General features: G+C 59.0%; 210 protein-coding genes, 1 tRNA gene, 1 pseudogene, 1 riboswitch and 1 other annotated feature. Of the genes and pseudogenes, 146 read left to right on the top strand and 66 right to left on the bottom strand.

The window, feature by feature from the left end:
• Window positions 1–766: 766 nt before the first annotated feature.
• Window positions 767–842 (top strand) — tRNA-Phe (locus B9Z40_RS11215).
• Between the two features lie 115 nt (window positions 843–957).
• Here the strand turns inward: B9Z40_RS11215 and B9Z40_RS11220 are convergent.
• The 3 genes from B9Z40_RS11220 to B9Z40_RS11230 all read right to left on the bottom strand — a co-directional run bounded on the left by B9Z40_RS11220 (window position 958) and on the right by B9Z40_RS11230 (window position 4,243).
• A complete protein-coding gene (locus tag B9Z40_RS11220) occupies window positions 958–1,251 on the bottom strand; it encodes an RNA-binding protein (protein ID WP_019425964.1) in 294 nt (97 codons plus the stop codon).
• A gap of 363 nt (window positions 1,252–1,614) precedes the next feature.
• The gene (locus B9Z40_RS11225; RefSeq protein WP_100173464.1) at window positions 1,615–2,538 is read right to left on the bottom strand and encodes an MBL fold metallo-hydrolase; all 924 of its coding nucleotides are present in this window, start codon (window positions 2,536–2,538) and stop codon (window positions 1,615–1,617) included.
• A 19-nt stretch (window positions 2,539–2,557) separates the two neighbouring features.
• Window positions 2,558–4,243, bottom strand: a complete 1,686-nt coding sequence (locus tag B9Z40_RS11230; protein ID WP_100173465.1) for an AMP-binding protein — start codon at window positions 4,241–4,243, stop codon at window positions 2,558–2,560.
• Between the two features lie 243 nt (window positions 4,244–4,486).
• Here B9Z40_RS11230 and B9Z40_RS11235 point away from each other — a divergent pair, with 243 nt between their 5' ends.
• The 8 genes from B9Z40_RS11235 to B9Z40_RS11270 all read left to right on the top strand — a co-directional run bounded on the left by B9Z40_RS11235 (window position 4,487) and on the right by B9Z40_RS11270 (window position 13,229).
• Window positions 4,487–5,161, top strand: coding sequence for a GNAT family N-acetyltransferase (locus B9Z40_RS11235; protein WP_100173466.1), 675 nt, complete (start codon window positions 4,487–4,489; stop codon window positions 5,159–5,161).
• A gap of 89 nt (window positions 5,162–5,250) precedes the next feature.
• The gene (locus B9Z40_RS11240; RefSeq protein ID WP_100173467.1) at window positions 5,251–6,135 is read left to right on the top strand and encodes an HlyC/CorC family transporter; all 885 of its coding nucleotides are present in this window, start codon (window positions 5,251–5,253) and stop codon (window positions 6,133–6,135) included.
• Window positions 6,132–7,703: an apolipoprotein N-acyltransferase gene (gene lnt / locus B9Z40_RS11245; protein WP_100173468.1), complete on the top strand. Its 1,572-nt coding sequence runs from the start codon at window positions 6,132–6,134 to the stop codon at window positions 7,701–7,703. Before B9Z40_RS11240 ends, lnt begins: the two co-directional genes overlap by 4 nt.
• Before the next feature lie 69 nt (window positions 7,704–7,772).
• Entirely contained in the window at window positions 7,773–8,678 is a 906-nt protein-coding gene (gene glyQ / locus B9Z40_RS11250; RefSeq protein WP_100173469.1) for a glycine--tRNA ligase subunit alpha, read from the top strand.
• An 11-nt stretch (window positions 8,679–8,689) separates the two neighbouring features.
• Complete coding sequence (gene glyS, locus B9Z40_RS11255; RefSeq protein ID WP_100173833.1) at window positions 8,690–10,879, top strand: glycine--tRNA ligase subunit beta; 2,190 nt, start codon at window positions 8,690–8,692, stop codon at window positions 10,877–10,879.
• 37 nt (window positions 10,880–10,916) lie between these two features.
• Window positions 10,917–11,501, top strand: a complete 585-nt coding sequence (gene gmhB, locus B9Z40_RS11260; RefSeq protein ID WP_100173470.1) for a D-glycero-beta-D-manno-heptose 1,7-bisphosphate 7-phosphatase — start codon at window positions 10,917–10,919, stop codon at window positions 11,499–11,501.
• Window positions 11,502–11,525: 24 nt separating this feature from the next.
• On the top strand, window positions 11,526–12,287 hold the full coding sequence (locus B9Z40_RS11265) for a 1-acyl-sn-glycerol-3-phosphate acyltransferase (RefSeq protein ID WP_100173471.1): 762 nt from the start codon (window positions 11,526–11,528) through the stop codon (window positions 12,285–12,287).
• 18 nt (window positions 12,288–12,305) lie between these two features.
• The gene (locus tag B9Z40_RS11270; RefSeq protein ID WP_100173472.1) at window positions 12,306–13,229 is read left to right on the top strand and encodes a M48 family metallopeptidase; all 924 of its coding nucleotides are present in this window, start codon (window positions 12,306–12,308) and stop codon (window positions 13,227–13,229) included.
• 21 nt (window positions 13,230–13,250) lie between these two features.
• On the opposite strand, the gene B9Z40_RS11275 is transcribed toward B9Z40_RS11270, so the two are convergent.
• Entirely contained in the window at window positions 13,251–14,366 is a 1,116-nt protein-coding gene (locus B9Z40_RS11275; RefSeq protein WP_233204887.1) for an MBL fold metallo-hydrolase, read from the bottom strand.
• 128 nt (window positions 14,367–14,494) lie between these two features.
• Here B9Z40_RS11275 and B9Z40_RS11280 point away from each other — a divergent pair, with 128 nt between their 5' ends.
• The 19 genes from B9Z40_RS11280 (at window position 14,495) to B9Z40_RS11370 (ending at window position 30,776) form a co-directional block, all read left to right on the top strand.
• Window positions 14,495–14,899 carry a MerR family DNA-binding transcriptional regulator gene (locus B9Z40_RS11280; protein ID WP_100173834.1) on the top strand — a complete coding sequence of 135 codons (405 nt, stop codon included), beginning with the start codon at window positions 14,495–14,497 and terminating at the stop codon, window positions 14,897–14,899.
• A 99-nt stretch (window positions 14,900–14,998) separates the two neighbouring features.
• Complete coding sequence (locus B9Z40_RS11285) at window positions 14,999–15,433, top strand: PaaI family thioesterase (RefSeq protein WP_233204888.1); 435 nt, start codon at window positions 14,999–15,001, stop codon at window positions 15,431–15,433.
• A gap of 26 nt (window positions 15,434–15,459) precedes the next feature.
• Window positions 15,460–16,641, top strand: coding sequence for an isovaleryl-CoA dehydrogenase (locus tag B9Z40_RS11290; RefSeq protein WP_100173474.1), 1,182 nt, complete (start codon window positions 15,460–15,462; stop codon window positions 16,639–16,641).
• 46 nt (window positions 16,642–16,687) lie between these two features.
• Complete coding sequence (gene can, locus B9Z40_RS11295) at window positions 16,688–17,356, top strand: carbonate dehydratase (RefSeq protein WP_100173475.1); 669 nt, start codon at window positions 16,688–16,690, stop codon at window positions 17,354–17,356.
• A 44-nt stretch (window positions 17,357–17,400) separates the two neighbouring features.
• Window positions 17,401–18,582, top strand: coding sequence for an acetyl-CoA C-acyltransferase (locus B9Z40_RS11300; RefSeq protein WP_100173836.1), 1,182 nt, complete (start codon window positions 17,401–17,403; stop codon window positions 18,580–18,582).
• Window positions 18,583–18,670: 88 nt separating this feature from the next.
• Window positions 18,671–19,348: an SDR family oxidoreductase gene (locus B9Z40_RS11305; RefSeq protein ID WP_100173476.1), complete on the top strand. Its 678-nt coding sequence runs from the start codon at window positions 18,671–18,673 to the stop codon at window positions 19,346–19,348.
• Between the two features lie 20 nt (window positions 19,349–19,368).
• Complete coding sequence (locus B9Z40_RS11310; protein WP_100173477.1) at window positions 19,369–20,496, top strand: acyl-CoA dehydrogenase family protein; 1,128 nt, start codon at window positions 19,369–19,371, stop codon at window positions 20,494–20,496.
• Window positions 20,497–20,892: a YchJ family protein gene (locus B9Z40_RS11315; protein ID WP_100173478.1), complete on the top strand. Its 396-nt coding sequence runs from the start codon at window positions 20,497–20,499 to the stop codon at window positions 20,890–20,892.
• Window positions 20,893–20,922: 30 nt separating this feature from the next.
• A complete protein-coding gene (locus tag B9Z40_RS11320; RefSeq protein ID WP_100173479.1) occupies window positions 20,923–21,576 on the top strand; it encodes an HAD family phosphatase in 654 nt (217 codons plus the stop codon).
• 22 nt (window positions 21,577–21,598) lie between these two features.
• Window positions 21,599–23,206: a carboxyl transferase domain-containing protein gene (locus tag B9Z40_RS11325; protein WP_100173480.1), complete on the top strand. Its 1,608-nt coding sequence runs from the start codon at window positions 21,599–21,601 to the stop codon at window positions 23,204–23,206.
• Window positions 23,207–23,250: 44 nt separating this feature from the next.
• Window positions 23,251–23,571 (top strand): type II toxin-antitoxin system VapB family antitoxin, encoded by a 321-nt coding sequence (locus B9Z40_RS11330; protein ID WP_100173481.1) that lies wholly within the window; start codon window positions 23,251–23,253, stop codon window positions 23,569–23,571.
• Complete coding sequence (locus B9Z40_RS11335; protein WP_100173482.1) at window positions 23,568–23,975, top strand: PIN domain-containing protein; 408 nt, start codon at window positions 23,568–23,570, stop codon at window positions 23,973–23,975. The genes B9Z40_RS11330 and B9Z40_RS11335 overlap by 4 nt, the downstream gene beginning before the upstream one ends.
• Window positions 23,976–23,979: 4 nt before the next feature.
• Window positions 23,980–24,759, top strand: coding sequence for an enoyl-CoA hydratase/isomerase family protein (locus B9Z40_RS11340; protein WP_100173483.1), 780 nt, complete (start codon window positions 23,980–23,982; stop codon window positions 24,757–24,759).
• Window positions 24,756–25,925 (top strand): S9 family peptidase, encoded by a 1,170-nt coding sequence (locus B9Z40_RS11345; protein ID WP_233204889.1) that lies wholly within the window; start codon window positions 24,756–24,758, stop codon window positions 25,923–25,925. The genes B9Z40_RS11340 and B9Z40_RS11345 overlap by 4 nt, the downstream gene beginning before the upstream one ends.
• Entirely contained in the window at window positions 25,925–27,940 is a 2,016-nt protein-coding gene (locus B9Z40_RS11350) for an acetyl/propionyl/methylcrotonyl-CoA carboxylase subunit alpha (protein ID WP_100173484.1), read from the top strand. The genes B9Z40_RS11345 and B9Z40_RS11350 overlap by 1 nt, the downstream gene beginning before the upstream one ends.
• A 12-nt stretch (window positions 27,941–27,952) precedes the next feature.
• A complete protein-coding gene (locus B9Z40_RS11355) occupies window positions 27,953–28,873 on the top strand; it encodes a glyoxylate/hydroxypyruvate reductase A (protein WP_100173485.1) in 921 nt (306 codons plus the stop codon).
• A 9-nt stretch (window positions 28,874–28,882) separates the two neighbouring features.
• On the top strand, window positions 28,883–29,791 hold the full coding sequence (locus tag B9Z40_RS11360) for a hydroxymethylglutaryl-CoA lyase (protein ID WP_100173486.1): 909 nt from the start codon (window positions 28,883–28,885) through the stop codon (window positions 29,789–29,791).
• A 34-nt stretch (window positions 29,792–29,825) separates the two neighbouring features.
• A complete protein-coding gene (locus B9Z40_RS11365) occupies window positions 29,826–30,092 on the top strand; it encodes a DUF1289 domain-containing protein (protein WP_100173487.1) in 267 nt (88 codons plus the stop codon).
• A gap of 42 nt (window positions 30,093–30,134) precedes the next feature.
• The gene (locus tag B9Z40_RS11370; RefSeq protein WP_100173488.1) at window positions 30,135–30,776 is read left to right on the top strand and encodes a 2-hydroxychromene-2-carboxylate isomerase; all 642 of its coding nucleotides are present in this window, start codon (window positions 30,135–30,137) and stop codon (window positions 30,774–30,776) included.
• A gap of 20 nt (window positions 30,777–30,796) precedes the next feature.
• On the opposite strand, the gene B9Z40_RS11375 is transcribed toward B9Z40_RS11370, so the two are convergent.
• Both B9Z40_RS11375 and B9Z40_RS11380 read right to left on the bottom strand, forming a co-directional pair.
• Complete coding sequence (locus B9Z40_RS11375) at window positions 30,797–31,054, bottom strand: DUF4212 domain-containing protein (protein WP_199172554.1); 258 nt, start codon at window positions 31,052–31,054, stop codon at window positions 30,797–30,799.
• Window position 31,055: 1 nt separating this feature from the next.
• Complete coding sequence (locus B9Z40_RS11380; RefSeq protein WP_100173490.1) at window positions 31,056–32,780, bottom strand: GMC family oxidoreductase; 1,725 nt, start codon at window positions 32,778–32,780, stop codon at window positions 31,056–31,058.
• A gap of 314 nt (window positions 32,781–33,094) precedes the next feature.
• Between B9Z40_RS11380 and B9Z40_RS11385 the strand changes: the two genes are divergently transcribed.
• The 5 genes from B9Z40_RS11385 (at window position 33,095) to B9Z40_RS11400 (ending at window position 42,396) form a co-directional block, all read left to right on the top strand.
• A complete protein-coding gene (locus tag B9Z40_RS11385) occupies window positions 33,095–34,858 on the top strand; it encodes an MFS transporter (protein WP_100173491.1) in 1,764 nt (587 codons plus the stop codon).
• Between the two features lie 88 nt (window positions 34,859–34,946).
• Window positions 34,947–35,144, top strand: a complete 198-nt coding sequence (locus tag B9Z40_RS11390; RefSeq protein WP_100173838.1) for a hypothetical protein — start codon at window positions 34,947–34,949, stop codon at window positions 35,142–35,144.
• A gap of 260 nt (window positions 35,145–35,404) precedes the next feature.
• Window positions 35,405–41,686 carry an excinuclease ABC subunit UvrA gene (locus tag B9Z40_RS11395; RefSeq protein ID WP_100173492.1) on the top strand — a complete coding sequence of 2,094 codons (6,282 nt, stop codon included), beginning with the start codon at window positions 35,405–35,407 and terminating at the stop codon, window positions 41,684–41,686.
• A gap of 267 nt (window positions 41,687–41,953) precedes the next feature.
• Window positions 41,954–42,085 (top strand): hypothetical protein, encoded by a 132-nt coding sequence (locus B9Z40_RS17400; protein WP_255408270.1) that lies wholly within the window; start codon window positions 41,954–41,956, stop codon window positions 42,083–42,085.
• A complete protein-coding gene (locus B9Z40_RS11400) occupies window positions 42,082–42,396 on the top strand; it encodes a transposase (protein WP_199172555.1) in 315 nt (104 codons plus the stop codon). Before B9Z40_RS17400 ends, B9Z40_RS11400 begins: the two co-directional genes overlap by 4 nt.
• Before the next feature lie 190 nt (window positions 42,397–42,586).
• Here the strand turns inward: B9Z40_RS11400 and B9Z40_RS11405 are convergent, their stop codons facing one another.
• Window positions 42,587–43,750, bottom strand: a complete 1,164-nt coding sequence (locus B9Z40_RS11405) for a class I SAM-dependent methyltransferase (RefSeq protein WP_100173493.1) — start codon at window positions 43,748–43,750, stop codon at window positions 42,587–42,589.
• 172 nt (window positions 43,751–43,922) lie between these two features.
• Here B9Z40_RS11405 and B9Z40_RS11410 point away from each other — a divergent pair, with 172 nt between their 5' ends.
• From B9Z40_RS11410 to B9Z40_RS11495, 18 genes are all read left to right on the top strand, one after another.
• The gene (locus B9Z40_RS11410; protein ID WP_199172556.1) at window positions 43,923–44,885 is read left to right on the top strand and encodes a glycosyltransferase family 2 protein; all 963 of its coding nucleotides are present in this window, start codon (window positions 43,923–43,925) and stop codon (window positions 44,883–44,885) included.
• Entirely contained in the window at window positions 44,882–46,357 is a 1,476-nt protein-coding gene (wbaP, locus tag B9Z40_RS11415) for an undecaprenyl-phosphate galactose phosphotransferase WbaP (RefSeq protein WP_233204890.1), read from the top strand. The genes B9Z40_RS11410 and wbaP overlap by 4 nt, the downstream gene beginning before the upstream one ends.
• A gap of 17 nt (window positions 46,358–46,374) precedes the next feature.
• The gene (locus tag B9Z40_RS11420) at window positions 46,375–47,448 is read left to right on the top strand and encodes a glycosyltransferase (RefSeq protein WP_100173495.1); all 1,074 of its coding nucleotides are present in this window, start codon (window positions 46,375–46,377) and stop codon (window positions 47,446–47,448) included.
• An 8-nt stretch (window positions 47,449–47,456) separates the two neighbouring features.
• Window positions 47,457–49,709: a glycoside hydrolase family 99-like domain-containing protein gene (locus B9Z40_RS11425; protein ID WP_100173496.1), complete on the top strand. Its 2,253-nt coding sequence runs from the start codon at window positions 47,457–47,459 to the stop codon at window positions 49,707–49,709.
• A 1-nt stretch (window position 49,710) separates the two neighbouring features.
• Entirely contained in the window at window positions 49,711–51,687 is a 1,977-nt protein-coding gene (locus B9Z40_RS11430) for a TonB-dependent siderophore receptor (protein WP_158238088.1), read from the top strand.
• 99 nt (window positions 51,688–51,786) lie between these two features.
• Window positions 51,787–52,644: an ABC transporter substrate-binding protein gene (locus B9Z40_RS11435; RefSeq protein ID WP_233204891.1), complete on the top strand. Its 858-nt coding sequence runs from the start codon at window positions 51,787–51,789 to the stop codon at window positions 52,642–52,644.
• 7 nt (window positions 52,645–52,651) lie between these two features.
• Window positions 52,652–54,634: an ATP-binding protein gene (locus tag B9Z40_RS11440; RefSeq protein ID WP_100173499.1), complete on the top strand. Its 1,983-nt coding sequence runs from the start codon at window positions 52,652–52,654 to the stop codon at window positions 54,632–54,634.
• Between the two features lie 58 nt (window positions 54,635–54,692).
• Window positions 54,693–55,367 carry a response regulator transcription factor gene (locus B9Z40_RS11445; protein ID WP_158238090.1) on the top strand — a complete coding sequence of 225 codons (675 nt, stop codon included), beginning with the start codon at window positions 54,693–54,695 and terminating at the stop codon, window positions 55,365–55,367.
• Between the two features lie 8 nt (window positions 55,368–55,375).
• Window positions 55,376–56,191: an ABC transporter permease gene (locus B9Z40_RS11450; protein WP_158238091.1), complete on the top strand. Its 816-nt coding sequence runs from the start codon at window positions 55,376–55,378 to the stop codon at window positions 56,189–56,191.
• Entirely contained in the window at window positions 56,181–58,565 is a 2,385-nt protein-coding gene (locus B9Z40_RS11455) for an ATP-binding cassette domain-containing protein (RefSeq protein ID WP_100173502.1), read from the top strand. The genes B9Z40_RS11450 and B9Z40_RS11455 overlap by 11 nt, the downstream gene beginning before the upstream one ends.
• The gene (locus B9Z40_RS11460) at window positions 58,562–59,203 is read left to right on the top strand and encodes an acetyltransferase (protein WP_100173503.1); all 642 of its coding nucleotides are present in this window, start codon (window positions 58,562–58,564) and stop codon (window positions 59,201–59,203) included. The genes B9Z40_RS11455 and B9Z40_RS11460 overlap by 4 nt, the downstream gene beginning before the upstream one ends.
• 12 nt (window positions 59,204–59,215) lie before the next feature.
• Entirely contained in the window at window positions 59,216–60,367 is a 1,152-nt protein-coding gene (locus B9Z40_RS11465) for a DegT/DnrJ/EryC1/StrS aminotransferase family protein (protein WP_100173504.1), read from the top strand.
• Window positions 60,364–61,383 carry a glycosyltransferase gene (locus tag B9Z40_RS11470; protein ID WP_100173505.1) on the top strand — a complete coding sequence of 340 codons (1,020 nt, stop codon included), beginning with the start codon at window positions 60,364–60,366 and terminating at the stop codon, window positions 61,381–61,383. The genes B9Z40_RS11465 and B9Z40_RS11470 overlap by 4 nt, the downstream gene beginning before the upstream one ends.
• Before the next feature lie 23 nt (window positions 61,384–61,406).
• Window positions 61,407–62,510, top strand: coding sequence for an acyltransferase (locus tag B9Z40_RS11475; protein ID WP_100173506.1), 1,104 nt, complete (start codon window positions 61,407–61,409; stop codon window positions 62,508–62,510).
• A 263-nt stretch (window positions 62,511–62,773) separates the two neighbouring features.
• A complete protein-coding gene (locus B9Z40_RS17135) occupies window positions 62,774–66,277 on the top strand; it encodes a calcium-binding protein (protein WP_143473974.1) in 3,504 nt (1,167 codons plus the stop codon).
• A 110-nt stretch (window positions 66,278–66,387) separates the two neighbouring features.
• Complete coding sequence (locus B9Z40_RS11490; protein ID WP_100173509.1) at window positions 66,388–66,603, top strand: DUF6447 family protein; 216 nt, start codon at window positions 66,388–66,390, stop codon at window positions 66,601–66,603.
• Window positions 66,603–66,776, top strand: coding sequence for a hypothetical protein (locus B9Z40_RS17215; protein ID WP_158238092.1), 174 nt, complete (start codon window positions 66,603–66,605; stop codon window positions 66,774–66,776). Before B9Z40_RS11490 ends, B9Z40_RS17215 begins: the two co-directional genes overlap by 1 nt.
• 241 nt (window positions 66,777–67,017) lie before the next feature.
• Window positions 67,018–67,785 (top strand): peptidylprolyl isomerase, encoded by a 768-nt coding sequence (locus tag B9Z40_RS11495; protein ID WP_233204892.1) that lies wholly within the window; start codon window positions 67,018–67,020, stop codon window positions 67,783–67,785.
• A gap of 40 nt (window positions 67,786–67,825) precedes the next feature.
• Here the strand turns inward: B9Z40_RS11495 and B9Z40_RS11500 are convergent, their stop codons facing one another.
• Entirely contained in the window at window positions 67,826–69,472 is a 1,647-nt protein-coding gene (locus B9Z40_RS11500; RefSeq protein WP_143473975.1) for a calcium-binding protein, read from the bottom strand.
• A gap of 77 nt (window positions 69,473–69,549) precedes the next feature.
• A complete protein-coding gene (locus tag B9Z40_RS11505) occupies window positions 69,550–70,722 on the bottom strand; it encodes an acyltransferase (RefSeq protein WP_143473976.1) in 1,173 nt (390 codons plus the stop codon).
• A gap of 739 nt (window positions 70,723–71,461) precedes the next feature.
• Here B9Z40_RS11505 and B9Z40_RS17140 point away from each other — a divergent pair.
• From B9Z40_RS17140 to B9Z40_RS11515, 3 genes are all read left to right on the top strand, one after another.
• The gene (locus B9Z40_RS17140) at window positions 71,462–72,025 is read left to right on the top strand and encodes a hypothetical protein (RefSeq protein ID WP_143473977.1); all 564 of its coding nucleotides are present in this window, start codon (window positions 71,462–71,464) and stop codon (window positions 72,023–72,025) included.
• Between the two features lie 86 nt (window positions 72,026–72,111).
• Entirely contained in the window at window positions 72,112–72,390 is a 279-nt protein-coding gene (locus B9Z40_RS11510) for a type II toxin-antitoxin system RelE/ParE family toxin (protein ID WP_100173512.1), read from the top strand.
• Window positions 72,391–72,399: 9 nt separating this feature from the next.
• Window positions 72,400–72,702 carry a HigA family addiction module antitoxin gene (locus B9Z40_RS11515; protein ID WP_100173513.1) on the top strand — a complete coding sequence of 101 codons (303 nt, stop codon included), beginning with the start codon at window positions 72,400–72,402 and terminating at the stop codon, window positions 72,700–72,702.
• A 255-nt stretch (window positions 72,703–72,957) separates the two neighbouring features.
• Here the strand turns inward: B9Z40_RS11515 and B9Z40_RS17220 are convergent, their stop codons facing one another.
• The 6 genes from B9Z40_RS17220 to B9Z40_RS11545 form a co-directional block, all read right to left on the bottom strand.
• Window positions 72,958–73,131 (bottom strand): hypothetical protein, encoded by a 174-nt coding sequence (locus B9Z40_RS17220; RefSeq protein WP_158238093.1) that lies wholly within the window; start codon window positions 73,129–73,131, stop codon window positions 72,958–72,960.
• Entirely contained in the window at window positions 73,128–73,634 is a 507-nt protein-coding gene (locus tag B9Z40_RS11525; RefSeq protein ID WP_100173514.1) for a M48 family metallopeptidase, read from the bottom strand. The genes B9Z40_RS17220 and B9Z40_RS11525 overlap by 4 nt, the downstream gene beginning before the upstream one ends.
• A 1-nt stretch (window position 73,635) precedes the next feature.
• Window positions 73,636–73,830: a hypothetical protein gene (locus B9Z40_RS11530; protein WP_100173515.1), complete on the bottom strand. Its 195-nt coding sequence runs from the start codon at window positions 73,828–73,830 to the stop codon at window positions 73,636–73,638.
• The gene (locus tag B9Z40_RS11535; protein WP_158238094.1) at window positions 73,823–74,194 is read right to left on the bottom strand and encodes a response regulator transcription factor; all 372 of its coding nucleotides are present in this window, start codon (window positions 74,192–74,194) and stop codon (window positions 73,823–73,825) included. Before B9Z40_RS11535 ends, B9Z40_RS11530 begins: the two co-directional genes overlap by 8 nt.
• Window positions 74,195–74,588: 394 nt before the next feature.
• Window positions 74,589–75,826, bottom strand: a protein-coding gene (locus B9Z40_RS11540; RefSeq protein WP_100173517.1) for an IS3 family transposase whose coding sequence is annotated in 2 segments (ribosomal slippage) — window positions 74,589–75,535 and window positions 75,535–75,826 — 1,239 coding nt in all. Because the reading frame shifts where the segments join, the coding sequence is not laid out codon by codon here.
• Window positions 75,429–75,545 (bottom strand) — a sequence feature (AL1L pseudoknot). It overlaps the preceding gene by 117 nt.
• Before the next feature lie 416 nt (window positions 75,827–76,242).
• Window positions 76,243–78,843, bottom strand: coding sequence for an S-layer family protein (locus B9Z40_RS11545; protein ID WP_100173518.1), 2,601 nt, complete (start codon window positions 78,841–78,843; stop codon window positions 76,243–76,245).
• Between the two features lie 257 nt (window positions 78,844–79,100).
• Here B9Z40_RS11545 and B9Z40_RS11550 point away from each other — a divergent pair, with 257 nt between their 5' ends.
• The 4 genes from B9Z40_RS11550 (at window position 79,101) to B9Z40_RS11565 (ending at window position 84,006) form a co-directional block, all read left to right on the top strand.
• Window positions 79,101–80,258: a site-specific integrase gene (locus B9Z40_RS11550; RefSeq protein WP_100173519.1), complete on the top strand. Its 1,158-nt coding sequence runs from the start codon at window positions 79,101–79,103 to the stop codon at window positions 80,256–80,258.
• 300 nt (window positions 80,259–80,558) lie between these two features.
• A complete protein-coding gene (locus B9Z40_RS11555; RefSeq protein WP_143473979.1) occupies window positions 80,559–80,834 on the top strand; it encodes a hypothetical protein in 276 nt (91 codons plus the stop codon).
• Between the two features lie 17 nt (window positions 80,835–80,851).
• Window positions 80,852–82,717 carry a PKD domain-containing protein gene (locus B9Z40_RS11560; RefSeq protein ID WP_100173521.1) on the top strand — a complete coding sequence of 622 codons (1,866 nt, stop codon included), beginning with the start codon at window positions 80,852–80,854 and terminating at the stop codon, window positions 82,715–82,717.
• A gap of 80 nt (window positions 82,718–82,797) precedes the next feature.
• Window positions 82,798–84,006, top strand: a complete 1,209-nt coding sequence (locus tag B9Z40_RS11565) for a trypsin-like serine protease (protein ID WP_100173522.1) — start codon at window positions 82,798–82,800, stop codon at window positions 84,004–84,006.
• 3 nt (window positions 84,007–84,009) lie between these two features.
• On the opposite strand, the gene B9Z40_RS11570 is transcribed toward B9Z40_RS11565, so the two are convergent.
• Both B9Z40_RS11570 and B9Z40_RS11575 read right to left on the bottom strand, forming a co-directional pair.
• On the bottom strand, window positions 84,010–85,500 hold the full coding sequence (locus B9Z40_RS11570; RefSeq protein WP_100173523.1) for a DUF1501 domain-containing protein: 1,491 nt from the start codon (window positions 85,498–85,500) through the stop codon (window positions 84,010–84,012).
• A gap of 10 nt (window positions 85,501–85,510) precedes the next feature.
• Window positions 85,511–87,304, bottom strand: a complete 1,794-nt coding sequence (locus tag B9Z40_RS11575) for a DUF1800 family protein (RefSeq protein ID WP_100173841.1) — start codon at window positions 87,302–87,304, stop codon at window positions 85,511–85,513.
• Between the two features lie 107 nt (window positions 87,305–87,411).
• On the opposite strand from B9Z40_RS11575, the gene B9Z40_RS11580 reads away from it, so the two are divergent.
• From B9Z40_RS11580 to B9Z40_RS11600, 5 genes are read left to right on the top strand one after another with little or no spacing between them, the layout of a single operon-like run.
• On the top strand, window positions 87,412–88,059 hold the full coding sequence (locus B9Z40_RS11580; protein ID WP_233204894.1) for a hypothetical protein: 648 nt from the start codon (window positions 87,412–87,414) through the stop codon (window positions 88,057–88,059).
• The gene (locus B9Z40_RS11585) at window positions 88,056–89,792 is read left to right on the top strand and encodes a type I secretion system permease/ATPase (RefSeq protein ID WP_100173524.1); all 1,737 of its coding nucleotides are present in this window, start codon (window positions 88,056–88,058) and stop codon (window positions 89,790–89,792) included. Before B9Z40_RS11580 ends, B9Z40_RS11585 begins: the two co-directional genes overlap by 4 nt.
• Before the next feature lie 10 nt (window positions 89,793–89,802).
• On the top strand, window positions 89,803–91,524 hold the full coding sequence (locus B9Z40_RS11590; protein ID WP_100173842.1) for a type I secretion system permease/ATPase: 1,722 nt from the start codon (window positions 89,803–89,805) through the stop codon (window positions 91,522–91,524).
• 34 nt (window positions 91,525–91,558) lie between these two features.
• A complete protein-coding gene (locus tag B9Z40_RS11595; RefSeq protein ID WP_100173525.1) occupies window positions 91,559–92,938 on the top strand; it encodes an HlyD family type I secretion periplasmic adaptor subunit in 1,380 nt (459 codons plus the stop codon).
• Window positions 92,938–94,287, top strand: coding sequence for a TolC family outer membrane protein (locus tag B9Z40_RS11600; protein WP_233204895.1), 1,350 nt, complete (start codon window positions 92,938–92,940; stop codon window positions 94,285–94,287). The genes B9Z40_RS11595 and B9Z40_RS11600 overlap by 1 nt, the downstream gene beginning before the upstream one ends.
• Window positions 94,288–94,352: 65 nt before the next feature.
• On the opposite strand, the gene B9Z40_RS11605 is transcribed toward B9Z40_RS11600, so the two are convergent.
• From B9Z40_RS11605 to B9Z40_RS11620, 4 genes are all read right to left on the bottom strand, one after another.
• Window positions 94,353–95,150 carry an HAD-IIB family hydrolase gene (locus B9Z40_RS11605; RefSeq protein ID WP_100173527.1) on the bottom strand — a complete coding sequence of 266 codons (798 nt, stop codon included), beginning with the start codon at window positions 95,148–95,150 and terminating at the stop codon, window positions 94,353–94,355.
• A gap of 133 nt (window positions 95,151–95,283) precedes the next feature.
• Entirely contained in the window at window positions 95,284–96,912 is a 1,629-nt protein-coding gene (locus B9Z40_RS11610; protein WP_053173521.1) for a peptide chain release factor 3, read from the bottom strand.
• A 133-nt stretch (window positions 96,913–97,045) separates the two neighbouring features.
• Complete coding sequence (locus B9Z40_RS11615) at window positions 97,046–97,795, bottom strand: flagellar motor protein MotB (RefSeq protein WP_100173528.1); 750 nt, start codon at window positions 97,793–97,795, stop codon at window positions 97,046–97,048.
• A gap of 6 nt (window positions 97,796–97,801) precedes the next feature.
• Entirely contained in the window at window positions 97,802–98,773 is a 972-nt protein-coding gene (locus B9Z40_RS11620) for a hypothetical protein (RefSeq protein ID WP_100173529.1), read from the bottom strand.
• A gap of 128 nt (window positions 98,774–98,901) precedes the next feature.
• Window positions 98,902–98,999: riboswitch (S-adenosyl-L-homocysteine riboswitch) on the top strand.
• 80 nt (window positions 99,000–99,079) lie between these two features.
• On the opposite strand from B9Z40_RS11620, the gene ahcY reads away from it, so the two are divergent.
• The 3 genes from ahcY to metF all read left to right on the top strand — a co-directional run bounded on the left by ahcY (window position 99,080) and on the right by metF (window position 102,356).
• The gene (ahcY, locus tag B9Z40_RS11625) at window positions 99,080–100,513 is read left to right on the top strand and encodes an adenosylhomocysteinase (protein ID WP_100173530.1); all 1,434 of its coding nucleotides are present in this window, start codon (window positions 99,080–99,082) and stop codon (window positions 100,511–100,513) included.
• A 143-nt stretch (window positions 100,514–100,656) separates the two neighbouring features.
• Window positions 100,657–101,505 (top strand): TlyA family RNA methyltransferase, encoded by an 849-nt coding sequence (locus B9Z40_RS11630; protein ID WP_100173531.1) that lies wholly within the window; start codon window positions 100,657–100,659, stop codon window positions 101,503–101,505.
• A 17-nt stretch (window positions 101,506–101,522) separates the two neighbouring features.
• Window positions 101,523–102,356 (top strand): methylenetetrahydrofolate reductase [NAD(P)H], encoded by an 834-nt coding sequence (gene metF / locus B9Z40_RS11635; RefSeq protein WP_100173532.1) that lies wholly within the window; start codon window positions 101,523–101,525, stop codon window positions 102,354–102,356.
• A gap of 102 nt (window positions 102,357–102,458) precedes the next feature.
• Here the strand turns inward: metF and B9Z40_RS11640 are convergent, their stop codons facing one another.
• The 6 genes from B9Z40_RS11640 to B9Z40_RS11665 form a co-directional block, all read right to left on the bottom strand.
• The gene (locus tag B9Z40_RS11640; RefSeq protein WP_100173533.1) at window positions 102,459–103,589 is read right to left on the bottom strand and encodes a 2Fe-2S iron-sulfur cluster-binding protein; all 1,131 of its coding nucleotides are present in this window, start codon (window positions 103,587–103,589) and stop codon (window positions 102,459–102,461) included.
• A gap of 24 nt (window positions 103,590–103,613) precedes the next feature.
• Entirely contained in the window at window positions 103,614–104,162 is a 549-nt protein-coding gene (gene paaD / locus B9Z40_RS11645; RefSeq protein WP_100173534.1) for a 1,2-phenylacetyl-CoA epoxidase subunit PaaD, read from the bottom strand.
• Between the two features lie 9 nt (window positions 104,163–104,171).
• The gene (paaC, locus tag B9Z40_RS11650) at window positions 104,172–104,954 is read right to left on the bottom strand and encodes a 1,2-phenylacetyl-CoA epoxidase subunit PaaC (protein ID WP_100173843.1); all 783 of its coding nucleotides are present in this window, start codon (window positions 104,952–104,954) and stop codon (window positions 104,172–104,174) included.
• Window positions 104,955–104,965: 11 nt separating this feature from the next.
• Window positions 104,966–105,274, bottom strand: coding sequence for a 1,2-phenylacetyl-CoA epoxidase subunit PaaB (gene paaB, locus B9Z40_RS11655; RefSeq protein WP_100173535.1), 309 nt, complete (start codon window positions 105,272–105,274; stop codon window positions 104,966–104,968).
• Window positions 105,271–106,302, bottom strand: coding sequence for a 1,2-phenylacetyl-CoA epoxidase subunit PaaA (gene paaA, locus B9Z40_RS11660; protein WP_100173536.1), 1,032 nt, complete (start codon window positions 106,300–106,302; stop codon window positions 105,271–105,273). Before paaA ends, paaB begins: the two co-directional genes overlap by 4 nt.
• A 134-nt stretch (window positions 106,303–106,436) precedes the next feature.
• Window positions 106,437–107,324 (bottom strand): 23S rRNA (adenine(2030)-N(6))-methyltransferase RlmJ, encoded by an 888-nt coding sequence (locus B9Z40_RS11665; protein ID WP_100173537.1) that lies wholly within the window; start codon window positions 107,322–107,324, stop codon window positions 106,437–106,439.
• A gap of 197 nt (window positions 107,325–107,521) precedes the next feature.
• On the opposite strand from B9Z40_RS11665, the gene rplM reads away from it, so the two are divergent.
• From rplM to erpA, 3 genes are all read left to right on the top strand, one after another.
• Window positions 107,522–107,953 carry a 50S ribosomal protein L13 gene (gene rplM / locus B9Z40_RS11670; protein ID WP_019431015.1) on the top strand — a complete coding sequence of 144 codons (432 nt, stop codon included), beginning with the start codon at window positions 107,522–107,524 and terminating at the stop codon, window positions 107,951–107,953.
• Window positions 107,954–107,964: 11 nt separating this feature from the next.
• A complete protein-coding gene (gene rpsI / locus B9Z40_RS11675) occupies window positions 107,965–108,357 on the top strand; it encodes a 30S ribosomal protein S9 (protein ID WP_100119427.1) in 393 nt (130 codons plus the stop codon).
• A 189-nt stretch (window positions 108,358–108,546) separates the two neighbouring features.
• Entirely contained in the window at window positions 108,547–108,912 is a 366-nt protein-coding gene (gene erpA / locus B9Z40_RS11680) for an iron-sulfur cluster insertion protein ErpA (protein WP_100173538.1), read from the top strand.
• Window positions 108,913–108,945: 33 nt separating this feature from the next.
• On the opposite strand, the gene B9Z40_RS11685 is transcribed toward erpA, so the two are convergent.
• Window positions 108,946–110,085, bottom strand: coding sequence for an anhydro-N-acetylmuramic acid kinase (locus tag B9Z40_RS11685; RefSeq protein ID WP_100173539.1), 1,140 nt, complete (start codon window positions 110,083–110,085; stop codon window positions 108,946–108,948).
• A gap of 95 nt (window positions 110,086–110,180) precedes the next feature.
• The gene (locus tag B9Z40_RS11690; RefSeq protein ID WP_233204897.1) at window positions 110,181–111,680 is read right to left on the bottom strand and encodes a M23 family metallopeptidase; all 1,500 of its coding nucleotides are present in this window, start codon (window positions 111,678–111,680) and stop codon (window positions 110,181–110,183) included.
• A 111-nt stretch (window positions 111,681–111,791) separates the two neighbouring features.
• Between B9Z40_RS11690 and tyrS the strand changes: the two genes are divergently transcribed.
• From tyrS to dbpA, 4 genes are read left to right on the top strand one after another with little or no spacing between them, the layout of a single operon-like run.
• Window positions 111,792–113,024, top strand: coding sequence for a tyrosine--tRNA ligase (gene tyrS, locus B9Z40_RS11695; RefSeq protein WP_100173540.1), 1,233 nt, complete (start codon window positions 111,792–111,794; stop codon window positions 113,022–113,024).
• 49 nt (window positions 113,025–113,073) lie between these two features.
• A complete protein-coding gene (locus B9Z40_RS11700; RefSeq protein ID WP_100173541.1) occupies window positions 113,074–114,000 on the top strand; it encodes a cation diffusion facilitator family transporter in 927 nt (308 codons plus the stop codon).
• Entirely contained in the window at window positions 113,997–114,440 is a 444-nt protein-coding gene (dtd, locus tag B9Z40_RS11705; RefSeq protein WP_100173542.1) for a D-aminoacyl-tRNA deacylase, read from the top strand. Before B9Z40_RS11700 ends, dtd begins: the two co-directional genes overlap by 4 nt.
• Before the next feature lie 37 nt (window positions 114,441–114,477).
• The gene (gene dbpA / locus B9Z40_RS11710) at window positions 114,478–115,899 is read left to right on the top strand and encodes an ATP-dependent RNA helicase DbpA (RefSeq protein ID WP_100173543.1); all 1,422 of its coding nucleotides are present in this window, start codon (window positions 114,478–114,480) and stop codon (window positions 115,897–115,899) included.
• Between the two features lie 333 nt (window positions 115,900–116,232).
• Here the strand turns inward: dbpA and ybeY are convergent, their stop codons facing one another.
• On the bottom strand, window positions 116,233–116,688 hold the full coding sequence (gene ybeY / locus B9Z40_RS11715; RefSeq protein ID WP_100173544.1) for an rRNA maturation RNase YbeY: 456 nt from the start codon (window positions 116,686–116,688) through the stop codon (window positions 116,233–116,235).
• Window positions 116,689–116,767: 79 nt separating this feature from the next.
• Window positions 116,768–117,748 carry a PhoH family protein gene (locus B9Z40_RS11720; RefSeq protein WP_100173845.1) on the bottom strand — a complete coding sequence of 327 codons (981 nt, stop codon included), beginning with the start codon at window positions 117,746–117,748 and terminating at the stop codon, window positions 116,768–116,770.
• 93 nt (window positions 117,749–117,841) lie between these two features.
• Between B9Z40_RS11720 and ruvA the strand changes: the two genes are divergently transcribed.
• Window positions 117,842–118,417: a Holliday junction branch migration protein RuvA gene (gene ruvA, locus B9Z40_RS11725; RefSeq protein ID WP_100173545.1), complete on the top strand. Its 576-nt coding sequence runs from the start codon at window positions 117,842–117,844 to the stop codon at window positions 118,415–118,417.
• Window positions 118,418–118,431: 14 nt separating this feature from the next.
• On the top strand, window positions 118,432–119,484 hold the full coding sequence (gene ruvB / locus B9Z40_RS11730) for a Holliday junction branch migration DNA helicase RuvB (RefSeq protein WP_100173546.1): 1,053 nt from the start codon (window positions 118,432–118,434) through the stop codon (window positions 119,482–119,484).
• 102 nt (window positions 119,485–119,586) lie between these two features.
• On the opposite strand, the pseudogene B9Z40_RS11735 reads toward ruvB, so the two are convergent.
• The 6 genes and pseudogenes from B9Z40_RS11735 to B9Z40_RS11760 all read right to left on the bottom strand — a co-directional run bounded on the left by B9Z40_RS11735 (window position 119,587) and on the right by B9Z40_RS11760 (window position 123,384).
• Window positions 119,587–120,231: pseudogene (locus B9Z40_RS11735) on the bottom strand (histidine phosphatase family protein).
• Window positions 120,232–120,245: 14 nt separating this feature from the next.
• Window positions 120,246–120,887, bottom strand: coding sequence for a DUF4136 domain-containing protein (locus B9Z40_RS11740; RefSeq protein WP_100173547.1), 642 nt, complete (start codon window positions 120,885–120,887; stop codon window positions 120,246–120,248).
• 19 nt (window positions 120,888–120,906) lie between these two features.
• Window positions 120,907–121,845: a tRNA 2-thiocytidine(32) synthetase TtcA gene (ttcA, locus tag B9Z40_RS11745; RefSeq protein WP_100173548.1), complete on the bottom strand. Its 939-nt coding sequence runs from the start codon at window positions 121,843–121,845 to the stop codon at window positions 120,907–120,909.
• Between the two features lie 5 nt (window positions 121,846–121,850).
• Window positions 121,851–122,222 (bottom strand): dihydroneopterin aldolase, encoded by a 372-nt coding sequence (locus B9Z40_RS11750; RefSeq protein ID WP_100173549.1) that lies wholly within the window; start codon window positions 122,220–122,222, stop codon window positions 121,851–121,853.
• Complete coding sequence (locus B9Z40_RS11755) at window positions 122,219–122,614, bottom strand: dihydroneopterin aldolase (protein ID WP_100173550.1); 396 nt, start codon at window positions 122,612–122,614, stop codon at window positions 122,219–122,221. Before B9Z40_RS11755 ends, B9Z40_RS11750 begins: the two co-directional genes overlap by 4 nt.
• A complete protein-coding gene (locus B9Z40_RS11760; RefSeq protein WP_199172559.1) occupies window positions 122,611–123,384 on the bottom strand; it encodes an SDR family oxidoreductase in 774 nt (257 codons plus the stop codon). Before B9Z40_RS11760 ends, B9Z40_RS11755 begins: the two co-directional genes overlap by 4 nt.
• 179 nt (window positions 123,385–123,563) lie before the next feature.
• Here B9Z40_RS11760 and B9Z40_RS11765 point away from each other — a divergent pair, with 179 nt between their 5' ends.
• From B9Z40_RS11765 to trxC, 5 genes are all read left to right on the top strand, one after another.
• Complete coding sequence (locus tag B9Z40_RS11765) at window positions 123,564–124,664, top strand: class I SAM-dependent methyltransferase (protein WP_100173846.1); 1,101 nt, start codon at window positions 123,564–123,566, stop codon at window positions 124,662–124,664.
• Between the two features lie 18 nt (window positions 124,665–124,682).
• Entirely contained in the window at window positions 124,683–124,877 is a 195-nt protein-coding gene (locus tag B9Z40_RS11770; protein ID WP_100173552.1) for a DUF2905 domain-containing protein, read from the top strand.
• A gap of 350 nt (window positions 124,878–125,227) precedes the next feature.
• On the top strand, window positions 125,228–125,443 hold the full coding sequence (locus B9Z40_RS11775; protein WP_233204898.1) for a hypothetical protein: 216 nt from the start codon (window positions 125,228–125,230) through the stop codon (window positions 125,441–125,443).
• A gap of 14 nt (window positions 125,444–125,457) precedes the next feature.
• Complete coding sequence (infA, locus tag B9Z40_RS11780) at window positions 125,458–125,718, top strand: translation initiation factor IF-1 (protein ID WP_019426546.1); 261 nt, start codon at window positions 125,458–125,460, stop codon at window positions 125,716–125,718.
• Window positions 125,719–125,812: 94 nt separating this feature from the next.
• Window positions 125,813–126,259, top strand: a complete 447-nt coding sequence (gene trxC / locus B9Z40_RS11785; protein ID WP_100173554.1) for a thioredoxin TrxC — start codon at window positions 125,813–125,815, stop codon at window positions 126,257–126,259.
• Window positions 126,260–126,271: 12 nt separating this feature from the next.
• On the opposite strand, the gene B9Z40_RS11790 is transcribed toward trxC, so the two are convergent.
• The 5 genes from B9Z40_RS11790 to B9Z40_RS11810 all read right to left on the bottom strand — a co-directional run bounded on the left by B9Z40_RS11790 (window position 126,272) and on the right by B9Z40_RS11810 (window position 131,681).
• Window positions 126,272–127,522: a multifunctional CCA addition/repair protein gene (locus B9Z40_RS11790; RefSeq protein ID WP_100173555.1), complete on the bottom strand. Its 1,251-nt coding sequence runs from the start codon at window positions 127,520–127,522 to the stop codon at window positions 126,272–126,274.
• A 14-nt stretch (window positions 127,523–127,536) separates the two neighbouring features.
• The gene (locus tag B9Z40_RS11795; protein ID WP_100173556.1) at window positions 127,537–128,220 is read right to left on the bottom strand and encodes a glutathione S-transferase family protein; all 684 of its coding nucleotides are present in this window, start codon (window positions 128,218–128,220) and stop codon (window positions 127,537–127,539) included.
• 182 nt (window positions 128,221–128,402) lie between these two features.
• Window positions 128,403–129,362 (bottom strand): complex I NDUFA9 subunit family protein, encoded by a 960-nt coding sequence (locus tag B9Z40_RS11800; protein WP_100173557.1) that lies wholly within the window; start codon window positions 129,360–129,362, stop codon window positions 128,403–128,405.
• 8 nt (window positions 129,363–129,370) lie between these two features.
• A complete protein-coding gene (locus B9Z40_RS11805; RefSeq protein WP_100173558.1) occupies window positions 129,371–130,456 on the bottom strand; it encodes a M14 family metallopeptidase in 1,086 nt (361 codons plus the stop codon).
• A 13-nt stretch (window positions 130,457–130,469) separates the two neighbouring features.
• Complete coding sequence (locus tag B9Z40_RS11810; protein ID WP_100173559.1) at window positions 130,470–131,681, bottom strand: M20 aminoacylase family protein; 1,212 nt, start codon at window positions 131,679–131,681, stop codon at window positions 130,470–130,472.
• Window positions 131,682–131,782: 101 nt separating this feature from the next.
• Between B9Z40_RS11810 and B9Z40_RS11815 the strand changes: the two genes are divergently transcribed.
• From B9Z40_RS11815 to B9Z40_RS11830, 4 genes are all read left to right on the top strand, one after another.
• The gene (locus B9Z40_RS11815) at window positions 131,783–132,202 is read left to right on the top strand and encodes a hypothetical protein (protein ID WP_233204899.1); all 420 of its coding nucleotides are present in this window, start codon (window positions 131,783–131,785) and stop codon (window positions 132,200–132,202) included.
• Window positions 132,199–133,191, top strand: a complete 993-nt coding sequence (locus tag B9Z40_RS11820; protein WP_100173847.1) for a CapA family protein — start codon at window positions 132,199–132,201, stop codon at window positions 133,189–133,191. Before B9Z40_RS11815 ends, B9Z40_RS11820 begins: the two co-directional genes overlap by 4 nt.
• Before the next feature lie 72 nt (window positions 133,192–133,263).
• Entirely contained in the window at window positions 133,264–135,324 is a 2,061-nt protein-coding gene (locus tag B9Z40_RS11825) for a molybdopterin-dependent oxidoreductase (RefSeq protein ID WP_199172560.1), read from the top strand.
• Window positions 135,317–135,613 (top strand): polyhydroxyalkanoic acid system family protein, encoded by a 297-nt coding sequence (locus tag B9Z40_RS11830; RefSeq protein WP_100173562.1) that lies wholly within the window; start codon window positions 135,317–135,319, stop codon window positions 135,611–135,613. The genes B9Z40_RS11825 and B9Z40_RS11830 overlap by 8 nt, the downstream gene beginning before the upstream one ends.
• Window positions 135,614–135,617: 4 nt before the next feature.
• Here B9Z40_RS11830 and B9Z40_RS11835 read toward each other — a convergent pair whose 3' ends face one another.
• Window positions 135,618–137,594: a lytic transglycosylase domain-containing protein gene (locus B9Z40_RS11835; protein ID WP_100173563.1), complete on the bottom strand. Its 1,977-nt coding sequence runs from the start codon at window positions 137,592–137,594 to the stop codon at window positions 135,618–135,620.
• Between the two features lie 9 nt (window positions 137,595–137,603).
• Here B9Z40_RS11835 and B9Z40_RS11840 point away from each other — a divergent pair, with 9 nt between their 5' ends.
• The 4 genes from B9Z40_RS11840 (at window position 137,604) to B9Z40_RS11855 (ending at window position 140,427) form a co-directional block, all read left to right on the top strand.
• Window positions 137,604–138,188, top strand: coding sequence for a 5-formyltetrahydrofolate cyclo-ligase (locus B9Z40_RS11840; RefSeq protein ID WP_100173564.1), 585 nt, complete (start codon window positions 137,604–137,606; stop codon window positions 138,186–138,188).
• Between the two features lie 18 nt (window positions 138,189–138,206).
• Entirely contained in the window at window positions 138,207–138,836 is a 630-nt protein-coding gene (locus B9Z40_RS11845) for a TetR/AcrR family transcriptional regulator (RefSeq protein ID WP_100173565.1), read from the top strand.
• Window positions 138,837–138,911: 75 nt separating this feature from the next.
• The gene (locus tag B9Z40_RS11850; RefSeq protein ID WP_100173566.1) at window positions 138,912–139,925 is read left to right on the top strand and encodes an MBL fold metallo-hydrolase; all 1,014 of its coding nucleotides are present in this window, start codon (window positions 138,912–138,914) and stop codon (window positions 139,923–139,925) included.
• A 49-nt stretch (window positions 139,926–139,974) separates the two neighbouring features.
• The gene (locus tag B9Z40_RS11855; RefSeq protein WP_100173567.1) at window positions 139,975–140,427 is read left to right on the top strand and encodes an OsmC family protein; all 453 of its coding nucleotides are present in this window, start codon (window positions 139,975–139,977) and stop codon (window positions 140,425–140,427) included.
• A 10-nt stretch (window positions 140,428–140,437) separates the two neighbouring features.
• On the opposite strand, the gene coq7 is transcribed toward B9Z40_RS11855, so the two are convergent.
• Window positions 140,438–141,064 (bottom strand): 2-polyprenyl-3-methyl-6-methoxy-1,4-benzoquinone monooxygenase, encoded by a 627-nt coding sequence (coq7, locus tag B9Z40_RS11860; protein ID WP_100173568.1) that lies wholly within the window; start codon window positions 141,062–141,064, stop codon window positions 140,438–140,440.
• 358 nt (window positions 141,065–141,422) lie between these two features.
• On the opposite strand from coq7, the gene B9Z40_RS11865 reads away from it, so the two are divergent.
• From B9Z40_RS11865 to B9Z40_RS11875, 3 genes are all read left to right on the top strand, one after another.
• On the top strand, window positions 141,423–142,487 hold the full coding sequence (locus B9Z40_RS11865; RefSeq protein WP_158238096.1) for a porin: 1,065 nt from the start codon (window positions 141,423–141,425) through the stop codon (window positions 142,485–142,487).
• Between the two features lie 115 nt (window positions 142,488–142,602).
• Window positions 142,603–143,637, top strand: a complete 1,035-nt coding sequence (locus B9Z40_RS11870) for a porin (protein ID WP_143473980.1) — start codon at window positions 142,603–142,605, stop codon at window positions 143,635–143,637.
• Between the two features lie 155 nt (window positions 143,638–143,792).
• A complete protein-coding gene (locus tag B9Z40_RS11875) occupies window positions 143,793–144,491 on the top strand; it encodes a hypothetical protein (RefSeq protein ID WP_233204900.1) in 699 nt (232 codons plus the stop codon).
• Window positions 144,492–144,506: 15 nt separating this feature from the next.
• Here B9Z40_RS11875 and glpK read toward each other — a convergent pair whose 3' ends face one another.
• A complete protein-coding gene (gene glpK, locus B9Z40_RS11880; RefSeq protein ID WP_100173848.1) occupies window positions 144,507–146,012 on the bottom strand; it encodes a glycerol kinase GlpK in 1,506 nt (501 codons plus the stop codon).
• A gap of 31 nt (window positions 146,013–146,043) precedes the next feature.
• On the opposite strand from glpK, the gene B9Z40_RS11885 reads away from it, so the two are divergent.
• Window positions 146,044–147,603: a glycerol-3-phosphate dehydrogenase/oxidase gene (locus B9Z40_RS11885; protein WP_100173572.1), complete on the top strand. Its 1,560-nt coding sequence runs from the start codon at window positions 146,044–146,046 to the stop codon at window positions 147,601–147,603.
• Here the strand turns inward: B9Z40_RS11885 and B9Z40_RS11890 are convergent.
• Entirely contained in the window at window positions 147,594–148,568 is a 975-nt protein-coding gene (locus B9Z40_RS11890) for a tripartite tricarboxylate transporter substrate binding protein (protein WP_100173573.1), read from the bottom strand. The two genes, B9Z40_RS11885 and B9Z40_RS11890, sit on opposite strands and share 10 nt — an antisense overlap.
• A gap of 97 nt (window positions 148,569–148,665) precedes the next feature.
• Between B9Z40_RS11890 and B9Z40_RS11895 the strand changes: the two genes are divergently transcribed.
• The 8 genes from B9Z40_RS11895 to B9Z40_RS11930 all read left to right on the top strand — a co-directional run bounded on the left by B9Z40_RS11895 (window position 148,666) and on the right by B9Z40_RS11930 (window position 157,877).
• Window positions 148,666–149,412 carry a DUF3047 domain-containing protein gene (locus tag B9Z40_RS11895; RefSeq protein WP_100173574.1) on the top strand — a complete coding sequence of 249 codons (747 nt, stop codon included), beginning with the start codon at window positions 148,666–148,668 and terminating at the stop codon, window positions 149,410–149,412.
• 128 nt (window positions 149,413–149,540) lie between these two features.
• Complete coding sequence (locus B9Z40_RS11900; protein WP_233204901.1) at window positions 149,541–151,139, top strand: ABC transporter substrate-binding protein; 1,599 nt, start codon at window positions 149,541–149,543, stop codon at window positions 151,137–151,139.
• Window positions 151,139–152,119, top strand: a complete 981-nt coding sequence (locus tag B9Z40_RS11905; protein ID WP_100173575.1) for an ABC transporter permease — start codon at window positions 151,139–151,141, stop codon at window positions 152,117–152,119. Before B9Z40_RS11900 ends, B9Z40_RS11905 begins: the two co-directional genes overlap by 1 nt.
• Before the next feature lie 2 nt (window positions 152,120–152,121).
• Entirely contained in the window at window positions 152,122–153,360 is a 1,239-nt protein-coding gene (locus B9Z40_RS11910) for a M20 aminoacylase family protein (RefSeq protein WP_100173576.1), read from the top strand.
• A gap of 43 nt (window positions 153,361–153,403) precedes the next feature.
• Window positions 153,404–154,987, top strand: a complete 1,584-nt coding sequence (locus B9Z40_RS11915) for an ABC transporter substrate-binding protein (RefSeq protein ID WP_100173577.1) — start codon at window positions 153,404–153,406, stop codon at window positions 154,985–154,987.
• A 9-nt stretch (window positions 154,988–154,996) separates the two neighbouring features.
• On the top strand, window positions 154,997–155,908 hold the full coding sequence (locus B9Z40_RS11920) for an ABC transporter permease (protein WP_100173578.1): 912 nt from the start codon (window positions 154,997–154,999) through the stop codon (window positions 155,906–155,908).
• The gene (locus tag B9Z40_RS11925) at window positions 155,905–156,873 is read left to right on the top strand and encodes an ABC transporter ATP-binding protein (RefSeq protein ID WP_100173579.1); all 969 of its coding nucleotides are present in this window, start codon (window positions 155,905–155,907) and stop codon (window positions 156,871–156,873) included. The genes B9Z40_RS11920 and B9Z40_RS11925 overlap by 4 nt, the downstream gene beginning before the upstream one ends.
• Window positions 156,874–156,881: 8 nt before the next feature.
• Window positions 156,882–157,877, top strand: coding sequence for an ABC transporter ATP-binding protein (locus tag B9Z40_RS11930; RefSeq protein ID WP_100173850.1), 996 nt, complete (start codon window positions 156,882–156,884; stop codon window positions 157,875–157,877).
• Between the two features lie 62 nt (window positions 157,878–157,939).
• Here the strand turns inward: B9Z40_RS11930 and B9Z40_RS11935 are convergent, their stop codons facing one another.
• From B9Z40_RS11935 to B9Z40_RS11950, 4 genes are all read right to left on the bottom strand, one after another.
• Window positions 157,940–158,941 (bottom strand): tripartite tricarboxylate transporter substrate binding protein, encoded by a 1,002-nt coding sequence (locus B9Z40_RS11935; protein ID WP_100173851.1) that lies wholly within the window; start codon window positions 158,939–158,941, stop codon window positions 157,940–157,942.
• A gap of 71 nt (window positions 158,942–159,012) precedes the next feature.
• Window positions 159,013–160,509: a tripartite tricarboxylate transporter permease gene (locus B9Z40_RS11940; protein ID WP_100173580.1), complete on the bottom strand. Its 1,497-nt coding sequence runs from the start codon at window positions 160,507–160,509 to the stop codon at window positions 159,013–159,015.
• A 12-nt stretch (window positions 160,510–160,521) separates the two neighbouring features.
• A complete protein-coding gene (locus B9Z40_RS11945) occupies window positions 160,522–160,986 on the bottom strand; it encodes a tripartite tricarboxylate transporter TctB family protein (RefSeq protein ID WP_100173581.1) in 465 nt (154 codons plus the stop codon).
• On the bottom strand, window positions 160,983–161,951 hold the full coding sequence (locus B9Z40_RS11950; protein WP_100173852.1) for a tripartite tricarboxylate transporter substrate binding protein: 969 nt from the start codon (window positions 161,949–161,951) through the stop codon (window positions 160,983–160,985). Before B9Z40_RS11950 ends, B9Z40_RS11945 begins: the two co-directional genes overlap by 4 nt.
• Window positions 161,952–162,088: 137 nt before the next feature.
• On the opposite strand from B9Z40_RS11950, the gene B9Z40_RS11955 reads away from it, so the two are divergent.
• Window positions 162,089–162,811, top strand: a complete 723-nt coding sequence (locus B9Z40_RS11955; protein WP_100173582.1) for a response regulator transcription factor — start codon at window positions 162,089–162,091, stop codon at window positions 162,809–162,811.
• Entirely contained in the window at window positions 162,808–164,238 is a 1,431-nt protein-coding gene (locus B9Z40_RS11960; RefSeq protein ID WP_100173583.1) for a sensor histidine kinase, read from the top strand. Before B9Z40_RS11955 ends, B9Z40_RS11960 begins: the two co-directional genes overlap by 4 nt.
• 92 nt (window positions 164,239–164,330) lie before the next feature.
• On the opposite strand, the gene B9Z40_RS11965 is transcribed toward B9Z40_RS11960, so the two are convergent.
• On the bottom strand, window positions 164,331–165,176 hold the full coding sequence (locus B9Z40_RS11965) for a MurR/RpiR family transcriptional regulator (RefSeq protein WP_100173584.1): 846 nt from the start codon (window positions 165,174–165,176) through the stop codon (window positions 164,331–164,333).
• Between the two features lie 15 nt (window positions 165,177–165,191).
• The gene (zwf, locus tag B9Z40_RS11970; protein ID WP_100173585.1) at window positions 165,192–166,655 is read right to left on the bottom strand and encodes a glucose-6-phosphate dehydrogenase; all 1,464 of its coding nucleotides are present in this window, start codon (window positions 166,653–166,655) and stop codon (window positions 165,192–165,194) included.
• 83 nt (window positions 166,656–166,738) lie between these two features.
• Between zwf and tal the strand changes: the two genes are divergently transcribed.
• The 4 genes from tal (at window position 166,739) to B9Z40_RS11990 (ending at window position 171,918) form a co-directional block, all read left to right on the top strand.
• On the top strand, window positions 166,739–167,686 hold the full coding sequence (tal, locus tag B9Z40_RS11975; protein ID WP_100173586.1) for a transaldolase: 948 nt from the start codon (window positions 166,739–166,741) through the stop codon (window positions 167,684–167,686).
• A 3-nt stretch (window positions 167,687–167,689) separates the two neighbouring features.
• Window positions 167,690–169,219, top strand: a complete 1,530-nt coding sequence (gene pgi, locus B9Z40_RS11980; RefSeq protein WP_100173587.1) for a glucose-6-phosphate isomerase — start codon at window positions 167,690–167,692, stop codon at window positions 169,217–169,219.
• Between the two features lie 237 nt (window positions 169,220–169,456).
• On the top strand, window positions 169,457–169,924 hold the full coding sequence (locus B9Z40_RS11985) for a cache domain-containing protein (RefSeq protein WP_233204903.1): 468 nt from the start codon (window positions 169,457–169,459) through the stop codon (window positions 169,922–169,924).
• A gap of 59 nt (window positions 169,925–169,983) precedes the next feature.
• Window positions 169,984–171,918: a methyl-accepting chemotaxis protein gene (locus B9Z40_RS11990; protein WP_100173588.1), complete on the top strand. Its 1,935-nt coding sequence runs from the start codon at window positions 169,984–169,986 to the stop codon at window positions 171,916–171,918.
• 52 nt (window positions 171,919–171,970) lie between these two features.
• Here the strand turns inward: B9Z40_RS11990 and B9Z40_RS11995 are convergent, their stop codons facing one another.
• The 4 genes from B9Z40_RS11995 to groES all read right to left on the bottom strand — a co-directional run bounded on the left by B9Z40_RS11995 (window position 171,971) and on the right by groES (window position 176,014).
• Entirely contained in the window at window positions 171,971–172,924 is a 954-nt protein-coding gene (locus B9Z40_RS11995) for a cupredoxin family protein (RefSeq protein ID WP_100173589.1), read from the bottom strand.
• A 139-nt stretch (window positions 172,925–173,063) separates the two neighbouring features.
• A complete protein-coding gene (locus B9Z40_RS12000; RefSeq protein ID WP_100173590.1) occupies window positions 173,064–173,834 on the bottom strand; it encodes an extracellular solute-binding protein in 771 nt (256 codons plus the stop codon).
• 164 nt (window positions 173,835–173,998) lie between these two features.
• Window positions 173,999–175,645 carry a chaperonin GroEL gene (gene groL, locus B9Z40_RS12005; protein WP_100173591.1) on the bottom strand — a complete coding sequence of 549 codons (1,647 nt, stop codon included), beginning with the start codon at window positions 175,643–175,645 and terminating at the stop codon, window positions 173,999–174,001.
• Window positions 175,646–175,726: 81 nt separating this feature from the next.
• A complete protein-coding gene (gene groES, locus B9Z40_RS12010) occupies window positions 175,727–176,014 on the bottom strand; it encodes a co-chaperone GroES (RefSeq protein WP_019426307.1) in 288 nt (95 codons plus the stop codon).
• Window positions 176,015–176,239: 225 nt separating this feature from the next.
• Here groES and B9Z40_RS12015 point away from each other — a divergent pair, with 225 nt between their 5' ends.
• Entirely contained in the window at window positions 176,240–177,067 is an 828-nt protein-coding gene (locus B9Z40_RS12015; protein ID WP_100173592.1) for a lysophospholipid acyltransferase family protein, read from the top strand.
• Between the two features lie 13 nt (window positions 177,068–177,080).
• Window positions 177,081–177,953 carry a lysophospholipid acyltransferase family protein gene (locus B9Z40_RS12020; RefSeq protein ID WP_100173593.1) on the top strand — a complete coding sequence of 291 codons (873 nt, stop codon included), beginning with the start codon at window positions 177,081–177,083 and terminating at the stop codon, window positions 177,951–177,953.
• Here B9Z40_RS12020 and B9Z40_RS12025 read toward each other — a convergent pair.
• Both B9Z40_RS12025 and yihA read right to left on the bottom strand, forming a co-directional pair.
• Window positions 177,941–178,918, bottom strand: coding sequence for an alpha/beta fold hydrolase (locus B9Z40_RS12025; protein ID WP_233204904.1), 978 nt, complete (start codon window positions 178,916–178,918; stop codon window positions 177,941–177,943). The two genes, B9Z40_RS12020 and B9Z40_RS12025, sit on opposite strands and share 13 nt — an antisense overlap.
• 52 nt (window positions 178,919–178,970) lie before the next feature.
• Window positions 178,971–179,642, bottom strand: a complete 672-nt coding sequence (gene yihA / locus B9Z40_RS12030) for a ribosome biogenesis GTP-binding protein YihA/YsxC (protein WP_100173855.1) — start codon at window positions 179,640–179,642, stop codon at window positions 178,971–178,973.
• A 227-nt stretch (window positions 179,643–179,869) separates the two neighbouring features.
• On the opposite strand from yihA, the gene B9Z40_RS12035 reads away from it, so the two are divergent.
• The 3 genes from B9Z40_RS12035 (at window position 179,870) to ccsB (ending at window position 184,153) form a co-directional block, all read left to right on the top strand.
• Window positions 179,870–180,511: a cytochrome c gene (locus tag B9Z40_RS12035; RefSeq protein ID WP_100173594.1), complete on the top strand. Its 642-nt coding sequence runs from the start codon at window positions 179,870–179,872 to the stop codon at window positions 180,509–180,511.
• A gap of 208 nt (window positions 180,512–180,719) precedes the next feature.
• Window positions 180,720–182,846, top strand: coding sequence for a cytochrome c biogenesis protein ResB (locus B9Z40_RS12040; RefSeq protein ID WP_100173595.1), 2,127 nt, complete (start codon window positions 180,720–180,722; stop codon window positions 182,844–182,846).
• Complete coding sequence (ccsB, locus tag B9Z40_RS12045) at window positions 182,843–184,153, top strand: c-type cytochrome biogenesis protein CcsB (RefSeq protein WP_100173596.1); 1,311 nt, start codon at window positions 182,843–182,845, stop codon at window positions 184,151–184,153. Before B9Z40_RS12040 ends, ccsB begins: the two co-directional genes overlap by 4 nt.
• Window positions 184,154–184,196: 43 nt before the next feature.
• Here ccsB and B9Z40_RS12050 read toward each other — a convergent pair whose 3' ends face one another.
• Both B9Z40_RS12050 and B9Z40_RS12055 read right to left on the bottom strand, forming a co-directional pair.
• Window positions 184,197–184,577, bottom strand: coding sequence for a response regulator transcription factor (locus B9Z40_RS12050; protein ID WP_100173597.1), 381 nt, complete (start codon window positions 184,575–184,577; stop codon window positions 184,197–184,199).
• A gap of 29 nt (window positions 184,578–184,606) precedes the next feature.
• On the bottom strand, window positions 184,607–186,103 hold the full coding sequence (locus B9Z40_RS12055; protein WP_143473982.1) for a HAMP domain-containing sensor histidine kinase: 1,497 nt from the start codon (window positions 186,101–186,103) through the stop codon (window positions 184,607–184,609).
• Between the two features lie 94 nt (window positions 186,104–186,197).
• On the opposite strand from B9Z40_RS12055, the gene msrP reads away from it, so the two are divergent.
• Together msrP and B9Z40_RS12065 are read left to right on the top strand one after the other, a co-directional pair.
• Complete coding sequence (gene msrP, locus B9Z40_RS12060; RefSeq protein WP_100173599.1) at window positions 186,198–187,193, top strand: protein-methionine-sulfoxide reductase catalytic subunit MsrP; 996 nt, start codon at window positions 186,198–186,200, stop codon at window positions 187,191–187,193.
• Window positions 187,193–187,798: a sulfite oxidase heme-binding subunit YedZ gene (locus B9Z40_RS12065; RefSeq protein WP_100173600.1), complete on the top strand. Its 606-nt coding sequence runs from the start codon at window positions 187,193–187,195 to the stop codon at window positions 187,796–187,798. Before msrP ends, B9Z40_RS12065 begins: the two co-directional genes overlap by 1 nt.
• A 33-nt stretch (window positions 187,799–187,831) precedes the next feature.
• On the opposite strand, the gene lysA is transcribed toward B9Z40_RS12065, so the two are convergent.
• The gene (gene lysA / locus B9Z40_RS12070; protein WP_100173601.1) at window positions 187,832–189,124 is read right to left on the bottom strand and encodes a diaminopimelate decarboxylase; all 1,293 of its coding nucleotides are present in this window, start codon (window positions 189,122–189,124) and stop codon (window positions 187,832–187,834) included.
• Window positions 189,121–189,363, bottom strand: coding sequence for a lipoprotein (locus B9Z40_RS17345; protein WP_100173602.1), 243 nt, complete (start codon window positions 189,361–189,363; stop codon window positions 189,121–189,123). The genes lysA and B9Z40_RS17345 overlap by 4 nt, the downstream gene beginning before the upstream one ends.
• 12 nt (window positions 189,364–189,375) lie before the next feature.
• Here B9Z40_RS17345 and cyaY point away from each other — a divergent pair, with 12 nt between their 5' ends.
• A complete protein-coding gene (gene cyaY, locus B9Z40_RS12080) occupies window positions 189,376–189,705 on the top strand; it encodes an iron donor protein CyaY (protein ID WP_100173603.1) in 330 nt (109 codons plus the stop codon).
• A gap of 45 nt (window positions 189,706–189,750) precedes the next feature.
• Here the strand turns inward: cyaY and B9Z40_RS12085 are convergent, their stop codons facing one another.
• Window positions 189,751–192,138 carry a penicillin-binding protein 1A gene (locus tag B9Z40_RS12085; RefSeq protein WP_100173604.1) on the bottom strand — a complete coding sequence of 796 codons (2,388 nt, stop codon included), beginning with the start codon at window positions 192,136–192,138 and terminating at the stop codon, window positions 189,751–189,753.
• A 370-nt stretch (window positions 192,139–192,508) separates the two neighbouring features.
• Here B9Z40_RS12085 and B9Z40_RS12090 point away from each other — a divergent pair, with 370 nt between their 5' ends.
• The 10 genes from B9Z40_RS12090 (at window position 192,509) to B9Z40_RS12135 (ending at window position 201,944) form a co-directional block, all read left to right on the top strand.
• Entirely contained in the window at window positions 192,509–193,111 is a 603-nt protein-coding gene (locus tag B9Z40_RS12090; RefSeq protein ID WP_100173605.1) for a hypothetical protein, read from the top strand.
• Window positions 193,111–193,692, top strand: a complete 582-nt coding sequence (locus tag B9Z40_RS12095; protein ID WP_100173606.1) for a hypothetical protein — start codon at window positions 193,111–193,113, stop codon at window positions 193,690–193,692. Before B9Z40_RS12090 ends, B9Z40_RS12095 begins: the two co-directional genes overlap by 1 nt.
• A complete protein-coding gene (locus B9Z40_RS12100) occupies window positions 193,689–194,831 on the top strand; it encodes a hypothetical protein (RefSeq protein WP_233204905.1) in 1,143 nt (380 codons plus the stop codon). Before B9Z40_RS12095 ends, B9Z40_RS12100 begins: the two co-directional genes overlap by 4 nt.
• A complete protein-coding gene (locus B9Z40_RS12105; RefSeq protein ID WP_100173608.1) occupies window positions 194,828–196,264 on the top strand; it encodes a type IV pilus secretin PilQ in 1,437 nt (478 codons plus the stop codon). Before B9Z40_RS12100 ends, B9Z40_RS12105 begins: the two co-directional genes overlap by 4 nt.
• Window positions 196,265–196,351: 87 nt before the next feature.
• Window positions 196,352–196,909 (top strand): shikimate kinase, encoded by a 558-nt coding sequence (locus tag B9Z40_RS12110; RefSeq protein ID WP_100173609.1) that lies wholly within the window; start codon window positions 196,352–196,354, stop codon window positions 196,907–196,909.
• Window positions 196,910–196,928: 19 nt separating this feature from the next.
• Window positions 196,929–198,056 (top strand): 3-dehydroquinate synthase, encoded by a 1,128-nt coding sequence (aroB, locus tag B9Z40_RS12115; RefSeq protein ID WP_100173610.1) that lies wholly within the window; start codon window positions 196,929–196,931, stop codon window positions 198,054–198,056.
• Between the two features lie 5 nt (window positions 198,057–198,061).
• Window positions 198,062–199,243: a deoxyguanosinetriphosphate triphosphohydrolase gene (locus B9Z40_RS12120; protein ID WP_233204906.1), complete on the top strand. Its 1,182-nt coding sequence runs from the start codon at window positions 198,062–198,064 to the stop codon at window positions 199,241–199,243.
• Window positions 199,240–200,442, top strand: a complete 1,203-nt coding sequence (locus tag B9Z40_RS12125) for a CynX/NimT family MFS transporter (RefSeq protein WP_100173611.1) — start codon at window positions 199,240–199,242, stop codon at window positions 200,440–200,442. Before B9Z40_RS12120 ends, B9Z40_RS12125 begins: the two co-directional genes overlap by 4 nt.
• Window positions 200,439–200,993 carry a DUF1415 domain-containing protein gene (locus B9Z40_RS12130; protein ID WP_100173612.1) on the top strand — a complete coding sequence of 185 codons (555 nt, stop codon included), beginning with the start codon at window positions 200,439–200,441 and terminating at the stop codon, window positions 200,991–200,993. The genes B9Z40_RS12125 and B9Z40_RS12130 overlap by 4 nt, the downstream gene beginning before the upstream one ends.
• A 75-nt stretch (window positions 200,994–201,068) precedes the next feature.
• Window positions 201,069–201,944, top strand: a complete 876-nt coding sequence (locus B9Z40_RS12135; protein ID WP_100173613.1) for an SAM-dependent methyltransferase — start codon at window positions 201,069–201,071, stop codon at window positions 201,942–201,944.
• Between the two features lie 27 nt (window positions 201,945–201,971).
• Here the strand turns inward: B9Z40_RS12135 and B9Z40_RS12140 are convergent, their stop codons facing one another.
• From B9Z40_RS12140 to B9Z40_RS12150, 3 genes are read right to left on the bottom strand one after another with little or no spacing between them, the layout of a single operon-like run.
• Window positions 201,972–202,940 carry a tripartite tricarboxylate transporter substrate binding protein gene (locus B9Z40_RS12140; protein WP_100173614.1) on the bottom strand — a complete coding sequence of 323 codons (969 nt, stop codon included), beginning with the start codon at window positions 202,938–202,940 and terminating at the stop codon, window positions 201,972–201,974.
• Entirely contained in the window at window positions 202,933–203,289 is a 357-nt protein-coding gene (locus tag B9Z40_RS12145) for a hypothetical protein (protein WP_100173615.1), read from the bottom strand. The genes B9Z40_RS12140 and B9Z40_RS12145 overlap by 8 nt, the downstream gene beginning before the upstream one ends.
• Before the next feature lies 1 nt (window position 203,290).
• A complete protein-coding gene (locus B9Z40_RS12150; protein ID WP_100173616.1) occupies window positions 203,291–204,649 on the bottom strand; it encodes an acyclic terpene utilization AtuA family protein in 1,359 nt (452 codons plus the stop codon).
• A 40-nt stretch (window positions 204,650–204,689) separates the two neighbouring features.
• On the opposite strand from B9Z40_RS12150, the gene B9Z40_RS12155 reads away from it, so the two are divergent.
• The 22 genes from B9Z40_RS12155 (at window position 204,690) to hisF (ending at window position 228,039) form a co-directional block, all read left to right on the top strand.
• Window positions 204,690–206,879: a TonB-dependent receptor gene (locus B9Z40_RS12155; RefSeq protein WP_199172561.1), complete on the top strand. Its 2,190-nt coding sequence runs from the start codon at window positions 204,690–204,692 to the stop codon at window positions 206,877–206,879.
• Window positions 206,880–206,933: 54 nt separating this feature from the next.
• Window positions 206,934–207,629, top strand: a complete 696-nt coding sequence (locus B9Z40_RS12160) for a transposase (RefSeq protein WP_100173618.1) — start codon at window positions 206,934–206,936, stop codon at window positions 207,627–207,629.
• Window positions 207,630–207,762: 133 nt separating this feature from the next.
• Window positions 207,763–212,454 carry a glutamate synthase-related protein gene (locus B9Z40_RS12165; RefSeq protein ID WP_100173619.1) on the top strand — a complete coding sequence of 1,564 codons (4,692 nt, stop codon included), beginning with the start codon at window positions 207,763–207,765 and terminating at the stop codon, window positions 212,452–212,454.
• A 29-nt stretch (window positions 212,455–212,483) separates the two neighbouring features.
• Window positions 212,484–213,965, top strand: coding sequence for a glutamate synthase subunit beta (locus B9Z40_RS12170; RefSeq protein ID WP_100173620.1), 1,482 nt, complete (start codon window positions 212,484–212,486; stop codon window positions 213,963–213,965).
• Window positions 213,966–214,070: 105 nt separating this feature from the next.
• A complete protein-coding gene (locus B9Z40_RS12175) occupies window positions 214,071–214,889 on the top strand; it encodes an ABC transporter ATP-binding protein (protein ID WP_100173621.1) in 819 nt (272 codons plus the stop codon).
• A complete protein-coding gene (mlaE, locus tag B9Z40_RS12180) occupies window positions 214,886–215,668 on the top strand; it encodes a lipid asymmetry maintenance ABC transporter permease subunit MlaE (protein WP_100173622.1) in 783 nt (260 codons plus the stop codon). The genes B9Z40_RS12175 and mlaE overlap by 4 nt, the downstream gene beginning before the upstream one ends.
• Before the next feature lie 10 nt (window positions 215,669–215,678).
• Window positions 215,679–216,158 carry an outer membrane lipid asymmetry maintenance protein MlaD gene (mlaD, locus tag B9Z40_RS12185; RefSeq protein WP_100173623.1) on the top strand — a complete coding sequence of 160 codons (480 nt, stop codon included), beginning with the start codon at window positions 215,679–215,681 and terminating at the stop codon, window positions 216,156–216,158.
• A complete protein-coding gene (locus tag B9Z40_RS12190) occupies window positions 216,155–216,886 on the top strand; it encodes a VacJ family lipoprotein (RefSeq protein ID WP_100173624.1) in 732 nt (243 codons plus the stop codon). Before mlaD ends, B9Z40_RS12190 begins: the two co-directional genes overlap by 4 nt.
• A gap of 77 nt (window positions 216,887–216,963) precedes the next feature.
• Window positions 216,964–217,623, top strand: a complete 660-nt coding sequence (locus B9Z40_RS12195) for a phospholipid-binding protein MlaC (protein WP_100173625.1) — start codon at window positions 216,964–216,966, stop codon at window positions 217,621–217,623.
• An 11-nt stretch (window positions 217,624–217,634) separates the two neighbouring features.
• Window positions 217,635–217,910: a lipid asymmetry maintenance protein MlaB gene (locus B9Z40_RS12200; protein WP_100173626.1), complete on the top strand. Its 276-nt coding sequence runs from the start codon at window positions 217,635–217,637 to the stop codon at window positions 217,908–217,910.
• Window positions 217,911–217,993: 83 nt separating this feature from the next.
• Entirely contained in the window at window positions 217,994–218,929 is a 936-nt protein-coding gene (locus B9Z40_RS12205; RefSeq protein ID WP_100173627.1) for an ABC transporter ATP-binding protein, read from the top strand.
• Window positions 218,926–219,681, top strand: a complete 756-nt coding sequence (locus tag B9Z40_RS12210) for an ABC transporter permease (protein ID WP_100173628.1) — start codon at window positions 218,926–218,928, stop codon at window positions 219,679–219,681. Before B9Z40_RS12205 ends, B9Z40_RS12210 begins: the two co-directional genes overlap by 4 nt.
• Window positions 219,682–219,686: 5 nt before the next feature.
• On the top strand, window positions 219,687–219,929 hold the full coding sequence (locus B9Z40_RS12215; protein WP_100173629.1) for a BolA family protein: 243 nt from the start codon (window positions 219,687–219,689) through the stop codon (window positions 219,927–219,929).
• Between the two features lie 44 nt (window positions 219,930–219,973).
• Window positions 219,974–221,239: a UDP-N-acetylglucosamine 1-carboxyvinyltransferase gene (murA, locus tag B9Z40_RS12220; RefSeq protein ID WP_100173630.1), complete on the top strand. Its 1,266-nt coding sequence runs from the start codon at window positions 219,974–219,976 to the stop codon at window positions 221,237–221,239.
• Complete coding sequence (hisG, locus tag B9Z40_RS12225) at window positions 221,236–221,877, top strand: ATP phosphoribosyltransferase (RefSeq protein ID WP_100173631.1); 642 nt, start codon at window positions 221,236–221,238, stop codon at window positions 221,875–221,877. The genes murA and hisG overlap by 4 nt, the downstream gene beginning before the upstream one ends.
• A gap of 14 nt (window positions 221,878–221,891) precedes the next feature.
• Entirely contained in the window at window positions 221,892–223,235 is a 1,344-nt protein-coding gene (gene hisD, locus B9Z40_RS12230; RefSeq protein ID WP_100173632.1) for a histidinol dehydrogenase, read from the top strand.
• Complete coding sequence (gene hisC, locus B9Z40_RS12235) at window positions 223,232–224,317, top strand: histidinol-phosphate transaminase (RefSeq protein ID WP_100173633.1); 1,086 nt, start codon at window positions 223,232–223,234, stop codon at window positions 224,315–224,317. The genes hisD and hisC overlap by 4 nt, the downstream gene beginning before the upstream one ends.
• Window positions 224,314–224,904 (top strand): imidazoleglycerol-phosphate dehydratase HisB, encoded by a 591-nt coding sequence (hisB, locus tag B9Z40_RS12240; RefSeq protein WP_100173634.1) that lies wholly within the window; start codon window positions 224,314–224,316, stop codon window positions 224,902–224,904. Before hisC ends, hisB begins: the two co-directional genes overlap by 4 nt.
• Before the next feature lies 1 nt (window position 224,905).
• Window positions 224,906–225,562, top strand: coding sequence for an imidazole glycerol phosphate synthase subunit HisH (gene hisH, locus B9Z40_RS12245; RefSeq protein ID WP_100173635.1), 657 nt, complete (start codon window positions 224,906–224,908; stop codon window positions 225,560–225,562).
• Window positions 225,563–225,606: 44 nt separating this feature from the next.
• Window positions 225,607–226,347: a 1-(5-phosphoribosyl)-5-[(5-phosphoribosylamino)methylideneamino]imidazole-4-carboxamide isomerase gene (gene hisA / locus B9Z40_RS12250; protein WP_100173636.1), complete on the top strand. Its 741-nt coding sequence runs from the start codon at window positions 225,607–225,609 to the stop codon at window positions 226,345–226,347.
• Window positions 226,348–226,356: 9 nt separating this feature from the next.
• Window positions 226,357–227,214 (top strand): D-hexose-6-phosphate mutarotase, encoded by an 858-nt coding sequence (locus B9Z40_RS12255; RefSeq protein WP_100173637.1) that lies wholly within the window; start codon window positions 226,357–226,359, stop codon window positions 227,212–227,214.
• A gap of 24 nt (window positions 227,215–227,238) precedes the next feature.
• Window positions 227,239–228,039, top strand: a complete 801-nt coding sequence (gene hisF / locus B9Z40_RS12260; protein ID WP_100173638.1) for an imidazole glycerol phosphate synthase subunit HisF — start codon at window positions 227,239–227,241, stop codon at window positions 228,037–228,039.
• Window positions 228,040–228,181: the final 142 nt, after the last annotated feature.

A 228,181-nucleotide genomic window follows, 5' to 3' on the forward strand; every position in this document is an offset into this window, starting at 1 on the left:
CAAAGTTCCCACGTTGATCACTCCCGGCCACCCTTGCTCAAAAAATGAGCAGGATAGGCCAATGAAGTGGCTCAAATTTGGATGCAAATTCCTCTCAAAGTGGCTCAGTTTTTAAGGCCAATCAACACAAATAGCAATCTTAGAAAACTTGCGACTGAATGCGGCGCTAAAGATTCGTACGATCGCTATTACGACTGGTCTTCAAGTTTCATCCACGGAAATTGGGCGGCTGTTCGAGACACGAACTTCGTGACTTGTCACAACGCGCTACACAGGCTACATCGGATACCTAGGGTCGCTCATCGGACCTTGTCATCTGTTGAACCTGACTGTGTTGAGCTAGTGAATGAGGTCCTTTCATTACTTGAGAAGCTGTATCCAGCTACTGGACCAATCCCTCGTGTTTCGTTGAGACCTGTACCGCCCGCAACTGGGCAAGGTTAGAAGCCTGGAGTCTCAAGATCGGTAGGGATTTGAATTTGTCAACGAACGGATACATCGCCACCCCAGTTGCTACCAAGCGGTGCACCCCAAGCGTCAATTTTCTTTACGCTTACGCCCCAACCCGGCTTGCAGTAGCCCACCACGGTAAACCTCAAGCCGGTGGGGCATCCCCACCCCGCACGGTGCTCAAAAAGTGTGCAATGCCTGTGCTAAGACGCTGGCACAGCAAAACGACAGCCAAGATTTGGACCAGCCGGTGATGCACTTTTTGAACAGCGCAGTAATCCTCACGGAAAAGTCCTGCTACAATTTCACCCTTACCGGCCCGGTAGCTCAGTTGGTAGAGCAGCGGATTGAAAATCCGCGTGTCGATGGTTCGATTCCGTCCCAGGCCACCAAACAAAAACCGTCAGTGCGAAAGTGCTGACGGTTTTTTCTTTTTGTGCTTTCGCAAAAGCACACCCATAAAAAAAGCCGCTCAAGAGCGGCTTTTTGATGGGCAACTGAAAAGGATCAGTTGCGGGTGTCGCGGTAACCGCTGCCGTAGCCGGTGCTCGGCTCTTTCGGCTTGGAGATGTTCACAACGATGGAACGACCGCTGACCGACATGCCGTTCAGGCCGGTGATGGCGGCTTGGGCTTCTTCGGCGCTGGACATTTCAACAAAGGCAAAACCTTTGGAACGGCCTGTGTCGCGGTCCATCATGACTTTGGCCGACAAAACGCCGCCAAATTCAGAGAAGTTTTGACGCAAGCTGGCGTCGTCGATGGTGTAAGGCAAGTTGCCCACGTAAATTTTGCTGCTCATGGTTGAGCCTTTCAGAGAGGTGGCGTGCAGGTTTGTGTGCAAACCCTGCATGCAGGAAAAGGTGGTTTCTGTGAAGATCCCACCGGGAAAAGTGCCCAGCCTCACAGCTGGTGCACATTTTTGGAGTTGATTTGGAAATGTGTTGTTGAATTTCTCGTCATCCCGTGGGCTTGTAGCGCTGGGAGAAAAATTCATGTCCAAAAGTTCAGTGGTGCATCGTGTTCGATGCCCATCGATTCAGCTCAGAGTTCTTGGGTTGGCCATGGCTATCGCTGCGGCTGTAACTCTTTAGAAGTGAGAGATTTTATTCCTGCTTGAAATATAAGTCAAATTTTTTATTTCTGTTGGTTTTAAAGCTCGGCGTCAGGTGTCGTGCAGCATGCCGTCGTGCATTTCAAGTGCACCACTGCGCGCCAGTTCGGCGAGCATCATGTCCAGCCAAGTGGGCACATCATGGCCTTGCCCAAAGCGTTGGTGTAGGTCGCTCAAATAGGGCACTTGCAGGGCCCAGTCGCAAAAATCGGTTTTGGAGATGCGTCCCCATTCGAGCAATTTGAATTTGAGCAAGACTTTGGTGCCATAACGGGCGTGGCGTTCGGGGTTTTGTGCGAAGGCCGCGAGTTTGCTGCGGGCCAAAGCCAAGGCGGGTGCGATCTCGGTGAAGACCGCCCCATGCCCAGGAATGACGACGGCCGGGTCCAGCCGCTCGATCAGGTCCAGGGTTTGAGCCACCTCGTCAAAAGCGGCAATGCCCACCAATTCTGGGAAGACCACGCCAAAACCGTTTTGCCAAAGGGCATCGGCGGACATCAACAGGCGGTGCTCGGGCGCAAACAAAATGACCGAATGCGGGTCGTGGCCCGGCGCGGCGTGGACTTCCCAGTCCATGTCGCCCCAGCGGTGGCAATCGCCAGGTCGCAGCAAGTCTGAAAAAGTGAAGGCTGGGCAGGTTTGGCCCGTGGGCTTGTAGCTCAGCGCGTCTTCGCGCCAAGCCAAGACTTCGGGCGCTAAGCCTGGCGGTATCCAGGTTTTCAAGGCGGGATACGCTGCTTGCAGCGCCTGGTTGCCCCCGCAATGGTCGCTGTGCAGGTGTGTATTGGCCAGTTGGTTCAGAGCGCGTCCTTGCAGGGCGTTCTGGACCAAAGCCAAGGTTTGCGCTTGGTGGCTGACATAACCACTGTCCACCAACGTGGCGCTGTGTTCGTCACACAGCAAGACGTTGTTGGCCGATAGCCAGCCGCGCTCAAAAACAGTCACGCCCGCAGGCAAGGTGATGGGGGCGTTCATGCTTTCAAAGCTTTGGGCTTTATTTCTGGCTGCGCAACTCGCGCCGCAAGATTTTGCCCACGTTGGATTTCGGCAGCTCGTCGCGGAACTCGATGTACTTGGGCCGCTTGTACCCGGTCAGGTTGTCATGGCAAAAGCGCGACACGGCCTCTTCGGTCAGCATCGCATCGTTGCGCACCACAAACACCTTGATGGTTTCGCCTTGCATGCTGTCGGCAATGCCAATCACCGCGCACTCCACCACGCCGGGGCAGGTGGAGATGACGTTTTCCAACTCGCTCGGGAACACGTTGAAACCGCTCACGATGATCATGTCTTTCTTGCGGTCCACGATGCGGGTAAAGCCCTCGGCGTCCATGATGCCCACATCGCCCGTGCGCATGAAACCATCGGCCGTGAAAGTTTTGGCGTTTTCTTCGGGCTGGTTGTAATAGCCCCACATCACGTTAGGGCCGCGAATGCAAATCTCGCCCGAACTGCCCACAGGCAAGCTTTGCCCGTCGTCGTCTTTGATGGCGATGTCGATGCTGGGCAGTGGCAAGCCAATGTTGCCGCTGAAGTGGGTTTGTGTGACCGGGTTGTTGGTGCCGATGGCGCAGGTCTCGCTCATGCCCCAACCTTCGATCATGGCGCTGCCCGTGGCTGCTTGCCAGGACTTGGCCGTGCCTTCAGAAGCCGCCATGCCACCAGCCTGCGTGAGCTTGAGCGAAGTGAAATCAATCGTCTTGAACATGGGGTGTTGCATCAAGGCGTTGAACAAGGTGTTGACACCCGGCAGCATGTGGAAGGGCCGCTGCTTGAGCACTTCAATGAACTTGCCAAAGTCACGCGGGTTGGGCACCAAGGTCATGTGAGACCCTTGACGGATGGCCAGCAGACACAGGGTCAAGGCGAAGATGTGGTAAAGCGGCAAGGCCGCGATGCTGTTGACTTTGCGAAGGTCACCAATGCTGGTCAAAGCAGGGGTGAACCACCCTTCCGCTTGCAGCATGGCCGCCACGATGTTGCGGTGCGTCAGCACAGCGCCTTTGGACAAACCGGTCGTGCCGCCCGTGTATTGCAAAAACGCGATGTCATCAAGCGTTTGGGGCGTGGGCTTCAGATTCAGCTGACGACCTTGGGCGATGGCTTTCTTGAAAGAGGTGACGCTGCGCCCACCCGTCAATGGCAATTCGAACTCGGGCACCATTTTGGCGAGGTGGCGCACAGCGAAGGTCATCCATCGGCCGTACCAAGGACCCAGCAAGTCGCCAATCGAGGCCAGCACCACCTGCTGAACAGCCGTGTGCTCGATCACCTCTTGCAAGGTGGCCGCAAAGTTTTCCAGAATGACAATCGCACAGGCCCCTGAATCCTTCAGTTGGTGCTGCAACTCGCGTGGGGTGTAAAGCGGGTTCACGTTCACGCAGGTGTAGCCGGCCCGCAAAATGGCGGCCATGGTCACGGCAAACTGCGGCAAATTGGGCAGCATGATGGCCACGCGGCTGCCGGGTGCCAAACCCTGGTTTTGCAGCCAAGCGCCCAAAGCTTTGGACAGCTCATCCAGCTCTTTGTAACTCATCCATCGGTCCATGCAGACCGAAAAAGGGCTGTCACCGTGGGTGCGAAATGCCGACTCCAGCAAGTCGGTCAAGCTGCTGTATTGGTTGGGGTCGATGTCATGCGGGACGCCGGGGGGGTAATTCTTCAGCCAAATACGTTCCATCTGCGAATCTCCTTGATCTCTTGATTGTGGCCACCTGCGCGGCAGGGTGTGATCGGGCAAGTCCTAAGTTATGGCCAAAAAGGTCTCACAGGCGACAAATAACCGGTACAGACAAGGTGCGGCCATTGCGTGCAGAATAAGGGCAAACCCGTAATTCAAATGAATTCAAAACTCCCCATTCGTCCCGGAATTTGGTGCCGCCTCAGACAGCGCTGGGCTGCGGTCATTCGGGGGTGGCAGTCGATGGCATCGGGCACAGGGCAGGGGCCAACAGGCTGGATTCCTATCCGGTCTTTGTCGCCACGCCACAGGCCGCGCATTCTGACCCACTTGCTTGCCCTCAAACCTGAAGACCGTTATTTGCGGTTTGGCTATCCCGCCACCGACGAGCAGGTCGAACGGTACGTGACCGGTTTGAAATTTGAGCGCGATGAGATTTTTGGTGTTTTTAACCGCCGTTTGGCCTTGGTGGCCATGGCCCATTTGGCCTATTCGGTCGATCCACAGTGGGCCACCTGTGCCGAATTCGGCGTATCGGTCTCGTCCCATCAGAGGGGCAGGGGCTTGGGCGCTCGGTTGTTCAACCATGCGGTGATGCATGCCCGCAACCAAGGGGTGAGCATGTTGTTCATCCATGCCCTCAGCGAAAACGTGGCCATGCTGAAAATTGCCCGACATGCGGGTGCCAAAGTGCAACGCGATGGCAGCGAGAGCGAGGCTTACCTGTCGTTGCCCTTGGCCACCTTGGACAGCCAATTGAGCGGAATGATGCAAGAGCAAATGGCCGAGTTGGATTACCAGTTGAAAAACCAGGCCCAGCAGTTTCGGGCATGGTTGGCCACGGTGCAAGAAATCCGCCAAGGGGTGCGCGACGCACGCCATGCCTCGCACAAACCGGGTGGTTCAACTGGGCAGTGACCGCGGGTGGCGTGCCGCAAATCGTGGTTTGTCATTTGAATCCGCTATCCTAGAGTCTTCGCATAACCGCATGTCCTGCAACTCTGACTGTGTCCGACCCCCACCCTGCGCGCTCTGTTGAACGCGAAGACAAACGAAGTTTTCTGCAAAAGCTGGCCGAGTTCATCCACCCTGGCCCTGACTCCACCGACGAGTTGATCGAAACTTTGGCCGAGGCCGAGGAAAACCACATCATCAATGGTGAGAGCCGATTGATGCTGGAGGGGGTGATCCGGATGGCCGATATGACGGCAGGTGATGTGATGGTGGCAGCCCCCCGGATGGATTTGCTGAACATCGAAGACCCGTTTGACCAGTTTCTGCACCAGGTGATCGAGACCGCGCATTCGCGTTTCCCGGTTTACGAGGGCGAAAAAGAAAACATCATTGGCATCTTGTTGGCCAAGGACCTGCTCAAGCTGCAGCGGGCACCTGAATTGAACATTCGCGCCTTGCTGCGTCCGGCGGTGTTTGTGCCTGAAAGCAAGGGCCTGAACGATCTCTTGCGCCAATTCCGCGACAACCGCAACCACTTGGCCATCGTCATCGACGAGTTCGGGCGCACAGCGGGCCTCATCACCATTGAGGATGTGCTGGAGCAAATCGTGGGCGAGATCGAAGACGAATTCGACATTGCCGACGACGAGGGCGATATTTTTGGCCTGCCCGACCGCAGTTTCCGCGTCAGCGGCGACACCTCCTTGGAACGGGTGAGCGAGGCCTTTGGCGTGAATTTGCAAGAGGCGCGCGAGGACAGTGAAGGGCCCGACTTCGACACCATTGGGGGTTTGATCGCCCACGAGATGGGCCATGTGCCGAGACGCGGCGAAAAATACGTGTTGGCGGGTTTGCAGTTTGTGGTCTTGCACACACGCGCTGGCGCTGTGCGCTGGTTCAAAGTGTCACCCGTGACCGCCAAAGAGCCACAAGCATGAACATCGGCCGCGAACCCACACGCGGCCTGCAAACTTGGTGGCCCGCTTTGGCGGGAGCTGCCCAAGCGGCATCGATCGCCATGCCCGGCAGTGGCCAAGCGCAGGGTTGGTTGCAAATTTTGAGTTTGACCCTCTTGGCCTCTGGTTTGGCCAAGATGGCCCGACTGGGCTTTTTCAAGCCGGCTTCTCTCGGACAAGCGGCATGGTTTGGCGGCGTGTTCGCCACCACCTGGTTGGCAGGCAGCTTTTGGTGGTTGTATGTGTCCATGCACGATGTCGGTGGTTTGCCTGCCCCATTGGCGGCGTTGGCGGTGCTGGCGTTGGCGGCTGCTTTGGCGCTGTATTACGCCCTGGCTTGTGCTGTTTGGGTGGCTTTGGCAAGAGGCCGTTGGGGTGCTCGCCCGGGCGCTGCGAGTGTGTTGTTCGCTGCCCTGTGGACCTTGGCAGAACTCATGCGGGGGCGCTGGCTGACTGGTTTTCCTTGGGGCGCAGGCGGGTATGCACACGTCGACGGCATGTTGTCCGTTTGGGCACCCTGGATTGGGGTGTATGGCATCGGTGCCCTGGCGGCCTGGTTGGCCATGCGGCTGGCTTTGTCGGGTTGGCACTTGCGCGCTTTGAAACCGTGGATGGGTTTGGGCCTGCTGAGTTGGGGGCTGCAAGCTTGGGGGCCAGTTTTCACCACTTCGGCTGGCTTGGGTCAGGTGGAGCTGCTGCAAGCCAATATCTCTCAAACGGCTAAATTTGATGCCGGCAGCGGCATCCGTGATGCGCTGCAGTGGTACGACGCGCAGCTTCGCGCCAGTCAGCAGCCGCTGGTGGTCGCCCCCGAAACGGCCATTCCGTTGCTGCCGCAACATTTGCCTGAAGCCTATTGGTCAGGACTGCAGCAGCATTTCGCCCGCCCAGACCGGGCCATGGCACTGGTGGGGGCACCCTTGGGCAGCTTGGCAGAGGGCTACACCAACTCGGTTTTGGCCTTGGGGTCTGACAAGACATCGGCTTACCGCTACGACAAGTCGCATTTGGTGCCTTTTGGTGAGTTCATCCCGCCCAGTTTTGGCTGGTTCATCCGCATGATGAACATCCCACTGGGCGACTTCAAATCGGGCGGCTGGGACCAGCCCGCCATCCCTTGGCAAGGCCAGCGCCTGGCCCCCAATGTTTGCTATGAAGATTTGTTTGGCGAAGAGCTGGCCCTGCGTTTCAAAGACGCGGCCACCGCGCCCACGGCTTTGGTGAACGTGAGCAACATCGCCTGGTTTGGCAACACCCTGGCTGTCGACCAGCACCTGAACATCTCGCGCATGCGGGCCATGGAGCTGGGGCGTCCCATGTTGCGGGCCACCAACACGGGGGCTACCGCCATCATTGACCACACCGGACGCGTCACCGCGCAGCTGCCCCGATTTACCCGGGGCAGTCTGGTGGGGGCTTATGAAGGGCGCCATGGCCTCACGCCATTTGCCCAATGGGCTTCGGTAGGCGGGTTTTGGCCCCTGTGGCCCTTGTGGGCCTTGTGCCTTGCCGTGGTGGCGCTGGCGTTTTGGCGTCGGCAAAGGCCGTAAAATCAAAGGTTCGCGCGCAGCTTGCGCGCCCTCTAACTTTGGCCAGCTCGCTGCTGGCCTGCTCAGGCCATGTTGACCTTCCAGCAAATCATTTTGAAATTGCAGCAGTACTGGGACGCCCAGGGCTGTGCCTTGCTTCAGCCTTACGACATGGAAGTCGGTGCGGGCACCAGCCACACCGCCACCTTTTTGCGCGCCATCGGCCCCGAGCCATGGAAAGCCGCTTACGTGCAGCCCAGCCGCCGCCCCAAAGACGGCCGTTACGGCGAAAACCCCAACCGTTTGCAGCACTACTACCAGTTTCAGGTGGTCCTGAAGCCCGCACCCAGCAACATCCTGGAGCTGTACTTGGGCTCGCTCGAAGCCTTGGGTTTTGACCTGAAGAAAAACGACATCCGTTTTGTCGAAGACGACTGGGAAAACCCCACGCTGGGTGCTTGGGGTTTGGGCTGGGAAGTCTGGCTCAACGGCATGGAGGTCACGCAGTTCACCTACTTCCAGCAAGTGGGCGGCATCGACTGCAAGCCGATCACCGGTGAGATCACCTACGGCCTAGAGCGCTTGGCCATGTATTTGCAGGGCGTGGACAACGTCTACAACCTGAAGTGGACCGACACCATGAGTTATGGCGACGTGTACCTGCAAAACGAACAAGAGCAGTCGGCCTACAACTTTGAGCACTCCGACGCGGACTTCCTGTTCACCGCCTTCAGTGCCCACGAAAAGCAGGCGCAAAACCTGATTGTTCAGCAGCTGGCATTGCCTGCCTACGAGCAAGTGCTCAAGGCCGCGCACACCTTCAACCTGCTCGACGCCCGTGGTGCGATCAGCGTGACCGAGCGCGCCGCTTACATCGGCCGCATCCGTAATCTGGCTCGTAGCGTGGCCCAGAGCTATTACGAAAGCCGCGAACGTCTGGACTTCCCGATGGCCCCGCGTGAATGGGTTGCTCAAATGCCCAAGAAATCCGCGTGAGGGAGAACGACATGACGACACAAAATTTGCTGGTAGAACTGTTTGTGGAAGAGCTGCCGCCCAAGGCGCTCAACAAGTTGGGTGCGGCCTTTTCGGGCGTGTTGGCCGAGCAACTCAAGGCGCAAGGCCTGGCCGCGGCCGATGCGGTGGTGACGGCGTTCGCCTCGCCCCGCCGCTTGGCCGCACATGTCAGCGGCGTGCTGGCGCAGGCTGCCGACAAGGCCGTGCAGCAAAAGCTGATGCCTGTGGCTGTGGGCTTGGATGCGGCGGGTAACGCCACACCCGCACTGCTCAAAAAACTGCAAGCTATGGGCGCAGACGTCAGCGATCCGGCTGCGGCCGTGGCCGCGCTCAAGCGCCAGCCTGACGGCAAAGCCGAAGCGCTGTTCTACGACAGTTTGGTCAAAGGCGCCTCATTGCAAGCTGGTCTGCAAAAGGCGCTGGAAGAAGCGCTGGCCAAGTTGCCGATTCCCAAAGTCATGCAGTATCAGCTGGAAACCGACTGTGAGTTGCCGGGCTGGAGCAGTGTGAATTTTGTGCGCCCTGCGCACAGCCTGATCGCCTTGCATGGTTCCACCGTGGTGCCGGTCAAGGCGCTCGGCCTGACGGCCGGCAACAACACCCAAGGCCATCGCTTTGAGGCCAAGGTCTCGCCCGTGGTCTTGTCGCACGCCGACCAGTACGACGAAGTGCTCAAGCGCGACGGCTCGGTCATCGCCAGCTTTGCCGAACGCCGTGCAGAAATCGTGCGCCAGCTGAATGCCGCAGCGGCCAAGGTGGGCAGCGGTGCGCGCCCCATCGAAGACGACGCCTTGTTGGACGAAGTGACCGCGCTGGTCGAGCGTCCGAACGTGCTGACTTGCCAGTTTGAGACCGAGTTCTTGGGCGTGCCGCAAGAGTGCCTGATCCTCACGATGAAGGCCAACCAGAAATACTTTCCTTTGATCGATGCTTCGGGCAAGCTGACGAACCGCTTCTTGGTGGTGAGCAACATCACACCCGACGACGCGTCGTTTGTGATCGGCGGCAACGAGCGCGTGGTGCGCCCGCGCCTGGCCGATGCCAAATTCTTCTTTGACCAAGACCGCAAGAAAACGCTGGAATCGCGCGTCGAAGGGCTGTCCAAAGTGGTTTACCACAACAAACTGGGCACACAAGGTGAGCGCATGGCGCGGGTTTGCGCCATCGCCAAGGCCATTGGCCAACAAGTGGGCGGTGATGCGCTGGCGCAGCAAGCCGAGCAGGCTGCACGCCTGGCCAAGACCGATTTGCTGACCGACATGGTCGGAGAGTTCCCCGAGCTGCAAGGCATCATGGGTGGCTACTACGCCCGCCACGATGGCCTTTCCACCGAGGTGGCCGAAGCCATTGAAGACCACTACAAACCCCGCTTTGCGGGCGACGACTTGCCGCGCAACAACGTCGGCCTTGTGGTGGCGCTGGCCGACAAGCTCGAAACCCTGGTGGGCATGTTCGGCATTGGCAATGTGCCCACGGGCGACAAAGACCCGTTTGCGCTGCGTCGCCACGCTTTGGGCGTGATCCGCATGCTGTTTGAGAGATTGCCTGATCAAGATATTGATGCTTTGTTGCGCACAGCCTTTGGTAGTTTTGAGCATGCTGCACACTCAAAAGAGCTTGCCGACCGTGCAGTAGTTGCAGGCGCAGTGACAGCCTTTAATTTAGAAACTCCAGAGTTGGTCGCCAACTTCATCTATGACCGCTTGTCTGGCAGCCTGCGCGAGCAAGGTTTCAGCGCCCAGGAAGTGGACGCCGTCATGGCGATGCGCCCGACCCGTTTGGGCCAGGTGGGCCAATTCCTCTCGGCCGTGCGCGCATTTGCCGCTTTGCCCGAGAGCCCCGCTTTGGCTGCTGCCAACAAGCGCATCGGCAACATCTTGAAGAAAGCCGGCGAAGTCGACGCCCATGTCAACACAGCGCTGCTGCAAGAAGATGCCGAGAAGAACCTTTACGCCGTCATGCAAAAACTGCTGCCGGAGTCCGAGGCGCAGTTCAAGGCGGGCGATTACACCGCCAGCTTGCAAACCCTGGCCGCGTTGCGCGCCCCGGTGGACGCCTTCTTTGACGACGTGATGGTCAACGCCGAAGCCATGGACCTGCGCCTGAACCGCCAAGGCTTGCTGAAAAGCCTGCATGTGGCCATGAACCGCGTGGCCGACTTGTCGCGTTTGGCGGCTTGACCCCTACAGCACCAAGCCCCACTGACCACTGCCCCTTATGAATGCCCACCTGAAACTCGTCATCCTGGACCGGGACGGCACGATCAATCGGGCCAGTGAGGAGTTCGTCAAGTCACCGGAGGAGTGGCACCCTTTGCCGGGTGCGCTGGAGGCGATCAGCCGTCTGAACCATGCCGGGTTCCACGTGGTGTTGGCCACCAACCAATCGGGTTTGGGCCGCGGATTGTTTGACATGGCCGCACTCAATGCGGTGCATGCGCACATGCTCAAGACATTGGCCGCTTTGGGGGGCAGAATTGATGCAATTTTTTACTGCCCGCACGCGGCAGAAGAGGGCTGCAGTTGCCGCAAACCTGCGCCGGGTTTGTTGCATCAAATCGAAGAGCGTTATGGCCACAGCCTGAGTGGCGTGCCTTATGTGGGCGACAGCTTGCGCGACATGCTGGCTGCCCAGGCGGGCGGCTGCAGACCCCATTTGGTATTGTCCGGTCGGCATGCGATGGTGGATCCCACCCGTTTGCCACCAGAGTTTCCTGTGCAAACCCTTGTTCACGCTGATTTGGGCGCTTTTGTCGACCACTTGCTGGGTGAGACAGGTCCAGCTGAATCGCTTTCTCGATAACCACCCACCAAGGCCCTACGCCGCATGAATTTTCTTCGCTCACTTGCCCATGTGCTCTGGATGGCCATCACGGTGGTGCCTTGGGCGCTGTTTGTGGTGGTGGCCTCTTACCTTGTCAGCAGCACACGTCTGTATTGGATGTGTGTGGGTTGGCTGCGTTTGGCGGTGAACAGTGGCACTTGGATTTTGGGCATCGAAAACCGCATTCAGGGCCTGGAAAACTTGCCCCAAGGCAGCAAGGACCCGGCGGTTTTGCTGGTCAAGCACCAGTCAACCTGGGAAACCTTTGTCATGCCGGTGATCATGCCGCACCCGCTGGCTTATGTGTTCAAAAAAGAGCTGCTCAGCGTGCCCTTTTTTGGTTGGGCCATGGGCCGCATGGACATGATCCACATTGACCGCAAGCAGCGTTCACGGGCTTTTGCCAAGGTGGTGCAACAAGGCAGTCGCCTCATGCAAGAGGGCGTTTGGGTGATCATGTTCCCCGAGGGCACACGGATTCCGCGTGGTCAAAAAGGCGAATACAAAAGCGGCGGGGCGCGTTTGGCCATCGCAGCAGGCGTGCCTGTTGTCCCGATCGCGGTGACTTCGGCGCGTTGCTGGCCAACCAAGGCTTTCATCAAAACGCCGGGTGTGGTGGACATTTCGATTGGTCGCGCGATCTCGAGTGAGGGCCGCAGCGCCGACGAGCTCATGCTCGAAGTGGAGACTTGGATTGAGTCGGAAATGCACCGACTCGATCCCGAGGCTTATCCCGAGGCCCAATCCGTCGTTGCCGGACATTGAACCCAAACGGGGCGAACCATGCGCGCGCCTTTGCAGTTTGTGCTGGACTTTTTCACGGGGGGGGATCCGGTCACCCTAACCCCGAGCTTGCCATCGCCCTCAAGGCCTGCGCCCATGGGCGTCAAGTCAAACGCCCCGGCACCGGATAACGTCAAGCTTGGTGCCCGGCCATTTGTCGACAGTCATCCCTCTGTTGCTGGCTTCACCCACCCCGCCGCCAACCGCCACGCAGAAGTTCAGGGTGTCACGGTGTCTTTCCGTTTTGAGCGTTCGCGCCGCAAAAGCATCGGCTTCTTGGTGGGTGCCGATGGTTTGGTGGTGCGTGCGCCCAATTGGGTCACGCTGCGCGAGGTGGATGCCGCCGTGCAGGAAAAAGGCGCTTGGATTGTGGCCAAGTTGCAGCAGTTCAAAGAGCGGCAAACTGAACAATTTCAAAAAGCCATCGAGTGGCGGCATGGTGCCGAGGTGCCGTTTTTGGGCCGCACCTTGCAACTGTGTGTTTTGGAACGTGGTGTGGGGCGAGTCCACGGACAAGACCTGCCGCTTGACCAAGTCTTGCCCGTCACCGTTCCGCCCGGGGCTTCGGTGACGCAGGTGCGCGACGCTGCGCAGGTCTGGCTTAAAAAACAAGCCAAAGCCTTGTTTGAAGAGCGCTTGCACCACTTTGCACCGCTGCTGGGTGTGCGCTGGCAAAAGCTCAGTTTGTCGAGCGCCAGCACACGCTGGGGCAGTGCCCGCACCGATGGCCATATCCGCCTCAATTGGCGGCTCATTCACCTGCCCACCAGCCAGATTGACTATGTGGTGGTGCACGAGTTGGCGCATCTGCGTGAGATGAACCACAGCCCCCGTTTTTGGGAAACCGTGGGCGAAGTCATGCCCGACTACGCACAACGCCGCAAAGCTTTGCGCCAAGCACCGGTCGATTTGAAAGAGGATTGAGGCCGGTGTGAAGGCCGCAAGCTACAAGATGGTTTTGAATCTCACAACACCATCGCTCCCGCGGTCTCGGCGCATCTGACCGGACAACCACAGCAGGTTCAAGTGCGCCACGGCTTCGCCTAAGGCAAAGGTGGTCTGGTGCACATCGAGGGTGCGCTTGAACAGCACAGGCAAGAGTTCGTAAGCGCAGCAAGCTTGATCTTGGCAGGCCTGCAGCAACTCGGCCAAGCGCTCGGCGTGGTGCGTTTGAAGTTGCGCAATGCGCAAGGCGGCACCTTGAAACGGCCGCCCATGCGAGGGCAGTATCAAGGTCGCATCCGACAGATGGGCCATTTTGTTCAGCGAGTCGAGGAAGCACTGCAGCGGGTTGCCATCGGGCTCCATGGCATAGACACTGACGTTGGTGGAAATGGAGGGCAGCAACATGTCGCCGCTGATCAGCAACTGCTGCTTTGCATCGAGCAAAGCCATGTGCTCGGGCGAATGGCCATAGCCGCTGATGCACTCCCAAGTGCGATCGCCGATGCGCACCTGTGTGCCCGCCATCAAGCGCACATAAGCGCCAGGAATTTGGGGCACCATTCCGGGGTAGTAACCCATGCGTGCTCGGATGACCTCGAGTTCCTCAGCCTTGTTCCAGCCATGGGACTCAAAAAATGCCACCGTGGGCGCCCCGCCAAAGTTGGACAGCCCGCTGGATGCCAACAGGGCCGATTGGTACTCGCTGGTGCTCATCCAGAGTGGGGCTTGCCACCGTTCACAAATCCAATGCGCCAAGCCCATGTGATCCGGGTGCATGTGGGTGACCAGCACACGCAAGACGGGCAGGCCTTGCAGCATTTGCTGTTCCACTTGCAGCCAAGCTTCTCGGGTGGCCGGGTTGTCGATGCCGCAGTCCACCACCGTCCAGCCTTCTTGCTGAACACCCCCTTGCGTGGGATGGGGCATGCGGTCGCGCAGCAGCCACAGGTTGATGTGGTTGAGCGCAAAGGGCAAACCCATGCGCAACCAAAAAATGCCGGGTGCGACTTCGGTGGCTGAGCCCAGCTCGGGCAAGTGTTCGCCCAAAGGGTAGTGCAGCGAAGGGCGCGAGGCATCCGCATCGGGCGTGGCCATGGCGTTGGACGAGGTGGTCATGCAGCGTGTGGATTGGGTTAGCATTCGGTGGATTGACGTTGACGTTAACGTCAAACACGACAATGAATTTTAGGGGGCGGCTTTTGGTGGGCCTGTCTCCCTTGCGCAAGCTGTTGAGGACCCACGCCATGGCGAACATGTACACGATCAGCGATTTGGCCCAGGAATTTGACCTGACCACCCGCGCCATCCGTTTTTACGAAGACATGGGTTTGCTCGAGCCCGAGCGCTCTGGCCCGGGTGGACGCAACCGCGTGTACTCGGCGCGCGACCGGACCCGTTTGAAACTTACCTTGCGCGCCAAGCGCCTGGGCTTGTCCCTCAACGAAGCCAAGGGGCTGATCGACATGTACGACAGCCCACGCGACACGGTGCCGCAGCTCAAAAAGTTTTTGGTGGTGCTGGCCGAACATCGCCAGCAACTGGAGTCGCAGCTGGCCGACTTGGAGGCGACGCTGGACGAGGTCAAAACCCACGAAAAAGAGACCCGCAGTTTGCTGAGCAAGGCCTCTAAAGCGGGCAGTTTGGCCTGATTTGAACGATCAGCGTCGCCGCCTGCGTTCGTTTTTTATGATTGACGTTGACGTAAACGTCAATTAAAGTCTGGACCTGATTTCAACTCAGGATTTGATGTGACCACCGCCCATTCTCCGCACGATCGCGTCGCCCAGAGCATGGCCCGACAGGGCATGATGAACCATTTGGGCGTGCGCTTGCTGTCAGCCACCGAAGGTCAGGTGGAACTCGCTTTGCCCTACAGCGACAAAGCCACCCAGCAGCAAGGCGGTTTCCATGGCGGTGCGATTGGCGCGCTGGCCGACATCGCGGGCGGGTATGCCGCCCTCACGGTGGCGCCCGAGGGCATGGAGGTGGTGACGGTGGAATACAAAATCAATTTCCTCAACAGCTTTCAAGGCGGCGAAATTCGCGCCACGGGCCAAGTGGTTAAGGCCGGTCGCCGCGTGATCGTGACTTCGGCAGAGGTGGTGCACATCGACGCCCATGGCAAGACATCGCCTTGTGCCGTGATGCAGCAAACCTTGATGCCCGTGCCCAAAACCTATTAAGCAGACCCAACTCCACAGAGACCACCATGAACAATTTGCCAGGCCTGAACTTCCAACTCGGTGAAGAGATTGACGCCCTGCGAGACGCCGTGCGCGACTTTGCCCAAGCCGAAATCGCCCCCCGCGCGGCCGAGATCGATCGCAACGACCAGTTCCCGATGGACCTGTGGCGCAAGATGGGTGACTTGGGCGTGTTGGGCATCACCGTGGGCGAGGAATACGGTGGCGCGAACATGGGCTATTTGGCCCACATGATCGCCATGGAAGAAATTTCCCGTGCCAGCGCGTCGGTGGGTCTGAGTTATGGCGCGCATTCCAATTTGTGCGTAAACCAGATCAAACGCAACGGCACGCCCGAGCAGCGCGCCAAATACCTGCCCAAGCTGATCAGTGGCGAACACGTCGGCGCTTTGGCCATGTCCGAACCTGGCGCAGGCTCGGACGTGTTGAGCATGAAGCTCAAAGCCGAAGACAAAGGTGGCTACTACCTGCTCAACGGCAACAAGATGTGGATCACCAACGGGCCCGATGCCGACACCCTGGTGGTCTATGCCAAGAGCGAGCCAGAGCTTGGCGCGCGCGGCGTCACGGCCTTTTTGATCGAAAAGGGCATGAAGGGTTTCAGCATCGCGCAAAAACTCGACAAGCTGGGCATGCGCGGCAGCCACACGGGCGAGCTGGTCTTCCACAACGTTGAAGTGCCGGCCGAGAATATTCTGGGCGGCCTGAACAACGGTGCCAAAGTCCTCATGAGTGGCCTCGACTACGAGCGTGCCGTGCTCACCGGTGGTCCGCTGGGCATCATGCAAGCTGTCATGGACAACGTGATCCCTTACATCCATGACCGCAAGCAGTTCGGTCAAAGCATTGGCGAGTTCCAACTCATCCAGGGGAAAGTGGCCGACATGTACACCGTGCTGCAAGCCGGTCGCAGTTTCGCTTACACCGTGGCCAAGAACCTCGATTTGTTGGGCGCAGAGCATGTGCGCCAAGTACGCAAAGACTGCGCCAGCGTGATTTTGTGGACCGCCGAAAAAGCCACCTGGATGGCTGGCGAGGGCGTCCAGATTTTTGGCGGCAACGGCTACATCAACGACTACCCGCTGGGCCGCCTGTGGCGCGACGCCAAGTTGTACGAGATTGGCGCGGGTACCAGCGAGATCCGCCGCATGTTGATCGGCCGCGAATTGTTTGCAGAGACCTGCTGAAGCGCTTTGTCAAAAAACAGTACGACTGCACTGCGACAATCACCGCATGAGCACCTCACTTCAGCACCTCTTTGACAACAACCGTGAATGGGCCTCGCGCATGGTGCGCGAGAACCCGGCGTATTTTTCACGCCTGGCCAACCAGCAAACGCCCAAGTACTTGTGGATTGGTTGTTCAGACAGCCGAGTGCCTGCCAACCAGATCACCGGTTTGGACCCCGGCGAGGTGTTTGTTCACCGCAACGTGGCCAACGTGGTGGTGCACTCCGACTTGAACGCCCTGTCGGTCATTCAATACGCGGTTGACGCGCTGAAGGTCGAGCACATCATGGTCGTGGGCCACTACGGCTGCGGCGGTGTGCTCGCGGCCACGCGCGGCACCCGCGTGGGCCTGGCCGACAACTGGCTGCGCCATGTGCAAGACGTGCGTTTGCGCCACCGCCAACGCCTGAACCATTTGCCTCAGGCCGAGCTTGAGTCGGTCATGTGCGAGATGAACGTGATCGAGCAGGTCGGCAACGTGGCTTTGTCCAACGTCATGCAAGACGCCTGGAGCCGAGGCCAAAAAGTCACTGTGCACGGATGGGTGTACGGCCTGGACGACGGCTTGGTCAAAGACTTGGGCGTGACCATGAGCGGCGCCCACGAAGTGGTGGACGTGTTCCGCAACGCATTCAAACGCTACCCCCGTGGGGGCGTTCTTCCTCCCGTCTGAGCCTTGGGGCTGGCGGGTTCTATTTCATGCCATTGGAGAAAACCATGTCCGACCCCATCGTCATCGTCAGCGCTGCCCGCACCCCCATGGGCAGTTTTCAAGGCGACTTTTCCTCACTGGCCGCCCACGACCTGGGCGGCGTCGCCATCAAGGCCGCTGTCGAGCGCGCAGGTATCAGCTCTGAACTCGTCACCGAAGTGCTGTTTGGCAACTGCCTGATGGCAGGCCAAGGCCAGGCGCCAGCGCGCCAAGCGGGATTCAAAGGCGGTTTGCCCAAGAGCGCAGGCGCGGTCACCTTGTCCAAGATGTGCGGCTCGGGCATGCGTGCGGCCATGTTCGCACACGACATGCTGGTCGCTGGCACGCACGACGTGCTGGTGGCCGGGGGCATGGAGAGCATGACCAATGCGCCTTACCTCATGCTCAAGGGCCGTGGCGGTTACCGCATGGGCCACGACAAAATTTACGACCACATGATGCTCGACGGCCTGGAAGACGCCTACGAAGCCGGTCGCAGCATGGGCACCTTTGGCGAAGATTGCGCCGCCAAATACAGCTTCACCCGTGCTGAGCAAGACCACTTTGCCACCACCAGCGTGCAGCGCGCCAAGGCCGCCACCGAGTTGGGTGCATTTGCTGCGGAGATCACGCCTGTGGCGGTGAAAGACCGCAGCGGCGAACGTGTGGTCTCCATCGACGAAGGCCCCGGCAAAGTCAAACTCGACAAGATCACTTCATTGAAGCCCGCCTTCAAGAAAGACGGCACCATCACCGCTGCCAGCAGCTCGTCCATCAACGACGGCGCAGCCGCCATGGTGCTGATGCGCGAAAGCACCGCCGCCAAGCTCGGTTGCAAGCCCCTGGCCCGCATCGTGAGCCACGCCACCCACGCGCAAGAGCCCGAGTGGTTTGCTACTGCCCCCGTGGGCGCTACGCAAAAAGCCTTGGCCAAAGCGGGTTGGAAGGTCGAAGACGTCGACCTGTGGGAAGTTAACGAAGCCTTTGCTGTGGTGCCTATGGCGCTCATGAAAGAGTTGAACGTGTCGCACGACAAGGTCAACGTCAACGGTGGCGCGTGTGCCTTGGGTCACCCCATCGGCGCATCCGGCGCCCGCATCATGGTCACATTGATCCACGCGCTCAAGGCGCGCGGCCTCAAAAAGGGCCTAGCCACGTTGTGCATTGGCGGCGGCGAAGGCACGGCCGTGGCGTTGGAACTGGTCTAAACATCTTTTGTAGGAGCCGCGCCCTCGCGGCGATGAATCTCCGGAACATTCGCGACGAGGGCGTCGCTCCTACGCAAAACACAACACCATGCAGACCGTTCTCCTCATCGGCGCATCCCGCGGCATCGGTCATGAGCTGGCTCGCCAGTACCTGGCCGATGGCTGGCGCGTGATCGCCACCGCCCGCTCGGACGAAGGGTTGGCAAACCTCAAGGCCTTGGGCGCACAAACCTTGCGCCTGGATGTGGCCAACCCGGCCAGCAATTCGGGGCTGTCTTGGCAGCTTGACGGCGAAAAAATCGACCTGGCCATTTACGTGGCGGGCGCGATGGACCGGGCCAGTGCCAGCACGCCACCGACCCGCGACAGCTTTGACGCCGTCATGCACACCAACGTGATGGGCGCGATGCAGGTCATCCCGCAAATCGTGCCCATGGTGCAAGAAACGCAAGGTGTCATCGCCTGCATCAGCTCGGTCATGGGCAGCATGCAAGAGACCACCAGCGGCAACGCTGCGCTTTACCGCGTGAGCAAGGCCGCCCTCAATATGGTGGTGCGCTGCACACAGGCCGAGCAACCTGATATGACGGTGCTGGCCATCCACCCCGGCTGGGTGCAGACCGACATGGGTGGCGAACAAGCGCCCCTCACTCCCGAGCAAAGCGCAAGCAGCCTGCGCAAGACCCTGAGCCAAGTGCTTGAACAACGCGACCCGGCACACCGAGGCGCATTTTTGAACCACGACGGCCAGAGCCTGCCGTGGTGATCCGATAAAGAAAGACAGACATGCTGCTGACCCCCGACCAGGAAATGATTCGCGACGCCGTGCGCGACTTTGCCCAGCGCGAACTGTGGCCCCATGCCGCCGAGTGGGACAAAAAACACCACTTTCCCAAAGACGTGCACAAGGGCCTGGCCGAATTGGGTGCGTATGGCATTTGTGTGCCCGAAAAACTGGGCGGCGCGGGCCTGGATTATGTGACGCTCGCACTGGTGCTCGAAGAGATCGCAGCCGGTGACGGCGGTACTAGCACCGTGATCAGCGTGACCAACTGCCCCGTGAATGCCATCTTGATGATGTACGGCAATGCCGCGCAAAAAGCGCAGTGGCTCACGCCGTTGGCCCAAGGGCAGATGCTCGGCGCGTTCTGCCTGACCGAGCCGCATGTGGGTTCGGACGCATCGGCCTTGCGCACTACGGCTGTGAAAGACGGCGACGGTTACGTGATCAACGGCGTGAAGCAGTTCATCACCAGCGGCCAAAACGGCGACGTGGCCATCGTGATCGCGGTGACCGACAAAGGCGCGGGCAAAAAAGGCCTGAGCGCCTTCATCGTGCCCACCTGCACGCCCGGCTACACGGTTGCGCGCTTGGAAGACAAGTTGGGCCAACACAGCAGCGACACCGCACAAATCAACTTTGACAACTGCCGTGTCCCCGCCGAGAACCTGATCGGCCAGGAAGGCGAGGGCTACAAAATTGCCCTGTCGTCTTTGGAGGGTGGGCGCATTGGCATCGCCGCGCAAAGTCTGGGCATGGCCCGCAGTGCGCTCGATGTGGCCATCGACTACGCCAAGCAACGCGAGAGTTTCGGCACTGCCATCTTCAACCACCAGGCGGTGGGTTTCCGCTTGGCCGACTGCGCCACTCAGCTCGAAGCGGCGCGCCAACTGATTTGGCACGCCGCCAGCCTGCGCGACGCCGGTCGCCCTTGCCTCAAAGAAGCCGCCATGGCCAAGCTGTTCGCCAGCGAAGCCGCTGAAAAGGTGTGCTCAGCCGCTATCCAGACCTTGGGAGGCTATGGTTATGTGAGTGACTTCCCGGTCGAGCGCATTTACCGTGATGTGCGCGTCTGCCAGATTTATGAAGGCACGAGCGATGTGCAAAAAATCATCATCCAGCGGGCGCTTTGAATGGTGTTGAATGCACCTTGCCCCTGCGGCCGAATCTCCGCCAAAGGTCAAGCATTGAGCTTGGGTGCTTGCTGCGGCCCTTACCACGCAGGTCAGTCGGTACTCGATGCCGAAAGCCTCATGCGATCGCGCTACAGCGCTTTTGTGCGCGGTGATGTGCCTTACTTGCTGGCCACCTGGCACACCAGCCAGCGCCCTGCCGAGCTGACGCTCGAAGACGGTGCCAAATGGCTGGGTCTTCAAATCAAGCAGCACCGCATGACGGGCCCAGACAGCGCCGAGGTGGAATTTGTCGCCCGATTTCGCGTGAACGGCAAGGCCATCCGGCAGCATGAACGCAGCCGCTTTGTGCGCGAAGACGGGCGTTGGTTTTATGTGGATGGTGACGTGCTTTGATTGGTTTTTTGGCCCTTTATGATCTTCCGTATGAACTTTGAAGCCATTTTGTTTGATTGCGACGGCGTCCTGGTGGACAGCGAAGCCATCACCTGCGGCGTGCTGCGCGACATGTTTGAAGCGCAGGGTTGGCGCATGACGCTGGCCGAGTGCATGCAGCGCTTTGTCGGTCACACCGTCAAAAGCCAGCGCAGCGTCATTGAGGCGCACACAGGTCAACCGCTGACCGACGAATGGTTGGCCGATTTCTATGCATTGCGCAACGAACGACTGACACAAAGCATCACCGCCATCGAAGGCGTGCACGAGGCTGTGGCGCATTTGCACGAGCACTGCCAAGGCCGCATCGCTGTGGCTTCGGGTGCCGATCGTCTCAAGATCGAAATGATGCTCAAGCAAGTGGGTTTGCTGTCTTTTTTTGAAGGCCGCATTTTCAGTGGCCATGAAATGCCGCGCAGCAAGCCGTATCCGGACGTTTATTTGGCCGCTGCTGCGCATCTGCAAATTGACCCGGCAAGGTGCCTGGTCGTCGAAGACACCACCGTGGGCATCACGGCTGGCGTGGCTGCTGGCGCCACCGTATGGGCTTACGCACCTGGCTCGACCCCTCGTCAGCCCCTGTTGGATGCGGGTGCCAGCCAGTCATTCCAGCACATGGATGAATTGCGACTGATCAAGCCTTAGGCATTTATTTGGAAGACTCTCCATGACCACTTTGCAATCTCAACTGAACCCGCGTTCGGCCGACTTTCAAGCCAATGCCGCTGCCATGCGCGGCTTGGTGGATGACCTGCGCGCCCACCTGGAGCGCGTGGCTTTGGGTGGCGGCGATGCGCCTCGCGCCAAGCACACCGCCCGGGGCAAGCTGCTGCCGCGTGACCGTGTGCAAATGCTGCTCGACCCCGGCACACCTTTTTTGGAAGTCGCGCCGCTGGCTGCCCTCAACATGTACAACAACGACGCGCCCAGCTCGGGCGTGATCGTGGGCATTGGCCGCGTGAGCGGGGTGGACTGCATGATCGTGTGCAACGACGCCACGGTGAAGGGCGGCACTTACTACCCGATGACGGTGAAAAAGCATTTGCGTGCGCAAGAGATCGCGCAGCAAAACCACCTGCCCTGCATTTATCTGGTGGACTCGGGCGGTGCCAACTTACCCAACCAAGACGAAGTCTTTCCCGACCGCGACCACTTTGGCCGCATCTTCTTCAACCAGGCCAACATGAGTGCGTTGGGCATCGCGCAGATTGCGGTGGTCATGGGCTCTTGCACGGCGGGCGGCGCGTACGTGCCCGCCATGAGCGACGAGACCATCATCGTCAAAAACCAGGGCACCATCTTTTTGGGAGGCCCGCCGCTGGTCAAAGCCGCTACGGGTGAGGTGGTGAGCGCCGAAGATTTGGGCGGTGGCGATGTGCACACACGCTTGAGTGGCGTGGCCGACCACTTGGCACAAAACGATGTGCATGCGCTCGCGCTGGCTCGTCAGGCTGTGAAAAACCTCAACGCCCAGAAGCAGCCCAACATCGCCACACACGCGCCCGTGCCGCCGAAGTTTGATGCGCAAGAGTTGTATGGTGTGATCCCCACCGACACACGCAAGCCCTTTGATGTGCGCGAAATCATCGCCCGCATCGTCGACAGCTCCGAGTTCGATGAATTCAAATCGCGCTTTGGCACCACCTTGATCTGCGGCTTCGCCCGCATCGAGGGCATGCCGGTGGGCATCATCGCCAACAACGGCATTTTGTTCAGCGAGTCGGCGTTGAAGGGCGCGCACTTCATCGAGCTGTGCTGCCAGCGCAAGATCCCGCTGGTCTTCTTGCAGAACATTACTGGCTTCATGGTCGGGCGCAAATACGAAAACGAGGGCATCGCCCGCAACGGCGCGAAGATGGTCACGGCCGTGGCGACTGCCGCCGTGCCCAAGTTCACCATCATCATTGGCGGCAGTTTTGGCGCGGGCAACTACGGCATGTGCGGCCGCGCTTACAGTCCCCGCTTTTTGTGGATGTGGCCCAACGCCCGCATCAGTGTCATGGGCGGCGAGCAAGCGGCCAGCGTCTTGGCCACCGTCAAGCGCGATGGCATCGAAGGCAAGGGCGGCCAGTGGAGCATGGAGGAAGAAGAGGCCTTCAAGGCTCCGATCAAGCAGCAATACGAGGACCAGGGCCACCCCTACTACGCCACCGCCCGCATCTGGGACGACGGCATCATCGACCCGGCCGACACCCGCCGCGTGCTGGCTTTGGGTTTGAGCGCCTCGCTCAATGCCCCGATTCCCGAGACGAAATTTGGACTTTTCCGCATGTGATGTGTATGATTTTGTAAAATCATACACATTCAGGAGGGTTGCAAATGCGCACCAACATCGTGATCGACGACAAGCTTATGGCCGACGTCATGGCTTCGGGTGATTTCAAGTCCAAGAAAGAAGCCGTGGAAGAGGGCTTGCGGCTGCTCAAGCGCAAGAAGGTCTATGCGGCGTTGTTGGCTGCGCGCGGCACTTTGTTTTGGGACGACTCCGATGAAGCTTGGGCCAAGGCGCGCGAAGAGAGTCATCTGGCAGAAACAGCTGAAGAACCAGCTGCTCCTTATATGGTCAAACCTGCTGTGAAGGATGTCAAGACTCGTCCAGTCAAAGGCCCTCAGAGGCGTTCAAAAGGCAAGTCAGAATGATTCTGTTGGACTCCAGTGTGCTCATTGATCACTTCAGGGGCACCATCAATTCACAAACACAGCAGTTCACCCGATGGCTTAGTGGGGACGATGGGTACCCTGATATGGGTGTGGCTGACCTGGTCGTGTTTGAGGTCGTGCGGGGCTTTCCAACCGCCAAGGCGCAGGCTAAGGCGCGTGATTTGCTACTGGCGATGGAAGTCGTGGAGATTGGCGGTCTTGAGAACGCCTTGTTCGCGGCGTCTCTTTATCAACGGCTGCGCCAATCAGGCCGCACCGTGCGCAGCCCCATCGACGTGCTCCTGGCAAGTTACTGCATCACCCACGGTCACACGCTGCTGCACCGCGACGCTGACTTTGAATCCCTCAAAACCCTCGTAGGCCTGGACACCTGGCCACATTGACAAGATGAGCACTCTGGAATTTTCAACCCAAAGCGGCGTGCACAGCATAACGCTCTCGCGCCCCGATGTGCGCAATGCCTTCAACGACGAAGTCATCGCCGAGCTGAAAAACGCTTTTCTGGCGGTGGCGCAAGACGCGGCTGTGCGCTGCGTCGTGTTGGCCGCCGAGGGGCCCGCCTTTTGCGCCGGTGCCGACCTGAACTGGATGCGCCGGATGGCCGACTACAGCCGCGATCAAAACCTGGCCGATGCGGGCGAGCTGGCCGCCATGCTGCGCGCCATTTACGAATGCCCCCAGCCGACCATCGCCCGCGTGCAGGGCGACGTGTATGCCGGCGGCATGGGCCTGGTGGCAGCCTGCGACATGGCGGTGAGCGTGGATACAGCGAACTATTGCCTGAGCGAAGTCAAGTTGGGCCTGATCCCCGCCACCATCAGCCCCTATGTGATCCGCGCGATGGGCGCGCGTGCGGCGCACCGCTACTTTTTGACGGCCGAGCGCTTTGGCGCGGCCGAGGCCCACCGCATCGGCCTGGTGCACGAGGTGGTGAGCGCCGATGCACTCGACGCCAAAGTGGTCGAGCTGACACAAGCGCTGGTGAATGCCAGCCCCAACGCCGTGCGCGCTTGCAAAAAGCTGGTGCAAGACGTGGCCGAACGCGAAATCAACGACGCACTGGTAGCGCAAACGGTGGCGGGCATCGCCGACATCCGTGCCAGCAGTGAAGGCAAAGAGGGCGTGCAGTCCTTCTTGCAAAAACGCAAACCAAATTGGCTGCTATGAAACTGGCCCAATGGTTCCGAGCATGCTTGGGGTTCCTGATGGTTTCAGGCTGCTTGGCCGTGTTCGCGCAAACACCCGAAGAGCCCGCCCTTGCTAAAGATTTGAACGAAGAAGTTCACCGCATCGAAGTCACGGTGAAGGATTTGTACAACCGCACAGAAACCCGAAAAATTCCCCTAACCGTTTTCAAACCCAACGGCGAGGGCCCTTTCCCCTTGGTGGTCTTGAACCATGGCCGAGCGGGCAGTCCAGACAAGCGAGCGCAGCCGCTGCGTTTTCGTTACGAGCAGCAAGCCCGTTATTTGGTGAACAAAGGCTTTGTGGTCATCGTGCCCACGCGTGTAGGTTATGGCGAAGCTTTTGGAGACTTTGACCCCGAAACCAATGGGAGTTGTTCTTCGCCGCAAATTGAACCCATGAGCATGGCGGCTTCTGAACAGGTTTTGGCTGCCCACAGTTTTGCAAAGAATCTGAAATTTGTGGATACATCCCGTTGGTGGGTCATGGGCCAGTCGGTGGGCGGCTTGACCACCGTGGCGACGGTTTGGCGCAACCCTCCCGGTTTGCAAGGCGGCATCAACTTTGCCGGTGGCACGGGGGGCGACCCTGTGGCACGTCCGGGGCAGTCTTGTGGCGTGACTCAAATCGCTCGCCTGTGGAAAAACAAAGCCAAAGAGGCCCAAGCCGACATGCTCTGGCTGTATTGGGAAAACGATTTGTTTTGGGGCGCTCAAGCTCCACGCGATTGGCACCAAGCCTGGACGGAGGGCGGTGGTCGTGCGCAATTTCAGCAATTGCCCGCCTTTGGCAAAGATGGGCATTCTGGATTCACCAGTGACATGGACCACTGGGTGCCTTTGGTTGATGCTTACTTGGCCAAATCGGGTTACACGCAATCCGCCTTGCCACCCGTTCCCGACGCCAGCGGCTTTGCCGACGTGTCGGACTTGGGCAAAGTCCCGATCAGTGCCGATAACGTTCAAAAACTTTACACACGATTTTTGAGCAGCCCAGCGCCGCGTGCCTTCGCCATTGGGCCGAATGGCGCTGCAGGTTTTGCTTATGGCGATTGGGCGATCGGCCGCGCATTGGGTTTTTGCCAGGCCCGACGCGGTGCCCCATGCAAGTTGTATGCAGTTGACCAACAAGTGGTCTGGAGAAATTGATGTTCAAAAAGATTCTGATTGCCAACCGTGGCGAAATCGCTTGCCGCGTTGCCGCTACAGCCCGCCGTATGGGCATCCAGACGGTGGCCGTTTATTCAGACGCCGACGCCGGTGCCAAGCATGTGCAAGCCTGCGACGAAGCCGTACATGTGGGCGGCAGCGCACCCAAAGACAGCTACCTGCGATGGGAACGCATTTTGCAAGCCGCCAAAGACACGGGCGCTGAGGCCGTTCACCCCGGCTATGGCTTCTTGAGCGAGAACGAGGACTTCGCCAAGGCCTGCGCTGCGGCCGGGCTTGTGTTCATTGGTCCACCTGCCTCGGCCATTCTGGCCATGGGCCTCAAGGCCGAGTCCAAGCGTTTGATGGAGTCCGCAGGTGTACCCCTGGTGCCCGGTTACCACGGGGCTGACCAAGACCCTGCATTGCTGCAGCGCGAGGCCGACCGCATCGGTTACCCCGCCCTCATCAAAGCCAGCGCGGGTGGCGGTGGAAAGGGCATGCGCGTGGTCGAAAAGTCAGAAGACTTTGCGGCAGCGCTCGCGAGTTGCCAACGTGAAGCCATCAACAGTTTTGGCAGCGATGCGGTGTTGATCGAGAAGTATGTGCAGCGCCCGCGCCACATCGAGATCCAGGTGTTTGGCGACACGCAAGGCAACTGCGTGTATTTGTTCGAGCGCGACTGCTCGGTGCAGCGCCGCCACCAGAAGGTGCTCGAAGAAGCTCCGGCCCCAGGTATGACTGAAGCCCTGCGTTCGCAAATGGGCGCGGCGGCTGTGGCCGCTGCCAAAGCCGTGAACTATGTGGGCGCGGGCACGGTGGAATTCATCGTCGAGCAAACGGCCTATGACCAACCCGAGTCCATGAAGTTCTTTTTCATGGAGATGAACACCCGCTTGCAAGTCGAGCATCCCGTGACCGAAGCCATCACGGGCCTGGACTTGGTCGAGTGGCAATTGCGCGTGGCCAGTGGCGAGCCACTGCCATTGCAGCAAAGCGAGATCCGCATGACGGGCCACGCCATCGAGGCGCGCATCTGCGCTGAGAACCCCGACAATAACTTCCTACCTGCGACCGGCACTTTGCAGGTCTATCGCAAGCCACAAGCGACCAGCTTTGAACGCGCGAATATGAGCGACACAGGCGTCGCGGTGCGCATTGACGACGGCGTGCGCGAGGGTGACACCATCAGCCCGTTTTACGACTCCATGGTGGCCAAGCTCATCGTGCATGGCGACACACGAGAGCAGGCGCTGGCACGTTTGGACACCGCACTGGCACAAACCCACATCGTGGGTCTGAACACCAATGTGCAGTTCCTGCGCCATGTGGTGCGCAGCAATGCGTTTGCCACCGCCCAACTCGACACCGCACTCATCCAGCGCGAAAGTGCCGTGCTGTTCAAGCAAGACCCTGTGGGTTTGCAAGTTGCCGCTGCGGCGGTCATTGCCAATGCCTTGCAGGCCGAAGCCGCTGCGCAGGGCGCTGACCCGTTTAGCCGCCGCGATGGTTGGCAGTCGCACGGCACCACGCGTCGCCGCTTTGAACTCGAATACGACGGACAGCCTGTGCGTGCGGTTTTGACCTATGGCTCGCCGCTGCATTTGCAGGTGGGCGAAGGTGCGGAAGGTGCTTTGCAGTTCACGCCTCAGGACGATGGTCTTTGGGTGCAGTTCAACGGTGAGCGCATTCACAGCACGGTGCATGCACAAGGTGAAACCCATCATGTGTTCACCCCCCAAGGGGCCACTCGCATCGGCCTGCTCGACCCGCTGGCCCATGCGGGCGAAGCCGCGCAGGAGGGCGGACGTCTGACGGCCCCCATGCCGGGCAAGGTGGTGTCGTTCGCCGTCAAGGCGGGCGACAAAGTCAAAGCGGGTCAGCCGCTGGCGGTGATGGAGGCCATGAAAATGGAACACACCATCAGTGCGCCCAAAGACGGCGTGGTGGCCGAGTTGTTGTACGCCCCGGGTGACCAAGTCGCCGATGGGGCAGAGCTGCTCAAGCTGGGCTGAGAAAATCCGGCCATGAACATCACCATCTGCTTCGACAAGCTAGACCCCGCCCCTTGGGTGCAGGGCTTGCAACATGCTTTTCCGCAGGCCATCGTCACCGCCTGGGTGCCCGGCGCACCGCAGGCCGACCACGCCATCGTCTGGGCACCGCCCCAGAAATTCATCGATGAACAACCGGGCTTGCAAACCCTGTTCAACATCGGTGCGGGCGTTGATGCCTTGTTGCAGCTGAAGCTGCCGACCCATCTGAAGGTCGTGCGCCTCGACGATGCGGGCATGTCGGTTCAGATGGCCGAATATGTTTGTCATGCGGTGATCCGCCACTTCCGAGAATTCGATGGTTATGACAGCGACACCCAGTCGGGCAAATGGTCTTACCGCAAACCCCGCAGCCGTGCCGCTTTTGCCGTTGGTGTCATGGGGCTGGGCGTGCTCGGTGAGCGCGTGGCCAAGGCGCTGCAGGTTTTTGAGTTTCCGGTCAACGGCTTCAGCCGCAGCCCCAAAGACCTGCCTGGCATCCGCTGTTTCAGCGGTGCGCAAGGCCTGTCCGAATTTTTGGCCGCCACGCGGGTGCTGGTTAACCTCATGCCGCTCACCCCCGAGACCGAAAACATCTTGAACCATGCCACCTTGTCGCAGTTGCAAAAAGGCGGCTACCTCATCAACGTGGCGCGGGGCAAGCACCTGGTCGAAGAAGACCTGATCACCTTGATCGACGGCGGACATCTGGCGGGTGCGACACTGGACGTGTTCCGCACCGAACCGCTGCCTGCGGGTCACCCGTTTTGGCAACACCCCCAAATCACCGTCACGCCCCATACCTCGGCCCGCACTTTGCGCGAAGAAAGCATCGCGCAAATCGTGGGCAAAATTCAGGCCTTGCAGCGCGGCGAGGCGATCAACGGTGTGGTCGACCACCAGCGCGGTTATTGAAAGTTTTTTATGTCCTTGCCTTCTCGCGTTCAAATCATCGATGTTGGCCCTCGCGACGGCCTGCAAAACGAAAAGCAACCCGTGCCCGCCGCGGTCAAGATCGAGTTGGTGCACCGTTTGCAAGCCGCGGGCCTGACCGAGATCGAGGTCACCAGCTTTGTCAGCCCCAAATGGGTGCCGCAGATGGCTGACAACGCCCAAGTGATGGCGGGCATCCAGCGCAAACCGGGTGTGCGGTACTCGGTGCTCACGCCCAATGCGCAGGGCTATGCAGCGGCAGTCCAAAGTCAGCCCGACGAAATTGTGGTGTTTGCAGCCGCCAGCCAAGCGTTCAGCCAGAAGAACATCAACTGCTCCATCGAAGAAAGCATCGAGCGCTTTGCCCCGGTGGTGCAAGCCGCGCTGGCCGCAGGCATTGCGGTGCGCGGCGCCATGAGTTGCGCCGTGGGTTGCCCTTATGAGGGCGATGTGTCGCCCAGCAGCGTGTCTCATTTGGCGGGCCTGATGAAGCAGATCGGTGTGCAGCGCGTGGACATGGCCGACACCATCGGCACGGGCACGCCGCTCAAAGTGCAAAGGGCGCTCGAGGCCACGCTCCAACATTTCGACATTGACCACATCTGTGGCCACTTCCACGACACCTACGGCCAAGCCTTGGCCAACACATTGGCATCACTGCAATTGGGCATTTGGAATTTCCAGTCGTCTGTCGCAGGCTTGGGCGGTTGCCCTTACGCCCAAGGCGCCACGGGCAACGTGTCCACCGAAGACCTGGTTTACATGCTGCACGGCATGGGCATTCCCACCGGCATTGACTTGGACAAACTGGTGGATGCGGGTGCTTTCATCAGCGACTTTTTGGGCCGCAAACCCAACTCGAACGTGGCCAAAGCCATTCTCAACAAACGGGCTGGCTGATGCGCTGCTCTTCCCAGGCCATCCAGGTGCAAGCATGAACGATTACTACTGGGACAAACTGGAGGCGCGTGCCCAGGAATACCTGGCCAAAGCCACGCCCCCATCACCGAACTCGGTGCCATCGCCCTGTATGTCTTTGTGCTTGATGCATCCCAGTGCCGAGTGGTGTGAGGGTTGTTTGCGCACCTTGCCAGAAGTGGGCGGGTGGAGCCGTGCCACTGCACAAGAGCAACACCAGGTGTGGGTGCAGATGCCCGAGCGTCTGAAAAACCGCCGCGCGCTTGAAAAATCCAAGGGCTGAACCACGGGCTTAGCCGCGGGCCGAACCACGGAAGCTTGCACCATGAAAACCATTCACTTTTACCTCGACTTCATTTCGCCTTATGCCTGGCTGGCCTTTGATGCTTTGCCCCAAGCCTTGCAGGGCATCAGCCACCGCGTGGTGCACAAGCCTTTGTTGTTTGCAGCTTTGCTCAAGCACCATGGGCATTTGGGTCCGGCAGAGATGCCCAGCAAACGCGATTGGACTTACCGCCAGGTCTTGTGGTTGGCCCACCAACAGGCCACCCCTTTGCAGTTGCCTGCCGCACACCCGTTCAACCCGCTGGGTCTGCTGCGTTTGGCTGCGGCGTGCGACGCCGAAGGTCAGCCCAACCGTTTTGTCTGTGAAAAAATCTTCAAACAGGTGTGGTGCACGGGCCTGGATGCGGCAGACCCTGGACGTCTGGCCGAACTCCATGAAGAACTTTCACCCCAATTGGCGACCCAGAGTGATCAGTTGAAACAAGCCTTGCAAACCCACAGCCAAGAGGCCATCGCTGCCGGTGTGTTTGGCGTGCCCAGCTTTGTGGTGGATGGCAAAGTGTTTTGGGGCCAAGACGCCTTGCCCATGCTGCGTGCCTATTTGCAAGGCGACGCTTGGTTTGATGGACCCGATTGGCAAGCCCCGGATCGGTGCGCAGTCGGTATCAAGCGTTCAAGTTAAGACGCGTTTGAAGGTGCGTTTTAAGGCACTTTGGGGCCGTCGGAATCTGCTGCTGCGTCCTCCGCTTCCCAGCGGTTCACCAGCCACGCGTACACCACCACAATCGCCAAAAAGACCAGCAGCGACCCTTGAGCGCTGAGCCAGAAGTGGAGGGGCCATCCCCCTACAGTGAACGACAGGTCGCGTGCAAAAAGTGGCAGCACAAAATTCACGCAACCCCAGATGCTCAAAAGCACCGCGGTCAACACCCCTTTGCGAAAACGAAGGCGTGATGGCATCTCATGCACCGATGCGCTGCGCGGCATCTTCCGCAATCCACTGCGCTGCTTTTTCGGCAATCATGAGCGTGGGGCTGTTGGTGTTGCCGCTGGTGATGGTGGGCATGACGCCCGCATCGACCACGCGCAAGCCTGCGATGCCGCGCACCTGCAAACGCCCATTGACCACCGCCATCGGGTCGTCGTCGCGCCCCATGCGGGTGGTGCCTACCGGGTGGAAGATGGTGCTGGCGATGTCCCCCGCCAGCTTGGCCAGTTCATCGTCGGTTTGGTATTGCACGCCAGGCTTGAACTCCTCGGGCTGGAAGGGTTTCATCGCGTCCTGCGACATGATGCGGCGTGTCACACGCAGGCTGTCGGCAGCCACTTTGCGGTCCTCGGCGGTGGCCAGGTAATTGGGCGCAATGGCCGGTGCATCTTCAAATCGGGGGCTGGTGATGTTCACCGTCCCTCGGCTGGTCGGGTTCAGGTTGCACACGCTGGCCGTGATGGCCGGGAAGCTGTGCAAAGGCTCGCCAAATGCGTCCAAGCTCAGCGGCTGAACGTGGTATTCCAAGTTCGCGTGCGGCTGCGATGGATCGCTCTTGGTGAACGCGCCCAACTGGCTCGGGGCCATGCTCATGGGGCCTGAGCGTTTGAAGGCGTATTCCATGCCGATCATCGCCTTGCCCAGCAGGCTGTTGGCCAAGGTGTTCAGGGTTTTGGCCCCTTTGACTTTGTAGACAGAGCGAATCTGCAAATGGTCTTGCAAGTTGGCGCCCACGCCAGGCAAGTCATGCTGCACCTCGACGCCCACGCCTTGCAGCAAGGCCGCTGGGCCAATGCCCGACAGCTGCAAAATTTGTGCTGACCCGATGCTGCCGGCACTCAAAATCAGCTCTTGTGTGGCTTTGACTTCGACCATCTCCAAGCCCGTCCAAACCTGTGCGCCCGTGCAACGCTTTTCGCCATTGGCTTGGGTTTCGATGATCAGTTTGGACACCTGCGCTTTGTTCCACAACTCAAAGTTGGGCCGTGAATAACAAGTGGGGCGCAAAAAGGCCTTGGCCGTGTTCCAACGCCAGCCGCTGCGCTGGTTCACATCAAAGTAAGCCACGCCTTCGTTGTTGCCCCGGTTGAAGTCGTCGGTGGCCGGGATGCCCGCTTGCTGCGCGGCTTGCGAAAACGCGTCTAGCACGTCCCAACGCAGGCGTTGCTTTTCGATGCGCCATTCGCCGCCCGTGTTGCGCCCACGCAAGGTGTGCAGGTAACTGCCTTTGGGCAAGTCGATGGGGGCCAACAACTCAGACTTGGCGCCTTTGGCCCCGTGAAATTCGTTGGCACCGTTGTAATGGTCTTCGTGCAGCTTGAAGTAAGGCAGCGTTTGGTCCCAGCGCCACGCGTCGTTGCCTGTCATCTGCGCCCACTGGTCGTAGTCGCGCGACTGGCCGCGCATGTAAATCATGCCGTTGATGCTCGAACATCCGCCCAACACCTTGCCGCGCGGGTAGCGCAGGCTGCGCCCGTTCAGGCCCTCGGCGGGCTCGGTTTGGTACATCCAATCTGTGCGCGGGTTGCCAATGCAATACAAGTAGCCGACGGGGATGTGGATCCAGTGGTAATCGTCTTTTTTACCCGCCTCGATCAACAGCACGCGCTTGCTGGCATCGGCGCTCAGGCGGTTGGCCAGCAGGCAGCCAGCGGTGCCACCGCCCACGATGATGTAGTCAAAGGTGTTTTCGTTCATGGGTCGTTGGGTCTGTGCTGCAAGGTTCAAAGCAAGGGTGCTGAACGCATGACTGTAATGGATGAGACCCCGTCACAAGACGCTGAAAAGCTCGGGCTTTCACGCATTCAGCTGCATGTATCGCAGCCTTGATGAGAAAAGAATTTGGGTGATTACCCTTGGTATGGGGCGATTTATCGTTATGTGAAATTAATACCAAGGGTTAACGAGTGGTTTGTAAGTGTTTGTTGGTTGCTTGTCAGACAGGGGCAAGTGCAAGCCCCAAGAATCGCGCCAAGTTTCCCTGTCGGAGACTCTTTTTTGGAGACAGCTTTATGGCTACAACTGAAGCAAACCGCCCGATGTCGGCGGAAGAGAAGAAGGTAATTTTTGCCTCTTCTCTGGGTACCGTTTTTGAATGGTATGACTTTTACCTGTACGGCTCGTTGGCCGCGATCATTGCCAAGCAATTCTTCAGCGGCTTGGACGAAGGCTCTGCCTTCATCTTCGCTTTGCTGGCGTTTGCTGCGGGTTTCATCGTGCGTCCTTTCGGCGCAATCTTCTTCGGCCGCTTGGGCGACATGATCGGCCGCAAGTACACCTTCCTGGTCACCATCCTGATCATGGGTGCATCGACCTTCATCGTGGGCATCTTGCCCAACTACGCCAGCATTGGCGTGGCCGCTCCCGTCATCCTGATCTGCCTGCGCTTGTTGCAAGGTTTGGCTTTGGGTGGTGAGTACGGTGGTGCTGCTACTTATGTGGCCGAGCACGCCCCTCACGGCAAGCGTGGTGCTTACACCGCTTGGATCCAGACCACAGCTACTTTGGGCTTGTTCTTGTCCTTGATGGTGATCTTGGGCACCCGTACCATCATCGGTGAAGAAGCCTTCGCCGACTGGGGCTGGCGCGTGCCGTTCATCGTCTCGATCATCATGTTGATCATCTCGGTCTTCATCCGCTTGAGCATGAACGAATCGCCTGCTTTCGTGAAAATGAAAGCCGAAGGCAAGACCTCCAAGGCCCCTCTGTCCGAGTCTTTCGGCCAGTGGAAAAACCTGAAGATCGTGATCTTGGCCCTGATCGGTTTGACCGCTGGTCAAGCTGTGGTTTGGTACTCCGGTCAGTTCTACGCTTTGTTCTTCTTGACACAAGCGTTGAAAGTGGACGGCGCCACCGCCAACATCATGGTCGCGATCTCCTTGATCATCGGCACACCGTTCTTCATCGTGTTCGGCGCGCTGTCTGACAAGATTGGCCGCAAGCCGATCATCTTGGCCGGTTGCTTGTTGGCCGCTTTGACCTACTTCCCCGTGTTCAAGGCCTTGACCAAGGCGGCTAACCCCGACTTGTACGCTGCCCAAGCCGCTTCGCAAGTGGTGGTGATTGCTGATCCAGCCGAGTGCTCGTTCCAGTTCAACCCCACAGGCACCAAGAAGTTCACTTCTTCTTGCGACATCGCCAAGCAACGGTTGGCTGGCGCATCGGTGAGCTACTCCAACGAAGTCGCACCTGCTGGCACCCCTGCCATCATCAAGGTGGGCGATACCGTGGTGAACGTGAAGTACTCGGCTGAAGACGTCGCTGCTGCCAAGGCCAAGGCCGAGGAAAAGCTGGCTGCTCTGAACGCTGCAGAACCCAAAGATGCCAAGGCCATCGAAGCTGCCACCAAGTCTGTCAAAGACCTGAGCAACGAGAAGACCGCTGGTGCCACTTTGTTGGCTTCCAACCTTGGCGCTGCTCTGAAGGCTGCCAACTACCCAGTCAAAGCTGATATGGCCAAGTTCGACAAGGTCACCGTCATCATCATCCTCACTTACTTGGTGTTGTTGGTGACCATGGTGTACGGCCCGATCGCCGCCATGCTGGTTGAGATGTTCCCCACCCGCATCCGTTACACCTCCATGTCCTTGCCTTACCACATCGGTAACGGCTGGTTCGGTGGTTTGCTGCCCACAACCGCCTTCGCGATCGTGGCCCAGACCGGTAACATGTACAACGGCTTGTGGTACCCCATCATCATCGCTGGCGCAACCGTCGTGATTGGTGGCTTGTTCATCAAGGAAACCAAAGACGTCGACATCTACGCTGACGACTGAGCTTTCTTGTAAGCAACCCGGGGTGACTCGGGTGCTAAATTCAAGGCCTTCCCTCTGTGGAGGGCCTTCTTTATTTTGGAGATGAATGATGTGGAAAATTGCTGTTGGATTCGCGATCTTTGCTGCTTTGGCTATTTATGTGATCAGCAAGGGCGGTGACAGCCTGGACATGAGCGGCGAAAAGCACGGCGCTGATGCAGTCCATGTGGAACCCGCCAAAGCAGACGCTTCTGCACCTGCAGCCCCCGCTGCTGCACCGGCCTCTGACGCCAGCGCTGCCAAGTAAGCGCACCAGCATCCCAGGGCTTAGGGCTCTGGCGATTGCCCCAAAGCCACGCCAACGCGTGGCTTTTTTCTTGTGGGAGCGGCGCCCCCGCCGCGATGATGGCTTTGCAGACCACGTTGATCGCCCCGAGGGCGGGGCTCCCACATATCCACGAAAGACTTTTTCCTTGTAGGAGCGACGCCCCCGTCGCGAAAAGCTTCGCCAACACAGTTCATCGGCGCACCCTAGAATGTTTGGCCTTCACCCCATAAAGCCCGTCCATGTCCCAAGGTCTCATCCGCATCCGTGGTGCCCGTCAGCACAACCTCAAAAACATCGATCTGGACATCCGCACGGGTGAGTTGACCGTGGTCACCGGCCCCAGCGGCTCCGGCAAGTCGAGCCTGGTGTTTGACACGCTGTACGCCGAAGGCCAGCGCCGCTATGTAGAGACCTTCAGTGCCTACGCCCGCCAGTTTTTGGACCGAATGGACAAACCAGCGGTGGACAAGGTCGAAGGCGTGCCCCCAGCCATTGCCATTGACCAGACCAACCCGGTGCGCAGCTCGCGTTCCACCGTGGGCACCATGACCGAGTTGAACGACCACCTGAAGTTGTTGTTCGCCCGCTTGGGCCAGCTGTTCGACAAAGACACCGCGCAGCCCGTACGCCACGACAACCCCGACACGATTTACGCCGAGCTCGCACAACGTGCCGCTCAAGCGGTCGACCCGCGCCTGTACCTGACCTTTCCGGTGGAGCTGCCCGCGAACACCAGCGCTGAGCAGGTTGAGCAGTGGTTATCTGCCAGCGGCTTCACCAAGGTGCAGGCCGAACGCGAAGTGGCCACACCCACCGGCCCGCGCAAAGTGCTGGACGTGATCGCCGACCGTTTTCGCATCGGCACCGCAGAAAAAGCCCGCGTGGTTGAAGCCATCGAAGTGGCCCTCAAACGGGGCGGCCGCCTGAATGTGTATGCAGAGAAATTGGGGTCAGATCCCAATTTCTCCGCTGCTTCTTCCCCTGAGCCCGCCTTTGACCTCTGGCGTTTCTCAACGGGCCTGCATTGCCCCGACAGCGACCAGCGTTATACCGACCCGATCCCGTCGATGTTTTCCTTCAACTCGGCGGTGGGGGCGTGCGAGACCTGCCGCGGCTTTGGGCGCGTGATCGGGGTCGATTACGGTTTGGTCATTCCCAACCCCAAGCTCACGCTGCGAGCCGGGGCCATCAAGACGCTGCAAACCCCCGCATGGCAAGAGAACCAGGACGACCTGATGCGCCACGCCGAGGCCGCAGGCATTCCGCGCGACACCGCCTGGGACAAGCTGACGCAGGCGCAACAAGATTGGGTGATCAACGGCTCGCCCGAGTGGAAGGGCCGCTGGAACCACCAGTGGTATGGCGTGAAGCGTTTCTTCGAGTACCTGGAGAGCAAAGCCTACAAAATGCACATCCGGGTGCTCTTGTCCAAGTACCGCAGCTACACCGAATGCCCAACGTGCCAAGGGGCACGTTTGAAGACCGAGAGTTTGCTCTGGCGCATTGGCAGCCATTCGGATGCCGATGGGGTTTTGCCAGTGGAAAAACGCTTCATGCCTGCGGGCGTGAAGTGGACCCGTGCACAGTTGGAGGCGCTGCCGGGTTTGAGCTTGCACGACATGATGATCATGCCGCTGGACCGGTTGCGTTTGTTCTTTGATCGGGTGTCGTCTTCGGGTCATTTGGGGCAGGCTGCTGTGGGTATGGCAGGGGAGGCTCCGGCCGGGGATGGGCTGGGCTCCTCATACGGCGGGGGTACGCCAAAATCGTCGCCCAGCCCATCCCCGGCCGAAGCCGTAGGAGGCGTTGCGCAAGCAGAAGTACAAGCACAGGCACAGGCAGCGACAGAGATGTCGCGAGACGATCGATCGACCACAAGGTCTGCGTCAGAGCGGGGGGCGGGCGACGATTTTGGCGTACCCCCGCCTCATGAGGAGCCCGCCCCCCGCTCTGATGCAGACCGCTCCTCCGAAGAAACCACGAAAGAAAACAGTAACGGCCCCAGCGCCGAACAAAAAGCCCTGCAACTGCTGCTCGAAGAAATCACCACTCGCCTCAAATACCTGTGCGACGTCGGCATTGGCTACCTCACCCTCGACCGCCAAAGCCGGACGCTCAGCGGCGGCGAGGTGCAGCGCATCAACCTCACCACCGCCTTGGGCACCAGCCTGGTCAACACCTTGTTTGTTCTGGACGAGCCCAGCATCGGCCTGCACCCGCGTGACATGCACCGCATCACCTTGGCCATGCACCGCCTGCGCGACGCGGGCAACACACTGGTCGTGGTCGAGCACGACCCGGCCGTGATGATGGCCGCCGACCGCATGATCGACATGGGCCCCGGCCCCGGCGAGCGTGGCGGGCAAATCGTATTCGACGGCACCACCGCCGACCTGCGCAATGCCGATACGCTCACGGGTGCTTATCTGGGTGGCCGTAAACAAGTGGGCCTAGGCTTCAAGCGCATGGTGAGCGACAGCACGCCGCGTTTGATTCTGGAGGGCGCTCGCGAGCACAACCTGCAAAACATCAGCGTGGATTTTCCGCTGCAGCGCTTGGTCACCATCACTGGCGTCAGCGGCTCGGGCAAGTCGAGTTTGATCCAGGACGTGCTGGCCCCGGCGCTCATGCGCCACTTTGGCAAAGCCACCGAAACACCCGGCGCGCACGACCGCCTGCTGGGCGCTGACCACCTGAGCGATGTGGTGTTTGTGGATCAGTCGCCCATCGGCAAAACCGCACGATCCAACCCGGTGAGCTATGTGGGCGCGTGGGACGCGATTCGCGAGATTTTTGCGACCGCGCCGCTGTCGCGCCAGCGCGGCTACACGGCCAGCAAGTTCAGCTTCAACGGCGGTGATGGCCGCTGCCCCACCTGCGGCGGCTCGGGTTTTGAGCATGTCGAGATGCAGTTCTTGAGCGACGTGTATTTGCGTTGCCCCGACTGCGACGGCAAGCGCTATCGCCCTGAAATTCTAGAAATCACCGTTGAGCGCCAAGCCATCGGCGGTGACGTGCGCCACCTTAACGTGGCCGATGTGCTGAACCTCACGGTGAGTGAAGCCGCCGCCTTGTTCGCGCAAGACCGTGACGTGATCCGCGCCTTGCAGCCCATCGTCGATGTGGGCCTGGAGTACGTGAAGCTGGGCCAGCCCGTGCCCACACTCTCGGGTGGCGAGGCGCAGCGCCTCAAGCTCGCGGGCTTTTTGGCCGAGGCCGCCAAAAGCGCCTCCAAGAGCCGCCAGAGTCTGGCGCGCAAAGGCACGCTGTTTTTGTTTGACGAACCGACCACGGGTCTGCACTTTGACGACATCGCCAAGCTCATGCGGGCTTTGCGTAAGTTGCTCGAAGCAGGGCATTCGCTCATCGTCATCGAGCACAACTTGGACGTGATCCGCGCCAGCGACTGGCTGATCGACTTGGGGCCAGAGGGCGGTTACGCCGGGGGCCTGATCGTGGCCGAGGGCACGCCAGACGATGTGCGCCAACATGCGACCTCTCATACGGGGCTGGCGTTGCGTGAGTACGCCGAGTCGATGGGGGAGGTGTTCGGTGTTGCTGAGAGTTTGGGTTCCTATGGGGGCGAGGCTGCGGTGTCAGCGGGTTCCTCATACGGCGGGGGTACGCCAAAATCGTCATCCGCTGACACCGCAGCCTCGCTGGCGAGCGTTCGAGGCGGCGTGGGTGCCTCCTCACTGGCGCCGGTTGCTCGGCGCGCTCCTTTGCTCAACAACAACATCCAGATCGTCAACGCCAAAGAACACAACCTCAAAAACCTGAGCGTCAACATCCCGCGTGGCAGCTTCAACGTGGTCACCGGCGTGAGTGGTTCCGGCAAATCCACGTTGGCGTTTGACATCTTGTTCAACGAAGGCCAGCGCCGTTATTTGGAAAGCCTGAACGCCTACGCCCGCAGCATCGTGCAGCCTGCAGGCCGCCCTGAGGTGGATGCGGTGTATGGAATTCCGCCCACCGTGGCCATTGAGCAGCGCCTGTCACGTGGTGGCCGCAAATCCACCGTGGGCACCACCACCGAGGTCTGGCATTTCTTACGCTTGCTCTATGTGAAGCTGGGCATTCAGCATTGCGTGCACGACAACACCCCCGTGCAGCCCCAAACTCCTGACAGCATCATCGCGCAGCTGATGACGCAGTTCAAGGGCCAGCACATTGGCCTGTTGGCGCCGCTGGTGGTCAACCGCAAAGGCATTTACACCGAGTTGGCCGAATGGGCGCGGCCTCGCGGCTACACCCACCTGCGTGTGGATGGCGACTTTTTACCGACACAAGCATTCCCCCGCATCGACCGCTTCAAGGAACACAACATCGAGCTGCCCGTGGCCAGTCTCGATGTGCTGCCCACCAACGAAACCGCCCTGCGCCAAGCGCTGACCAAAACGTTGGAGCATGGCAAAGGCGTGGTGCATGTGCTGAGCGATTTGGACGGTTTGCGCGAAGCCATGTTCAGTGGCGAGTCCACCGCCCGCATCGGCCAGCACCGCGTCTTCTCCACACTGCGGGCTTGCCCGGCCTGCGACACCTCGTATGCCGAACTCGACCCACGCTTGTTTTCGTACAACAGCAAACACGGCTGGTGCCCCGACTGCGTGGGCACGGGCGTCAAGCTCAGCAAAGACGAACGCAAAGTGTTTGACGATTCGGTGCAAGACGACAAGGACAAAGGTCGCGAGAAAACTTTTGCCGAACCCGAAATCGAAGACTTGGCCAACGTGGCTTGCCCCAGCTGCGAAGGCACCCGCCTGAATGCCACGGCGCGTGCCGTGCGCTTGGGCTCAGCGCCTGGTCAGGGCTGGCGCATCACCGACATCGCCAGTTTGTCGGTGACCGATGTCCGGCATTGGGTGGACAAGTTGCAGCTCACCGGCCGCGACGCCGACATCGCCCGCGACTTGGTGCCCGAAATCAAAAGCCGTTTGGAGTTTTTGGAAGAAGTGGGCTTGGGTTACCTCACGCTCGACCGGGGTGCGCCCACGCTCTCGGGCGGCGAGGCGCAGCGCATCCGCTTGGCCGCGCAACTTGGCAGCAACTTGCAGGGTGTGTGCTACGTGTTGGACGAGCCCACCATTGGCTTGCACGCCCGCGACAACCGGATTTTGCTCAACGCTTTGCAAAGCCTCAGCGATAAGGGCAACACGCTGGTGGTGGTGGAGCACGACGAAGACACGATTCGCCGCGCCGACCACATCATCGACATTGGCCCGAGTGCGGGCAAACGCGGTGGCCGCTTGGTGGCACAAGGCTCGGTGTCCGACATCACGGCTTCGGCCGATTCACAAACCGGTCGCTATTTGCTGCATGCGATGAAGCATCCGATGCAAGTTCGCAGGTCGGTGTCGGTCTCGCCACGGGGCGATGGGCTGGGCTCCTCATATGTCGGGGGTACGCCAAAATCGTCGCCCAGCCCATCACCCCATGCCGAGACACCGGCGTCGCCGATGCAATGGCTCACACTGACAGGCGCCAACTTGCACAACCTGCGCCAAGTCGATGTGCAAGTGCCACTCAAACGATTGGTCGCCGTCACCGGTGTCAGCGGCTCCGGCAAGTCCACGCTGGCCCGCGATGTGCTGCTGGCCAATGTGCAGGCGCTGGTCAGCCAGCGCTCCACTTTTGCAGGCCGCACCGCACAAGACGCGGGTCAGCGTGTGGCCTTGACCGCGTGCAGCGATGTGCAAGGCTTTGAAACCATCGACCGCGTGCTTGAAGTCGACCAAACCCCGATTGGCAAAACACCGCGTTCGTGCCCCGCCACCTACATCGGCTTTTGGGACACTATCCGCAAACTGTTTGCCGAAACCCTCGAGGCTAAAGCCCGTGGCTACGCCGCAGGGCGCTTCAGCTTCAACACCGGCGAAGGCCGCTGCCCGAGTTGCGAAGGGCAGGGCATGCGCACCATCGAGATGAGCTTCTTGCCCGATGTAAAAGTGCATTGCGAAACCTGCCGTGGTGCCCGTTTCAACCCTGAGACCTTGGCGGTCACTTGGCGTGGCAAGAGCATTGGTGATGTGCTGCAGATGGAAGTGGACGAAGCAGTGGACTTCTTCGCCACCATGCCCAGCATCGCGCATCCGCTGCAGCTGCTCAAAGACGTGGGCTTGGGCTACCTCACCTTGGGCCAACCTTCACCCACGCTCAGCGGCGGCGAGGCCCAGCGCATCAAGCTGGTGACCGAGCTGACCAAAGTGCGCGACGAAGTGGGCAAGCGCGGCAACAAAGCCCCGCACACGCTGTATGTGCTGGACGAACCCACCGTTGGCCTGCACATGGCCGACGTGGACAAGCTCATCAGCGTGCTGCACCGTTTGGTCAACGCTGGTCACAGCGTGATCGTGATCGAGCACGACCTGGACGTGATCGCCGAAGCCGACTGGGTGATTGACCTGGGGCCAGAAGGCGGTAACGCCGGTGGCTGCATCGTCGCCGCCATGACGCCCGAGGCGCTGGTGATCCTAGGCACCCATACCGGTAAGGCCCTGGCGCCCGTACTGGCGCGGGTCTAACCCTGTAGGAGCGACGCCCTCGCCGCGATGAGGCCTTCGCAGACCACAACCCATCGCCCCGGGGGCGGGGCTCCTACAGAGTCCACCCCTGTGGGGTCATTTCCCCTTTGTGGGAGCGACGCCCTCGTCGCGATGAGGCCTTCGCAGACCACATCCCATCGCCCCGAGGGAGGGGCTCCCACAAAAAGGCGTGACTCCAGCAAAAAAGTTTTGCCACTTGTAGTAACGACGCCCTCCCCGCGATAATTTTGGCAAGGAGGCGCGAAGATGGCGGACACACCCCACTCGCACAGCTTGCGAGTGGGACGGCACACGCAAGCCGGGCAAATCTATCTGCTGACCACGGTCACTCTGGACCGACAGCCCTTTTTGCCGACTTTCAAGCGGCGCGTTGTTTGATCCGCTGCCTGCAGCATGCCCAGCAGTTGCAGCACGCCGACACCTTGGCATTTGTGGTCATGCCTGACCATCTGCACTGGCTCATGCAATTGGGCCCAAGCACCGATTTGTCTCGTTGCATGGCGGGAGTCAAATCAGTCTGCGCAAGGCAGCTGGGCATGGCGTTATGGCAAAAAGGTTTTCACGACCACGCGGTTCGCAAAGAGGAAGATATGCCCGCGCTGGCACGGTATGTGGTCGCCAACCCCGTGCGAGCTGGTTTGGTCGAGCGAGTGGGTCAATATCCGCATTGGGACGCGATCTGGTTGTGATGCGTCCATCGCTTTCGCCCCGGGGACAAAAGAGCCCCATTCGCCCCGAGGGCGGGGCTCCTACAGAGTCAGGGCAATCGCCCCGAGGGCGGGGCTCCTACATTTGTGGGAGCGGCGCCCTCGCCGCGATGAGTCCTTCTCAGACCTAAGGCAATCGCCCCGAGGGCGGGGCTCCTACAAATCAGGGGCGTTAGACGCCCAGGCGCCAAAGCGACGTGACCTCAGCCGACCGCGCTGCGTGCAGCGGGTCGGTGGCGTCTTGGGCTTTGGGGTGGCGGGGTTGGGTGTCCAGGCGGCCCAAGACTTTGAGGCCCGCTTCGTCGATCCAGCCTTGCAGCTCGGCGCGGGTGCGCAAACCCAGGTGTTCTGCCAAATCCGACAAAATCAACCAGCCTTCGCCCCCGGGGCACAAGTGGCTGGCCAGCCCGGCCAGAAAGCCCTTGAGCATTTGGCTGCCTTCGTCATAAACCGCTTGCTCCAACAAAGATGTGGGGCGTGCAGGCAACCACGGCGGGTTGCACACCACCAAGGCCGCTTGCCCGGGCGGGAATACGTCGGTCTTGAGCAGTTCGACCTGCCCGGTCAATTCCAGACGTTGCAGGTTGTCTTTGGCGCAAGACAAAGCGCGGTCCGACATGTCGGTGGCCAACACTCGCTCCACGCCTCGCCGCACCAACACCGCCGACAGCACACCCGTGCCAGTGCCGATGTCAAACGCCAAGGAGGTGCTTTGCAAGGCGGCGGGCAAAGGTGCCTTTGCCACCAAATCCACATATTCGCCGCGAACGGGTGAAAACACCCCGTAATGCGGGTGAATTCGCTGGTCTGTGCCGCCCAGGGCCGCCACCTCAACGCCGTTTTTGCGCCATTCGTGCGCCCCAATCAAGCCTTGCAAAACGCGCAATGGCACCACGCCGTTTTGGCCGTCACCTCGCCCCCAGGCCTCGTTGCAAGCCTGCTTGACGTCGGGCGCACGGCGCAAAGCAATGCTGTAGTCGTCCTTCAACTCGATCAACAACGAGTTCAAAACCCGGGAACGCTGGGACTGGGCCAGGCGGTGCGCGTGAAAACCCGTGGCAGGGTCGACAGGTGCGTCGGCTTGGTTTTTGCCGCGGGTTTTGCGCTTGGCGGGTTTGTCCAGCCTGCGCACCATGGCCTGCAAAAGCAAGCGCGCGTTCTGAAAATCACCCTTCCACAACAAGCCGGTGCCTTCGCAGGCCAGGCGGTACGCCGTGTCGGCCGCGAGCGTGTCGTCGGCCAGCACCACGCGCTTCGGGGGGGTGTGTTCGGCACGCCAAGAGGCGGTGCGTTGTTTGCCGTTTTCTTCCCAGTTCAGCGGGGTCGTTTGGTTCATGGGGCGTTCCCGAAGGTCTGGGTTAAAGCGCTTGATCATAAACAGCCCCGCGTCTGGGTGAGGCCCCTGCCACCGAAATGGTTATATATCTTGAAAATTACCTTTTGTTTCAGCTCAATGACAGCCTCAGCAGGCAAAATGCAGGTTCATCCGCACCCAGCGGGAGTCACGATTGCCAATAAACACCCACAACCCCAACAGCCTGTTGCCTGAGCCTTCTGCTCGGCAGGTCGTGTTGTTGGTGCCAGTTTGCAATCCTGGGCCGCGCTGGCATGACTTCTTGCAAGCCCTTCGGGCGCAGAGCCTGCAGCCACAGCTTGCCGTGGTGATCGACTCAGCCTCTGATGACGGTGCCCCAGAAGCCGCCGAAGCAGCGGGCCTGGTGGTGCACCGCATTGACCGCGCGGCTTTCAACCACGGCACCACGCGGCAGCAGGCGGTGGACCAATTCGCGGCCGATGCCGATGTCGTGGTTTTTTTGACCCAAGACGCGGTGCTGGCCGACCCGATGGCCGTGCAGTACTTGGTGGCCGCCTTGGACGACCAACAAGTCGGTGCCGCTTATGGCCGGCAACTGCCGCATGCCAATGCCACACCCGTGGCCGCCCACGCCCGCTGGTTCAATTACCCCGCCAGCAGCCACAGCCGAAACTGGGCCGATGTGCCCGAGTTCGGCATCAAAACCTGCTTTTTGTCCAATTCGTTTGCCGCTTACCGCGTCAAAGCGCTGCGCGAGGTGGGTGGCTTTCCGGCGCAGGTGATTTTGGGCGAGGACATGCACTTGGCGGCTCGGCTGCTCAAAGCCGGTCATGGCATCTGCTACCAAGCGCAGGCCGCTGTTTACCACTCGCACAATTATTCAATGCTGGCCGAATTCAGGCGCTACTTTGACACGGGCGTCTTCCATGCACAGCATCCATGGCTCGTGCAAGACTTTGGTGGGGCAGGGCGTGAAGGTCTTAAGTTTGTGCGATCCGAAGTGGCCTACATGCTCAAGCACGCACCGTGGCGTTTGCCAAACATCGCCTGCCGAACGGTGCTCAAAGCCTTGGGCTATCACTTGGGGCGACGCCATCAGGCCTTGTCCCAGGGCATGTGCAGCAGCTTGTCCATGCACAAGGGGTACTGGGCGTGAACGCACCCGAACGCCTTTTAGACCGACTGCAGCCGCTGCAAGTCTCGCACCTCACCTTGATGCAGGTGCGCCTGTCCAAGTTGGCCTTGCTGCTGGGCGACGCGCTGGCTTTTGCGCTGGCCTTCGGTGTGGCCACATTCCTCACACTCTCTCTTTTGTCTGCAGATGCAGCTACTTGGTGGCATGGCCAAGACACCCAGCGTTTTGCCGCTTGGGCGGTCATGGCCGTCATCGGTTTGGTGGTCTTGCTGACCCGTTTCCAGCACTACAGTGACCGCCGGCCTTTTTGGGATGAACTGAGCGACTTCATCAAGTTGCTGGGCGTTTTGTCGCTGCTGGACATGACACTGATTTCCATCAACCGCTGGGAAGCCTCTCGACTGTGGTGGGTGCTGGCTTGGCCCACGACCCTGTGCCTGCTGGTTTTGATGCGCAGTTTCACCCGGGCTGTCTTGAAGAAAATGGACATATGGGTTCGGCCTACCATCATCATTGGTGCCGGGCCGAATGCCTTGGAGGCCGCTTTGGCAATCCACAGCCAGCCTGAGCTTGGGCTGCAGGTCTTTGGATTTGTTGCCAGTGACACAGATTTGCAAGATGAATCACAGCAGGCCGAACCGCGCTTGCCACGATCTGCAATGCAAGAAATTGCCAAGCAACCCGCCATTCAATGGGTGATCGCAGTAGAGCATGCGCAGTCAGATGAACGCGAATATTGGTTACGTGTTTTGGTTCAATGGGGGGCTACCGACATCAGTGTGATTCCAGCCATGCGTGGTGTGCCATTGCACGGTACCGATATGTCCCACTTCTTTTCGCACGAAGTGGCGATGCTGCGGATGCGCAACAACTTGAGGCGTTGGCCTGCCCGCTTGACGAAAAGGGTGTTTGACACCTTGACTGCCGTGGCTTTGTTGATACTTTTAAGTCCTGTCATGTTCGTGATTGCTTGGTTGATCAAACGCGATGGCGGACCCGCCTTGTTTGCTCACCCCCGTGTAGGCAAACGCCGCAAAATTTTTAAGTGTTTCAAATTTCGCACCATGGTGATCGATGCTGAGCAACAGCTGGAGCAACTATTGCAGCAACAGCCGGAGCTGCGCAGTCAGTGGGAAAACGAGCGAAAACTCCGTGACGATCCAAGAGTCAATCGACTTGGACGATTTTTGCGTGCCTCCAGCCTTGATGAGTTGCCGCAACTGATCAACGTCATTCGCGGTGAAATGAGCCTGGTGGGTCCCCGGCCCGTGGTGACCGCAGAGCTGTCCCGATATGGCGATGAGGTCGGTTACTATCTCATGGTTCGCCCCGGCATGACGGGCCTGTGGCAAGTCAGCGGACGCAGCGACCTGGACTACGACACCCGTGTCTACTTGGACACTTGGTATGTCAAAAACTGGTCGCTCTGGCACGACCAGATCATCTTGTTCAAAACGATTGATGTGGTTCTGCGCCGGGCGGGCGCTTACTGACCACCTCAATCTAGAACATGTTGCCGAACGAAGATGCCACAAGCAAGGATGGCGGTATAGACATCTCCGTTGTCATACCCTCCTACAACCACGCTTTGTATATTGCACAGGCCATTGACAGCGTTGTAGAGCAAACCTTTCGCAACTGGGAGCTGATCGTCGTCGATGACGGCTCTAAAGATGGCACCCGTGCGCTGCTGGACACAAGTTATTCAGGCAACAGCCAGATCCGGCTGATTTACCAAAACAACCAAGGCGCACACCATGCCATCAACACAGGCATGGCACTTGCCAAAGGGCGTTACATCAGCATCCTCAACTCGGACGATGTGTACCACCCCGAGCGCTTGCAAACGCTGCTGAGCCACTGCGTGATGCACCCCTGCGGGCTGGCCTTTACCCCGCTTGCACCGATTGATGCGCAAGGCCAACCTCTTGTGTCGCTGAACCATCCCTGGTGCCGTCTTTATGCTCGCCTGACTCAGGAATACACGCAAAACGGAGCCCGACAGGCCTTGGTGACGGGCAACTTTGCCGTAACCACCTCCAACTTCTTCTTTCGGGCAGACCTGCTCGAACATCTGGGGGGCTTTCGCAAGCAGCGTTACAACCACGACTGGGACTTCATGGCCAGGCTCTTGCGGCATGGCCATGACATTGTTTGCGTTGGTGACAAGCCCTTGCTGTCCTACCGGCTCCACGGCCACAACACCATCACGCAAAACACCCTGATGGCCAGGCTCGAACTCAAGCGCATCCTGCAAAGCCTCGTGCCTGTGGAAGATCCCTATATGCGCCGGCTGGTCTCTCGCATTCAATTGAACATGCGCTCCATTCGCCATGAGCATTTGGCCCGTGTCGTCCAGCAGGTTCGTTCTGGATACGATAATCACATCCAAAACATGCTCGTCAATCTGCAGGCCCAGCATGAGGCGCAAATTGCCGAACCTGATAAAGCATTGATTGAAGAAAATAGGCTGTTGCACCAACAATTAACGCAGATACTGAATTCACGCTCTTATTTGTTTGCTCAGCGCTTGTCAGGGTTGGTGGCAGTTGTAAGAAGGTTGTTGGGTCGAGCAAAGCCATAAATAAAAAAATGACCGTCAAAAGAATCATCAGAGTGCTCTGGCGAGCCACGCGCGACCCGCTTTACCGCAGGGAAGTGACCGGCAGAATTCGGCAAAAAATTGACAACGGAACCTTTTACACCTGGATTTGGCGAGGCATCCAACGGCGCATCTGGTCGACCTCGCAGGTGGGGTCCATGCAATCAGGTGGTGGCGCACCTGCTGACACTGCACAGGACTATATTCAGGCTCTGCGCTTCAACCAAGGGCCGCACCCCGAGTTCCACCAGCCGCGAACACGTGTGGCCCCTAAAAATTACTCGCAAGGCAGCACCCCGCGCTTCATTGCCTATTACCTGCCCCAGTTTCACCCATTTGAAGTCAACAACCATGCCTGGGGCCAAGGTTTCACAGAGTGGACCAACACCACCAAGGCAACGCCCCAATACAAGGGGCATTACCAGCCCCACTTGCCGGCTGACCTTGGGCACTACGACCTGCGCGTGGCTGACGTCATGCGCCAGCAAATTGACATCGCCAAATCGTATGGCGTGCACGGGTTCTGTTTTCATTACTACTGGTTTGATGGCCAGAAGGTCATGGACCTGCCGCTCAATCAGTTCCTCGCGAACCCCGACATGGACCAGTCTTTCTGCATCTGCTGGGCCAATGAAAACTGGACTCGCCGCTGGGATGGCATGGAGTCCGATGTCATCCTCCATCAGAGTTACTCACACGAAAAATGTCTGGAGTTCATTCACGACATCCTGCCCATCATCCAGGACCCTCGCTACATATGTGTTGACGGCAAACCCCTGTTGGTGATCTACAGACCCTTATTAATTCCTGATCTCCAAAAAGTGGTCCAGTCTTGGCGCGACGAAGTCGTCAAGGCGGGGCTGCCGGGGCTGTGGCTGGTGTGCGCTCAAACCTTTGGCCTGGTGGATCCTCGCCCCATCGGTTTCGATGCGGCGGTTGAGTTTCCGCCCCACAAAATCAACGACCGCATCGAAGACGTCCCACCACCTCAAGGCGTATGGAACCGCCATTTTCAGGGCAAAACCTGGCTGTACGCCGATGCGGTGGGGGAGTCCCTGACCCGGGATGCACAGCCGTATCCCCTTTACAGGTGCGCCTTCCCTTCATGGGACAACGAAGCGCGCAGACCCGCAGCTGGCTATTCCTTTGCGCAAGTCAGTCCGGTGCAGTTTGGTGAGTGGCTGGCTACCTGTAGCAGCTACGCTCGCGAAACCCGATCTAAATCAGACAACTTTGTATTCGTCAACGCTTGGAACGAATGGGCCGAAGGCGCTCATCTCGAACCTGACCGTCACTTTGGTTATGCTTGGCTCGAACAAGTGGCCCGGCAGTCCGAAAAGCCATGCCTAGCGGAAGTCCCCGACCTGTCTTATGCCGTGCCCGTTACACCCTCCGCCACGCAAGCTCGAGTGGCCGTGGTGGCGCACATCTATTACGAAGAGACCTGGCCGGACATCGCGCAAGCCCTGCAAGCTTTGTCGGAACCCTTTGATTTGATCATCACCACCACAGCTGAAAAAATAACGCTGGTTTCATCGCAGGTCAAAGTGCAGTTCGCGCACGCTGAAATTCACACCGTAGACAACAAAGGCCGTGACATCCGTCCCTTTGTGGCCGTACTGCCGCTGCTGCTCAAGCGCCAGTACCAAGCTGTGCTCAAGTTGCACTCCAAAAAGTCACTGCACCGCGGTGATGGTGACCTCTGGCGTCAGACACTGATTGCCCAACTGTTGCCGCATGGCCCCGAGTTGCCCGCCATGATCAACAGCCTACAGGAATACCCCTCTTTAGGCCTCATTGCCCCCGAAGGTAACGTCCTCAACATCCAGCGCTACATAGGCTCCAACCACACGTGGGTCGATCAACTGGTGACCGAGTTGGGCGAAGACTCCCAGTGGCTAGAGCAAACCCGCCCTTGGTTTGCCGCAGGCACCATGTTCTGGTTCAAACCTCAGGCCGTCCAAAGCCTGCTGCATTGCCCGTCTATCCTGCAAGACGCCTTCGAGGTTGAAAAAGGCCAGATCGATGGCACCTTGGCTCATGCCATTGAACGTGTTTTGGGGTGTGCCACACTGGCCAACGGTTACCATTTGATTGACACTCGATTGGCCAAAGGCATCGGCGCACAAGATGCCAATGTCAAGCGACAAGCCCAAAAATTTTGGGCCAACGAATGGAGCTGCAAAGGCCGTCAACGCACGGTCGACTCTCCATTCGCCCGACCCACCGAACCCGTCTCCTGAAATGCACCGCCCCGACTTCGCCAACTTCCAACGCGCCATCTTGCGGTTTGCGCTCGCCGTCTGGCTGATCACGGGGGCAGGGGTAACGCAAGCCCAAAATGCTGCAGCACTGCTCTCTGAGCAAGACTACTTTCGTGAAATTCCACAGGTTTTTGCAGCCTCGCGGCTGCCCCAAGACCCACAAGACAGTTCAGGTGCCAACACGCTTCTTGACCGCAACTACATCCGAGCCAGTGGTGCCCGCAATCTGAGCGAGCTCTTCATGGCCGTGCCAGGCCTGCAAGTCGGACTTAGCGCAGGTGGGCGGCCCGTGGTGGCTTACCATGGCTTTTCAGGTCAGATATCACAGCGCATGCAGGTCTTTGTGGATGGGCGCTCCCTTTATGCGCCTTATTTGTTTGGCGGTATCGACTGGAGCGCCGTCACTGTCCCGATCGACGAAATCGAACGCATAGAAATCCACCGAGGCTCTAATTCTGCCGCTTACGGTGCGAACGCCTTTTTAGGCGTGATTCAAATTTACACCCGTGCTGCAGTTCAAGCCTCTGGCATGTCGGCCCAAATGATTCAGGGCAACAACGGCATTGCTGACCGGTCTGTCCGCTGGGGGAGCAGTGACGACAACATTCAATGGCGGGTCGTTGCCAGCCAACGAGGCGATCAAGGTCTTCTCAACCGAAGCGACGCCTACAAAACCAGCACCTTAGACTTCCGGGCCGATTTGCAGATGTCATCGACCGAATCATTGATGCTACTGGCTGGTACCAATACGGGCCGCTTTGGTGTCGGCAGTCCCAATTCTTTTGCCGATCCCGTTCGTGATGAGAAAAAAGCCACGACATTTGCCCACCTTAAATTCAAAAAACTGGTGGACGACGGCCAGGAGTGGAGCCTGTCTGCATCTTGGACACGTGACCATGGCCTCGACACTTACCAAATACCCATGTTGTCGGGCGACGCCCTGGACATGCACAACAATCGACAAGCCAACCGTTACTCGCTGGAATACCAGCACTACAACACCCTGACCCATAGCCTGCGTGCGTCTTGGGGGGCTGAATACCACCGAGACCAAGTCCAGTCCTTCGAACTGTTCTCTACTGAAAACGTTCAAAAAAACGCCGCCTGGCGTATTTACTACAACCAAGAGTGGAAGCCCTTGAACGAATGGACCCTCAATGCGGGAGGGCTGATCGAAAAAGACCTCTACTCCCCCCAGCAACTGGCCCCACGGTTTTCCATTAACTGGAAACCAACTGGTAACCATGTTTTTAAAGTGGGCTACTCCTCGGCGTTTCGAACCCCCAGCTTGTTTGAGCAAAAGTCTGACTGGCGAGTTCGCGACGAAAACGGCCAAACCCTTTACGTCAAATACTTGTCTCGAGGCGGTCTGGTTCCAGAGCGTGTCAAAGCCGTTGACTTGGTCTACCAAGGACAGTGGCGTCCTCTGAACATGACGTTTGATTTGCGTTTGTTCCGCGAAGAACTTACAAGACTCATCACAGGGGAGTTTTACGTGCTGCCCAACAGCGAAACCTTTAACGCTGTGGCATACGACCTGCGCAACAACGCCAATGCCCTTCAGCAAGGTGCCGAGTACCAGCTCAGTTGGAAGCCTTTCGCCGGCTCCACCATCGCCTTCAACCAATACCGTGCGCGAACCACCAGTCCCAAGCAGTCCATCCAGGACAGTGCACCACGCCATGGCAGCAGCTTGATCTGGATGCACCGAGCCGACAACGGACTGACCGGATTTGCCGCGTACACCAAAACCAGTCCCATCACCTGGCTGGGTGAAGCCACCCCCGCCGACGAGCAAAAAAATCTGCTGGTGTCACTTCAGAAAACCACCAAGCTCGACCAGGCCACCGTGCGCACCAGCATCACATGGCGTCGCCCCATGGGCCAGTTTGTCGAGTACCGTGAAATGCAATCCTTGCCACGCAGCGTCTGGCTGGGCGTGCAGATCGAGCGCTGAGCGATTGCGCGCACAAGCACCATGACGAACCTTCTGGGTCTCCTCCGGTCAATGGCAAGCAGCCTTCGCGTATGGGTTGTGGTTGGGGCCTTTTTACCTGTGACAGGCCATTGCACGGGCGTTCTGATTCTGTCCAGCCGTGCTGGCGGTGCATACGATGAGGTCATTGAGAGCATCAAGACCGAAGTGGCTCGCAGCACTGAGCTGCGCGTGCAGTACCTATCAAGCGCAACGGCCATATGGAAACCCAACGAAACGCCCAGCTTGGTGGTCACTGTCGGCGTTGACGCTGCCAGCGCTGCGATGCAGGGGCTAGACCCCAACACTCCGGTGTTGTCCGTACTCATTCCTCGTGCCGCATTCGATACCTTGGCAGCAGCCAAAAAAGAAGGCCGCAGGCCGTCGGGCATTTACCTGGACACCCCACCTCACCGACAGCTGGAACTGGTTCGGCAACTCTTGCCTCAGGCTCGCAACGTCGGAGTCGTGCTGGGGAACATCTCTTCACGTGACAAGGACACACTCAAGTCAGCAGCCCGCGACCGGGGCCTTAATCTGGTTTCTGATCTGGCCCAGAGGGACTCTGAGTTGTACCCCGCCCTTAGGTCTGTGTTGTCAGATTCGGATGTTTTTCTGGCAGTACCCGACCCGGTGGTTATCAATGGCTCCACGGCTCAAAACGTCCTGATCACCGCGTTTCGAAGCCAAGTACCTGTGATCGGATTCAGTGCCAACTATGTCAAAGCGGGTGCCTTAGCTGCCGTTTACAGCACACCCCGTCAAATCGGTCTGGAGGCCGGACAAATCATCAAAGCCCAGCAACGCAGCAACAACCTGCCAAATGCCAAATACCCGAGATATTTTTCGGTGGGCGTGAATGCATCGCTGATGCGCACCTTGGGCATGCCCGTGGCAGACGAACAGGCCCTTGAGCAGCGACTGCTCAAGGCCGAATGAGGTCGCTATGCGCAGCAGATCTGTGGAAAAAATCCAGCGTATCTACGTACTGGTGATCAGCAGTCTGCGACTGCGTTTGTTGTGGCTCACCATGCTTCCGCTCATCTTGTTCGCCTTGATCTGGATGAGCTACGCCTTGTTCCAGCGCTACTCTGACCTCAGCTCCCAACTTCAGCAGCGTGCTGAACTGCTTGCGCGACAAATGGCCGTAGCTTCTGACTACGCCATATTTGCCCAAAACACCCTTGTTCTGCAAAACATCACAGCATCGGTTGCCAAAGAACCCGAAGTCGCGTCGGCTGCGGTGTATGACCCCTTCTTTCAAACTTTGTCCATCAGTGCCAGCGTCCAAGGCACTGAAAATTCTGGCACCCCGCCGTGGGCACGTGACATCCTGGCGAGCGCCCAGTCCGGACAACCCCGTATGCAACGTGTGTCGGACCGGGCGTTGCGCTACATCCAGCCCATCGCCTCCGTTGGGCTTGAATTTGAAGAGGTTTCTAAAGGCGCTGCCAACCCCATTCGCGGTTATGCCGTGGTCGAAGTGACGCTCGACTCGGTCTATTCTGAATTGCTCAAATTCCTCGGGGGGGTGTTGGCAATCCTCGCTGGCTTTCTGTTCATTGCATGGTTGGTGGTCAGTCGATTCAGCGCGCAACTGGACCAAAGCTTCCGCTCCGTGGCAGATGCTGCCAAGAAAATCGGTGCTGGCGAGACCCAAGTCCGCCTCGGTCCGAGCGACATCAAGGTCTTTGACCGCCTCTCACGCGACCTGAATTTAATGGCTGAACGGCTCGAAAATGCCCAGCGCGACCTGGAGCAAAAAGTCGACAACGCCACCCAGGCCCTGCGCGAGCAAAAAGAAACCGCAGAGCGAGCCAACAGTGCCAAATCCCGCTTTCTGGCAGCAGCCAGCCATGACCTGCGCCAACCCATGCACGCCCTCAGTCTGCTGGTGTCCGCTGCACAGCGCGAAAAAAATCCAGCTGCACAATCCGTCATTATTCGTCGCATTGAAACCGGAACTTCCGCGCTCAGCGATCTGCTGAACTCACTTCTCGACATCTCTCGACTCGACGGTGGCGGTGTGCGAGTACATCAGGAAGACTTTGCACTCGACAGTCTCATGCAAAGACTGCAAGACACATACACAGGCTTGGCTGAAGAAAAAGGGCTGGATCTGGTCATTCGACCCACCAAAGCCTGCACCCACTCCGACCCTGCGCTGCTCGAACGCATCGTGGGCAACCTGCTGTCCAATGCCATCCGCTACACCCCCAGCGGAGGCGCGGTCTACGTTGCCGTTCGTCCCCGAGGTCAAGACTGGGTCATTCAGGTGCGTGACAACGGCCCCGGCATCCCGCTGCAAGACCAGCAAACCATTTTTCAGGAATTCGTACAACTGAGCAACCCTCAGCGGGACCGCAGTTTGGGCTTGGGTTTGGGCTTGGCCATCGTGCAGCGCCTGGTGCAACTGCTGGACCACGGAGTTGAGGTCCGCTCTCTGCCAGGGCAGGGCGCAACCTTCGGCCTGTGTATCCCTCGCATCACCCTGAGCGAAACCAGTGCCGTCACCGATCAGATCAAAGCCAGTGATCCTGTGCAACTCCACGGTCTGCGCATCTTGGTCATTGAAGACGACGAATTGGTGCGCCAAAGCTTTGCTGGCCTCTTGGGCATGTGGGGCGCCCATGTTGACGTGTTCGAGCAAGCCGACGCCGCGCTCGCCCACGTGCAAACCCAGAACGTCCAGCCCCAACTGGTCATCACCGACCACCGCCTAGGCGGAAATATGAACGGTCTGGAGCTGTCTCACGCCATTGCCTGCCAGCAAGGCGCTCCTGTTCCCACACTGCTCATCACAGGTGATACCGAAGACGAAGTGCTTCAACGTCTGGCCGAACCCCACATTCAGGTGCTCTATAAACCGGTCAAACCCAATGTCCTGATAGCGACCATTTCCCGCTTGCTTGGCCCAGTGACCGCCTGAGCGCCTAAAAGGCCGGGTGATAAAATTCATCCTAATTTGTTCAACCACCGGCTCCACAGTGAAACTGCTCATCGTTGACGATCACGGCTTGGTACGTGAAGGCCTCAAAGCCATCGTTGGTCAGTCCGACCTGCAGGCCCAATGCCTTGAAGCCTGGGACGAAGCCAGCATTTGGCAGCAATTGACCCAGCACGCCGACATTGACCTTGTTCTACTGGATATCCAGTTGCCTGGTTTGAGTGGCATGGAATTGCTCAAGCGCATGGTCAAGGAGCGCGCCCAGCTGCCCATCATCATGCTGTCGGCCGACCACGACTCCGACACCGTCTCGCAGGCCCTTCAGCTGGGTGCCAGCGGTTTCATGCCCAAAAGCTCGCTCAATCAGGTGTTGATCTCGGCCATTCGACTGGTGGTGGCCGGTGGCGTCTACATCCCACCCGAGGCCTTGCTCAAAAGCGCGGCCAAACCACAGGCGGTGCTCAAACCAGCCGTCAGCCTTGACTCTCTGGGCCTCACCAACCGGCAAGTGGACGTGCTGCGCCTGCTGCTCAAAGGCATGTCCAACAAACTCATCTCTCGCCAGATCGACCTGGCTGAAGCCACCGTCAAGATCCATATCCGTGGCATCTTGCGCGCCCTCAATGTCACCACTCGCACCGAGGCGCTGGTCAAACTCACCGAAATGGGTGTGCGTTTTTCTGACAATGACGACGCGGCCACCAGCCCTCACTGAGCCTACCCTTGAACCTCCTGCTGCGAGTCACCAACGGACTGCGAACCCTTGCCGCGCATCGGCACCTGCTGCGAACCCTGATCGAAAGAGACCTCAGCAGCCGCTACCGTGGATCTGCTGCGGGCGTGTTGTGGTCGTTGCTGATGCCCTGCAGCATGTTGGCCATTTACTACTTTGTCTTTGGCTACATCAACCAGCCCGTACGCCAGAGCTTCTTCAGTGCACAAGGCGCCGACTTTGCGCTCACGCTGTTTGCCGGACTTAACCTGCACGCCCTGCTGGCCGAATGTCTCTCGCGCGCACCCCAGGCCATCATCACCCAACCCAGTTACGTCAAACGTGTGGTCTTTCCGCTCTATCTGCTGCCGCTCACTGTGGTGGGCGCTGCATTTGTGCAGTTCTTGCTGGCATCGTCCATCTTGTTTGTGGCCCATGCCTGGCTCAATGGCCTGTCCTGGTCGCTGCTCTTGTGGCCGCTGAGCTGGCTGTCGCTGCTTGTGCTGGCCACGGGCCTCAGTTTGCTGCTGTCGGCGCTCACCGTGTACTTGCGTGATATCGTGCAGGTCACTGGCTTTGTGGCCACCTTTTTGCTCTTCATGGCCCCCGTCTTCTATCCGTTGGCCAGCGCACCCGCCGGGCTGCAAACGGCACTGCTTTTTAACCCATTGACCTTGCCCGTCGAAACCTCTCGGGCACTCTTCACGCAAACCCCGTTGCCAGACACGCCACTGCTGCTGGCCCACGCTGCCGCATCGCTGCTGTTTTTGATGTTCAGCGGCTGGGTCTTTCGCAAAACCCGCCGAGGCTTCGCCGATGTCCTCTGACCACCACCACTGGGTGATTCAGGCCGATGGCCTGTCCAAAACCTACCGCCTCTACGACCGGCCACACCACCGACTGCTGCAATCGCTGGCGGGTGAACGTCGACGCTACTACCGCGAATTCAGTGCGTTGCAAAACGTCAGCTTTCAGCTGCAGCGCGGCGAAACGCTTGGCATCATCGGCGCCAACGGGGCGGGCAAGTCCACCTTGCTGCAACTGCTGTGCGGCACGCTCGAGCCCAGCGCGGGGCAGGTGCAAGTGCAGGGCCGCATTGCCGCCTTGCTGGAGTTGGGTGCGGGCTTCAACCCCGAATTCACGGGTCGCGAAAACCTAACCATCAATGCAGCCATTCTGGGCCTCACGCCGAGGCAAATCGACGAACGCACCGAAGACATCATCGCCTTTGCCGACATTGGCGACTTCATTGACCACCCCGTCAAAACCTACTCCAGCGGGATGTATGTGCGCTTGGCGTTCTCGGTGGCGGTGCATGTGGACCCGCAAATCCTGATTGTCGACGAAGCGCTGGCGGTGGGCGACGCCCTGTTCCAGTTCAAGTGCATGAGCCGTATGCGGCGCATGCTCGACGACGGCGTCTCCTTGCTCTTTACCAGCCACGACATCAGCGCCATCAAAGCCCTGTGCCAGCGCACGCTCTGGCTCGAAAAAGGCCAGACCCGCATGCTTGGGGCCACCCCAGAAGTCACACGCGCCTACGACCAAGACTGGGTCCTGCGTGCCAACGAAGCGCAAGGGCAAACCTCAGCGGCTGACCAAGCTCAACTGCCTGCCAACACCTCAGGCACCCGCGCCGTTGAAATCCTCAGCGCCCACTGGGGCACCAACGGCCTGCTCGGCAGCCAAGCACGGGTCAACTATGGCGACACCCTGCAACTGTGCGTTCGCGCTCGTGTTCACCAACCGTGTCGCCAGCTGGTGCTGTCGTACCACGTCAAAAACAAACAAAACCAAAACGTCATCGGCGGCCACACCGCCTGCGAGCCCGCGCTGTACGAGCGCGATTGGCAGCCAGGTGACATCTTTGACGTGGCCTTCAGAATCCCCGTGCAGTGGCATGCGGGCGATTACGCGCTCACCTTGCTGGTGGCCAGCATCGGCGACGTGCAGCACTACAGCGACGTCGTCTTTCATGACTGGCAAGACCAGCTCGCCACCGTGAGTGTGGTGCCGCGCCAGCACTTTCCGCTCAGCGACATGGTCGAGCCCGCGCAAAGCGTCAGCGTCACAGCGCAAGCGCCGTGGGTCATCATTGACGACTTCTTTCCGCACCTGCTCACGGGTTTTCGCGTGGCCGAATATAACGCCCACCTGCACACCTTCGGCCAGCTGCAAATCATGTCCACTCTGAGTGACTTCAGCGAACAATACGCGCCCTACCAAGCCCTCTACCCAGACCATGCCCGCCGCGTCAGCAGCTACGTGCCCGAGCGGCTGGCCGGGGCCGAACTGGCCTACATCACCTTCCTCAACAACGCCCACGCCTACCTGGACGACCTCACCCGCCACGGCGTACCGTTTGTGCTCAACCTTTACCCTGGTGGCGGCCTGGGCCTGGGCGACGCCGAGAGCGACCGCAAACTCCTGCGCGTGCTGGCCAGCCCGCTGCTCAAAGACATCGTTGTCACCCAGCCCGTGGTGGAGCGCTATCTGGCCCAGCTGGCGCAGACCCACGCCTTGACGCTGCCACCCGTGCACATGGTGCAGGGTGTCGTGGTCAACCCCGATTACTTTGACCCTGGCCTCACCCGCCACGGCCCCCGCTACGGCCAAGGCAAAGACCCGCTCGACATCTGCTTTGTGGCCGAAAGTTACATGCCCGGCGCAGCCAACAAAGGCTTCCCTGAGTTCATGGTTGCCATGCAAAACCTGGCAGATCTGCCGCAACTGCGCGTGCATGTCGTGGGCGGAGGCTACACGCCCGCAGACCTCGATGTGCTGGGCTTGCAACAGCGCATCAAGTACCACGGCCGCTTGCCCACCGCGCAGCTGCGTGCCTTTTATGGGCAAATGGACCTCATCATTTCGCCCAACCGCCCGGGCCAACTGCACGCGGGCAACTTTGACGGCTTTCCGACCGGCGCCTGTGTCGAAGCCGCGCTGTGCGAAGTTGCCATCATGGCCACCGACGCCCTGCAGCAAAACCCGGGCTACGTTGACCAGCAATCCATCTTCCTGCTTGACCACGACGGCGAGCCAGTGCCCGAGCAGATCGAGCGCATGGTGCGGCACCTCGCCGCTCACCCCGAGCAACTCAACCAGGTCGCCAGCGCGTGCCAGCGCCTGACCCGCACCCTCTACGCCCCCGAGCGGCAAATCGCCACCCGTCAGGCCATCCTCCGAAAGGCAGCGTCATGAACCCCATCGTCATCTGGGGCATCGGGGGCCACGCCCGCGAAGTGGCCCAACTGGTTGCCGACATCGAAGCCCGCCAACCCGGCACCTGGGCGCTGCAAGGCTTTGTGGTGGACGACCAGGCCACCACCCGCAACCCCAGCCCCTTGCCTGGCCCGGTGCTGGGCGGCATGGACTGGTGGCTGGCGCACCCCGACGTCTGGGGCGTGGTGGCCGTGGGCAACCCCGCCATTCGCCGCCAGATCACCCAGCGGCTGCAGCGGGCCAACCCTCAGCTGCGCTTTGCCACGCTGGTTCACCCGCTGGCTTGGGTCGCGCCCAGCGCCCAGGTGGGGCAGGGCAGTGTGGTTTTTGCGCAGGCGTGCATCAGCACCCAAGTTAAGGTTGGCCAGCACGCCAGTATTAATCTGGCCTGTACCCTCAGCCACGACACTGTGCTGGGCGACTGCGTCAGTCTTGGGCCAGGCGTCCGGCTCTGCGGAGGGGTGCAAATTGGCGATGACTGCGAACTTGGCGCCACCGCCACCGTCATCCCCAATGTGGTCATTGCCCCCCGCGTGACCGTGGGGGCCGGGGCCGTGGTGACACGCCCGTTGCCTGAAGGGGTCACCGCCGTCGGCGTGCCCGCCAAGGCCAAGTAATATACTTTCTGAATGAATTTTTCTAACCAAGCGCCCAAAGCGTTTGACCAACCCGTCTACGTCACTCGGCCCGTGCTGCCCCCGTTGGCCGACTACACCCAAAGCTTGGCCCAAATCTGGCAATCGGGGTTTTTGACCAACGGCGCCAGCCAGCACCAAGCGCTCGAGCAAGCGCTGTGCGACTACCTGCGTACCCCTCATCTGAGCTTGTTCAACAACGGCACGCTGGCTTTGCTGGTGGCTTGCCAAGCCCTGCAAGTCAAGGGCGAAGTCATTACCACACCGTTCACCTTTGCGGCCACCCCGCATGTGTTGGCCTGGAACAAAGCCACCCCGGTGTTCGCCGACATTGACCCCGAGACCCTGTGCATCGACCCCTCCAGCATCGAGCACAACCTGACTGACCAGACCTCAGCCATATTGGGGGTGCACGTTTACGGCATGCCGAGCGACGTACACGCCATCGACACCCTGGCCCGCCCACGCCAGCTCAAAGTCATTTATGACGGTGCGCACGCCTTTGGCACCCAGCTCGATGGTCAGCCCATCGTGCAACACGGTGACGCCACCATGCTCAGCTTCCATGCCACCAAACTGTTTCACAGCGCCGAAGGCGGCGCCCTGTGCATGGCCGACCCCGACCTCAAAAAACAAGTCGACCTGCTCAAAAACTTCGGCATCAAAAACGAAGAAGAGGTTTTGCTGCCCGGCATCAACGGTAAGATGAATGAGTTACAGGCCGCTCTGGGCCTCCTGGTGTTGCAGCATGTGGATGCAGAAAAGCAGCGCCGCCAGGCCGTGCGTGACATCTACACCGAGCGCCTGCAGGCCGTACCCGGTGTGCGCCTGCTGCGCATGCCCGCCAACGCTACAGACAGCCACCAATACCTGATCGTGCGCGTCAATGCGGCCCAAGCGGGTTGCGACCGCAACGAACTGCACCAGCGGCTCAAGCGCTTCAACATCATCACGCGCAAATACTTCTACCCCCTGTGCAGCGACTACGACTGCTACCGACACCTGCCCTCGGCCGACCCGCGCCGACTGCCCAACGCCCACCGCGTGGCGTCCGAAGTGCTGTCGCTGCCCCTGCACGGCGGCCTGAGTGCTAACGACGTTCACCGCATTTGCGATGCCATCGTCTACAGCCTGCACCACGCATGAAACTCCTTGAGCGTCTGGGCCTGCGCAAACGCCCCCTCATCAGCGTGGTGGTGGCCAGCTACAACCACCAAGCCTATGTGCAGACCTGCCTGCAAAGTGTGCTCGACCAAGATTTTCAGGACTTTGAAATCGTCGTCACCGACGACGGCTCCAGCGACCAGACCGTCGCTCATATCAAGGCGCTGTCGGACCCCCGCATCCAGCTCAAGGTGTTGCCCCATAACCGGGGAGCCTGCAACGCACTCAACGACGCCATCTTGCGCGCCCGTGGTCGCTTCATTGCGGTGCTCAACTCCGACGACTACTTTTTGCCTGGCAAGCTGGGCCAACAACTGGCCTACCTGCAAGCGCACCCGCAAGTGGGCGCCGTGTTTGGCTTGCCTGCGTTCATCAACGAACAAGGCGAAGTCTTTGACGACCCGGCGCACCGCGACCACAACGCCTTTGTGGCTGGTGAGCGCACACGCCACCAGTGGCTGCGGCACTTCTTTGACGAAGGCAACGCCCTGTGCCACCCCACGGTGCTGATCCGCCGCGAAGTCTATGACCGGCTCGGCCTGTACGACCCACGCCTGGCACAAGTGCCCGACCTTGACATGTGGATACGCCTGGCCAGCCACACCGGGCTGCACGTCATGCCCCAAGCGCTGACAGCATTCCGGGTTAGGGACGGCCTGCAAAACGCCAGCGCCGGGCGGCCCGAAGTCATCGTGCGCGACGCCTGGGAACGCGCCCGCATATTGCGCCACTACCTGGCCCTGCCTGACGCGGAGCTGCTGCAAGTCTTTCCGGAATTCGTTGCGCCAACCGAGCCCCTGCGCGAGCAACTGGCACGCTACTCACTGACCAAGCCCTACCCGTTCTTCCACCGTTTTGGGCTTGACGCTTGGTTTGACAGCCTGCCCGGCGGCCACCCCCCAAAGGCCATGCTGCAAGCGCTGCAAACACGGCCCCAGGCCTGGCGCGAATTCATTGCACACACCGGGCAGGTCGACCTGCACAAGATCCGCCCCTGAAACCCCCGCGGTACCGCCCCACCATGCACACCCAGCAACACCCCTACCTGAGCCGACTTGACCACCTGCGCTTTTTGGCGGCCAGCTTGGTGGTGCTGTTCCACTTCTTTCATCACACCCAAGGCGACCTGCGCAGCGCCAACCCCTTGGTCAGCCTGATCGACGAAGGCCACACCGGCATCGCGCTGTTCATGGTCATCAGCGGCTTCATCTTCACCGTCATTGCCGGGCACAAAGACATCGACTACGGCGGCTTCATCCGCAACCGCATCATCCGCATCTACCCGCTGCTGATCGTGGCGGCCTGCTTGCAGCTGTTCATCAGCACCTACAACGACCACCGCAATTACGGCTTTTTCCAGCTGCTGGGCTGGCTCATGCCCTTCCGCTCCGAAACCATCGGCCTGTCGCCGTACTTTCAGCAAATGTGGACCATCTGGGTCGAGCTGCAGTTTTATCTAATCTTCCCGTTTTTGATCCTGTTTGCCCGCCGATACGGCAGCCGCTATCTGTTGGGCGTGCTGGGCCTGCTGTTCGTGCTGCGTGCTTTGGTGTTTGCCGCATCCGGCGAGGTGCGTTACATCGCCTACGAAACCCTGTTTGGGCGTCTGGACCAGTTCGTGGTGGGCATGTTGCTGGGGCGCCTCTGGCTGGCGCAGGGCAAAGACACGCCAACGGCCAAGCTGCGCCTGCACTGGTTGTGGTTACTGCCCGCCAGCGCCTTGGTGCTGGGGGGCTTGCACCTGTTCAGCCTGCAAGTGGGCTTTGCCGAACTCAAAAGCCCGCTGTGGACCGTTTGGCCGTTGGTCGAGGGTGCGCTGTGGGGCAGCTTTGTGTGGGTGTACCTGCTAGTGCGTTGGCCTGGGCCTGAAGCCGTCAAGGCCCGGGTGGACCGCGCACTGGCCGCCATGGGGGCCATCAGCTTCTCAACCTATGTGTTCCACAACCTGGTGCTGGCCGCCTACAACAAGCATGCAGGCGTGGTGCCCTTCACCGGCCTGGAGCGGCTGGATACCATCTTGACCGGCGTTGTGTGCGTGCTGCCCCTGGTGATGCTGATGGCTACTATTACTTACCAGTTGATCGAAAAACCGTTTTTGAGTCTGCGCCGGAGCTACCTGCGCTGAGGCGGCAGCCAGCCCCGCAGTGGGAATTTGCACAAAAACAACACACCTAACTACACCTAAAGGTGTAGTTGCTCGAGTAATTATTTTCAAATAACGCGTAAGTCTTTGATTTAAAACAACTTAATGTAGAATGGCTGGCTTGAGTGTTGTTACACCCAAAGAGAGTGTTGCTACTGCTTGCCATTCACTTAGAATCTACGCCAAGCATTGGCAACAATGCCCCCTGAAACTTAGTTTCTTTCTTCATCACTGAAAGGTAATCAATGGCTTTCTTCAAAACTGGCGCTGATCTGACTGCAGCCCTGAACGCTCTCCCCGCAGCCATCAAAGGCTCTTACAAGGCTTTTGATGCCTTCTATTACGCAGACAAGTACATGGGCTCCTACACAGGTACCCTGTCACCTATCGAATACTTCGTGCAAATCGGTGCAGCCCGTGGCCACCAGCCTAACGCTGATTTCAACCCAGCTTTCTATCAGAGCAAGTACGCCGACCTGGCTGCCCTGACAAACCTGGACGCTGCTGATCTGCTTTTCCACTACGTTAACCAAGGTCTGAACGAAGGCCGTGCAGGCAACGCCACTTTGGCCGCCTACAACTGGAATGACTACCTGGCTGCTTACCCAACAGTTGCCGCTTACGTCGATGCCAACTTGGCAAGCTTCGCTGGCAGCAAAACCAACGGTGCTATTGCTCACTTCGTTAAGTTTGGCGCTCAGCAAGGCTTCACATTGCCTAACACTGCTGGCCAAACTTTCACACTCACTACTAGTGTGGATACCTCTGGATCCATGATTGGTTCCGCTGGAACAACCAGCACTACTGGTAACGACACTTTCAATGCAGCCTTAGTTGCAGGTGTAGATACATATACATCGCTCGACGCGATCGACGGTGGCACCGGAACTGATACGCTGAATTTGATTGTGTCTGCAAACGCAACCCCTGTTGGTGGCGCAAACACCACCAGCTCATTAGTCCCCGCAACCGGCGCAACAGTCAAGAACGTTGAAGTAGTTAATCTGACTTCTGCTGCTCCTGCTGGCGTTTCTGCCGCAGACATTTCTGGCTGGACTAACGTCAACACACTGAACCTTACAGCTTCTGGTGCGATTGCTGGTGTGAAGGCCTCTGCAACAACCGATATCAACGTAGCAAATGGTATTGCTGGCGTTGCGGTTGATGGCGGTAAAAACGTGACCATCGTTAACAGTACAGCTGGTAACATTATTGTCGGTGCGGCAACTGCTGCAGCTGGTAACGTCACTGCTACTAATTCAATCGCTGCAGGCACAGTCGCCGTTAAAGGTGCTGGTGTTTTGACTGCAACTGCCAATGATGGCGGTATCACATTTACAAACGGTACATCGATTGTTGCCAACGCTTCAAAGGCTGTGCCTTTAGCAACCGTCAAAGCAAACATCGCTGCACGTGATGCATTGATTCTTGTCGCTGCAGCTAACGCCGGTGCTGGTACTGCCAAAGTTGCAGATACTGCGGCAGCCACTCTTGTTACAGATCTCGGTACCATGGCTACTGCTGTAGCCGCTGCTGCAAACATTGCTGCCAACAATGCAGCAACATTGACAGCGCTGAACGCAAAAGCCATTACGCTGGACCAAAAGATTGCAATTGATACCGCTTACGCAACTGCGTTCAAAGCAGTTGGTGGCGATGCCACAAAGGCGAAAGCTGCTGCTTTGGTCGTTGAGGCGCCAATTATTGCTGCTGCAACTTCTGCTAAAGCTGCCACACTCGCTACCTTGACAGCTGCCGCTGCTGCGACAACCGCAGCCACAGTGATCACGACAGCCGATACAGCTGCGGCTGCCTTGGTTGATGGAGTCGTTGTTACAGCAACTGCAAACACTGGCTTGACTAGCGCAACGATCAATGGCAACTACGGTTCTGCCGGTAACGCCGTGACCGATGGCTCCACTGGCAACAACACACTGACCACCTTGACTCTGAACAATGCAGGTGCAACGACTGGTACCGGTTTGGCCTTGACCAACGTTAGTGCAACTGGCATGGTGGCTGACGTGACTACAGTGAACACCACTGTTGGGCATGCCATCAACTACACACTGAGCGGTGTGGCAGCTGGTACATACAAAGACGACAACGCAACAACAGTGAACATTACAAGTAACGGTACTGCTGCCAACGTGTTGACAGGCTTGGACTCCATTTTGGCTACTAAAGTCAACTTGACCGGCACTGCTGGCTTGACATTTGGTACTACCAATTTGGCTGCTGCTGCAGTGATCGATGCTTCGGGTAACTCCGGCGCCAACAAAATCACAACACTTGCAGGTCAAACTTACACTGGTGGCTCCGGCGTTGATACTGTGACTTCCAGCAATGGTGCTGTGCAGACAAAAGCCATTGATGGTGGTGCAGGTTCAGCTGACGTATTGGTCCTTGGCAACGCTACTGATTTCTCAACAACAGCTTCGGCCGCTTTGTTCAAGAACTTCGAAACCATCAAAACGACTGTTGCTGTCGACGTAAGCAAATTCACTGCGTCTTCAATTGGCAAAGTGATCATGTCAGGCACAACAGCCGTTACCGGTTTGACAGCTACGCAAGCTGCAAACATCGTCATTGATGCAACCTCCACCCCCACAATCACTGTGACGGGTTCTACAACTCCGGGTCAACTGGACGTCGTTACGGTTGAAGTTAACGACGGTTTGGCTCCTGTTAACGCCCTCGCGGTTTCCACTCCCGTTTTGGCTGGTGTGGAAACATTGAACTTGGTTGCAACAGACGGCATCACAATCGACGCTTTGACTTCGGCAACAGCTTTGACTAACGTTAACGTATCTGGCGCGGGTGCAATCAGCATCACGACTGGTGCAATTGCTGTGAACGCGAACACCACTTTCAATGCGGCCACAGCAACTGGCACAGTGACAGTCGATGCTACAGGCTCAACAGGTAATGGCGTCACCATTATCGGTAGCGCTACCAAAGCAAACATCATTACTGGTAACGCTTTGGGTAGTGTGTTGACTGGTGGCGCTGCTAATGACACGATCACTGGTGGTGCGTTGAATGACGTTATTTCTGGTGGCGAAGGCAACAACACATTGGCTGGTGCTGCAGGTGCAAACACCATCACTGCTGGCAATGGCAACAACACCATCACCGTGACAGGCTCCAATGGTGCTAACGCTATCACCGTTGGCAATGGTTACAACACCATCACTGGTGGTTCTGGTGCAGACACAATCATTGTGGGCACAGGTGCCAACGTGATTACGCCAGCAGCCGGCTTGGACAAAATCACTTTGGGTACCCATGCCTTGGGCGTTTCGAATTCTGTGGTTTTGGCCGTAACTGCTGCAGCAGCTGCCAACTCCAAAACCATCACAGGTTTTGTAACAGGTGCCGACGTGATTCAGTTGACAAGTGGCGTAGCGGGTACTACTTTGGCAGGTGTGGCTTTGGCAGCAGGTAATACAGCAGCCACAATGCTGGCAGCTGTGACCGATGTAACCTCTGTTGCTGACTTGGCTGCGGTTTACACAGCGTTGGCTACTGCTACTGGCTTGGACAACTCTGCTGGTCACGAGTTTGCAGCATCTGCAGCTGGTGCAGGTACCATTGTTGCTCGTTCTGTGGTTTATAGCACTGGCGCAGCTGCAGGTACTTATTTGGTCATCAACGATTCAACTCCTGGTTTCCAAGCGGCCAATGACATCGTCATCAAATTGGTGGGTAACACCACGTTCGCAGCCGGCGACATCGTCGTAGTCTAACCAAGGCAAAACTCATCCACCCTTAGAAAAGGGTGGGTGGCTTAGGTGCTAAACCTCCCAACCTCATGGCTCAAAAGGCTGTGAGGTTTTTTTGATTAAACGACTCTTATATGCCCACTATCAATATCAACAACATCGACTACGATACAGACAAACTCTCAGACGAAGCCAAAGCCCAGTTGGTCAGCCTTCAGTTCTGCGACCAAGAACTGGCCCGCCTGCAAGCGCAAGCCGCTGCCATTCAAACAGCGCGTATCGCCTATGCCAAAGCCCTGCAAGCTGCATTGCAAACGGCACCTGCTGGCGACACGCTTAAATTCAGCTGATGCATTCCATCGAGGCTGACTTCTGGGCCGAATTGGCCGAAATTCATGCCGAGTCCATAGGCTGGATTCCTTTGGAAGAAGGCGTGTATCTGCACGTCAGCGATGAGAACTCCACCGAGGTGCTGGTGGTGGGTGTGCCGCAGGCGGGGGCGGCGGTGTTGCTGGTGGGGTGATGCCCACAGGCCTGGCTGATGCGGGGCTTTTTTCGCTTATAGGCTTCATTCCAACGCATCGTTCACGATGTGGTATGAAAGTTCAACACGACCCGAGTTGAGAAGTGCCCCCATCTTTTGGTACTAAACTAACTCTATGATTTTCTCTCAAGCTTCAATCTTTGCGCAAACTGCTTTGCTTGCGATTTTTCTACTTGTGCTGACGGGTTGTGGTGGCGGTAACTCTGGTTTCCCGCCTGTGGTGACGGGTTTCCAAGCCAAGTCTGTGCAATACAGTCGAACAGCCGTCATCTACATCGGCGGCAATGACTTGCGCAGCACCATGACGGTGGACACAGGTGGCGCGTGTAGCAACGCAAGCTTTGCTTCTAGCAGTTCCACCAGTATGTTGGTGCTCAACTGTACGGTGACGCAGGTGGGGGACATGCCGCTCACAGTCAAAGATGCTGCTGGCCAAGTGGTTTGGCAGACGACGGTGGTGGTGCCCAAGCCCCAGGTAACACTGACCACCAGCAGCGGCGCCATCACGCTCGAACTGGACCCAGCTAAGGCGCCCATCACGGTCAACAACTTTTTAAGCTATGTGAACAGCGGTTTTTACGCCAACACCCTGTTCCACCGTGTGGTGCCCGGCTTTGTGGTGCAGGCTGGCGGTTTCAACACTGGCATGGTGGCCAAGAGCGAGCTCAGCCCCCCCATTGTTTTGGAGAGCAACAAGGGTTTGAGCAATCTGCGCGCTACGGTGGCAATGGCACGTTTGGGCGATGACCCTAAGGATCCTGTTCGCTCGGCAAACTCGGCCACATCCCAGTTTTTTATCAACCTGCTAGACAACACCTTTTTGGATTACCAGGATGCTGAGCGCCCGGGTTATGCAGTGTTTGGCACAGTGGTGCAGGGCATGTCGGTGGCCGACGCCATGGCAACACTGCCCACAAGCACGGTCAACGGCTTCGCCAATGTGCCCTTGACCGAAGTGACCATCACATCTGCAACGCAAACCAAATGACCGCGTTCATTAACCCGCGCAGTCTGCCTGTGCGCCGTGGTTAAGCCGTGAAGTTGGCAGCTGAGAGCGTACCCAGGTTCGTGCCCACCAACTTGACGATGGCATCTGTTGCCGCATTGAATGGGATGCTGCCCTTCGCACCATCGATGACGACATAGGCCTCGCCTTTGTAGACGAATCCCAATGCCCAACCATCAAAGGTGCCGACCACATAAGAGGCGGCCTCCATGAGCGTCCCTTTGGATTGCATGTCGCCGAGGATCGTGTCGTCCCAGTAACTGAGTCCGCCAGCGAATTTGATGAAGTCTTCTGAGGTGAAGTAGCTGACTGTGTCAATGCCACCGGTGTTCACTGTTCCGACCGTAACCGTATCAACGCCAGTGCCCACATCGATCACATCAACACCCGCGCCGCCTGTAACCGTATCGTTTCCTGCGCCTGCATAGATGACATCGGCTAATGTGGAACCCCTTATCACGTCATTTCCGCCAAAGCCAAACATCAGATTTGTATCGAGGGGGCCGGCCACCATGCTGTCTGCACCCTCCGTACCCAACACAACCATCGTAAAGCTGTCCGAAGTATTGCCTGCTGCATCTTGGAGACGCACATTCGCAGACTTGACGGCACTTTGAGCAGTAAGCGTTACGGTGGTGGGCGTGTTGGCTGAAGCAATCGTGGTTTCGGTGCCCGAAATGAGGCTGCTGGCGAGAGAGATGATGGTGTAGCTGTCGTAGAGGCCCACTTTGCCTTTTTCTGATGAAGTGACAGATAAGGTGCTAGGCCCGGTGACAGAGAGATTCACCAATGCAGGTGCCACGGTGTCTTTGGTGAGCGTCAAATCTTTGGTTTGTCCATAAATATCCACCAGGTCCACTGTGAGGATGCCATCATCAAAGGTTCGGGAATCGAATTGGTAGCTGTTGTTTCCCGAGACCCACATGGCCAACTCACTGGTCTGAGCGTTATTTTTGGTGCCATGCACCATGGCTGAATGTGTATCCAACGTGCTGCTTGTGACAGTTGGCGTGATGGTCGTGAACCTTGAACTTTCTGCCTTGTTGATATAGGTATCACCACCCACAGCAATCGACATGAGAAATTCAGGTTTTATGGCGGGAGTTGCGGGTACTGCTGGACGGCCTTCAAAAATACCAAAGTTGTAAAAGTGGTAAATGCCGACCTTTTCGGGATCGGTTATGCCGTTTAGACCAGCACCGGTCTGCAGATATGCTTTCAGATCCGCATTCTGGTTCACATAAGCCGTACCGCCCACGAGGGGACTGGCTGCACGGCCTTCCAAGTAGCCAAATGTCTGAAAGTGCTGCTGTAATTGAGATCTTGTGGTGATCCCTGCGGCTGCCAAGTCGGGGTTTTGCTGCGCATAGTATTGGTAATCAAAAATGCTATCACTCATGAACTTTCGAGCTTCGTTGAAGCCGTAAGTGTTGAAGTGACGAATGAGATCTGATTCCATTGTTAATCCAGCTGCTGCCAAATCAGGGTTCGCGTCTCGGTAGACCTGAACATCAAAAAATGGACTGGATTGACGACCCTCAAAGCGTCCGTAATTTTGCCAATGCGAATACCCTGATGCAATCACGCCTGCCTTTACAGCAGCCTGCACATCTGGATTTTTGGAGAGATAGTAAGTTTCGTTAAACAGAATACCGCTGGGTTTACTCATTCATATCACCTGTTAAATTGAGTACATTTTGACAAATTTGTAAGATTTGTCAAAGAATGAATCAATGGTGACAAATGTCAGCGCATCAACCGCTTTTGCAAGGGGCGTTCAAACCCAAGGTGCAGGGCTACAGATATAACCACAAGAACGGCCACTGTGAGGTAGCTGGCCCATACAGGCGGAGGGCCTTGGTGGAGGAACGCGATGAACAGGCTTTGCAGGCCAAACCAATGGATGATGTAAAGCGCGAAGCTGGCTTGGCCCAGCGTGACCAGTGTGGGTGCTGACAAGAGCCGTGTCAGTGGCTGATGGGGTTGACGCTCTGCACTGGCCAGCCAGTAAATGAGCGCAGCAAACAGGGGGGCGGCCAGCAGGTAGGCTTTGCCCGAGAGTGGAATGTGCAGCACCGATGTAGAGGCCGGTGCTGGCAGGTACCAAATGAGGGTGAGTGCGCCAATGAGTGCCAGCGCTTGCCAAGTTTGCAGGGTGCTGGACGTAGTACGTGTGTGCTGTGCGTTGTAGAGTGTCCAGACACTGATGCCCATGGCGAATTCGGGCAGGCGCAACAGGGGCAGGCGTTCGGGCCACCAAGCGAGGCCTGCTTGCAGCTCGGGGCTGGCTTGGGCGGTGTAGATGCTGAGTGCGAAAAACAGCAGGTTTTGCAGCAACCAAATCATGCCAAGGCTCCACCAGCCGAACCGCCGGGTCAGCGCCATGATAGGGCGCAGCAGCCACGGAAAGAGCGCGTAAAAGAAGGCTTCGGTGGCAATGCTCCAGCCCGGGGCGTTCCACAGTTGTTGGATTTGGCTGTCTGCAAACCATGACTGCAGAGGCACCAGTGACAGCAGCCATGAGCCGCCACATTGGCTCAAGGTGCACGAACTCCAAGGCTGCACGCCCAGTTGCCCCAGGGTGAGGGCGCTGGCCGTGGTCAGGCACAAGGCCAGCAAGTAAGTGGGGTAGATACGGGCAAAGCGGGCTCGCCAAAAGTGTTGGCGCTGCCCTGCGGTGTTGTCGTGCAGGCGCTGGTGGTAACTGTGCGTCAAGATGAAGCCGCTGAGCACAAAGAAGAAACCCACCGCCGAGCCACCCGTGGCCAACCAGAAGCGCAAAAACGCGCCGTAGGCGCTGACGCTGTCTGTGTGGCCCAAAGCGCCGACCGAGGAGAAGTGCATCATCAGCACCCACATGGCAGCAAAGAATCTGGCGGAGGTGAGGCTGTGCAGTGTGTGTGGGATGGCGGTGGGCACTGAGGGGCTGCTAATGATTGGGCTTGTTGCTATTTTGACTGGAATAGATCGTCTTGACCCGAATGGGCAGTTGTCGAAGTTAGGGTGTCACAGTTTGTGTGTTTTTTCGATTCAATGGTTATCGCCCTCGCCTGAAGAATTTCGTCCAATCCCAGTCCGGGGACGCAGAGGACGGGCTGATCTGGCGTTAGCACAGCATTCTGCACAAGATGTTCAGGGAGAAACGAGCGGTAAATTAAACATATCGGCGGTACTGGGTTACGGGGTCAAGACCACTTGACCACGGCACAGAAGGTTTGCTGGTCGAGCTGATCTCTCCTGCCAAGCACTGACGTGCTGCCTTGGCCTGACCTGAATGGAGGGCCGAGTGGTGGGTAATAAGGGCATTCCCTTGATTAGCCGAACTCGCCCTAAATTTACCGAACAAGGATGTCAAGGCTGGACGGTGATGGATGAGGATGATCAAACTTGACAAGGTGGGCTGGGCCTGCATCCATTACCCAGCTACTCCTGTCTTCCTCCCTTGTATTCCTACCTACTGGGGCTGATGAAGCTGGTTGTTTTCTCTTCATGTTTTGCGCGGAGCGCTTTGGACTTTAAGAATCACGCAGGAACACCCCCACCGCATCAGATGCGGGCCATGGAGAGGCTTTTGCAGGAAGGACATGGCTTTGTAGCCATCCACTCGAAGTGGCCTTGTCGGGCTTGTAATTGATTTCGTTTTCTGAAGGAGCGCGACATGGGCAAAGGCGGAAGAAGAATGGGGGCTGGTCGACCTGCACACAAACTCAAGGCAGAAAACGCTTCTGCACTGGATGTTGCGTACCTGTCCAGATCTGGGCATCTGGATACAGGCAACTGGAAACGGCTGTACTGGAGGCAATATGGTGAAGTTCGGCTTGAAGGGCTTGTCAAAGCATTCGACGACCACATCACCGTAGACATCGGGTTTCATACACATTGGATCGGGGTGACACAAACCCCATGTCACTTCGGTGGACACCGCCGCTGGTTCATCTGTCCACGGTGCGACAGACGCATGGGATTGCTGTACATGCGTCATGGCCGCTTTGCATGCAGGCGCTGTAATCGGATTTCATACGAGTCACAGTCGGGAGATGCCGAAGATCGGATGATCTGGAAGTACCACAGCCTGCAACACAAGATGGCTAACTTGAAGTTACAGCTCCCACGGAGCAGGGAGCGCATCCATAACAATTTCTTAGAGGTTGCGTGGCAGTACGATGCCATGCTGGATGAAGCCTTAAGCAGGATCATGATGGCCGATGCGACAAGATGCTGACACTTTCAATCCCATATCAGCGCAGGCCCATTTTGCCCCGGATTGCACAGCGGGTTAGAATTCCGTAAACTCATGCTTTACAAAAAATGATCCTGTCTTTTGAGCACAAGGGTCTCAAACTCTTTTTTGAGACTGGCCGCCATAGTGGTATCCAGCCCATTCATGCAAAGCGACTGCGAGAACTGTTGACGGCGCTGAACGTGGCAACCAGTCCGGCAGACCTCAATCGGCCATCTTGGCGTTTGCATGGGCTGTCTGGCAATTTGGAAGGATACCTTTCTGTAACAGTGCAGGCCAACTGGCGGTTGACCTTCCGTTTCGTTGGGCATGACGTTGAGTTGTTGAATTATTTGGATTACCACTGAGAGGCAAAAATGAATATGCATAACCCCGCATCGCCCGGTGAGTTGCTCTCGGGATGGATTGAAGACCTTGCCCTGACAAAGACAGCTTTTGCACAACACATCGGCATCAGCCGAGTGATGTTGTCGCGCGTAATCAATGACCACGCCGCCGTGTCTGCTGACATGGATTTGAGATTGTCGGAGGCTCTGGGGACGACCCAAGGGTACTGGCTGGCCTTGCAAACCCAGCGTGATCTGTGTAATGCCCGCAAAGCCGCGAAACGTCGCAAGCCCATCAAGCCGATGACAGCGCCAGTATTGAAAGCTGCCTGAGTCAAATTTATCTGCTGTGGAATGGAGCCCGGCTCCACGTCCCCTATCGTTAAATTTGACGGCGTGGTATCCAATCCCACCAAACAAAAAGCTCCGCATGAGCGAGGCGCATGGTGTCGATTGTCGGATTCGAACTGACGACCTACCGCTAACAGGCGGGTGCTCTACCAACTAAGCTAAAGCGGCACTTGGGGTATTTTGAGGCGTCTCCCACCAGCAGCCCCTCCCCGCAGGTGGCTCAGTTTTGGACGTGAATCACTCCACCAGCAGAACCGCATCCCCCGCCTGAGGCACACCCACCACCAGCACCTCGGCGGCGTAGGCATCGCTCATATGCAGGTAAGCCCTCGGCTTCAAAGGAATCCAGCCGATGTACTCGGCTTGGATTTGGGCCAGCTCGGCCCAGAAGTCAACCTCGATCGCGTTCATCGCGCTGTCTCAGCAGCCAGTACTCGGCTCAAACAAGCCTGCGCTGTGGCGCTTGCGGGGTAGTCATTGACCATCATGCGGGCAGCAATTTCTGCGTTGACCCATTGCTGCTGGCTCACCATCTTCTTCAAAGCCTCAAGGTCTTCGCGGGGTGGCTCGTTGAGTTCTTGTTCAAACTGCGTCAAGGAAGATGGCTCAAATCCTTGAGAGTACATCTGCGCCAAAACCTCTCGGGCTCGTTTGAGGTTGCCACACCTTTGATGGGCCACCAATAAGCAGACACACAACTCACGGGCATTGGGCAGGGCTGAGACCGCTTTTTCTAAAGGCTTGATGGCCTCTTGCGCCGGGCGGTGGTGCAGCAGCAAAACCCCCACTTCGGTGTTGATCTGAGGGTGGTTGGGGAAAGTGACCAGCAAGCCCTTGTAGATTTTGAGGGCCGCGTCGATCTGTCCCCGTTTGACGTGGGTCTGGGCGCGCAACAAGATGGGGGCGAGGGACAAGTCAGTACACCAGCAAGACGTTACAAGCCTGCGTGTCCGCACGGGCCAAGCCGACAATCAGCACCTCGGTGGCGTTGTCATCGGCCACGTGCAGATAGACACCGTGCTCCAGGTCAAGCCAGCCAATGGGCACGGCTCCAATCCCGTCAAGCGGTGCTGGGTCTGCGAAAGAATACGCTTCCGGCACTTCAGACATTCAAAGTCCTTTGAAGACGGCGCGACAAGCTCTTCACGACAGCCACCAACTCGCCCGGCTCATAAGGCCTGACCAAGTAGTTGTCAGCACCCGATTGGTATGCCCGCGTCTTGTCGTCTTCGTCTGCGGAGATGACCAGCAACACACCCACTTGAGGTGATGTTTTGACAACGGTTTCAACCAAGGCGAATGGATCGCCATCCATGCCAGTGAGGTTGATGAGCACCACATCAGGGCCGCAGATGTCCAAAGTGGCCGCGCTCGCCATGCCTGTGGCCTCGTACCCGTTTTGATGCAAGGCAGCGACATCCAGATCGCGCTGAGCTGGGGAGTCGCAGAGCACCGTGACTTTGAAAGGTCGCATTGGGCGGGGATGCTGTGGAGTTGCCATACAGACTTTCGCTGAAGCCATGGGACTGTGGATGCCCTCAATAAAAAACCCCACCCCCTTGTGAGGGATGGGGTTTGGAGTTCAGAACCTTAACCAGTCACCCTTTTTAGGGGGTGATCATTTGTGCAATTAAGCGAACAAGAAGTTTGCAATTGTGTAAGTGTCAAGATCAGCTGCCGCGTTAGCGATACCAACGCATACCACGTCAGTTGCAGAAACTGTACCGCTTACTCCATCGAGTGAATCGTCCACATACCACATTTGCCAGATATCGTTGGCACCAGTATCATCACCAGTCATAACGATTGCTTTGCCACCTGCAGTCAAGCTGAATGAATCGCCCCGGGTTTCGTGGAGGCCAGTTGGTTTAAGTTGAGACCTCGGTCTCGGTCTTCCCGGCTAGTTGCCGGTAGTAGTTCACCTCAGCTTCAGCCGGTGGAATATATCCAATCGAGCTCAGCAGTCGGTGGTGGTTGAACCAGGCCACCCATTCCAGGGTTGCCAGTTCCAGTGCCTCCTTGGTCTTCCAAGGTGCACGGCGGTGGATCAATTCGGCCTTGTATAACCCATTGATCGTCTCGGCCAAGGCGTTGTCGTAGCTGTCGCCACGGCTGCCCACCGAGGGCTCTATGCCCGCCTCAGCCAAGCGTTCGGTGTAGAGAATGGAAACATATTGAGAACCCCTGTCTGAGTGGTGAATCAAGGCATCGGAGCGCTCTGGTCGCCGGTCAAACAACGCTTGCTCCAGTGCATCCAATACAAAGTCCGTGCGCATGGAGCTGCTCATGCGCCAGCCCACGATGCGCCGGGCAAACACGTCGATCACAAAAGCCACGTATTGCCAGCCCTGCCAAGTCTGAACGTAGGTGAAGTCTGACACCCACAGCTGGTTAGGACGGTCTGCTTTGAACTGGCGATTAACTCGGTCCAATGGGCACGCGACCGCCTTGTCTGGGACTGTCGTGCGGATGACCTTGCCCCTGCGAACGCCGTGTAATCCCATGCGCTTCATGAGCCGCTCGACCGTACAGCGCGCCACCTTGGTGCCTTCACGATTCATCTGGTGCCAGACCTTGTCAGCGCCGTAGACCTGCATGTTGGCCTGCCAGACGGCTTGGATTTGGGGCGATAACTCGGCATCTCGCTTGGCCCGGGCGCAAAGCAGTTCGGGCTTGCGTTTGCGGGCGGCATGGCACCTGTAACCAGACGGGGCAATTTGCAGCACTTTGCAAATCGGCTCGACCCCATAGGCCTTGCGGTTTTGATCAACAAAGTCCCTCAGGACTTGAGTCGGCGGTCGAGCTCCGCCTGGGCAAAAAAAGCACTCGCCAGCTTGAGGATTTCGTTGGCTTTGCGCAGTTCTTTAACTTCACGCTCCAGGTCTTTGATGCGTGCTCGCTCCTCAGAGCTGACGCCATCGCGCATTCCTTCGTCAACTTCGTGCTGTCGAACCCAGTCGTTGAGGGTTTGCGGCACGCAGCCGATCTTGGGGGCAATGGACTCAATGGTGGCCCACAGGGAGGGGTACTCGCCTCTATGTTCGAGCACCATGCGGACAGCGCGTTCGCGCACCTCGGGTGAAAAACGGTTTGATTTCTTGCTCATGGCTACATCTTCTCAAAGTGTGGAGCCTCCTCAAAATCCGGGGCGATTCAGCCTGCTGTAAAACCGTACACAGTCAATGTGTCAGTACCTGCACCGCCATTCAAAACGTCAGCAAGGTTTGTTACGTTGGTACCACTGTTATCAGCAACAAAAAAATCGTTACCTGTAGTAACCGTAGTACCAGCGTCACCTTTCATCACACCGGATATGTCCACACCAGTAGTGAGTGACTTATTCTCCGATTCAAAGAACTCAAGTGCTTAACGAGAGTTTTCCAGTAGGCCAGGCAGTCCCATCGGCGAGGTATCGTCAATTCTGTCGAGCTAAAAAAAATCCCCACCACTTTGCAGTGGCAGGGATTTTTGATCACTTAATGAACCTCAGCAAATGCCGAGGCACATTCAACGCACTAACAATTAAACCAATGTCAGGATGTTGGTTGTACCGCCGGTGGCAGTGCTCAGGTCGATCAAACCTGTCAGGCTAACGATCTGGTCGACGCCGTTGACGAAGGTTTGGGCAATACCAGCAGTGGTGTCGTGCTTGACTTGAACCAGGAAGGTGTTGCCACCGTACTGGAACCAGCCAAATGCGCCGTCAGCGCTGTGGTCAGCTTGCGTAGCGCCAGCAACCACGGCGTTGGCGTAATCCTGGAACACAGCGGTGCCTGCCAAAGTCGCCTTGGCAGTGACAAAAGTCTCTGTACCCAAGTTGGTGAAGGCGATTTGCATGCCCGCGTGTGCGTCGGTGATCGTGGTGTACACGTTCACGTTGGCACCTGCTGTAGTGAGGGTCACCACGTCAGCACCTGTACCGGTGGTGATGCTGTTCACGCCACCGCCAACTGAGATCGTGTCCACGCCTGTACCACCCACATACGTGTTGTTGCCTGTTGTGGCCGTGAACGCGTTGGCACCGTTGCCCAGGTTCACCACGTTGTTGCCGGTGGTCAAAGTCACGGTGTCACCGTCTTTGCCGCCAGTGATGGTGTTGTTACCACCTAAGCCAGTCACGCTGTTGGTGCCGTCGCCCAAAGTGATCACGTTGTTTTTGCCGTTGGCGGCTGTGATCGCGTCGGCGCCTGTACCACCGGTGTAGGTCACTGCTTTGGTAGCAGCAGAGAACGTCACGGTGTTGGTTGCTGCGGTCGTGCCTTTGATGACAGCAGCGGCAGCCAGAGCGCCAGAGGTGAATGTGAAAGCACCCTTGGTGATGCCGGTGGCATCCAACGATGTCAGGGCTGTGGAGGCAGCAGTCAGGTTCAGGCCTGCGTTACCAGCAACAGTGATGGTGGCTGCAGAGTTGCCCAAGACAGTCAACAAATCCGTAGGATTCGTAGGTGTTGTCTGTGTGTCTGCTGTTGTGATGGCAATGGTTTCAACGCTGGTGGCAGTGATGCCGGTGGCAGCGAAAGAAATAGCTCCACCAGTGCCGTCGGTCAACGCGACGTTCAAAACGTCGTTCGTGCCGGCAGTGAAGGCGCTGTTGGCCACCGTGTAAGCAGTACCAGCACCGGTCAGGGTGAGAGTGCCGCCGCTAGGCAAGTTGTTCAAGGTCAAACCGTTACCACCCGAAGTGGAAACAGCGCTGTAGTTGCCCAACACGGCCAGGTCGATGGTTTGGTTCGTGGCACCCGTCAAAATCAACGATTCAAAGCCAGTGACCAGGCCTGCAAAAGTTGCACTGCCAGAAGCCGTCGCAGCAGCAGCAGCAGCGATCGACAGGGTGTCTGTACCTGCACCGCCACCGATGGCAGCTGTTGTGGTGTTGGCACCCAGCACCATGGTGTCGTTGCCGTCACCCAGTGTGATGGCCTTGGACACGTTGCCCGAAGAAGTGACCTTGTCAGCACCTGCGCCGCCGGTGAAGGTGGCTTTGGTGGCGTCCACAGTGACGGTCGATGCGCCGGTGGTGCCGGATGTATCAACAGAAGTCACAGTTGCACCACTCGCGTCGGCAGTGATGCCGGCGCTGCCAGACACTGTCAGGGTTTTCAGAGCGGACAAGCCGGCAGCAGACGTCAGCGTCAAGCCTTTGGTACCCGCAACAGTCAATGCGGTCACGGCACCGAAGGTGATGTTGGCCAGGGTCGAGTTGTTGTTGGCTGTTGTGACGTTCAGCGTGGTGTAGATGTCAGCGTCGTCCAGCGTGCCACCTGTCAGGCCATCGGCAGTCACTGCCAAAGTCTTGTTGGTAGCGGTTGTCAAACCAGAGTTGTCAATGATGATGTTGCTAGAACCGTTGGTCACGCTCAAGCTTGTCAAGGCGTTGTCGTTGATGTTCAGCGAGGTGTAGCCGCTTGCAGTGACGGAAGTGATCGTGCCCGCTTTGGTGTCAGAGCCATAGTTGACGTCCGTGACAGCCACTGAGTTGTTTGCGATACCTGCAACGGTCACAGATGCTGCGACCTTTTTGGTGTTGGTCACCGAAACAGCCGTTGTGTCAGCAGTACCGGTCACAGACACTGCTCCAGCCGTTGTGGTGGTGTTCACTGTGGCTTGTTTCTGTGTTTGGTTCACAGTCACGGTGGAACCACCGGTCACGGAAATCGCACCGCCGGTCAAGTTGCCAGTACCAGAGACCACACCCGTCAGAGAAACGGCGCCTTTGGTACCGCTCAAAGTCACTGTATCGGCAGCAGTAGAGGTGGCATTCACTGTTTGCGAGGCACCACCAGTGACAGAGATGTTGCCTGATGTGTTGGCAACGGAAACAGCTGTTGTAGCTGCAGCGGTGACAGTGGAGCCGCCTGTGCTCGCGGTCAACAAGGATGTCAAACCAGTCCAGCCAGTGACATCGGCAGTAACGGTGTTGTCACCCGTCACGTTAGCAGTTTCAATGTTTTTGACCACTGCGGAAGAAGGAATCGTGAATGCAGCGCCGCTGGTGCTGATCACGTTGAGTGTGTCTTTGCCAGCACCACCGTCGATGTTGTCGAAAGCAGTGAAAGTGGCATTTGTGCTGGATGGCAAGCCATTGAACGTGTCATTACCAGCGCCGCCAACCACGACATCCACGCCCGTAGTGAGTGTGAAAGTATGTGTGTCGTAAAGTGTTGCTTTAATTGGAAATTAACGAATATAGAAATTCAAAAACGGTGAATCAACGACGTTCAAACGTTTGAAGTTCGTTGGACTTTTTGCACAGTAATAATGGTGTTAATTCAATAAAAAACAGAGACAAATGTGCATTGTGTAAAGCAGTTAACAGCTGACTTCCTGATGCGCCGCGACAATCCGCAGTACAAGATTTTTGTGGACGAAGGAATGACCTCATGAGCGTTTCACGCTTGAGCGAAGCTTTTGTTCAGCAATTGAGTTGCCCGCCAGAGCGAAGCCATCTGGAGGTGTTTGACACACAGATTCGCGGCTTGTATGTGGACGTACAACGAAGTGGCCACATGGCTTACAGGTTGCATTACATACAAGACAAGGTCAAGCGGCACATCACGCTGGGCGATGCCCGTGTGATCACTTTGGACGAGGCCCGTCAGCTTGCTCGTGCACACTTGCGGGAATTGCTCGCTGGTAGCGATCTTCGGGGTGATTTGCTGGCACCCAATGCCTTGACGGTCCAAGAGTTTTTTGTAGACCAGTATCTGCCTTATGTCAAAACCTACAAGCGCAGTTGGGGCACCGATGAGAGCATGATTCGCAACCACATCTTGCCGACGCTTGGCGCGCGTGGCATGGCCGCATTGCGCACGCCCGACATTGCGCGCTTGGTGCAGTCCATGCGGACCGATGGGTTTGCCCCGGGTACGGTCAATCGGCTGTTGGTGTTGTTGAAATACGGGTACAAGTTGGCCATGCGCTGGCAAGTGGATTGCATCGAAATCAACCCAGCGCTTGATCTGAAAAACATCAAGGACGACAACAAGATTGAGCGTTATCTCACGCCAGAGCAAACCGTGGCACTCATGAGCGCCGTGAGAGCCAGTGACAACACCATGCTGCAGCACATCGTTCCGTTTTTGCTTTACACCGGGGCACGCAAGCGCGAGGCGCTGGATGCCAAATGGGTCGACATCGATTGGGCTCAGTCGTCTTGGCGCATTCCCAAAACCAAGTCAGGCAAGATCCGGTATGTGCCGCTGTCGCAAGGGGCCGTTGACCTGCTGACGAAACTCAAAAACGGCTGGCCATCGGTAATCCCCTCCGACGCAGACTACATCTTCCCCAACCCGCAAACGGGCTTGCCCTATGTGTCGATCTATTACAGCTGGAACACGGCGCGCAAGCAGGCCGGGCTGCCTGAGATGCGCATCCACGATCTGCGCCACAGCTTTGCCAGCTTTTTGGTCAACGCCGGGCGCAGCCTTTACGAGGTGCAAGAGCTGCTGGGGCACGCCGACATCCGCACCACCAGTCGCTATGCACACCTCAAGCGCGAGCGGCTGATGGAGGCGGTGGAGGTGATCAAGCTGGCCTGATCCAGTTCTGGCCCGTTCACACGCAGCAACCATGGTCGTCGCGTTTGAGGGGTGCACAATCATGAATCAGTTGATGACAAGTAATTCTCTGGTATTAAATTTATTGGGTTTAAGTATAGAAATTCAAGTTGTGCAATTTGGTGTCGATGTGTCGAATGGTGGGTTAAAACTTCGGGATGTCTACGCATGATCAAATTAATTGCTGCTTTGTCATTGCTTTTGCTAACAACAGGGTGTGCCAGTGTTCTCAACGAGGACAAGCAGGTCGTATCAGTGCGTGCGATTTGCTATGGCATGAGCATGCCCTCGCATTGTGTGGCCGAAAACTCCCGAGGCCGTTGGGCGTTCAATGCGCCCAGGCAGATCGAGGTCAGTAAAGACATGTTTGGTTTGCGCGTGACCTGCAAGTCAGCTTTTGTGGACAAACACACGGTATCGGTTCGCCCGCAAGTGCAGGTGGCCGTGGCAGGCAATGTGCTTCTGGGCGGCCTGGTCGGCGGCGCAGTCGATATGGCCACGGCCCGTGGTTTGAAATATCCTGCCCAGATTGACGTTGTTTATCCGTCTTGTAACTGATTGAAATTTTATAAACTATGTTTAACCTCAAAATTTTGGTGTCGTGCGCGCTTGTGTGTTTGTTGCAGGCTTGCGGTGGCGGTGGTGGCTGTTCTTCCGCACTGGGAAGTTTGGTGGGTTGTTCTTCGACACCACCCAATGTCGCCCCCGTAGCCAATGCGGGTCTGGACCAAAATGTCACCACAGGATCCACGGTGACCATGGACGCGACAAGGAGTTCAGACGCCAACAATGACACGCTCACCTATGCTTGGAGCTTGAGCGGCAAACCGCCATCCAGCGCCGCTGTGTTGTCATCGGAGAACTCGGTTAAGCCTACTTTCTTGGCCGATGTTTCGGGTGTTTACGTGCTGAGGCTGACTGTCTCGGATGGCCAGTTGAGCAGCGCGCCGATCGTGGTCACGGTGATTGCATCCAATGAAAATATCCGGCCTGTGGCCAATGCAGGTGTGGACCAAAATGCCTTGGTCGGCAACACGGTCACGTTGGATGGCAGTGCCAGCACAGATGCCAATCGCGATTTGTTGACTTATGCCTGGTCGGTGCTCTCCAAGCCGTCAGGAAGCAGCGTAACTTTATCCGATGCCACTGCAGTCAAGCCCACATTCAAGCCTGATGTCGCGGGAACGTATGTGATCAATTTGATCGTGAGCGATGGCAAGCTGTCGAGTCCGCAGGTGGTCGTGACCGTGGTGGCCACCACGGGTAATGCCGTGCCCGTTGCCAATGCGGGCATTGCGCAAAATGTGACCCTCAATACCAAAGTTGTTTTGGACGGAAGTGCCAGCAGCGACGCCAACTTTTACGACGTGCTGACCTACAACTGGACCTTGCCTGTCAAGCCTGACAAGAGCAGCGCCCTGCTTTTATTGGCCAATTCTGCAAAGCCCACTTTTGTTGCGGATGTCGTGGGTACTTATGTGGCCAGCCTGACGGTTTCAGATGGCAAGTCTGAAAGCGCACCGAAATTGGTCATTATTAATGCGTCAACGGCCAATTCCCAGCCTGTGGCAAATGCTGGCGTCAGTCAAAACGTCTTGCCCGATGCGACGGTGACGCTGGATGGCTCAGCGAGCAGTGATGCGGACTTCAACACGCTGACCTACAGCTGGACTTTGTCCAGGCCCACAGGAAGTGCGGCTGCGCTTTCCGATGCAACGTCGGCCAAGCCCACTTTTGTAGCCGACAAATCGGGTGCTTACGTGGCAACATTGGTGGTTAATGATGGAAGGTTGAACAGCAATCCTGTGTCTGTGGTGGTCAATGCAGCCCTTGTGAACGCGGCGCCTGTGGCCAATGCCGGTGTCAGTCAAAATTTATTGACAGGTGCAACAGTGACTTTGGATGGTTCAGCCAGTACAGATGCCAACCTGGACACCTTGACCTACAAATGGACCTTGGTTTCGAAGCCTTCGAGTAGCAATGCAACCATTTCCACAGCATCACCGGCAACATCGCAAAAGCCCCAATTCATTGCAGACAAAAGTGGAGTTTATGTGGCTGTCTTGGTGGTGAACGACGGCAAGATCGACAGCACGATCAACTCGACCACGGTGACCGTGACCGATGTGAACGCGGCACCTGTTGCCAATGCCGGTGCCGCTCAGACAGCGGTAATTACCACTGTGTTGGGCGTTACCACCAAGCCAACAGTGACCTTGAATGGCGTCGAGAGCACCGATGCCAACGGGGATTTGCTGAGCTACAAATGGGTGTTGACCACCAAGCCTACCGGGAGTACAGCAGTTTTGATCACTCCTAACGCCATGCGGTCGACATTCATTGCAGATTTGGCGGGGGTGTATGTGGGGACCTTAGTGGTCAACGATGGCAAAGTGGACAGTCTGGCCGCCACAGTCCCGATCACTGTCACTGGGCCTTGAGTTGTCACAGGCATTCGTGAGGGTGCTTGATCGGTAAGGGCTGACATGGGTTGTTGTAACCTGGCTCTTATACTTTAGCGATGGTTGCCACAGTCACCGCTTACACCGATATTCGTAACCGTGCTCTAACGGGTGTGGGTTATGACGGTGTGGTGCGTGTGTCTGCTGGGGGCTACTACGGAACCGGGGTTTTGCTGTACGACGGGCGGGCCGTTTTGACGGCAGCGCATTTGTTTACAGGCGGGCTGAGTTCAGCCACGGTGCATTTCGAAACCGCTGCAGGCAAGTCAGAGAAAGTCAGTCAGCGTGTGCTGATAGAGCCGCATTACGATCCAGCCAACAGCAACAGTGATTTGGCCTTGGTGTGGTTGTCCGACTCATCGCCTTTGGCAGCCGATCGGTATCAGCTTTACCGCAGCAGTGATGAAGTAGGTCAAACCATGACCTTTGTGGGTTATGGCCGACCTGGCACTGGCAGTGCGGGTGTGATGCCCAGTTACAGTGGCGATCCGATCCGTCAGAAAGCGAGCAATGTTTTTGATGCGGACATGTCCGCGCTCAAAACCCAATTGGGTTCAGGCATGGGCTGGACGCCTTTGACTGGTAGCCAGATGGCGGCAGATTTTGACGATGGAACGGCGGCGCATGACGCGCTTGGCCAGTTTTTGAATCTGAGGGAAACGGGCTTGGGGCTAGGCGAGGGCTTGATCACCACGGGTGACAGTGGTGGGCCCGCATTCATTCAAGGCCGTGTTGCAGGCATTGCCAGTTACAGCGCAAGCTTAAGCCAAGGGGATGCCAAGCCTGATGCCGATGGCGTGGTCAACAGCACTTTTGGCGAGATTGCGGCTTGGCAACGTGTGAGTTATGACCAGCAGTGGATCGATCAGAGCTTGCGCGCGGCCTATCCCAACGCGCCCACGAAGCCGGAAGATGTGAAAAAACAGCTGCCAGAGGGTAACAGTGGCACCAGTTATGCCTATTTCTTGCTTCAGTTCACGGGTGTTCGGACCAGTCCAGACCAAATTTTGAGTGTGGACTATGCCACCCGTGATGGCACCGCCGTCAAGGGGCAGGACTATGTTTCTGTCAATGGCACGCTCAAGCTGTATCCGGGTGAGGTGCAAGCGGTGATGGCTGTGGAGATCATCGGCGACACCAGGCCCGAGGCCGATGAGGTTTTCTATATGGATGTGACAAATCCTGTCGGTGGCAGCTTTGGCCTCGGCGTGGTCATGTTGACAGCCATGCGGACCATCTTGAATGACGATGGCGGCTGGATCGCCTGAGGCTCAAACAAACCCGAGTTGGGTGGGGTAGTCGGGGCGTCCCGCAGCACTGCCAAAGTGTTTTAGGTTGGGCAAGATGCCATTGAGCTCTGAAGGTGCCACGCCAAACCAGGTGGCCAGTGTGGCCGCAAATTGATCGACCGAGGTGCTGGGCAAGAGGCGGCCTTGGCCAACGTGCCACTGGTCTTCGGGTTTGGATGTGTCTCCAACACTGACAGGTGGCGCTTCACCATAAAACGCCGCACCCTTGACGGCGCCTCCGACGATGAGGTGGTGAGAGCCCCAGCCGTGATCGGACCCATCGCCATTGGAGGTGAGGGTGCGACCAAAGTCGGATGCGGTGAAGGTGGTGACTTTGTCGGCCACACCCAGTTCGACCGTCGCATTGTAAAAAGCGTTGATGGCCTGGTCTACTTCGGCCAGCAATGTGGGCTGGCGGGCGATCAGGTTGTCGTGCAAGTCAAAGCCGCCCAACGAGACCATGAAGACTTGTCGTTTGGCGCCCAGGGTGTTGCGGGCGCCAATGAGCTTGGCCACCATTTTGAGTTGGTCGGTGAGGCTGTTGTATTTGTTTTGTCCTGCTGGAAATGGGGTTTGCAGATTGACGCCTGCGAGGGCGTTGGTGACTTTGCTTTCTGAGCTGAGTGCCCTGCGCATGACGGCGTTGTATTCGTTTTTGAGCAGGTGTGGGCTTGTTTGGCGCAGCATTTGGCCAAAGGCATCCCGCATGGCGGGTTGGTAAAAATATTGGTCATTCAATGAGCGCACGGCAATCGCGCCGTCGGTGCTGCATTGGTACTGCAATGCGTTATTGCCCGACAGGAAGACGCTGTTGCCTGTGACCGAGATACAGGAGAACAGCGAATCGCTGTTGCTGCTCAAGGCCAGATCGCCGATTTTGCCGCCCCAGCCTGTGGTGGACCCTTCGGGCGATGAGGCTTGCCAAAGCGATTGTTGGTCGTTGTGCGAAAACAGTTTGGGCGGCAGCGGGTACAGCTGAGTTTGTTGGCTGTTGTATTGCTGTCGGGTGAGTGGCACCACCAATGGGCCCACGTTCAACTGAACAGCTGCTTGCCCGTTGTTGAAGAGTTTGGCCGTGTTGACGAGGGCCGGGTGCAGGGCATATTGCAGCTCATAGTTAGACGCATAAAATTTTTCATTGCGCAGCGGCACCCGTGGTTTGAGGACGGTGTTGCTGAGGGCGGATCGCTCCAGAACGATGCCACCTGCCGATGTGCCCGCGCCTGCTGCGCGGATACCGGCGTATTGGGCGTGCCTGTCGGGGTCGTAGGTCACCACGGTGTTGGCGTAGTCGTTGCCACCATACAGGAAGACGCAGACCAGGGCTTTGTAATCGGTGGCGCCGAAGGCGGCAGCTTCGCCCATGGCGGCCAGATTGAGTGCCAGGGGCGTGGCCACGCCAGCAAGACCCAGCTGGCCTGCGCGTTGCAAAAATGCGCGGCGCGTGTGCTTGTCGTTTTGGAGCAGGTGCATGGTCGGGCTTTCAGCGTTGCACCAGGTAGTCGGCACTGCTCATGACGAACATGATGGCGCGGGCGACATGGATGCGTTTGAAGTTGTCACTGGCCGAGGCGGTGATTTGGTCTTGGTTCAGTGCGTTGACGATCAGGTTGACGGTGTCGTTGCCCAGTTGCCCTGCGCACAGCAACAGGTTCAGGTGCTGGACCAGGGCGTTGGTGTTGCCGATCAGTGTGAATTCAAAGCTGTAGTCTGGCGCAATGTCATGGCCATCGGTGCTGGTGCTGTCCATGGGGTTGGTGACCAGCTCAGGTGCGCGCACCCAAATGCCTTGGTAAAGGATGTTTTGCAAGTAGTTAATGTACGAAGCGACGGTGCTTTCGTTGACGAGTTGGAACTCTGGTGCGGTGGCGCCTGTGGCACTGAGTGCGCTTGAAGGGGGTACGTAGCCCGGGCGGAAGAAGTTGAAGACCGATGGCGCTGTGAGGGGGTTTTGGGCAATTGATTCGCGAGCCGAATAGGTGGAGCCCTGCATTTTCCAGGTGCCTTTGGCCGAGCGTGCGTTGAAGGTGCGTGCCCATTGGGCAATGCGAACCATGGGTTCACGTAATTTTCCAAAACTGTTGCTGCCAAGACTGGCGGTGCCGGTCGCTTCTTCATCCAGCAAGATGGCACGCAGCACAGCACCCATGTCACCGCGAACCCCTTTGCCATTGTTGTTGAAGGCGCTGGCCACGCGGGCAACATAGGCCGGACTGGGGTTGCTGGTGACCAGCCGCTGGATCATCTGACGACCAAAGAAGGGGCCCACATTGGGGTGGTTGAACAGGGTGTCGAGTGCGATCTTCAGCGAGGCGGTGCCGTCAGTGCCAGCCGGGATGGTGGTGCCCAGAAAAACTTTGGTTTCTGGCGAGTGCCGGTTGGGGTTGAGGCGCAGGGGCTTGAGGGTGTACTCCAGCTTGAGCACCGTGAAGTTGGGCGGACGGGGGCTGGTGAAGCGCCCGACAGATTCGTCGATTTCGTAGCCGGTGAAGACGCGGGCGAGGTTGCTGACGTCGCTTTGGGTGTAGGTCTCGAGTGGCTGGCCGTTGCTGCCGATTTTGGGGGTGCCGTCGAGGTTGAGTTGCAGCAGACCGATGGACAACAACTGCATGACTTCGCGGGCGTAGTTTTCATCGGGCACGCGGCCGGTTCGTGCGTCGGCTTTTTGGTTGCCTTGGGTGTTGAGGAACGAGCCCATGGCATGACAAAGAGTGACTTCTTCAAGCAGTTGCCTGAAATTGCCAAAGGCGTTGTTACACAAGATGTCCCAGTAGCGGGCCATGGCAAAAGACGGCCAGTTGAGCTGGATGCCTTGGATAGACACGACAAAAAACTCTGACAGTGCGAGGGCAAAACGCTTTCTGACTTGGTCAGGGGAGGCCATCATTTGGTACCAGACCATGTAGCTGCAGGGTTGATCGCTGAAAAAGAGCTGTTCTTCGTTGATCAGGTCATAACCTGTGCTTTTGAGCCACTGCCAAGCCGTTTGCCCCATGGGCGTGGCCATTTGGTTGTCAAGCCAGGTGCTGTAGCCCTGGCTTTGGACTTTGGCGATGTCGTCATAGCTGGCGCTGTACTGTGAATGCAGCAAAAATCGGGCGGCTTCGGCCTGGGTCGGTTGGCCCGGTAGGGTGGGTGAGCTGGGTGTGGATGCGCTGCCACCGCCACCGCCACAGGAGGCGAGGAATGCTGCCAGACCCAGCGGCAGGGCCAGGTTGGACATTGGCGATTCTTGTGGGTCTGTGCTTGTGCTGCTGTCTTGCGTTGCCGATGCCATCAACCGCTCCTGACCGTGGTTGTAGTCTTTATAGCCTTGAATTGTTAAAAACCATAATCCTCACCCGATAAACTTCATATAGGAGTTGTGTATACTTCACCTCCTATATGAACTTCTTGATCCGCGTTCCCCTGAACACTTCACCCGAGCAACACGCGCGTTTGTGCGAGCTGCGTGCGGTGTTTGCGCGGGTCTGCAACGAGCTTGCACCGCAGGTGCAGCAGTCCCGGGTTTGGAACCGGGTGGCACTGCACCATTTGCATTACCGCAGCTTGCGGGCCAAGTTTCCCGAGCTGGGCTCGCAGATGGTGTGCAACGCGATTTACGCGGTGTCCAAAATGTCGCGCCTGATTTACCAGGCCGCGGCCAGCCCTTACAACGTGTCGCGTTTGCCGGGCAAGCCGCTGCCGCTGCTCAAGTTTGCCGACAGTTGCCCCGTTTACTTTGACCGCCACACCCTGAGCATCAAGCCGGGGCAGTTGTCGCTGTTCACCATGGACGGGCGCATGCGCTTTGAGCTTCAGCTTGACGCCGACAAGTTGGCTTTGTTTGAGCAAGCCAAGCTGCGTGAAATTGTCTTGAACGAGCGTTTGGACAAGACGTTTGAGTTGTCGTTTTTCTTGGTGTCTGCCGATTCACCCGATACGGTCGAGGGTGTTGATGGCGATGTGTCTGATGCGGCTTTGGGCGATGCTGCGGCAGCCCCTGAGTCTTCCATTCCTGAATATGTGTCTGTAGAGGTTGCCCCCACATGAAACTGGATTCTTCTGTGTCCGAGTTGCGCTTGGCGTTGCTCGATTTCAAGCCGGCCTGGCGTTCGGCCATTGTCATGAGTGTGGTGGTGGGTCTGCTGGGCTTCACCTCGACGGTGTACATGCTGGAGGTCTATGACCGGGTGGTCAACAGCCGCAGTGTTGCCACCTTGGTGATGCTGACGGTGGTCACGTTTGGCGCTTACGCGGTGATGGAACTTTTAGAGAAGATCCGTTCGCGCTTGCTCTGGAGCGTGGGCATTCAGTTCGAGATGAAGATGTCGGACCGGATTTATGGCGCGATGTTCGACGGGTTGCTGAAAAAGCAAATGGGCGGTGCGGCCATGCAGGTGCAAAACGACTTCAGAACGGTGCGTGAGTTCTTCAACAACCCGGCCTTGAGCGCGATGTTTGAGGTGCCAGTCGCACTGGTGGCTGTGTTTTTGTTGTTCTTGATCAACCCCTTGCTGGGTTGGGCGGGTGTGGTGGGCGCTCTGGCGCAGACCTATGTGGCTTGGATGATTCAGCAGTCCTCACGCAAACCATTGCTGGAAGCGCAGCGCCGTTCGCAAGAGGCGCAGGTGTACGCCGATGCGTCGCTGCGCAACACGCAGGTGATGGAGTCGATGGGCATGATGCCCTCTGTGCTGGCCCAGTGGCAAAAGAAGCAAGATGCGTTTTTGGCTTTTCAGGCACGGGCTTCGGAGTCTGCGGGGGGACTCAACGCGGTGTCCAAATTGTTGCAGCAGTTGATGGGCTCGGTCATGCTGGGCCTGGGCGCTTGGCTGTTGCTGGAGAACAAACTCAATGGCGGTGCGTCGATGATGATCATTGGCTCGGTGTTGGTGGGCCGCATGTTGGCGCCCCTGACCCAGGTGGTGCAGCAGTGGAGTGCGGTGGTGAGTGTGATGGCCGCATGGTCGCGTTTGGACAACATGCTGGCGCAGATTCCGGCTCGCAAAGACAACATGGCCTTGCCAGCGCCCACGGGCGAACTGGTGGTTGACGGTTTGGTGGCCGCGCCACCGGGTTCGCAGCAGCCCGTGTTGCGCGGCGTGCAGTTTGGTTTGCCGCCCGGTTGTGTGTTGGGTGTGGTGGGGCCTTCGGCTTCGGGCAAAACGTCGTTGGCGCGTTTGTTGGTGGGCGTGTGGACGCCACTGGCGGGCAAGGTCAGGCTCGACGGCGCCGATGTGCACATTTGGGACAAAGAAGAGCTGGGGCCGTATTTGGGTTATTTGCCGCAGGGCGTTGAGTTGATCGAGGGCACGTTGGCCGAGAACATTGGGCGATTTGGCGAAGTGGACATGGGCCGCGTGGAAGAGGCCACCCGCTTGGTGGGTTTGCACGAGTTTGTGATGTCTTTGCCGCAAGGTTACGAAACGCCTGTGGGCCGTGATGGCGGTGTGTTGTCCGGTGGTCAGCGCCAACGTGTGGCTTTGGCGCGGGCGCTGTATGGCAACCCGGTGTTGGTGGTGCTGGACGAGCCCAATTCGAGCCTGGACGAGGCGGGTGATGCGGCTTTGTCGCAGGCGATTCAGACCATGAAGTCGCGTGGCACCACGTTTGTGGTGATCACGCACCGCACCAGCGTGCTGTCGGTCACCGACCGTTTGTTGGTCTTGCGCGATGGGACGCAGCAGCTGTATGGCCCGACGGCCGAGGTGTTGCAAAAGCTGATGCCTGCGGCTGCACCTGCACCTGCGCCTGCTACTCCGGCTGTGTCGCCAGGCGCATGAGGAAGAAATGATGAAGCAAAAAAATTCTGTTGAACTGCGCGGCTTGTCTGAAGTGCTGTGGTCGTTCCGCCGCGAGTTTCTGGTGGTGGGGGTCTTCAGCATGGTGGTCAACCTGCTGATGCTCACCCCCACGATCTACATGCTGCAGGTTTACGACCGCGTGATGATGAGCCAAAGCTACATGACGCTGATCGTGGTGTCTTTGCTGGCTTTGTTCTTGTTTGGCGTGATGGCGTTTGCCGAGTGGGCACGCTCGATCTTGTTGGTGCGCACGGGCGTCAAGCTCGACCAAGCACTGAGCAAGCGGGTGTTCAAGGCGAGCTTTTTGTCGTACCTGAATCCTGCAGAAACTGCGCCTTCCAAGGCCTTTGGCGACTTGACGGTGCTGCGCCAGTTCATGACGGGCAACGGCGTGTTCGCTTTCTTTGATGTGCCGTGGATTCCGATTTATTTGGCAGTGTTGTTCATGCTGCACCCTTGGTTGGGCGCGGTGGCCCTGTTGTTTGCGGTGGTGCAGGGTGCGATTGCTTGGCAAGGCCATGCGGCCACACAAAAAGCACAGTCGGTCACGGCGCTGGCGCAGGCCGATGCGCAAAACTTTTTGCAGTCGAAGTTGCGCAACGTGGAGGTGTTGAGTGCCATGGGCATGCAGGGCAGTTTGTACCAGCGCTGGAAAGCCAAGCAGCACAAGGCTTTGGTGATGTCGGGTGCCTCGCAGAACAAAGTGGGTACGGTGACGGCGGTGAGCAAGTTTGTGCGTTACGCCCAGCAGTCGATGAGTCTGGCCGTGGGTGCATGGTTGGTGACCCGGGGTGAGATCAGCCCTGGCGCCATGATCGCGGGCAACGTATTGATGGGCCGTGCCTTGGCACCCATTGACTTGCTGGTGGGCACTTGGCCGCAATTTTTGACCAGCAAAGATGCTTATGGCCGTTTGCAAAAGTTGCTGGGTTTCCAGCACGCTGGCCGCGAAAAAACCATGACCCAAGCGCCTTTGGGTAACTTGAAGATTGAGCAGCTGGTGGTGAAGGTGGCCGGACGCGAGAAGCCGGTGCTGGACGGCGTGAGCTTTGTGGCTTTGCCGGGCACGGTGACGGTGGTGTTGGGGCCTTCGGGTTGCGGCAAGTCGACGCTGGCGCGCAGCATGCTGGGCATCTGGCCGGGCTACGAGGGGCGCATTTTGCTCGACGAGCAACCTATTGAGCAGTGGACGCGCGAGAGCTTGGGTGTGCATGTGGGTTATCTGCCCCAGGACATTGAGCTGTTTGACGGCACGATTGCCGAGAACATTGCCCGCATTGGTGAGGTGAATTCGGAGCAAGTGATTGAGGCCGCTGAGGCGGCCGGTTTGCACCAGATGATTTTGCGTTTCCCCCAGGGTTATGACTCGCGGGTGGGGCAGGGTGGTTCGTTCTTGTCGGGTGGGCAGCGTCAGCGCATTGGCTTGGCGCGGGCTTTGTATGGCAAGCCCATGCTGGTGGTGCTGGACGAACCCAACGCCAACTTGGACGATGAGGGCGAGGCCGCTTTGATGAAGGCGGTTCAGCTGATCAAGGCGCAGGGCAAGACGGTGGTGCTGATCAGCCACCGACCTGGCGTGATCCAGGTGGCCGATCGTTTGGTGATTTTGCAAGACGGCAAATTGGTGGCCAGTGGCCCGAGAGATGGCGTGTTGGAAGCCTTGAAGAAACAAAAAGAAAGCGCTGCAGCTGCGGCGTTGCCAGCAGCTTAAGGCTATGGCTTGAAACAACGGATGGAGGACTGAAATGTCAAACCCAAAAATGTCTGCAGTGAGTCAATCGAATGTGGAAGACGCTCGCGTCAAAGCCGGTGGTGACGAGGGGGCCTTGTTGGCTTCCGCGGACACGCGTGGCATTGCCCGAAAAGCCTTGTGGGTCTTGGTTCTGGGCTTTGGAGGGTTTTTGTTGTGGGCCGCTTTGGCGCCCCTCGACGAGGGCGTGCCCACACAAGGCATGGTGACGATTGATACCAAGCGCAAGACCATTCAGCATTTGACGGGCGGTATCGTCAAAGAGGTGCTGGTGCGCGAGGGCGATGTGGTCAAGGAAGGCCAAATTTTGATGCGCTTGGACGAGGCGGTGACCAAGGCCAACTTTGAGTCGATTCGGCAGCGTTATTTGGGTTTGAGTGCGATGCAAAGCCGCTTGAAGGCCGAGCAAACCGGAGCCGCCAGCGTGGTGTTTCAAAAAGAGGTGTTGGACGCAGCGGCGGCCGACCCGTTCATGGCCCAGCAGGTGAACAACCAGCGCCAATTGTTCGAGTCGCGCCGTCAGGCTTTGCAGTCTGACCTGCAGGTGTTTCAAGAGTCGATCGAGGGCATGAAGGCGCAACGCGAAGCCTCGCAAAATGTGCTGGTGCAGCGTCAGCAGCAACTTGCACTGCTCAAGGAAGAACTCAGCAACATCCGTGATTTGGTCAAAGAAGGTTATGCACCGCGCAACCGCCAGATGGAGTTGGAGCGCATGGTGGCCGATGTGCAGGCGAGCATGGCCGACCTGACGGGCGGCACGATCCGCGCCACACGCGCCATTGCCGAGACCACGCAGCGTTCGCTCTCGCGCCATGCCGAGTACCGCAAAGAGGTGGAGTCTCAAATGGCCGATGTGTCGCGAGAGGTGCAATCCGATGCCGAAAAATTTGCCGCCCAAAAAGCCGACTTGCAGCGCGTGGACATCCGCTCGCTGGCTGCCGGCCAAGTTGTGGGCCTGTCGGTGCAGTCGGTGGGTGCGGTGGTGCAGCCCGGCCAGCGCTTGATGGAGATCGTGCCGGAGAAGCAGGAGCTGTTGCTGGAGACGCGCATTGCACCGCACTTGATCGACAAGGTGCACGCAGGCCTGCAGGCTGACATTCGCTTCAACGCGTTTGCACACTCCCCCCAGTTGGTGGTGCAGGGCAAGGTGTTGTCGGTGTCGGGTGATTTGTTGACCGACCCTCAGAATCCCCAAATCGCTTACTTTTTGGCGCGACTTGAAGTGACGCCTGAAGGCTTGAAGACCTTGGGGTCGCGCCAAATGCAGGCGGGTATGCCGGCAGAGGTGGTGATCAAGACGGGTGAACGCTCGATGCTGACGTATTTGCTCAGCCCGCTGACCAAGCGCATGGCTGGCTCGATGAAGGAAGAGTGATGAAGTCCCGCTTTCGTAAAACCTGCATGGCTTTGGCCACTGGCTTAGTCACCTCTTTGGCCGGAGCGTCTGCCCACAGCATGAACTTGCTGGAGGCCTATCAACTGGCCTTGGACCAGGATGCGACGATCCGTGCGTCGCGTGCCACTTTGGCCGCCGGGCGTGAGCGGTTGCCCCAAGCGCGTGCGCAGTTGCTGCCTTCGGTGCAAGCCAGCTTCAGCCGCAACACCAACGATGTGGACACCACGACGCCCAATTTTTTGGGCCAGGACACCACGACCAACAGCAACTACAAGAGCTTTGGCAACACCGTGTCGCTGCGCCAGCCCTTGTTCAGTTTGCAGCGTTACTTTCAGTACGAGCAGGCCAAAGACCAAGTGGCCGATGCCGAAGCCACGCACCAGCGTGATTTACAAGAACTGATCGTGCGGGTGGGTGGGGCTTACATGGAGGCTTTGTTGACCGAAGACCAATTGAAGTTGGTGTTGGCCCAAAAGCAGCAGTACACCGCTTTGCTCGATGCCAGCCAAAAAGCCTTGAAGGCGGGCACGGGCACACGCACCGACATTGACGACGCCCAAGCCCGTTTGGACATGTCTTTGGCAGCCGAGCTGGAAGCGACTCAAAACAAAGACTTCACGCGTAGGCAGTTGGAGATTTTGGTGAACCAGCCCGTGGGGGCCATGTCTGCCTTGAATTTGACGGGTTTTGCCAATCTGCCAGCAGAGCTGCTGCCGCTGGAGGCTTGGCTTGCGCAGGCCCAATCCGATGGTCCAGAGGTGTTGGCTTTGCAGGCCCGCTTGTCTGCGGCTGACAAGGAAATTTCAAAGGCGAAGTCTGCCCATGCACCGGTGCTCGATGGCATTGCGCAGTGGAACGACAGTGGCAACGAGAACGTGACGCGCCAAAATTCGCGTTTTGTGACCAAGTCGGTGGGCATTCAGTTGGTGGTGCCCATTTACCAGGGTGGCTATGTGAACTCGCAAGTGCGCCAAGCGGTGGCCGACAAGACCCGATTTGAAGAGGCGCTGGAGGCCACGCGGCGAGACTTGAATTTGCGTGTGCATAAGGAATACCGCGGTGTGACCGAGGGCGTCTTGAAGGTGCGTGCATTAGAGCAAGCGGTACGTTCTGCCGAGCAGTTGGTCGTGTCGACCAACAAATCTAAATTGGCTGGGGTGCGGACCATGCTGGATGTTTTGAACGCCGAGCAGCAGTTGGCGCAGGTCAAACGCGATTTGGTGCAGGCGCGTTATTTGTACCTGATGGCGCGTTTGCGCTTGGCCGCTTTGGTGGGCAAGCCCCCGCTGGAAGCGATCACCGAGGTGGCGCAGGCGTTTAATCCCTGACACTGAGACAGCATCATTTGAAACCCTCTGCGCCGATCAGGTGCAGGGGGTTTTTCTTTGTGCGCTCATGGCTGGTTGGATTGCCTCTTGCGAAGCAGGTGTTGCGTGACTTCGGCAAAGCCCGCGCCCCGCTCACTGGGTGTGATGTAACGCGGCGGGTGCATCAGCTGCGCTTCAAATCGCCGAATGTTGGCCACGCCCACGCTGTGCGCAAAGTGCTCGAACATGACTTGGTCGTTGGTGGAGTCGCCCACGTAGACCCAGCGGTCCATCTCTGACTGCAGGTCGCGACCCCAGAGTTGCTGCACGATCCATCGCGCCCCCGAGAGCTTGCTGTGCTCGCCAAACCAGGCGTTGATGTGGATGCTGCTGACCGTGGCGGTCATGCCCGCGGCTTGCATCATGTGCACCACCGCATCGATGGCTGTTTGAGGCAGGTGCGTGAATTCGCTGTGGTCGATGGCGATGTCGGTTTCGCGGCCTGCGCTGTCTTGTGAGCGCTGGGCGCCGGGAATGGTGTGCTCGATGCGGGTCAGCACTTGCTGCATGCGCTCAAAGTTGGCTGCGCGTGTGGCAGCGTCTTGTTGGTAGAGCTTGTGCAGTGGCTGGCCGTGTGGGTGGAGCAGAGCCACTGCACCGTTTTCAGCCACGATGGCGTCGACTGGCCATTGCGCTGCAAAGGGCTCGCTCCAGCCCACAGGCCGTCCAGTAATGGGCACCACGCACAGGCCTGCGGCTTTGAGGTTGGCCAGTGCTTGCAAGGCATCGGGCGTAATCGCACCATCCGTGGTCAGCGTGTCATCGATGTCGGTGAAGACGCCGATGAGGCCTTGCGGCGGACGCCAGTCTGAAAGCGGCAGCATCAAAACTCCTTGTAGGAGCCCCGCCCTCGGGGCGATGGGTGGTGGATGGCGAGGACTCATCGCGGCGAGGGCGCCGCTCCCACATTGATATTTAATTGGGATCTGACCCCAATTAACCAATTCTTTTGGCCGTTTATCCCGCCGAGCCCAGTGCCAAACCGGCGTGCTCGCGCAGCGGGTGGAAGTGGATTTTGGGGAAGCGCTCTTGCGCCAGTCGCACGTCGTAGGGGCTGGTGCACAAATACGCCAGCGTACCTGCCGCGTCCAGCGACATGCGCTGGGGGTAGGCGTTGGTGAATTCGCGCAGTTCGGCCGGGGTGTCGGCGGTGATCCAGCGGGCGCCGGTGTACTGGCAGCCTTCCAGGCGTACGTCACAGTCGTACTCGGCTTTGAGGCGGTGCTGCACCACTTCAAATTGCAGCTGACCCACAGCGCCGAGCAACATGGGGCCGCCGATTTCGGGTTTGAAGACCTGGATCGCGCCTTCTTCGCCGAGTTGGTCGAGGCCGGTTTGCAGTTGCTTGGTGCGCAGCGGGTTCTTCAGGATCACGGTCATGAAGAGTTCGGGCGCAAAGAAGGGAAGGCCGGTGAATTGCAGGTTGGCGCCGTCAGTGATGGTGTCGCCCAGCTGCACGCCGCCGTGGGTGGTGAAACCAATGATGTCGCCCGCATAGGCTTCGTCGACCGCCTCTCTCCTTTGTGAGAGGAAGGTGACCACGCTGGTGGGGCGCAGTTCTTTGGCGGTGCGCTGCACCTTGAGTTTCATGCCGGGGGTGTATTTGCCAGACGCCATGCGCACGAACGCAATGCGGTCGCGGTGGTTGGCGTCCATATTGGCTTGCACCTTGAACACCACGCCCGAGAACGCGCTGTCTTCGGGCTGGATTTCTTTGACCACGGGCTGTTTGTTGACCAGCAGATTGCTGGTGCGGGGCTTGGGCGCGGGGGCCAAGTCGACCAAGGCGTCCAGCACTTCCATCACACCGAAGTTGTTCACGCCGGAGCCGAAGAATACGGGGGTTTGTTTGCCTGCCAAGAAGGCCGCTTCGTCAAATGCGGGCGATGCGCCGGTGGCCAGCTCCATGCTGTCCATCGCAGTTTGCCACTCCAGGCCAAAGCGCTCGGCCAGTTGGGCTTGCTCGGTGAGGGGGATGGTTTCGAAGTCTTGCGGCAGGCGTTCGCTGCCGGAGTCAAACACGGTCATGGCCTGCGTGCGCAGGTTGATGATGCCGCCAAACGATTTGCCTTGGCCCACAGGCCAAGTCATGGGCACGCAGGGCATGCCCAGTTCGCGTTCGACTTCGTCGAGGATGTCGAGCGGGTCGCGCACTTCGCGGTCCATCTTGTTCACAAACGTGATGATGGGCGTGTCGCGTTGACGGCAGACCTCGATCAGGCGGCGGGTCTGTGCTTCCACACCGTTGGCCGCGTCAATGACCATGAGCGCCGAGTCCACCGCCGTGAGCACGCGGTAGGTGTCTTCCGAGAAGTCTTTGTGGCCGGGCGTGTCGAGCAGGTTGATGACGTGCTCGCGGTAGAGCATCTGCATCACGGACGAAGCCACCGAAATGCCGCGCTGCTTTTCGATTTCCATCCAGTCCGAGGTGGCGTGGCGCGAGGCCTTGCGGGCCTTGACGGAACCAGCGATCTGGATCGCGCCCGAGAACAGCAAGAGCTTTTCGGTCAGCGTGGTTTTACCCGCGTCGGGGTGCGAAATGATGGCAAAAGTCCGGCGGCGCCGGGTTTCGTGGGCGTAGGTCACAAGGGGTCCTGAAATCGTGCGGTCGGCCAAGGGCCGCCGTGGTGGCCAGGCCCGGGCGGGCTGGCGAAAGTGGTGATTTTACCGGGCCAAGTGCACTCTGGACCTGGCGCTTCGGTGCTGGTTCAGTGCTGGGTTAGCGTTTGGCCACGGGGCATTTGGCGTCGTCGTCCCACGGCAAGGGTTGGATGTCGTCGGCGTCGCAGTTGGGCGTGCCGGCTTCGCAGCGGGGGCGCAGCTCTTTGAACTCCAGACGCAGCTCCACCCGTCGGCTTTTTTCGGGCTGGTTCAAGATGGCCGAGTTGAAGGACGAGCCGCCGACAAAAAACTGCTCGCGGATGGCTTGGCGGTCTTCTGGGTTCAGGGCGTCGGCCGCTTTGTTGTCAAGCAGCACGCACAGCACGCGCTGCGAACGTTCCAGGCTCAGGTTGAGGTTGTAAAGGTACGAGCCCTCGGGGCTGGCATAGCCTTCCAACACAAACCGTTTGAGCCAGTTTTGGCATTCGGGTGTGCGGGCGATTTGAAGCATATGGGGCACAAAACCGCGCAAATAAGCCGCGCGTTGGGCTTCGAGCTCGTTGCTGTCTTTGGGGAATTCAGCCAGGGATCCGAGCTCCAACGTTTGGCCGCGCAGTTTCAAGCCGGGGTAGGGGGTGCTTTGGGTGATCTCGCGAATGTCGTCCAAGCAAGCCGAGATCGCGGTGTCGCGTTGAGCCCGGCCTTCGTCCATTTTTCGCAGGCCTTGTGTGACGTTGAGCAGGGCCACCGCCATGGCCACCACAAACAGCACCATCAGCGCGGTCATGAGGTCGGAAAACGAGATCCAGAAGGGTTTTTCTGCCTCGTCGCGGTGCCTTTTGACAGGCGTTCTTCGGGAGCCGAGCATCGGGTTTCAGCGCTGCGGTGAACCGGTGGCAGAGCTGCGCAGCTGGTTCAAGATTTTGTAGGACAGCGCGGCTTGAATTTCGGTCGCCAGTGTCAGGCGCTCCACCGACTGCATGCCGCCTTGGGGCGTGAACAGGGTGTCGAGCGCTTGCTGCAGTTCTTCGACTTGGCGGTAACGGCCCGTGAGGACCGACTTTTCGATCCAGGTGAACACCATGGCCAAGGTGATGGCCAAGGCCGACACCAAAAAGGCATGGCCCACGGTTTGCACCAGTTGGCTCAACTCGGCCTGCACGCGTTCGGGGTTGGACACGTCAAAACCGATCAACCCGGCAATCAGGCCCGTGAAGGTGCCAATGATGCCCACGCCGGTCAGGATGCCGGGGATGTGTTTGTAGAAGTTCGATTGCAAAGGCGTGTCGACCAAGACTTGCTCGGTGAAATACATATCGGCGTGGCTGCTGGCCTGCCATTTGCCGGCCGTGGTGGCGGCTGACCCTTCGAGTTGCTGCAAAGATTCCAAGGCTTGGCTGTACTCGCGCCAGACCTGGGCCAGCTGAGGATCGTTCTCGGCCAACTGTTCGATGTTGGACAAGTCAATACGGCCACCACTGGTGGTCTGCCCCATCTGTCCAAAAAAAGCCCGCGACAAATGGCTGACGCGCTGCCTTGCGACACCCAATGGTCCGGCATCGGCGGCTTGCCACTGCGGCTGCAGCGTGCTGGCGTATTGCTGCCAAGCGTGCTGCAGCGGGGGGGAGGTCATGACCTCGCTTTTGAGCTGGGCCAAGTCGATGGACTGCGAGGGGCTTTGGACGATCAGCTCGATGAGCTGGGCATGGACACGGTTCAGGCTGGTTTTGAGCGTCAGCGCAGGGCCAATGAAGCGGTTGGCGTAATCCAGCGCGATGAGGCCGATCACGGCGGCCACCAAGCACAAATGCCAGTAGTCGGTAAAGAGGGGCATCAATTGGGGCATGGGCTTGGCAGGTGAGTGGGCGGTTAAGGTTGGGGGCAGTCTAGCAAATGCCCGGCGAGCAACCCTGCAACGGGGGCGATCTTGTGGTCCATGGCTGGCTGTGTTGAAAAGACTGCGATAGAATTCATCATTCCGAGGAGCGTTGCAGCGCCCCCTGGCTTTGAACAAAAGCTGGCAGCGGGGCGTGAGGCTCGGAACACTTCAACAGCAACGACGCTCATCCACACGACGTGCGGTGAGCCTGTTTTTCCCCTTCAGTGCTTTGCCCATGTGTGTGGTTCATTCACATTGCTTGGAGCTTTTCTCATGAATGCACGTATGCCTTCTACCGTCAACGCTGACTGCGTGATCGCCGATATCGGCCTGGCCGATTGGGGCCGCAAAGAAATCAAAATCGCCGAGACCGAAATGCCGGGCCTGATGGCCATCCGTGAAGAGTTCAACAAGTCGCAGCCCCTGAAGGGCGCGCGCATCACGGGCTCACTGCACATGACCATTCAGACGGCCGTGCTGATCGAGACCTTGCAAGCCTTGGGCGCTGACGTGCGTTGGGCCTCTTGCAACATCTTCTCGACCCAAGACCACGCCGCTGCCGCCATTGCCGCCAAGGGCACGCCTGTGTTCGCCATCAAGGGCGAAACCTTGGCCGACTACTGGGACTACACCCACCGCATTTTTGACTTCGGCGCGGCAGGCACACCCGGCGAAGGCCCCAACATGATCCTGGACGATGGCGGCGACGCCACGCTGCTGATGCACCTGGGCAAGCGCGCTGAAACCGATGCTTCTTTGATTGCCAACCCCACCAGCGAAGAAGAGACCTGCCTGTTCAACGCCATCAAGGCCAAGCTGGCCGTGGACCCGACCTGGTACAGCCGTAAGGGCGCGCACATCATTGGCGTGACCGAAGAGACCACCACCGGCGTGTTGCGCCTGAACGAGATGGCCGCCAAAGGCAGCCTGATGTTCCGCGCCATCAACGTGAACGACTCGGTGACCAAGAGCAAGTTCGACAACCTGTACGGCTGCCGCGAATCCTTGGTGGACTCCATCAAGCGCGCGACCGACGTGATGATCGCCGGCAAAGTGGCCGTGGTCGCCGGTTACGGTGATGTGGGCAAGGGTTCGGCCCAAGCCCTGCGCGCCTTGAGCGCCCAAGTCTGGGTGACCGAGATCGACCCGATCAACGCCCTGCAAGCCGCGATGGAAGGCTTCAAAGTCGTGACCATGGAATACGCCGCCGACAAGTGCGACATCTTCGTGTCGGCCACCGGCAACAAGAACGTGATCCGCTACGAGCACATGGCCGCCATGAAGGACGAAGCCATCGTTTGCAACATCGGCCACTTCGACAACGAAATCGACGTTGCCTCTTTGGAAAAACTGCAGTGGGACGAGATCAAGCCCCAGGTTGACCACATCATCTTCCCCGATGGCAAGAAGATCACCTTGTTGGCCAAGGGCCGCTTGGTGAACTTGGGTTGCGCCACTGGCCACCCCAGCTTTGTGATGTCGTCCTCGTTTGCCAACCAGACCATTGCTCAGATCGAGCTGTTCACCAAACAAGACCAGTATGAAAACGGCAAGGTTTACGTGTTGCCGAAGCACCTGGACGAAAAAGTGGCGCGTTTGCACCTGAAGAAGGTCGGCGCGATGTTGTCCGAACTCAGCGAAGAGCAAGCCGCTTACATCGGTGTGTCTAAAAACGGTCCTTACAAAGCCGACACTTACCGTTATTGAACCCAATCGCCCGGGGGCGGGGCTCCTACAGATGAGGCCTTCTGGCTTTACCCCCTGTGGGAGCGACGCCCTCGTCGCGATTGAAGGTTTCATCGCCCCGAGGGCGTCCCACAGGCGATTCTTAAAACTGAAATGACCGATTGATGCGCATTGACCAACTTCTCGTCGAACGTGGCCTGGCCGCTTCTCGCTCTCAAGCCCAGCGACTGATTGCTGGGGGCGTTAAGTGGCAGCAGCCCGACGGGGCTTGGCGCACCGTCGTCAAGAACCGTGACGAGGTGCCCGAGAGCGCTGCTCTGGAGTTGCTCGATGACGCCGAGTCGCGCTATGTGTCTCGCGGCGGCCTCAAGCTCGAAGGCGCATTGAAGGCCACGGGCATTAAAGTCGATGGTTTGCGCTGCCTGGATGTGGGCCAAAGCACCGGTGGCTTCACCGACTGCTTGCTGCAACACGGCGCGTCCGAGGTGGTGGGTGTGGATGTGGGCCATGCCCAGGTGCACCCGCGCATCAGCCAAGACGAACGTGTGGTTTGCATCGAGGGCGTGAACGCACGCGAGCTGGAGCCGGGCGATGAACGCATTCACGATGCGCTGGAAGGTTTCGATGTGATGGTGGGCGATGTGTCGTTCATCTCGCTCACCCTGGTGCTGCCAGGCGTGGTGCATTTGCTCAAGCCCACGGGCCAGTTGCTCATGCTGGTGAAACCCCAGTTCGAGTTGCAACCGGGTCAAGTGGGCAAGGGCGGCATCGTGAAAGACGACACGCATTTCCCGTTCATCGAAAACCGCGTGCGCACGGCACTGATCGAATTGGGCATGAAAGTGACGGCTTGGCTGGACAGCCCGATTGCGGGTGGTGACGGCAACCACGAGTTTTTTGTGCAAGCCTGCTGGCCCAACCCAGACGCGGTATTGCCCGCACGCGAGGCCACGCGCGTGGCACACGAGGCCGATCTGGCCGCCAAGGCGTATGCCAAGGCCAACGACTATTGATTTTTGAAGGTGACGTGATGTCTGGTTTGAAGCTGCCGATCAGCCTGGAATTTTTCCCACCCAAAACGCCTGAGGGCGCAGACAAGCTGCGTGGCGTGCGCGAGAAGTTGTATGCCCTGAAGCCTGAGTTTTGCTCGGTGACTTACGGTGCGGGTGGCTCAACGCAAGAAGGCACTTTTTCGACCGTGAGCGCCATCCTCGGTGAAGGCGTTGCAGCTGCTTCGCACTTTTCGTGCATTGGCGCAACCAAGGCTTCGGTGCGCGAAGAGTTGGCCACACTCAAGGCCATGGGCGTCAAGCGCCTGGTGGCTTTGCGTGGCGACTTGCCCAGCGGCTACGGTGCGGGTGGTGAGTTTCACTACGCCAGCGATTTGGTGGCGTTCATTCGGGCTGAGACGGGTGACGATTTCCACATCGAAGTGGCGGCCTACCCCGAAATCCACCCTCAGGCCAAGTCGCCCGAAGCCGATTTGCAGGCTTTTGCCACCAAGGTCAAGGCCGGTGCCAACTCGGCCATCACCCAATATTTTTACAACAGCGATGCCTACTTCCGCTTTGTAGATGATGCCTACAAACTCGGAGTGGACGTGCCCGTGGTGCCCGGCATCATGCCCATCACCAGCTCATCGCAGTTGCTGCGTTTTTCAGACGCGTGTGGCGCAGAAATACCGCGCTGGATTCGCCTTCGCCTGCAAGGCTATGGGGATGACATCGCCTCGATCAAGGCGTTTGGCCTGGAGGTGGTGTCGGACCTGTGCGAGCAGCTGATCAACGGTGGCGTGCCCGCGATTCACTTCTACACCATGAACCAGAGTGCGGCGACCTTGGACATTGTCGAGCGCTTGAATTAATTCGAGGTCATCGCCCCGAGGGCGGGGCTCCTACAACAGCAGCCTGCCATCGCGCGCAAGCGACGTTCCTTTGTAGGAGCGGCGCCCCCGCCGCGAAGGTTTTCAACGCTCGTCGAAACTCACCACCACCCTGTCGCTGGTGGCGCGGGCTTGGCAAGACAGAATGAAGCCTTGCTCGACTTCGGGCTTTTCGAGGGTGAAGTTCTTCTCCATCTCGGTGGTGCCTGCCATGACTTTGCAGCGGCAGGTGCAGCAAACCCCGGCTTTGCAGGAGTATGGCAAGTCCATGCCCAGTGACAAAGCGATGTCGAGGATTTTTTGGTTGCGGCGCATCGGCATGTTGTAAGGCTTGCCGTCCAGCACCACGGTGAGCTGAACTTCACCCGATTCACCACCAGCGCTGTTGGCGTCACCCATGCTTTGATCGGGTTTGCCCAGCACCGCTTTGGCCCGTGCTTCGGGCGTCAATGCGTCCAAAGTGGGGGAGCTGAAGCGTTCGCTGCGGATGCGTTCGGGCTTGACACCTGCCGTCAACAGGGCTTGCTCGGTCGCTTCGATCATGGCCTCGGGGCCGCACACAAACACTTCGTCCATGCTGCCCACCGGCAAAAACGCGTCGATGATGGCTTGCACTTTGGCCGCGTCAATGCGGCCTTCGAGCAGCGGCACTTCTTGCGCTTGGCGCGACAAGATGTGGATCAAGGTCAGGCGCGAAGGGTAACGGTCTTTCAGGTCTTGCAGCGCTTCGTTGAACATGACGCTGTCCATGCGGCGATTGCCGTAGACCAATGTGAATTTGCTCTCTGGCTGCTCCTCCAGGGTGCTGGCCAAAATCGACAGGATAGGGGTGATGCCCGAGCCCGCTGCAAAGCCCACGCGGTGAATGGCGCGGGGGCGCTGCACCACAAAACGGCCATCGGGTGGCATCACGCGCAGGGTGTCGCCGACTTTCAGTTGGCTGGCTGCCCAGTTGGAAAACACGCCGCCCTCAACAGGGCGAATGCCCACTTCTAGTAGACCTTGTTTTTGCAGCTGGCTGCGTGCCGAGCTGATGGAGTAACTGCGTCGCACATCGTTGCCGCCGATGTCGGCGCGCAGCGTTAAAAACTGGCCAGGCTGGAAGTCAAAGCTGCTGCGCAGGTCCGTGGGCACGTTCAGCGTGATGGCCACGGCACCGGCCGCCTCCGGGTTGATGCGTGAAATCTGAAGGTCATGAAAGCGGGGAGCGGACATGGTGCATGACTGCTGCAAGGCAGTTCAGTAAGGTTTGAAGTAATCGAAGGGCTCCATGCAGGCCAGGCACCGGTAAAGGGCTTTGCAGGCGGTGGAGCCGAAATGGGAGGTTTCTGTGGTGTTGGCCGATCCGCACTGTGGGCAGTTCACCACCTCGGGCTTGGCACTGCGGGCCGCAAACTGCACGACGTTGGCTGCGCCAGATGGGGCGCTGGCGCAGGCATGTGGCGGGGCAATGCCATAGGCACGCAGCTTGTCTTTGGCGGCCTCCGTCATCCAGTCCGTCGTCCACGCCGGGGCCAATTGCGTCACCACACGACCTTGCAGTCCGTTGGCTTGCAGCAGGGCTTTCACGTCGTCTTCGATTTGGCCCATGGCGGGGCAGCCGCTGTAAGTGGGCGTGATGACGACCTCTAGCCCTTGTCCGCCTTCACGCACGTCACGCAAGATGCCCAGCTCGCGCAGTGTGACGACCGGGATTTCCGGGTCGGTCAGCTGCTCGAGCAATGCCCAAGCATGGGCCACATCGGCGGTGCGTTGGGGCGTAGAGGCTGGCAAAGCAGTGAAGGCCATTGGCGTGAATTACCAGGTCGCTTCGGGGTGTGCTCGAGCGAGGCTTTGCATTTCTGCCAGAACAAAACCCAGGTGTTCCGAATGAATGCCTTGCTTGCCGGTGGGCACAAAGCCGCCATCGGCGGGACGCTGGAGCGTGGCTTCTTGCAATGCGGCGTCCACGATCTGGTTCCAGTCGTTTTGCAGAGCCGCCATGTCGATGCCGGTGCCGTTCGCTTGAGCGGCCTGCTCTTGTGGGCTGGTGCTCCAGAACTCTTGGCAATAAGGCATCCACTGATCCACTGCTGTTTGCGCTTTGGCGTGCGAGGCGTCGGTGCCGTCGCCCAGACGTACCACCCAGTCGCGCGAATGGCGCAGGTGGTAGCGAACTTCTTTGAGAGATTTGGCTGCAATGGCGGCCAGTTGCGCGTCTTTGGAGGCTTGCAATTGGTCCCACACCAGCACCATCAAGCTGCTGTACAAAAAGTTGCGCACGATGGTGGTGGCAAAGTCTCTGTCACCTGTCGATGTGGCCACCATGAGGGGCATGTGCGGCAATTCGCACAGGGTGTAGTTTTTGAAGTCGGGCACATCGCGGAAATACGCGAGCGTGTCTTCGGTGGCACCACCGCCTTGCAGTTCGGCCGCGTGCTGGTAAAGCATGCGGGCTTGACCGATCAGGTCGAGGCTGTTGTTGGACAGCGCGATGTCTTCTTCGAGGATGGGGCCGTGGCCACACCATTCGGCGTTGCGCTGACCGAGGATCAGTGCGTTGTCGGCCAGGTGCAGCAGGTAATCAACAGGAGCGTTCATTTCAGGGTCGCTCACATGTGTCCGACTTCGTCGGGGATGACATAAAACGTCGGGTGGCGGTACACCTTGTCACCGGCCGGATCGAAGAACTCGGGCTTGTCATTGGGCTCACTCGCCGAAATGCTGGCCGATGGCACGACCCAAATGCTCACGCCTTCTTGGCGGCGGGTGTAAACATCTCGAGCCATTTGCAAAGCGTGCTCAGAGTCCGAGGCGTGCAGGCTGCCGCAGTGTTTGTGCTCCAGACCTTGCTTGGAGCGGACAAACACTTCCCACAGGGGCCATTCTTTCAATGCGGCGGTGTTGGCAGTGGTGTTCATGCGGCCTCCTTCATTTGGCGTGTTTGTTGTTTACGGGCGTGGGCCAAGGCCGCTTCGCGCACCCAGGCGCCATCGTTCCAGGCCTTGACGCGAGCGCCCAAGCGCTCTTTGTTGCAGGGGCCGTTGCCGTTGACAGTCGCCCAGAATTCGTCCCAGTCGATCTGGCCGTAATCGTGCGCTTGGCGCGCTTCGTTCCACTTCAGATCGGGGTCGGGCAAGGTCACGCCCAGCACCTTGGCTTGAGGCACGGTGGCGTCGACAAACTTCTGACGCAGGTCGTCGTTGCTGATGCGCTTGATGCCCCAGCGCATGCCTTGTGCGCTGTTGGGACTGTCGGCGTCGGGTGGCCCGAACATGGCCAAGCATTTCCACCACCAGCGGTTCACGGCGTCCTGCACCATGGCTTTTTGCTCGGCTGTGCCTTGCATCATCACCAAAAGGGCTTCGTAGCCTTGGCGTTGGTGGAAGCTTTCTTCCTTGCACACACGAACCATGGCACGGGCGTAGGGGCCGTACGAGCAGCGGCACAGGGGCACCTGGTTCATGATGGCCGCGCCATCGACCAGCCAGCCGACCACGCCGACATCGGCCCAGGTCAGGGTGGGGTAGTTGAAGATGGAGCTGTATTTGGCTTTGCCCGTGTGCAGGCCGTCCAGCATTTGGTCGCGGCTGGTGCCCAAGGTTTCGGCCGCGCTGTACAGGTACAGGCCGTGGCCGGCTTCGTCTTGCACTTTGGCGATCAAAATCGTTTTGCGCTTGAGGCTAGGCGCGCGGCTGATCCAGTTGGCTTCGGGCAGCATGCCCACAATCTCGCTGTGCGCGTGTTGGCTGATCTGGCGCACCAGGGTTTTGCGGTAGGCCTCTGGCATCCACTCGCGGGGCTCGACGCGGCCGTCAGCATCGATGCGGGCGTCAAATTGGGCTTGCAAAGCGGCGTCTTGCGCGCTCAGGGCTTTGGGCACGGCCTTCAGGCCGGCTGACTTGGCGTCTTCGGAACCGTCCGGGACGCTGAATGATTGCGTGTACATGGGATTCTCCTGCGCCAAACAGGATGGAATGATCGCGGCGCAGATGCCAGTATACCCATTAACCGACCGTGCGGTCGGTTAATTTCAATGCCCCGCGCTCAGGTATTTCCCTGATGCCCATGCCCCTCAAAGCATCAAGACGATTCCACCGCCCAGTTCTTGCCGGACCCACGCGCCAGGGCAGGTCCCACCATGTCCAGCGCCTTGCGGATCTGGTCTTTCAGGGTGAAGGGCGGGTTGATGACAAACATGCCGCTGGCCACTAGGCCGCCTTCGTCACCGGGACCGCGGCCAATGGCCAGTGTGGCGTTGAGCCAAGGCTTTTGCGATTGGTTGGCCAAGGTGCGCAGGCGTTTGGGCAAGTCGTGTGCTTCGGGGCGCGGGATGATCGGGTACCAGACCAGATAAGTGCCTGTAGAAAAGCGCTTGAGGTATTCCTGAATCACGTTGGCCACTTTGGCGTAATCGGATTTGATCTCGTAGCTGGGGTCGATCAACACCATGGCACGCTTGGAGCCAGTGGCCGAAGGCGGTGGCGGCAGGATCTTTTTGAGGGCTTCAAAGCCGTCTTCGCGGCTCACGGTCACCGTGCGTCCGGCTTCGAGTTGAGCGATGTTGGACGTCAAGGATTTGCTGTCTGTCGGGTGCAACTCGAATAAGCGCAGGCGGTCACGCGAAGCGTGGCGCATCAGTTTGTGCATCAGAAAAGGCGAGCCAGGGTAGATTTTGGCTTGCCCGTTGGGGTTGAAGCTGGCGATCTGTTCCAAGTAATCCTGGACCGGCTCGGGCAAGGTGTCGAGCTTTTCGGCGGCGGCCAAAAGCTTGAACAAGCCGTCCTCGGCTTCGGCGCCTTTTTGTGAATAATCACCGTCCAGGCGGTACAAACCGGCCCCGGCGTGGGTGTCAATCAGGGTGATGCCGGCCTCTTTTTGCATGAGGTGGCGCATGGTCGCGAGCAAGGTGATGTGTTTGAGCACATCGGCATGGTTGCCCGCGTGAAAAGCGTGTCGGTAACTGAACATCCCTTGATGGTAACCAATTACGCCCGCAAGTCCTTGATTTTTCGTATAATAGAAGGCTTCGCAGCGATTCAGTGGTCCCGCGGCGAAGACGCTGACTGCCGCAAGGCATTGGCAAATTCCCACCTAAGAGGCTCCCAAAAGAGGAGCACCGACCGTGGAAAAGGACCCGCCAAACCTTTCTTTTAAAGAGAAAACTCATGACAACAACTTTCAGCGCAAAACCCGCTGAGGTCGTGCACGAGTGGTTTGTGATTGACGCGACCGACAAGGTCCTCGGACGAGTAGCCAGCGAAGTTGCTCTCCGTTTGCGCGGCAAACACAAGGCCATTTACACGCCTCACGTCGACACCGGTGACTTCATCGTCATCATCAATGCTGCCCAGCTCAAAGTGACTGGCACCAAGACGATCGACAAGATTTATTACCGCCATTCCGGCTACCCAGGCGGCATCACTGCCACCAACTTCCGCGACATGCAAGCCAAGCACCCTGGCCGCGCACTCGAGAAGGCTGTCAAGGGCATGTTGCCCAAGGGCCCACTCGGTTACGCCATGATCAAAAAACTCAAGGTGTACGGTGGCGCTGAGCACCCCCACACCGCCCAACAGCCTAAAGTGCTGGACATCTAAGGAGCCTTGAGATGATTGGTGAATGGAACAATGGCACAGGCCGTCGCAAATCCAGCGTCGCCCGCGTGTTTCTGAAAAAAGGCACAGGCAAGATCACGGTCAACGGCAAGGACATCCAAGCCTACTTCGGCCGCGAGACTTCGATCATGATCGCCAAGCAACCCCTCATGTTGACCAACCATGCCGAAACTTTCGACATCATGATCAACGTGCACGGCGGTGGCGAATCCGGTCAAGCCGGCGCATCGCGCCACGGCATCACCCGCGCCCTGATTGACTACGACGCTTCGCTCAAGCCTGTGCTGAGCCAAGCTGGTTTTGTCACCCGTGACGCCCGTGAAGTCGAACGTAAAAAGGTCGGCTTCCACTCAGCCCGCCGTCGCAAGCAGTTCTCCAAGCGTTAATCCGCTTTTTCTGCTTCGTCAAAAAGCCGCATTGGTTCGCCAAGGCGGCTTTTTTGTTTTTGGCGCGCTTTGTTTGGTTCTCCTTAGTGGCCAGACAAAGTCCATGTGCGCAGTAGCGTTACTGAGGCCGACAGGCTTTAATTCCCGACCAGCGCGCTATACTATTTAGCATTGAACCGGAGAAATACCATGAGCGCTCTTGCTGAAAACATCCAGACCGAAATGCCCGCACCGATTGTCTTCACCGACAGCGCGGCCGCCAAAGTGGCCGACCTGATCGCCGAAGAGGGCAACCCCGAACTCAAACTGCGCGTGTTTGTGCAGGGTGGTGGTTGTTCAGGCTTCCAATATGGCTTCACCTTCGATGAAATCACCAACGAAGACGACACCACCATGAGCAAAAATGGCGTGTCTTTGCTGATCGATGCCATGAGCTACCAGTACCTGATCGGCGCAGAGATCGATTACAAAGAAGACTTGCAAGGCGCTCAGTTCGTGATCAAGAACCCGAACGCCACATCCACCTGTGGTTGCGGTTCGTCTTTTTCGACCTGATCGATGGGCACGGCGAGCGGTGCTCGCCACACATCAACGGGGGTAAATGGCCCCCAAGACACGGGCGCCTTGGGCGCCCGTGACGCTTGGCAAGCTCGATGTTTCACGCCTCAGGGTTTTGGCGGCCAGCCAGGCAAAGGCGGCGGCCTCAACCTGCAGAGGGGGTAAGCCCCGCAACTCGCTGCTGAGCACTTGCACACCGGGCGAGTGGTGACCCAGGCGCTGCATGAGCTGTCCATTCAAAGCCCCGCCCCCACACACAATCAACTCGCGTGCCTCAGGCGCGTGCCGCTGCACGTCATGCGCACAGGCCATGGCTGTGAATTCGGTCAAGGTGGCCTGAACGTCTTGAGGCTGCAGGGTGTATGAGGGCAATCGTGCTTGAAGCCAAGACGGGTTGAAAAGATCGCGCCCCGTACTTTTGGGGGGCGATCGCTGCAAAAAGGCTTCGGCCATCAGGGTCGTCAACAAATCGGGGATAACACGTCCTGTTGCCGACCAAGCACCGTTGTCGTCATAGGGTGCGCCGGTGTGGGTAGTGCACCAATGGTCCATGAGTGCGTTGCCTGGTCCGCAGTCCCAGCCGAGAACAGAACCATCTGGCCGAATCACGCTCAGGTTGGAGATGCCGCCGATGTTGAGCACGGCCACGCAAGAGGCAGTGTTGCCAAAAACACCTTGGTGAAAGGCGGGCACCAAGGGCGCACCTTGACCGCCTGCTGCCAGATCGCGGTTGCGAAAATCAGCCACGACGTCGATGTCCGTCAACTCGGCCAACAAAGAGGGGTTGATCAGTTGAAGTGTGTAGCCCACGGGTGCGCGTTCAAGGGCGGCGTTGCCATCGAATTCCAAAGGGCGGTGCCGCACGGTTTGACCATGGGCACCCAAGGCTGCGATGTCTTGGGCTTGCAAGCCACTGGATGCCAGCAACGCGTGTACAACCTGGGCGTAATGCCGTGCGATTTGGTTACCCGCCAGTGCACTGCGGTGCAACTCATCGGCGCCACTTTGGTTGAGGGCCATGAGCTCGGCTTTGAAGGGTGCGTCGAAAGCGGCAAAGGCATGGGCCTGAACGGCCAATTGCCCTTGAGGGGTGATGCGCGCCAGCACGCCATCCACGCCATCCAAAGAGGTGCCAGACATCAGGCCGATGAAGTATTGGGGCGAGGACATATGGGAGAAGGCGCTAGGACTGTGGTCGGGGTTCAGTGGGGTGCACTGACATGGGCGGACCGTGCATCAAAAAAGGGCCTTGCGGCCCTTGTGGATCACTGAACGTTGCCTTCTCGCATTTGCGCCGCGGCTTGCAATTGTGATCGGGCTTGGGTTGCAGTCGTTTTGAACCGAGCCATCGCGGTTGGGCTGAGCGGCACACTTTGCGCCTGTTGAATCACTTTTTGAGGGTCAACGTGGGTGCCGTTGACACGGAACTCAAAATGCAGGTGAGGGCCTGTGGACCAACCTGTCGAGCCAACCGCGCCAATGGTTTGCCCCTTTTGAACCGACTGGCCTTTGCGAACCTGAATGCGGCTGAGGTGGGCGTAAACGGTGGAGTGGTTGTTGCCATGGCGAACGATGACCGTATTGCCGTAGCCGCCTTGGACGCCCGCAAATTCGACCACACCGTCACCGACCGTTTGTGCGGGCGTGCCGGTGGGGGCTGCGTAGTCCACGCCCAAGTGCGCTTTCATGGTTTGAAAGATGGGGTGAAGGCGCATGGCAAAACCACTGGTTTTGCGCGAGAAAGCCACAGGGGCCGCCAAGTAAGTGCGGCTGAGGGTTTTGCCATCGAGGCTGTAGTAATTGCCTTTTTGACCGGGCTCTTCGTGCCAAACGGCTTCGTAAGATTTGTTGCCGTTGTTGAACTCGGCGGTCAAAACGCGGCCAGTGCGAATCGGCTCACCATCGGCTTCCAGAACTTCGTAAACCACGGCAAAACGAGCGCCTTTCCGCAAGGTGCGGTGAAAGTCGATCTGGTTGGAGAAAATCTGCGTCAGTTGTCCCACAATGGCGTCTGGCAGACGCGCCTCGTCGGCTGCGTCGTACAGCGAGCTGGCCACTGTGCCACCTGTCATCCGCAGACTGGTGTTCATGGGCGAGGTTTCCAAAGCCGCTTGCAGCCCTTTGTCCGTGCGTTTGATGGCCAGGCGCTGGAAGAACGTATCGCTTTCGTTGTTGAGCCAACGAACATGCAATTGGCTCAAGCGTTCTTGGCTGTCTGCCTCGGCGACCACAGAGCGGCCTGCTTGTTTGAGGGCCTGTTTGGCCAAAGGGTTTTTGCGCAAAAAGGCTGCAGCGTCCGGGTCCACCATCCCCAGACGGCGCAGCAGGCTCTCGGGGGTATCGGTCGATCGTGTGCTGTCTGTGCGCGTCAGGCGAATATTGACCAGGTCGAGCGCTTGGGCTTGGGCTTGTAAAGAGGGCGATTCAACAGGGACGGTCACTGTGACAACGGGTTGAGCAGAAATGTCGGGTCCCAAATTGGCTATGGCGAAAGCCCCACCGCCACCAGCCAACAAAACCGAAGCCAGAGTGGCGCTGATGGTTTTAGGGTGGCGCTTGAGCCAGCGGGTGCATGACTGAAGTGCCGATGTGAGCTGGGGGTGCTGACCATCCAGCCAAGCCAGCAGGCGCTGTGCGCCCAGCAACACCGCGCCCAGTGCGGCAGTGCACAGGAACAAGAAGCCGACTAAAAAAGAAACCAAGCGAGCTTGGAGTGAAGCGAAAAATGACATCAATTTGAGCGGGGTTTCGTGACGCGTTTTCATCTTGGAAAACTGTTCACGAGGTTCACAGTCAAGCCGCCCCTAAAATGAGCGACTTGGAAATATCGGACCATTGTACCGGTCTATGGCCATTTGACTTTAGAAAAAACCCTTATGAATCAAGCGCTTGTTACAAAATTTCCCGTGACGGACAAGACCCTGGAGGCGATGGAGGTCACTTTGCGAGGGTGTGATGAGCTGATTCCCAAAGAAGATTGGCTGCAAAAACTGGCCAAATCAGAGGCTACCGGGGTGCCTTTGCGCATCAAGCTGGGCTTGGACCCCACAGCGCCCGACATCCACATTGGCCACACGGTGGTCCTGAACAAGATGCGCCAGTTGCAAGATTTGGGGCACCAGGTGATCTTTTTGATCGGCGATTTCACCAGTTTGATTGGTGATCCGTCCGGTCGCAACAGCACCCGTCCGCCGCTCACGCCCGAGCAAATCAAGCTCAATGCCGAAACTTATTACAAGCAGGCCAGCATGGTGCTGGACCCCGCCAAAACCGAAATTCGCTACAACAGTGAGTGGTCGCTACCGCTGGGTTCCATGGGCATGATCCAGTTGGCCTCCAAATACACGGTGGCCCGGATGATGGAGCGCAACGACTTTCATGACCGGTTCAAGGCCGGCACACCCATCAGCGTGCACGAGTTTTTGTACCCCCTGATGCAGGGTTATGACTCGGTGGCGCTCAAATCAGACTTGGAACTGGGAGGCACCGACCAAAAGTTCAACCTGCTGATGGGCCGTCACCTGCAAGCCGAATATGGCCAAGAGCAGCAATGCATCTTGACCATGCCCCTGCTGGAAGGCCTGGACGGTGTGGACAAGATGTCCAAGTCCAAGAACAACTACATCGGCATCGCCGAAGAGCCCAACACCATGTTTGCCAAGGTGCTGAGCATTTCCGATGTGTTGATGTGGCGCTGGTTCACCTTGCTGTCCTTCAAGTCCATGGCCGAGATCGAGGCGCTGAAGAAGGAAGTCGAAGGGGGCCGCAACCCCAAAGACGCCAAAGTGATGCTGGCCAAGGAAATCACGGCACGTTTTCACAGCGCAGCCGCTGCCGATGCGGCCGAGCAGGATTTCATCAACCGCAGCAAGGGCGGCGTGCCCGATGACATTCCAGAAGTGACTTTGTCAGGCGCGCCCTTGGGAATTGGCGCTGTGCTCAAGGCAGCCGGACTGGCCCCCTCGACCACCGAAGCCGGGCGTTTGGTTGACGGCGGCGGTGTGCGCATCGACTCCAGCGTGGTCAGTGACAAGGGCTTGAAACTCGAAGCGGGCACGTACGTGGTGCAAGTCGGTAAGCGCAAGTTTGCCAAGGTCACGCTGGCTTGAGCGGGGTCTGGCGCACGGACATGTCTTTTACCGAGGGTATGCTGACCCTATGAAAAACTTTGATTCGTGGATGACGCCCAAACGCATGCTCTGGGCTTCGGTGGTGGTGGCGATGGTCACCATCGGTCTGAAAACCTTGGCTTGGTGGTTGACCGACTCGGTGGGTTTGCTGTCTGACGCGATGGAATCCGTGGTCAATTTGGCCAGTGCCATTTTTGGTTTGATGATGGTCACCGTGGCCGCCATGCCAGCCGACGACGAGCACCCCTATGGGCACCACAAAGCCGAGTATTTTTCTTCGGGCTTTGAGGGCATTTTGATTGTGGTGGCCGCTTTGGGCATCATTTGGGCGGCGGCGCACCGGGTGTTTGACCCTCAGCCCATCGAGCAAGTCGGATTGGGCTTGGCTTTGTCGGTGGGCAGTTCTGCCCTGAACGGCTTGCTGGCTTGGCTGATGTTTCGCGCCGCTAAACAGCACCGCTCGCTGGCGCTGGAGGCCGATGCACGGCACTTGGTGACCGACGTCTGGACTTCTGCTGGTGTGGTCATCGGCATTGGCCTGGTGAGCGTGACGGGTTGGTTGTGGCTGGACGCGGTGGTGGCGATTGCCGTTGCGCTGAATATTTTGAAAGAAGGCTGGCACCTGATCTGGTTGTCTTCACAAGGCCTGATGGACGAGGCCCTGGAGCCCGAAGTCTTGGTCGATGTGCAAAAGGTTCTGGACGGTTTTGCCCACCAGCGCGGCGAGACCGAAATCATCCGCTTTGACCACCTGCACACCCGCAAAGCCGGGCAGCGCCGTTTTGTGGATGTGCACATGCACATGCCCGCCAGTTGGACCTTGGGCAGAGCTGCGGCTTTGCGCGGCAGTGTCGAGCAAGCCCTGATGAGCGAAGTACCCGGTTTGCGCGCCACCATTCAGCTATTGCCCAGCGATGTCGAGGTGCACTTCAACGATGCCAGGGATCTGAAATGATCGCCGTGTTGCAACGGGTGATCGAAGCCAGTGTGCGGGTCGATGGCGAGGTGATTGGCCAAATCGGCACTGGCTTGTTGGTGCTGCTGTGCGCCGAAAAAGGCGACACCGAGGCGGTAGCCGACAAAATGCTGGCCAAGATGCTGAAGCTGCGCATCTTCAGCGACAACGCAGGCAAGATGAACTTGAGCGTGCAAGACGTGGCGGGTGGCCTTCTGTTGGTGAGCCAGTTCACGCTGGCGGCCGATGTGTCTTCGGGCACGCGCCCGGGGTTTTCAGGTGCCGCAGCGCCGGACGATGCCCGCCGTCTTTATGACTATTTTGTGGCCCAGGCACAAAAAGCCCACCCTGTGGTGCAAACAGGCCGCTTTGCCGCCGACATGAAAGTGGCGCTGGTCAACGATGGACCGATCACGATTCCGATGCGCATGACGGCTTGAGTCTGAGGTGAGGGCGTTGGCCGCCGATAATCGGGGCATGACTGAAAAATTTCCCGCTGCGTCTCCCGTCTCGATGACCTCTCGTTTTGACCAGCTCGCGCTGTCAACGGCCACCCTTCAAAACCTCGAACAACTGGGCTACACCCAGATGACGCCCATCCAGGCGGCCAGCCTGCCTTTGACCTTGGCTGGGCAAGACCTGATCGCCCAAGCCAGCACCGGCAGTGGCAAAACGGCCGCTTTTGGCTTGCCTCTGATTGAGCGCCTGCAAAGCGCTGGCTCACCCAGTGCCGCCATTCAAGCGGTCATCTTGTGCCCCACCCGCGAGTTGGCCGATCAGGTCACGCAAGAAATCCGTCGTCTGGCCCGCGCCCGACAAAACGTGAAGGTTGTCACCTTGTGCGGCGGCGTGGCTTTGAGAGGCCAGACCGTGAGCCTGGAACATGGCGCCGATGTAGTGGTGGGCACGCCCGGCCGCATCTTGGACCACCTGGAGCGCGGCTCTTTGAGTTTGGCGGGTGTGAACACGCTGGTGCTGGACGAAGCCGACCGCATGCTGGACATGGGCTTTTTTGACGACATCGCCAAGGTGGTGCGCCAGTGCGCCAAAGACCGCCAGACTTTGCTGTTCTCGGCCACTTACCCCGAGGGCATCGCCAAATTGGCCGCGCAGTTCATGCGTGCACCGCAAACCGTGAAGGTCGAGGCGCAGCACAGTGCACACAAAATTCGCCAGATTTATTACGAAGTGAGCGAAAGCCAGCGGCTGGACGCTGTGTCTAAGTTGTTGGCGCATTTCCGCCCCGAGCGCACGCTGGCCTTTTGCAACACCAAACAACAGTGCCGCGATTTGGTGGCGGTTTTGCAGGCTCAGGGCTACAGCGCTTTGGCGCTGTTTGGCGAACTCGAGCAGCGCGAACGCGACCAGGTGCTGGTGCAGTTTTCCAACCGAAGCTGCTCGGTGCTGGTAGCCACCGATGTCGCCTCACGCGGGCTGGACGTGGAAGGCCTGGAAGCCGTGATCAACGTGGACGTGACGCCCGACGCAGAAATCCACATCCACCGCATCGGCCGCACCGGTCGGGGCGATGCCGAAGGCTTGGCGCTGACACTGGCCAGCATGGACGAGATGGGATCGGTCGGCAAGATCGAGGTGATGCAAGGTCGCGAATCCAATTGGGAGCCGCTGTCTGGTTTGACGCCTGCTGCGGGTGGACCTTTGCAGCCACCCATGCGCACTCTGCAAATTGTGGGTGGCCGCAAGGAAAAGATCCGCGCAGGGGACGTGATGGGCGCTTTGGCCGGTGAGTGTGGTTTGACCCGTGAGCAGGTGGGCAAGATCAATGTGAACGAGTTCTCCACCTATGTGGCGGTTCAGGCGGCTCTTGCCAAAAAAGTGGAGTCTCAGTTGTCACACGGCAAGATCAAGGGCAAGAGTGTGAAGGTTCGGTTGCTCTGACGTTTTTGCCTTTTGTTGGGGCAGGGTGTGCCTTTCGCTTGGGCGGTGTGTGAGGGGATGCGGCGGGTTCCTCATGACGGGGTACCGAAAATCGTCACCCGCCGCATCCCCTCACACACCTGAGTGGTTATTTGGGCGAGAGACGCGCTGTTAACGAGCGGTTTTCGCTCGTAGGTCTATAGGGCCGACGCGCTTTTGATGCTCGGTGGGTTTTAAAAATGCACAACGGCCTCGAATGGGGTGGGGCCGGGTGACGATTTTCGGTACCCCGTCATGAGGAACCCGGCTCCACCCCATTCGAGGCCTCACCGTCCAAAACGCACCAACATAAAACTAGAGGTAAGGGTTCTTCAACCCCAAGCCCGCCAAGATCGCAATCTCGTAGGTCTCCATCTCCTCAGCATCTGCCTCGCTGGTCTCATGGTCCCAGCCTTGCGCGTGCAAAGTCCCGTGCACCAACAAATGCGCGTAATGCGCGGCCAGCGTCTTGCCTTGTTCTTTGGCTTCGCGGGCCACCACGGGGGCGCACAGCACCAAGTCGGCCATCACCACGGGCTCTTGCTCGTAGTCGAAGGTCAGCACGTTGGTCGCGTAGTCCTTCTTGCGATAACCCAGGTTCAGCGCGCGGCCTTCTTCCTCGCCCACGATGCGCACCGTGATCTCGGCGTCATCGGCCAGCGCGTGGCGGATCGCACGCGTCACCGCATGACGCGGCAGGGCAGCGCGGTGGCGGGCTGCGTTGGGGATGTCACCAAACTGCAGAGACAGTTGAAGTTGTTGGAGGGCCATAAGCGTTCTCAAAAGGGGGCAAAGCGTGCAGGTGGATTCGCGTCAAAACGTCTGACAAAAGGCACGAGACCGACAGGGCTCAATCGTCGGTGGGCTGGGGCTTTCGGCGGGTCACGACACCAGCACGCATAGGTGCGCTGCCTTGCGCGTCGTAGGCGTCCACGATGCGGGCCACCAAGGGGTGCCGCACCACATCGGCGCTGGAAAATCGAGTGAAAGCAATGCCCTTGACGCGTTTTAAAACGCGCTCGGCATCGATCAGACCGCTCAATTGCCCTTTGGGCAAGTCGATCTGGCTCACGTCGCCCGTCACCACCGCCTTGGCGCCAAAGCCAATGCGGGTCAAAAACATCTTCATTTGTTCGGTGCTGGTGTTTTGCGCTTCGTCCAGGATCACAAAGGCGTTGTTCAGCGTGCGACCGCGCATGAAAGCCAGTGGGGCCACCTCGATCGCATTGCGCTCAAAAGCTTTTTGAACCTTGTCGTGGCCCATCAGGTCGTAGAGTGCGTCGTAAAGCGGGCGCAAATACGGGTCCACCTTTTGGGACAAGTCGCCCGGCAAAAAGCCCAGGCGCTCGCCCGCTTCCACCGCCGGGCGTGTCAGCACGATGCGCTGCACACTGCTGCGTTCCAGTGCGTCCACGGCGCAGGCCACGGCCAGATAAGTCTTGCCCGTGCCGGCCGGGCCAATGCCAAAACTGATGTCGTGGCTGGCAATGCTTTCCAAATAGGCGGCTTGCACCGGGGTACGCGCCTTCAGGTCGGTGCGTCTGGTTTGCAAGGCTGGCAAGTCTGCCTCCTCGCCCCCACTGTCGCCCACCAGCATGAGTTGCACCATGTCGGGTGAAATCGGTCGGTCGGCGCGTTCGTAAATCGCTTGCAGAATTTCCATGGCCCGCATGGCCACCGCCTTTGGGCCGTCCACTTTGAACTGCTCATGGCGGTGCGCAATGCCCACTTGCAAGCCCGCCTCTATGGTGCGCAGGTGCGCGTCCATGGGGCCGCACAGGTGCGACAAGCGGGTGTTGTTGTGCGGGGTGAAGGTGTGTCTGACGATCAAGTTGATAATCCTAGCTGTGCGCGATTTCTGGCCAGGATGGCCCGGGCGAATGCGCATTTTCTCCCATCACAGGCATTTAAGGCGTCACCCTCCATGATTGGCAAACTCACCGGTATCCTGAGCGACAAAAACCCACCCGAGGTGATCGTGGACTGCCATGGCGTGGGCTACGAAGTCAATGTGCCCATGAGCACGTTCTACAACTTGCCTGCCTCGGGCGAAAAAGTCAGTCTGGTCACGCACTTTGTGGTGCGTGAAGACGCGCAAATCCTCTACGGCTTTGCCACGCTGGCCGAACGCGAAGCTTTTCGCCAGCTCATCAAAATCTCTGGCGTTGGCCCCCGCACAGCTCTGAGTGTGTTGTCCGGCATGAGTGTGGACGATTTGGCGCAGGCCATCACCACCCAAGAAGTGGGGCGTTTGGTGAAAGTGCCCGGCATCGGCAAAAAAACCGCCGAGCGTTTGTTGCTGGAGCTCAAGGGCAAGCTGGGAGGCGACTTGGGTGGCTTGTTTGCCGTCAACACTCCCGACACACAAAGCGACATCCAGCAAGCACTCATTGCCTTGGGTTACAACGACAAAGAGGCCGCAGCTGCCCTCAAGAGCTTGCCCGCCGATGTGGGCGTGAGCGACGGCATCAAGTTGGCGCTCAAAGCCCTGAACAAATGAAGACGAATTGAGCCATGAGCATCCGTACCGACGACTTTGCCCCGCAGCCCGAACCTCGGGTCATTTCTGCAGCCCCCGTGTCGCACCAAGAAGAGGCCATTGAACGGGCCTTGCGGCCCAAGCTGCTCGACGAATACGTTGGCCAGGTCAAAGTGCGCGAGCAGCTGGAAATTTTCATCAGCGCCGCCAAGATGCGCGAAGAACCGCTGGACCATGTACTGCTGTTTGGCCCGCCCGGTTTGGGCAAGACCACACTCAGCCACATCATCGCCGCCGAGTTGGGCGTGAACCTGCGCCAGACCAGTGGCCCGGTGCTCGAAAAGCCCAAAGACTTGGCCGCGCTCTTGACCAACTTGGAGCGCAACGATGTGCTCTTCATCGACGAGATCCACCGCCTCTCGCCCGTGGTCGAGGAAATCTTGTACCCCGCGCTGGAGGACTACCAGATCGACATCATGATCGGCGAGGGTCCTGCAGCGCGCTCCATCAAGCTCGACTTGCAGCCCTTCACCCTGGTGGGTGCGACCACGCGGGCGGGCATGCTCACCAACCCGCTGCGCGACCGCTTTGGCATCGTGTCGCGGCTGGAGTTCTACACCCCTGAAGAGCTGACCCGCATCGTGACCCGCAGCGCTGGCTTGCTCAAAGCGCCGATTGACCCCGAGGGTTCGTTCGAAATCGCCCGCCGCTCCCGCGGCACGCCGCGCATTGCCAACCGCCTGCTGCGCCGTGTGCGCGACTATGCCGATGTCAAAGGTGACGGTACCATTCACAAGGGCATTGCCCAAAAAGCCTTGGTCATGTTGGATGTCGATCCTGAAGGCTTTGACCTGATGGACCGCAAACTGCTCGAAGCGGTGATCCACCGCTTTGACGGCGGCCCGGTTGGGCTGGACAACATCGCCGCCAGCATCGGCGAGGAGCGTGACACGATCGAAGATGTGATCGAGCCGTATTTGATTCAGCAAGGTTATTTGCAGCGCACCCCCCGCGGACGCATGGCCACGCTGGCGGCTTTCAGGCATTTGGGCGTCACACCGCCCAAATCGTTTGGTGACAGGATTTAAAACCTGAAGCCGCTGGGTCTTTTGTGGGAGCGAGCCCCGCTCGCGAATGTCTGCCCAGCTTGAGCCACCATTCGGCCGCAGGGACGGCCTCCCACAAAGGCTTCAGGTCGACGTTTCGTCTTGGCCCAGCGCATCCAGATGCGAGGTATCGCCCCAGCCCACCAAGGACAGACCTTGTGGGGTCCACAGCAGCCGGTTGACAGCCGTGTTGGTTAGCTCCCAAGTGCGGGGCGCTTGCAGGTCAAGGCGGGTGGCGGCGCGGTACAGGATGTCGAGCACGCCGCCGTGCGCCACCATCACGATTTGTTGTCCGGGATGGCGGGTGGCCACTTCGTTCACGGTGTTCACAATGCGCTCATGCAATGTCAGCAGCGATTCACCGCCCTCTGGGGGCTCCCAGTCGGGCGTGCGTTTGCGCCAGTGCCAAGCGTGCTAGGGCAGCTCGACTTCGACCTCGGCAAATGTTCGGCCCTGGAACGCACCAAAGTGCCGCTCGCGCAAACCCACATGCGTGTTCACGCTCAGGCCCACGGCCTGAGCGATCGCTTGGGCCGTGGTGTGGGCCCGCGACAAGTCGCTGGCGTAAATCGCATCAATGGCATCGCGCTGCGCCAAGGCTTGGGCCAAATGCTGCGCTTGGCGCTGGCCCACGTCGTTGAGCGGAATGTCCAAATGGCCTTGCAGCCGGGTGTCAACGTTCCAGGCGGTTTCTCCGTGGCGAATCGCCAGAATGCGGGTCGGTTCCATGAAGGCCTTGGGGTTCAGCGCGGCTGCTCGATGTTGACCCGGCGCAGCCCTGCAGGCGGATTGGGAAAGTTGGCCAGTGCAGCTTGGAACAAGGTGGCAAAAATCGGCACACTGTCGCTCCATGGGCCTGAGTGGCTGGCGCGGGTTTCGTAAACCACTTGGCCCGACTTCAAGTCGCGCATCAACACGCTGACCTCGCGTTGGTAGTGGGTCGGTGGTGGAAAGCGCATGCCCATGCCCACCCCAGCATGCGAGCCAAAACCCACGCCAAAACCGGTGCCGATGGTGATGCGCCCAAAGGGCGACGCGCCAGGCCCCATGGGGCGGCCCCAAGGGTCAGACAAGTACTGTGTACCGCTGAAGCCCACCAGCACGCTCAAGCTGGCTCCCGCATCGTCACGTACCAAACCCACGGCCGTCATGGCTGCTTGCGCTTGTTGTTCGGCCAGCCCCGCTTCGGGGTTGTTGGCTTGGGAAGGCAGGCGCTCGAAGCGGTATTTGGCCCCTTGCAGGTTCATGCCCGCTGGTGCTGCGTTCACCGAGACCACGTCGCTATCGATCAGGCGCATGGAGGCGCAGCCCGTCAACAGACTCAAGGCCAGCGCAGCCATGGCCATCGAAAACCACCGCGTGAGCTGTCGAGTTTCTGTGCGCATGACCTGTCCTCCTGAAGGTTTACATGGAGATGACCTGAATGCCCGGCAAAGAGGGTTCCTTGAACTCTTCTTCGTCAAAAGCCTTGTCGCCGTCTTCGGATTCAACACCCGTGATCTTCAAATCTTTGAAGCCGTGCAGCTTGGCGTCCATCAGGTGCGATGGCACGACATTTTGCAGGGCGGCAAACATGTTTTCAATCCGGCCAGGGTGTTTCTTTTGCCACTCGCGCAGCATGTTGCCCACCTGCAGCCGTTGCAGGTTTTCTTGACTCCCACACAGGGTGCAGGGGATGATGGGGAACTGTCGGTGCTCTGCCCAACGGATCAGGTCGGTCTCGGCCACATAAGCCAGCGGGCGGATCACCATGAATTCGCCGTTGTCGCTGACCAGCTTCGGGGGCATGCCCTTGAGTTTGCCGCCAAAGAACATGTTCAAGAAGAAGGTCTGCAGCATATCGTCGCGGTGGTGGCCGAGCGCCAGTTTGTTGCATTTGAGCTCTCGTGCCACGCGGTACAAAATGCCACGGCGCAGGCGCGAGCACAGGCTGCACATGGTCTTGCCTTCGGGGATCTTGTCTTTCACGATCGAATACGTGTCTTGCGTTTCGATATGGAATTCCACCCCCAGCTCTTTGAGGTACGCGGGCAGGATGTGGTCCGGAAATCCCGGCTGCTTTTGGTCCAGATTGACCGCCACCAGCTCAAAATCGACCGGGGCGCGGGCTTTCATCTTGAGCAAGATGTCGAGCATGCCGTAGCTGTCTTTGCCGCCCGACATGCAAACCATGATGCGGTCGCCCGCTTCGATCAGGTTGAAGTCACTGATGGCCTGGCCCATCTGGCGGCACAGGCGTTTTTCGAGCTTGTGGGTTTCGCGTTCGATCTTGATGGCTTTGGCGGCCTCTGATTCGGCTTGTGCCTGTACCCAGGCGTTGTCTGCTGCTGTGTCTGTGTTCATGAGGTTCACCACTGTCCAGTTTCCATGCGAATGGCCACTTCGCAGTCTTCAAAAATTTCAAGTTTGGCAATCTTGACGCGCACACCCAAAACGCCGGGGAGTTGCATCAGACGGTTCGAGAGTTTGCCGATCAGCGTTTCCAGCAGGTTGATGTGCTCGGCGGTGCATTCATCGATGATGATCTTGCGCACCTTGCGGTAATCCAGCACCGAGTGGATGTCATCGTCGCTGGGCAGCAGGGGTTGCGTGCCCAGGTTCAGCTCGGCGTCCACCTGAATCGGTTGTGGGTCAGTTTTTTCGTGTTCGAGGATGCCCAGGTTCGCGTCAAAGCGCAAACCGGTCAGCTCCAGTGTTTGATGTCCAGCTGGGGTTTTCATGATGCAGTTTTGGTCTGGAAAATTTCAACCCCGACGGCGTCGCAGTCCGGGTACACATCGGGTTTGCAGCTGGACAAGCGCACCGCCTGCACCTGTGGGTGGTCGATCAGCTCGCGCATCAGGTCGTCGCACAAAGTCTCTTGCAGCACGATGTGACCCTGGGCCACACGCTTGGCGATCACCTCGCGGATGAAGTCGTAATCCACCACTTCGGCCAGATCGTCTTGCGTGGGGGTGGACGCACTGTAGGGCACAAACAGCTCGACATTGAAGACGATGCGCTGGGGGCCGAGCTTTTCAAAGTCGTGCGCACCAATGCGCACGTCCACCGTGTGGTTGCGCAGAAACAGGCGGCGGCAGTTCAGCGCCAAATCGTTCATCAGGTCGCTCATGCGGCGCCTTTCGGTTCACCCAAAAACATCACATCCCGCGCCAAAGGCACCAGGTGCTGGCCGTTGTCCACACACACCGTGGTGCCAGTGATGCAGGGGTTTTGCGCCAGAAAAACGCAAGTCGCCGCCACCTGCGTCGGGTCAATCGGCTCGCGCAGCAGGTTCACACGGCTGTTGCGGTCAAAGTTCTCTTGGGTTTGCGGGCCGCTCAAAAACATCAGGCCCGGAGCCACGCCGCACACGCGCAAGGGGGCCAAGGCTTGGGCCTGCAAGGCCACGGCACGTTCCAGTGCCAGTTTGGACACGGTGTACGAAAAATAGTCGGGGTTCAGATTGAACACCTTCTGGTCCAGGATGTGGATCACGCTGCGTTGGCCGGACTTGGCGTCGGGTGCGGATTGCTGCGCCATCAATGAGGCCAGCAGCATGGGCGCGATCAAGTTCACTTCGAGTTGCAGGCGCGCGCCTGGCAAGTCCATGTCGCTGCCCTCGTCCGGTTCGAACAGCGAGGCGTTGTTCACAACGCAGTCGAGCGGCCCGGTGGTTTGTGTGATGTGGGCCATCATGCGTTCGACTTCTGCGCTTTGTGCGAGGTCGGCTTGCACCAGTCGCACCGTGGCGCCTGTGGCTTGTAGCGATGCCTGAAGCGCCAAAGCGGCATCAGCTGAGCGCTGGTAGTGGCACCACACTTGCCAGCCCGCTTGCGCGAAGGCACGGCAAAGGGTCGCGCCCAAACGCAATGCGCCGCCAGTGATCAGAACGTGTTTCAAGTGGATGCCGCAGGAAAGATGGAAAGGGGCAATTATCGGCGATGGCCCTGACGACGGCATGTGCAGGGGAATAGCGCGTCTGTAGGAGCGGCGCCCCCGCCGCGATGGCTTCCAGCAAATCGCAAACCATCGCCCCGAGGGCGGGGCTCCCACACGGTCAGACAAAGGATAATCGCGGCGTGACCGACGCTTCCCCAAATTCCTCTGAGCTGACCCAACGCATCCACCAAGCCATCGCCCAAGCGGGTGGCTGGCTGGGTTTTGACCGCTTCATGGCCATGGCGCTTTACGAGCCGGGCTTGGGTTATTACACCAACGCCCTGCAAAAGTTTGGGGCCATGCCTTCATCCGGCAGCGATTTTGTGACCGCGCCGGGCATGTCGCCCTTGTTTGGCCAGACCCTGGCGGTGCAGGTGAAAGAGGCACTGGCGGCCACAGGCTCGGATGAAGTCTGGGAGTTTGGCGCGGGCACCGGGGCTTTGGCCTTGCAACTCTTGGACAGCCTGGGTGATGCGGTGCGCCGTTACACCATCATCGATTTGTCGGGCACATTGCGCGACCGTCAGGCCGATACCCTGCTGAAATACGCCGAAAAAGTGCGCTGGTTGGACGCTTGGCCCGATGCGATCGAGGGCGTGGTGGTGGGCAACGAGGTGCTCGACGCCATGCCGGTGCAGCTCTTGCAGCGCACGCAAGGCGTTTGGCACGAGCGTGGCGTTGTCAGCGCGGGTGAACAATTCGCTTGGCAAGACCGCTTGACCGATCTGCGTCCGCCTGTGGACATCGAAGGCGAGCACGACTATTTGACCGAAATCCACCTCCAAGCCGAAGCTTTCATTGCCAGTTTGGCCGAGCGCTTGCTGGCTGGGCGGGGTGGGGCGGCGTTCTTTCTGGATTACGGCTTTCCCGAGGGCGAATACTTTCACCCCCAGCGCCACATGGGCACCGTCATGTGCCACCAATTGCATCAGGCCGACCCAGACCCTTTGGTGGCGGTGGGTCAAAAAGACATCACGGCGCATGTCAACTTCACCGGGGTGGCGCTGGCCGCACAAAACGCGGGCCTCCATGTGATGGGTTATGCCAGCCAAGCCTGGTTTTTGTTGAACCTGGGGTTGGCCGAACGCATGGCCGCCGCCAGTTTGGCCGAGCGCAGCCTGGCCCAGCGTCTCATCAACGAACACGAAATGGGCGAGTTGTTCAAAGTGGTCGGGTTGGCCACATCGTCCGATTGGGCTGCCCAAGGCTTTGCCCGGGGCGACCGGTCGCACCGCCTGTAAACGGCATCCAGGCAAGCTATGTTGCGTTGGCTCATCGTGGTGTTTCTGGCGCTGATCATTTTCAGTGGCCTGCAAAAGTGGTTGCAAAAATTTGGCTTTGGCCGTTTGCCCGGTGACTTTCGCTTCCGCTTGTTCGGGCGCGAGTTCTTCCTGCCCATCACCAGCACCTTGCTGCTGAGCATGGTGGCCGCAGCGATTGCACGTTGGGTATGAGGAACGTGTTACAGTGCGTCACGCCATTGGCGACTTATGCCCATCTAGCTCCTTGCGAGCCGATAGCGCATCCCGGCAGAGGGATGCCAGTCTTGTCCTCCACTGTGCACATCGCCCGCCATGCTTTTCCAAGCTGGGCTCAGACGATTTTTTTGCTTCCTTTTTGACGCACCTCTGCACGGTGCTGTTGTTGGGCAGGCCTTGCGGTCTGCGTATGGGGGCGCTTTTTTGGCAGCAGGACATGCCAAGACCCGTGCCGCCGCACGACCCCTAAGAGGGCCAAATCAGCGGTGCGACCCCCTTCGTTAAAATAGATGACTACTTCATATTGTTCACACCAACCCATCTCCATGGGAAAATTCCGAATTCAACCGTGCTCGAGGGCTTTGCCCAATGGCGCATTTGGCGCGCAAGTGTCCGTGGCCAGTGGCCGTGGCAGCGCCAGCACCGACCGCGTGATGCGGTTTGTGCCCGAATTTGCAACGCCTGACGCCGCCAGCCAATACGCCCTCGATGAAGGCATGTTGTGGGTAGAGCGCCAGACTTCCAAACCGATTCTGCTTTGAGAAAGACGTTTTAAATGGCTAAAGAAGAACTGATTGAACTGATGGGCGTGGTCAACGAGGTGTTGCCCGACACGCGTTTTCGCGTGACCCTAGACAACGGCCACCAACTGATTGCCTATTCCGCAGGCAAGATGCGAAAGAACCACATCCGCATTTTGGCGGGTGACCGTGTGACCCTAGAGCTCTCGCCTTACGACTTGAGCAAAGGCCGCATCAGCTTCCGTCACCTGGCTGGTCGTGCCCCTATGGCGCCTCGCCGTCCCCCAGCACGTTGATCCTGCCTTGTTCTTTGCGTTGACCTGAGTCAACGCGCAAGGCCCTTGAATCGAATCACATGATCCCCAAGTGGTTTTCAACACAGGGGAACTCATGACCGCTTCAGCCGACGCCTTGCACATTGTTTGTCCGCACTGCCACACCACCAACCGGGTGCGTGTGGCCGACCTGCAAAACGCACCCGATTGCGGAAGCTGCCACAAAGCTCTTTTTGATGGACATCCGCTGGCGCTGGACGCAGCCAGCTTTGACAAGCACATCGGCCGCAGCCATGTGCCGGTGCTGGTGGATTTCTGGGCCCCTTGGTGTGGCCCTTGCCGCATGATGGCACCAGCTTATGAGCAGGCCGCTGGCCTTTTGGAGCCCCAAGTGCGGGTGGCCAAACTCAATACTGAAGAAGCACAGGCCATCTCAGCCCGTTTCAACATCCGCAGCATCCCCACACTCGCCTTGTTTGTCGGCGGCAAAGAAGTCGCAAGGCAGGCAGGTGCTTTCCGCACGGCGCAAGACATCGCCAATTGGACCCGATCGCACCTTTGAGCGCTGGGGTGTTTACAGCACTTGCGCAATGGCCTGCACGCGGGCCTTGGCGATCTGTTCGCCAATTTGCGGGCCTTTGAGGCCTTGAGCCGCCGCTGCCTGCGCGATGGGCGCGGTCTCGACGGACAGCGCGGCCTGTTGGGCTTTGAGCAAGCGCTCTGCCTGCGGATAGGCCGTATCCTCAAAACCCAACCGTCCCCGCGCATCACACTCACACGCTTGGAGCACGAGCGCAAAGCGCTCGGCCTGCCGAATGGCGTCGCATCGCTCTAGGAGGCGCATCAGGGCTTCGGCGTTCAGATCGGCGCTGCGGTGGATGTTGCCATGCTCCCGCGCCACCACCTCAGCAAGCTCTTTGCCCTCGGTCGGCACGCGCAGGCGTTCGCACACCTTTTGCAAAAGCTTCACGCTGCGGCCTTCGTGTCCAAGGTGGCGGGGCAATGCGTCGGCGGGTGTGGTGCCTTTGCCCAGGTCATGCATCAGGCAGGCCACACGCACAGCCAGCGGCGTGTTCAGGCGTGCGGCCATGTCCATCACCAGCATCATGTGCACGCCCGTGTCCACCTCAGGGTGGTATTCGGCGCGTTGCGGCACGACCCACAGGCGGTCCAGTTCGGGCAGCAGCACTTTGAGCGCACCGCATTCCCGCAGCACCTCGAACATACGTGATGGCCGCTCGCTCATCAGGCCTTTGGCTAACTCTTGCCAGACGCGCTCGGGCACCAAGTGGTCGGCTTCGCCGTCCTCGACCATTTGGTGCATCAAAGCCATAGTTTCATCGGCTACGGTGAAGTCAGCAAAGCGCGCCGCAAAGCGGGCCACGCGCAAGATGCGCACGGGGTCTTCGGCAAATGCTTCAGTCACATGGCGCAGCACTTTGTTTTTCAAGTCAGCCTGGCCGCCATACGGGTCCACGATCTGGCCTGCCCATGCGCTGGGCTCTGCATGGGCCAGCGCCTCGGGCAAGGCCATGGCATTCACCGTGAGGTCGCGCCGGGCCAAGTCTTCTTCAAGGGTGACGCTGGGGTCGGCATGCACCGCAAAACCTTTGTAGCCCCGGGCCGTTTTGCGCTCGGTGCGGGCCAGGGCGTATTCCTCGCGGGTTTTGGGGTGCAAAAACACCGGAAAGTCTTTGCCCACGGGCATGAATCCCTGATCGGTCATGGCCTCGGGCGTGCTGCCCACCACCACCCAGTCGCGGTCGTTGACGGGTAGGCCCATCAAGGCATCGCGCACCGCACCGCCGACAACAAACACGTTCATGTCAAATGCTTTGCTCAGCGAGCCACCCGGAAAGGCTCTTCAAAGTCGATGAAGTCCTTTTCGACCAAAGCGTCGTCGATCCAGGCCTTCACACCGGGCAGGGCGCAGACACGGTCCATGTAGGCGGCCACATCGGCAGGCACGGGCAGGGCATAGGTTTTCAGGCGCATGACCACCGGGGCGAAGTAGGCATCGGCCACGGTGAAGTGGCCAAACAGCATGGGGCCGCCGTGTTCTTGCAGCAGGCCGCTCCAAAGACTGCAGATGCGCTCAAGATCGGCGCGCACGGCAGCTTTGTCGCGCAGGGCGAGCGCACCGATCTCGGGCAGGTGCGCCTCGATGTTCATCGGGCAGGCACTGCGCAGGCCCGTGAAACCGCTGTGCATTTCGGCGCAGATGCTGCGCGCGCGTGCCCTGGCGGCACGGTCTTGTGGCCAGAGCTGCTTGTCAGGGAACTGCTCGGCCACATATTCGGCAATGGCCAGGGTGTCCCACACGGCCAGGCCATCGTGCACCAGCACAGGCACTTTGCCCACAGGGTTCACGGCCTTGAGGCTGGCCTTGAAATTGGAGTCGGGCGCAAAGCTGTCAAAGCGGACATAGACCTCTTCAAAGTCGATGCCCGCCTGGCGCAGCAGCACCCAAGGGCGCATGGACCAAGAGGAGTAGTTTTTGTTGGCGATGTAGAGCTGGATCATTGTTTTCTCCCGTGAATCGGAGCCCACATATTAGCGGTCATGGCTGTCAAAAAGGGACAGATTGCACCGCCAAAGTGTGTGAGGGGGTGCGGCGGGTGACGATTTTCGGTACCCCGTCATGAGGAACCCGCCGCATCCCCTCACACATCCCCGAAGACTTCGAACGTCAGAGTAGGCCGAACTCAGCGCCCAGCGCGTGAGCGCCAGCTGTTCATGCGGCTGCGTGGCCCGCGGTGGCCCAGATAGCTGGGTGCCACACCCGCTGCAGATGCTGCCGTGATGCCCAGCGCGGACAGGCCTGGGTATTGGCCCGTCGCGATGTTGTCCACCTTCATGGACGCCAAATTGTCCCGGCTCATCAGGGGCTCTCCCGGGGCCAGCTCCATGGCCGCGGCTTGCAGCCAGCCCACCCACATCGGCAAACCGATGACAGGGCGACCTTTGCCGTGGTTCACGCCCGCCCACTGTCCAGCGCGGTGCACCAGCTCGCCCAAGGTGAGCACGTCAGGTCCGCACAGTTCGTAGGTCTTGCCTATGGTGTCCGGCTTTTGCAGGCAGGTCACCACCGCGCGGGCCACATCGGCCACCCACACGGGCGCAAAGCGCGTGCCACTGCCTGCCATCGGCATGAAGGGTAAAACAGCCTGCATATCGGCAAACAGGTTCAAGAATTTGTCTTCGGCCCCAAATATCACGCTGGGGCGCAGCACCGTCAATTGCAAGTCTGCGTTGTGCAGCAAAGTTTCACCCCGCGCCTTGCTGCGCTGGTACATCGATGGACCTTGTGGGTCGGCCCCCAGTGCACTGACATGCACCAGCCTGCGCACGCCCGCTGTGTGCATGGCGTCGGCGATCTTGCCCGGCAGGTTGACATGCACTTCTTCAAAGCGTTCTTCGTTGCCGTGCAGCACCGCCACCAAGTTGACCACCGCATCGTGCCCGGGCATGAGCCGGGCCAAGTCGGCTGGGCTGTGCACCGAGGCTTCGATGACGGTGAGACCGGGCAAACTTTGCACGCTGGCCGCGTTGCTGGCACGGCGCGTGGGCACCGTGACCTGCCAACCCAAACGCGCCATTTGCTCGCACACATGGCGACCCACAAAGCCCGAGCCACCCAACACCAAAATACGAGGATTGTTCATTCCGGCGTTCAGCTGTTCAGACCTGTGACGGCTTGGTGCATCGCATCCATGGCTTGGTCCACGATCTGGGTGCGCCAAGTGTCGGTGTCGGTGTAGAAGGCGTCCATCAGGTCTTGTTTGATTTTCTGGCGCAAGGCATCAGGTGCCTCAGGGTGCAGGTGCAACCAGTGGTCACCGCGCAAGGCGAACATGACTTGTTCTTGCGGCTGTGTGCCGTACTCCATCGCAATGCCGGTGTACTCGGCTTGCGGGCATTCTTGGTAGGCCGCCATCCACATCAAGCCCGTCAGGAAGGCCGAACTCGATGAGCCGTCGTAGATGGACGTTATGTCTTGGCCCCACCAAGTTTTGGCGCGGGTGTAGGCCGCAGCGTCGTCGGCGCAGGCAAAAATGCGCTCGCCCAAGCCGTTGGGGCCCAAACCCGTGTGCAGATCAATCCAGGCCATTTTTTGACAGCGCTGGCCGTACTTTTGCAACACTTGGCGCAGCGTCAGGTTGCTCCAAGTGGGGCCTTGGCCACCAAAAAACAGGCCTTCAGGAAAATCGTGCTGGCCTTTGGATACGGCCGCTTGCAGGGCTTTCATGCCGCGCTCGACGATGTATTGGGTGACGGCTGCCGCGTTGGCCGCGTCCGGTGGCCAAACCTCGGGCAGCAAGAGCGGTTGGACTTCTTTGTAGGGCGCGTTTTCTGGCAGAGGCTTCGTAAAGTCCTGGAAGTTGCGGTTGATGTCCACGTTTTCGTGGGTCACGCGCCGCACATGCGAGAACCCGTGCGGGTTGAGCGCATGGATGTAGAGCACCGCCACGCCGTTGGCTTTGGCCGCCTCGCGCCAGGCGCTGTTTTGCAGGGCATGGATCTGCACGCCCGAGCCGCAGTAGCCTTCCACCCCGTGGCAGGCGCTGCTGACGATCAGCAGCTGCTTCGCATCGGGTGAGCCGTCCAGCACCACGTCCATGGCCAGCTCTTCGCCGTCCCGGCCCTTCAAGGGGTGGATGTTGGAATCAACGGTCAGACCTGCAGCATGTGCTGCGTTCAGGAACTTCTGACGAGCTTCGGCATAGCTTTTAGAAAAGCCAGTTTGGATATCGGTCATGGAGATTTTCAGTTCAAACGGTTTGTGTCGGATTGGCCAGCCATTGCGTGGCGAGTTCCACCCAGTAAGTACCGCCCAGCGGAATCAGGTCGTCATTGAAGTCGTAGCTGGGGTTGTGCAAAGTGCAGGGGCCGCCGCCGTGGCCCATTTCGCGGTGCGCGCCGTCGCCGTTGCTGATGAACACATACGCACCAGGCTTGGCTTGCAGCATGTAAGAGAAGTCTTCGGCGCCCATGGTGGGTTCTTGGTGGACCACATGGTCGGTCCCCACAATGCCACCCATGACCTGGCGCGCGAAATCGGCTTCTGGTGCGCTGTTGATGGTGGGCGGGTAGTTGCGGTGGAATTCGAATTCGCACTGCGCGTCAAAAGCGGTGCAGATCGATTCGGCGACTTGCTTCATGCGCTTTTCGATCAAATCCAGCACCTCGAAGCTGAAAGTGCGCACGGTGCCTTGCAACTCGCAGGAGTCTGGCACCACGTTGGTGGCTTCGCCCGCATGGATCATGGTGACCGAGATCACGCCTGCGTCAACAGGCTTTTTGTTTCGGGTGATGATGGTCTGAAAACCTTGCACCATCTGGCAAGCGATTGGCACCGGATCGATGCCGTTGTGTGGCAGCGCAGCGTGGCTGCCTTTGCCGCGGATGGTGATTTTGAATTCGTTGCTGGATGCCATCACCGGGCCTGCGCTCACGGCAAAAGTGCCCACGGGCGCGCCGGGCCAGTTGTGCATGCCGAACACAGCCTGCATGGGGAACTTGTCGAACAGGCCGTCCTTGATCATCTCGCGGGCACCGCCGCCGCCTTCTTCGGCGGGTTGGAAGATCAAATACACCGTGCCGTCAAAGTCGCGGTGCTTGGCAAAGTGTTTGGCCGCTGCCAGCAGCATGGCCGTGTGGCCGTCGTGGCCGCAGGCGTGCATCTTGCCCTGGTGTTTGCTGGCGTGGGCAAAGGTGTTGAACTCTTGCATGGGCAGGGCGTCGATGTCAGCGCGCAGACCAATGCCGCGTCCGCAAGCGCCGCCGTCGCGCCCGTGCACGATGCCCACCACGCCTGTGGTGCCCATGCCGCGGTGAATGGGGATGCCCCAGTCCGTCAGCTGCTGGGCGACCACATCGGCCGTGCGCACCTCTTGGAAGCACAACTCAGGGTGTGCGTGGATGTCTTTGCGGATGGCAGCAATGCTGGCCGCGTCGGTGAGGATGGAGTCGATGAGTTTCATGGGTACAGTCTAGCGGGACTTGTGTCCGTTTGCCTAGTCCGGTTCGGGAATGTCCCAACTGTCACCGATGTGCCTTGGTCGCAGTGCAAAATTGTCATCTCATGAAGCGAACATCCTATTTCCTATTTTGGCGTGCTGTGGGGCCCTTGTTGGCCAGCTTGCTGGCGGGCACAGCCTTCGCGCAGCCCCTGGTCACTTGCCAAGTGACCTACGCTGGAGCCACACAGACCGTGGTGGCTCGCCCTGTGGCGGACCCTTATCCAGTGCCCTCGGTGGACATTGGGGGGCGCTTTGCTTTCAAAGCGGTCATGGTGGGAGATGCCCAAAAAGTGGAGCGCATGGTGTTGTACGCCTATTTGGTCGCCCAGCCGCACCCGGTGCTGATCCATCAAGCCAAATATTTGCCGCCTTTTCCTCGGTCAGTGACACCGTGGGCTTTTACGGGCCAGCAACATGTGTACGGTGGGCCGCAAGAGCGGGAGTTGATTTACAGCTGCACCTTGGAAGGATGGGCGCCATGACCCGCTGCTTGTGTTTGTGGGTCGCCTACTTGTTGTGCACCCCGTTATGGGCCCAAACGAAGCACGATCTGGGCGAATCTGTCAGCTTGGTCTTTGCGGGGGACACCGTACTCGACGATGACCCGGGTGCCTTGATCGCCCGCGGAGGTGACCCGTTCGCCGACTTTGCGGGGGTCTTTGCCCTGGCCGATGTGCGCATCGCGAACCTCGAGTGTGTGGTGGCCACCACCGGCAGCGCAGGGGATAAAAACTACACTTTCCGGGCGCATACTCGCGTATTGCCCGTGCTCAAAACGCATTTTGATGCGGTGGCGCTGGCCAACAACCATTCGGGGGATTTTGGCCGAACAGCGTTTGCCGAAATGCTGGGTTTGCTCAGCCAAGCGGGTTTGGCCAAGGTGGGGGGAGGGCTCAATTTGTCTCAGGCCCATGAACCCTGGATCGTGGAGCGCAAAGGTTTACGCATCGCCATCTTGAGTTACAACGAGTTCATGCCACGCAGTTTTGAAGCCGGCCACGATGCCCCGGGTGTGGCTTGGAGTGAAGACGAGCAGGTGGTGGACGACATCCGCCGTGCCCGCCAGGTGCACCGGGCCGACCTGGTCATTCCCATCATGCATTGGGGCTGGGAGAACGAGCTTTTTGCCAATGCCCGACAGCGGCAACTGGCCCGCCTGATGGTGGGCGCCGGGGCCGATGCTGTGATCGGCGGCCACCCCCATGTGACACAAGACATTGAGCACATTCAAGGCAAGCCCATCATTTACAGCGTGGGCAACTTCGTGATGAAGGAAACCGACAACGACAACCAGCGCCGTGGCTGGGTGTTGCGTTTGGAATTGGACAAGCAGGGGGTGCGCGCGTTCCACACCCGTGTGGCAAAAATCCGCATGGATGGCGTGCCCGAGCGCGATGACCGTGCAGCCAGTCCTTGCTGGCAGCGGGGTGATGCGGCGGTGGGGCAGTGCGTGGCGGGACAGCGGCGCTGAGCGTTTGGCCCTGTGGGGGTTCGGCGTCTGTGGGGGCGGCGCCCTCGCCGCGATATGCGACACAATAAGTGCATGACCGATGCCATCCAAGAGGTGCGAGGCGCCTGCCCGCACGATTGCCCTGACACCTGTGCTTTGCTCACGACCGTTGAAAACGGCCGAGCCACCAAAGTGCAGGGCAACCCGGCGCATGCGCAGACCGATGGTGTGTTGTGCACCAAGGTGTCGCGCTACACCGAGCGCACCTACCACCCCGAACGCTTGCTGCACCCCCTGAAACGCGTGGGCCCCAAAGGCGCGGGACAGTTTGAACCCGTCAGCTGGGACGAAGCCCTGGACGACATCGCAGCGCGCCTGAAAGCCATTGCCGGACGCGATCCGCAGGCCATCCTGCCCTACAGTTATGCGGGCACCATGGGCCTGGTGCAAAGCGAGTCGATCGCGGCGCGGTTTTTCCACCAGCTGGGCGCGTCGCTGTTGGACCGCACCATCTGCGCTTCGGCGGGTGCAGAAGCCCTGACCCAGACCCTGGGCAACAAGGTCGGCATGAAGGTCGAATTTTTTGCCGAATCCAAGCTCATCGTCATCTGGGGCAGCAACTCGATTGGCAGCAACCTGCACTTTTGGCGCCTCGCGCAAGAGGCCAAGCGCAATGGCGCGAAGCTGGTCTGCATCGACCCCCGTCGCAGTGAGACGGCTGAAAAATGCCACGAACACATCGCCCTGCGGCCCGGCACCGACGCCGCGCTGGCGCTGGCGCTCATGCACGAGTTGATCGTCCATGGCTGGCTCGACCAGGACTACATCGACCGTTACACCTTGGGCTGGGACGCTTTGAAAGCCCGCGCCCTGCAATGGCCGCCCGAACGTGCCGCCGAAGTGTGCGGTGTGCCGGTTGAACAAATCCGCCAACTGGCTCGTGACTGGGGCACGACCCAGCCCGCGGCCATTCGCTTGAACTACGGCATGCAGCGCGTGCGCGGTGGTGGCAACGCGGTGCGGGCGATTGCCTGCCTGCCGGCGCTCACGGGTGCTTGGCGACACCGTGCGGGTGGGCTGCTGCTCAGCAGCTCGGGGCATTTCCCGGTGCGGCGCGCGGCTTTGCAGCGGCCCGACTTGTTGGGCGAGCGGCGGCCCCGCACCATCAACATGACCACCATTGGCGACGATTTGCTGCGCCCGGCATCGCCCGCATTCGGCCCGCAGATCGAAGCCTTGGTGGTTTACAACAGCAACCCGGTGGCGATTGCGCCTGAGTCCGGCAAGGTGGTGCAAGGCTTTGCCCGCGAAGACTTGTTCACCGTGGTGTTGGAGCATTTCAAAACCGACACGGCCGACATGGCCGACTACATCCTGCCCGCCACCACGCAATTGGAGCACTGGGACATCCACACCAGCTATGGCCACACCGATGTGCTGCTGAACCGCCCGGCGATTGCCCCCGTGGGCGAGGCGCGCACCAACACCGACATCTTCCGAGCGCTGGCCCAGCGCATGGGGTTTGACGACCCCTGTTTTGCCGAGAGCGACGAAAGCCTGTGCCGCAGCGCCATCGGCGATGAAAAAGACTTTGAGGTGTTGTTGCAGAACGGCTTTGCCTCTTTGCCGGTGCCTGACGCGCCATTCGCGCAAGGTGGCTTTCCATCGCCTTCAGGGCGGTGCGAGTTTTTCAGCCAACGCCTGGCCGATCAGGGGCTGGACGGCCTGCCGGACCACTTGCCCAATTACGAATTGGCCGCGCCCGGTGGCCGCTACCCGCTGGCCATGATCTCACCGCCTGCGCGCAACTTTTTGAACTCGACCTTCGTCAACGTGCAAAGCCTGCGCGACATCGAAGCCGAGCCAGTGCTGGAGATGCACCCACAAGACGCGGCTGCGCGGGGCATCGCCGACGGTGCGGTGGTGCTTGTCTTCAACGACCGGGGCACTTACCACTGCAAGGCCAGGCTGAACCAGCGAGCGCGCCTCGGCGTGGTCCACGGCCTGGGCATTTGGTGGCGCAAGCTGGGCCTGAACGGCACCAACGTCAACGAGCTGACCAGCCAGCACCTGACCGACATGGGCCGAGCGCCTGTGTTTTACGACTGTTTGGTGGACGTGGCCCTGCTGCAGAAAGAAGAAGCCCATGCCTGACTTGAATATCGAACGAAAACACACCTTGGGGCTGGACGGCGCTCGCCTGGTGGCCCAGCGTTGGCGCGAGCAAGCCGAACAAGAATGGGGCATGGCCTGCGAGTTTGAACACGGCGAATCCGAGGATCGGATGCGTTTCGAGCGCAGTGGCGTGAGTGGTCTGCTCACGGTGACCGAAAACCGCTTCGACCTGCAGATCAAGCTGGGCTTTTTGTTGGGCGCCTACAGCAGCAAGATCGAAGAAAAAATACAGGCCAATCTGGACGCTTTGTTGGGTCCAGTGGCCTGAAGCCTCAGGGCAAATCTTTGTTCAATTCGCTCATGGGTGAGTTGCGCGGTCCAATCAGCCCCAACCGCGCTTTGAGCGACTGCGGTTGTCGCGTCAAGATGGCGGCGTAGTTGGTGGTGTTGGACAGCACTTTTTTCACGTAATCGCGCGTTTCCTGGAACGGGATGTTTTCGGCCCAGATGGCCGCTTCAAGCACCGGACCGTTGCGCCAATTGCGCGGGCGGCTGGGGCCAGCGTTGTAGGCGGCCGTGGCCATGGGCATGGAGCCTTCAAAATCGTCCAGCACCAGTTTCAGATAACCCGTGCCGATGGCCACGTTCACTTCACGGTCGGTGATTTGATCCGGGGTGAAGTTGGTCAAGCCAATTTTCTTGGCCGTCCATTTGGCCGTGGCGGGCATCACCTGCATCAAGCCAGATGCACCCACTGTTGAGCGGGCGTCCATGATGAAGCGGCTTTCTTGGCGGATCAGGCCGTACACATAGGCCGGGTCCAATCGGATCTCATTCGCACGGCGCACCACGATCTCGCGCAAGGGCATCGGGAAGCGTTGGTCAAAATCCATCACCTCTTTGGTTCGGTCGCTGGTGTTGATGCAGCGGTCCCACACCTGGCGTTGGCAGGCCAAGTCGGCGGCGGCGAGCAGGTCGCGATCGTTCATGCCGCCGGGCGTGTGCAAGTTGGTGCTGTAGTTCCACTCGCGGTTGCCCTCGGGGCGCAGGCCAATGGCGATGGCGTACAGGGCCCGTTGCAAGCCCGGGTTGATCTGGGCGGTGGCTTTTTCTTGCGGGGTCAAGGCCGCAGGACGCTCGGGGGCTGTGATCGGCTGGCCCAATTCTTCCAAAGCCAGTTGCTCATAAAAGCCCCGCACGCTGGCCATGCTGCGCAGCAGCCCTTGGGCTTCCAGTTTCTGGGCGTTGTCTTGCGCGGTGGCCATCAGCGCACGGGCGCGCCAATACACCCATGCCGGGTCTTTTTGCGATTCCGGGCTCATGGCTTGAGTGGCGGTCAGCACTTGACGCCATTGGCCTTGGCGCAGCGAGGCGCGCACTTTCCAGCTCAGCAGGTCGTCGTTCAGGTCGCTGTCTTTTTGTACCTTGGCAAAGTGGCCGCTGGCCTCGTTTTGCAGTTTTTGCGCTGCTTGCTTGCCGATCACGGCCCACGTCCAGTTGCGCTCCTCGGGGCTGAGTTGAATGGACCAACGTTTTTCCAGCAGTTGGGCGGCCTGCTCGGGGTCTTTAGCCGCCAAGCGGATCAGCGCCAGCACCGCCAGTTCTTTGCGACTTTTGGTGATGGCGATGATGCGTTTGTCCAGATATCGTTCTGGGTCGGCGTGGATCAGGGCGACTTGCTCGGACAAACGGGGGGCTTCGATGTCCACCGCTGCCTGCGCGGCACGGGGGCGGTTTGCGTCCATGGCGATGCGGGCTTTGCGCCACAAATCGAGGCCATTGATTTGTTTGCCCGAATGCAAATGGTCGGCCACATAGGTGCAGCCATCTTCGGCCTCGCGCAGTGCGTACCACAGGCGTTTGGCTTCTTCAGCGACGTCGGCTTTGCTGTTCATGGCTTCGGTCGCCAGGGCATAACAGCGCAGCTCGCGGTCGTCGCGCATGCGGTAGCGGGGGTATTCGGCTGTAAAGCCCGCCCAGTCACGGCGTTTGCCCAATTGCTGCAGCCAGTCTGCGCGCAAGCGGTCTTCGTAATAGCTGCCTGCGTAAGTGTTCAAAAAACTGCGAATTTCCGATTCAGGGGCGTTGCCCATGCGTGCGCGCATTTCCCAATAGGCCGCCAAGGGCTCCAGGACATGGCCCCGGGTTTGGGGCAACAAGTTGGACAGTCGGTTTTTGTCACCGTTTTTGAAGGCCTGTGCCATTTCAAGAATGACGTCGTCCCCCTTGTTTTGGGCGTGGGCTTGGGGGCTGAAAAGGCCTGTCGCGGCCATGGCACAAAGCAGTGTCAGAATCTGAATGAATTTCATGGGTCGATTATGGACAAAGCTGACGCTAAAAAAGCCTTAAGAAAAGCCTTGGTGGAAGAAAGGCTGAACCTGCCTGACCGTCTGGCGCGGGCCGAAGCCTTGCAGCGCATCCTGCGCATCTGGCTGTTTGACCGTCCCGACACCGTGATCGGCGCGTATTGGCCCATCAAGGGCGAGTTTGACCCTTTGCCTGTGCTGCACCGCTGGAAAGAAGACGGCGAGCTGCACGGCGAGCCCCAGCGCCGCCAAATTGGCTTGCCCGTGGTCAACAAGTTGCACAAAACCTTGACGTTTCACACCTGGTACCCCGGCTGTGCCATGGAAGAAGACGCTTACGGCATCCCCAAACCCAAAGACACAGAAGTCATCGTGCCCACCTTGTTGTTTGTGCCTTGTGTGGGTTATGGCACGGGCGGTTATCGCCTGGGTTATGGCGGTGGTTTTTACGACCGCACACTGGCCACTTTGCAGCCCAAACCCTTCACCGTTGGATTGGGTTTTACCCATGGCTTTGTGGACGATCTGGAACCCGAGGACCATGACGAACCTCTGGACGCGATCTTGAACGACAACGGGGTGGTCTGGCCTGTTTGAGCCAGACCCGAAAGACACATGGCCCGACCCAAATCCGCCACCCACGACATCAAGCGCGACGCGATCCTCGACATCGCGGCGCAGTGCTTTGCCCAGCGCAGCTACCCCGCCGCCAGCATGAACGAGATTGCCACGGCGTGTGGCACCTCCAAAGCGCGGCTGTACCACTACTACGAGAGCAAAGAGGCGATCCTGTTTGACTTGCTCGACCGACATACCCAGCGCTTGTTGGGGGTGATCGCGCAAACCGAAGCCACGGCCCAGCGCAAAGACCTGAACGAACGCGCCACGCTGCACGAGCTGGTGCGGGCGTTTTTGCAGGAGTACGAAACCTCGGCCACGCGGCATGCGGCGCTGTTGAACGACACGCAGTTTTTGAGCGATGCGCCCGACCCGACGCTGGGCCCCGCCTTGGTTTCGCCCAGAAGCTTGATCCTCAACCGCCAGCGTGACATCGTGGCTGCCATGACCCGCTTCATGAAACGGGCCTACCCCGAGCGCCTGACCCCCACCAACCAGACCGCCCTGACCATGATGCTGCTGGGCATGATCAACTGGACCTTCACCTGGCTGCGCCCAGGTGGCCCGATCAGCTACGCGGCCTTTGCCGATGAGGTCATTGGCATGCTTGAAAAGGGTTTGGGTTGAGCTTTGGAATTTACCAATCCGTAACGCATTTCGTTTAAGTAAAATCGACTCCATTCATTGACCGGAGAAACTCCCATGTCCAAAGCCACCAACAAAGCCCCGTCCAAGGCATTCGCCAGCCAGGCCGACCTGACCGAAAAGAAGATCACGTTCGAGCAACTCAGCCAGCACTGCTGGGCCTACACCGCCGAAGGCGACCCCAATTCGGGCGTGATCATTGGTGACCGCTTCATCATGGTCAGCGACGCCACTGCCACACCCGCCATGGCGCAAGACCTGATCAAGAAGATCCGCACTGTCAGCGACCTGCCCATCAAATATGTGCTGTTGACCCACTACCACGCGGTGCGCGTGCTGGGTGCTTACGCCTACGCCGCCGAAGGTGCGACCGAGATCATCGCCAGCGAAGGCACTTTGGGCCTGATCAAAGAGCGCGGCGCGCAAGACATGAAGAGCGAGATGGAGCGCTTTCCACGCCTGTTCCGTGGCGCCGACAGCGTACCCGGCTTGACTTGGCCGACCATGGTGGTGGGCGGCGGTGACCCTACAAAAAGCGAAGTGCCCGGCAAGCTCAGCATCAACCTGGGCGGCGTGGTGGTGCAGATATGGCATCCAGGTCCCGGCCACACCCGTGGCGACACGATTGCTTGGGTCGAAGAAGAAAAAGTGTTGTTCTCGGGTGACTTGGTCGAGTACGAAGCGGGTGTGTACACGGGCGACGCGCAGCTTGAAGAATGGCCCGCCACGCTCGAAGCTTTGCGCGGCCTGAAAGCCGAGTTCATCGTGCCCGGCCGCGGCGAAGCCATGAAGGGCAACGACAACGTGAACAAGGCGCTGGACTACACCCAGCGCTGGGTGACCACCTTGTTCCAAGCCGGCAAAGAGGCCGTGGCCGCCAAGATGGACCTGAAAGCCGCCATGGCCCACACCCGCCAAAGCATGGACCCGATCTTTGGCCATGTGTTCATTTATGAGCACTGCCTGCCGTTTGACGTGACCCGCGCCTACGACGAAGCCAGTGGCATCAAGAACCCCCGCATCTGGACCGCCGAGCGCGACATGGAGATGTGGAAAGCGCTGCAAAGCTGAGCGGTCCTGAAAAGCGCAGTCAAAACGGAAATATCGTAGGAATCACGACATGGAATGCACAGTTTCTTGGACCGGTGTGGCCGGCACCCGCTCAGGCATGGGCTTTGTGGCTGAAACCGGCTCAGGCCACATGGTCGCCATGGACGGCGCCCCCGATGCCGCCAAACCTGAAAACGGCGGCCAAAACCTGGCTCCACGCCCCATGGAAATGTTGTTGGCGGGCACGGGCGGCTGCACGGCTTACGACGTGGTGCTGATCCTCAAGCGTGGCCGCCACGATGTGCGCGGCTGCAGCGTCAAGCTCAGCAGCGAACGCGCCGAGGTCGACCCCAAAGTCTTCACCAAGATCAACATGCACTTCACCGTCACCGCCAAGGGCGTCCCCGCCAGCGCGGTGGAGCGTGCGATTGCCATGAGCCACGACAAATACTGCTCGGCCAGCATCATGCTGGGCAAGAGCGCCGAAATCACCACCAGTTTTGATTTGGTGGAAGCGGTCTAAATTAGACCGCTCAAACCCGGTGCGCCACGGTGGTCATGACCTTGGCGGCCATTTGCATGACCGACTTAACGGGGCCCGGCAGCTCCATGGCGCCGGCCTTTTGCGCCATTTGGGCATGGGCCATTTCATCGGCTTTCATTTGCGCCACGATGGCGCGCGATGCGTTGTCCGCTGCGGGCAACAAATCCATGTGGCTTTGCAAATGGGCTTCGACCTGACGCTCTGTTTCCACCACAAAGCCCAAACTCACCTTGTCCCCGCCCAGCTTGCCAGCGGCATAGCCAATGACAAAAGCCCCGGCAAACCAAAGTGGGTTGAGCAGGGAAGGTCGACCTTTCAGCTCGTTCAGCCTTTGCTGAGTCCAAGCCAGGTGGTCGGTCTCTTCACGGCTGGCTTCGGCCAACTGGGCCCGCAAACTTGGGTTTTTGCATGCCAGAGCTTGTCCGGTGTACAGCGCTTGAGCGCACACCTCGCCCACATGGTTCACGCGCATCAAGGCCACCGACTCTCGCCGCTCGGTCTCTGTGAGTTCAAGTTCTGCCGTGGGGGCCATGGGCGTGGGGCGGCTGGCGCGGGGCTCGGCAAACAAGGTGCGCAAAGCGCTGTCGGCAGCCAAAATCAGAGCGTGGGTGGACATGAAAAGCCTTTGGATAAGCCAACACTTTAATAGAGCCCTCCCTTTTGTGTCCTCAGCGCCTTCCCAAACACCCCATCCACCCATTCTGTGAATTCGAGCAGTGCCTTCGAAAAATCTTGCAAATTGTTGAATTAATTGACAAAAATTAAAAAAATTAAGTACACGCCTGCCAGTAGAGGTTCGATTTGTTGCTTCGATGCAACGAAAATGACCTTTATTCATGGAAATTCTTGGAAAAGCCATCTTGCTCTGGTGCAATAGCTCAACCTTCCGAATTTGGAGGTTGGCTAAGAGTTCAAACAGATGGTTTTCATTTGATGAATTCAAGGCTCTTTTTAAAACTTTGGAGAAATTTGCAATGAAAAAAACTCTGATTGCTCTGGCTGCTGTTGCTGCCACAGGCGCTGCTTTCGCACAATCTTCTGTGACCATCTGGGGCGTTGCTGACGCTGGTGTTACCAAGCAAAGCCAAGGCGGCGTTTCCAAGACTTACTTGTCTTCGTCCGGTTTGTCTTCCAGCCAATTGGGTTTCCGCGGTACTGAAGACCTCGGCGGCGGCATGTCTGCATCGTTCTGGCTCGAAGCCGGTATGACCGTTGACAACGGTACAGCTGCTGGCGTGGCTTTCCAGCGTCGTAGCACTTTGGACTTGGCTGGCAGCTTCGGTGCCATCCGTTTGGGTCGTGACTACACACCTAGCTTCTGGAACCACACCATGTACGATCCGTTCGGTACATTGGGTTCCGGCGCTGGCTCGAACATCACTTTGGTCGCTCCTGCACAAGCCAACGCTACGACTGCTGCTCGTACCAACAACGGCATCAGCTACCTGTACAACTTCGCTGCCAACGGCGCTTCCGTTATGGGCCAGCAAGGCGTGACTGCTCAAGTCACTTACGCTTTGGCTGAAAACCTCTCCACTGCAGTGGCTAACGGCAAGTACGCTGGCGCACGCGTCGGTTACAACGCTGGTCCTCTGACTTTGGCTGTGGCTACTGCCAAGTCCAACGCTGCTGCAGGCACTGTTGAGTACAAAGAAACCAACGTCGGCGCTTCTTATGACCTGGGCGTTGCCAACGTGATGGCCAAGTTTGGTACCAACGACTCCAACGTTGCTGGCACCAAGTTCACATGGTCTTCCATTGGTGCCAAAGTGCCTATGGGCGCTGGTTACATCCCCGTGTCTTACAACACTGTGAAGCAAAACAACGCTGCTGGTTCCACTGGCAACCAGTTCGCTATCGGTTATGTCCACAACCTGAGCAAGCGTACTGCTGTTTACACAGCCTACTCCAAGATTTCCAACAAGAATGGCGCTGCATACGGCTTCTTGGGTGGCAACGGTGGTTTCGGCTCCGCTCTGGGTACTGCTACGAACAATGGCGGTACAGGTTTCGACCTCGGCCTGCGTCACGCTTTCTGATTTGACGCTGGCGCAAGTCAGCTGAAAATTTGAATCAAAACCCACCATGGCAACACGGTGGGTTTTTTAACAATTGACGTTTTCATTTTTTGAATTCAATCCCCAGGAGTTTCCTTTGAAAAAAATTGCAATGGCTTCCGCAGCCTTGTTGGCCTTGGTCAACGCTCAAGCCCAATCGACAGTGACCGTCTTCGGCGTGGCCGACGTCGGCTACGTTCACACCAGCGCTTCGGGTGTTTCTAAAAACCAGTTGGCTTCGGATGGCAACACATCCAGCCGTTTGGGTTTCCGTGGCACCGAAGACCTCGGTGGTGGCTTGATGGCCAGCTTCTGGCTTGAAGGCGCTTTTTCTGCTGACGCCCCCGGTACGCTGTCTTTGGCTCGCCGCTCCACAGTGGAGTTGAAGGGTTCGTTCGGTGAAATTCGTCTGGGCCGCGATTACGTGCCCACCTTCACCAGCTTGACCGTGGCCCACCATCCTTTTGGCACCAACGGCTTGGGCAACGCAGGTCAGATGTTCTATCCAGTGGCTGCTGGTGGCACCACTTCCAGCACCCATGTTCGCTCGAACAACGGCATCAACTACTTCACGCCAACTGTGGGTGGCTTTCAAGCCAACTTGATGTATGCCTACGGCGAGAAAAACAGCAACGTCGGCGTCACTAAAAATGACGACACCTATTTCGGTGGTCGTGTTTCCTATGGCAATGGCCCTCTGAACTTGGCTTACGCCACAGGCAAGACCCAATACGCCACTGGCGATTACACACAAAGCAACTTTGCCGCCAACTACCAGATGGGCCCAGCCAAGCTGATGTTCCTGTGGGGCGAAAACAAAGTCGGCGCGACCAAGACCACCAGCACCCTGATCGGTACACAGTACAAAGTGTCTGATGCTGGCGAAGTCCGCGCAAGCTACACAGCTTTGAAGGCTGCTGGCTTTGCTGCTGGCTCGGATGTGGGTGATGCTTCACAAGTGACCATCGGTTACGTGCACAACCTGTCCAAGCGCACCGCCTTGTACACCAACTACTCTGTGGTGGACAACAAAGGTGTTGGCAAGAAATTTGTGGTGGGTGACGGCAATGGCGTCACGACCGCAGGTGGCAACAGCACCGGTTACCAGTTTGGCGTTCGCCACTCCTTCTAATGCGATGCTGGTGCAAGCCAGCGGACCGTTTTAAGACCCCGACCCACCATGGCGACATGGTGGGTTTTTTCATTTTTTTGAAAATCTCACAAGGGCTCTCCATGTATTTCACCCGACGACTTGTGTTCTTGCTTTGGATTTTTTGTTCCCAAGCGATGGCCGCGCCTGATTTCCCGCAACGCATCTTGTTTGTCGGCAACAGCTATTTTTATTACAACAACAGCTTGCACAACCATTTGCGTGGTTTTGTGGAGGCGACGCCAAAGCACAAGTCTCACCCGTTGGCTTACAAGTCCGCGACGATTGGTGGCTCCAGCCTGGACCACCACCCCATTGAATGGTTGACGGCGCCGGGTCAGATCGGTGTCAAAGAACCATTTGAATGGGTGGTCTTGGCGGGCAACAGTGCCGATGCACTGAAAGACGCAACACGTCAAAAATTCAGCGAGACCGTGCGCCAACACCACAAAGTCATCCAATCACGCGGTGGCAAAACAGCGCTTTACATGACACATGCCTACGTGGCGCCTCACAAGCAGGCGTCCCCTGAAAACATGGCCAAAATTGTGGACATGTTCAACGCGGTCGGGCGTGAGGTGGGGGCCAAGGTCATTCCGGTGGGCTTGGCTTTTGAGATGTCTTACAAACGGCGTCCCGATTTGCGATTGCACGACGAGTACGACGGCAGTCACCCCTCTTTGGCAGGCACCTATTTGGCCGCCGCGGTCGTTTATGCCACGCTTTATGAGGCCACCCCGGTTGGCAGTGCCTACAACTACAACGGGAAATTGCCCGCTGAGGTTTGCCAGTATTTGCAGCAAGTGGCGTGGGACGTGGTGTCGGCGCAGCGCTGAACAGCCCAGCACATTTCAGCTGCGCTGAACGGCGGCATCCCAAGCCGCCAGTTTGGCCTGGGCTTGGTCTCGGCTCCATTGCGGCTCAAAAATGCGTTCGGTCGCCAAGCGCTCGCGCAATTCACCAGGGTGTTTGAAAACCCCTTGCTGCAGCCCCACCAGCAAGGCCGCACCCAAGGCGGTGGTCTCTGTCGTTTGAGGCCGGATCACAGGCAAGCCCATCAGGTCAGCTTGCAGTTGCATCAGTAGGTTGTTGGTGCAAGCCCCACCGTCCACTCGCAGGGCGGACACCTGCAAATGGTTCAAATGTCGGGCGTCTTTTTGCATCGCTTGCAGCAACACCGTGCTTTGCAGGGCGATGCTTTCGAGGGCTGCGCGGGCGATGTGTGCCACCGTGCTGCCACGCGTCAGGCCTTGAATGCTGCCGCGTGCGTGGGGCAGCCAATAGGGTGCACCCAAGCCTGCAAAAGCGGGCACCAGCACCACGCCCTCGCTGCCGTTGACGCTTGCGGCCAGGGCTTCGACCTCGCTGCTATGCGCAATGGCTTTGAGGCCATCGCGCAGCCACTGCACCACCGCACCGCCAATGAACACGCTGCCTTCGAGGGCGTAATCGATGGGGGTTTGTGCTTGTAACTGTGCTGCGCAGGTGGTGATCAGGCCGCTGTCGCTTTGCAGCGCCACAGACCCGGTGTGCATGAGCATGAAGCAACCCGTGCCGTAGGTGTTTTTGACATCGCCCGCTTGCAAACAAGCTTGGCCCAGCAAGGCCGATTGCTGGTCGCCCGCCACACCGCCAATCACAGGCCTCACGCCTTCGCCCAAAAGGCCGTTTTGCACCTGGCCAAATTCGGACACCGAGGCCTGCACTTGCGGCAAAACCGTGCGGGGAATATCGAACAGAGCCAACAATTCGTCATCCCACTGTCCGGTGTGGATGTTGAGCAGCAAGGTGCGGCTGGCGTTGCTGATGTCAGTGATATGGCTTTGCCCGCCGGTCAGCTGCCAAATCAGCCAAGTGTCCACCGTGCCAAAGGCCAGCTCGCCCGCCAAGGCTTGTGCGCGTGCGCCGGGAATGTTGTCCAGCAGCCAGCGCAGTTTGGTGGCCGAAAAATAAGGGTCCAGCCGCAAACCTGTGCGCTGCTGCACCAGTGGCTCCAAGCCTTGGTCGCGCCACTGCTGGCACAGCGATTCGGTGCGCCGGTCTTGCCAAACGATGGCGTTGTGCAGCGGCAGCCCGGTGCGGCGGTTCCACAGCAAAGTGGTTTCGCGCTGGTTGGTGATGCCCACACCGCGAATGTCAGAGGGCTTCAGGCCGCATTGGGCCAAAACCTGTTGCGCCGTATCGCGTTGGCTGTGCCAGATGGCCATCGGGTCGTGCTCGACCCAGCCCGGCTGCGGAAAAATTTGTGGAAATTCTTGCTGCGCGGCACCCACGATGCCACCGCGGTCGTCAAACACGATGGCTCGGGAGCTGGAGGTGCCTTGGTCAAGCGCCAGCAGGTAAATGGGGTGTGTCATGCCCAGATCATAGGGGCGGTAGACTGGCTGCATGACGATTCGACCTGATCTTTCAGCTTGGACCCCGGCCACTTGCGATGTGCTGGTGATCGGCGGTGGCGCGACCGGCTTGGGTGTGGCGGTTCAGGCTGCGCTGGAGGGGCGCAGCGTGGTGTTGGTCGAGGCGCGAGATTTTGCGAGTGGCACCTCGTCACGCTCGACCAAGCTTCTGCATGGGGGTGTGCGTTATTTGGCGCAGGGTCACATTCGGCTGGTGCGCGAGGCGCTGCGCGAGCGGGCCATTGTGCTGGGCTTGGCACCTCATTTGGCGCAGCCCTTGCCCTTTGTGGTGCACGAACGGCGTTGGGTGTCTTGGGCCGTGACCGCTGTGGGCCTCAAGCTTTACCAATGGATGGCTGGCCGTTTGAGTTTGGGCCCCACAGAAGTCATCAGCCAGCAGGGCATGAATGCGATCGCCCCTGTGCTGCCCGGCACAGTGGCCGGTGTGCGTTATTGGGATGGCCAGTTTGAAGATGCCCGCTTGGCACTGGCACTGGCCCAAACAGCCCAGGCTGCAGGGGCGCAGGTGCGCAACCATGTGCGTGTGGTGGGACTGGTGCAGCAAGGCGGCGCTTGGCAAGTGGGCTTGCAAGACGCATGGACCGGCCAGACCGCCACGCTCCATGCCAACTGTGTGGTGAACGCCACTGGGGTGTGGGTGGACGCGATGCGGCAACTGGCTTTGGCTGCAGTCGAAGCCCCAAAGACCTTGCAGGCCTTGGTCAAGCCCAGCCAAGGCGTGCATTGGGTGATTGACCGTGCCTTGCTGCCCATCCAAGAAGCCGTGTTGGTGCCGCACACCTCCGACGGCCGTGTGCTGTTTGCTGTGCCGTGGTTGGGCTCTACGGTGATTGGCACCACCGACACGCCGCGCCACGATGCGCCCCTGGAGCCGCGCCCCATGGCCGAAGAATTGGCTTTTTTGCTGAGCGAGACCGAGCGTGCTTTGGGCGTACGCTTGCGGGCCCAAGATGTGAAAAGCGTTTGGGTGGGTTTGCGGCCTTTGGTGAACGGGGGGTCTTCAGGTGCCACGGCGCAAATTTCGCGAGAACACCTGATCGCCCGAGAAGCCCCAGGCTTCGTCACGGTGACCGGCGGCAAATGGACCACTTACCGCAGCATGGCGCAAGAGGTGATGGCCGCTTTGGCTGGCGATTTACCCGTGCCCGAACGCCAGGCCCACACCCAGCGCCACACGCTGTTTGGCGCACCCCAGCCCGGTGCCCAGCCTGTGAGTTTGCGCGATGCCCCCGGCCTGCACCTCTTGGGCTCGCAAGCGGCCAAAGTGGCGCATGCACCAGGTTCAGAAGAGTCTTTGGGATTGGGCTTGACGGCGGCTGTGGTGCGTCACGCCGCGCAATCGGAATGGGCTATCACGGTCGAAGACATGCTGGCCCGCCGTTGGCGCGTGCTGTTTTTGGATGCCCGCTTGGCCGCCCGCATGGCGCCCCGCGTGGCCGAGTTGCTGCAGCAAGAAACCGGGATCGACCCGGCACTGCCCGCATTTTTGGCCTTGTGCGAGCAATACCAGTTGCCTGCGTCTTATTGCTGAGGGATGCCCGCCTTCTGAATGACTTCGCTCCAGCGCTTGATGTCTGCGTCCAGCCACTGGGCCAGTTGTGCGGGCGTGCTGGCCTTGGCCTCGACGTTGAAACCTGCCAGCCGTTGCACCATGTCGGGCGCTGCCAGCACCTTGGCCACTTCGACGCTCAATTTGTCGACCACAGCTTTGGGCGTTTTGCTGGGGGCTGCCAAGGCGTTCCAGGACGACACATCAAAGTTGCTCAGGCCCGGCAGTTCGCGCACCACGGGCACTTGGGGCAGGTCTTTGGGGCGTGACGCACCCATGACCCCCAGCAAACGCACCGCTTTGGCGTTGATTTGCGGTTTGAGCGGGCCCAAAATTTCCACCGCCGCATCGATTTGACCTCCGCGCAAAGCGTTGATGACGGCAGGCGTGCCGTTGTAGGGAATGATTTGGCTGATCAAGTTGGCTTGCGATCTGAACAACTCGCCTGCCAAATGCTGCGTGCTGCCGATGTTGATGGTGCCGATGTTCAGTTGTCCAGGGTGGGCGCGGCCAAAGTTCACCAAATCGGCCAAGGTTTTGTGGGGTGAAGACTCCGGGACCACGATGGCGATGTCAAACAAACCGAGCAAAGAAACCGGCGCAAAGTCAGTGCGCGGATTGAAGGGCAGCGACTTGAACAGACCTGCACTCACGGCTGTGCCGTTGGACATCAGCAGCAGCGTGTACCCATCGGGCGCGGCTTTGGCCACCAATTCGCCCGCGACGATGCCGCCTGCGCCGGGCCGGTTGTCAATGACCACGGGCTGCCCCAAGTTCTCGGAAAGCTTTTGGGCCACAGCGCGTGCGGTCAAGTCGGCCACACCGCCAGCGCCAAAGGGCACCACGATGCGCAGGGGTTTAGATGGGAAAGTGGCTTGCGCGTGCGCCCATGTCAGGGGCAGTGCGCTCAGTGCCAAGGACTGCAGCAATTGACGGCGATGGAACATGGCGATGCATCCAAAATGAATAAATCAATAAATGGGTCAGAATCTACAAGATTGAGGGCTAGCCACATTGTCTTGCATACGCACTGAAAGGTCATTCATGGTTTTTGCTGGTTCGTGGTTCCGGGTTTGCTTGGCGTGCAGTTTTTTGCTGACGGTCATGGGCTGTGCGAGCGTCAACACGCCAACCGCCCTGGTGGTCTCTCGGCCAGCGCAGGGCCCATTGTTGTTCACACCCAAGGACCATGTGCAATGGGAAGCCGTGGCCTTGCCGGGCAAGTTGCGCACCGCGTTCAAGCTTGACAAGCGCGACCAACGCCCAGCCTTGCTGGCCGATGCCCAATCGTCGGCCAGCATGTTGCGCCAGCGCCTGAACGTGCCCGCTGACCAGCTGGGGCGTCTGCAGTTTCAATGGCAAATTGAGGGTTTGATTGCGCAAGCCGACATGGGCGATCGCGAGAGCGAAGACTCGCCTGTGCGTTTGATTTTGGCTTTTGAGGGCGACCGCAGCCGGTTTTCGGCCAAAAACACCCTGCTCAGTGACCTGACCGAGGCCCTCACGGGCGAGCCCTTGCCCTATGCCACGCTCATGTATGTGTGGTGCAACCACCGCGCAGTGGAGACGGTCATCGTCAATCCGCGCACCGACCGCGTGCGCAAGCTGGTGGTGGAGTCCGGCCCCCTGCATGTGAAGCAATGGCGTCATTACCAGCGCGACGTGCGGGCTGATTTCGAGAAGGCGTTTGGCGAGCCTCCCGGAGCCTTGGTGGGCATGGCCATCATGACCGACACCGACAACACACGCAGCCACATTCGGGCGTGGTACGGAGACATTCAGCTCGATTGAGCGGCGCACCAGTCTTGTGCGCGACACCCGATTTGGGGGAATTCCCTCTCCCCGAGACGGGTCTGAATGTTGCATAGTGTTGACCTTGATACGGCAAAAACCTTGACCGGGAAATTTTGATGAAATACATGCGCCACTCAACTGTCCGTTCGACCGCTTTGACCCTTTCATGGGGTTTGGTGGGTTTGCTTGCTGCTGCGGGTGTTCAGGCCAAGCCCTTCAAATGGTCCAGCGCCAGCGACATTCCCACGCTGGACATCCATTCGCAAAACAACGCTTTGGGCAACGGGGTGCACGCGGCCATTTTTGACTCGCTGGTGTACTACAACAGCAAGACTTTCAAGGTTGAGCCCAAACTGGCGACGTCATGGAAAGAAATGTCGGCCACGCAATACCGTTTCAATTTGCGCAAAGGCGTCAAATTCAGCGATGGCTCGGCCTTGACGGCCGACGATGTGGTGTTTTCTTTGGAACGCGCGCGCGCCAAAACCTCAAACTTCAACGTTTACACCCAGGGTTTCAGCAAGGTCGTCAAAGTCGATGCCAACACAGTGGACATCGTCTTGAGTGGCCCCAACCCGGTGCTGCTGAACCAGCTGACCGAGCTGCGCATCATGAGCAAGGCCTGGGCCGAGAAAAACAAGTCACTTGAACCCAAAGACGGCAAGACCCAGGACGAAACTTTTGCCCACCGCAACGCCATGGGCAGCGGTGCCTTCATGGTCAAAGAGTGGCAACCCGACCAAAAGCTGGTGCTGGTGAAAAACCCCAATTGGTGGGGTTGGGCCGATGCGCCGAGCAACGTGACCGAAGTGATTTACACCCCCATCAAAAACGAAGCCACCCGCGCGGCCGCCTTGTTGTCGGGTGAGATCGACTTTGTGCTTGACCCCAGCCCGCAAGACTTGGGCCGCATGCGCAGCAATGCCAACCTGAAAGTCATCGATGGCGTGGAAAACCGCACCATCTTCTTGGGGCTCGACCAGTTCCGAAACGAATTGCCAGGCTCCAATGTCAAAGGCAAAAACCCGCTCAAAGACGTGAAAGTGCGCAAAGCGCTTTACCAAGCGATTGACATCGACACCCTCCAGCGCGTGACCATGCGCGGACTGTCTCAACCTACCGGGGCCTTGGTCTCTCAGCAAGTCAATGGTTGGACCGAAGGGGTGAACAAGCGTTTTGCTTATTCGCAAGACGATGCGAAAAAGCTGTTGGCCGAAGCAGGTTACCCGCAAGGCTTCGAGGTGGACTTTGCTTGCCCCAACAACCGCTACATCAACGACGAAGAAATCTGCCAGGCCATCACGGCCATGTGGGCCAAAGTGGGTGTCAAAGCCAAGCTGCGCACCTTGCCTTTGGTCACTTATTTCCCAATGATTCAGCGCTACGAAGCCAGCATCTACATGCTGGGCTGGGGCGTGCCCACTTTTGACGGCCTGTACAGCCTGCAATCACTGGTGCGTTCGGTCGGTTCTGGTGGTGACGGCAACTACAACGTGGGCCGTTACAGCAACACCCGCATGGACTACATCGTTGACCGGGTGAAGACCGAGACCGACTTGCCCGTGCGCAACCGCTTGCTGACCGAAGGCCTGCAGCTGCAAAACGACACCGTGGCGCACATTCCGCTGCACAACCAAGTGATTCCTTGGGCCATGAAGAAAAACATCGACTTGGTGCACCGCGCCGATAACCGGCTCGACTGGGCTCTGATCAAGGTCAATTGATGTTCGCTTTTATTTTGCAACGGCTGATCCAAGCCGTGGTCGTCATGGTCACGGTGGCCTTCATTGCTTTTTTGTTGTTTCAGTACGTGGGCGACCCTGTTGTCTTTTTGCTGGGACAAGACGCGACGCCCGATCAGATCAAGGAGTTGCGCGAAGGCTTGGGCCTGGACCAGCCTTTCTTTGTGCAGTTTTGGCACTTTTTGTCCAACGCGGTGCAAGGTGAGTTTGGCCTGAGCCTGCGCCAAGGCACCAAAGTCTCGCGCCTGATTGCCGAACGCTTGCCCGCCACGCTGGAGCTGGCGCTGGTGGCCGCCACTTTGTCCTTGGCCATTGGCATCCCCATGGGTGTGTATGCGGCGCTGCGCCGGGGCACTTGGGCCAGCCAATTCATCATGACGGTGTCGCTGCTGGGGGTGTCGCTGCCCACGTTCTTGATCGGTATTTTGCTGATTTTGGTGTTCGCCGTGATGCTCGGCTGGTTCCCCAGCTTTGGTCGAGGCCAGGTGGTGCAAATGGGCTGGTGGTCCAGTGGTTTGCTCACGGCCAAGGGTTGGCACCACATCGTGCTGCCCGCCGTGACGTTGGCGATTTTTCAGCTGACCCTCATCATGCGACTGGTGCGGGCCGAAATGCTGGAGGTGCTGCGCACCGACTACATCAAGTTCGCCCGTGCTCGGGGATTGTCCAACCGGGCCATCCACTTTGGGCATGCGCTCAAAAACACCTTGGTGCCGGTGCTCACCATCACCGGTTTGCAACTGGGCGGTTTGATCGCTTTTGCCATCATCACCGAGACGGTGTTCCAGTGGCCCGGCATGGGTTTGCTGTTCATCCAAGCCGTTACCTTTGCCGACATTCCGGTCATGGCCGCCTACCTGTGCCTGATTGCGTTGATCTTCGTGGTCATCAACCTGATCGTGGATTTGCTTTATTTTGTGGTTGACCCCCGCCTGCGCGTGGGCAAGCCTGGGGGACATTGAGCATGGGCGCTTCTTTGCAATCGGTTTTGGGGCGGGGCGCGGCGTTTGCGCGCATTGCGCAGTTCCATCCCGAGCTCACGGCTTTTCGACGCGACCTGCATGCCCACCCCGAGCTGGGCTTTGAAGAGGTCTACACCGCACGCCGAGTGGCTGAAATGCTGCAGGTGTGCGGCGTGGACAGCATCCACACCGGCATCGGCAAAACAGGCGTGGTGGCTTTGGTGCACGGCCAGGGTCGCTCGGCCAGCAACCCGGGCCGCATGATCGGCCTGCGCGCAGACATGGACGCACTGCCGCTGACCGAGTACAACGAGTGCACTTGGAAATCAGGCACGCCCGGTCTCATGCACGGCTGCGGCCATGACGGCCACACCGCCATGCTCATGGGCGCAGCACGCTATTTGGCCGAAACCCGCCGCTTTGACGGCACAGCTGTGCTGATTTTTCAGCCGGGCGAAGAAGGCTATGCAGGCGCACGCGCCATGATGCAAGACGGCCTGTTTGAGCGCTTCCCGTGCGAGCAGGTCTTTGCCCAGCACAACTCACCCGAGACGCCTTTGGGCGTGATCGGCATCACCCCTGGCCCCATGCAAGCGGCCGTAGACCGAATCGAAATCCACATCCGCGGCAAAGGCGGCCACGGCGCACGCCCGCACCAAGCCATTGACCCGGTGTTGGTGGCAGGCCACATCATCACGGCCGCACAAAGCGTGGTGGCACGCAACCTGTCGGCCTTTGACCAAGCGGTGGTCAGCATTTGCTCCATGCAGGGCGGCAACCATGGCGCAATGAGCGTGATTCCCGGCGAGGTGACGTTGGTGGGTACGGTACGCACTTACAGCGAAAGCGTGCAAGACCAGATCGAAGAGCGCTTGCGTTCTTTGTGCACTGGCATTGCCCAAGGCTTTGGTGCATCGGCCGAGTTGCACTATGAACGTACCTATCCCGCCACCGTCAACACCGTGCGCGAGGCGCACTTTGCCTGCGACGTAGCGGCCACCTTGGTGGGCGAGGACAAGGTTTGGCGCAACATGATGCCCAGCATGGGCGGCGAAGACTTTTCTTTCATGCTGCAGGCTGTGCCCGGTGCGTACATTCGCATTGGCCAAGGTTTGCCGCACGGCCCGGGGCCGCACCCGCTGCACAACAGTCGGTACGACTTCAACGACGAGATCTTGCCGCTCGGCGCGGCACTGCACGCCAGTTTGGTGGAGCAGGCGCTGCCCTTGCAAAACACATGATTTTTGGTTCGATTCAGTGAGTTCATTCAACAAGGAGATATCCATGGCTTTCAAACTCAATCCTCTGGTGGCCACTCTGGCTGCTGCGCTGGCCCTGACAGCGGTTTCGGCTTCGGCTGTGACACTGCGTGTGGGCAACCAAGGCGATGCCTTGTCGATGGACCCGCACTCGCTCAACGAGTCACTGCAAATTTCGGTGGTTGAAAACGTCTACGAGACCTTGGTCACGCGCGATGCCAATTACAAACTCGCGCCTTTGCTGGCCACCAGCTGGAAGCAAACCGCACCGACCGTTTGGCGTTTTGAGCTGCGCAAGGGTGTCAAATTCCAAGACGGCACGCCCTTCACTGCCGATGACGTGATCTTCAGCTACGAACGCGCCAAGGGCGATGGCTCCGACATGAAGAGCTATGTGGGCCAGTTCAAAGAGATCAAAAAAATCAACGACCACACGATCGACATCGTCACCATTGCGCCTTTCCCCATCGTGCCCGAGTTGATCACGCACTGGGCCATCATGAGCAAAAAGTGGTGCGAAGACAACCAGGCCACCAAGCCCGTGGACCGCCGCAAAGGCATCGAAAATGCGGCGTCTTTCCGTGCCAACGGCACAGGCCCGTTCATGGTCAAAGAACGCCAGCCCAACGTGCAAACCCGATTTGTACGCAACAACAATTATTGGGGCAAGGTCACTGGCAACGTTGAAGAAGTCGTTTACTCGGTGATTGGCAACGACGCCACCCGCGTGGCGGCCATGATGTCGGGCGAGCTCGATGTGATGGAGCCCGTGCCAGTCCAAGACGTGGAGCGCCTGAAAGCCAACGACAAACTCAAGGTGCTGCAAGGCCCCGAATTGCGCGCCATCTTTTTGGGCATGGACCAAAAGCGTGACGAACTGTTGTATTCCAACGTGAAGGGCAAGAACCCCTTCAAAGACATCCGTGTCCGCAAAGCTTTCTACCAAGCCATTGACATCGACACCATCAAGAGCCGTGTGATGCGCGGTGCGGCCACACCTTTGGCCGTGATGTTCCCGCCACAGGTCAATGGTTTCCCCGCTGACCTGGCCAAGCGCTTGCCCTTTGACATCGAAGCCTCCAAGAAGCTGTTGGCCGAAGCGGGCTACCCCAACGGTTTTGAAGTCAAGATGAACTGCCCGAACGACCGTTATGTCAACGACGCAGAAATTTGCCAGGCCGTGGCCGCCAACTTGGCCAAAGTGGGCGTCAAGATCATTTTGGAAGCCGAGACCAAGGGCACTTACTTCCCCAAAATCCTGAGCCGCAACACCAGCTTTTATATGTTGGGTTGGACCGCCAGCACGGTGGACGCACACAACGTGATGTACCCCATCTTGTCGACACCCGGTGAAGGCGGTCGTGGCCAGTTCAACTTGGGTGCTTACAGCAACCCCAAAGTGGACGAGTTGACCGACAAAGTCGCTTCTGAAACCGACCAGAAAAAGCGCAACGAGATGATCCGCGAAGCCATGAAGATCCACCAGGACGACGTGGGTCACCTGCCTTTGCACCAGCAAGCGCTGAACTGGGCAGCCAAGAAAAACATCGAGTTGGTGCAATTTCCAGACAACGGCATGGCCTGGAAATTCATCACCGTCAAACCTTAAGGCGTGAACATGCAATCCACTTGGCAACGATGGTGGCACAGCGACGTCGGTTACAGCTTCCGCCAGACGCCCACGGCGATGGTGGCGGCTGGCATCGCCTTCGTCTGCCTTTTTTGTTCGGTCTTTGCCGGGTGGGTCTCGCCTACCAATCCGTTTGATCTGGCCACCTTGGAGTTGAGCGATGCCCGCTTGCCGCCATCGTGGCTGGAAGGTGGCACCACCAAGTTCCTGTTGGGCACCGACGATCAGGGGCGCGACATTTTGTCGGCCCTGATTTACGGTTCACGCATTTCTTTGGTGGTGGGTTTGGCTTCGGTCATGTTGTCGGTGGCCTTTGGCGTGGCCATGGGCCTGTTGGCAGGTTTTCGGGGTGGTTGGCTTGACGCTTTGCTCATGCGCTTGTGCGATGTGATGCTGTCCTTTCCGCCCATTTTGGTGGCCTTGCTGATTGCGGGTGTGGGGCGTGCTTTGTTCCCCAATGCCAACGAATCGCTCGCCTTTGGCGTGCTGATCATTTCGATCTCGCTCACGGGTTGGGTGCAATATGCCCGCACGGTGCGTGGCACCACTTTGGTGGAGCGAAACAAAGAATACGTGCAGGCCGCACGGGTAACGGGTGTGAGCTCTTTGCGCATCATGGTCAAGCATGTGCTGCCCAACGTGTTGGGCCCGGTCATGGTGCTGGCCACCATCCAGGTGGCCACGGCCATCATCACCGAAGCCACCCTGTCGTTTTTGGGTGTGGGTGCGCCGCCCACATCGCCTTCGCTGGGCACCCTGATTCGGGTGGGCAATGACTATTTGTTTTCGGGCGAGTGGTGGATCACGATTTTTCCGGGGCTGATGCTGGTGCTGATCGCCCTGTCGGTCAATTTGTTGGGTGACTGGTTGCGCGATGCGCTGAATCCGAGATTGCGATGAGCCTTTTACAAGTCAAAAATTTGGTGGTGGAGTTCCCCAGCCGCCACGGCACCTTGCGTGCATTGGACGATATTTCTTTTGACATCGCGCCCGGCGAAATTTTGGGTGTGGTGGGTGAGTCGGGTGCGGGCAAGTCGCTCACGGGCGCGGCCATCATTGGCTTGCTGGAGCCGCCAGGGCGCATTGCCAGTGGGCAAATTCTCTTGGAAGGTCAACGCATTGACCACCTGAACGCCGACCAGATGCGCCACATCCGGGGCCGCAAGATTGGCGCGATTTTCCAAGACCCGCTCACTTCACTGAACCCCCTCTATTCCATCGGGCGGCAGCTGACCGAAACCATCTTGGCTCACCTGCCTGTGACGCCCCAAGAAGCACGCCAACGCGCCATACAGCTGCTCAAGGACACTGGCATTTCGGCCGCCGAAGAGCGCATTGACCATTACCCCCACCAGTTTTCGGGCGGCATGCGCCAGCGCGTCGTGATCGCGCTGGCTTTGGCTGCTGAGCCGCAACTCATCGTGGCCGACGAGCCGACCACCGCGCTCGATGTGTCGATCCAAGCGCAGATCATCAGCTTGCTCAAAAAGGTCTGCAAAGACCGAGGCGCTGCCGTCATGCTGATCACACACGACATGGGTGTGATCGCCGAAACCTGTGACCGTGTGGCTGTGCTGTATGCCGGGCGCGTGGCCGAAATTGGCCCGGTGCACGAGGTCATCAACCACCCCGCGCACCCTTACACCGCAGGCCTGATGGCCTCGATTCCCGACATGGACAGTGACCGCGAACGCCTGAACCAGATTGACGGGGCCATGCCGCGCCTGAACGCCATCCCGCAAGGCTGTGCCTTCAACCCGCGCTGCCCCCAAGCCTTTGACCGCTGCCGCCAAGACCGACCCGAGTTGGTCAACGCAGGGGCCAATCAAGCGGCTTGCTGGCTGCACGATGGGAGCGCCGCATGAACGACAACATGACGAACGCCAAACCCCAGCCTCTGGTCGTCGCGCACGACTTGGCCAAAACCTTCGACGTGTCGGCCCCGTGGCTCAACCGCGTGATCGAGCGCAAACCGCGCCAAATGCTCAACGCCGTGGACGGCGTGAGTTTTGAAATTGAACGCGGTAAAACACTCGCCTTGGTGGGCGAGTCCGGTTGTGGCAAAAGCACCGTGGCCCGCTTGCTGGTGGGACTTTACGAGCCCACACGCGGCGGCTTGACCTTTGACGGACAAGACGCCCACGCCGCTTTCAAATCGAACGATGCCAAGGCCATGCGCCAGCGCATCCAAATGATTTTCCAAGACCCCTATGCCAGCCTGAACCCCCGCTGGACGGTGGACGACATCATTGGCGAGCCGCTCAAAGAACACGGCTTGATCAGCGACGCCGAAGAGCTCAAAGCCCGCGTGGCCGAGTTGCTCCAATCGGTGGGCTTGTCGCCCCTGGACATGGTCAAGTACCCCCACCAGTTCTCAGGTGGGCAGCGTCAGCGCATCTCGATTGCACGCGCCTTGGCCACAGCGCCCGAGTTTTTGGTGTGTGACGAGCCGACCTCGGCACTCGATGTGAGCGTGCAGGCCCAGGTGCTCAACATCATGAAAGACCTGCAGCGCGAGCGGGGCCTGACGTATTTGTTCATCAGCCACAACCTGGCCGTGGTGCGCCATGTGAGCGACCAAGTGGGGGTGATGTATTTGGGCCGACTGGTCGAGCTGGCCGACAAACACACGCTGTTTGCCAACCCGCAGCACCCGTACACCAAGATGCTGCTGGATGCGATTCCGAAGATGCACGACACGGGCCGTGCACGCACCCCGGTACAAGGCGAGGTGCCCAACCCGCTCAACCCGCCGAGCGGCTGCACTTTCCACCCTCGTTGCCCGCAAGCGACTGACATCTGCCGGGCAGAGCGACCACCGTTGCGTGACTTCAAAGGCATCAAGATCGCTTGTCACGCGGTGGTGTGACGGGCGCATGTGCGTCATTTGGACGCACATGCTGATGCCAACCCCAATGGGATTGGGACAAATCAACCGGGCTTGATCTGACCCTTGATGACCACTTCTTTCCAGCGCGCTTGTTCTTTGGCTACGAACGCAGCGTACTCGTTCGGCGAGCCGCCACCGGGGATGGCGCTCTCGGCGGCGTACTTGGCCATGACTTCGGGTGATTTCATGACCTTGGCGCACTCTTGTTGCAGCTTCTGGATAATCTCGGGCGGTGTACCGGCGCGGGCATGGATGCCATACCACTGAACGGTTTCAAAATCTTTGAAACCGAATTCGGCCACGGTGGGCACATCGGGCAAGACTGGAATTCGCTCGGTGGTTCCGGTGGCCAAGCAGCGCAGGGTGCCGCTCTTGATGTGGGGCAGCAAGGCCGGAGTGCCTGCCGAGAGCAATTGAATGCGACCCGCCAGCACGTCGTTGAGTGCCGGGCCAGTGCCGCGGTAGGGGATGTGGGTGACAAACATGCCCGTGGCCAGCTTCAGCGCTTCCATGGCCAAGTGACCAGCGCTGGCGTTGCCGGCCGAGGCGTAGTTCAGTTGACCTGGACGCGACTTGGCATAGGCGATCAGCGATTTGAGATCGGTCACCGGGACGTCTTTGTGCACCACAAACAGACTGGGCACGCGAGACAGCAGGGTGACGGGCACAAAGTCCTTGTTCACGTCGTAGCCGCTGTCGGGGTAGATGATCGGGTTGACCGCCATGAGGCCAATGTGGCTCATCACAATGGTGTAACCATCGGCCGGGGTACGCATCATCTCTTGCATGGCAGGGACGCCACCGCCACCGCCTTTGTTGTCGATGATGAAGGACACGCCCATCTGTTTGGTCAACTCGGTGGCAATGGTCCGCGCCACGATGCTGGAGGTGCCGCCTGGGGCAAAGGGCACGATCCAGCGGATGGGCTTGCTGGGCCAAGCGGATTGGGCATGGCCATTGATGCCTGTAGCGGCCAATCCGGCTGCGCCCATCCATTTGAGGTAGTCGCGCCGAGGGATGGAAGGGTCGTCGAAAGTGCTCATGAAAACCATTAAAAAAACAAAGAGCTGAATTTAATTCAAACTGGGCCAGACGTGCAGAGGGTAAGTCCTGATCAGCGCGAACTGCGCGATTGCCATTGTTTCCAAAGGGCGGGCACGATCAACAGCAAAGCCGCCACGGCCATCAAGCTCCCGGCCAGTGGCCGTGTGAAAAAGGTCGACCACTCGCCCTGGCTGATGGTCAGTGCTTGGCGCATGGATTGCTCGCCCAGCGGGGCCAAAATCAAGCCCACGATGAGCGGGGCGGCCGGAAAGTCAAAGCGTCGCATGATGTAACCCAGCAAGCCAAAGACAAACAGCAAGCCCACGTTGAACACCGAGTTGCCTGCGCCGTAAACACCAGCGGTGGAGATGACGATGATGCCGGCGTAGAGCCAAGGTGGCGGTATTTTCAAGAGCTTCACCCACAGGCTCACCAGCGGCAAGTTGAGCACCAGCAAGATCACGTTGCCAATGTACAGGCTGGCGATCAGCGTCCACACCAGGCTGCCTTGTTGGCTGAAGAGCTGCGGGCCGGTCTGAATGCCATAGCCTTCAAAAGCCGACAGCATGATGGCCGCCGTGGCCGAGGTGGGGATGCCCAAAGTGAGCAAAGGCATCAGCACACCCGCAGCCGCGGCGTTGTTGGCGGCCTCAGGCCCTGCCACACCTTCGATGGCGCCGTGGCCAAATTCTTCAGGGTGCTTGGAGAGTTTTTTCTCGGTGTAATACGACAGCAGGGTGGGCAACTCGGCCCCGCCTGCAGGCATGGCACCGATCGGGAAACCAAAGAATGCGCCACGGAACCAAGGCTTCCAGGAGCGGGCCCAGTCTTGTTTGCTCATCCACAGGCTGCCCGACAACTTCATGACTTCGCCTGTTTTGGTTTCTCGGCCTTGCCATGCTAGGTAAAGCGCTTCGCCCACGGCAAACAAGCCCACGGCAGCCACCGTCACTTCAATGCCGTCGAGCAGTTCAGGTCGGCCAAAAGTGAAGCGGGGTTGCCCCGTTTGCAAGTCCACACCCACCATGCCCAAAAGCAAGCCCAGGCCCAGCGCGACCAGGCCGCGCAGCATGGAGTTGCCCAGTACAGCCGACACGGCAACGACAGACAAAACCATGAGGCTGAAGTATTCGGCCGGGCCAAAGGCCAGTGCGGCTTCGACCACCCAAGGGGCGACAAAAGTCAGGGCCAGCGTGCCGATGGTGCCCGCCACAAAACTGCCGATGGCCGCGGTGGCCAGCGCTTGGCCAGCACGGCCTTTGCGGGCCATTTTGTTGCCTTCGAGCGCGGTGACCACTGCCGCCGATTCACCGGGGGTGTTGAGCAAGATGGAGGTGGTCGAACCCCCATACGCCGCGCCGTAATAAATGCCAGCGAACATGACGAACATGCTGGTGGCGGGCACATGGTAGGTCAGGGGCAGCAGCAAGGCGATGGTCAGCGCCGGGCCAATGCCGGGCAATACGCCCACCAGTGTGCCGACAAAGCAGCCCACGAAGCCCCACATCAAGGTGGTGGGTTGCAAGGCAATGGCAAAGCCACCCATCAGGGCGTCAAAAGCTTCCATGGAAAATCCGATCTAAATCAACCAGGGCAGTGCTGGGCCTAGGCCCACACCCAGCAACTGGGCAAACACAAACCAGAAAGTGCTGGCAATGCCGCCGCAGACGAGCGCTGACTTGAGGTTCAGCGGTGCATCAAACGCACGGGCCACTCCCATGCCGCACAAGGTGCCGGGGATGACAAAACCCAGCGGAATGACCAGCGCGACGAACGCCACACCGCCGCCCAACAAGCTGAGCATGCGCTGGTTGGCGCCAGGCAGGGCAGATTGGTCAGGTGCTTGGCTCTCGTCGGTTTGTTGGCCACGCCAGGCGCTGATGCCGTAGAGCACGGCAAAAACGCTGAGCGCACCCACGATCACACCCGGTGCCAGCACGGGGCCCACGGTCATCTGCATCAAAGATTCAGGAATGACCGTGACCTGCCAAGCGGCCACCCCACAAAGGGCGAGCAGCAAAAGGGCAACGCGAAGCGGCGTCATGCCAGGCCCAGCTCTTTCATCAGAACGATTTTTTCTTCGATGTCTTTGGCCAAGTCGCGCTCAAAGGGGCGCTCTGTCATGAAGGCGTCGGTCCACTTGCGGGTTTCCAATTCTTGCTTCCACTGTGGCGAAGCGTTGAGTTTGGTCACGAAGTCGATCATGGCGTCGCGCTGAGCAGCCGAAATGCCGGGAGGTGCAAACACACCGCGCCAGTTGGATTCGGTCACGTTGATGCTCAATTCGGTCAAGGTGGGCACGCTCACACCCGGAATGCGGCGCTTGCCGGACACGGCCAGCGGGATCATGCGGCCCGCCTTGATTTGCTCTTCGAATTCGGAGTAGCCCGAGATGCCGGCGGTCACTTGACCACCCAAAATGGCCGCGTTGGCGGGGCCGCCACCAGCAAACGCCACATAAGCGGCTTCGCGGGGGTTCTTACCCAAAGCTTTGATCAGCATGCCCAAAATCAAGTGGTCGGTGCCGCCAGCGCTGCCGCCTGCGACCGAGACCGCTTTGGGGTTGGCCTTGATGGCGGCTTCCAGGTCTTTCCAGGTTTTGATCTTGCCGTTGGCGGGCACCACGATGACGCCTGCTTCCTCGGTCAGGCGGGCAATCGGGGTCACGTCCTTGATGGTCACGGGGCTCTTGTTGGCGATGCCCGCGCCGATCATGACCGAGCCGCCCACCATCAGGCTGTTGCCCTGGCCTTTGCGCTGGTTCACGTAACGGGGCAGCCCGACCATGCCGCCAGCACCGCCGACGTTTTCAAATTGCATGTTGCCCACCAAGCCCGCCGCTTTGGCTGCGCGCTCGATGGCGCGGGCGGTGCCGTCCCAGCCGCCGCCGGGGGCTGCGGGCACGAACATGTTGAGGCTGGCAATCAGGGGTTGCGCCCAAGCGGGCAGGGCCATGGATGCACCAGCGGCAGCGCCGAGGGCCAGAAAGTCGCGTTTGGAAAGGCTCATGCGGGTCTCCTGTGTAAAAATGAAAAACAGTTCTGCCGGGCGCATGCCACTTGCAGATTCACAGATTTTGCTGCGTCACTTGGCGCCAACCTGTCAAACAGCTGTCAATTCTGTTCAGTGAATACCCTAAACACCCCATGAAGCCCCGCATCTTGTTGGTGGAAGACACGCCCGATATTGCCCTGTGGTTGGGCACAGCCTTGCGCCAAGGCGGCATGTCGGTCGAATTTGCCACCGATGGCCATGCGGCCGACCGTTGCCTGCAGGCAGGCCATGGCTTTGATGCGGTTTTGCTCGATTTGCAATTGCCAGGGCAAGACGGCCTGAGCGTTTTGCAAGCCTTGCGTGCGCGGGGCGATGCGGTGCCGGTGCTGATTTTGACGGCGAGGGCCACGGTGCCCGACCGGGTGTTGGGCCTGAACATGGGGGCGGACGATTATTTGCCCAAGCCCTTTGATTTGAGCGAACTCGAAGCCCGATTACAGGTTTTGCTGCGCCGCCATGGCCGCGCTAAAACCACCGCTTTACGTTGGGGGCCGCTCGAGATGCAGCCGGGCACTGGCGAGGTGCAGTTGCACGGGCAGCCGCTGGCACTGACCCAACGCGAAGCCGCGGCGCTGCGTGTGCTGCTGGCTTCGCCCCAGCGCACGGTGAGCAAAGAGCAGCTGCACACCGAGGTGTTTGCCGACGAGGCTGCCGGGCTTGACGCGGTGGAAGTGCTCATTTACCGGTTGCGCAAAAAACTCGAATCGGCCGCGCTGGCCACGGGTGCTTCGACCGACGTGGCGATCACCACCTTTCGCGGCATGGGGTACATGTTGACCCAGCCTTTGAAACCGCAAGAGGCCACGCCTTCATGAGTGAGGCCCCACAGGTTTTGGTGCGTTCAGCCACCTCTTTGCGCAGGCGCTTGCTCGGTTGGATCTTGCTACCGCTGGCGGGGCTGATTGGCATCAACGCTTGGGTGGGTTATGGCAATGCTGTGCATGCGGCCAACGAAGCGTATGACCGCTCCTTGTATTTGGCCGCCCGCACGCTGGCCGAAGAGCTGGAGTGGCGCGATGGCAGCCTTCAGTTGGATGTGACCCAGTCCGCAGGGTATTTGTTTGAAAACCATACAGGGTCGCGTTTGTTTTACAAAGTGACCACGCCCGGCGGTCAGTGGCTGGCAGGCGTAGCGGCTTTGCCCGATGTCCCCGTTCGCGCCCAAGCGGCGGTGAAATTTTTCGCCTTGGTGCAATTTGACGATGGCCAATACCTGAGCCAGCCCGTGCGCCTGGCCCAGCTCACGCATGTGGTCGAGGCCGATGCAGAGGACTCAGGGGGCGGCCTGCGCGATCCCTTGATCAAGATCACCGTGGCCGAGACCATGGAGGCACGCCAAGAACTGATTGAACACATTTTGTGGGACACCCTGAGCAGCCAGGGTTTGCTGTTACTCGCGGCGGCTTTGCTGGTGGTGTGGGGTGTGCAACGCGGCATTCGCCCCTTGGAGTCTTTCAGGCAGCAGCTGGCTCAAAAAAGCGACGACGATTTTTCGCCCATTCAGCCGCCGGATTTGCCGCGAGAATTGCGCCCCTTGATCGAGACCTTGAACAGTTATCTGGACCGTTTGGGGCGCTTGATCGACATCCGCAAACGCTTTTTGGACAATGCGGCCCACCAGTTGCGCACGCCGCTCACGGCACTCAAAACCCAGCTGGCGCTGGCCCAGCGCAATGCCGATCCCGAGCAGGCCAAGGCCTTGATGGCGGCTGCCCGTCAAACCACCGACGATGCGGTGCGCTTGACCGAGCAGTTGCTGGCCATGACCCGGGTCGAACACGCCCGCGAAATGCACAGCCCAGAAAGTGTCGATTTGGTGGGCTTGGCCAGGCGCGTGACGCAAGAGCATTTGCTGCGCGCCCACCAGTCAGGCGATGACCTGGGGCTGGAATTGCAAGTGGCCCGCAGCGAGGTGCAAGGTGTCGATTTGTTGCTGCACGAAGCGCTGAGCAACCTGATCGACAACGCCATGCACCACAGCCCGTCGGGCACGCGCATCACGGTGCGGGTGGGCCCAGCTTGGCTCGAGGTGGTGGACGACGGCCCGGGTATTGCGGCTGAGCACCAAGCGCATGTGTTCGAACGCTTTTACCGCGCTGCACCCTCGGGGGTGTCCGGCAGCGGTTTGGGCTTGGCCATCGTGAAGGAAATCGCCAACCAACAGGGTGCCCAAGTCAGCCTGCAAAGCCCTGTGGCCGAGGGGCGGGGCACGGCCATCCGTTTGCATTGGCCGCTTGCCTGAACCCCCATCGCCCCGAGGGCGGGGCTCCCACAAAAAAAATCTCCCTGTAGGAGCGACGCCCCCGTCGCGAAAAGCCCCGCACGCCACGACCTTCAGGTGTAACGCTTGCTGCGCAGGTTGTCCTTCATGTCGCGCAGGCTGGGTTGAAGTTCTTCGCCAATGCGCAGCGCCACCGTCGTGGCCAGGATGTCGATGATGAGCAGGTGCAGCAAGCGCGAGACCATGGGGCTGTATTTGTCATAGCCCTCAGGGTGGTCGGCCGTCAGGTGGATGTGCCCTGCGCTGGCCAAGGGCGAACCGCTGGCCGTGATGACTATTGTTGTGGCCCCTTGCCTTTTGGCGATGTCGCAGGCGTCCATCAGGTCGCGGGTGCGGCCTGAGTTGGAGATGATCACCGCACAGTCGCCGGGCTTGAGCATGGACGCGCTCATGACCTGCATGTGGCCATCGCTGTAGGCAATGGCATTCACGCCCAGGCGAAAGAATTTGTGCTGTGCGTCTTGTGCCACGATGCCTGAGTTGCCCACGCCATAAAACTCGATGCGGCGGTTGGTTTTTTGGGTGGCAACCAGCGCCTTGGCGGCGTGTTCCAGCGCGAAAGAGCTGGCGTCGTTGCGGTACTTCAAAAACGCGGCGACGGTGTTGTCGATGACTTTGACGGCGATGTCGCTGGTTTTGTCGTCCACATCCACGCTGCGGTGGATGAAGGGCACACCCTCGCTGACGCTGCCTGCCAGCTTGAGTTTGAAGTCCGACAGACCGTCATAGCCCACGCTGCGGCAAAAGCGCACGACGGTGGGTTTGCTCACATGGGCGCGGTCGGCCAACTCGGTGACGGGCAGGTTGGCAAAGGCGCGCGGGTCGGCCAGCACGAGCTTGCCCACGCGTTGCTCTGCCGGGGCCAGGGAGGGCAGGGAGGCTTTGATGCGTTCGAGCATGGGTGTGTCTCCGGTTTAAATTTCTTCAGACCAACAAAAGCCGTCTCGCGCAATCATGGCGCTCGACGCGCTCGGCCCCCAAGTGCCTGCGGCATAGGGCCGCGGGCCGATGGTGTCGTTATGCCAGTGCTGCAAGATCGGCTCGACCCAGCGCCAGGCCTCTTCTTGTTCGTCGCTGCGCACGAACAGGTTCAGGCGGCCGTCCAGCACATCGAGCAGCAAGCGTTCGTAAGCACCCACGCGTTGGCTGCCAAATCGTTTGTCAAAATCCAAGTCGAGGTGGACCGGGCTCAAGGTCGCGCCTGCGTTGCCTTCGTTGCGTTTGCTTTGGCCTTGTGCCAGAAGGTGCAGCTCTAACCCGTCTTTCGGCTGCAGGTGGATCACCAGTTTGTTGGCGTGGCCCATGGGGCTTTTGAAGATTTCGTGCGGCGTGGGTCGGAAGTTGATTTCAATGTGCGCCTCGCGCGCCGCCATGCGTTTGCCGGTGCGGATGTAAAAAGGCACGCCTGCCCAGCGCCAATTGGCGATCTCGGTGCGCAGGGCTACAAAGGTTTCGGTGCTGCTGTCCGGATTCACGCCATGTTCGTTGCGGTAACCGGGCACCGCTTGGCCTTCGATGGTGCCCGCGTTGTATTGGCCGCGGATGACGTGCTGGTTCAGGGTCTCCGGTGTCCAGCGCTTCAAGGCGCGCAGCACTTTGAGTTTTTCGTCGCGAATGGCATCGGCATGGACGTTGATGGGGGGCTCCATGGCGATGGCGCACAGCAGCTGCAGCGCGTGGTTTTGCACCATGTCGCGCAGCGCGCCGGTGGTCTCGTAAAAGCCACCGCGCTTTTCCACACCCAGCTCTTCGGCCATGGTGATCTGGATGTTGGCGATGTGCTCGCGCCGCCATAGCGGCTCAAACAAGGCGTTGCCAAAACGCATGGCGAACAGGTTTTGCACCGCCGGTTTGCCCAGGTAATGGTCGATACGGAAGATCTGCTGTTCTTTAAACACCTTGCCCACCGCTTCGTTGATTGAACGGTTGGACGCGAGGTCGTGACCTAGCGGTTTTTCGAGCACGATGCGGGTTTGGGGGGTGTTCAGGCCGTGGGCGGCGAGTTGTTCACACACGGTGGTGAACAGGCTGGGCGCGGTGGACAAATACATCACCACATGGTCGGTCTCGCGCTCGGCGAGACGACTGGCCAGTGCGGCATACGACTCAGGCTTGGACAAGTCCATGCGCACGTAGCAGAGCAGGCTGGCAAAACGGGCGAATTCTTCGGGGTTGGGGCGCTTGTCACCGTCCACTTGGCTGAAGCGCGATTGGATTTGTTCGCGGTATTGCGCGTCCGTCATGTCGTCACGTCCAACACCAATGATGCGGCCGCCCTCGGGCAGGGTGTCGTGGCGGTAGGCCTGAAACAAAGCCGGCATGAGTTTGCGCCAGACCAGATCGCCTGTGCCGCCAAAGAAAACCAAATCAAAAGCCATGTTGTTCTTGAGTTACATGAAATAATGGTTTGAAATGTAACTTTGTTTCACTGATAATTCAAGCCAGACTTTCAGACATCGCCATGAACCAACTCGACGCCCTCAAGCAATTCACCACTGTGGTGGCCGACACCGGCGACTTCAAGCAATTGGCCCAGTTCCAGCCGCAAGACGCCACGACCAACCCGTCGCTGATTTTGAAGGCCGTGCAAAAACCGGAATACGCGCCTTTGCTGGCCGAAGTCGTGGCGGCCCACCGTGGCCAGCCCTTGGACGTGGTGATGGACCACCTGCTGGTGCGTTTTGGCTGCGAGATTTTGAAAACCATTCCAGGTCGTGTCTCGACCGAAGTGGACGCCCGTCTGAGCTTTGACACTGCCGCCACCTTGGCGCGTGCGCGCCGCATCATGGCGCTTTATGAAGCGCAAGGCATCGCCCGCGAACGTGTGCTGATCAAGATCGCCTCAACTTGGGAAGGCATTCAGGCCGCCACCGAGCTCGAGCGCGAAGGCATCCGCTGCAACCTGACGTTGCTGTTTGCGTTTTGCCAGGCGGTGGCTTGCGGCCAGGCCAAAGTGCAACTCATCTCGCCTTTTGTGGGCCGCATCTACGACTGGTATAAAAAAACGGCCGGGGCCGCCTGGGACGAATCGGCCAAGGCCGGTGCCAACGACCCTGGTGTGCAGTCGGTGCGGGCAATTTTTAACCACTACAAAAAGCACGGCATCGCCACCGAAGTCATGGGCGCGTCGTTCCGCAACATCGGGCAAATCACGGCGCTGGCCGGCTGCGATTTACTGACCATCAGCCCCGAGCTCCTGGCCCAACTCGCTTCCAGCGATGCCCCGCTGGGTTTGGCGCTTGACGCGCAAGCGGCCCAAACCATGGACTTGCCTGCCGTGGCCTACAACGAAGCCACTTTCCGTTTGGCCCTGAACGAAGACGCCATGGCCACCGAGAAGCTGGCCGAGGGCATCCGTGCTTTTTGCGCCGATGCCGTGAAGCTCGAAGAATTGATGCAGAAAGCCTGAGCCATGCGTTGTGACCAAACCCCGGCTTGGCAAGACTTGAAGGTCCATGCGGCCAAGGCCCAAGGTTTTGATTTGCGCACCGCTTTTGCGCAGGACGCCCACCGTGCACAGTCGCTGAGCCAGACCGCGCCGCAGGTGTTTGCCGACCTGTCGAAAAACCATGTGGACGCCGCGACAGAAGCCCTGCTTCAAGAATTGGCCCGCCAGACGGGCTTGGCCGCGCACCGCGACGCCATGTTCCGCGGCGAGCACATCAACACCACCGAAGACCGCGCCGTGATGCACTGGCTCTTGCGCCAGCCTGAAGGCTCGCTCTCGGGTGAATTGGCCAAGCCTCTTGCCCAGGTGCACGCCACGCTCCAGCCCATGCTGGCCTATGCCGAAACCATCCGCAGCGATGCGCAGATCACCGATGTGGTGAACATAGGCATTGGAGGGTCTGACTTGGGCCCGCAAATGGTGGTGTTGGCGCTGCAAGACTTGGTGATGCCAGGCAAGCGCTTTCATTTTGTGTCGAACGTGGACGGGCATGAACTGGCGGGGGTGCTTAAAGGCCTGAAGACCGAGAACACCCTGTTTTTGATCGCTTCCAAAAGCTTGACGACCCTCGACACCATGACCAACGCCCGTTCGGCGCTGGCTTGGTTCCAAGCACAAGGCGGCACCGATGTGGCGCGCCACTTTGTGGCTATCACCACCCATGTGGCGGCGGCGGCCGAGTTGGGCATCACCACCACTTTTGGCTTTTGGGACTGGGTGGGAGGTCGTTACTCGCTGTGGTCGGCCATTGGGCTGCCCGTGGTCATCGCCATCGGTGCGCAGGGTTTTAATGACCTGCTGGCCGGAGCGCACGCCATGGACCAGCATTTTCAGACCGCGCCGCTCGAACAAAATTTGCCTGTGCGCATGGGCTTGCTCGACGTTTGGTACCGCAACTTTTTGCATTACACCAGCCGCTCCATTGCGCCGTATCACAGCGCCTTGCGCCGCATGCCAGCCTATTTGCAGCAGCTCGAGATGGAAAGCAACGGCAAGCGCGTAGACCGACAGGGCCAAGCATTGGCTTATGCCACCTCACCGGTGCTCTGGGGCGAGCCGGGCACGAATGGCCAGCATGCTTATTTTCAGATGCTGCACCAAGGTGGCGACATCGTGCCGCTGGAATTCATTGCCGTGAAAAAGCCCACGCACACATTGAAGGGCCACCACGAATTGCTGCTGGCCAATGCGATCGCGCAAGCCCAAGCGCTGATGTTGGGCCAAACCGACGAAGGCGGGCACAAGCACTTTCCGGGCAACCGACCCAGCACCTTCTTGCTGCTCGATGAACTCACGCCCTGCAGTTTGGGCGCGCTCATTGCCTTGCAAGAACACCGCGTGTTCGTGAGCGGTGCCATTTGGGGCATCAACAGCTTTGACCAATGGGGCGTGGAATTGGGCAAAGTGCTGGCCAAAGACATTCACGCCCGCATGGCCTCCGGCAATGTGGCCGGTTTGGACGCGTCGACAGCGGCTTTGTTGCAGCGTTTGTAATTTTTAAATATATCAAAATACATAAATTCATCATAAATTATGTAACAATTTTGATTTTGATAGTATCCGAATGCGGCCAATAAATTGAACAGGCCGCCTTGGGGTTTTTTGCCATGACAAAAGAAATCACCGTCATGGTGAACGGGTTGACCTTCTGGGTCAGCCCCATCCGTTGGCAAATCTCGTATTTGCCGTTTGAATTGCGATTGAATGCTTTCATTTAAAAAGAGACCTGCCATGAAACCTGTGAATTACCTGATGTCTGTCCTGGGTGCTTTGGTGTTTGCCGCTGCACTGCCCACCACCGCTTTGGCCCAAGACCGCGCCAGCAAAGACGACGCCGTGGCCATGGTGGCCAAAGGTGTTGCGGCCATCAAGGCCAAAGGCGCGGATGCCGCTTATGTGGAGATGACAGCCCCCAGCAAGACCTTCGTGAACAAAGACCTGTATTTGGTGGTGTACGACATGAACGGCAAGTGCTTGGCACACGGTCAAAACCCCAAACAAGTGGGCAAGGACCTGATGGGTTTGAAAGACCCGGATGGCAAAGAGTTTGTGCGTGAGCGCGTGGCTTTGGCGCAATCCAAAGGCAAGTTCTGGCAAGACTACAAGTTCACCGACCCTCTGACCAAATCGGTGCAACCCAAGCAGATGTACTGCGAGAAATTGGGTGATACCGCTGTGTGTGGTGGCGTTTACAAATAAGGCCTTCGAGCCTCCCAAGGCCCGCTCCGGCGGGTCTTTCAACTGATCACGGACACAGCATGATGTCATCTTTCAAGTCTTTGGGCATTGCCGCAAAAATCATGGTCGCGCCAGCGGTCATTGCTTTGCTGTTGGTGTTTTTTGGTCTGTTCAGCAGCCGCAACACCTCAGAGCTTGGAGAGATGATTCGGACCTTCCAATCGGCTTCTGACGAAGGAAAATTAAACCAAGAAGCCGAAGCCGGCGTGCACGCCTTGCACGCTGCGGTGTACCGGAGTTTGGCGCTGATCTCCATCAAGAACGAGGCCAAAGCCGAAAAGGTGGTCGCCGAGCAATTGACCGTCATGGGAGAACTGCAGCGCGCTTTGGAGGCCGATACCCACACAACGACCCAAACGCTTGTGCCCCTTTTGGCGGCCTACGAAGCCAAGGTGCGTGACGCTTACGACGCAGCCACATCGGACCCCAATCTGGGCGCCATGATGCTGCAAGACGCCGACAAAGCCTATGAAGAGTTGGTGCTGACCCTGCAGGGCGGCAGTGCCCAGAGCCGCATGACAGAGCAAAAGACCAGCCGCGAGCTCGACAGCATGCAAGTGTTCATGCAAAGCAGCCAAACCATTGTTTTGTTGGTGGCGGTTGTGTTGGGGCTGTTCATCGCCCTGATCGCCGGACGCCGCATTGCCAAGCCTTTGCAGCACATGCAAAGCCGCTTGGCCGAGATTGAGCGAACCGGTGATCTGTCGATGCGTCTGAACCGTGAAACGGACGATGAAGTAGGCCGCACGGCCGATTCGGTCAATGCCTTGCTGCAATCCATCAACGCGGGCGTGAACGAAGTGAACAAAGCGGTGACGGCGGTTGCTGCCGGTGATTTCAAGCAGAAAATCAGCACGGATTTGCGCGGCGACTTGGCCCAGATGAAGGCGGCCGTGAACGATGCGATTGACCGCATTGAAAGCACCATGTCCGGTTTGGACCGGATGATGGGTGCTTTGAGCGCGGGTCATTTCTCTATGCGCTTGGAAGTCAACGCCCAAGGTGCTTACGCCCATACGGTGAAACAGGCCCAACAAACCATGATGGCCCTGGATGCGATGCTGGGTGACGTTGGGAACACTTTGGCGGCTGTGGCCCAAGGCAACTTGGCTGTGCGTGTGACCGCGCAAGGTCAGGGCGATTTGCTTGTCCTGAAGGACAACCTGAACCAGTCGCTGGTGTCGCTCAGCGGTGCCATGCAAGCCATTCGCACCAATGCGCGCCAAGTGGCTGCGGCCGCATCAGAGTCGAGCCATGCCGTGGGGCAAATTGCCGATGGTGCGCAAAACCAGACCCATGCCATCAGCCAGGTGGCGGTGGCCGTGCGCCAAACCGCCGCTTCGGTGGTAGAGGTCTCGCGCAGCACCGAGCAGGCCAGTCTGAAGTCGCGCCATTCGGTCATGGTCATGCGCGACGGTTTGATGAAGATCGAGAAGATGGTGGATGTGGTCAACAACATCGCGGTCAACTCCGAGAAGATCAACAAGATCACCGAAGTGATTGAAAAGATCGCCAACAAAACCAATTTGTTGTCGCTCAATGCCGCGATTGAAGCGGCCCGTGCAGGCGAGCATGGCAAAGGTTTTGCCGTGGTGGCCGACGAAGTGGGCAAATTGGCGGTCAACAGCGCCGAAAGCTCCAAGGAAATTGCCCAATTGGTTCAGCAGGCGGTGCTTGAGACTGCGCGTGCTGTTGAAGCTGTGGCGGCCGTCAGCGCCGACATGAACCTGATCGAGATCGGTTCGCAGGAAACCGACGACATGCTCCGACGCATTTCCGATACGCTGGAAGAGCAGAGCAATGCCGTGGAAGAGATCAACGCCAACCTGACCAGCGTGGACATGATTGCCCGGGGCAACGCTGCGGCGACCGAAGAAATCACCGCTTCGGTGATGGAGCTGTCTCGCATTGCCGAATCGACCCGCTTGGAAGTCGATCGGTTCCAGACAACCTGACCGTTTGACCTGATCGCCCTGGACGCGCCCGAAACCACTCGGGCGGCGTTCTTCAGTGCTTGTGTGCGCTGTGGTCGTGGTCTGCTTGGGCTGCCTTCACTTCCAAAGTCCCGCGCATGCCCGCCTCGTAATGCCCAGGAACCAGGCAAGCCATTTGCAAGCGGGTGGCCTGGGCAAATGTCACCACCAACTCACCGGTTTGTCCTGCTGCCACGCTGATGGCGGCAGTTGTGCCGTGATCATGTCCTTTTGCTGCCGTTTGTTTCATCGCCTCAGCGTGCTCACGGATGGTTTCGTCGCTGCCCAACACCATTTCATGCGCCGTGCGGCCAGAGTTGGTGACAACAAAGCGGATGGTTTCCCCTGCTTGCACGTCAATCCGACTGGGTGTGAAACGCATTTGATCGTCCATGTTCACGGCGATGCTGCGGCTGACCACTTGGGCCAGAATCGGGTCAGCGGGTCCGGCGGTGCCAACGGGTGGGGCGCCATGGTGGTCCTGTGTTGCGGCGGTCTCGCCGTGGCTGTGTTCCGAGGCGGCCCATTCGGGGTGGCGTTCCAGCCATTGCCAAGCGGCCCAACTGCCCACCGTCACGGCAGTGCCCAGCACCAGCACATAGGCGATGGCCGCTCGCGGCCAGTGGCGTGATCCACTCAGGCCCAGAGCCAGTACCGAAATGAAAAAGCCCAATGGCACCACCCAAGCGCTGCGCTCAGGCGAATCTGGAAAATGCTGCAAACCGCCCGTGAAAAAGCCCAAGCCAATCGACAGCAAAGTGCCCAGTACCAAGGTTTGGAGTAAACCCGAGCGTGGCGTGTCGTCCGAGCCAGCGTTCAACCGGTGCTCTAACCAAGCCCCCAGTACAAACAAAACAATGCCAACGGCTGCGGTCCACAAAGAGCGTGTGCCGCTGAAAAAGCCGTGGTTCACGGCCCCCGAAATGAAGCTGATGCCCGAGTACTTGAGCAGCATCGCCCCGTGGTGGTGTTGAAAAGAAGAAGTCATGCGTCCATCCTTGCGCAGCAATTGACTACGCGTTTTGATCGGTCTGCTGCGCAGCGCGATGCTTTGCAGGTCATGGACCTCGGGCGCTATCCGAGGCAGGTTGGAGCCAGCGACCAGGATCTCAACCCTGTGCCCGCTTTCACTCCATCGGCGTCATGCCTTTGGAATGGATGACACCCCGTGCAGCAGGGCTGGCCAACAGGTTCAAGAAATCTTGTGCAGCCTTGCGTTGCGCACCCTGGGCACTCAAGGCGGCGGCATACACGGTGTAGTTTTGAATGGCTTCGGGCAAAGGTGCCACGAGCTGAGCGCCTTTGACGGGCAATATTTCACTGATCTGGTGAATGGCCAAGTCGGCCTGGCCGCTGACCAAACGATCGGCCACCAAACCGCCGGGCACCAGTACAGCTTTGGCTTGAACCATGTCGAACAAGCCCATTTTCTTGAACAGTTGGTCCAGGTAAATGCCGCTTGACCCGCCAGCGGCAGGGTCTATGTAAGCCACGTTGCGCGCTTGTTGCACAGCCGCTTTGAAGTCATCCACAGTCAGCATGGCCGGCATGGGCGCGCCTTGCTTGACAGCCACGCCAATGGCCACTTTGGCGATTGTTTTGACGCTACTGGCCTGCACCACCCCGCTGGCCTCAAAGGGTTTCAAAGCACCCGGTGTGATGATGACGACATCAAAAGCTTCACCACTGGCCAGTCGTTTGGCCAAAGCGCCAGCGGTATCGTTTTGGACCTCGACGCGGTGGCCCGTTTGCGCTTCAAAGGCCGGCACCATGTCCACGACCACTTGCTTGAAGGCACCTGCAGTCAACACTTTCAGTGTGTCGGCTTGCGCGCAGTTCAAGCCCAAGGCCAGCAACAGGGTGCTCGTCACGGCAAAAAGACTTTTTGATTTCAGCATGGGGAATATCCTTGGGGTGTTGACGGTCAGGGTGATTTTGGGGGGCTTTCGGTTTGCAAGATTGTAGGGAAAACCATCAAAAAAGCCCCGCAAGGCGTGAACCTTGCGGGGCTTTGTTTTTGGCTGGGTGAGGGCGCAAACCCTCAGTCCAGACAGCCGGGCAATTACATGCCCATGCCGCCCATACCACCCATGCCGCCCATGTCAGGCATGCCGCCAGCGCCGGACTCTTCTTTCGGTGCTTCGGAAATCATGCACTCGGTGGTCAACATCAAAGAGGCCACAGACGCTGCGTTTTGCAAAGCAGTGCGTGTCACTTTGGTGGGGTCCAAGATGCCCATTTCGATCATGTCGCCGTAGGTGTCGTTGGCAGCGTTGAAACCGTAGTTGCCTTTGCCAGCCAACACCGCGTTCACCACCACCGATGGCTCGCCACCGGCGTTGTAAACGATCTCGCGCAAAGGCGCTTCGATGGCTTTCAACACCAGTTTGATACCGGCTTCTTGGTCAGCGTTGTCGCCTTTGATGACGCCAGCGGTTTGACGTGCACGCAGCAATGCCACGCCGCCGCCAGCCACGATGCCTTCTTCCACAGCAGCGCGAGTGGCGTGCAGGGCGTCTTCAACGCGGGCTTTCTTTTCTTTCATTTCGACTTCGGTGGCAGCGCCCACCTTGATCACGGCCACACCGCCAGCCAACTTGGCCACGCGCTCTTGCAGCTTCTCGCGGTCGTAGTCAGAAGTGGCTTCTTCGATTTGCACGCGCACTTGTTTGACGCGGGCTTCGATGTCGCCAGCAGCACCAGCGCCGTCGATGATGATGGTGTTTTCTTTGCCCACTTCGATGCGCTTGGCTTGGCCCAGGTCAGCCAAAGTCACTTTTTCGAGTGTCAGGCCGACTTCTTCGGCAATCACTTTGCCGCCGGTCAAGATGGCGATGTCTTCCAACATGGCTTTGCGACGGTCACCAAAGCCAGGAGCCTTGACAGCCACAACCTTCAAGATGCCACGGATGGTGTTGACCACCAAAGTTGCCAAGGCTTCGCCTTCGACTTCTTCAGCAATGATCAACAGTGGGCGGCCAGCTTTTGCAACGGCTTCCAGTGTGGGCAACAGATCGCGGATGTTGCTGATCTTCTTGTCGAACAACAACACGAAGGGGTTGTCCAACAAAGCGGCTTGCTTCTCGGGGTTGTTGATGAAGTAAGGCGACAGGTAGCCGCGGTCGAATTGCATGCCTTCGACGATGTCGAGTTCGTTGTCCAAAGACTTGCCGTCTTCGACAGTGATCACGCCTTCTTTGCCCACTTTGTCCATGGCTTTGGCGATGATGTCACCGATGCTGTGGTCGCTGTTGGCAGAGATCGAACCGACTTGGGCGATTTCTTTGGTCGTTGTGGTGGCCTTGGTGGCCTTCTTCAACTCTTCGATCAAAGCTGCAACAGCTTTGTCGATGCCGCGCTTCAAGTCCATGGGGTTCATGCCAGCGGCCACGTACTTCATGCCTTCGCGCACGATGGCTTGAGCCAACACGGTCGCGGTGGTTGTGCCGTCACCCGCGTTGTCAGAAGTCTTGGAAGCGACTTCCTTGACCATCTGCGCGCCCATGTTTTGCAGCTTGTCTTTGAGTTCGATTTCCTTGGCCACGGACACACCGTCCTTGGTCACGGTAGGGGCACCGAAAGAACGCTCCAGAACCACGTTACGACCCTTAGGGCCCAGAGTCACTTTGACCGCGTTGGCCAAAATGTTCACGCCTTCAACCATGCGTGCGCGGGCTTCGCCGCCGAAAATTACGTCTTTTGCTGCCATTTTTAAGCTCCTAAATTCAGATTAATCAGTTGAGGACAGAGCGAACGGGCGCTTTGCGCGTCGTTCGGTCTGTCCCGCAAATCACTCGACCACTGCGAACAGGTCTTCTTCTTTCATGACCAACAGCTCGTCGCCGCCAACCTTGACGGTTTGGCCGCTGTACTTGCCGAACAACACGCGGTCGCCGACTTTCACGCTCAGGGCTTTGGTCTCGCCTTTGTCGTTGGTCTTGCCTGGGCCGACGGCCAAGACTTCGCCTTGATCAGGCTTTTCTGCAGCGGAATCGGGGATCACGATGCCCGAGGCTGTTTTGGTTTCGCTTTCGATACGCTTGACGATCACGCGATCGCCCAAAGGACGCAGTTTCATGGAATCTCCTGGATTAGAAACAAGGGTTGAAAAACAAAAGCCCCCCAAGGGGTGCCACTGGAATCTGAGGAGGGTGTTGTTAGCACTCATCTCCATCGAGTGCTAATGATAAGGGCATTTGAGGGCATTTCAAGACCTGTGTGGTTTTAACCCTTGTGATGTAGGGTGCGTGAACTGGAGCGATGTGCGCCTCGGACCCGCGAGTTCAGTGCAAAATCACCCCCTATGTTGAGATGGTTTTTGTTCTTTTCCCGTTGGCCCTTGTGGGCTTTGCATGTGCTGGGCTCCGTGGGTGGCTGGCTGGCTTGGTGTTTTTCGGGCCGTTACAGAAGCCGTTTTTTGAGCAATGTGCGCCACGCGGGTTTGGGCTGGGGCACTGTTTTTCGCGCGGTGGGCCATGCTGGGCGCATGTCGGCTGAATTGCCCCGTTTGTGGCTGGGGCAGACGCCATCCCTGACCTGGGTGGATGACCGTGCGGCTGTTGAAGCCTATGGCAGTGGCCAAGGCGTGCTTTTCTTGACGCCGCACATGGGTTGTTTCGAAATCACGGCCCAAGCACTGGCCATGCGCTTTTCAAAAGAGCACGGTCCCCTGACGGTGCTTTACCGTCCGTCACGCCATGCCGGTTTGGGCGAGGTCATGGCTTTGGCGCGGCAGCGGCCCGGTCTGGAAGCGGTGCCCACCACCTTGGCGGGTGTGCGGCAAATGATCAAAGCCTTGCGTTCAGGCCGTGCCGTGGGTCTGTTGCCTGACCAAGTGCCGCCAGAGGGCATGGGTCAGTGGGCGCCATTTTTTGGGCAATCGGCTTACACCATGACCTTGGCGGCCCGTTTGGCCCTGCAAACGGGTGCTCGGGTGGTCTTGATTTGGGGCGAGCGTTTGTCATGGGGCCGCGGCTACCGATTGCACACCCAAGCTTTGGGACACGCATTGTCTGAAGATTTGGACACGGCTGTGGTGCAAATCAACCAAGCCATGGAAAGGCTGATTTTGCAGTGCCCATCCCAGTACATCTGGGGTTATGCCCGTTACAAGAACCCGAGGCAGGCCTGACCGGTCCCCATCCATGGTGAATTTGCTGATTTCATTTTTGCGCTTGTTCGCGCGGTTGCCTCTGCCCTGGGTGCGTGCGGCTGGCACAGGCTTGGGCTGGTTGCTTTGGCATGGTGCGGTGAAGCGCCGCCGGATTGTGTTGGTCAACTTGCAAAAGTGCATGCCTGAATGGTCCGACGCGCAGCGTGCTGACTTGGCCTACCGCCACTTCGTGGCCTTTGGCCAATCGGTGATGGACCGGGCTTGGCTCTGGCACGCCCCTGAGGCGACAGTCCGCCAACGCCTGCGTTGGGTGGGTGAGGTGAACGCCTTGAAAGCGCCCGGCCCCTTGGTGATGTTCGCCCCCCATTTTGTGGGGCTGGATGCGGGCGGGATGGCGGTGTCCTTGGATGTTCCAGGCCCCGTGGCTTTCATTTTTTCAGCGCAATCGAGCCCAGAGGTTGAAGCCTGGGTCCGTCAAGGACGTGAGCGTTCGGGCAATGTGCGACCGTATTTCCGGCACCAAGGCATGCGCCAAATATTGGCAGGCATCAAAAAAGGTGAGCCCTTGCACCTGTCTCCGGACATGGATTTCGGCCGAAGTGAGTCGATTTTTGTGCCCTTCATGGGGGTAGAGCAAGCCGCCACAGTGCCTTCTTTGTCGCGTTTGTCGAAGGTGGTGGGTGCGCGGGTGGTACCGGTGGTCACCCGCATGACGGCCGAGGGTTATGACATCGAAGTCCATGCACCTCTGGCGGATTTCCCCACCGCCGATCTGGTCGAAGACACCGCCCGCATGAACCGTTTGCTGGCCGATTGGGTGCGCACCATGCCCGAGCAGTATTACTGGGTCCATAAACGATTGAAGACCCGGCCCGAGGGCGAGGCCGGTTTTTACAGAGGCTGAATAAATCCGCTGATCTCGGAAATCACCCTGTCCGGTTGTTCGTGAATCACCCAGTGTGTGGCCTGCTCAATCGGTACCAACCTCAGGTCGGGGATGTGCGCGTCAATTCCTTCGGTCAAGCAGGGCAGCAGGGCCACATCGTCTTGCGCCCACAGCAACAAAGTGGGCACATCGATCCGCAAAGCTTCTGCAGGAATCTGAATGGCCGAGGCCCCTGGGTCGTTGGGGGTGGCGGGCCGCAGGGGTGAAGCGCGGTAATAGTTGAGCCCGCCTTGCAAACCGTGTTGCCACACTTCGCGGTATTGACCTTGCACCTCCGGTGTCAGCCAGCTTGGCATGGTGGGTGAGTCTGGGGTGGCCGTGAGCGAGGGCAGCGAGGTGTCCTGCCCGGTCAAAAAACCGAACAATCGCTCGAAGTCCTTGGCAGCCAGTTGCGCAGCGGCATCAGGCTGCACCAGAAAATTCATGTAAGCACTGGCCGCTTGCTGAGCCGGGTCATGTTGCAGGGCCTTGAGCAGCGGACCGGGGTGGGGCGAGTTGACGATGACCAACTGGCGCAGGCGCTGCGGGTGTTGGTTGGCCAGGTTCCAGGCCACAGCGCCACCCCAATCGTGCGCCACCAGTGCTGCCAGCGGTGCTGCCCCGCATTCGGTGTCGATCAAAGCCAAGATGTCTTGCACCAAGTATTTGGCGCGGTAGGCCTTGGCGTCTTCAGGTGCAGTCGAGCGCTCGTAGCCCCTGAGATTGGGGGCGATGCAGCGGTAGCCGCCGTTTTCGGGTTTCGAGAAATGCTGCAGCAAAGGGTCCCAAACCCAAGCGCCTTCAGGAAAGCCATGCAAAAACAGCAGCACCGGGCGGCCTTCTTCACCGCAGGCGCGGCAGCTCAGGGTGATGCCGTGGGGCAGGTCTTGTTGCCAGGTCTGGATGCCTGGGGACGCAACAGAAAAATGGGGAGCGTTGGACACGGCAGATCACTCATGTGAGGGACAGTGATCCGTGGCTTTCACCAGCGCGGCCTCACTCGTCCAGGGCTTCGGGTTCGTCTTCGATGGGCTCGGCCAGTGGAGGCGCGGGCACAGCGCCTGCGGCAGGGTGTGTCCAGTCCCACAGGAGTTGGGCCACCTCGTCAACGCCTTGCTTTTTCAAAGCTGAAAACAGTTTCACCTCACCACCGCCCGCTTGCAGTCGCGCAATCGACAAAGCCTTGGCTTGTTCGGCGCGGGTGAGTTTGTCGGCCTTGGTCAGGATGATCAAAAACTTCAGGCCTTCTTCCACCCGGGGACGGATCACTTCGAGCAAGATGTCGTCCAGTTCGGTCAGACCGTGGCGTGGGTCGCACATCATGACAATGCCCGTCAGGTTTTCGCGGCTGACCAAATAGTTGGCCATCACCTGCTGCCAGCGCAGTTTGTCCATTTTGGCCACGGCGGCGTAACCGTAACCGGGCAAATCGGCCAGAACGGTGTCGGTGACGCCCTGTTTGCCCAGCGCAAACAAGTTGATGTGTTGGGTGCGGCCGGGCTTTTTGGACGCAAAAGCCAATTGTTTCTTTTGCGTCAGGGTGTTGATGCAAGTCGATTTGCCCGCATTCGATCGGCCCACAAAGGCGATCTCGGGTGTGTCCATGTCCGGCAAATGGTGAAGTTGCGCGGCGGTGGTCAAGAAGCGAGCCGTGTGCATCCAGCCCATGGGTGTCACGGCGGCGGTCGGGTCGGCCAAGGGAGCGTCGGCCAAGGGCGCTGCTTTGCTGTAAATGGGGGTGGTGGGCTTGGTGACTTTGCGGCTGGCAGAGGCACGAACGTGGGGGCGGGAGCTCATAAATCAGGGATACCTTGGGTCGTCAGGAAACTGACGCAGACCTCATTGTAGAATCCTTGGGTTTTGCGCCTCCTTCTTCCAACTATTGGACGACGACCATGAAGTCAATTGTTTCTCTCCTGAAGTCCGCCACTTTGGCTGCTACCACGTCTGTTTTCATGGCCGGTGTGGCCATGGCGGCAGGTCCTGCCCCTGTTGTGGCCAAACCGGATCTCGCCAAAGGCGAAGCGTCTTTCGCCATGTGCGTGGCTTGCCATGCCGCAGACGGCAACTCGACCACCCCGGTCAACCCCAAGCTGTCACAGCAACACCCTGAATACCTGATCAAGCAGTTGAGCGAATTCAAATCGGGCAAACGTGCCAACGCCGTGATGAGTGGCATGGCAGCCGGTTTGAGCGACGATGACATGCGCAACATCGCTTACTGGCTCGCCTCCAAGCAAGCCAAGCCCGGTTTTGCCAAAGAAAAAGACACCGTGGCTTTGGGTGAGCGCATTTACCGTGGCGGTATCCCAGACCGTCAGATCGCCGCTTGCGCCAGCTGCCACTCGCCCAATGGCGCAGGCATGCCTTCGCAGTACCCCCGTTTGTCGGGTCAGCATGCCGACTACACAGCTTCCCAATTGACGCAGTTCCGTGAAGGCGTTCGCAAGAACAACCTGCAGATGACCCAAGTCGCCGCCAAGATGAACGACCGCGAAATCAAGGCCGTTTCAGACTACATCGCTGGTTTGCGCTGAAACCCGGTCAGGCCGCTTGGGCTTGCCTGGGCTTGACCTGCTGGTTTCAGGGGTTTTAAGCCAAGGCACCAGGCCCTCCGGCACAATCGGCGTCGGCTGATCTCCATTGCTTTAAGGCCGGTTTATCCGGCCTTGTTTGTTTCTGGCGTGCCCTGTTCCGCCAACGCTTTGTCCAATTTCTTTTTTGGCTCTTTTCTTAAGCTCCCCCATGACGACTGTTGCTTCCAGCCCAGAATCCGAGCGCGGCTCGCCCCGAGGGATGGCTGTGATCGAAGTGCTGTCGTCCATGCGTTTTGCCATTTCGCTGCTGACGGTCATTTGCATCGCCTCGGTGATTGGCACAGTGCTCAAGCAAAACGAACCCAGTGTCAATTACGTCAACCAATTCGGGCCATTTTGGGCCGAGTTGTTCACCACCCTCAAACTCAACACGGTGTACAGCGCCTGGTGGTTTTTGCTCATTTTGACTTTCTTGGTCATCAGCACCAGCCTGTGCATTGCACGCAATGCGCCCAAGATCTTGGTGGATCTGAAGAACTACAAAGAAAACATCCGTGAACAAAGCCTCAAGGCTTTTCACCACAAGGCAGAAGGTCAATTGAATGAACTGCCTGCAGTGGCAGCCAGGCGCTTAGGGGCTTTGTTGGCCACAGGCGGCTGGAAAGTCAAGTTGCAAGAGCGTGATACGGTGGCGGGCAAAGGCTGGATGCTGGCGGCTAAGGCGGGTGCCGCCAACAAGATCGGCTACATCGCGGCGCACTCGGCCATTGTGTTGGTGTGTGTGGGCGGTTTGCTCGACGGTGATTTGATCGTACGCACCCAATTGTGGTTTGGTGACAAAGCCATTTACAGCGGTGGTGGTTTGATCGCCGATGTGCCCGAGAAGCACCGTTTGTCCGAGCGCAACCCGGCGTTCAGGGCCAATTTGATGGTGGCCGAGAACACCACAGCCAGCACCGCGATTTTGAGCCAGTCCAGCGGCATATTGCTGCAGGAATTGCCCTTTGCCATCGAGCTGAAGAAGTTCATTGTCGAGTACTACAGCACGGGCATGCCCAAGTTGTTTGCCAGCGAAATCATCCTTCACGACTTGGCAACGGGTGAGAAAAAAGAAGCCCGCGTGGAGGTGAACCACCCGGCCAACTTCAAGGGCATCAACATTTACCAGTCCAGTTTTGACGACGGCGGCTCCAGCGTCAAACTCCAAGCGGTGCCCATGTCGGCGGCCACCAAACCGTTTGAAGTGGACGGCACCATTGGCGGCAGCACGGACTTGACCAATGGCAACGAAAAAATGAGCCTGGAGTTCACCGGGCTGCGCGTCATCAACGTGGAAAACCTGTCGGGTGGTGAAGGCCCCCAAGGGACAGGTGTGGACGTGCGCAAGGTCGATTTACGCACATCTTTGGAGGCGCGCTTGGGGGCCGGCAACAAAACCACCCAAACCCAAAAATTGCGCAACGTGGGTCCGAGCGTGAGCTACAAGCTGCGCGATGCGTCTGGACAGGCCCGTGAGTTCAACAATTACATGTTGCCCGTGGACACAGGCGATGGTGTCTCCGTGTTTCTCTTGGGCATGCGCGACACCCCCAGTGAGCCTTACCGCTACCTGCGGCCCCCCGCAGACGAAAACGGCGAGTTGACAGGTTTCATCCGTTTGCGTGCTGCCTTGGAAAGTTCGGAATTGCGTCAGCGTGCGGTGCAGCGTTATGCCCGCCAAGCGGTGGACCCCAAGCGCCCCGAATTGGCGCAAAAGTTAGCCGATTCGGCCGAGCGGGCCTTGGGTTTGTTTGCGGGCAAAGAAGAAGTCAAAGGTAAAAAAGTGGCGGGCCTGCAGGCCTTGGCCGATTTTTTAGAGGCCAATGTGCCCGAGGCTGAGCGTCCCCGTGCAGGCGAGATGTTCGTGCGCATTTTGAACGGGACTTTGCTGGAGTTGGACGCCGTGGCGCGCGCGCAGGCTGCTGTCAAACCCTTGCCGCAAGACAAGGTCCAAGGCTTCATGTCGCAAGCGGTCTTGGCCTTGTCCGATGCACCGCTTTTCACGGCCCCTATGGCGTTTTTGCTGAAGGACTTCAAGCAGGTGCAAGCCAGCGTGTTCCAGGTGGCCAGAGCGCCGGGCCAGTCCATTGTGTACCTGGGTTGTGCCCTTTTGATTCTGGGTATTTTTGCAATGCTGTATGTTCGTGACCGTCGCCTGTGGGTATGGCTTTCGCCGCAGGGCCAGGGCGCACAAGCCACTGTGGCTTTGTCGTCCAACCGCAAGACCATGGACGTAGACCGTGAATTTGAACAACTGACGGCCCGATTGCTGGGCCGCTCCGAGAAAACACCATGACGACTGTGACTTTGAACCCGGGCTATTTTTCGAGCCGCTCGGCCCTCGACTGGGGTTTTGCCCTGCTCGCGCTGTTGGGCACGGTGTTCGCCTTCACCCGCTACCAGCAGGCGATGGATGTGTATGAGCAAGCCATTTTGATGTGCGCTTTGCCTGCCGCCGTTTGGTTGGCTTGGTTCTGGCGGCCTTTGCGCACCTTGATGCTGGTGGTCACAGGCTTGTCGCTTTTGGCCATCTACCTTTACCAAGGTGATCTGGCGCGCTCTGAGCAGGTGTTCCTGCTCAAATATTTCCTGTCCAGCCAGTCGGCCATCCTTTGGATGAGCGTGCTGTTTTTCATCAGCACCCTTTTTTATTGGGCGGGTATGTTCATTCGCGGTCAAGCAGACGCGATGGAGTCTTTGGGCTCACGCATGGCCTGGGTGGCCGTGGGCCTGGCCCTGATCGGCACCATGGTGCGTTGGTACGAAAGCCACCAGTTGGGCCCAGACATTGGGCACATCCCGGTCAGCAACCTGTACGAAGTTTTCGTGATGTTTTGCTGGATGACCGCAGCCTTTTATCTGTACTACGAGGCGCAGTATAAGACCCGCGCTTTGGGTGCGTTTGTGATGTTGGTGGTCAGCGCCGCTGTGGGCTTTTTGCTTTGGTACACGCTGGTGCGCGAGGCGCACGCCATCCAGCCCCTGGTGCCCGCCCTCAAAAGCTGGTGGATGAAGATCCATGTGCCCGCCAACTTCATTGGTTACGGCACCTTCGCTTTGGCCGCCATGGTGGCATTTGCGTATTTGATCAAGCAAACCGCTGGCGAAACCCGTTGGTACAAACTTGCACCCCTGTGGCTGTTGGGCATTGTGTTGTGTTTTGAGCCCGTGGTGTTCCGCAAGTCCCCCACCGAAGGGGGCAGCAGTTACTGGATGGTCTATTTCGGGATTTCGGCACTGATCGTAGCTGCGATTTTGTTGGGCCGCCGCCGCATCGCTGAGCGTTTGCCTTCTTTCGAAATTCTGGACGATGTGATGTACAAATCCATCGCCGTGGGCTTTGCGTTTTTCACCATTGCCACCGTGCTCGGCGCTTTGTGGGCGGCCGATGCTTGGGGCGGATACTGGAGCTGGGACCCGAAAGAAACCTGGGCTCTGATTGTCTGGCTGAACTACGCCGCTTGGCTGCACATGCGCCTGATGAAGGGCCTGCGGGGCACTGTGGCCGCTTGGTGGGCCTTGATGGGCTTGGCGGTCACCACCTTTGCCTTTTTGGGCGTCAACATGTTCCTGAGCGGCCTGCACAGCTACGGCACACTTTGAGGGGCGTGAATGTAAGGTGGCTGCTTGGCGCAGCCAGCCTTGCTCACTTTGGGGTGTTGGCAGCCAGTGATTTCTCCAGCACGTCAAGCATCTCGCGTGTGTTGAAGGGCTTCCACAAAAAATGGACGGCCCCCGAGTTGCCAGCGGCTTGCGTTTCATGGGGCTGGCTTTCGCCACTCATGAAAATGACCGGGATGTCGTTGCCGCTTTCCTTGATTTTGGCGTGTAACTCCAAGCCACTCATGCCCGGCATGCGCACGTCCAGCAGCATCGCATGGGGTGCCTGCGTGGGCGCGGCGCGCAAATAAGCGGCACCCCCTTCGTGCACATGCACGGTGTACCCCTGGCTTTCCAGCACCATGGCCAGCATTTTGCGGATGTCGGCATTGTCATCCACCACATGAACCACACCCAATTTGCGCATCTGTATTGCCAAAGGAATAAAAATCTATTTTAGGTGTCGGCTTGGAGCCCGGTCTGTGCGGGCAACAACCAAAGCTGAACACAGGCTCCTGTGCCTTGCTGGGCCGGCAGATTGTCCACCACAGTGTGTCCACCCCAAAGCCTGAGCATGCTTTGGGTCAGCAGCAAGCCCAGTCCTGAGCCTTGCGCCTTGTGGGACACCACGGGCCCCGTCAGTTGTTGGCGCAGTTCATCGGGCATGCCGGGCCCGTTGTCTTGGATTTGCAGAACCACCCACGCTTGGCCTTTTCGGGTTTCTTGAAACAAGGCCATCTCGATGTGGGCCAAGGTGCCTGGGGGCGGCCGCCCACTGGCCAGAGCATCCATGGCGTTGGCGACCAAATTGAAGACGATCCGCTGCAGCATCACTTCGTTGGCTTGGACCATGGTTTGTGTGTCCAGCTGGATGGACAAGTCAAGTGCGATGCTGCGTTGGCGTGCCTCGCCTTGCAAGATCGGGTAAACAGCTTCTATGGCTTTGCGCAAGTCCACATCGTCCATTTGGTCTTGGCCCCGAATCATCAGGCGACGCAAACTGCTCACCATGTCGCTGGCTTTGCCTGACAACACCATCAACTCTTCAATTTGGTTTGGGAGTTGGGGCATTTCTGACGAAGGCACAGCCTGGCTTTGCAGGCTAAACAAACCCAATTCCAAAGCTTGCAGCGGTTGGCTGATGTCGTGCACCAGCATGGCTGAGAACGATGACAAGCTGCTCAAGGCCGAGACTCTGGCGTTGAGCATCAACAACTGGTCTCGCTCTTTGACCAGTGCGCGCATGGCATCGCTCTCAGACTGGGCTTGTAACTGGCCTTTTTGTGCATGCTTTGTTTCTGCGATGGACTTTTCGAGTGAAAAACCCCAGTAACCGAAGCAAATCAAGATCATGGCCAAGATCGATGACAAAGTCACCAAATTGCTGACCCATGAAAATGAAAAAACATTCAAATACTCGACATTGCCAGACATGGCGTATTGGTACAGACGGTTGAGGTAAGCCATGGCGTGGATGGCAAATGCCACTTGAACCAACATCAAACTGCGGCTTTGAAACCTTCGCCTGAGTTGCCACACAAAATAAGACAGCGTCAGGTTCAGGCAGACGAAGACGATGGAATAGGTCAGCACGCCGGTTGTGGGTGCACTCCCTGACTCACGCAGCCAGAACATCAAACTCGCCCAGGCGGTGACGCAAGTGGCCATGTAAGGCCAGTGCCAAGGGGTTTTGTTCAATTCACGGCGCAGTGTTTCAATCATCAACAGCCAAGAAGCGCATGCGCCAGACCAAGCCACGATGTTCAAGTGGTAATCTGAAATCAAGGGCCGCAAAGCGATGGCGCAAATGGAGAGGCTGTAAACCGAGATGCTGATGAACCACAGGCGTGTGGCGTCGTTGCGCCGGCCAGACAGCAGCAGCCAAGTGCCCAAGGGCAAGGCAATGTGGACAGCGATGACCACGTAGATCAGCAAACCGATGGCTGGATGCATGAAAGCCTTGGGTTGGACAGACACCGTGCTTGGGCAAAGGTGTCTGAAAAAGTTCAGAATAGACAGCTATTTTCGGCCCAAACCAGGATCGTTCATGATCATTCACACCAGTCAGTCGGGTTTTCAACACACCGTCCCCAGCGAAATCACCCCACAAGCCGTTTACCAGACGCGCCGTGACCTCATTCGCGGCCTGGCCGCAGGGTCGGCGGGGCTGGCCCTGACCGCTTGGGGCATGCGTGGGGCCCATGCCCAAACCCCGCGTGCAGGCCAGTTGGCCGCTTTGGCCGCCGCGCCCTCCGGCGTGGCAGGGGCCCTGACCATGGACAAACTCACCGCCTACAAAGACGCCACCACGTACAACAACTTTTACGAGTTTGGGACCGACAAGGCCGACCCAGCCAAGCGTGCCCACACCTTGGTCACCCAACCTTGGACAGTGGAGATCGAAGGCCTGGTCAAAAAGCCCGGGCGTGTGAACCTGGAAGACCTCATGAAATGGGGCGCCATGGAAGAGCGCATTTACCGCCTGCGCTGTGTGGAAGGTTGGTCGATGGTGATTCCGTGGATTGGCTACTCGATGTCTGATTTGATCAAACGGGTCGAGCCGCTGCCGGGCGCCAAGTTTGTGGAGTTCGTCACCCAGGCCGACCCCAAGACCATGCCGGGTTTGCGCGGCGGGTCACTGGATTGGCCTTATGTCGAAGCTTTGCGCATGGACGAAGCCATGCACCCGCTGACCTTGCTGGCTTTTGGCATGTATGGCGAAGTCATGCCCAAGCAAAACGGTGCGCCGCTGCGCTTGGTGGTGCCATGGAAATACGGCTTCAAGAGCGGCAAGAGCTTGGTCAAAATCCGCTTCACCGACAAGCAACCTGTGTCGTCTTGGGAAAAAGCCGCGCCGCAGGAGTATGGTTTTTATTCCAACGTGAACCCCTTGGTCGACCACCCGCGTTGGAGCCAGGCCACCGAGCGACGCATTGGCGAAGATGGCCTTTTGGCCAAAAAACGCAAAACCCTGATGTTCAACGGCTATGAGCCGCAAGTGGGCCAGCTGTACGCGGGCATGGACCTGAAAAAGTTCTTTTGATGCGCCAGTGGCTTCGGCAACCTGCCGCCTGGTGGCTGGTGCTGCTGGTCGGTTTGCTGCCTTTTATGTGGCTGGTGGGGCTGACCTTTCTGGACCAGCTGGGGGCCAACCCCACCGAGTTTTTGACCCGGGCTACCGGCGACTGGACTTTGCGCAGCTTGTGTGTGGTCTTGGCCGTGACGCCTTTGCGCACTGCGCTGGGCTGGCCCGAGCTGGTGCGCTTTCGCCGCATGCTGGGTTTGCTGACCTATTTTTATGCGGTGCTGCACTTGGCTTGTTACGCCCTGTTCGACATGGGGCTGGACTTGGCCGATATCGTCACCGACATTCCCAAGCGCCCCTTCATCTTGGTGGGCTTTGCCGCTTGGCTGCTGCTGAGCGCGATGGCTTTAACGTCGTTCAACGGCGCCATCCGGTGGTTGGGAGGCAAGCGCTGGCAACTGCTGCACCAAACGGTGTATAGCGTGGCGGTTTTGGCCGTGCTGCACTTTGCGTGGATGCGCTCAGGCAAAAACAATTTCGACGAAGTGTTCGTTTACGCCGTGGTGCTGGCGCTGCTGTTGGCTTGGCGCCTTGGGCGTTGGGTGCGCAAACTCAGAGCCTGATTGGACGGCTGCCCCGCAGTTTGCGCGCTCCAATCAGACCAGCTGTTCCAGTGCAAAGGTGTCAAACGCCGATTCGCGTTGGCGGATCAGGTGGGCCTGGGTGCCGTCCACCAAAATCTCGGCGGCGCGACCACGGGTGTTGTAATTGCTGGCCATGCTCATGCAGTAAGCGCCCGCCGACAGCACGGCCAGCGTGTCACCGGCTGCTACCTGCAACTGGCGGTCGCGGCCAATCCAATCGCCGCTCTCGCACACGGGGCCCACGATGTCGTACACCTCGGCCGCACCCGCTGGCGCACGCGGGCTCACCGGCACGATCTGGTGAAAAGCTTGGTACATGGCTGGGCGAGGCAGGTCGTTCATGGCCGCGTCCACGATGCAAAAGTTCTTTTGCTCACCAGGCTTGAGGTACAGCACCTCGGTCAGGCAGACGCCCGCATTACCGACCAAGGAGCGGCCCGGTTCGATCATGATCTTGCGCTGGCCGTAGCCGCGTGCGTCGAGTTTGGCCAGCAGCTGCGCCCACAGCACATCCGCTTCGGGCGGCGTGTCGCCGTTGTAGTTGATGCCCAAGCCACCGCCAAAGTCGATGTGGGCAATCGGGATGCCCGCTGCTTCGATCTCGCCCACCAGGTCCAGCACCCGGTCCATCGCGTCCAAATAAGGGGTGGTTTCGGTGATTTGCGAGCCAATGTGGCAGTCGATGCCCACCACTTTCAGGCCGGCCAAGCTGGCGGCGTGGCGGTAGGCACGCAGGGCGTCTTCGTGGGCAATGCCAAATTTATTGCCTTTGAGTCCCGTCGAAATGTAGGGGTGGGTCTTGGCGTCCACGTTGGGGTTCACGCGCAAACTGACTGGGGCTTGTTTGCCCAAACCGACGGCCACTTCGCTCAGCACATCGAGTTCGGCTTCGCTTTCCACGTTGAAGCAGCCGATGCCCACTTGCAAGGCTTGCTTCATCTCTGCGCGGGTCTTGCCCACGCCAGAAAAAATCACTTTGGCCGGGTCGGCACCTGCGGCCAACACGCGGGCCAGCTCACCGCCCGAGACGGTGTCAAAGCCGCAACCGGCCTCAGCGAACACTTGCAGCACCGCCAGGGTGGAGTTGGCTTTCATGGCGTAGCAAATTTGCGCCTTGCGCCCGGCAAAACCGCGCTGGTAAGCGGCCAGCGCCGACAACATGGCAGCCTTGGAGTACACAAACAAGGGCGTGCCGTGTTCACGGGCCAGGTCAGACAGGCGCACGCCTTCGACCATGAGTTGATCGCCTTGGTAAGCAATGTGGGGTTGGCCTGGCAAGTCCTGGGGTGTGGCAAGGTTGTTCATCTTGGGGTGGCAGCGGGTGCTGCAGGTGTATTCAGGGGGGTTGTGGCGGGTGTGCCTGAGGGCGTTGCTGGACCGTCCTGGACGCGCCATGGGTTTAAGGTTTGCGGCAGGGTGGCCCGTCCGGCAGACTCTGGGGTGGTCGGTGAAAACAGCGGGCCTTTTTGGCCGCACGCCGTCAACATCGCCGCACCGCCGACAAGGGCTTGCGCCGTGACTAGAATCTTGAGTACCTTCAACATGCAGCGATTGTAATGACCGACCTTGAATTTCTGGACCAAGCTGAACGCCTGCTCGCGGGCGTGGAGATCAGCAGCGATCGCCTGAACGACGACACCGACGCCGACATCGACAACCAGCGCACTGGCGGCATGGTCACCCTCACCTTTCCCAACCGCAGTCAGATCGTCATCAATCTGCAAAAGCCCCTGCACGAGGTGTGGTTGGCAGCACGCTGCGGCGGCTTTCATTACAAGTTTGACGGCGCGCAATGGATGGACACCAAAGGACAGGGTGAATTCTGGGAAAGCTTGTCGCTTTACGCCTCAGAGCAAGCCGGACAAAAGCTGACGTTCAAAGTTTGAACCTTGACCCACCCGTGCAGCACGGGAGGGTCTTGGGTGCAAGTCTCAATTCCTGAACAGATCCAAAATACGGTTGCGCTCTTCGGCTGGCGGCATGGCATTGGTGCTCTTGCCTGAACTCTCGTTGCCAGAGCCCAAGCTGCTGATGCCGCCACCCTTGGCGTATTCCTCGTACATCCAATCGCCGCCCACGTTCACCAGGCCCTCGGGCACTGGCGGCTCAGAGACAGGCACGCTGCGCAAAGCGGTTTCCATGAAGCTGATCCACACCGGCAAACTCAAGCCCCCGCCCGTTTCGCGGTCGCCCAGTTTGCGGGGGGTGTCGTAGCCAATCCAGACCACGGCGGCCAAGTTGGTTTGGTAGCCGGCAAACCAAGCATCCATCGCGTCGTTGGTGGTGCCGGTTTTGCCGTAAATATCCGGCCGTTTGAGGGTGCTCTGAGCGCGTGCTGCCGTGCCCGAACGCGTGACCTCTTGCAGCAAACTGGTCATGACAAAGGCGTTGCGCGCTGGGATGACCGGCGCTTCACCCAACTGCGCCACCGTGGGGCTGTCCACCAGCACGCGGTCCTTGTAGTCGCTGATGCGGGTGATCAAGTGGGGTTGAACCAAGTGACCGCCATTGGCAAAAACCGAATAGCCTGTGGCCATTTGCATGGGCGTCACCGAGCCTGCGCCCAAGGCCATGGTCAAAAAGGCCGGGTGTTTGTCTTCGTCAAAGCCAAAACGGGTGACCCACTCTTGGGCCGGACGGGGGCCCACGGCTTGCAAGACACGAATCGACACCATGTTTTTCGATTTGGCCAAACCCGTTCTCAGGCTCATGAGGCCATCAAACTTGCCGTCGTAGTTTTTGGGCTCCCAGGGCTGTCCGCCGGTGACGCCGCTGTCAAAAAACAAGGGGGCGTCGTTGACCATGGTGGCCGGAGTGAAGCCTTTTTCCAGCGCCGCTGAATAGATGAAAGGCTTGAAACTGGAGCCCGGCTGACGCCAGGCCTGTGTGACGTGGTTGAACTTGTTTTTGGCAAAGTCAAAGCCACCGACCAGGGCGCGGATCGCCCCCGTTTGCGGCGTGATGGCGATCAGTGCCCCTTCGACCTCTGGCAATTGGGTGATTTCCCAAGCACCTTTGGAGGTTTGTGTGATGCGGATCAGTGCGCCTTTGCGCACCTGTTTGGCCGGAGGCGTCTTGTCTGTCAGGCCTGATTGCGCAGGTTTGAGGCCGTCGCCCGTGATGGCGATTTGTTCGCCGTTTTGGCGGACCACCACCACTTTGCGAGGGGAGGCCTCGAGCACCACCGCCGACAAGACATCGCCATTGTCGGGATGTTCTTCCAGGGCGTCATCGATGGCGTCGTCCATCTTTTTGGGGTCGGCCGGCAGATCGATGAACTTTTCAGGGCCCCGGTAAATTTGGCGGCGCTCAAAATCCATGATGCCTTGGCGCAACGCTTTGTAAGCGGCCATTTGCTCGTTCGATTGCACCGTGGTGTAAACGTTCAAACCTCGGGTGTAAGTGTCTTGGCCATACTGCGCAAACACCATTTGCCGCACGGTCTCGGCCACGTATTCAGCATGCAACATTTTCTTGTCCGCCGCCGAGCGCAGCTTCAAGGGTTCTGTTTTGGCCGCTTTGGCCTGAGCTGCTGTGATGTATTGGTTGTCTTCCATCCGCTCGATGATGTAGAGCTGTCGTGAGCGGGCGCGCTTGGGGTTGCTGATGGGGTTGTAAGCCGAGGGCGCTTTGGGCAGGCCAGCCAGCATGGCCGCTTCGGCGACAGTGATGTCTTTGAGCGGTTTGCCAAAGTAAGTTTCTGCGGCAGAAGCAAAACCATAAGCCCGGTTGCCCAGAAAAATCTGGTTCATGTAGATCTCAAGGATCTGGTCCTTGGTCAACATGTGTTCGAGTTTGTAGGTTAGCAAAATTTCATAAATTTTGCGGGTGTAGGTTTTCTCAGATGAGAGGTACACATTGCGCGCCACCTGCATGGTGATGGTGGATGCACCTTGGCTTTTCACGCGTCCCAAGTTGGCAATGCCCGCTCGCAAAATGCCCAAATAGTCCACCCCGCCATGTTGGTAAAAGCGGTTGTCTTCGATGGACAAAACCGCGTCTTTCATGACCTTGGGGATGTCCTTGATCGGGGTGAGGTTGCGGCGCTCTTCGCCAAATTCGCCCATCAACTGGCCGTCTGCCGTGAACACCCGCAAGGGCAATTTGGGTTTGTAATCGGCCAGATCGGAAATGTCGGGCAGGTTGGGGTACGCGATGACCATGGCCACACCGACCAAGAGCAAGCTCGCAGCGAGCCCTGCAAGGGCAAGACCTGCGGCCCATGCCCCCAACTTGACGGTCCATGTCAGGAGGCCACCCGCACTGGTTGGCGCTGGGGGGCTTTGTTTTTCTGGAGAGGCGTTGTGGTTGGCGGACATAGGTGGGTGGTTGGGGCAGCCGACAAGGCGCAGGCTGCTGATTCATTATAAAAATATCGGCCCTCAGCCTTGATCAGGTCAAACAAAAAATAGAGCTATTTGGTTTGTAAAAATTGCCGATCAAGCGGATTCATGTTACAAAACTGCCCAGTCAGGACGGATCAGGCCACTTTCAGGGAGGCTCAACATGCACGCATTGGCGCGGTGGTGGCATCGGCGAGTCCGATCTTCGGTTCGCCATGCGTGGGGCTTGGCACCCCTCGAGGGTGCTTGGGTATTGGTCGGCTTGACAAGGCAAAGTGCGACCTTGGTGAAGGTTCACACACTGACCACATGCCTTGTCTCTAGGGCATCGGACACAGCCGATGAAATGGCCGATAACATGGCCGACTTGGGTGTTTTGAGCCAGCATTTGCGCGAGCACGGGCGCTCACGCGGTGGATCACACCAAAGGCTGAACATGGCTTTGCCCAATGCCTTCGTCCGTGAGGGCTTTCTTGATTTTCCGATAGACCTGCCCGAAGAAAACTGGCTTTATGAAGTGCAGCTGGAGGTGGCCCAAGCTTGTCAATTAGAGCTGGACGAGGTGAACTTTGATTTTGAACCCGCCAACACCACCGACGGCTTGGTGCAGCGGGTCCACTGGGTGGGCTGTGCACAAGCGCAGATGACCGCCTTCAAAAATTGCACCCGCGCCGCCGGTTGGCGTTTGGCAGCTGTCGAGTTGGAACGTCAGGCTGCTCAGCGAGGCGTGCGCGCATTGCAGGGTGGCTCGGTCAGTTTGTTGACCCAAGCGCCGCAAGACTGGCAATTTCGCCTGGATACGCTCGGCGGGGCAGCACCCACGGATGATCGGACACCCGCGTCTGAGGAGTCAGAAGAGACCATCCAGGCAGCCCTCGTGCAGATCATGCACACCCCGGGTGGCGCACGTTTGGTCGCAGCGGGTTTGGCGTTGAAGGCTTGGCAGTGATGCGGCCTTTTAATTTACTGAACCATCCCGGCCTGGCGCAGCAACGCAGGGTGTTTCACCGTTGTTGGAGCAGTCTGGCCGGCATTTTTACTGGCTGCTTGTTGGCTTGGCTTGGGCTGCAATGGCAAACCGCCGAGATACTGCAGTTGCGGCAAGTCGAAAGCCAATTGCAGTCTGCATGGCTTGCGCGTTCGCAAGAGACCCAGGACGCAACGCGGCAACAAACCCGGCAGCGTATCGAATCAGAGCAAGTCGGTCACTTGCAGAAGATCGAACAGCACCAGCAGGCCTGGATGGCTGTGCATGAGCGCTTGCAAGAATTGGCAGAGGGGCAAGGCTTTCGCTTGTCGCGCTTGAGTTCAGAAACTGGCCAACTGACCTTGCACGGAGAGGCCAGTCGCTTCGAGGTCATGGCGGCTGCCCAGCAAAGCCTGTCAGACCAATGGGGGCAGTCAGTCACCCTCAAAAACGTCACCACCGGGCCTGCATCGCCAGTGAGTTTTGTCTGGCAAACCGATTGGCCTGTCTTGCACAGTGCGCCTTTGGCCGCTGCGGCTGTTAGCGGCAAAGCCAAACCATGAGACGTCTTTTTTTGCAAAGTGAGCTTGTGTCTGTCTTGACTTCAAGACCGTTGGATTGGCCGCACCTGCAACGCTTGGCTGAGCGTTGGCTGCGCAGGTGGGGCTTTGCGCTGACGGGTTTGGCATTGGGTTTGAGCGGCATGTGGCTGGCGCGGCCCGAGGTGGGCGAGGCGCATGCTTCGGCTGTTCAAGCGGTGGCAGGCTTGACGCAGCGATTGGCCGGCATGCCTTCAGGCGCTCCCACGCAAAAACCTGCAAAAGGGTCGGCCATGCCCGACAACGCCATGCCCGCTGCGCAGGGCCTTTTGAGAGCACTACCGGCTTGGACCCCGCCAGAAAAAGTCTGGACCACTTGGCAGCAAGCTTTGGTCGCGCAGGGTTTGCGACTGCAATACTTGCAACCCATGCCGCCCAGCACCTCAGACGTGCGCAATGGTGCCTTGGTCAGCCATGCTGCCGCCTGGCGGGTGTTGGGCCGCTTCGATGATTGGGTGCGTGTGTGGTCAGCTTGCGCCGAAAGTGGGCCAGTTTGTGCCATCGAGCGCATCCAGATCGTGGCCACCGAAAAACCTGCAGAGGTTCAAATTGATGCGGTCATGCGGGTGTGGATGCGCCCTGCCGAAAAGCGCGCGGCCAACGTGACGGATCAGGTTATTCAAGCCCATTGGATGCCCGATGTGCGGACGAGTCTTCAAAAGTCCGGGCGTTCGCATGTGGCCTTGTTTGCGCTAAGCCATGGCACTGCAACAGCCCCAGCAGACGCAGCAGAAGCAAGCAGGGTGGACGGGGGCAAACTGGCCACCAACGCAGAGGGTGCGTCGGCTGTCGCGGCCAGTTTGGTGGTTTTGCCAGACGACCCCCACCAATGGCCATTCGCTCGCGTTCGGTTGGCAGGGCTTTGGACGCAAGGCGGCGAGCGGCAAGCAGTCTTGTCAGCCGGGCCACACGCGGTCAGGGTGATGCCCGGCCAACGTGTCAGCTTGGAGGGCCACCGTGTGGTGGCCATCACCGATGCGGGTGTGGGTTTGCGTCTCGGAAAGGGCCCTTTGCTTCAACTTGCTTGGGCCGATGCACTTCAGGTCGGCGCGACGGCGACCCCATCCGAACCGGTCAACACCACCACAAGGCAACCCCCATGACCCATTTCACCCCATCGGGCGCAAAGATCTGCTTGTGGCTGGCGGCCATCAGCGGCACCGGCTTGGCTTTGGCGCAAACCACCGGGCAAGCCTTGCCAGTTGAGCCGGCCTTGGCCCAGCGGCCCGACACCCCGCCTTTGACGGTCAATGACAAGCCGATCAGTCTGAACTTTCAGAACATCGACATCAAAGCATTGCTGCAGGTGTTTGCCAATTTTTCGGGGCTGAACCTGGTGCTGACCGACAGCGTGACCGGTTCGGTCAGTGTGCGTTTGAACGAGGTGCCTTGGCAACAAGCACTGGACATCGTGCTGCAATCGAAGGGTTTGGTTTCTCGTCAGGAAGGACGCGTTTTGTGGGTGGCCACGCAGGGTGAATGGGCTTTGCGCGAGAAAAAACAACTCGACGCCCAAGCCGCGTTGGAGGCCGTCAGCCCCATGCAAATGCTGTCGGTGCGTTTGCAATACGCCCGCGCGACCGAAGTGGCCCAGCGCTTACAAGGCGGTGCAACGGGTAACAGCGGGGGACGCTGGTTGAGTGCGCGCGGCAGCGTCTTGGCCGAACCGCGAACCAACCAACTGTTTATCTCGGACTTGCCTGCGCGTTTGCAGGACTTGCAAAAAATGCTGTCGCAACTGGATGTGCCTGTTCGGCAAATCCTGATTGAGGCGCGCATCGTGGAGGCCGACGACCAGTTTGGCCAGTCCCTCGGGGTGCGTTTGGGCACTGGGATGGCCATTCCCTTGAAAGTGCAGGGCCGCTCCAACACTTTGGCGGTGGGCGCCAGCAACCAAGCTGCGGCAGCAGGCACAGTGGCGGGCAACCAGGTGAATTTGCCTTCGGGCACAGCAGGGCAAACGCTGAGCACCCCCGCCACATTTGCGGTTTCCCTGTTTAACGCGGCTGCCGACCGCTTCATCAATGTGGAGATCTCGGCATTGGAGGCCGCTGGGCTGGGCAAGGTGGTGTCGCGGCCCCGGGTGGTGACAGCCGACCAGACCAAAGCGCTGATCGAGCAGGGCACCGAGTTGCCTTACCAGGTGTCCCTGGGCAATGGCGCTTTTTCCGTCCAGTTTCGCAAAGCCAATTTGAAGCTGGAAGTGACGCCCCAAATCACACCCGATGGTTCGGTGGTCTTGGATGTGGATGTGAACCGCGACAGCGTGGGGCAAATCACGCCAGCCGGGTACGCCATCAACACCAAGCATGTGAAAACCCAAGTGCGCATTGAGGACGGTGGCACGGTGGTGTTGGGTGGCATTTACGAGGAAACCAGTCGAAACGACGAAGCCAAAGTGCCTGGTTTGGGAGAGATGCCTGGCTTGGGTTGGCTGTTTAAAAAACGCGACCAGACTCAGCGCAAAAGTGAATTGCTGATCTTTTTGACGCCCCGCGTGGTGGCCGACGGCCCTTCCAACTTGCCGCCCCAGTGAATCCAGCGGGTCGAATACACTCATTGGATTCAAGGTACAGGCCGTTTTGATGGCGTGTCCAGACGCCATTTTCAGTGTGAGAACTTCTTGAGCATCATCTTCGTGGGCCTTCCAGGCTCGGGCAAAACCACCATCGGCAGACAGTTGGCACGCCGGTTGGATGTGCCTTTTGTGGACTCTGACCATGTGATCGAGCACCAGTTGGGCTGCTCGATCCGGGAGTTTTTTGCGCGCGAAGGCGAAGACAACTTCCGTGATGTCGAGCAACAAGTGCTGGATGACCTGACGCGTACCCATCAGGGCGTGATTGCCACGGGCGGTGGTGCCGTTTTGCGCGAGGCCAATCGCCGCCATTTGCATGAGCGGGGCCAAGTGGTCTACCTGCGGTCTACGCCCGATGACGTCTTTCGCCGTGTTCGCCACGACAAGGCGCGGCCCCTGCTGCAGGTGGACGATCCTTTGGCACGTTTGAAAGCCCTGTTTGACGCCCGCGATCCGCTGTACCGCGAAACGGCCCATTTTGTGATTGAAACTGGCCGCCCCTCTGTGGCCACGCTGGTCAACATGATCACCATGCAATTGGAACTGGCAGGGCATCTGCCGGATCCGATGCGCAGGTCAAAGCCGGCCCATCCTCAGTCTTGAGCGCCTACACTTAGGGGCTATGTCAGAGCTCCTACCCCCCCTCCAAACTGCCCCCATCCAAACGGTTGCCATTTCGCTGGACGACCGCAGTTACGACATCCACATCGGCCAGGGCCTTTTGAGCCGATCCGACACTTGGGCTGGCCTGCCCAAAGCGCAGACCGCCATGATCGTGACCAACGACACCATTGCGCCACTCTATGAAGCCGCTTTGCGCAGCGCCATCGCCCCACATTACAAGCACGTCCACACCGTGGTGTTGCCCGATGGCGAGGCCCACAAAGACTGGCAGACGCTGAACCTGATTTTTGACGCGCTGCTGTCCAAAGGCTGCGACCGCAAGACCGTGTTGTTTGCGCTGGGCGGCGGGGTGGTGGGTGACATGACCGGCTTTGCCGCCGCCAGCTACATGCGCGGCGTGCCCTTTGTGCAGGTGCCGACCACACTGCTGTCGCAGGTCGACTCGTCGGTGGGCGGCAAAACCGCCATCAACCACCCGCTGGGCAAAAACATGATCGGCGCGTTCTACCAGCCCGTGCGGGTGGTCTGCGACCTGAACACCTTGCAAACCTTGCCCCCGAGAGAGCTGAGCGCGGGCTTGGCCGAAGTCATCAAATACGGCCCGATCGCCGACATGGCTTTTCTGGACTGGATCGAGGCCAATATTGGTGCGCTGATGGCGCAAGACCCGGCTGCCCTGGCGCATGCCGTCAAGCGCAGCTGCGAGATCAAGGCCTGGGTGGTCGGGCAAGACGAGCGCGAAGCGGGCCTGCGGGCCATCCTCAATTTTGGACACACCTTTGGCCACGCCATCGAGGCCGGTCTGGGCTTTGGCGTCTGGCTGCACGGCGAGGCTGTGGGCTGCGGCATGGTCATGGCCGCCGAACTCTCGCACCGTCTGGGCCAAGTCGATGCCGCCTTTGTGGCGCGTTTGCGGGGCTTGATCAAACGCGCTGGATTGCCGGTGCGCGGCCCGGTCATTGACGCTGCCGACAACGCGGGCCATTACATCGAACACATGCGCCTGGACAAAAAAGCCATTGGCGGCGACATCCAATTTGTGGTGATCGACGGCCCTGGCAAAGCCACCGTTTGCGCTGCGCCCGACGCCATGGTGCGCGAGGTGATCAACGCCTGTTGCGCTTAAAGGCCATGTTCGCCGAGTCACTGGATATGTCGGTGCTTTCAAGCCAGGCGCAGACCAGCTTGTCGGCGCTGGCCTGCGACCCGGCGCACAGCCGGGGCCGACGGTTTGCTGAAGCCCCAGCGCCGACACGCAACGCTTTCCAGCGCGACCGGGACCGCATTGTGCATTCCACCGCGTTCCGGAGGCTGGTTTACAAAACCCAGGTGTTCTTGAACCACGAGGGTGATTTGTTCCGCACGCGCCTGACCCATTCACTCGAAGTCGCGCAGTTGGGGCGTTCCATTGCCCGGGCGTTGGGCCTGAACGAAGACCTGGTCGAAGCTGTGGCGCTCGCGCACGACTTGGGCCACACACCCTTCGGTCATGCCGGGCAAGACGCACTGAACGAGTGCATGGCTGAGTACGGCGGCTTTGAGCACAACCTGCAAAGCCTGCGTGTGGTCGACAAGCTGGAAGAGCGTTACCCCGCGTTTGACGGTCTCAACTTGAGTTTTGAAACCCGCGAGGGTGTGCTCAAGCACTGTTCGCGTGCTAATGCCGAGCACCTGGAGTTGACCGAGCCGGAAGGGGTGGGGCGGCGCTTCATCGACCGCACCCAGCCCAGCTTGGAAGCGCAGCTGTGCAACTTGGCCGATGCGATTGCCTACAACGCCCACGACATCGACGACGGTGTGCGCTCGGGGCTGATCAGCATGGAGCAGCTGCTGCAAGTCGAGCTGTTTGCGCACTATCACCAACAATCGCTGGACGAGCACCCGGCGCTGGCGCAAAAACCGCGTCGCCTGCTGTACGAAACCATCCGCCGCATGCTGAGTGATCAGGTGTACGACGTGATTGCCACCACCCGCCATGCCGTGGCCAGTGCCGGTGTTCACAGCTTGGATGAGGCCAGGTTGGCCGGGCCCTTGGTGGCTTTCAGTGCCGAGATGAAGTCGAGGAGCAGTGAACTCAAAAAGTTTTTGTTCGCCCAGCTTTACCGCCACCCACAAGTCATGCACACCACGGGGCAAGCGCAGCAAGCGGTCAACGAGTTGTTCGCCGCTTACGCCGCTCAACCTTCTGAGATGCCCGCTGATTACGCGGCCAGCGCCGACCTGCACCGCTCGGTGGCCGACTACATCGCGGGCATGACCGACCGCTTTGCCCTGCGCGAACACGAACGCCTGACCGGGCGCAAGCTGCTTTGAGCCTGTTGTTCGCCCACCGCACTGCCTGGCTCGTTGTCCTCGCTGGCGGGGTGGCTGCCCTGCAGGTGGGCAAGCTGCCACCCGCTTTGCCCGCCCTGCAGGCCGAGATGGGCCTGACACTGGTGCAGTCGGGTTTCCTTTTGTCTATGGTGCAACTCGCAGGCATGAGCCTGGCGGTGTTCATGGGCTTGTGGGCCGATGGCATGGGCCTCAAGCGCAGCATGGTGCGGGGCCTTTGTTTGTTGGCACTGGCCAGTGGCTTGGGGGCATTTGCCAGCTCGGTCAGTGCTTTGCTGGTGCTGCGTGCCGTTGAGGGTTTGGGGTTTTTGCTGGTGGCCCTGCCCGCGCCTGCTTTGATACGCCGCTTGGTGCCTGCGGCCCAACTGCCCGGCATGTTGGGCGTGTGGGGCGCTTACATGCCCACTGGCACGGCCCTGGCGCTGCTGGCGGGGCCGCTGTTCATTCCGGCCTGGGGCTGGGGCGTTTGGTGGGGGTTGTTTGCCTTTGTATCCCTGGGCATGGCCGCGTGGCTTTGGCGCAGCGTGCCTGCCGACCCGATGGTCCACTCTGCCGTCGCAGGGCAGGGGGCCTGGGCGCGACTGCGACGCACCCTGAGCGCACCTGGCCCGTGGCTCGTGGCACTTACCTTCGGCATGTATTCGGGCCAGTGGCTGGCTGTGGTGGGTTTCTTGCCGTCCATTTACGCCGCCGCGGGCGTCAACGGTGCGCTGTTGGGCGTACTCACGGCCTTGGCCGCGGCCGCCAACATTGTGGGCAATATGGCCTCGGGCCGCTTGCTGCAGCGCGGCTGGGCACCGCGCAGCACCCTGTGGCTGGGCTTTGGTGCCATGGCGCTGGGCAGTACCGTGGCCTTTGCGCCCTTGACCGAAAGCTCGCCTTGGTTGCGCTTTGCCGGGGTGCTGTTGTTCTCTGGCATGGGCGGTCTGGTGCCGGGCACGCTGTTCAGCCTGGCGGTGCGCTTGGCCCCCGGCGAGCAACAAGTGGCCACCACCGTGGGTTGGGTGCAGCAGTTGTCTGCGCTGGGGCAGTTTGTCGGGCCCCCCGTGGTGGCCGCTGTGGCGGCGCGGGCAGGCGGTTGGCAGCTCACGCCGCTGGTCACGGTGGGGTGTTGTGCGGTGGGGGCGGTGCTGGCTTGGATGGCTGGACGCTTGCTCACGCAGGCACAATCTCGCCCATGACCGACATGAACACCCCCGAAATTGCCGACACCGTGCGCTGGCTCGAACGCGCCGTGATTGGCCTGAACCTCTGCCCCTTTGCGAAAGCCCCGCACGTCAAGGGCCAGATCCATTACGCAGTCAGCGAGGCCAAGGGCCTCGAAGGCTTGCGTGACGAGTTGATTGAACAATTGCAGGCGCTGGCCGCCATGCCTGAGCAAGAGCGCGAGACCGTGCTGCTGATCGTGCCGCAAATGCTGCAGGACTTTCTGGAGTTCAACGATTTTCTGGACGAAGCCGATGCCGTGTTGCAAGAGCTGGATCTGGAAGGCGTGTTTCAGGTGGCGAGTTTTCACCCACAGTTTCAGTTTGCCGACACCGAGCCGGACGACATCGGCAATTTCACCAACCGCTCGCCTTACCCCACGCTGCACCTGCTGCGTGAGGAAAGCATTGACCGCGCGGTCGAGGCTTTTCCCGAGGCTGAGATGATTTACGAAACCAACATCGAGACCTTGGACAAGCTGGGGGGTGAGGGCTGGAAAAAGCTGGATGTAGGTCCAAGCCCTTGAAGCTGTAGGAGCGACGCCCCCGTCGCGATAGACCCAGCCTGATCGCCGCGAGGGCGCGGCTCCCACACAAAAACCATGAAGAAAAAAACACCCACCGTCGACAGCCAAGCCTTGCCGTCTGAGGTGCGCCCCGGCCAGTCGATCGAGCTGCTCAAACAACTCCACATCCTGACCCGCGAAGGCAAGCTCAACCAAGACACGCGCCGCAAGCTCAAGCAGGTGTATCACCTGTTCCAGTTCATCGAAAAGCTGCTCAAAGAGTTGCCCGCCAGCGACAGCGGCCCCACGCTGGCCGACCACGGTGCAGGCAAGTCGTATCTGGGCTTTATCATTTACGACCTGTTTTTCAAGGCGCTGGGTCAGGGCACGATCTATGGCATCGAGACGCGCAGCGAGCTGGTGGAATCGTCCAAAGCCTTGGCCCAGAAACTGGGTTTCGAGCGCATGCGTTTTCTGAACGTGAGCGTGGCCGAATCGACACAAAGCGACGAATTGCCCGCGCAAATCGACGTGGTGACTGCTTTGCATGCTTGCGACACCGCCACCGACGACGCCATCGCCTTTGGCCTGCAAAAGAAAGCCCGCTACATGGTGCTGGTGCCCTGCTGCCAGGCCGAATTGGCCCGGGCGCTCAACCAGAACAAGGCGCTCAATTTGCAGCGCACGCCTTTGGCAGAGTTGTGGCGTCACCCCCTGCACACCCGCGAAGTGGGCAGCCAACTGACCAACGTGTTGCGCTGCCTGTATCTGGAGTCACAGGGCTACCAGGTCACGGTGACCGAGCTGGTGGGCTGGGAACACAGCATGAAAAACGAGCTGATTTTGGCCAAATACGCCGGCCAGAAAAAACGCGCCTCCGGCGAGCGCTTGCTGGCGCTGCTGCAGGAGTTCGGGGTGGAGGCGCTCATGGGCGCGCGCTATCCGCTGGTCGCCAAATCAGAAGCGGTCTGATCGGGCGCTCAGCAGACACCAAACGCTTTATTGCGGCTCAATCTTCGCGTCGCGAATGGCCTTGGCCCATTTGGCGGTTTCGGCTTTAGAGCGTTGCGCCAGTGCCTCAGGGGATGCTGGGGCGGTTTCAAAGCCCAAGGCCGAGAAACGCTCCAAGATGGTTTTGTCGGCGGCCGCAGCGTTCACGGCGGCGTTGAGCTTGTTGACGATGTCGGCGGGTGTGCCAGCAGGCGCAAAGACCGCAAAGTAGGCGATCAGTTCATAGTCTTTCAGGCCCAAGGCTTCGTTCACGGTGGGCAGCTCGGGGATGGCTTTGGAGCGCTGGGTCGAGGTGACGGCCAGGCCACGGATCTTGCCTGCCTTGACCTGGGGCAGCATGACTGCAAAGTCGGCCGTGAACAGGTTCACCTGGCCACCAATCAGGTCGGTCATGGCGGCGGGGCCGCTCTTGTAAGGCACGTTGGTCATCTGGATGCCGGCCATGCTGGAGAGCACTTCGGTCGACACCAGCTGCGAGGTGCTGGCGCTGGCAAAGGTGACTTGTGTGGGTTTGGCTTTGGCCAGGTCCACCAGTTCTTTCAGGTTCTTGGCAGGCACGTCGTTGTTGACGGCCACGATCAAGGGCACCGAGCCCATGTAGGCCACAGGTGCAAAGGCGGTGTCTTGGTCATAAGGCAGCTTTTTCATCAGGCTTTTGAGCGCTGCATTTGTGCTGTTGGTGCCGATCAAGAGCGTGTAGCCGTCCGGGGCTGATTTGGCCACTGCGTCAGCGCCCAGCATGCCGTTCACCCCGGCCTTGTTGTCTACCACCACGGGCTGGCCCAGGATCTCAGACATTTTTTGTGCAAAGGCCCTGCCGATCTGGTCGGTGGCGCTGCCCGCGGCAAAGGGCACGATGGCCTTGATTGGTTTGTTGGGGTAGCTTTGTGCGTGCGCATTAGCGGCGACCAGGCTCAAAGCAGCGGTCAAGCAGGTGGCGAGGGTCTTTTTAAGCATGTTGATTTCCTGATGAAGAGGTTGGATCTGATTCAGATCTTGGGGCTGATTCAATCACAAGACTGAGCAGTTTGGCACTCAGACATTTTCCGTGGGCATCCAGGGCCAACGAGCGGGTCACGCCGCCGCCCAGGGCGTTGTGCATGACAAAGTTGAGGGCGCCCAGTTGGGGCAGGGCGTAGCGTTCGACTGGGCCGAGCACCGTGCCTGCAAAGTGCGCTTGTACACGTTCGCAGCTCAGGTGTTGTTCCAGCAGTGCAAAGTCTTTTTTGTCGTAGGCAATCACCGACAAGGTGGACCGGTTGCCTTTGTCGCCGGTGCGGGTGTGGGCGATGTCGCGCAGCAGCATGTCAGGAACCTTCCGAATTGAGCAGCGTGGTGCTGGTGTGCACGGTGCTGCGCTGCATGAGCACCGCCGCGGCGGCAATGACTTCGCGCACAGAGCGGGTAGCACCACCGCCACCGGCCGGGCCATTGAGGTACAAGGCTTCCATCTCGTGCGCCACATGCTGGGCTTGTTGCAATGTGGGCACGCGCAGAGCCACACGGGCACGCACCTCGGCGGGTTCCGGCCCTGATTGGGTAGACGGCCCAAAGATCGCGTTCAGGCCGATCAGGTCGTAACGGCCTTCAAACTCGCCATATCCGGCATCGGCCAGGCGTTGGCGCACCAGGTCCAGCGCCAGTTGGCCCCGCGCTTGTGCACCCGGTCCGGCATAGCTCATCTGGCCTTCACCAATGAAACCGTCACGGTAACCCACCGTGACTTTGAGTGTGTCGGTGCGCGGGTGGCCCCCGCCCCCGCAGACCTGAACGCGATCGGGTCCCAGCTGCGTCAGCTGAACCTGAGAAAAATCGGCCACCACATCGGGCTGCAGATAGCGTGCGGGGTTTTCGATTTCGTAAAGCAGCTGTTCGGTGCAAGTGGCCACCGTGACACAGCCGCCCGAGCTCGCGACTTTGGTGATGACGGCGTCACCCGACGCGCTGACCTCGGCCAGCGGAAAGCCCAGCCTGGCCATGTTGGGCACGTCCTTGTAACCCGGATCGGCAAAGTAGCCGCCCGTGATTTGTGCCGAGCATTCCAGCAAATGGCCGACCAACACCCCTTTGCCCAAGCGTGTCCAGTCGTCAGCGGCCCAGCCAAAGTGGTGCATCAAGGGCGCCAAAAACAGCGCTGGGTCGGCCACGCGGCCGGTGATGATGACTTGCGCATCACTTTGCAGGGCGGGCAGCAAGGCTTCTGCGCCCAAGTAGGCGTTGGCAGAAATCAGTTGGGCTTGCAGGTCTTCAAGCGTTGTCGTGGACTCCAGCACGGGCAAAGACAAGCCGGTTTGGGTGAGGGTGGCCAGCACGTCGTCGCCCATCACCACGGCCACTTTGACTTGAGGCAGTCCCAATTCGCGGGCCACGGCCAGCACCGCATGCCCGGCCTGCAGGGGGTTGGCCGCGCCCATGTTGCTGACGATGCGCACGCCATGTTGGATGCATGCGGGCAACACTGCCCGCATCCTGGCTTGGAGGAGAGGGTCAAAGCCAGCATTGGGGTCTTGGCTGCGCTCCAGTTGCGCCAGTGCAATCGTGCGCTCGGCCAGGCATTCGAAGACCAGATAGTCCAGCTGGCCTTTTTCGGCCAGCTCGACAGCGGGCGCAATGCGGTCACCCGAATAACCCGCTCCGGCACCGATGCGAATGCTTGTTTTGTCCATTCGGTCAGCATAAACAAAACCGCCTTCAAGCCATGTCACCTTGGCTTTTGTCGGAATTGGATCTCGACGACGCCACCAGCTCGGTTCAAAAAAGAAACCCAAATGTCAATGGTATGATCTTTTTAAAAATCGTAATAACAAAGATGAAGTGATGAATGTCAAAGATTTAACGGTGTTTGTAGGCGTTCTTCATCTCATGCCATCGTTTGCACAGCCAGCAGACCCTGTTGGCACCATTGAAATCAGGGCCAAGACAGAGAACTTAACGGGGATTGCCAGCACGGGTAGCGAAGGTGTCGTTTCGGGTCTTCGTATCGCGGCACTGCCCATCTTGCGTCCCGGTGAAATCATGGAAATGGTGCCTGGACTCATCGTGACCCAACACGCAGGGGACGGTAAAGCCAATCAATATTTTTTGCGTGGCTTTAACTTGGACCACGGCACTGATTTTTCCACCTTCGTGAATGGTGTTCCTGCCAATATGCCCACACATGCACATGGTCAGGGCTACACCGACTTGAACTTTTTAATTCCTGAGTTGGTGGACCAGATCTCCTACAGGAAGGGCACTTATTCAGCCATGGATGGCGACTTTTCGGCTGCAGGCTCTGCCAGAGTGGAATACCTCAAAAAGATGGACGGACATTTGGCAGAAGTCACTGTCGGGGCCAATGGCTACAAAAGATGGCTGCTGGCAGGCTCTCCAAAACGATCAGAAGGTCAGTGGTTGTATGGCCTGGAAGTTTTTAAAAATGACGGCCCTTGGGTCGTCCCCGAGAACTATCAAAAGTTAAATGGTGTTTTGAGCTACACAGAGGGGACGCGCCTCAATGGTTATTCCGTGACGGGCATGTTTTACAAAAGCAGTTGGGTTTCAACCGACCAAATTCCGCTGCGTGCCGTGAACCAAGGTCTCATGGATCGATTTGGATCTACCGATCCGACCACAGGCGGTGAAACCCATCGTTACAGCTTGTCCAGCCAATGGGCGCAGACGGGCAAGGACCGTCAATCCAAAGCGAATTTCTGGGCACTCGACTCTGCGCTTGATCTTTGGTCTAACTTTGAATATTGCATGGGCAGCATGGCCACCCATGGCAGCTGCGCCATGGGCGATCAGTTCAAACAAGCAGAAAAGCGCCAAGCATTTGGTTTTGGACTCTCGCAAGCCAGATTCAGCCAGCTGGATGTATTCAACACCAGCTACGAAACAGCATTTTCATTCGGCCTAGACGGGCGCGCTGACCACATCAGCCCAGTTGGTTTGTACCTGACCACACAACGCAGAATCCATGAAACCGTGCGCGAAGACCAGGTCCGTCAAAGCAGTATTTCTTTTTGGGCACAAAACGAGACACGTTGGACGCCCAGTTTCCGCTCGATCGTCGGTGCAAGAGCTGATGCCTATCAATTCCATGTGCAATCCAATGTGGCCGCCAACTCGGGCAAGTCTTCCGATCAAAAGGTGTCGCCCAAAGTGAGCCTCATTTATGGACCCGTGGGCAAGACAGAGTTTTATGCCAACTACGGCGCTGGGTTTCACTCCAATGATGCGAGGGGCACCACCATCACGGTGGATCCTGTCGACAGAACGACGCCTGTATCCAAGGTTGACCCGTTGGTCAAAGCCATTGGCTCGGAATTAGGCCTTCGCACAGAAATCCTCCAAGGATGGCAATCAAACCTTGCGATTTGGAAACTGAAAATGGCATCTGAATTGTTGTTCATTGGCGATGCAGGAACCACTGAGCCCAGTTCACCCTCAAAACGATACGGCATTGAATGGAACAACTTTTATGCGATCAACAGCAACTTGAGTTTGGATTTGGATTTGGCTTGGGCGCATTCACGCTTTGTTCATGAAGACAACAAACAGACCTTCATACCCGGTGCCGTGAATTCAACGGCCAACATTGGATTGACCTTCAACAACCTAGGCCCCTGGTTTGGTTCCGTTCGCTTGAGGTACTTTGGTCCTCGGCCACTGACCGAAGATGGCAGCATCAAATCAGACGCTTCATCTTTGGCCAATTTAAGAGTCGGCTACAAGATCAATAACCACACCAAACTGGCCGTCGATATTTACAATTTGCAGAACAAAAAAGCCAACGACATTGAATATGCCTACAGCTCACAGTTGGCGAGTGAGGCAGGCCCCGTCTTTGACCGGCATTTTCATCCCACAGAGCCACGTTCAATGAGGGTGACATTGACCCATCGGTTCAATTAATTAATTGGGGTCAGATCCCAATTAAACTGGCGATCTCATTTCGGGAGATCCCCCATGGCCCGCCAACCCCGCCTCACCGTTGCAGGCTATCCCCACCATGTCATCCAGCGTGGCAATGACCGCCAGGCCATCGTGCGCGACGATGCGGACCGGGAACGCTTGCTGGCGCTGTGGCAAGAACATGCACAAACATTCAAGGTGGCCATCCATGCCTACGTGATCATGGACAACCACTTTCATTTGTTGCTGACGCCCGAGACCGACGAGGGGCTGCCGCAGATGATGCAGGCTGTGGGCCGTGCTTATGTCCGTTACTTCAATCTGCGCCACCAGCGCACCGGCACTTTGTGGGAAGGCCGCTACCGCAGCAACCTGATTGAGAGTGAGCGCTATCTTTTGGCGTGCATGGTCTACATTGACCTCAACCCGGTGCGTGCGTGCATGGTGGCGCAAGCGGCCGACTTCAAGTGGTCCAGCCACAGGCACTGTATTGGGCAGGTGAGCGACAAGTTGGTGACACCTCATGCCCTGTTTTGGGGCTTGGGCAACACGCCTTTTGCGCGCGAGGCTGCTTATGCCGAGCTCGTTCAGACCGGTTTAGCGCAGTCTGAGAAACAGCAACTGACCCAAAGCGCTCTGTCGGGCTGGGCGCTGGGCTCGGCCGATTTTGTGGGTGAGTTGCAGCAGTCCACAACGCGGCGGCTGGCGCCAGGCAAAGCGGGGCGGCCTGCCAAAAAGACGGTCGATTGAATCTGTCCCCAATTAATTCAAAGCCAAGCCGAAAGGAAAATTAATTGGGATCTGACCCCAATTAAAAAGATTGGCATGGATGCTGCAGTGCACTACACTCTTCGATCTGCGTAAAAACCCTTAGGAGTGCCCCATGACTTCGGCCACCGAAAAAGAACATTTCCAATCGACCGGTTTGTATGACCCGGCCAATGAACACGATGCATGCGGAGTGGGCTTTGTGGCCCACATCAAAGGGAACAAGACCCACGCCATCGTGACGCAGGCGCTCAAGATCCTTGAAAACCTGGATCACCGGGGTGCCGTGGGCGCAGACGCGCTCATGGGCGACGGTGCCGGTATCCTGATCCAGCTGCCTGACGCGCTGTACCGCGAAGAGATGGCCAAACAAGGTGTGGCCTTGCCACCCTTTGGTGAGTACGGCATGGGCATGGTGTTTTTGCCCAAAGAACACGCTTCGCGCATGGCGTGTGAACAAGAATTGGAACGCGCTGTCAAAGCCGAAGGCCAAGTGGTGTTGGGCTGGCGCGATGTGCCGGTCAACCGCGACATGCCCATGTCGCCCCGCGTGCGCGAAAAAGAGCCGATCATGCGCCAGATCTTCATTGGCCGTGGCGCCGATGTGATCGTGCAAGACGCGCTGGAGCGCAAGCTGTACGTGATCCGCAAGACCGCCAGCGCCGCCATTCAGGCCCTGAACCTGACGCACAGCAACGAGTACTACATTCCCAGCATGTCCAGCCGCACAGCGGTCTACAAGGGCTTGCTGTTGGCGGACCAAGTCGGCACTTATTACCTGGACTTGCAAGACGAGCGCTGTGTGTCAGCCTTGGGCCTGGTGCACCAGCGTTTCTCCACCAACACCTTCCCCGAGTGGCCATTGGCTCACCCGTACCGCTATGTGGCGCACAACGGCGAGATCAACACCGTCAAGGGCAACTACAACTGGATGAAAGCCCGTGAAGGTGTGATGTCGTCGCCCGTGTTGGCCGCCGACCTGCAAAAGCTTTACCCCATCAGCTTCGCCGGTCAGTCCGACACCGCCACGTTTGACAACTGCCTCGAACTGCTGACGATGGCGGGCTACCCCATCAGCCAGGCCGTGATGATGATGATTCCCGAGCCTTGGGAAAACCACAACACCATGGACGAGCGCCGCAAGGCTTTCTATGAATACCACGCTGCGATGCTGGAGCCATGGGATGGCCCCGCCTCGATCGTGTTCACCGACGGTCGCCAAATCGGCGCCACACTGGACCGCAATGGCCTGCGCCCCTCGCGCTACATCATCACCGACGACGACATGGTCATCATGGGCTCGGAAACCGGCGTGTTGCCGATCCCCGAAAGCAAAATCGTGCGCAAGTGGCGTCTGCAGCCCGGCAAGATGTTCCTGATCGATCTGGAACAAGGCCGCATGATCAACGATGAAGAGTTGAAAGCCGGTCTGGCCAGCGCCAAGCCCTACAAGCAATGGATTGAAAACCTGCGCATCAAGCTCGACGACGTGGCCGCCGCCCCCGTGGCCCCCGCCTCTGAAGTCGCCTTGCTCGACTTGCAACAAGCCTTCGGCACCACCCAGGAAGACATCAAGTTCTTGTTGGCCCCCATGGCACAAGCGGGCGAAGAGGCCTTGGGTTCCATGGGCAACGACAGCCCATTGGCTGTGTTGTCGGATAAAAACAAGCCGCTTTACAACTACTTCAAGCAGTTGTTCGCGCAGGTGACCAACCCGCCGATTGACCCGATCCGCGAAGCGATCGTGATGTCGCTGGTGTCCTTCATCGGCCCCAAGCCGAACCTGCTGGACATCAACCAGGTCAACCCGCCGATGCGCCTGGAAGTCAGCCAGCCGATCCTGGACTTCGCCGACATGGCCAAGTTGCGCAACATCGACCAAGCCACCAAAGGCAAGTTCAAGAGCGCCACGTTAGACATCACCTACCCCGTGGTCTGGGGTGACGAAGGCGTGGAAGCCAAACTCGCATCTTTGTGCGCTGAAGCCGTGGACGCCATCAAGGGCGGCCACAACATCCTGATCATCAGCGACCGTGGCGTGAACGCGACCCAAGTCGCTGTGCCCGCTTTGCTGGCGCTGTCGGCCATTCACCAACATCTGGTCACCGAAGGTCTGCGCACCACGGCTGGCTTGGTGGTCGAAACCGGCACTGCCCGCGAAGTGCACCACTTTGCGGTGTTGGCGGGTTACGGTGCCGAGGCCGTTCACCCCTACCTGGCCATGGAAACCCTGGCCGCGCTGCACAAGGATTTGTCTGCAGACCTGTCCGCAGAAAAAGCCATCTACAACTACGTCAAGGCGATTGGCAAGGGCCTGTCCAAGATCATGTCCAAGATGGGCGTGAGCACCTACATGTCGTATTGCGGTGCGCAACTGTTTGAGGCCATCGGCATCAACAGCGCCACGATCGACAAGTATTTCACGGGCACCGCTAGCCGCGTGGGCGGCATCGGTGTGTTCGAGATCGCCGAAGAAGCCATTCGCATGCACACCGCAGCCTTCGGTGATGACCCGTTGTTGGCCAGCATGCTGGACGCCGGTGGCGAATACGCCTGGCGCGCCCGTGGCGAAGAGCACATGTGGACGCCCGATGCGATTGCCAAGTTGCAGCACTCCACCCGTGCCAACAATTTCAGCACCTACAAGGAATACGCGCAGATCATCAACGACCAAAGCAAGCGCCACATGACGTTGCGCGGTTTGTTCGAGTTCAAGATCGACCCGTCCAAAGCCATTCCGCTGGAGCAGGTCGAGCCTGCGGCCGAAATCGTCAAGCGTTTCGCCACCGGCGCGATGTCGCTGGGATCGATTTCCACCGAAGCGCACGCCACCTTGGCCGTGGCCATGAACCGCATTGGCGGCAAGAGCAACACCGGTGAAGGCGGCGAGGACTCGGCACGTTACCGCAACGAACTCAAAGGCATCCCGATCAAGCAGGGTGATTCCTTGAAGAGCGTGATCGGCGCTGAAAACGTCGAAGTGGATATGCCATTGGAAGCAGGCGACAGCCTGCGCTCCAAGATCAAACAAGTCGCCTCAGGCCGTTTCGGTGTCACGGCCGAATACCTGTCCAGCGCCGACCAGATCCAGATCAAGATGGCCCAGGGTGCCAAGCCGGGTGAAGGCGGCCAGTTGCCAGGCGGCAAAGTGTCCGACTACATCGGCAAGTTGCGCCACTCGGTGCCAGGCGTGGGTCTGATCTCGCCACCACCGCACCACGACATCTACTCCATCGAGGACTTGGCCCAGCTGATCCACGACCTGAAGAACGTGGCACCACACAGCGACATCAGCGTCAAGCTGGTGTCCGAAATCGGCGTGGGCACCATCGCGGCAGGCGTTGCCAAGTGCAAGAGCGATCACCTGGTGATCGCCGGTCACGACGGCGGCACAGGCGCGTCGCCCTGGTCTTCTGTCAAACATGCCGGATCGCCTTGGGAAATCGGCTTGGCCGAAACCCAGCAGACCTTGGTGCTCAACGGCCTGCGCGGTCGCATCCGTGTGCAGGCCGACGGCCAAATGAAAACAGGTCGTGACGTCGCCATCGGCGCCTTGTTGGGCGCTGACGAGTTCGGCTTTGCCACCGCACCGCTGGTGGTCGAGGGCTGCATCATGATGCGCAAGTGCCACCTGAACACCTGCCCAGTGGGTGTGGCCACGCAAGACCCTGAGCTGCGCAAAAAGTTCTCGGGCAAGCCCGAGCACGTCGTGAACTACTTCTTCTTCATTGCCGAAGAAGCGCGCCAAATCATGGCCCAGCTGGGCATTGCCAAGTTTGACGACTTGGTGGGCCGCGCTGACCTGCTCGACATGAAGCCCGGTGTGGAGCACTGGAAAGCCAAGGGCTTGGATTTCTCACGCCTACTGGCCGTGCCTCAAGTCACTTCTGACGTGGCTGTGCGCCATGTGTCTACACAAGACCACGGCCTGGAAAAAGCCTTGGACAACGTGCTGATCGCCAAGAGCCGCGCCGCCATCGACAAGGGCGAAAAAGTACAGTTCATGGAAGTGGCCCGCAACGTGAACCGCTCGGTCGGTGCCATGTTGTCTGGGGCTGTGACCAAGGTGCACCCCGAAGGTTTGCCGGACGATACCCTGCGCATCCAACTCGAAGGCACAGGCGGTCAATCGTTCGGTGCATTCCTGGCCAAGGGCATCACGTTGTATTTGATCGGCGAAGCCAACGACTACACCGGCAAAGGTTTGTCGGGCGGCCGTGTGGTGGTGCGTCCGAGCCTGGAGTTCCGGGGCGTGGCAGCGCAAAACATCATCGTGGGCAACACCGTCATGTACGGTGCCACCAGCGGTGAAGCTTTCTTTGCCGGTGTGGCCGGCGAGCGATTCGCGGTGCGCCTGTCGGGTGCCACCGCGGTGGTGGAAGGCACGGGCGACCACGGTTGTGAATACATGACCGGCGGCACCGTGGCTGTGCTGGGCAAGACCGGCCGTAACTTCGGTGCGGGCATGAGCGGCGGTATCGCTTATGTCTACGACGAAGATGGCGAGTTCGCGTCGCGCTGCAACACCGCCATGGTCAGCATGGAAAAAGTGTTGTCAGCCGCTGAGCAAGAAGCGCAAGTCGATCGCACGATCTGGCACCGCGACCAATCGGACGAAGCACAGCTGAAGAAACTGCTGGAAGACCACCACAAGTGGACCGGCAGCCAGCGTGCACGCGAGTTGCTGGACAACTGGGCCACGGCCCGCGCCAAGTTCGTGAAGGTGTTCCCGAACGAATACAAACGCGCCCTGGGCGAGATCAACGCACGCAAGGCGGCCAAAGCTGCCCAGCCCGTTGCCGCCTGAGCCCCAAGTTAAGAAGCTAAGGAAACATCATGGGAAAAATCACAGGTTTCATGGAATTTGAGCGCATCGAAGAAGGCTACAAGCCGGTCGCCGAGCGCCTGAAAAACTACGGCGAGTTCGTGATTGGTTTGACACCCGAGCAGTCCAAAACGCAAGCCGCACGCTGCATGGACTGCGGCACACCGTTTTGCAACAACGGCTGCCCGGTCAACAACATCATTCCGGACTTCAACAATCTGGTGTTTGAAGGCGACTGGAAGAACGCGATCGAAGTGCTGCACAGCACCAACAACTTCCCCGAGTTCACTGGCCGCATTTGCCCCGCCCCCTGCGAGGCTGCGTGTGTGGTCAACTTCAACGATGACGCCGTGGGCATCAAGTCTATTGAACATGCCATCATCGACCGCGCTTGGGCCGAGGGCTGGGTCAAACCCCGTCCCGCCAAAGTCAAAACCGGTAAAAAAGTGGCGGTGATTGGCGCAGGCCCCGCAGGCTTGGCCGCCGCTCAGCAGCTGGCCCGCGCTGGCCACGACGTGACCTTGTTCGAGAAGAATGACCGCGTGGGTGGTTTGCTGCGTTACGGCATTCCTGATTTCAAGATGGAAAAGACGCACATCGACCGCCGCGTCCAGCAGCTCGAAGCCGAAGGCGTGAAGATCCGTACCAGCGTGCTGGTCGGTGAGTGGCCCAAGGATTCCAAGGTCACCAACTGGGCCAAGGAAACCATTTCGGCTGAACAGCTGAAGAAAGACTTTGACGCTGTGCTGCTCACCGGTGGCTCTGAGCAGTCGCGTGATCTGCCTGTGAAGGGCCGTGACCTCGACGGCATCCACTTCGCGATGGAATTCTTGCCCCAGCAAAACAAAGTCAATGCGGGCGACAAGGTTAAAGGCCAATTGCGCGCCGATGGCAAAAGTGTCATCGTGATCGGTGGCGGCGACACTGGCAGCGACTGCGTGGGCACCAGCACACGCCATGGCGCTGTGAGCGTGACCCAGTTTGAGGTGATGCCCGAGCCGCCTGAAAAAGAAGACAAAGCCATGATTTGGCCTTATTGGCCCATGAAGCTGCGCACCAGCTCCAGCCACGACGAGAGCGCTGAAAAAGGCCTGTTGCAACGCGAATTCGCCATCTCCACCAAGGAATTCATCGGTGAAAAAGGCAAGCTCACGGGTCTGAAAACCGTGCACGTCGAGTTCAAGGACGGCAAGATGGTCGAGGTGCCTGGCACCGAGAAGGAATACAAAGCCGACATGGTTTTGCTGGCCATGGGCTTTACCAACCCGGTCGCCACCGTGCTCGATGCCTTTGGCATCGACAAGGACGCCCGCGGCAACGCCAAGGCGAGCACCGACTTCACAGGCGGCTATGCCACCAACGTGCCCAAGGTGTTTGCCGCTGGCGACATGCGCCGTGGCCAGTCGCTGGTGGTCTGGGCCATCCGTGAAGGACGTCAAGCCGCACGCTCGGTGGACGAGTTCTTGATGGGCGCGAGCGACCTCCCGCGATGAGGAACATTCGTTCTAGGTAAAATCCCTTGAATGTCATGGTGAGAACAAGTTCTCTCGTGAACCTCTAAAACCACAAGAGCCGGACCTTCCGGCTCTTGTTTTTTCATGACCACGCACACCACACCACCGCCCCTTGTTGAACTGCGCGACCTGAGTTTCGGGTACGGCGACCGTGTCATCTTGAAGAACCTCAGCTTCAATGTGCCGCGCGGACAGGTCACGGCCTTGATGGGGGTATCGGGTGGCGGCAAGACCACGGTCTTGCGCTTGATTGGCGGACAGATCCGTGCCAGCGCGGGTCAATTGCTGTTCGACGGCGATGACATCACGCCCATGCGACAAGCCGAGCTGTATGCCGCACGCCGCCGCATGGGCATGTTGTTCCAATTCGGCGCACTGTTCACCGACATGAGCGTGTTTGACAACGTGGCCTTTCCCCTGCGCGAACACACCGATTTGTCGGAAGACCTGATCCGCGACATCGTGCTGATGAAGCTGGATGCCGTGGGTTTGCGCGGTGCGCGCGACCTGAAACCTTCTGAAATTTCTGGTGGCATGAGCCGTCGTGTGGCTCTGGCCCGAGCCATCGCGCTTGATCCTGACTTGATCATGTACGACGAGCCCTTTGCGGGTCTCGATCCGATTTCGCTGGGCACTGCGGCCCGATTGATCCGACGCTTGAACGACAGCTTGGGCATCACCAGTGTGGTGGTGTCGCACGATGTCACCGAGACCTTCGAGATCGCTGACCATGTGGTCATTCTTGCGCATGGTGGCGTGGCTGCGCAGGGCACACCCGCTGAACTGCGCGCCAGCACCGACCCGCTGATCTACCAATTCGTGCATGCGCTGAGCGATGGTCCCGTGCCGTTCCATTACCCTGCACCGCCCGCCACGCGCGACTACGACCGGAGGTCCTCATGATCATCCGTTTGCTGGCCGCTTTGGGCGCATCGACCCGACAGATGTTGGCCGACTGGGGTTTTGCTGCCCGTTTGTTTTTCAAGCTTTTGGGTATGTCCGGTGCGACGCTCAAACGCTTTGCTTTGGTGCGGGACCAGGTGCATTTTTTGGGCAACTACTCCTTGGCCATCATCATGGTGTCCGGCTTGTTTGTGGGTTTTGTGCTGGGCTTGCAGGGCTACTACACACTGCAGCGCTACGGCTCGGCCGAAGCCTTGGGTCTGTTGGTGGCGCTCACGCTGGTTCGGGAGTTGGGCCCGGTGGTGGCCGCATTGCTTTACGCGGGGAGAGCGGGGGCCTCGCTCACAGCTGAGATTGGTTTGATGCGTGCAGGCGAACAGCTCACGGCGTTGGAGATGATGGCGGTGGACCCCGTTCAACGCATTTTGGCCCCACGGTTTTGGGGCGGCATCATTGCATTGCCGCTGCTTGCCGCCGTGTTCAGCGCTGTGGGTATTTTGGGTGGCTACGTGGTGGGTGTGTTGCTCATCGGTGTGGATGCCGGTTCGTTTTGGAGCCAAATGCAAGGCGGTGTGGATGTCTTCAAAGACGTGGGCAACGGCATCATCAAAAGCATTGTGTTTGGTGTGGCGGTGACCTTTATTGCCTTGCTACAAGGTTATGTGGCCAAGCCCACCCCTGAAGGTGTGGCCAGTGCCACCACGCGCAGTGTGGTGGTTTCTTCTTTGTCGGTGTTGGGGCTCGATTTCATCCTGACCGCCATGATGTTCAGCGTTTGAGGAGGACGGCATGCAAGTTTCAAAAAATGATGTGTGGGTCGGTTTGTTTGTGATGCTTGGTGCCGTTGCGGTGCTGTTTCTGGCACTCAAAGCGGCCAATTTGTTGACGTGGAGCTTGAAGCAAGATTACGAGGTCAGCGCCAAGTTCGACAACATCGGGGGACTCAAGCCCGGTGCTGCCGTCAAAAGCGCAGGCGTGGTGGTGGGCCGCGTCAAGAAAATCGAATTCGATGGCGAGTCTTTTCAAGCCAAGGTGACTTTGTCCTTGCAGACAGGCTTGGCGTTTCCGCAAGACAGCTCGCTGAAAATCTTGACCAGTGGATTGCTGGGCGAGCAATACCTGGATGTCTCGCCCGGTGCGGATGAGAAAAACTTGGGCGCGGGTGACAAAATCGGCTCCACCCAGTCGGCGGTGATTTTGGAAAACCTGATCAGCCAATTTTTATACAGCCAGGCAGAAAAACCTGCAGCAGAAAGGACCAAACCATGAACACCTTGACCAGACGACTCGGATGGATCCTTGCGGTCAGCAGCGCGCTTTTATTGCAGGCTTGTGCATCCGTCAAAAGCGCCGATGTGCGTGATCCTTGGGAGTCCATGAACCGAAGTGTTTACAACTTCAACGAGGTCTTGGACAACGCGGCCATCAAGCCTGCAGCCAAGGTTTACACCACCGTGCTGCCCAGCCCTGTGCGCACGGGCGTTCACAACTTCATTGGCAACTTGGGCGATGTTTGGACTTTGGCCAATACCGCCATGCAGTTGAAAGGCCAAGCCGCAGCGGAAACTTTCATGCGCATCTCGGTCAACACCTTTTTCGGTTTGGGCGGTGTGCTGGATGTGGCTTCCGAGATGCGGCTTGAAAAGCGCAACGAAGACTTTGGGCAGACCTTGGGCTATTGGGGCGTCAAGTCCGGACCCTATGTGGTGCTGCCCATTTTGGGGCCCTCCACCTTGCGTGACGCCTTGGCCACACCCATCGATATGCAAGGCAATGCGGTGCAGCAGTTCAATGACACAGCCACCCGCAATGTCTTGACGGGTCTGCGTGTGATCGATATCCGTTCAGGTTTTCTGGAGTCATTGGATGTCATCAAGGCCGCAGCCTTAGACCCTTACACCTTTGTCCGTGACGCGTATCTGCAAAAACGTGAAAACGATGTGTACGATGGCAACCCACCCGCGCGATTCGACTATTCCGAGTCTGAAGCACCTTGATGGCAGCCCTCAGGCCGTGGCGAGTGACCGTTACAGTTGTTCACAATGGGCCTGCTGCTTGACCTTATAGTGATTGAATGAAAACTTTTTCTCTGATACCGCAGATGACCCTGAGTCGGCGACAGGCACTGCTGGTGACCGCCATGGCCTTGACCGCGGCCCAAATGCCTGCTTGGGCTTCCGAGGAAGCCCCGGATGCTTTCATCAAGCGCATCACCAATGACACCTTAGATCTCGTCAAGGCGGACAAGTCGTTGCGCAGCGGGGACATGAGCAAACTCATCCAATTGGTCGATGTCAAGTTGATGCCGCATGTCAACTTCCGTCGAATGACCGCGTTGGCCACGGGTCCCGCTTGGCGCAAAGCCACACCTGAACAGCAAAAACGCCTACAAGACGAGTTCAAAATTTTGTTGGTTCGCACCTACTCTGGGGCACTCAGTCAAATCAGTGACCAAGTGGTGCTGGTCAAGCCTTTGCGCCCAGGCCAAGATGACAAAAACTTGGTGGTCAACACCGAAGTTCGGGGCAAAGGCGATCCGATACAGCTCGATTACCGCCTGGAGAAAACCCCGGGTGAAGGGGCAGGTTGGATGATTTTTGACTTGAATGTGCTGGGCGTGTGGCTGGTTGAAAATTACCGCACCCAATTCACCAAAGAGATCAATGCCGGTGGCATCGATGCCCTGATCGCCAGCTTGGCGCTGCGCAACAAATCCAACGCCAAACCCGCCTGAGCCTTTTGGACATGACCGCCTTGAAGTTGCCCGCCAGCTTATTGCACGACCAAGCCAACGCTTGCTTGGCGCATTGGCTGGAGGAATTGCCTGCGACCTTGCCCCCTGCCGTGGTGCTGGATGCTTCGGCACTGACCGAGTTTGACTCTTCGGTTTTGGCGGTCTTGTTGGGCTTGCGGCGTGAGGTGGTGTCGCGTGGCAGCGCCTTGCAGGTCGAGAACATGCCGCAGCGCTTGCGCGAGTTGGCAGGCTTGTACGGGGTGATTGACCTGCTCCAGCCCCTCTAAATGAAGGGTTTTCAGGTCTTTTTGCACCGATCTCCTTGCTGCACTCCGGAGTCTTTGGCTCAGCACTAAAATAGAGCCCTCCCATGCCAGCGCTTTCCTTCCAATCCGTTTCAAAAATCTACCCTGCTCGTCAGGTTGGCGCAGCCGCATTCAAAGCGCTCGACCAAGTCAGCTTTGACGTGCAAGAGGGTGAGTTCTTTGGTCTGCTGGGCCCCAATGGGGCAGGCAAAACCACGCTGATCAGCACTTTGGCAGGTTTGAGCCGTCCGAGCGAAGGCCGTGTGCTGGTGCATGGCCACGACGTGCAAAGCGATTACGCCGCAGCGCGCCGATTGCTGGGTGTGGTGCCGCAAGAGTTGGTGTTTGACCCGTTTTTCACCGTGCGCGAAGCTTTGCGCATCCAGTCTGGGTATTTCGGGGTCAAGAAAAACGAAGCCTGGATCGACGAGCTGCTGGACAGCCTGGGCTTGGCCGACAAGGCGGGCTCCAACATGCGCCAACTGTCCGGTGGCATGAAACGCCGCGTGCTGGTAGCCCAAGCCTTGGTGCACAAGCCCCGCGTGATTGTGCTGGACGAACCTACCGCAGGGGTCGATGTTGAGCTGCGCCAGACTTTGTGGGCGTTCATCGCCAAACTCAACAAGCAAGGCCACACCGTCTTGCTCACCACCCATTACCTTGAAGAAGCCGAAGCCTTGTGCGGACGCATCGCCATGCTCAAGCGCGGCCAGCTGCTGGCGCTGGAACGCACCTCCGATTTGCTCCGTTCGGCCACCAGCCAGGTGTTGCGCTTCAAGCTCGACGGCGACTTGCCGCCCGCCGTGGCGGCCATCGCCAGGGTGACTGGCCGCATCGTCCAGTTGCCCGTCCACAACGCGACCGAAATTGAAAACCACCTGGCCACCTTGCGCACAGCGGGGCTGGTGGTCGAAGACGTGGAGATCCGCCAGGCTGATCTGGAAGACGTTTTCTTAGAAGTGATGAACCGAAAACAAACCGCCACCGGAGCCTTGGCATGACCGGTTGGCAAACCTTGCTCTACAAAGAAGTGCTGCGTTTTTGGAAAGTCGCTTTCCAGACCGTGGGCGCACCGGTGCTCACCTCGGTGCTTTACATGCTGATCTTTGGCCATGTGCTCGAAGACCATGTCAAGGTTTACGACAACGTGCCCTACACCTCGTTTTTGCTGCCGGGCCTGATCATGATGGGCGTGTTGCAAAACGCTTTTGCCAACAGCTCGTCCAGCTTGGTACAAAGCAAGATCATGGGCAGCTTGGTGTTTTTGCTGCTCACGCCCTTGTCGCACCGCAGCTGGTTTGTGGCCTATGTGGGATCGTCCATCGTGCGCGGCTTGGCCGTGGGTCTGGGCGTTTTTGTCATCACCGGCTGGATGGTCAACATCACCTTCGTCAACCCGCTTTGGATTTTGGCTTTTGCCATCATGGGCGCGGCCATGATGGGTGCCTTGGGCGTGATCGCCGGTCTGTGGGCTGAAAAGTTCGACCAGATGGCCGCCTTTCAGAATTTCATCATCATGCCCATGACGTTTTTGTCGGGCGTGTTTTATTCCATCTATTCGCTGCCGCCGTTTTGGCAAAACCTCAGCCACCTGAACCCGTTTTTCTACATGATCGACGGTTTTCGCTACGGCTTTTTTGGCCAAAGCGATGTGTCGCCTTGGATCAGTTTGGCGGTGGTGGGCACTGCCTTGGCACTCATCAGCAGCCTGACCCTTCACCTTTTGCGCACCGGCTACAAAATCCGAAGCTAAATCCCATGAATGCAGAGCAACTCCAAGCCATCATCGCCGCAGGCCTTTCATGCACCCACCTCACGGTGGAGGGCGATGGACGCCACTGGAGCGCCGTCGTGGTGTCCGAGGCCTTTGCCGGCATGCGCCCCATTGCCCGCCACCAACGTGTGTATGCCACCTTGGGCCAAAAAATGCACACCGACGAGGTGCACGCCTTGTCGATGAAAACCTACACGCCCGCCGAATGGGCCGCGCAAGCGCGCTGAACGCCCGCATCGAGCCCGAGCCCCAACGCCAATTGACCTGATCCATGGACAAACTGAAAATTCGCGGCGGTAAGCGCCTGCAAGGCACGCTGGATGTGGCGGGTGCCAAAAACGCCGCGTTGCCCGAGTTGTGCGCCGCTTTGCTGAGCGCAGAGCCCGTCACCCTGAGCAATGTGCCGCGTCTGCAAGACGTCTCGACCATGCTCAAGCTGATCCGCAACATGGGCGTGACGGCCGAGCACCACGAAGACGGCCGCGTCACGCTGGACGCTGGGGCTTTGAATAATCCTGAAGCGCCTTATGAGTTGGTGAAAACCATGCGCGCCTCGGTGCTGGCGCTGGGTCCCTTGTTGGCCCGCTTTGGCCACGCCAAGGTGTCTTTGCCCGGCGGTTGTGCCATTGGCTCGCGCCCTGTGGACCAGCACATCAAAGGCCTTCAGGCCATGGGCGCGGTGATCACCGTGGACCATGGCTACATGCTGGCCAGCTTGCCCGAGGGCCGCACACGCCTGAAGGGCACACACATCACCACCGACATGGTCACAGTGACTGGCACCGAGAACTTCATGATGGCCGCGGCGTTGGCCGAAGGCGAGACGGTGCTCGAAAACGCTGCCCAAGAACCTGAAATTGGTGACTTGGCCGAGATGCTCATCAAGATGGGTGCCAAGATCGAAGGCCACGGCACACGCCGCATCCGCATTCAGGGTGTGGACCGTCTGCACGGTTGCCAGCACCAGGTGGTGGCCGATCGCATCGAGGCGGGCACTTTCCTGTGCGCTGTCGCAGCCACGGGCGGTGATGTGGTGTTGCGCCATGGCCGCGCTGATCACTTGGAAGTGGTCATCGAAAAGCTGCGCGAGGCCGGTGCCACCATCGAAGCGGGTGATGGCTTCATCCGCGTCAAATCCGAAGGCCGCTTGAAAGCCCAGAGCTTTCGCACCACCGAATACCCGGGCTTCCCGACCGACATGCAAGCGCAGTTCATGGCGCTCAACTGCATCTCGCAAGGCGCGAGCAAAGTGACCGAAACGATTTTTGAAAACCGCTTCATGCACGTCAACGAACTGGTTCGCCTGGGCGCGCACATCCAGATCGACGGCAAGGTGTCGGTGATCGAAGGGGTTGAGAAGCTGTCGGGTGCCATCGTCATGGCCACTGACCTGCGCGCATCCGCCAGCTTGGTGATTGCCGGTTTGGTGGCCGAAGGCGAAACCATTGTCGACCGCATTTACCACCTGGACCGCGGCTATGACCGCATGGAATTGAAACTGCGCGGCCTGGGTGCCGACATTGAAAGAGTGAAATGATCACGCTGGCCCTGTCCAAAGGACGCATCTTTGACGAAACCCTGCCGCTGCTCAAAGCCGCGGGCATCGAGGTGCTCGAAGACCCCGAAAAATCCCGCAAGCTGATCTTGCCCACCAACCAAGCCAATGTGCGCGTGGTGCTGGTGCGCGCGAGCGACGTGCCCACCTATGTGGAATATGGCGGTGCCGATTTGGGCGTGACGGGTCTGGACACGCTGATCGAACACGGCGGCCAGGGCCTGTACCAGCCGCTGGACCTGAACATTGCCAAATGTCGCATGAGCGTGGCGGTGCGGGCCGATGATGACTATGCGGCGCTCGTGCGCACAGGTGCACGCCTGAAAGTGGCGACCAAATACACCGCGATTGCGCGCGACTTTTTTGCCACCAAGGGCGTGCACGTCGACATGATCAAGCTCTACGGCAGTATGGAACTGGCTCCGCTCACCGGCTTGGCCGATGCCATCGTCGATTTGGTGTCGACGGGCAATACGCTGAAGGCCAACCACTTGGTCGAAGTCGAACGCATCATGGACATCAGCTCGCGTCTGGTGGTCAACCAGGCCGCCCTCAAACTCAAACAAGCGCCGATCCGCGCCATCATCGATGCCTTCGCGGGCGCGGTGAAAAAAGACTGAAAGACATGGAATCTATGGGCCTCCAAGCCAAACCATTGCAACTGAACACGGCCGACGCCGGTTTTGAAGCGGCCTTCGCGGCGCGCCTGCATTGGTCTGCCGACACCGACGCCGCCATCGAGCAGCGTGTGGCCGACATCCTGGCCGATGTGCAACAGCGTGGCGACGCGGCGGTGCTCGAGTACACCCAGCGCTTTGACGGACTGCAAGCCGCCGACGTGAAGGCGCTCGAAATCACCCAAGCCGAGTTACAAGCCGCTCTGGACAGCCTGCCCGTTGCGCAGCGCGAAGCCCTGCAAGCCGCAGCAAGCCGTGTGCGCCAATACCACGAAGCCCAAAAGAAAGCGTCTGGCGAAAGCTGGTCTTACCGCGACGAAGACGGTACTTTGCTGGGCCAAAAAGTCACACCGCTCGACCGTGTGGGCATTTATGTGCCCGGCGGCAAAGCCGCTTACCCCTCGTCGGTGTTGATGAATGCCATCCCCGCGCATGTGGCGGGGGTGCAAGAGATCATCATGGTGGTGCCCACGCCTCAGGGTGTTCGCAACTCGCTGGTGCTGGCCGCTGCCTGTGTGGCCGGTGTGAGCCGCGCCTTCACTGTGGGCGGTGCGCAGGCCGTGGCTGCCTTGGCTTATGGCACCGCCACCATCCCCAAAGTGGACAAGATCACTGGCCCCGGCAACGCCTATGTGGCCAGCGCCAAAAAGCGCGTTTTTGGCACTGTGGGCATCGACATGATCGCGGGCCCCTCAGAAATTTTGGTCTTGGCCGACGGCACCACGCCCGCCGAATGGGTGGCGATGGATTTGTTTAGTCAGGCCGAGCACGACGAGCTGGCGCAAAGCATTTTGTTGTGCCCCGATGCGGCCTACATCGCTGAGGTGCAAGCCGCCATTGACCGCCTGCTGCCCGAGATGCCCCGCGCAGGCATCATCGCCAAGAGTTTGAACGACCGGGGTGCGCTGATCCTGACGCGCAACATGGAAGAAGCCTGCGCCATCAGCAACCGCATCGCGCCCGAGCACCTGGAGGTGTCGAGCAGCGAGCCGCACCGCTGGGAGCCGCTGCTGCGCCACGCGGGTGCGATCTTTATGGGCGCATTCACCAGCGAGTCGCTGGGCGACTACTGCGCGGGCCCCAACCATGTGCTGCCCACCAGCGGCACGGCACGCTTCTCGTCGCCACTGGGTGTGTACGACTTCCAGAAACGCAGCAGCTTGATTGAAGTGAGCGAAGCGGGTGCCCAGACGCTGGGCCGCATTGCCGCAGAGCTGGCCTATGGCGAAGGCCTGCAAGCCCACGCTCGCGCCGCCGAACTCCGTTTGAACTCTGTGCCCCCGATGCGAGACCTGAAATGAGCAACGTCAGCCCCCAACTCATGCAACGCATCCGCCAAGACGTCCAGTCCATGCACGCCTACGCCATCCAGGATTCGGCGGGCATGGTCAAGCTCGACGCGATGGAGAACCCGCACCGCCTGCCTGCTGATTTGCAAAAGGCGCTGGGTGAGCGACTGGGTGCCTTGGCACTCAACCGCTACCCCGGAGAGCGCGTGAACGAACTGCGCCATGCGCTGGCAAGTTATGCAGGCATGCCCGAAGGCTTCGACATCATGCTCGGCAACGGCTCGGACGAATTGATCTCTTTGCTGGCCATGGCCTGCGACGTTGCCGGCGCTTCCATCCTGTCCCCTTTGCCGGGCTTTGTGATGTACGCCATGAGCGCCCAGCTGCAAGGCTTGACCTTTCACGGTGTGCCGCTCACCGCCGATTTCGAGTTGGACGAAGCCGCCATGCTGGCTGCGATTGCCGAACACAAGCCGTCCATCGTGTACTTGGCTTACCCCAACAACCCCACGGGCAACTTGTGGAACGACGAGACGATCGAGAAGATCGTCCTCGCCCAAGGCGCAGAAGGCGGCTTGATCGTCATGGACGAGGCTTACCAGCCCTTTGCCAGCCGCAGCTACATCGACCGCATCACGCGCCATTCGCATGTCTTGCTCATGCGCACGCTGTCCAAGTTTGGCTTGGCCGGTGTGCGTCTCGGCTACATGATCGGCCCCAAAGCTTTGGTGGCCGAGGTCGACAAGGTGCGCCCACCCTACAACATCAGTGTGCTCAATGCCGAATGTGCTTTGTTCGCACTGGAGTATGCCGAGGTGTTTGCCGCGCAGGCCCAAGACCTGCGCCAAGAGCGCACCCGTTTGATGCAAGCGCTGACGGCTTTGCCCGGCGTGCAGCCTTTCCCCAGCGAAGCCAACATGATCTTGGCCCGCGTGCCCGATGCGGCCAAATCCTTTGACGGCATGAAGGCCCACAAAGTGCTGGTCAAGAACGTTTCTAAAATGCACCCATTGCTGGCCAACTGCCTGCGCCTGACGGTGGGCACCGCCGCAGAAAATGACATGATGCTTGCCGCCTTGAAAGAATCGCTATGAACCGTACCGCTGAAGTCACCCGCAAGACGGCCGAAACCAACATCCGCGTCGCCATCAACCTGGACGGCACGGGCCAAGCCAAACTGGCCAGCGGCATCGGTTTTCTGGACCACATGCTCGACCAGATCGCCCGCCACGGCTTGATCGACCTCGACATCGCTTGCGAAGGTGACCTGCACATTGACGGTCACCACACGGTGGAAGACATCGGCATCACCTTGGGCCAGGCCTTCGCGCAGGCCATTGGCGACAAAAAAGGCATCCGCCGTTATGGCCATGCCTATGTGCCGCTCGACGAGGCTTTGAGCCGCGTGGTGGTGGACTTTTCGGGCCGCCCCGGTTTGCACATGGACGTGAACTTCACCTCCGGCTCCTTGGGCTCGCTCGACACCCAGCTGATTTACGAATTTTTCCAGGGCTTTGTGAACCACGCCCTGTGCACGTTGCACATCGACAACCTCAAGGGTGTCAATGCTCATCACCAGTGCGAAACCATCTTCAAGGCCTTTGCTCGGGCCATCCGCGCAGCGCTCGAACTCGATCCCCGCTCGGCGGGTGTGATCCCGTCTACGAAGGGCTCGCTCTGACATGAGCGTCAATCGCGTCGCTGTTGTCGATTACGGCATGGGCAATTTGCGCTCGGTGGCGCAGGCGGTGATGCATGCGGCCTCCAGCGTGGACCATGCCGAAGTGACGGTGACGTCTGACCCGCAAGTCGTGCGCGACGCGCACCGTGTGGTCTTGCCGGGGCAGGGCGCCATGCCCGACTGCATGCGCGAGCTGCGCGAGTCGGGGTTGATGGAGGCCGTTCTCGAAGCCGCCGCCAGCAAACCCCTGTTTGGCGTGTGCGTGGGCATGCAAATGTTGCTGGACCACAGCGACGAAGGCAACACGCCTGGCCTGGGTCTTATTCCCGGCCGTGTGGTCAAGTTCGAGCTGGCGGGGCAAATTCAGCCCGACGGCACCCGCTACAAAGTGCCACAAATGGGCTGGAACCAAGTCTGGCAAGACGTACCCGCTCACCCATTGTGGAGCGGCATTGCCGATGGCAGCTGGTACTATTTTGTGCACAGCTTCTACGCCCAAGTGGCCAATCCGGCGCACAGTGCGGCCCAGACCGACTACGGTGGCCGCTTTGCCTGCGCCATTGCCCGTGACAATATTTTTGCCACCCAATTTCACCCCGAAAAAAGCGCGGACCAGGGCCTGGCCTTGTTCCGCAATTTCCTCCACTGGCAGCCTTGAGTGGTTTTCACTGCCGTTTTCAACCCACCTGCATTTAACTCGCCATGATTCTGATCCCCGCCATTGACCTCAAAGACGGCCACTGCGTTCGCCTCAAGCAGGGCGATATGGACCAAGCCACGACCTTCGGTGAAGACCCCGCTGCCATGGCGCGCACCTGGCTCGAAAAAGGCGCACGCCGCTTGCACTTGGTGGATCTGAACGGCGCGTTCGCGGGCAAGCCGCAAAACTTCAACGCCATCAAGTCCATCCTCAAGGCCGTGGGCGACGACATCCCGGTGCAGTTGGGTGGCGGCATCCGCGACCTGGACACGATCGAAAAATACATCGACAGCGGCCTGCGCTACGTCATCATCGGCACCGCCGCCGTCAAGAACCCGGGCTTCTTGAAAGACGCCTGCACCGCTTTTGGCGGCCACATCATCGTGGGCCTGGACGCCAAAGACGGCAAAGTGGCCACCGACGGCTGGAGCAAGCTCACCGGCCACGAAGTGGTGGATTTGGCCAAGAAGTTCGAAGACTGGGGCGTTGAGTCCATCATTTACACCGACATCGGCCGCGATGGCATGTTGAGCGGCATCAACATCGACGCCACCGTCAAACTGGCGCAGGCCTTGACGATTCCCGTGATCGCCTCGGGAGGCCTGTCCAACATGGCCGACATCGAGCAGTTGTGCGCCGTGGAAGACGAAGGCGTGGAAGGCGTGATCTGCGGCCGTGCCGTTTACTCGGGCGACCTCGATTTCGCGTTGGCGCAAAAGCGCGCCGACGAACTCAACGGCTGACCCTTTCACATGAGCGCTCGGGCCACTTGTCGCGACACCACGTTCGCAGGCCTGCCGGCTTGTGAGCTGTCGCTGCAATCAGGTGATCGCCTGCTGGTGGCCTTGCACGGCGCGCATGTGCTGTCTTGGGTATCGGGCGGGCAAGAGCGCCTGTACCTCAGCCCCCAAAGCGTGATGGACGGCCAAGCCGCCATCAGAGGCGGCGTGCCCGTGTGCTTTCCGCAGTTCAACCAACGCGGCCCCCTGGCCGACAGCTTGCCCAAACACGGCTTTGCCCGCAACGTGGCCTGGCAAGCCGATGCGGCTGAACTGAGCGATGACCATGCCCGCCTCACACTGCGCCTGAAAGACAACGCCCAAACCCGCCAGTGGTGGCCGCAGGCTTTTGAAGCGCAGCTCCAAATCGATCTGAGCCCCGGTGAGCTGCAAATCACTTTGGGTGTGCACAACACCGATGCGCAGCCTTTGGCGTTTTCGGGCGCACTGCACACCTATTTGGCCGTGCCCGACGTGACGCAGGCCACGCTGCAGGGCCTGGGCGGCCAGCCCGAGTGGGATTCGCTCACCGACACCCATGCGCAAGCGGAAGACACCATCCGCTTTGCTGCCGAATTTGACCGCGTCTACGAAGCCGGGCCACAGCCCATGACGCTGAACCAGACCCTGCAGATCAGCCAGAGCCCCAGCTGGGCCAACACCGTGGTCTGGAACCCCGCACAAGACCTGTGCAAGCGCCTGACCGACATGCCCGACGACGGCTGGCGACAAATGCTGTGCGTTGAAGCCGCGCAGGTCTACACGCCCATCACCTTGCCTGTAGGTGGGCGCTGGGCGGGCTGGCAGCGCCTGCAAGTGCTTAACCCCTGAACCTATTCAAGAAGAGAAGCCTCCATGCTCGCCAAACGCATCATCCCTTGCCTCGACGTGACCGGCGGTCGCGTGGTCAAGGGCGTCAACTTTGTCGAACTGCGCGACGCCGGAGACCCGGTCGAAATCGCGGCCCGCTACAACGAGCAGGGCGCTGACGAACTCACGTTTTTGGACATCACCGCCACCAGCGATGGGCGAGATGTGATCTTGCACATCATCGAAGCCGTGGCCAGCCAGGTCTTCATTCCGCTCACCGTGGGCGGCGGTGTGCGCACGGTGGAAGACGTGCGCCGCTTGTTGAACGCGGGCGCTGACAAAACCAGTTTCAACTCGGCCGCCATTGCCAACCCGCAAGTCATCCGCGAAGCGTCTGCCAAATACGGTGCGCAATGCATCGTGGTCGCCATCGACGCCAAGCGCCGCAGCGCGGAAGATGAGCAGCGCATCGGCACCCACGGTTTGCCCATGGGCCCCGGCTGGGACGTGTACAGCCACGGCGGCCGCAAAAACGTGGGCCTGGACGCGGTGGCCTGGGCCATGCAGATGGCCGAATACGGCGCGGGCGAAATCCTGCTCACCAGCATGGACCGCGACGGCACCAAAAGCGGCTTTGACCTGCAGCTGACCCGCGCCGTGAGCGACGCCGTGAGCGTGCCCGTGATTGCGTCAGGCGGCGTGGGCAACCTTGACCACCTGGCCGATGGCGTGAGCATCGGCGGTGCCGACGCGGTGCTGGCGGCGAGCATCTTTCATTACGGTGAGTACACTGTGCAGCAGGCGAAAGAGCGGATGCGCGAACGCGGGATACCGGTCAGGTTGTAGCCAACTGGCTTTAAGCTCTACATCCTTTGGTATGAGAGAGCTTGTTATGTCACACCCAAATTTTTTGGTGAAAAATCAATAATTGGCTCTATAAAATATTTTATAAATATTAATTATTTGGTATCTAATAAATTTATACTAG

Source organism: Limnohabitans sp. 15K, from assembly GCF_002778285.1.
Taxonomy (GTDB): Bacteria; Pseudomonadota; Gammaproteobacteria; order Burkholderiales; family Burkholderiaceae_C; genus Limnohabitans_A.

Coding starts and splice junctions, on each gene's coding strand:
- B9Z40_RS12135 (WP_100173613.1), top strand. CDS start 201,069: ATGAAGAAAAAAACACCCACCGTCGACAGCCAAGCCTTGCCGTCTGAG.
- B9Z40_RS12210 (WP_100173628.1), top strand. CDS start 218,926: ATGACCGGTTGGCAAACCTTGCTCTACAAAGAAGTGCTGCGTTTTTGG.
- hisB (WP_100173634.1), top strand. CDS start 224,314: ATGAACCGTACCGCTGAAGTCACCCGCAAGACGGCCGAAACCAACATC.
- ruvA (WP_100173545.1), top strand. CDS start 117,842: ATGATTGGCAAACTCACCGGTATCCTGAGCGACAAAAACCCACCCGAG.
- B9Z40_RS11340 (WP_100173483.1), top strand. CDS start 23,980: ATGAGCACTCTGGAATTTTCAACCCAAAGCGGCGTGCACAGCATAACG.
- B9Z40_RS12035 (WP_100173594.1), top strand. CDS start 179,870: ATGAAGTCAATTGTTTCTCTCCTGAAGTCCGCCACTTTGGCTGCTACC.
- B9Z40_RS11690 (WP_233204897.1), bottom strand. CDS start 111,680: ATGAAAACGCGTCACGAAACCCCGCTCAAATTGATGTCATTTTTCGCT.
- B9Z40_RS11595 (WP_100173525.1), top strand. CDS start 91,559: ATGTCAAACCCAAAAATGTCTGCAGTGAGTCAATCGAATGTGGAAGAC.
- B9Z40_RS11465 (WP_100173504.1), top strand. CDS start 59,216: ATGAATTTTTCTAACCAAGCGCCCAAAGCGTTTGACCAACCCGTCTAC.
- B9Z40_RS11335 (WP_100173482.1), top strand. CDS start 23,568: ATGATTCTGTTGGACTCCAGTGTGCTCATTGATCACTTCAGGGGCACC.
- B9Z40_RS11840 (WP_100173564.1), top strand. CDS start 137,604: ATGGACAAAGCTGACGCTAAAAAAGCCTTAAGAAAAGCCTTGGTGGAA.
- B9Z40_RS11430 (WP_158238088.1), top strand. CDS start 49,711: ATGCACCGCCCCGACTTCGCCAACTTCCAACGCGCCATCTTGCGGTTT.
- B9Z40_RS11460 (WP_100173503.1), top strand. CDS start 58,562: ATGAACCCCATCGTCATCTGGGGCATCGGGGGCCACGCCCGCGAAGTG.
- paaA (WP_100173536.1), bottom strand. CDS start 106,302: ATGTACACGCAATCATTCAGCGTCCCGGACGGTTCCGAAGACGCCAAG.
- B9Z40_RS11845 (WP_100173565.1), top strand. CDS start 138,207: ATGGCCCGACCCAAATCCGCCACCCACGACATCAAGCGCGACGCGATC.
- B9Z40_RS11965 (WP_100173584.1), bottom strand. CDS start 165,176: ATGCTCGAACGCATCAAAGCCTCCCTGCCCTCCCTGGCCCCGGCAGAG.
- B9Z40_RS11455 (WP_100173502.1), top strand. CDS start 56,181: ATGTCCTCTGACCACCACCACTGGGTGATTCAGGCCGATGGCCTGTCC.
- B9Z40_RS11330 (WP_100173481.1), top strand. CDS start 23,251: ATGCGCACCAACATCGTGATCGACGACAAGCTTATGGCCGACGTCATG.
- B9Z40_RS12020 (WP_100173593.1), top strand. CDS start 177,081: ATGGTGAATTTGCTGATTTCATTTTTGCGCTTGTTCGCGCGGTTGCCT.
- B9Z40_RS11235 (WP_100173466.1), top strand. CDS start 4,487: ATGGCATCGGGCACAGGGCAGGGGCCAACAGGCTGGATTCCTATCCGG.
- erpA (WP_100173538.1), top strand. CDS start 108,547: ATGAGCGCTCTTGCTGAAAACATCCAGACCGAAATGCCCGCACCGATT.
- B9Z40_RS11370 (WP_100173488.1), top strand. CDS start 30,135: ATGAAAACCATTCACTTTTACCTCGACTTCATTTCGCCTTATGCCTGG.
- B9Z40_RS17220 (WP_158238093.1), bottom strand. CDS start 73,131: ATGAACGCGATCGAGGTTGACTTCTGGGCCGAGCTGGCCCAAATCCAA.
- murA (WP_100173630.1), top strand. CDS start 219,974: ATGGACAAACTGAAAATTCGCGGCGGTAAGCGCCTGCAAGGCACGCTG.
- B9Z40_RS11490 (WP_100173509.1), top strand. CDS start 66,388: ATGCCCACTATCAATATCAACAACATCGACTACGATACAGACAAACTC.
- B9Z40_RS12120 (WP_233204906.1), top strand. CDS start 198,062: ATGTTCGCCGAGTCACTGGATATGTCGGTGCTTTCAAGCCAGGCGCAG.
- B9Z40_RS12050 (WP_100173597.1), bottom strand. CDS start 184,577: ATGCGCAAATTGGGTGTGGTTCATGTGGTGGATGACAATGCCGACATC.
- hisD (WP_100173632.1), top strand. CDS start 221,892: ATGGGCCTCCAAGCCAAACCATTGCAACTGAACACGGCCGACGCCGGT.
- mlaE (WP_100173622.1), top strand. CDS start 214,886: ATGATCATCCGTTTGCTGGCCGCTTTGGGCGCATCGACCCGACAGATG.
- B9Z40_RS12150 (WP_100173616.1), bottom strand. CDS start 204,649: ATGGACAAAACAAGCATTCGCATCGGTGCCGGAGCGGGTTATTCGGGT.
- B9Z40_RS11855 (WP_100173567.1), top strand. CDS start 139,975: ATGGAATGCACAGTTTCTTGGACCGGTGTGGCCGGCACCCGCTCAGGC.
- B9Z40_RS11815 (WP_233204899.1), top strand. CDS start 131,783: ATGAAGCGAACATCCTATTTCCTATTTTGGCGTGCTGTGGGGCCCTTG.
- ccsB (WP_100173596.1), top strand. CDS start 182,843: ATGACGACTGTGACTTTGAACCCGGGCTATTTTTCGAGCCGCTCGGCC.
- B9Z40_RS12100 (WP_233204905.1), top strand. CDS start 193,689: ATGAGACGTCTTTTTTTGCAAAGTGAGCTTGTGTCTGTCTTGACTTCA.
- groES (WP_019426307.1), bottom strand. CDS start 176,014: ATGAAACTGCGTCCTTTGGGCGATCGCGTGATCGTCAAGCGTATCGAA.
- B9Z40_RS12195 (WP_100173625.1), top strand. CDS start 216,964: ATGAAAACTTTTTCTCTGATACCGCAGATGACCCTGAGTCGGCGACAG.
- infA (WP_019426546.1), top strand. CDS start 125,458: ATGGCTAAAGAAGAACTGATTGAACTGATGGGCGTGGTCAACGAGGTG.
- B9Z40_RS11900 (WP_233204901.1), top strand. CDS start 149,541: ATGCGCCACTCAACTGTCCGTTCGACCGCTTTGACCCTTTCATGGGGT.
- B9Z40_RS11280 (WP_100173834.1), top strand. CDS start 14,495: ATGGCGAACATGTACACGATCAGCGATTTGGCCCAGGAATTTGACCTG.
- B9Z40_RS11385 (WP_100173491.1), top strand. CDS start 33,095: ATGGCTACAACTGAAGCAAACCGCCCGATGTCGGCGGAAGAGAAGAAG.
- B9Z40_RS11825 (WP_199172560.1), top strand. CDS start 133,264: ATGACCGATGCCATCCAAGAGGTGCGAGGCGCCTGCCCGCACGATTGC.
- B9Z40_RS12255 (WP_100173637.1), top strand. CDS start 226,357: ATGAGCGCTCGGGCCACTTGTCGCGACACCACGTTCGCAGGCCTGCCG.
- B9Z40_RS11320 (WP_100173479.1), top strand. CDS start 20,923: ATGAACTTTGAAGCCATTTTGTTTGATTGCGACGGCGTCCTGGTGGAC.
- B9Z40_RS11500 (WP_143473975.1), bottom strand. CDS start 69,472: ATGAGTAAACCCAGCGGTATTCTGTTTAACGAAACTTACTATCTCTCC.
- paaC (WP_100173843.1), bottom strand. CDS start 104,954: ATGAACGCTCCTGTTGATTACCTGCTGCACCTGGCCGACAACGCACTG.
- B9Z40_RS11640 (WP_100173533.1), bottom strand. CDS start 103,589: ATGTCCGCTCCCCGCTTTCATGACCTTCAGATTTCACGCATCAACCCG.
- B9Z40_RS11565 (WP_100173522.1), top strand. CDS start 82,798: ATGGTTGCCACAGTCACCGCTTACACCGATATTCGTAACCGTGCTCTA.
- hisA (WP_100173636.1), top strand. CDS start 225,607: ATGATTCTGATCCCCGCCATTGACCTCAAAGACGGCCACTGCGTTCGC.
- B9Z40_RS11615 (WP_100173528.1), bottom strand. CDS start 97,795: ATGCTCGGCTCCCGAAGAACGCCTGTCAAAAGGCACCGCGACGAGGCA.
- B9Z40_RS11225 (WP_100173464.1), bottom strand. CDS start 2,538: ATGAACGCCCCCATCACCTTGCCTGCGGGCGTGACTGTTTTTGAGCGC.
- B9Z40_RS11890 (WP_100173573.1), bottom strand. CDS start 148,568: ATGTTCCATCGCCGTCAATTGCTGCAGTCCTTGGCACTGAGCGCACTG.
- mlaD (WP_100173623.1), top strand. CDS start 215,679: ATGCAAGTTTCAAAAAATGATGTGTGGGTCGGTTTGTTTGTGATGCTT.
- B9Z40_RS12145 (WP_100173615.1), bottom strand. CDS start 203,289: ATGCTGCTGCGCGACATCGCCCACACCCGCACCGGCGACAAAGGCAAC.
- pgi (WP_100173587.1), top strand. CDS start 167,690: ATGCGTTGTGACCAAACCCCGGCTTGGCAAGACTTGAAGGTCCATGCG.
- B9Z40_RS12205 (WP_100173627.1), top strand. CDS start 217,994: ATGCCAGCGCTTTCCTTCCAATCCGTTTCAAAAATCTACCCTGCTCGT.
- B9Z40_RS11750 (WP_100173549.1), bottom strand. CDS start 122,222: ATGAAAACCCCAGCTGGACATCAAACACTGGAGCTGACCGGTTTGCGC.
- B9Z40_RS11835 (WP_100173563.1), bottom strand. CDS start 137,594: ATGAAATTCATTCAGATTCTGACACTGCTTTGTGCCATGGCCGCGACA.
- ttcA (WP_100173548.1), bottom strand. CDS start 121,845: ATGAACACAGACACAGCAGCAGACAACGCCTGGGTACAGGCACAAGCC.
- B9Z40_RS11355 (WP_100173485.1), top strand. CDS start 27,953: ATGAACATCACCATCTGCTTCGACAAGCTAGACCCCGCCCCTTGGGTG.
- yihA (WP_100173855.1), bottom strand. CDS start 179,642: ATGGGCTGGATGCACACGGCTCGCTTCTTGACCACCGCCGCGCAACTT.
- tyrS (WP_100173540.1), top strand. CDS start 111,792: ATGAATCAAGCGCTTGTTACAAAATTTCCCGTGACGGACAAGACCCTG.
- paaD (WP_100173534.1), bottom strand. CDS start 104,162: ATGGCCTTCACTGCTTTGCCAGCCTCTACGCCCCAACGCACCGCCGAT.
- B9Z40_RS11935 (WP_100173851.1), bottom strand. CDS start 158,941: ATGAGCACTTTCGACGACCCTTCCATCCCTCGGCGCGACTACCTCAAA.
- B9Z40_RS12040 (WP_100173595.1), top strand. CDS start 180,720: ATGACGACTGTTGCTTCCAGCCCAGAATCCGAGCGCGGCTCGCCCCGA.
- B9Z40_RS17140 (WP_143473977.1), top strand. CDS start 71,462: ATGGGCAAAGGCGGAAGAAGAATGGGGGCTGGTCGACCTGCACACAAA.
- B9Z40_RS11885 (WP_100173572.1), top strand. CDS start 146,044: ATGACGATTCGACCTGATCTTTCAGCTTGGACCCCGGCCACTTGCGAT.
- B9Z40_RS11895 (WP_100173574.1), top strand. CDS start 148,666: ATGGTTTTTGCTGGTTCGTGGTTCCGGGTTTGCTTGGCGTGCAGTTTT.
- B9Z40_RS12200 (WP_100173626.1), top strand. CDS start 217,635: ATGACCGCCTTGAAGTTGCCCGCCAGCTTATTGCACGACCAAGCCAAC.
- B9Z40_RS12170 (WP_100173620.1), top strand. CDS start 212,484: ATGGGAAAAATCACAGGTTTCATGGAATTTGAGCGCATCGAAGAAGGC.
- B9Z40_RS11850 (WP_100173566.1), top strand. CDS start 138,912: ATGTCCAAAGCCACCAACAAAGCCCCGTCCAAGGCATTCGCCAGCCAG.
- B9Z40_RS17135 (WP_143473974.1), top strand. CDS start 62,774: ATGGCTTTCTTCAAAACTGGCGCTGATCTGACTGCAGCCCTGAACGCT.
- hisH (WP_100173635.1), top strand. CDS start 224,906: ATGAGCGTCAATCGCGTCGCTGTTGTCGATTACGGCATGGGCAATTTG.
- B9Z40_RS11305 (WP_100173476.1), top strand. CDS start 18,671: ATGCAGACCGTTCTCCTCATCGGCGCATCCCGCGGCATCGGTCATGAG.
- B9Z40_RS11910 (WP_100173576.1), top strand. CDS start 152,122: ATGGGCGCTTCTTTGCAATCGGTTTTGGGGCGGGGCGCGGCGTTTGCG.
- B9Z40_RS11535 (WP_158238094.1), bottom strand. CDS start 74,194: ATGCGACCTTTCAAAGTCACGGTGCTCTGCGACTCCCCAGCTCAGCGC.
- B9Z40_RS11375 (WP_199172554.1), bottom strand. CDS start 31,054: ATGCCATCACGCCTTCGTTTTCGCAAAGGGGTGTTGACCGCGGTGCTT.
- B9Z40_RS12105 (WP_100173608.1), top strand. CDS start 194,828: ATGACCCATTTCACCCCATCGGGCGCAAAGATCTGCTTGTGGCTGGCG.
- B9Z40_RS11315 (WP_100173478.1), top strand. CDS start 20,497: ATGGTGTTGAATGCACCTTGCCCCTGCGGCCGAATCTCCGCCAAAGGT.
- B9Z40_RS11905 (WP_100173575.1), top strand. CDS start 151,139: ATGTTCGCTTTTATTTTGCAACGGCTGATCCAAGCCGTGGTCGTCATG.
- B9Z40_RS11365 (WP_100173487.1), top strand. CDS start 29,826: ATGAACGATTACTACTGGGACAAACTGGAGGCGCGTGCCCAGGAATAC.
- B9Z40_RS11290 (WP_100173474.1), top strand. CDS start 15,460: ATGAACAATTTGCCAGGCCTGAACTTCCAACTCGGTGAAGAGATTGAC.
- B9Z40_RS11380 (WP_100173490.1), bottom strand. CDS start 32,780: ATGAACGAAAACACCTTTGACTACATCATCGTGGGCGGTGGCACCGCT.
- B9Z40_RS11990 (WP_100173588.1), top strand. CDS start 169,984: ATGATGTCATCTTTCAAGTCTTTGGGCATTGCCGCAAAAATCATGGTC.
- B9Z40_RS11685 (WP_100173539.1), bottom strand. CDS start 110,085: ATGTCCTCGCCCCAATACTTCATCGGCCTGATGTCTGGCACCTCTTTG.
- B9Z40_RS11560 (WP_100173521.1), top strand. CDS start 80,852: ATGTTTAACCTCAAAATTTTGGTGTCGTGCGCGCTTGTGTGTTTGTTG.
- B9Z40_RS11800 (WP_100173557.1), bottom strand. CDS start 129,362: ATGAACAATCCTCGTATTTTGGTGTTGGGTGGCTCGGGCTTTGTGGGT.
- B9Z40_RS12215 (WP_100173629.1), top strand. CDS start 219,687: ATGAATGCAGAGCAACTCCAAGCCATCATCGCCGCAGGCCTTTCATGC.
- B9Z40_RS11275 (WP_233204887.1), bottom strand. CDS start 14,366: ATGACCACCTCGTCCAACGCCATGGCCACGCCCGATGCGGATGCCTCG.
- ruvB (WP_100173546.1), top strand. CDS start 118,432: ATGAGCATCCGTACCGACGACTTTGCCCCGCAGCCCGAACCTCGGGTC.
- B9Z40_RS12000 (WP_100173590.1), bottom strand. CDS start 173,834: ATGCTGAAATCAAAAAGTCTTTTTGCCGTGACGAGCACCCTGTTGCTG.
- B9Z40_RS11805 (WP_100173558.1), bottom strand. CDS start 130,456: ATGACCGATATCCAAACTGGCTTTTCTAAAAGCTATGCCGAAGCTCGT.
- B9Z40_RS11555 (WP_143473979.1), top strand. CDS start 80,559: ATGCCCTCGCATTGTGTGGCCGAAAACTCCCGAGGCCGTTGGGCGTTC.
- B9Z40_RS11470 (WP_100173505.1), top strand. CDS start 60,364: ATGAAACTCCTTGAGCGTCTGGGCCTGCGCAAACGCCCCCTCATCAGC.
- trxC (WP_100173554.1), top strand. CDS start 125,813: ATGACCGCTTCAGCCGACGCCTTGCACATTGTTTGTCCGCACTGCCAC.
- B9Z40_RS11405 (WP_100173493.1), bottom strand. CDS start 43,750: ATGAACCAAACGACCCCGCTGAACTGGGAAGAAAACGGCAAACAACGC.
- B9Z40_RS11605 (WP_100173527.1), bottom strand. CDS start 95,150: ATGCTGCCGCTTTCAGACTGGCGTCCGCCGCAAGGCCTCATCGGCGTC.
- B9Z40_RS17215 (WP_158238092.1), top strand. CDS start 66,603: ATGCATTCCATCGAGGCTGACTTCTGGGCCGAATTGGCCGAAATTCAT.
- dbpA (WP_100173543.1), top strand. CDS start 114,478: ATGACTGAAAAATTTCCCGCTGCGTCTCCCGTCTCGATGACCTCTCGT.
- B9Z40_RS11570 (WP_100173523.1), bottom strand. CDS start 85,500: ATGCACCTGCTCCAAAACGACAAGCACACGCGCCGCGCATTTTTGCAA.
- B9Z40_RS11770 (WP_100173552.1), top strand. CDS start 124,683: ATGTTGCGTTGGCTCATCGTGGTGTTTCTGGCGCTGATCATTTTCAGT.
- hisF (WP_100173638.1), top strand. CDS start 227,239: ATGCTCGCCAAACGCATCATCCCTTGCCTCGACGTGACCGGCGGTCGC.
- B9Z40_RS11940 (WP_100173580.1), bottom strand. CDS start 160,509: ATGGAAGCTTTTGACGCCCTGATGGGTGGCTTTGCCATTGCCTTGCAA.
- B9Z40_RS12095 (WP_100173606.1), top strand. CDS start 193,111: ATGCGGCCTTTTAATTTACTGAACCATCCCGGCCTGGCGCAGCAACGC.
- B9Z40_RS11395 (WP_100173492.1), top strand. CDS start 35,405: ATGTCCCAAGGTCTCATCCGCATCCGTGGTGCCCGTCAGCACAACCTC.
- B9Z40_RS11700 (WP_100173541.1), top strand. CDS start 113,074: ATGAAAAACTTTGATTCGTGGATGACGCCCAAACGCATGCTCTGGGCT.
- cyaY (WP_100173603.1), top strand. CDS start 189,376: ATGACCGACCTTGAATTTCTGGACCAAGCTGAACGCCTGCTCGCGGGC.
- ybeY (WP_100173544.1), bottom strand. CDS start 116,688: ATGGCCCTCCAACAACTTCAACTGTCTCTGCAGTTTGGTGACATCCCC.
- B9Z40_RS11270 (WP_100173472.1), top strand. CDS start 12,306: ATGCGCGCGCCTTTGCAGTTTGTGCTGGACTTTTTCACGGGGGGGGAT.
- zwf (WP_100173585.1), bottom strand. CDS start 166,655: ATGGCTTTTGATTTGGTTTTCTTTGGCGGCACAGGCGATCTGGTCTGG.
- B9Z40_RS11985 (WP_233204903.1), top strand. CDS start 169,457: ATGAAACCTGTGAATTACCTGATGTCTGTCCTGGGTGCTTTGGTGTTT.
- B9Z40_RS11790 (WP_100173555.1), bottom strand. CDS start 127,522: ATGAACGTGTTTGTTGTCGGCGGTGCGGTGCGCGATGCCTTGATGGGC.
- B9Z40_RS11325 (WP_100173480.1), top strand. CDS start 21,599: ATGACCACTTTGCAATCTCAACTGAACCCGCGTTCGGCCGACTTTCAA.
- B9Z40_RS11420 (WP_100173495.1), top strand. CDS start 46,375: ATGTTGCCGAACGAAGATGCCACAAGCAAGGATGGCGGTATAGACATC.
- B9Z40_RS11930 (WP_100173850.1), top strand. CDS start 156,882: ATGACGAACGCCAAACCCCAGCCTCTGGTCGTCGCGCACGACTTGGCC.
- B9Z40_RS11530 (WP_100173515.1), bottom strand. CDS start 73,830: ATGTCTGAAGTGCCGGAAGCGTATTCTTTCGCAGACCCAGCACCGCTT.
- B9Z40_RS11590 (WP_100173842.1), top strand. CDS start 89,803: ATGAAGCAAAAAAATTCTGTTGAACTGCGCGGCTTGTCTGAAGTGCTG.
- B9Z40_RS11630 (WP_100173531.1), top strand. CDS start 100,657: ATGCGCATTGACCAACTTCTCGTCGAACGTGGCCTGGCCGCTTCTCGC.
- B9Z40_RS11620 (WP_100173529.1), bottom strand. CDS start 98,773: ATGCCCCAATTGATGCCCCTCTTTACCGACTACTGGCATTTGTGCTTG.
- metF (WP_100173532.1), top strand. CDS start 101,523: ATGTCTGGTTTGAAGCTGCCGATCAGCCTGGAATTTTTCCCACCCAAA.
- B9Z40_RS11425 (WP_100173496.1), top strand. CDS start 47,457: ATGACCGTCAAAAGAATCATCAGAGTGCTCTGGCGAGCCACGCGCGAC.
- B9Z40_RS11550 (WP_100173519.1), top strand. CDS start 79,101: ATGAGCGTTTCACGCTTGAGCGAAGCTTTTGTTCAGCAATTGAGTTGC.
- B9Z40_RS12085 (WP_100173604.1), bottom strand. CDS start 192,138: ATGTCCGCCAACCACAACGCCTCTCCAGAAAAACAAAGCCCCCCAGCG.
- gmhB (WP_100173470.1), top strand. CDS start 10,917: ATGAATGCCCACCTGAAACTCGTCATCCTGGACCGGGACGGCACGATC.
- B9Z40_RS11920 (WP_100173578.1), top strand. CDS start 154,997: ATGCAATCCACTTGGCAACGATGGTGGCACAGCGACGTCGGTTACAGC.
- B9Z40_RS11915 (WP_100173577.1), top strand. CDS start 153,404: ATGGCTTTCAAACTCAATCCTCTGGTGGCCACTCTGGCTGCTGCGCTG.
- B9Z40_RS12165 (WP_100173619.1), top strand. CDS start 207,763: ATGACTTCGGCCACCGAAAAAGAACATTTCCAATCGACCGGTTTGTAT.
- B9Z40_RS11820 (WP_100173847.1), top strand. CDS start 132,199: ATGACCCGCTGCTTGTGTTTGTGGGTCGCCTACTTGTTGTGCACCCCG.
- rpsI (WP_100119427.1), top strand. CDS start 107,965: ATGATTGGTGAATGGAACAATGGCACAGGCCGTCGCAAATCCAGCGTC.
- rplM (WP_019431015.1), top strand. CDS start 107,522: ATGACAACAACTTTCAGCGCAAAACCCGCTGAGGTCGTGCACGAGTGG.
- B9Z40_RS11390 (WP_100173838.1), top strand. CDS start 34,947: ATGTGGAAAATTGCTGTTGGATTCGCGATCTTTGCTGCTTTGGCTATT.
- B9Z40_RS12090 (WP_100173605.1), top strand. CDS start 192,509: ATGGCCGATAACATGGCCGACTTGGGTGTTTTGAGCCAGCATTTGCGC.
- glpK (WP_100173848.1), bottom strand. CDS start 146,012: ATGACACACCCCATTTACCTGCTGGCGCTTGACCAAGGCACCTCCAGC.
- lysA (WP_100173601.1), bottom strand. CDS start 189,124: ATGAACAACCTTGCCACACCCCAGGACTTGCCAGGCCAACCCCACATT.
- B9Z40_RS11600 (WP_233204895.1), top strand. CDS start 92,938: ATGAAGTCCCGCTTTCGTAAAACCTGCATGGCTTTGGCCACTGGCTTA.
- B9Z40_RS11580 (WP_233204894.1), top strand. CDS start 87,412: ATGAACTTCTTGATCCGCGTTCCCCTGAACACTTCACCCGAGCAACAC.
- dtd (WP_100173542.1), top strand. CDS start 113,997: ATGATCGCCGTGTTGCAACGGGTGATCGAAGCCAGTGTGCGGGTCGAT.
- B9Z40_RS11740 (WP_100173547.1), bottom strand. CDS start 120,887: ATGCGCACAGAAACTCGACAGCTCACGCGGTGGTTTTCGATGGCCATG.
- lnt (WP_100173468.1), top strand. CDS start 6,132: ATGAACATCGGCCGCGAACCCACACGCGGCCTGCAAACTTGGTGGCCC.
- B9Z40_RS11830 (WP_100173562.1), top strand. CDS start 135,317: ATGCCTGACTTGAATATCGAACGAAAACACACCTTGGGGCTGGACGGC.
- B9Z40_RS12190 (WP_100173624.1), top strand. CDS start 216,155: ATGAACACCTTGACCAGACGACTCGGATGGATCCTTGCGGTCAGCAGC.
- B9Z40_RS11265 (WP_100173471.1), top strand. CDS start 11,526: ATGAATTTTCTTCGCTCACTTGCCCATGTGCTCTGGATGGCCATCACG.
- msrP (WP_100173599.1), top strand. CDS start 186,198: ATGATCATTCACACCAGTCAGTCGGGTTTTCAACACACCGTCCCCAGC.
- B9Z40_RS11775 (WP_233204898.1), top strand. CDS start 125,228: ATGGGAAAATTCCGAATTCAACCGTGCTCGAGGGCTTTGCCCAATGGC.
- B9Z40_RS11960 (WP_100173583.1), top strand. CDS start 162,808: ATGAGTGAGGCCCCACAGGTTTTGGTGCGTTCAGCCACCTCTTTGCGC.
- B9Z40_RS11955 (WP_100173582.1), top strand. CDS start 162,089: ATGAAGCCCCGCATCTTGTTGGTGGAAGACACGCCCGATATTGCCCTG.
- groL (WP_100173591.1), bottom strand. CDS start 175,645: ATGGCAGCAAAAGACGTAATTTTCGGCGGCGAAGCCCGCGCACGCATG.
- B9Z40_RS11575 (WP_100173841.1), bottom strand. CDS start 87,304: ATGGCATCGGCAACGCAAGACAGCAGCACAAGCACAGACCCACAAGAA.
- B9Z40_RS11795 (WP_100173556.1), bottom strand. CDS start 128,220: ATGATCCAGCTCTACATCGCCAACAAAAACTACTCCTCTTGGTCCATG.
- B9Z40_RS11865 (WP_158238096.1), top strand. CDS start 141,423: ATGAAAAAAACTCTGATTGCTCTGGCTGCTGTTGCTGCCACAGGCGCT.
- B9Z40_RS12160 (WP_100173618.1), top strand. CDS start 206,934: ATGGCCCGCCAACCCCGCCTCACCGTTGCAGGCTATCCCCACCATGTC.
- B9Z40_RS11995 (WP_100173589.1), bottom strand. CDS start 172,924: ATGACTTCTTCTTTTCAACACCACCACGGGGCGATGCTGCTCAAGTAC.
- glyQ (WP_100173469.1), top strand. CDS start 7,773: ATGTTGACCTTCCAGCAAATCATTTTGAAATTGCAGCAGTACTGGGAC.
- B9Z40_RS11350 (WP_100173484.1), top strand. CDS start 25,925: ATGTTCAAAAAGATTCTGATTGCCAACCGTGGCGAAATCGCTTGCCGC.
- B9Z40_RS11665 (WP_100173537.1), bottom strand. CDS start 107,324: ATGTTCAGTTACCGACACGCTTTTCACGCGGGCAACCATGCCGATGTG.
- B9Z40_RS17345 (WP_100173602.1), bottom strand. CDS start 189,363: ATGTTGAAGGTACTCAAGATTCTAGTCACGGCGCAAGCCCTTGTCGGC.
- coq7 (WP_100173568.1), bottom strand. CDS start 141,064: ATGTCCACCCACGCTCTGATTTTGGCTGCCGACAGCGCTTTGCGCACC.
- B9Z40_RS11310 (WP_100173477.1), top strand. CDS start 19,369: ATGCTGCTGACCCCCGACCAGGAAATGATTCGCGACGCCGTGCGCGAC.
- B9Z40_RS11810 (WP_100173559.1), bottom strand. CDS start 131,681: ATGAAACTCATCGACTCCATCCTCACCGACGCGGCCAGCATTGCTGCC.
- B9Z40_RS11360 (WP_100173486.1), top strand. CDS start 28,883: ATGTCCTTGCCTTCTCGCGTTCAAATCATCGATGTTGGCCCTCGCGAC.
- tal (WP_100173586.1), top strand. CDS start 166,739: ATGAACCAACTCGACGCCCTCAAGCAATTCACCACTGTGGTGGCCGAC.
- B9Z40_RS12065 (WP_100173600.1), top strand. CDS start 187,193: ATGCGCCAGTGGCTTCGGCAACCTGCCGCCTGGTGGCTGGTGCTGCTG.
- B9Z40_RS17400 (WP_255408270.1), top strand. CDS start 41,954: ATGGCGGACACACCCCACTCGCACAGCTTGCGAGTGGGACGGCACACG.
- B9Z40_RS11475 (WP_100173506.1), top strand. CDS start 61,407: ATGCACACCCAGCAACACCCCTACCTGAGCCGACTTGACCACCTGCGC.
- B9Z40_RS11585 (WP_100173524.1), top strand. CDS start 88,056: ATGAAACTGGATTCTTCTGTGTCCGAGTTGCGCTTGGCGTTGCTCGAT.
- B9Z40_RS11950 (WP_100173852.1), bottom strand. CDS start 161,951: ATGAGCCTTTCCAAACGCGACTTTCTGGCCCTCGGCGCTGCCGCTGGT.
- B9Z40_RS12130 (WP_100173612.1), top strand. CDS start 200,439: ATGACCGACATGAACACCCCCGAAATTGCCGACACCGTGCGCTGGCTC.
- B9Z40_RS11220 (WP_019425964.1), bottom strand. CDS start 1,251: ATGAGCAGCAAAATTTACGTGGGCAACTTGCCTTACACCATCGACGAC.
- B9Z40_RS11945 (WP_100173581.1), bottom strand. CDS start 160,986: ATGACGCCGCTTCGCGTTGCCCTTTTGCTGCTCGCCCTTTGTGGGGTG.
- paaB (WP_100173535.1), bottom strand. CDS start 105,274: ATGAACACCACTGCCAACACCGCCGCATTGAAAGAATGGCCCCTGTGG.
- B9Z40_RS11755 (WP_100173550.1), bottom strand. CDS start 122,614: ATGAGCGACCTGATGAACGATTTGGCGCTGAACTGCCGCCGCCTGTTT.
- B9Z40_RS11875 (WP_233204900.1), top strand. CDS start 143,793: ATGGCCGCGCCTGATTTCCCGCAACGCATCTTGTTTGTCGGCAACAGC.
- B9Z40_RS11515 (WP_100173513.1), top strand. CDS start 72,400: ATGAATATGCATAACCCCGCATCGCCCGGTGAGTTGCTCTCGGGATGG.
- B9Z40_RS12015 (WP_100173592.1), top strand. CDS start 176,240: ATGTTGAGATGGTTTTTGTTCTTTTCCCGTTGGCCCTTGTGGGCTTTG.
- hisC (WP_100173633.1), top strand. CDS start 223,232: ATGAGCAACGTCAGCCCCCAACTCATGCAACGCATCCGCCAAGACGTC.
- B9Z40_RS12175 (WP_100173621.1), top strand. CDS start 214,071: ATGACCACGCACACCACACCACCGCCCCTTGTTGAACTGCGCGACCTG.
- hisG (WP_100173631.1), top strand. CDS start 221,236: ATGATCACGCTGGCCCTGTCCAAAGGACGCATCTTTGACGAAACCCTG.
- B9Z40_RS11510 (WP_100173512.1), top strand. CDS start 72,112: ATGATCCTGTCTTTTGAGCACAAGGGTCTCAAACTCTTTTTTGAGACT.
- B9Z40_RS12055 (WP_143473982.1), bottom strand. CDS start 186,103: ATGCATCCAGCCATCGGTTTGCTGATCTACGTGGTCATCGCTGTCCAC.
- ahcY (WP_100173530.1), top strand. CDS start 99,080: ATGAATGCACGTATGCCTTCTACCGTCAACGCTGACTGCGTGATCGCC.
- B9Z40_RS11925 (WP_100173579.1), top strand. CDS start 155,905: ATGAGCCTTTTACAAGTCAAAAATTTGGTGGTGGAGTTCCCCAGCCGC.
- B9Z40_RS11230 (WP_100173465.1), bottom strand. CDS start 4,243: ATGGAACGTATTTGGCTGAAGAATTACCCCCCCGGCGTCCCGCATGAC.
- B9Z40_RS11300 (WP_100173836.1), top strand. CDS start 17,401: ATGTCCGACCCCATCGTCATCGTCAGCGCTGCCCGCACCCCCATGGGC.
- B9Z40_RS12140 (WP_100173614.1), bottom strand. CDS start 202,940: ATGCTTAAAAAGACCCTCGCCACCTGCTTGACCGCTGCTTTGAGCCTG.
- glyS (WP_100173833.1), top strand. CDS start 8,690: ATGACGACACAAAATTTGCTGGTAGAACTGTTTGTGGAAGAGCTGCCG.
- B9Z40_RS11345 (WP_233204889.1), top strand. CDS start 24,756: ATGAAACTGGCCCAATGGTTCCGAGCATGCTTGGGGTTCCTGATGGTT.
- can (WP_100173475.1), top strand. CDS start 16,688: ATGAGCACCTCACTTCAGCACCTCTTTGACAACAACCGTGAATGGGCC.
- aroB (WP_100173610.1), top strand. CDS start 196,929: ATGTCAGAGCTCCTACCCCCCCTCCAAACTGCCCCCATCCAAACGGTT.
- B9Z40_RS11440 (WP_100173499.1), top strand. CDS start 52,652: ATGCGCAGCAGATCTGTGGAAAAAATCCAGCGTATCTACGTACTGGTG.